Origin of the sequence: Pyxidicoccus caerfyrddinensis (assembly GCF_010894405.1) — a bacterium.
Taxonomy (GTDB): domain Bacteria; phylum Myxococcota; class Myxococcia; order Myxococcales; family Myxococcaceae; genus Myxococcus; species Myxococcus caerfyrddinensis.
Map to the genome: position 1 here is coordinate 346030 of NZ_JAAIYA010000005.1, position 228037 is coordinate 574066.

The following is a 228037-nucleotide window of genomic DNA, read 5'->3' on the forward strand; positions in this document are numbered from 1 at the left end:
GGCGACCTGGTGCGGCTGCTGGCCACGGCGGAGGACCCGCAGCACGAGCCGCTCACCTTCACGTGGACGACGAACACGGGGTTGCTGGGGCCTCCGGCGAAGTCGGGTGGCACGGGTGAGGTGGACTGGGCGGCGCTGTCCTGCCTGCCGTCGGACGTGGTGCCCACGGTGCAGCTCACCGTCACGAACAGGTCGGGGCTGAGTGACTCGCACACCTTCACGGTGGAGTGGAGCGGTGGGCGGTGCGGCCAGCATCCGCCGTGCGACGTGACGCTGGCGGACGCGAAGGTGACGCTCCAGGCGGACTGCACCACGGAGGGTACGGTGTTCATCCCGGACGGGTACACGTTCGACGGAGCGGGGCACGTGCTCACGGCGGTGGACCCGGAAGGGGGCCGCTACCTGGGCGCGGTGCTGCGCAACCGGGGCGCGGAGGCGCACGTGCGGGGCGTGAAGGTGGAGGGGCGCGCGCTGACGGGGGCGGGGAAGTGTGACGACGGCGCCAACGCACTGAGCGGCATCCGGCTGGAGGGCGCGAGCGGGTCCATCACCGACAGCGAAGTGCGGGACCTGCACCAGCAGGGTGGGAATGGTGGGTGCCAGGAGGGCACGGCCATCGAGGTGCGCAACGCGCAGGACGCGGCGACGGTGGTGCGCGTGGACGTGCTGCGCAACCGGGTGGCGGGCTACCAGAAGGTGGGCATCCTGGGCTCGGGCAAGGTGGACCTGAGGGTGGAGGCGAACACGGTGGAGGGGGGCGGGCCGGTGGCGGCGATTGCGCGCAATGGCATCCAGGTGAGCTCCGGGGCCACGGGGCGGGTGACGGGCAACACGGTGAAGGGCAACGCGTACAGCGGGCCGGGGTATGTGGCCTCGGGCATCCTGGTGGTGGGTGGGCCGTACTTCAGCGTGCCGCTGAGCCGGGACGTGGTCATCCAGGGCAACGGGCTGGAGGACAACGACGTGGGCATCAACCTGTCGCAGGCCGCGGCGGATGGTGGGCCGCTGCCGGAGTCCACGAACATCCAGGTGGTGGACAACACGCTGAGCAGCGCGGCGCTGACGAATGTGTATCCGTACCAGGCGGCCATCTCTGATTACGGCGGCGGCAACCTCATCAGCCGCAATCACATCAGCGGCGCGGGGTATGACCGGGCGACGTCACCGGGGGCGACGTTCGACGTGGACGTGGTGGCGGGGGCGGCCTCGCGCGTGGCCTTCCTGACGGCGCGGCAGACGGTGGCAGCGGGGACGTGCTCGGGGGCGGTGGTGGTGCAGAGCCAGGACACGGTGGGCAACCTGTCCGCGCTGGCGGCGCCCGCGCTGGTGGTGCAGGGCACGGCGGGGGTGACGTTCTACGCGGACGCGGCGTGTACGCAGGCGCTGCCGGCGTCGGGAGCGGGCGCGGAGGTGCGACTGGAGGCGCCGCACCAGGAGGCGGTGTTCTACTTCCGCGCCGCGCAGGCCGGAGCCGTCACGGTGTCGGTGACGGGGGATGGCGTGAGCGCGTCGCAGGCGCAGACGGTGGAGTGAGTGGCGCGGCACGGGGCCGTCCGCTTCGTGCGGACGGCTCCGCGCTCAGGCTTCACGGAATGCTCTCGGGGCTGCTCGTGAAGAGTGCGTGAAGGAGCATCGTTTCTGGTGGCTCCTTGAACTCCACGAAGAGGGGGACACGCAACTGGGCCAGTTCCCGTGGGAGCGTGGTGGCTCCGAAGCTGGATTCAAGCTTCCGGGTCATGATGTCCACGGCGCGGCCTGTCTCTGGGGGAAGCGGGCCGAAGCTCGCCTTCTGGCTGACGCGCTCGGTACCGCAGTACTCCAGCTGCACTCCGTAGACGAAGGCGACCGGCGTCAGGATGCTGAGGCAACCCACGGCGACCCAACGGGACGTCGGATGCGAAGAGGTGTCCGGCGGCCAGGCCACACAGCGGAAGCACGCGTCTCGCGTCGCCGTGGCATCGCTCAGCTTGAATCCAGGGAGCGTCTTCTCGAGCTCTTCCAGCAGAGTCCACCACTGGTCGAGCTTGGGAAGCTCCCGCTCCCAGAGCGTATGGAGCCGTTGCAACTCGGGGCTGACCTCTTGCTTCAGGTAGGAGTCGCGGGTCGAGGGCCAGTAGTTCCGTGCAACGGCCAGAAGGTCTTCGGAAGACAGAGGCATGGGTCACGGCCCTGCTTCAACGGGACTGGCCCGTGCATGGCAGACCCTCGTGGCGTGTGCACCGCCAATGGCGCGGTTGATGATGCTCTCGTAGGTGCTCTTGAACGTCTCACATGCCATGCCTAGGGGTGTGCTGGGCGTGACCGAGCGGAAGGCGGCATGCGCCGCCTCGTTGGCACATTCCGCGGAAACGCGCTGCGCGAGAGACGTGGAGATGGGGCCATCACTATTCTCAAGAGGCATCTCAACGCCGAACTTGCAGACGAAGGAATCACCCGAGTCACGCCTGAGAAAGGCGTGGACGCAGGCTGCGCGCCAGCCTCCGGCACCTGAGCCTCTCTTGGGGACGACCGTGACGAACTGGAAGTGGCTGGGTTGAAGGCTTCCCTCGACGAGGGTCGTCGCCGCTCCCGTGGCACATCCCCAGAGCAGCGGGATCGACACGGTAATGGCTCGGAGGAACAGGACTGCCGGAGATGTGGACGCCACCTTCGCCATGAGGCTCTCGTCGGAAGACACCGCGAGTCTCACATGAGTTCGGTGGCTCGCGGTGAGTCTCCCTCGGTGGCTCGTCGGCCAGTCGACGCACGCGCTGTGCATTCCGGAGCCGTCGGGGTGCCAGGGGGGACGGCCGCATTCACAGGGCGCTGAGCTACAGCCGGAAGTTCGCCGCGACGAGCAGCAGCGTCTGCTCGCGCCGTGAGTCCACGGTGAAGTCCTCGGTGGGACCGCCCTGGAAACCATCGCCCGAAGTGGTGCCGCCCCGGCCCGCGAAGTACGGCACGCTGGAGCGGCGCCACACGCCCTCCAGACGCAGGCCGAGGAAGTCGGTGGGCATCACCTCGAAGGTTCCGGTGAACCCATACACGCGCAGGTCCGTGCCCGGCTGTGTCGCCAGGTCCGGCGGCGGGTACTGCGCGAGGTAGCGCGTGGGGTTCGTCATGTACTCGCCCCGCACCGTGAGGGAGAGCGTGTTGTCGCGGAACCAGACGCGGTGGGCGATGGACGTGCCCAGCATGTACGCGCCCGACGCGCCCGGCAGCCCGTCGCCGCCCGACTCGAAGCCGGCGTGGTTGTTGATGCTGAAGGCGAGCCTGGACACGCCCTTCGCGCCCGGCGCGTTGAAGTAGCGCACGAGGACGCTGTGGTCATGGTGGAAGCGCACCCGCTCCGGGACGCCCTTGGTGTCCGTCCCCACGTAGAAGTTGCTGAAGAGCGCGAGCGCCTCCGTGGGATTCCACCGCAACGCGAAGCCCGCGGACGGCGTGTTGTTCCACCTGCCGTACGTCTGCCAGCCGTTCATCAGCCAGGGCTCGAGCTTCAGCTTCGGCGTGGGGAAGTACTGCGCCCGGATGCCCTGGAAGTAGAAGGGCGTGTGGTCGCAGACGAGCGAGCGCGTGTAGTTCCAGTTCTCGCCCAGCAGGTAGCTCTCCAGGCCGATGTACGACATGAAGATGCCGCCCTCGACGTTGAGGCCCGAGCCCACGTCGAAGTGATAGCCCAGCGTCGCCTCTCGGATGTAGCGCAGGTTCTGCGCCGTCAACGAGCGCCCGCGCGCCACGGTGCCGTCGAGGTCCTGGATGATGTTCAGCATGTTGCCGTACTGCAGGCTGAGCCGGCCCAGCACGTCGCGGTAGTTCCACTCGACGCCAACGGAGGCGAGGTTGATGCCGAACTCGTTGTGCCGGCCCACGCTGGCGCTGCCTGTCAGCGTGTTGTCGCGCGGGCGGTTGAGGCTGAAGGCGTAGTGGGAGTCCAGGTAGATGCTGAGCACCACCGCCTCTGAAATCTGGAGTGGGAAGTCCTTCTGCCGGCTCTGGCCGTTCATCCACGTGAAGTCACCCCACGCGAAGGGGGCGGGCTCCGCGCTTTGCGCCCGCGCGGTGGAGGCCAGCAACAGGAGTCCGGCCGTGAAGAGGGCTCGCGCGGCCGGACGCCTCGCGAGCAGGGATGCGATGAAGTGGGAAGGGGACATGCCCGTCCCCCAGAGCAGCCGGCGTGCCTTCATCCGTGAGCCGCTCGTCTCCTCGTGACTTCAGTCACTTGCGGCACGACAGGCGGCGCGCCGCGTTTGCAAACCACGGCGCGCGGGCAGTGGGAGCCGTGCGAATCGCACGACCGGTGCCGCTCCAGGCAGGAGTGGGGGACGAGGCTTCATCCTGCACGGGCTCCGCGAGGCCATCGTGCGGATTGCAACCCGCGCCGGAAGTGGAGGTCCGCAAGCCCGTGGAACTCCTCGCTTCGTGCATGGCCCGGGTTGGTACGGCGGGTGCTCTTTCAGGAACTCAACCTGGAGTCCTGAATGGACCTCGTCCTCGTCCTCGTCACCGTCGGTTTCTTCGCGCTTGCCTGGGCCTACACCCACGGCTGCGAGCGCCTGTGAGGCACCCCGCCATGACCTTCGAATACGCCGCCGGCGCACTGCTCTCCGTGCTGCTCACCGTCTATCTCGTCTACGCGCTGCTCCGTCCGGAGCGCTTCTAGGGGCCCGCCATGACACTCATCGGCTGGTTGCAGATAGCGCTGTTCTTCGGACTGGTGCTCGCGGTGACGAAGCCGCTGGGCACGTACCTCTTCCGCGTCTTCGAGGGGGACACGCAGCCGCTGCCGCGCGTGCTGGGGCCCGTGGAGCGCGGCCTCCTGCGCCTGTGCGGCGCGGCGGAGCGGCGCGAGCAGACGTGGGTGGAGTACTCCGTGGCACTGCTGGCCTTCAGCCTCTTCGGCGTCCTCATCACCTACGTCATCCAGCGCCTGCAGCACGTGCTGCCGCTCAACCCGCAGGGCCTGCCGGCGGTGGGACCGGAGCTGGCCTTCAACACGGCCGCCAGCTTCACCACCAACACCAACTGGCAGTCCTACGCGGGCGAGTCCACGCTCAGCTACCTCACGCAGATGGCCGGGCTGGCGTGGCACAACTTCACCTCAGCGGCGGCCGGCATCGGCGTGGCGCTGGCGCTCGCGCGCGGCTTCACCCGCCGGCCGGGCCCGGCGGGGCAGAAGACGCTGGGCAACTTCTGGGTGGACCTCATCCGCGGCACCCTCTACGTGCTGCTGCCCATCTGCTTCGTCTACGCGCTCTTCCTGGTGTCCCAGGGCGTGCTCCAGAACTTCTCCGCGTACCAGGCCCTGGTGACGCTGGAGGGAGGCAAGCAGACGCTGGCCATGGGCCCGGTGGCCTCGCAGGAGGCCATCAAGATGCTGGGCACCAACGGCGGCGGCTTCTTCAACGCCAACAGCGCCCACCCCTTCGAGAACCCCACGCCGCTCACCAACCTGGTGCAGATGCTCTCCATCTTCGCCATCCCCGCGGCCCTCACGTACACGTACGGGAAGATGGCGGGTGACACGAAGCAGGGCTGGGCCCTCTTCGCGGCCATGTCCGTCCTCTTCTTCGCGGGCGCGGCCGCCGCCTACGCCGCCGAGTCTCAGCCCAACGCGGCCGTGGCCTCCGTGGCGCAGGTGGCGCGGGACGGAAACCTGGAGGGCAAGGAGGTGCGCTACGGCGTCTCCGCGTCCGCCCTCTTCGCCACCGTGACGACGGACGCGTCGTGCGGCGCCGTCAATGCGATGCATGACAGCTTCAACCCGCTCGGCGGCCTGGTGCCGCTCGTCAACATGCAGCTGGGCGAGGTCATCTTCGGAGGAGTGGGCGCCGGCCTCTACGGCATCCTCGTCATGGTGGTGCTCGCCGTCTTCATCGCGGGCCTCATGGTGGGCCGCACGCCCGAGTACCTGGGCAAGAAGATTGAGGCGAAGGAGATGAAGCTCGCCATGCTGTACGTGCTCATCTTCCCGCTGTTCATCCTCGGGCTGTCGGCGGTGGCGGCGGTGATTCCGCAAGGCGTGTCCTCGCTCAACAACGCGGGGCCGCACGGCCTGTCGGAAATCCTCTACGCGTACACCAGCGGTGCGGCCAACAACGGCAGCGCCTTCGCGGGCCTCAACGCCAACACGCCCTTTTGGAACGTCACCCTGGGCGTGGCGATGCTCGGCGGCCGCTTCCTGATGATGGTGCCGGCGCTGGCCATCGCCGGCTCGATGGTGGGCAAGAAGGTGGTGCCCGCGGGCCCGGGCACCTTCCCCACCCACGGCACCCTCTTCACCGGCCTGCTGGTGAGCGTGGTCCTCATCGTCGGCGCGCTCACGTTCTTCCCCGCCCTCTCCCTCGGTCCCATCGTCGAGCACTTCCTCGCCGGGGCCGGAAAGGTCTACTGACCATGAGCTCCGCTGCTTCCAAGCCGGCGTCGCTCCTCGATGCGTCGCTCCTGAAGCCCGCGCTGCGGGACAGCCTGAAGAAGCTCCACCCGCGCGACGTGGCCCGCAACCCCGTCATGTTCGTGGTGTGGGCCGGCAGCCTCCTCACCACGGTGCTGGTGGTGAAGGACCTGGTCGCGCCCCGCACGGACGCCGCGCCGCTGTGGTTCACCGTGTCGGTGACGCTGTGGCTGTGGTTCACCGTCCTCTTCGCCAACTTCGCGGAGGCCGTGGCGGAGGGACGTGGCAAGGCCCAGGCCGGCGCCCTGCGGAAGCTGCGCAAGGACACTCCCGCGCGGCGCCTGGTGGACGGGCGCGAGGAGCGCGTGCCCGCTCCCGAGCTGCGCAAGGGTGAACTCGTGGTGTGCGAGGCGGGTGACGTCATCCCCGGCGACGGCGAGGTGGTGGAGGGCATCGCCAGCGTGGACGAGTCCGCCGTGACGGGAGAGTCCGCCCCCGTCATCCGCGAGTCCGGTGGTGACCGCTCGGCGGTGACGGGCGGCACGAAGGTGCTGTCGGACCGCATCGTCGTGCGCATCTCCGCCAACCCGGGCGAGTCCTTCCTGGACCGGATGATTGGCCTCGTCGAGGGCGCGGCCCGGCAGAAGACGCCGAACGAGATTGCCCTCCACATCCTCCTGGTGGGCCTGACGATTGTCTTCCTGCTGGCGTGCGTGACGCTGGTGCCGCTGGCGCTCTACTCGGGCGTGCCGCTGTCGGGCACGGCGGTGGTGGCGCTGCTGGTGTGCCTCATCCCCACGACGATTGGCGGCCTGCTGAGCGCCATCGGCATCGCGGGCATGGACCGGCTGCTGCGCAAGAACGTGCTGGCCATGAGCGGCCGCGCGGTGGAGGCGGCGGGCGACGTGGACACGCTGCTGCTGGACAAGACGGGGACGATTACGTTGGGCAACCGCATGGCCACGGAGCTGTTGCCCATGCCAGGCATCCGCATGGAGGAGCTGGCCGAGGCCGCACAGCTGGCGAGCCTGGCGGACGAAACGCCCGAGGGGCGCTCCATCGTCACGCTGGTGAAGGACACCTACAAGCTGCGGCCGCGCGAGCTGCAAGCGCATCACGCCAGCTTCGTGCCCTTCACCGCGCAGACGCGCATGAGCGGCTGCGACCTGGTGGACCCGCACCCGCGCAGCATCCGCAAGGGCGCGGTGGATGCGATGGTGAAACACGTGCAGGCGCAGGGCGGTGCGGTGCCGGCGGAGCTGGCCCACGCGGCGGGCCGCATCGGTGACGCGGGCGGCACGCCGCTGGCGGTGGCGGACGGGGTGCGGCTGCTCGGCATCATCCACCTGAAGGACGTGGTGAAGGGCGGCATCAAGGAGCGCTTCGACCGCTTCCGCGCCATGGGCATCCGCACCGTCATGATTACGGGCGACAACCCACGCACCGCTGCGGCCATCGCGCGCGAGGCCGGCGTGGACGACTTCCTGGCGGAGGCCACGCCGGAGGCGAAGCTCGCCCTCATCCGCACCGAGCAGGGCAAAGGCAAGCTGGTGGCGATGACGGGCGACGGCACCAACGACGCGCCCGCGTTGGCCCAGGCGGACGTGGGTGTGGCGATGAACACCGGCACCCAGGCGGCGAAGGAGGCGGGGAACATGGTGGACCTCGACTCCAACCCCACCAAGCTGCTGGAGGTGGTGGAGGTGGGCAAGCAGTTGCTGATGACTCGCGGCACGCTCACCACCTTCTCCATCGCCAATGACGTGGCGAAGTACTTCGCCATCCTCCCGGCGCTCTTCATGGGCGTGTTCCCGCAGATTGCTCCGCTCAACGTCATGGGGTTGGCGTCGCCGTTCAGCGCCATCCTGTCCGCGGTCATCTTCAACGCGCTCATCATCATCGCGCTCATCCCCCTGGCGCTGCGCGGCGTGCGCTACCGCCCGCTGGGCGCGGCGGCGCTGCTGCGGCGCAGCCTCCTGCTCTACGGGGTGGGCGGCGTCATCGTTCCCTTCGTGGGCATCAAGGTCATCGACGTGCTGCTCGGCGTCGTGGGCCTGGTCTGAAAGGAATCCATCATGGTCTCCCACCTCGTCACCGCCCTGCGCGCCTGCGTCGTCACGCTGGTGCTCACCGGCGTGCTGTACCCGCTGGCCGTCACCGGAGCGGCGCAGCTGCTCTTCCCCGCCGAGGCCCACGGCTCGCTCGTGAAGGACGAGCAGGGCCGCGTGGTGGGCAGCGCGCTCATCGCCCAGGGCTTCACCCGCGCGGGCTACTTCCAGACGCGCCCCTCCGCCGCCGGTGCGGGTTATGACGGCGCGGCGTCCTCGGGCAGCAACCTGGGGCCCACGTCCCAGAAGCTGAAGGAGCGCGTGGCCGCCGACGCCGAGCGCCTGCGCCGGGAGAACCCGGACGCGCCGGGCCCGGTGCCGGCGGAGCTCGTCACGGCCTCGGCGTCCGGACTCGACCCGCACCTGTCCCCGGAGGCGGTGCGCTGGCAGGTGCCGCGCGTGGTCCGCGCGCGCGGCGTGGCGCCCGAGCGGGTGCTGGCCCTGCTGGACTCGCACGTGGAAGGCCGCACCCTCGGCGTGCTGGGAGAGCCGCGCGTCAACGTGTTGCTCTTGAACCTGGCGATGGACCGGCAGTTCGGCCGGCTGTCGGCGGAGCCCGAGAGTGGGGCGGCGGCTGGTGTCGGTGGAAGCCCGGCGCCGGGAAGGCAGTGAGCCGTGGAGCCCGGCATCCCCGCGTGTCCCCGCTGTGTCCGGTGGCGCTCGACGTGCTCGTTCGCCTTCCACGCCCTGCTGGTCGTCGGGGGCCTCGCCACGCTGTCGGCCCTGATGAGGGACCCTCCGCTCGCGGAGTCGGTGCTGCCGCTGCTCGTCTTCTGGTGCATGGGAGGAGCCGTGTGCGGCGCGGTGTTCCTCCTCGCGAGGTGCTGCCCGTGCCGGCGGAGAAAGCCGGTACGGAAGTGAGCCCCGCCACGCTTCCCATGCATTCCGCCCGCCGCGCGGGCATCCTCGGCCCTGCCCGTCTCCCGAGGGCCCGAGGATGACGATGACGCGGCGCACGCGCGCGGAGGACTTCCTGGAGCTGGTGGAGCGGGGTCGGCGCGGCCGGCTCAAGCTCTACATCGGCTTCGCGGCCGGCGTGGGCAAGACGTACCGCATGCTGGAGGAAGCGCACGCGCTGAAGCGCCGGGGGGTGGACGTGGTGCTCGGCTTCGTGGAGACCCATGGCCGCGCGGACACCCAGGCGCTGGTGGACGGGCTGGAGGTGGTGCCGCGCAAGCCGTACACCTACCGCGACGTCACCGTGGAGGAGATGGACCTGGACGCGGTGCTCGCGCGCAGGCCCCAGGTGGCGGTGGTGGACGAGCTGGCCCACACCAACCTCCCCGTGTGCCGCCACCGCAAGCGCTACCATGACGTGCAGGAGTTGCTGGACGCGGGCATCAACGTCATCGGCGCCTTCAACGTCCAGCACCTGGAGAGCCTCAACGATCTGGTGGAGCGCAACACCGGCGTCACCGTGCGCGAGACGCTCCCGGACAGCTTCCTCAAGGTCGCGGACCAGGTGGTGAACCTGGACCTCGCGGTGGAGGACCTGCACGAGCGGCTCAAGGCGGGGAAGATCTACGCGGAGGACAAGGTGCCCCGCGCGCTGGAGCGCTTCTTCACGCGGGAGAACCTGTCCACGCTGCGCGAACTGGCGCTGCGCGAGGTGGCGGAGAGCCTGGACCGGGCCACCGCCGGGCAGCCTCCACGCGCGGGGGACGAGTCCCCGCAGAAGGGCGCGGCGTGGGGCCGGGTGCTGGTGGCGCTGTCCAGCCATCCGCCGCGCGCGGCCACGCTGCTGCGGCGGGGCTCGCGCATGGCGGGCCGGCTCAACACGGACTGGTTCGTCGTCTACGTGGAGACGCCGCGCGAGGCACCGCACCTCATCGACTCGGAGGCGCAGCGACACCTGCTGGCCAACATCGAGAAGGCGAAGGAGCTGGGCGCGGAGGTGGTACGCCTGCGCTCGAAGGACCCGGTGGAGGCGATTCTCGACTTCGCGCGCTCGCATGGGGTGGGGCACATCATCGTCGGCCGCTCGCACCAGCCGTGGTGGAGGCGCCTGCTGGGCCGCGCGGCGGACGTGCGCCTCTTGCGCGAGGGCGAGGGCTTCGACATCCACGTGGTGGCCTTCGAGCCACCCCAGGAGGAGCGCCGCCCATGACGCTGCGAGAGCGGTTGTTCCTGGCACAGGCGCCGCTGGCGCTCGCCCTGGTGCTGGTGGGCGTGGTGGCCGTCGCCACGCTGTCGCGCCTGGGTCGCTCGGGGCAGGAAATCCTCCAGGACAACTACCGCAGCGTGCTGGCCATGCAGCGGATGACCGAGCAGCTGGAGCGCATGGACAGCGCCGCCCTCTTCATCGTCGCGGGTGAGCGGGAGCGGGGCGTGGCGCAACAGGCTGCACAGCGCGCCCCGCTGGAGGAGGCGCTGCGGCTGCAGGAGGGCAATGTCACCGAGTCGGGCGAGGCCGACGCCACCCGGAGGCTGCGAGAGGCGTGGCGGCGCTATGTGGCGGAGTACGACGCCCTGCTCGCGTTGCCCTCCACGGCGGCCGCGCGGGACGCGTACTTCCGTGCGCTCGAGCCGGCCTTCAGCGAGGCGAAGGCGGCGGCGGCGGCGATTCTCGCGCTGAACCAGGACGCGATGATGGGCAAGAGCGAGGCGCTGCGGCGGCAGAGCACCCGGGTGAACACGCTGATGGTGACGGTGGTGCTGGCGGCCTTCGTGACGGGGCTGTTCGCGTCTACCTCGCTGACGCACCGGGCGCTGCGGCCGGTGTCGGTGCTGTCGCAGGCGGTGCGGCGGCTGGGGCAGGGGGACTACGCGGCGCGCGCGGTGGTGCCGGGGCGGGACGAAATCGCGCAGCTTGGCCGGGACTTCAATGGCATGGCGGAGGCGCTCCAGCAGTACCGGCGGAGCAGCCTGGGCGAGCTGCTCCAGGCGCAGGCCGCGTCACAGGCGGCCATCGACAGCCTGCCGGACCCGGTGGTGGTGTTCGGCGCGGGGGGCGGGCTGCTCAACGTGAATCGCTCGGCGGAGGACGTGCTGCGGCTGTCGCTGGAGGAGGGCGGGGACGTGCTGGGACGCGTGGCGCCCGAGGCGCGCGAGGTGCTGGAGCGGGTGCGCGGGCACGTGCTGGGCGGCCGGGGCGCGTACCAGCCGCGCGGCTACGAGGAGGCGGTGCGGGTGCCACTGCCAGAGGGAGACAGGTGGCTGCTGCCCCGGGCCAGCCCGGTGTACGGAGAGACGGGCGAGGTGGTGGGGGCCACGGTCATCCTCCAGGACGTGACGCGGCTGCGGCGCTTCGACGAGCTGAAGAACGACCTGGTGGCCACGGTGGCACACGAGTTCCGCACGCCGCTGACGTCGCTGCGCATGGCGGTGCACCTGGTGGCCGAGGGCGTGGTGGGGCCGGTGACGGAGAAACAGGCGGACCTGCTCTCCGCGGCGCGCGAGGACTGCGAGCGGCTGCAGGGCATCGTGGATGACCTGCTGGACTTGTCGCGCATCCAGGCGGGGCAGTTGCGGCTGGAGGTGCGCTCGGTGCCGGCGGAGGAGCTGGTGCAGGCGGCACTGGATGCGCAGCGGGCGGTGGCGGAGGAGCGTGGGGTGCGGCTGTCGCGGCGGGTGGCGCTGGACGTGGAGGCGGTGGAGGTGGACCCGGAGCGGCTGGGGCTGGTGTTGGGAAATCTCGTCGGCAACGGGGTGAAGCACACGCCCACGGGGGGCGAGGTGGAGGTGCGGGTGTCGCGCGAGGGCGGGCGGGTGCGCTTCGAGGTGCGGGACACGGGGGAGGGGATTGCGCTGGAGCAGCAGGCGCGAATCTTCGAGAAGTTCTACCGGGCCCCGGGCGCGCCCGAGGGCGGCGCCGGGCTCGGGCTGTCGATTGCGAAGGACATCGTGCAGGCCCACGGCGGAGACCTCGGCGTAGTGAGCTCTCCGGGGCAGGGGAGCACGTTCTGGTTCACGCTGCCGCAGCCGTGAGTCGCCGGCCCTCAGACGTTGGCCTCTCCCTCCAGCTTGCTCATCTCCTCGCGGCGGACGGCGGAGGCGGTGCGGACGATGTCGTTGCACGACATGCCGATCTCCTTCTCCGTCACCTTCTGCCCGAACTGCGGCAGCACGTTCTTCTCCTCGTCGGCCACGTGCGACTTCACCACCTTCTCCAGCTCGCCCACCTTCGCCGCCAGCCCGCTCACGTCGTTCCGTGCGCGGAGCATGTCGGCGATGATGCTCTTCATCTCACCGTGCTCGTCCACCGAGTGCTGAATCTTTTCCTCGCCGATGACCCGGCGCGCGACCGGGTATATCCACCGCTCTTCAATGGTGGAATGCAGCGTGAGCGCCTCCGCGAGCTGGATGCACAGCTCCTTCTTGCTCGCGTCGTCCTGGGCATTGCGGAAGGCCTCGAACAGCGCGTCGACCTCGCGGTGCTGCTGAATCAACAGGTCAATGACGTCCACGGGTGCACTCCTTGGCTGGGGTCCTGTGCCATCCAACGTCCGCACGACCGCCGGGCGTCGCAATCACTGGCACGGGCGCGCGGGGCCTCGCACGCTCCCCACCCCCGAGGCTCGGGGCTTCTCCACGGATATTCCACCGGGCGGACCACGTCCCGCCTGCCGTCGAGCCGCGGGCTTCACCCCTCGCCCGGCGTGCCCGCCTCGTACTTCTTCCGCTTCCGCCACAGCGTGGACGCGTCGATGCCGAGCACCCGCGCCGCCTCGTCCAGCGTGGGCGCCGAGGCCATGACGCGCAGGATGTGCTCGCGCTCCACCTCCTCCAGCGTGTGCGGCCCGCCCAGCGTCATGCCCGGACCCGCCGCCGCGGCGATGCGGTCCGGAAACGCCTGCGGCTCCAGCACCTCCGCAGGCCAGACGATGAGCGCGCGCTCCATCGCATTGCGCAGCTCGCGCACATTGCCCGGCCACGCGTAGGCCAGCAGCATCCTCTCCGTCGCGGGCGACAGCTCCGGCGGCGGCCGCTGCGCCGTCCGCGCGAAGAAGGCCACGAACCGGCGCGCCAGCGGCAGCAGGTCCTCCGGCCGCTCCCGCAGCGCCGGCAGCTTCACCTCGATGACGTTCAGCCGGTACAGCAGGTCCTCGCGGAAGTGTCCCGACGCCACGTCCTTCTCCAAGTCGCGGTTCGTCGCCGCCACCACCCGCACGTCCGCCTTGCGCGTACGCCCCTCGCCCAGCCGCTCGAACTGCTTGTCCTGGAGGAAGCGCAACAGCTGCGCCTGGAGCGCGGGGCTCATCTCCGCGATTTCGTCCAGGAACAGCGTGCCCCCTTCCGCCTGCTCCACGCGCCCCGGCTGGTCCTTCACCGCGCCCGTGAAGGCGCCGCGCATGTGGCCGAACAGCTCGCTGGCCAACAGCTGCTCGGACAGCGTGGGACAGTTCACCGTGACGAAGGGCCTGCGCCGCCGCGCGCTCAGTGAGTGCAGCGCCCTCGCCAGCACGCCCTTGCCCGTGCCGCTCTCGCCCCGCAGCAGCACCGCCGCGTCGGACGCCGCCGCGCGCGTCATCAGTCCTATCGCCGCGTGCATCGCCGGAGAGGCCGTCTCCAGCGTGGCCTCCGGCACCGCCTGCGCGAGCTGACCCTCCAGGCTCTCCAGCTGTGACGACAGCTCGCGGTGCGCTCGCGCCCGGTCCAACACGTGCCGTATCTGCGCGGGGGTGAAGGGCTTGGGGAGGTAGTCGCGCGCGCCGCGCCTCACCGCCTCCACCGCCGTGTCGAACGTCGCGTACGCGGTGATGAGCACGACGTCCAGGTTGGGGGACTCGGCGAGCAGCTTCGGCAGCAGGTCCAGCCCGCTGGACGTGCCCAGCCGCAGGTCTACGAAGGCCAGGTCGGCGGGTCCCTGGGCGAGCGCCGCCAGGGCCGCCTCGGGGGTGGCGGCCTCGCGCACCTCGCAGCCGAAGCCCTCCAGGCACACGCGCAGGGTGTGGCGGATGTTGCGCTCGTCATCCACCACCAGCACCCGCATGGGGCGCTCACCCGTGACTGGCGTCACTTCCGTCCGTCCATCCATGGGTCAATCCTAGGTGCATCCCGCGCGCCCGGCCGGGCGATGTCCGGCACGAGCGGCCACCCGGGGCCCCCATCCGTCGCGCCCTGCACTCCGCAACCGTGGGAGCTTCCGCTTCTTGCAGTCTGCAACCCGAGAGTCCCGGTGACGTCTCGTGCACACCCTGCAAAGTGGTGCTGGCTTTGGTCCCCGCGTTGCAGTGAAACAGGGGGGTATGCGTCTGACAGGGATGATGGCCGGTGGGCCGCCGCCGGGAGATGGTGGCGAGGACAACATCTTCACTCGCGACCGTCCGCCGTCGAGCGGCGAGAAGCGCGTCCGCCAGGGGGTGGTGCTGGCCGTGGTGCTATTGGTGCTCGGTGCGGTGTGGCTGTACCTGCAGGGCGGCGAGAACCGGGCGCTGAACGCCCTGTCTCCCGCGCAGCGAGCGGCCCTGTTCCAGGAGACGCGGGACAGCATCCGGTTGATGTGCCTGAGCGACGCGGGCGTGAAGAAGGCCTTCAAGGGCCGCTGTGCGCAGCAGTCCGACTTCCTCGCCCGCTTCCCCGAGTGCGACGAGGCGTGCAAGCAGGAGATTGCGCCCTTCCTCCCGGAGGCGACCCGGTAGACGGCCGCTCGCTGAAGACAGGCTAGAGTGGCGCCATGGCGAACGCTGGCGATGACACGGCGATGCCTGGTCCGCGAGCCGCCACGTCGAACTCCACGATGGATGCCGTGCTCCCCGGTCCGGACCGGAGCCAGGGGCTTCCCTTCAGGGACTGGGACCGCTACGAGCTCCTCGAGCGACTGGGCCAGGGAGGGATGGGGGAGGTCTTCGAGGCGCGGGACAGGCGGCTCGGGCGGAAGGTTGCCCTCAAGTTCATCCGGGACTCGAACACGGCGCGCGCGGAGCGGTTCCTCCAGGAAGCGAGGACGCAGGTCCGCGTCGACCATCCCCACGTGTGCAAGGTGTTCGAGGTCGGCGAGGTCGATGGAAGGCCCTACATCGCCATGCAGCTCGTCGCGGGTCAGGGGCTGGACCGCGTCGCCGCCGGCCTGTCGCTGCTCGAGAAGGTCCAGGTGATGCGGGACGTCGCCGCCGCCGTCCACGAGGCGCACCGGCTGGGCGTCATCCACCGGGACCTCAAGCCCTCCAACATCCTCGTCGAGCGGCACGAGGGCGGACGTTGCTTCCCCGTCGTCGTGGACTTCGGCTTGGCCTACGACGTCGCCGACGGGCACGACCTCACCCATACGGGGGCGCAGCTGGGAACGCCTTCCTACATGGCGCCGGAGCAGGCCCGGGGAGACCTGGCGCACCTCGACCGCCGCACGGACGTCTACAGCCTGGGCGCCACGCTCTACGAGCTTCTGACGGGCGTGACGCCCTTCATCGCCGCCACGGCCGCGGAAGTCCTGGCGAAGGTGCTCCAGGAGGACCCGCCCTCTCCGCGCGCTCATGTGCCGGGCCTTCCAGGCGACCTGGAGACGCTGGTCCTCAAGTGTCTCAGCAAGGAACCGGACCAGCGCTATGCGTCCGCGCGTGCCCTCGCGGAGGACCTGGGGCGCTACCTGGATGGCGAGCCCATTCTCGCCCGGCGCCCGAGCCTGCTGTATCGCTGGCGGCGCCGCGCGCGGAAGCACCGCGCGCTGGTGGGGGTCTCCGCGCTGTCCCTGGCCAGCATCCTCGTCCTCTCCGTCCTCGGTGCCCGCTCCTGGTTGGAGGCGCGACACACCCGCGCCCAGCTCGCGACGCGAGCCAGGCTGGCCGAGCAGGTCGGCCAGCAGGTCAAGGAGACGGAGTGGTTCCTGCGCACGGCCTACGCCCAGCCGCTGCACGACACCCAGCGGGAGCAGCAGCTCGTCCGCGAGCGGATGGCGCGAATCGCGTCACTGGCGCAGGACCAGGATGCGTATGGCAACGCGCTGATTCACTACGGGCTGGGGCGGGGCCACCTGGCGATGCAGGAGTTCGAGCCGGCGCACGCGGAGCTGATGCAGGCGCTGCGGCTGGGCCTGGACTCACCCGAGCTGCACTACGCCCTGGGGCAGGCGCTCGGCGCGAGGTATCGCCAGGGGCTGGAGGACGCACGGGGAAGAGGTGACAAGGACTGGGTGGCCAGGCGCCAGCAGGCCCTGGCGCGGGAGTACCTGGAGCCCGCGCTGCAATCGCTCGAGCGCAGCAGGGGGCTGGAGCTGGAGTCGCCCCACTACCTCGAAGGGCTCATCGCCTTCTACCGCAAGGACTACGACACGGCGGCCCGGGCGGCCGCGCAGGCCATCGCGGCGGCACCGTGGATGTACGAGGCCCGGAGGCTCGCTGGAGACGTGGCCCATGTGCGCGCCGTGGAGCGGCTGGAGCGCGGGGACTACGGCGCGGCCCGGGCCGGGCTCCAGGAGGCCGTCACGCTGTACGCGCAGGCGCTCGAATCCGGACGGAGCGACGCGAGCAGCTACGAGGCGCTCGCGCAGGCGTGGCTGGAGCGCGCGAACGTGGACATCGACCAGGGCCGGCCTCCCCGGGAGGCGCTGGAGCGCGTGCTGTCGGCCACGGACCAGGCGGTCCAGGCCGCGCCCCAGCGCTCCATCGCCTACAGGCAGCGGGCCTACGCCCTGATGCACCAGTACAACGCGGAGAACATCCAGGGGGCGGTCCAGGCGCTGGAGCCCATTCTCTCGGACTGGATTGCCTCCGGCCTGCGGGCGGTCGAGAGAGACCCGAGCGACGTGTCCGCCCATGATGCGCTCGGCATCGGCCACTACACGCGCGGGCTCTATGAGTGGCGGCACCAGCGCAATCCCCACCCCGCCTGGGATGAGGCCATCGCCTGTCTGAAGCGGGCCCTGGAGCTGCAACCCGACTACCCGTGGGCGCTCAATGACCTGGCGCTCATCCACTTCAACAAGGGCAACCATCTCCGGGAGCACGGCGAGGACTCCCGCCCGGAGCTCGCGGAGGCCGCGCGCTACTTCGAGCAGGCCGCGCGGGCCGACCCGCGGTACCTCTATGCGCAGTCGAATCTGGCGCTCGTGTACAACGTGCTGGCGGACTACGTCCTCGGGCGTGGGTTGGACCCCGAGGAGCACGTCCGGAAGTCCATCGAGGCGGGCGAGCGCAGCCTCGCCATCAACGCGAACTACTACTCGGCGCTGGGCGGCCTGGCCGTCGCGGAGTTGATGCGCGCGCAATACCTGCTGGATTCCGGAGGGGATGTGCGCCCGCCGCTGGAGCGGGCGCGCCAGCAGCTCGAGCGCACGCTGCGCATCAACCCCACGGAGGGGCGCAGCCACCTCTACGCAGCGGAAGCGCACCACCTCGCGGCGCTCCAGGCGATGCGGGACGGAGGCAATCCCGCCGCAGAGCTCGAAGCGGGCCGCCAGTCCCTGGAGCGGGCCTACCGGGGCGCGCCCGGGTGTGTCGACTGTCGCGTCGTCGGAGCGCGCGTGGCGCTCGCGGCGGCGGAGTGGGCTCGGCGGCAGGGAAGGCCGAGCCTGCCGCTGCTGCGCAAGGCGCAAGCCGAGGCCCAGCGCGCCGTGGACATGGTCCCCTACTTCGAGGCCCACCAGGAGCTGGCGCGCGTCTCCTGGCGGTTGGCGCAAGCACTGCCTCCCGGCAGCGCGGGCCCGGTGGTCGCGGACGGCCTGCGCGAGGTGGAGCGGGCGCTTCAGCTCGATGCGAACCTGGCGCAGGCCCACGTCATCCGCGGTGGGTTGCTGCTCATCCGGGCCCGGGGGGCGGACAGGGCTGGCGTGCGCCACGAGGCCGCGCGCCAGTCCCGGGCCGCTTTCGAGCGGGCCTTTGAAATCAACCCGCTGTTGCGACGGCAGTACGAGCAGCTCGCCGGCGAGGTGTTGCCCTTGATGGACGGCCTCGTGGACGCTCGTCCAGGGCAGGACTGAGTTAGTTCGAAACCTTGCCGGTGGTGATGCGGTTGGGTGCTTGATCCGCCGGAGGGCACGGGGGGATGTTGTTCAGGGCCGCGCCGTTCCATTGCTCCAAATTGAAGCGGTCCGGCATGCGCTGGTTGTCCTTGTTGAAGCAGACCGCTCCCTGCTCATCCCAGACGGCCTCGATTTCGCCATCCGGAATCTTCTTGGTGTTGAGCCACGCGTCGTGGATTTGGATTTGGGTGCCTTCCTCCGTGTAGCTGTTGAAGTCATTCGGCTTCACGTTCGGGTGGGCGAAGTAGGCGGCACGCTTTGCCTGGATGCAGGCCCCGAGGAGCAGGGTCGGGTCAGCGCCCGGAGCCTTGAAGACGTCATTCCAGGGCAGGTAGTTCCACTTCTCCATGCAGGTGACGATGGCGCCCGAGACGCAAGCAAGGGTGACCGAGTCCTTCGACTTGCTGATGACACCCGTGGCCCCATTCACCCGGTGCCCCGCCAGGACGGAGAGCGGGAGCGGGAGCGGGAGCTTGATGCCGTTGTTGCTCCCCACCCCTTTGGCGGGCTGCGAGCAGTAGAACCCGAAGACCGGCGACGGGATGCTACTAGTCGACAGCTGCTGGCTCTTGTACCGCGCCTGATAGCGATAGAGCTTGAGGAGGGGGACTGAAGAGCTGGCGAAACGAAGAAGGTCCGGAACCGCAATCTCCTGGAACACGAGCTCGACGCTGTAGCGAATGGATTTATGCTCGAGCACGAAGACCAGGGGCAGGTTGGACAGGAGTGAGCCCATCGCGTGCACGGGCCCCTTCACGCCCTGCGGCTGGTAGACGAAGCCGAGCCGGGAGGGAGGCGAGCTGGCGGGTGACTTCACCTCGCGCAGGGCCGTCAGCGTGGAATCCGAGAGCCGGACCCTGACGCTGCTGCTGGTGACCTCGGTTTCCTTTCCAGCCGCCCAGAGTCGCCCCTTGAGCGTGACGCTCGCCGAGGCGCCAGACTTCGCCGGGATGTTCTCGAAGGACTCCGGGCAGAAGCGCGGGCTTCCTGACGGCTGGAGCCAGAGACAGTAACTGCCGGGGTCGGAGACATAGATGCCGGGACCGTTGCCGGTGCCCTGGCAGACAGTGCCGCCGGGGCAGGTGGTGATGAGTTCGTTGGTACCGCCATCCGTGAGTGGGTCCTTGTCGTCTCCATGGACCACGCCCCCCACGAGTGAAACCATGATGGCCACCAGCGCCAATGTCTGGCGCGGGTCGAGTCTGTCCTTCATGACCGTCTCCCCCTTCCGTGCTGTGCTCGCTCCGGTGCGGCCAGGTCAGGAGCACTGCCCCAAGCAGTGTCTGTCCATGCAGGTGTCCTGGCACGCTGGAGACGATTTGCACGAGGCGTGCCTGACCCCGGAGCGGACAAATCCCGTGCGTTACTCGCGAGGTGCGCGGGGGCGTGGGAGTTGGTAGCGCCGGGCCTTGAACTTGAAGGTCCGCAGCGGCATGCCGATGAGCTGGGCGGCGCGGGTCTGCACGCCTCCAGTGGCCTCCAGCGCCTCGCGCATCCTGCGGTACTCCAGCTCGCGGACCTCCTCGGCGATGGAGCGGAAGCTCCCGGGGGCCTCGCCTTGCGCGGGCCCCGCCGGCGAGGGCGGAGTGGGCTCGTCGCCCGGGGGACGCTGGAGGGAGTCCGGCAGGTGTGAGGCCTCGAGCAAGGGGCCCGTGGCCGTGGTGGCGGCGTACTCCATGACGTTCTTCAGCTCGCGCACGTTGCCCGGCCACGGGTGGGCCCGCAGCACCTCCATGGCGGCGGCGGAGATGCGTGGCGCCGTCCTGCCCACCCGTGCCAGGGCCTCCTGGAGGAAGCGGGTGGCCAGCAGCGGCAGCTCGCGCGGGCGGTTGCGCAGGGGCGGCAGGGTGACGACGGAGGCCGAGAGGCGGAAGAAGAGGTCCTGGCGGAAGCGGCCGGCCTTCACCTCGTCCGCGAGCACGCGGTGGGTGGCGGCGACGATGCGCAGGTCCACCGCGCGCTCACGCGAGTCCCCCAGGCGGGTGATGCGCTGCTGGTCCAGGGCTCGCAACAGCTTGGCCTGGACGGAGAGCGGCAGCTCCGCCACCTCGTCGAGGAAGAGCGTGCCCCCGCTGGCCCGCTCCAGCAGGCCCGCGCGCGAGGCGACCGCGCCGGAGAAGGCGCCTCGCTCGGCGCCGAACAGCTCGCTCTCCACCAGGCTCTCCGGCAGGGCCGAGCAGTTGAGGGCGATGAACGGCCGCTGCGCGCGGGGCGACCAGTGGTGGACGGCCCAGGCGGCGTTCTCCTTTCCCGCGCCCGTCTCGCCATGGATGAGGACGGGGATGGGACTGGAGGCCAGCCGCCGGAGCAGCTCGAAGAGGCGCACCATGGCCTCGTCCGCCACCATCACCGAGCGCTCTCCGAGCGGGAGCTGGTAGAGGTCGGGACCGCTGAGGCGCAGCCCGCCGGAGGGAGCAGCCAGCGCCACGGTCCGGGCCGCGGAGATGAGCGTGTCCGCGTCCAGCCCGTCTTGTGGCGCGGAGGCCACTCCCGCTCTCACCTCGGGAGCCAGCGGCGCCAGGCTCTCCAGCAGGGGCTGGACGACCTCCTCCACCTCGTCCGCCGTCAGCTCGGGCAGCAGGACGAGCAGTTGCGTGGGCCCGCCCCGGCCCACCAGGTCCATCACCCGGAGGCCTCCGCCGAGCGCACGGACGAGCTCCACCAGGGGGACGTCCGTGGGCCCCAGCGCCAGCGCGACGACGCTCATCGCGCGCTCGTAGCGCAGCACCCGCTCGAGCTCCTCCGCCAGCCGGTCCCTCAGCGTGGCGGCGTCCAGCAGGAGCCGCTGCGGCGGCGGGATGTCCCTTCGTTGGAAGACGAGCGTGACGTCTCCCAGCATCGCCACGTCTCCGTTGCGCAGCACCTGCTCGCCAGAGATGAGCTCGCCGTTGACGCGGACGCCGTTGTGGCTGTTGAGGTCGGCGATGCGGGCCTCGCCGTCCACCACGCGCAACCGGGCGTGGCGCCGGCTCACCGAGGCGTCCTGCACGAGGAGCTCGACGCCCGCGCCACGGCCGATGTCGAGCGTGCCATCGCGAGGCAGGGGAACAATCGAGGACGAGCTCCCCTCCAGCACCAGCAGGGAGAGGCGTCCCGGTTCGCCGGGAGACGAGGGGCGCTCCTGGGCCGCATCCACGGTCTCTTTCGTGCTGGGCGGCTCGGAAGGCTCCATGGGGCCAGCAAACCACGGCGGGCCCCATCACGGGCAGGGCAAGGATTGCCCCACGGGCAAGACCTGCCCCGTGCGCGAGGCCCTCGAGGGCAGACATTGCCCTTCGCTCAGGCGGTGGACTGGAGGCCTCGGGGCTCGAGGCGCGTTGGCAGGGCGGCTGCAATAGCCAGACACCGTGGGCGACATCCCACGCCGAACGCAGCAGTGTCTGAAGCAATGACTCACACAAGGAGAATGGAAATGTCTGTAGCCGTCACCAGGCTTCCCGAGCTCAAGCCCACCAACAGCTACGAGGTGGTGGACCCGCCGCTGGCGCACCCGCGGCTCCGGGAGATTGCCCAGGACATCCTGAACGAGTTCAAGGCGTCTGTCTTCCGGGTGGGGCTCGGGATGAGCCTGCCGACGGAGCGGACCAGCTGGGAGCAGTTGGTTCGCGAGCGCATGGAGCGGGCGCCCGCGGAGGTGCGCGCCCGGGTCTCCCAGCGCCTGAAGAACGTGTATGACAATCCCCAGCTGCGGGCGCGGGAGCTGGGCCGCTTCGCGGAGCTGGACCTGACGCACCCCTCGGTGCTGCTGAACGTGCAGCCCCCGCGTGCGCAGCGCGCGGCGTTGCGCCAGCTCGCGCAGCTCTTCAAGGCCCAGGGCAGCCTGGCCTTCCATCCGGAGGTGCAGCTCGAGCGGGCGTCGGGCACCGACCTGCGTCCCCAGGACTACCTGCACACGCGGGTCCGCTTCATGCTCGACAAGGTGTACTGCGTCGACGAGACGTGGCTGGACTGGCCGGGCAGCGACGAGATTGGCATGGGCGGCTTCAGCGTGGATGAGACGGGGGAGGTGGAGAAGATCGCCGCCTTCACCGTGAGCAACGACTTCGACACCGGCGAGACCCGGGACTTCAAGCCGGACAAGTCCGTGCGCACCTTCTCCGTGAAGGAGGGCGGGGAGAACTGGCCCAAGGTGTACCGGGTGACGCTGGCCATGGTGGAGCGCGACTGGGGCGACTTCCCGGGCTGGGTGACCAGCCTGTACGAGAAGGTGAAGGGTCGGCTCAAGGAATACCTGGCGACCGCGGCGGCCGGCGTCGGTGGTGCCATCGGCGGGCCGCTGGGAGCCCTCGTTGGCGCGGTGGCCGGCTGGGTGGTGGGGTGGATCGTCGACAACATCATCGGGTGGATCAAGTCCTGGTGGGAGGATGACCTCATCGCGACCAAGACGTTCACCCTCACGCACGCGGGGCCGCGGGCCACGTTCAGCGGCCAGGCGCGCTCGCCTGTCGCCAAGCGGAGCTGGATTGGCGGCACGGGCGAGTACAACACCTTCTCGTACTGGGAGCTGCTCAAGTAGTGAGGCCCGTGCCGGCCGGGGCGGCCATTGCCCCGGCGGGCGCGGTCCGAGCGGAGCCTCGCATGCGTGGGCGCGCGGTGGATTGGGAGCAGCCGGTGGTGGTGGCGGTGGTGGACAGCGGCATCGACGCAGGCCATGCGTGGTTTGCTGGCGCGCCACTCGTGGTGAGGGACTTCACCGGGGAGGGCCTGGGGGATGTGAGCGGACACGGCACCTTCCACGCCGGACAGGTCTGGCACCTGGCGGCAGGGCGCTGCCGGCTGCTGGTGGCGCGGGTGGTGGCGGCGGATGACGTGGCTCGGCCCGAGGCGGTGGTGGAGGCGTTGGCCTGGGCGCGGGACGAGGGGGCGGAGGTGGTGTCCATTGGCCTGGGCGCGGAAGTCGCTCCACCCCGGTTGCACGCCGCGGTGCGCGAGGTGGCGGCCAGAGCGGCCGTGGTGGCGCCCGTGGGAAACGTCCTCTGCTACGAGCCGGGCCCGGCGGCCCTGTACCCGGCGCGCTACGAAGAGGTGCTGGGGGCGGGTACCCGCGCCAGGGACGGCAGGCCGGGCACGGCGGGGTGTGCGGGCCTGGATGTGAGGGCCGAAGGTGAGGCGGAAGGCCCCTGGACGGGTGGGAGCCGGGAGGTGCGCCTGGGCACTTCCGTGGCGGCCGCGCGAGTGGCGGGCCGGGTGGCCGGGCTGCTGAGCCTGGAGCCCTGGCTGCGCGAGGCCGTGCGCGCGGGGCGGGCGCGGCAGGTGCTGCTGGCGAGGCTGGGCTCGGACGGAGGTCTTCATCACGAGGGGGTGCCATGACGGACCCGCGCGCCAGTCCGCCGGACGAGCAATGGAGCCTCCGCCCGCCCACCCGTTCCCAGGGCGCTCCACTTGAGGTGTGGGTGGCTCACTCCGAGGGAGGATGTCAGGGGGACCGGCGGGCCGCACCCGGCTGATCGCCCCGCTTCAGGGGTGGGGGTACACCCCGGATTCTCCGGTCCTCGCGGGCCCTGGGTGATACGGGGTGTGGGGGCTTAGCAGCGGGGTGCTCAGTCCGGTATCCTACGCCGCGTGGCGGATCAGCGGTCCGCCCGGGCATCGGGGGCCCCTCTCATTTGGGGCCCGCGGAAGGAAGGCGACATGTGCTGGCGCAGCAGGCCCTGCTCTGGGCCCCGCATCAATTGCCGGGCCCTGGCCAGGAATGGCGAGAGCCTGGAGTGCTCGGGGACCGCTCACGGTAGGGAGAGTGCCCGGTGCGGCTGAAGCTGAAGTTGATGCAGAAGATGATGGTGGTGCCCGCGGTGGCCGGCGTGTTCCTCGTCGCCATCCTCGTGGCGTTCGTGACGCTGGGCATGCTGTCGGGCCGTGTGTACGAGCGCATCAACTCCTCCCACGTGCCCACCATCGAGCTGAGCCGCGAGGTGAACCTCCGCTACCCGGGGCTCCACCGCGGCGTCATGGCCGAGGTGACGCGCAAGGCGGAGGGCGGGCTGGAGCCGCTGCGCACGGAGCTGAAGGAGCTGCAGGTGAAGCTCGACCTGGCGCGCGAGGTGTCGGGCGCGAAGGTGGAGCGGGCCGACGCGCTCAAGGGCGCGCTGACGGCGTACTGGACGGACGCCGAGCAGGCCCTGTCGCTCGCGGTGAAGGGTGACGCGCAGGCGGACGCCGCGCGCGCGAAGCTCGAGGCCGCCTACCAGTCGCTCCACGGCGCGTTCAAGCAGGCCGCGGAGGAGGACGCGCAGACCATCGGCATCGCGTACGACGAGCTGAAGGGGCTGCAAGTCACCATGCAGGTGCTGGTCATCGTGCTGGTGGTGGCGGGCATCACCCTGACGGTGCTGCTGGCGCTCTGGCTGCACCGCGAGGTGACGGTGCCGGTGGGCCGGCTGACGGCGGTGGCCACGCGGATTGCGCAGGAGGGAGACCTCACGCAGGCCATCGACACGAGCGCGCAGGACGAGGTGGGCGAGCTGGCGCGCGGCTTCAAGGTGATGGTGGACCGGCTGCGCAGCGTGCCGAGCACCATTGCCTCCGTGGTGACGGACCTGTCCGCGGCGGCCGGGCGCCTGACGCAGGCCAGCCAGGACCAGGTGAACTTCCTCACCAACCAGTCCCGCAGCCTCACCGAGGCGAGCACCACGATTGCCGAAATCGCCCAGACGTCCAGCATGGCCGCCAGCCGCGCGGAGATGGTGCTGAAGGTGGCGGCGCAGGCGGACGCGTTCAGCGCCTCGGGCCAGGCGTCGATTGAGCAGAGCGCCGAGGGACTCCAGCAGATTCGCCAGCGGGTGGGCGCGCTCGTCGGCAGCATCGCGCACCTGAGCGACCAGGCCGTGCACGCGGGCGAAATCATCAGCAGCGTGAAGGACCTGGCGGACCAGTCCAACGTGCTGGCGCTGAACGCGGCGATTGAGGCCGCGCGCGCGGGCGAAGAGGGCCGGGGCTTCGCGGTGGTGGCGCGCGAGATGCGCTCGCTCAGCGGTCAGTCGCTGCAGAGCACGCAGCGCATCGGCAAGATTCTCCTGGAGATCAACCAGGCCATCCGCCAGACGGTGTCGATTGCGGAGGGTGACAGCCAGAAGATGGAGGAGGGCATCGAGCAGGTGCTCTCCTCGGCGAACACGCTGAAGGAAATCACCACGGTGGTGCAGGAGAGCAGCCAGGCCGCCCGGCAGATTGTCGCCTCCGTCACCCAGCAGAACGCGGGCATCGCGCAGATGACCGAGGTGATGACGCAGCTGTCGACGATGATGGCGGACGTGGTGACGGCGACGATGACGGCCGAGGAGGCCGTGATGTCCATCAACACGTCGCTGGGTCAGCTGAAGGACCTGTCGACCACGTTCCGCGTCTGAGCTGCGAAGAGGCGAACTTGGAGGGCGCCACCGTGCGAGGTGGCGCCCCGGCCTGTTTCGAACTCCGCGGGGCCCTACCGATGAATCACGGACCGTCCGGGCCCGGGTTGCCGTTGCCGCTGTCGGCGACGTAGCGCCATTGGCCGTCGGGCTGCCGGCGCCAGACGGAGAGGTACTTCACGTAGTGGGTTTCCGGCTTGTTGTCCGGGCCGGGCGAGACGGAGACGGCGCGGCCCACGGTGTAGGCCAGGTCGCCCGAGCTGGAAGCGCCGCCGAGCTTCGGCTCCCAGCGCAGGTCCACCGCACGGGGGATGGGCCCGTAGCCTTCCTTGATGGCGTCGTGGCCGAAGAAGCCGCTGGGGCCGCCGGGAATCACCGCGTTGGGCGCGGCCCAGGTGACGAAGGCCTGGCCCATGCCCTCGCGCGTGGACTGCTCGGAGAAGGCGGAGTCGGCGGCAAACGCCTCCGCCAGCACGTCCGAGGACGCCGCGGGCGCGGCCGGAGCCGTGTCGGTGGACACCGCCGAGAAGGAGGGCGGCACGGCAAGCGGGCCGCGAGCCTTGCCGAACACAGCGGCCGCGAGCCGCCACGGGCCTTCCGGCGTCCGCGTCCACACCGTGAGGTAGCGCTGGTAGCGCTTGGCGGGCTTCGGCTTGGGTGGCGCTCCAGGTGCGGCAGGCGCTCCAGGTGCGGCGGGCGCGGCAGGCGCTCCAGGTGACGAGACGCCGGGCGCGGGAGGGGCCGCGGCACCGGGGGCCGCTGTCGCTCCGGCCGCTCCGGGAGCCGCGGCGCCCGTCGCCGCGCCTCCGGTCGAGTCGAGCAGCACCTGCCCCACCGCGTAACCCATCCGTCCGTCCGCGCTCACGTCCCAGACCAGGGCCTCCGCGCTGAGGACGCCGTCCCGCTCCAGCGGCTCGGCGGAGAGCTTCGCGCGGATGGCGTCGACACCGCGCAGCGTGTACTGCCCGTCCAGCAGCAGCAGCGCATCTGGGGCGGCGGACGCGGCAAGGCCCTCCGCGGACCCCTTCTTCGCCATTGCGTCGGCCATGGCGGCTTCGGCGGCGCGAAGCGACTCGCGCGCCTCGGCCGGTGACAGCGCCGCCTTCGCCGTGGCGGCGGGTGCTTCCTCCGTGGACGGCGCGCGGCCGGAAGCTCCCGGACCGGCGCAGGCCGTGGTGACCAGTGACACGAGGACAACGGCTCCCGCGAGCTGCTGCTTCATGACTTCCTCCGTGGTGTCTTCACAATCATTCGCCCTGCATCAGCCCGGTGATGCGGCCGTCATCGTGCACGGTGATGCGGCGGGCCGCCGGCTCGCGAGGCAGGCCGGGCATGGTGAGGATGTCGCCCGTGAGCGCCACCATGAAGCCCGCGCCCGCGGACAGCCGCACCTCGCGCACCGTCAGCGTGAAGCCGCGAGGCCGCCCCGGCTTCGCCGGGTCATCCGACAGCGACAGGTGCGTCTTCGCCATGCACACCGGCAGCTCCGCGCCACCCAGCTCGCGCACCATCTGCAAATCCTTCATCGCCCCCGCCGTGAAGGCCACGTCGTCCGCGCCGTACACCGTGCGGGCAATCGCGCGGACCTTCTCCTCGGGGCTCTGCGTCAGCTCGTACAGGAAGCGCGGGCGAGGCGGCGCGGCGTCCGTGCGGTCCAGCATCTCCAGCACGCGGTCCGCCAGCTCCAGCGAGCCTTCTCCGCCGCGCGAGAAGCCCTCGCACACGGCCATCTCCACGCCGCGCTCACGGCCGAAGGCGCGCAGCTCCTCCAGCTCCGCCTCCGTGTCCTGCGGGAAGCGGTTGACGCACATGACGGCCGGCAGGCCGAAGGCCGCCACCGACTCCAGGTGTTTTTCCAGGTGGGCGAAGCCGCGCACCAGCGCCTCGCGGTCGGGCTCGGCCACGCGCGCGGCAGCGGCGCCACCGTGGTGCTTCAGCGCGCGCAGCGTCACCACCAGCATCACGCCCCGGGGCCAGATGCCCGCGTTGCGGCACTTGATGTCGAGGAACTTCTCCGCGCCCAGGTCGAAGCCGAAGCCGGCCTCCGTCACCACTTCGTCCGCGTAGGCCAGGCCCATCCGCGTGCCCAGCACGGAGCTGCACCCGTGCGCGATGTTGCCGAAGGGGCCCGCGTGCACCAGCGCCGGCCCGCCCTCGCGCGTCTGCACGAGGTTGGGCATCAGCGCGTCCTTGAGCACCGCCACCATGGCCGCCGCCGCGTCCACGTCCCGTGCGCGCACCGGCTTGCCGTCCGGCGAGTGGCCCACGACGATGCGCGCCAGCCGCGTCTCCAGGTCCTTGAGCCCGTCGGCCAGGGCGAGGATGGCCATGACCTCGCTGGCGGCGGTGATGTCGAAGGCGGCCTCGCGCGGCACGCCGTGCGCCTTGCCACCGAGGCCGACGATGACGTTGCGCAGGAACCTGTCGTTCATGTCCATCGCGCGCCGCCAGCGCACGCGCGTGGAGTCGATGGCCACCGGCTGGCCGTAATACACGGCGTTGTCCACCAGCGCGGCGAGCAGGTTGTTGGCGCTGGTAATCGCGTGCAGGTCGCCGGTGAAGTGCAGGTTGATGTCGGCCGCGGGCTCCAGGCTGGCCTGCCCGCCGCCGGTGCCACCGCCCTTCACGCCGAAGACGGGGCCCAGGGACGGCTCGCGCAGGGCGGCCACCGCGCGGCGTCCGCGCTTGCGCAGGCCCATGGCCAGGGCCACGGACATGGTGGTCTTCCCCTCGCCCGGAGGCGTGGGGTTGATGGCGGACACGAGCACCAGGCGGCCCTGCTTGCCGCCCTGCTTGCCGAGCGCGTCCAGCGACACCTTCGCGCGGTTCGTGCCCCAGGGCAGCACGTGGTCGGGGGACAGGCCCAGCTCGGCGCCCACTTCGGCGATGGGTCTCAGCGTCATGCCGCGACTCTCCGCGCGGCGCGGGCACGGGTCAACGATTGTAGTGCGCCAGGTGTCGCGTTGAACGGCGGGCCCTCCCGGCCTCATCCGGCGCGGGAGGGCCTGCTCACCTCGGCGCGAGGGCTACTGGCACTGCTGGATGCAGGTCTTCCAGTCGGTGCCGTAGTCGGCCGGGTCCAGGCACTTGGTGCTGCCGGGGACGGCCTGGCCGCTGCAGCAGCTGGTGACGTAGAGCGTGTCTTCCCAGCCGCCCGACGGCACGCAGCCATTCACCGGAGGCGTGGCGCAGTACTGGTAGCAGCTCTCCCAGCCGTTGTTGTAGTCGCTTGGATTCGTGCAGTACGTGCTGCCGGGCATCGCGTAGCCGGTGCAGCAGTACGTGCGGGAGAGCGTGTCATCCACGCCGCCCTCGGGGATGCACGCCAGCATCTCCGCGTTGTCCGCCGCCATGGCCGTCTGGGCGCCGAGACACAACATCGCCACACCCGCGAACGTCACACAGAGCTTGATGAGCCGAGCCATTGCCTACTCCTCTTGGGGGTTGGACTGCCGCCGGCGGTTGGGGACCACCGGGTGCTGCGGCTCGGGGAGATAGGAATGCGCGGTGCGGGCCGGTATCGTGGAAAACCCGCAAGTCAGGGTGGGTGCGGAACTCCACAGGGACGTGCGCCGGGGCGGCAATGGCGTCAGGCCGGGGTCCTGGCATCGTCCCCGTCTTCTGACGCCATGCCTTCAAACGACACCCGTCTCCAGTGCGGTCCCTGTCTCCTCCGTCCGTGGCAGTCCGGGGACGAGGCCGCGCTCGTGCGCCATGCCAACAACCGCAAGGTGTGGCTGAACCTGCGCGACCTCTTCCCCCACCCCTACCGGCCCCAGGACGCGGAGTGGTGGGTGGGGCATGCGTCCTCGGAGCAGCCCCCCACGAACCTGGCCATCGAGGTGGACGGCGAGGCCTCGGGCGGCATCGGGCTGGTGCTGGGGACGGACATCGCGCGCTACTCGGCGGAGGTGGGGTACTGGCTCGGCGAGTCGGTGTGGGGGCGGGGGATTGCCACCGCGGCGCTCGAGGCCTTCTGCGGCTACGCCTTCTCGCGGTTCGCGCTCCTGCGCCTGTTCGCGCTGCCCTTCGCTGGCAACGCGGCGTCGTGCCGGGTGCTGGAGAAGGCGGGGTTCCACCGCGAGGGTGTGCTGCGGCAGTGCGCGGTGAAGGACGGACGCGTGCTCGACCAGGTCATGTACGCGCGCCTGCGTCCTGGAGGCGCGGCGGAGCTGGGCCTCCAGGCGCCTGGGTCCTAGCGCTGCCGGGCCAGGCGCAGGCGCCACAGCGTCAGCGGCAGGCCCACGCCGGCCACCAGCCAGGGCCAGGCGCCCGCGTGAGCCACCGCGGTGCGCATCGGGGCCGGCGCCTGCGCCACCAGGAGGAACGCGGCGGTGGCGAGCACGAACACGGCGAAGCCCCTGCGCAGCGAGGCCGGTGACACGCGCCCCGCGAGCCGCCCGCCCACGAGGCTGCCCGTCATCGCGGCCACCAGCACCGCGCCGGTGAGGGTCCACGGGAGCTGCACGTGGCCCAGGTGCCCCACGAAGCCCGCGGCGCACTGCAGGGCGATGACCACGAGCGACGTGGCGGTGGCCACCGGAGTGGGCAGGCCCACCAGCGCCAGCGCGGGGACGATGAGGAAGCCGCCGCCCGCGCCCACCAGGCCCGACAGCAGGCCCACCGCGAGGCCCTGGGCGAGGACGCGCGCCACCGGCAGCGTGGGCTCCTCGGGAGTGAGCGTGCTCGCGGAAGGAGGAGGCGCCTCCTTGCGACGCAGCATGGCCGTGGCGGCGGCGACCATGACGGCCGCGAAGAGCAGCAGCAGCGCTGTGGAGGGGAGGAGCGGGTTGAGGCGCCCGCCGAGGAATGCGCCGGCCATGCCTCCCGCGCCGAACACGAGCGCCGTGCGCCACCGCACCCGTCCGGCCCACGCATGCAGCATGGCGCCACTGGCGCTGGTGACGCCCACCACCACCAGCGACATGGCGATGGCCGTCCGGGGCTCCACGTCGAGCACGTACACCAGCAGCGGCACGGTGAGGATGGAGCCGCCACCGCCGAGCAGTCCCAGCAGCACGCCCACGAGCAGCGACGCGGCGATGCCCACGTACAGCATCAATGCCTGCCCTCCGGCCGCGCGACGGCGAGCAAATCCCGGCACTCGCGCAGCAACTGCTCGAAGCCCTCGGTGTCGCGGACCGTTCGGGGGGGCGACGCCTGGAGGGTGTCGAGCACGGCGGTCAGCGCCTCACGTGAAGGGCCCTGCCCGTAGATGGGCGCGGGCGTCTCCGGAGCGACGGCGCGGTGCAGGCCCACGAGCAGCTCATCGAGCACCCGCGACAACGCGGGCGGTGGGCCCGACGTCGGCCGCACCACGGGCAGCTCCGCGGTGTTCCACGCGAGCATGCCGCCGCGCAGGTTCATCACCCGCGTGAAGCCCAGCTCCACCAGCAGCGCGGCCGCCTTCGCCGAGCGCCCCCCGGAGCGGCACACCAGCAGCACGTCCTCGTCATGCCGCCAGTCGGCGGCCGCGTGCCGCACGGTGGCCAGCGGCACGAGGCGCGCGCCGTCGAGGTGGCCGAGGAGACCGTCGAACTCGGAGGGCTCGCGCACGTCCACCCGCCTGAGGTGGGCCGCGGCGGGGAGCGCCGCGAGCTGGCGCACGTCCACGTCGCGGTAGCCGGCGGGGTTCGGAGTGGCGTTGTCGAAGAGTGTAGGCATGAGAGGCTCCATCTCGCGTCCTCGGTGAGGCGCGAGCCGGTGGTGGATGAAGGGTCAGTGCCCCTTCCGGTGAGAGCCGGAAGGAGATGCGCGGGATTCACGCTCCCGCGCGGGCGTGGGGGGCCTGCTTGCTCGGCGGCTTCAGACCCGCTGCTGAGGCCCGGTGTGGCCGCACGCACGGTTGGCGGGCACCGCGACGTCCAGCTTCTTCGGGGGCGGGAGCTGGCGGCTCTTCATGAAGGCGATGAAGGCGTCGCGCGTCTTGCCGGCGAGGCGCGGGTTGTGGCGCTTCTCCTCGCCGATGGTGGACAGCGCGTGGCCGGCGTAGTCGTGGCCCGGGTACACCACGGTGTCCTCGGGCAGGGTGAAGAGGCGGCCGGTGATGGAGTCGTAGAGCTGGCCCGGGTCGCCATTCTGGAAGTCGGTGCGCCCGGTGGTGCGGACGAGCAGCGTGTCACCGGTGAAGAGGCGGCCCTCGCACAGGTAGCTGAGGCTGTCGTCGGTGTGGCCCGGCGTCTCCAGCACCTTCAGCTCCAGGTGGCCCAGGCGCACCACGTCCCCGTGGGCCACCTGCTTGTCCACACACGGCGCGCCCCGTGCCGAGGCCAGCACCGTGGCGCCCGTCCGCTCCCGCAGCGTGCCCGCGCTGGTGACGTGGTCGGCGTGGACGTGCGTCTCCAGCACCAGGACGAGCTTCAGCCCCAGCTCCTCCACCAGGCGCAGGTCGCGCTCTACCTGCTCCAGCACCGGGTCGATGAGCGCCGCCTCGCGCGTGGCCTTGTCCGCCAGCAGGTACGTATAGGTCGAGGACTCGGCGTCGAAGAGCTGTCGGAACAGCATTTGCTACCTCATGCTCGGGTTGAGTCCTGCGCTTGGATTGCCAGCACCGTGCCAGACACGGAGAAGACATGAGATGGGTCGCGAGGGCTACCCTCCATCGCGAGCCACACACGCGCTCCGTCCAGAGGGAGGTGCGTGTCCCCGGCGACTCCGGCCCGTGGGCGTGGAGCGGCCCTCCGTCCCACGGTCATGCACGCGGCCGGGTGTAACAGCTGAAACACCGGGGTGAAACAGCACGGCGGTCTCACGACGGTGGCGGGAGGAGCGCGCACCGGGCCGCGAGCCTGGGGCCGCCCTGGAGGACGGCTGCTTCCGCCGGGCTCCACCGGTGCGTGTGTCCCGGCGCTCATCGGGCGCCGCCCTCGCCCAGGTCGCGCAGCCGGCGCCACAGGGTGACGCGGCTGATGCCGAGCAGGCGCGCGGCCTCGGAGCGATTGCCCCCCGCCCGCGCGAGCGCTTCACGCACCCGCTCCGGGTCCAGCGAAGCCTCGGTGCTCACCGTCTGGACGGGCGCGCCGGCCCTCGGCTCGGAGAACTCGGGTGGCAGGTCGGACTCGCGCACCACGGGCCCTTCGCCGATGACGTACGCGTACTCCATGACGTTGCGCAGCTCGCGCACGTTGCCCGGCCAGGCATGGCCCTCCAGCAGGCGGCGGGCTCCGGGCGAGAAGCGCTCCACGCGCCGGGGGCCGCGCTGGTGCAGTTCATCCAGGAAGCGCATGGCCAGCGGGAGGATGTCCCCAGGGCGCTCGCGCAGCGACGGCAGGAAGACGGGCACCACGCGCAGCCGGTACATCAGGTCGGCGCGGAAGCGGCCGGCCTCCACCTCGCGCCGCAGGGCCCGGTGGGTGGCGGCGATGATGCGCACGTCCACGGGCACGGGCTCGCGGCCGCCCACGGGGATGACGGTGCGCGTCTCCAGCACGCGCAGCATCTTCGCCTGGAGGTCCAGCGGCATCTCCGCCACCTCGTCCAGGAACAGCGAGCCCCGGTTGGCCAGCCGGAAGTGTCCCGGGCTGTCTCGCACCGCGCCGGTGAAGGCGCCGCGCACGTGGCCGAACAGCTCGCTCTCCAGCAGCGTCGGAGGGAGCGCCGCGCAGTTGATGGCGCGGAAGGGGCCCTTGCTGCGAGACGACAGCGCATGCAGCGCGTGGGCGATGAGCTCCTTGCCGGTGCCCGACTCGCCGCGCACCAGGACGCTGGACTCGGTGCGGGCCACCTTCTCGACGATGCGGAAGATGCGCTGGAGCTCGGGCTCTTGCGTCCACAGTCCGTGGAACAGCTCGGCGGACCTGGCCGCGTCGCGCGCCGGGTCCAGGGTGACGAGCAGCGCCTGTCCGAGCGTCCGTGCGCCCTCCGCCAGCGCCACCGCGCGCACCCGCACTCCGTGCACCCGGCCTCCCACGCGCAGCCGGGCGGCCGTCTCGCGGCCCTCCGTCAGCAGAGCCTCCAGCTGCGCGGCGCCGCCGTGGGGCGCGAGCACCTCTGACAGCGGCGTGCCCGCGCGCACGGTTCCGCCGAACTGTGCCTCCAGCGCCGGAGTCAGGGCGGCCACCAGCCTCTCGCTGTCGACGAGGAGCACGGGGCCCGCGAGCGCGTCCAGGGCGGGCAGGACGAGTCGGGACGTGGAAGGAGGACGGGAGTGGGGCATCGGCGCGGCCGGGTCGGGACATGCATAGCCCGGCCCGGCGCGTGGGGGCACGCCCTCATGCGAGCCCGCGCATCATCAGCGACCAGTACATGCGCGGCAGGCCGTACTTCTTCATCAGCCACATGTCGCGCCGCTCCTGCATCGTGTTGATGAGCGGGAAGCTCGGCGTGGGCTTGCCGTCGTAGTCGAACTCGGCGAGCAGCAGCTTCCCGTACCCGGTGGTGAGGGGGCAGGACGCATAGCCGTCATAGCGTCCGGGAAGCGGACGCCCGGCCATGACGGCGAGCAGGTTGTCCACCAGCACGGGGGCCTGCTTGCGCACGGCGGCCCCGGTGCGGCTGGTGGGCAGGTCCGACGCGTCGCCCAGCGCGAAGACGTTGGGGAAGTCCGGGTGCTGGAGCGTGTACTTGTCCGCCTTCACCCACCCGGCGCACGGGCCCTCGCGCCACGACAGCGGGCTGCGCTTGATGAAGTCCGGCGCGCTCTGCGGTGGCGTGACGTGGAGCAGCTCGTAGGGGACGGTGACACGCTCCTTCCGGGCGGTCTCGAATGTGGCCTCGCGCTTCGCGCCGTCCACGGCGACGAGGTTGTGCTCGAAGCGCGCATCGATGCCGTAGCGCTTCACCACGCCGTCGAGCACGGCGGCGAAGGGCTTCACGCCGAAGATGCTCTTGGCGCCCGAGCCGAAGACCACGTGCACGCGCTCGGAGATGCCGGTGCGGCGGAAGTGGTCCGCGGCCAGGTACATGATTTTCTGCGGCGCTCCGGCGCACTTCACCGGCGTGGACGGGTGCGTGAAGAGGGCGGTGCCTCCCTGGAAGCGCTGGAGGAGCTGCCACGTCTTCGGCGCGAGCCGCACGTCGTAGTTGCTGCTGACGTGCTCCGTCTCCAGCGCCTCGCGCAGGCCGGCGACCTTGTCCCAGTCCAGCTGGATGCCGGGCGCGACGACGAGGAAGTCGTAGCCGATGCGCAGGCCCCCCCGGGTGCGGACCTCCTGGCTCACCGGGTCCACTTCCTCGGCGGCATCCTGGAGCCACTTCACGCCGCGCGGGATGAGGCTCGCCTCGTCGCGCACGGTGTCCTCGACGCGCGCTTCACCCGCGCCCACCAGCGTCCAGAGCGGCTGGTAGTAGTGGTGCTTCGAGGGCTCCAGCACTGCGACGTCCTTCTGCCCCGCGCGAGCGAGCCGGGCGGCCACGGCGATGCCCGCCGTCCCGCCGCCGATGATGAGCACGCGGTAGCGCTCCTGCCGCGAGGCGACGCCGGACCCGGGCGTGGTCACCGGGTCCGCGCGGCCGGGCTTCTCGCTCGTGTTCATGGGGCTCCCTGGCAAGACGTGAAACACGAAGGAGGCCTTAGCAGGGTGCGTGCCACACTCGTCCTCCGGGGCTGGCTTCGGGTGCGCGGGGCGACACAGTGTTTCCCCCGCGTTTCATGGTGTTTCAGCAACGCCCGGCTGCTGCAAGGCTGAAGCGGGCGGGGCCGGGTGGGTGTTTCGGCTACTGTCCCGGTTGGAGCCGCGCCTGGACGGAGTCGGACCCACGGACGCGGGACGGAGGGGACGATGCCGAGCAACCACCGCAGCCTGTCCATCCTGACCACCGTGGCCGTGCTGTGCGCCGCGGCCGCGTGCCTGCGCAACACGCCGGCCTCGACTTCCGAGCGCCCGCCGGGCACCTCGCAGGCCCAGGCGTCGGCCGCCTGCTGGAACCCGGACGCGGGCGTGGCGCTGACCGGCGCTTCGTGCTCGCCGCTGACGCCGCCGCAGCTGTCCTGCTACCTGCCCTCCGACCTGCAGGGCGGCGTGCAACAGGAGCCCGCGTCCACCGTGCAGCGCTCGGCGGACCTCTTCTCCTGGCAGGAGTTCATCGCGCTCAACTGGCCCGCGAGCGACACGGAGCGCGGCGTGCCGGACCGGAGCAAGCCGCTGAGCGCGCCGGGCCCGCGCGTCTGGGAGACGTGGAAGGAGACCTACGAAGTCTATCTGACGGACGGCCGCCGCCCGCCCGGGTGGAACGACACGCAGCCGCTGCCCTCGGGGTGCGGCTCGGACGCGACGAAGCTGCTGACGCGCGACGAGAAGATTGACGACGTGATGGACAGCGCCCTGCAGGCCGCGGCGTCGGACGGGCGGCTGCCGGCGACGCTCACGGACCGGCGCGGGCACCTGGTGCGCTACGAGATTCGGATGAACCGGCCGATGTTCGAGCACATCCTGGACAACGGCCTCTATGACGGGCGGCGGCAGGTGGACGCGACGCTGGTGTCCTTCCCGAACGGCGGCATCCTGGTGAAGGCGGCCTGGCGCCCGGTGGACGCGAAGGAAGCGCCGTACTTCCACACGGTGACGGCGTGTGTCTGCGACGGCGAGGACGGCGGCCGGCTCACGGGCTGTCACCCCGAGCGCATGGGACTCGTGGGCTTCCACGTCACGCAGAAGACGCCGAGCGCTCCGGCGTGGGTGTGGTCCACCTTCGAGCAGCGCGCCAACGTGCGCGAGTCCGACGGCCAGCCCGCCTCCTTCTTCGACCTGAAGTGCGGGGACTGCGTGCCGAACCGGCAGACGAAGCCCGGAGTGCCCAACCAGGTCGTCCGGGTGACTCCGATTCCGTCGTCGGCGCCGGACTGCGACGGGGGCACCGCGTTCAAGGACGACGTGGTGCGGATGAACGAGGACCTCACGGCGGCGCTCGCCGACGCGGGCTCCGTCTTCCAGCACTACGAGCTGGTGGACACGCAGGTGCCCGTGGCCTCGGCCTACGCCGCGCCGCAGCCGACGACGGTGTTCGGCGTCTCGCGGCCCCTGCTGGCGAACACCACGATGGAGACCTTCGTGCAGGAGACCTCCACCTGCATCGGCTGCCACTCCACCGCGCGGACGCTGAAGCAGGACGCGTTCATCTCGGCGGACTTCACCTTCTCGCTGAACAACGCGTGGCCGAAGCCGGACGCCTCGACCACGCTTCCTCCGCCGGAGTCACCCCAGACGCAGTGGGACCGCGCGCACTGGCCCCAGGTACTGCGCGGGCAGGCCATCGCGGCACAGACGTACGAGCTGCTGCCGCAATACACCCGGGCGAAGCTGCACTGCGCGAGCTGCCATCTGAGCGAGGGGCGAGACCCGGACGCCGCGTGGTGGGTGGGTATGCACGAGGCCTATGACGGCGGGCCGGCGCTGCAGGCGCGCATCAACTCGTGCTTCGAGCACAGCGAGAATGGGAAGGCGCTGTGCGCGCCCGGTGATGGCGGCACGGGAAGCTGCGACAGCAACGCGGACATGCAGGCGCTGCTCACGTACATGACGTGGCTGGATGAGCAGTGGGCGCAGCGGCACGGGACACAGACGCCGCCGCGCGGCTACCCGGAGATTCCGACGCTCACCGGAGACGCGAGCCGGGGCCGGGGCGTGTTCCAGCAGAAGTGCGCCGTGTGCCACGGCCGGGACGGCGAGGGGCGCTACCCGGATGGCACCTACTACCGGCCGGCGCTCTGGGGGCCGAACTCGTTCAACGCGCAGGCGGGGATGGGGAACCCGAGCATGTCCGCGCCGTTCGTCCACGCCAACATGCCGCTGGGCTCGGGTGGGCTGCTGACGGTGGAGGAGGCGTGGGACGTGGCCGCGTTTATCGACTCGCAGCCCCGGCCGGGTAGAGGCGACGGCGGCACCCGCTGAGCTGCCGCGGGCCGCGCTCATCAACGCACTGATACTGCCAGCCCGAGCAGGGTGACTCAGCGCCGGAGCGGCCGCGAAGAGGCGGCCCGCTCCAGCGCTGAGCGTGTGGACTACTTCCCGCCGAAGATGCCACGCAGGCGCTTCTTGGCTTCGTCCTCGGCCTTCTTCTTGGCCTCGGCCTCCAGACGGGCCTTCTCGGCGGCGGCCTTCGCCTCCAGCTCCTTCTTCTTGGCCTCGGCCTCGGCGCGGGCCTTCTCCTCGCCGCCCTCGATGACGGCCTGCACCTGCTTGCCGCGCTCGCCGCCAATCAGGTTGCCCGCGAGCGACGAGGCCGCCAGCTTCGCAATCGTCGTCGCGGCCGGCTTCACGTCCACGCCCGTCACCTCGGGCTTCCACGCCTTGCCCGTCAGCTTCAGGCCCACGGGGATGGCCTCCGGCGGCGTCACCTTCCCGAGCGTCAGCGTCTTCACCGTGGACGGCGTCAGCGACACGCCGCCCGTCAAATCCAGCGTGCCGTCCAGGCGGATGCCGCCGTTGAAGCTGAGCGCCGCCTCGGGCCGCGTCCACGACAGCGGCCGCTCGAGCTGCGCCACGCCGTTCTTGATTTCCACGCCGAAGGGCAGGTTGTCACCGAGCGACGTCACCTGGTCGCTCTTGAGGCTCTTGGCCGCGAAGGGTAGCGCCTTGGCGAGCGGCTCGGACACGGCCGCCACCAGGTCCTTGCCCAGCAGCGTGCCGCCCAGGATGTTGCCGTTGATGGCGCCGAGCAGCGTCTGCTGGAGCTGGTCCGGCGTGTAGCCCACGCCCTTCACGTCCACATTCCCGTTGAACTTGCCCGTCATCACCTTCTGCGGAGTGAACTGGGTGAGGGCCTCGGCCATCTCCACGCCCTCCACCTTCACCTTCGCGTCGAAGGGGCGCTTCTCCGGCAGCGGGCCCAGGCGCACGGTGGTGCCGTCCGCGGTCACCTTGCCGCCGTAGAGGCCGGAGGAGAACTTCTCCACGGTGATGAGGTCGTCGGTCATCTTCACGACGCCCGTCACGTTGCTCAGGTCCATCTTCGTGTAGCGCAGGGCGCCAATCGCGAAGCGGATGTCGCCGCGGTAGCCGTTGAAGCGCGTCGGGTCATCCGGCGGCGGGGGCACCGGCGCGCCGCCCGTGCGGGCCATGGCTTCCTCCTCGTTCATCAGCAGCGCGTCCGCGTCCAGCTTCGGGCTCTTCACGTCCGCGGCGAACGTCGTCGTCTGTTTCTTTCCCTGGCCCGCGAGCGCAAAGGACGCGCTGCCCGTCACGGTGTCCTCGAGCAGATTCGCCGTGAGCTTGGGCAGGTCCACCTTCATGCCGGAGCCCGTCTTGCTCGGCGTGTACGTGCCGGCGGCGCTCACCTGCATGCGCTGGCCGGGGGCCTTGTTCACGAGGAGGCCGGGGCGCAGGTCCACGCCGTCCAGGTTGGCGTCGGCGGTGAAGCGCAGTGCGCCGCCGCTGGCCGCCGCGCCGGTGAGGCGGGAGCTGAGCTTCATGCTCGCGCCTGACTCCTTGGAGAGCTGGGCCGGCACGCGCAGCCGCACCGGCGTCAGGTCCACGTCGATGTCGATGGCCTGGGCGTCCTGCGTGCCGCTGCCGCGCACCGCGAGGCCGATGGGGCCGGCAATCATGCCGTTGAGCTGCTTGCGCAGCGGCGGGTAGTACTCGGCGATGGCGGCCGGGTCGAGGTTCTTCCCCAGCAGCTCGAAGCCCTCCACCGAGGGCTTCTCGGTGAGCAGGCCCTTCACGCGGCCCTTGCCGGTGATGCTCGCGGGGCCCACGTCCAGGTTGAGCTTGTCGAGCGCGAGGTCACCCACGGCCACGTCGCCCGTCACGTCGGTGTCGAGCACCACGTCGAGCGCCTTGCCGCCCTCCGCGCCGGCGAAGCGCAGGCCGAGCGCCTTGACGACACCGACGAGGCGGGTGGGGCCCTTGCCGCCGGGCACCGCGCCGCCGAGGTCCGCCTGCCAGTCCGCGTCCACGGTGCCGGCCTGGAGGCCCACGTCGGGAGGGAGGAAGGGGCCCAGGGGCGCGAGGTCGATGCGCTCGGCCTTGAGCGTCACGCGCTCGGGGGTGGGGATGAGGGTGGGGGGCAGGGGCGCGGCGTTGACCGCAATCTTGAGGTTCTGCTTGTCGGCGAGGACGGCGGCGGCGAGGTCGATGACGAGCGGCTTGCCGGCGCGCAAATCCTTCACCTCGATGTCGAGGTCCTTCACGGCCAGCTCCCGGGCCTGGGCGCCCGCCGAGCGGTCCACGAAGCGGATGGTGCCGTCGGTGAGGGCGGCGCGCTCCACGTGGACGCCGGAGAGGTCGGTGGGGGGCTGCTCCTCCTCGGGCTTCTCCTCTTCCTTGGGGGCCTGCTCCTCCAGGCGCTTCATGAGGCGCTGGACGTTGGTGGTGCCGTCGGGGAAGCGGACGACGTTGACGGTGAGGCCGGACACCTCGGCGTTCCTCACCTGGATGTCCTTGCCGCGCGAGGACAGCAGGGGGCCGGCGGCGACGCGGATGTCGAGCGAGGCCAGCTGCGCGAGGGGGAGCTCCTCGCCCTCGGCGGGGCCGACGGTGACGTTCTCGACTTCGGCGCCGATGGTGGGGAAGAGCTTGGTGGAGATGTCGCCAATCTCGATGGGGCGGCCGAGCTTCTGCGAGTACGTGGCGGCCTGGTCTCGGGCCGTCTTGAGCAGGATGGCGTCGAGCCGCCAGAGGGCGACGGCGACGATGATGACGAGGAGCGCGAGGATGCCGCCCAGGACGTAGGGCCAGCGGCGCTTCTTGGTGACGACGGTGTTGGACATCGCTTGGTACCTCCTCCAGCGAGCAGGCCACGGGCGGATGGCTCGGTGCGGGGCCCGGGGAGCAAGCAGACGCTTAGCTCAGCCTCGGTCCGCTCGCACGTCCCAGACGCTGTGGGACTGCTTCGGGGCAGCAGAGAGACATTTCACGGGAGCAGACGGCGCGGGCCTGGGGAAATGCACGGCGTCGTACAGTCGGAGGACGCACGGCTGCCCCAGAAGCGGGAAAAACGGGGGCGCCAGCCGGCCCTCATGGCGCCCCCTGCCACCCGACAGTTTCCGGATTTGTACACGGTGGGGGCGGATGGGAAGGGGGGCGGAGTGGGACGGGGGGCGCGTTTCGGAGGCCGCGCGCCGGGCCTGCCCGGTGTCCTCGTTACTCCGCGGTGGCGCTGGCCGGTAGGCTACCGGGACCTCCCGGGGGGAACCGAATGCGGCTCTGCTGGTCACTGCTATTCATCGCGGCGTTGCAGGCGTGCGCGACCGCGCCCGCCCACGAAGACCTGTACGACCCCACCGCCACGTGGGACGCGGCCGACTCCAACGATGACGAGTGCGAGGACGTCGACGAAGACAGGTGCCTTGTCCCTACCTGCACGCCGGACGGGTGTGGGCTCTACCGCTGCGAAGACCTCGCTCCAGGCCGAATCGTCCGAACTCGCGGAGTGTCGGCTGTGCGCCCGCCGGCGAACAGCCAGCGCAACTGGGGCAACAGCCAGGCACTCCCAGGAGACGCGCTGCCGGTGTTCGTCTTCCAGTGGTATCGCCCCGAGGAGCTACCCAGCCAGAAGGAGACCGCGCGCCGGCTGGAGCTATGGCGACAGAGGCCACACGAGCGGCACCACCTCTTTCCCCAGGCATTTGAAGGCCACTTCAACGCCAGGGGCATCAACATCCATCAATGGACGCTCGTCATGGACGCGGCGGAACACGCCAGAGTCCACAGGTTGGCGATGAGGGGACCGTGGAACACGGAGTGGAAGACCTGGCTTGACCTGCACTGGCCGGACGTTACAAAGGCGATGCTCTTCGAGTTCGCCAGCTACCTCATCAGGAAACACAACCTATGGGGCATGCCTGCAACGTACTGGCAGACCTTCGAGCTCCCCCCGCTGCCGCCCAGCCCATGACAAGCTTCTACGAGATTACATGGAGCCCCGAGCCCACCTGGAGCAGCACCTATCGCGTCAGTCGCCGCTGGCATTTGCCCTCCGTGGAGCAGTGCCCGAGCTGCCGCGCAACAGTCGGCAGCTTCCTCACCTACCCAACCGTCGACCTTTCGGAGCTGCCAGAGGCCCGCGAGCTGAAGCCCCGTCCCGCGTCGTTCGAGGAGTACGTACGGCTCCGCGACCTGGTGCGCCCGTACTGCCCACCGGGCGCTCCGCTGGAGCCAGGAACAGGACTCGGCCCGCTGGGGGGCTCAACACGCGGCAAGTGGGGTGCCTTTACCTTGGTGGACCTGGCCGCGCTCTTCGTTCGTGAGGACGCGCTCCGGGCCCTGGAGAACCTACGCGGCATCGTGCCGGTATGGCCGAAGTTCCGCCGCCCTCCCGCCCCTGCCGTCGCGGAGCTACAACTGCTCCCGCACGGACGGTTGGCCCCCGACTGCTTTCCGCCGGGCCGCCGCGAGCCGTGCGCGGTATGCGGCTGCGATGGGGAGATGCGGCCCCTGCACTACTGGGCCGACCCGGCATCACTCCCAACGGACCTGGACGCATTCAGGCTGGCGGACTACTCGGGCATCATCGTCGTCAGCGAGCGATTCGCCAGCGTCGTTCGCCGCTTCGAGCCGAACGACATCACCCTCAAGCTCCTCTTGACGTCCAGACCTCCAGGAATCCAGACGCCCAAGCGGCTAGATGGCAATGCCGCCATCATCATTCGCAGGTGAGCGGCGCCCGGTTGAGCGACGGTTCACGAATCCACCGGGCGTCGCTCCCTGCTGTTACCGCGCACGCTCGAATCCGTGTAGCGGGCCCTGGGACTCGGGCGCCGGTCCCTTCGCGTGAGGTTCCCTGGGAGACATCCTCGTGGCGCGTGCGGGCCAGACGGGAGTGTGCATTCCGTCCAGTGTGGCAGGCGCGCGCCTCGCGCTCGCATGGCGGTTGATGGGGCTGCTTCCCCCCACCAGCCAGAAAATGAGTCACCTGTCGTATCATCCGGTGTGCCCTCGGCCTCCGGGGCGCCACGGGGGGACCGTCGTCTTGAGCCACAACCTTCAACGTCTCACGTCCTTCCTCTCGGGACTCGCGGGGCATGGCGAATCGCGCTCGCGCCAGGCGCTGGCGGAGCGCGTCTCGGATTCGCTTCCCACCGTGGCCATGGCGGGGTGCATCGCCAATGAGTGGCTGTGTCACCACCTCGCCGGCCTCGACGAGGCCGTGCTCCTCGACATCGGCCCCGGCACCGGACGCCAGGGTGTGGACCTGCTCCGGCGGCTCGGTGCTCGCGAGGACCGGCCCCGTCACCTCACCGTCATCGCCGTCGAGCCCGATGCCGTGAGCCTCCGTACCGCCGAGCACAACCTCCTCGAGGCCGCGCAGACCTACGGACTCGACGTCCACGTCCTGGCCTTCCACTCGCTCGTGGAGGAGCTGGACCCGTCCTTCTGGCCCATCGTGGCGGCCATGCCCGGAACCCTGCTCGTGCACTCGGCCTTCGCGCTGCACCACGTCCGCGGGAAGGTGGCCGACGACGAGGCCCGCGACGGCGTGCTGCGCCGGCTGCGCATGCTGGAGCCCAAGGCCGTCGTGCTCGTCGAGCCCAGCCTGGACGTCTCCACCTCGGACCCGGAGCAGCGCTTCCGCCAGGGCTGGCGTTACGTCGGCCTCACGTTCCAGCTGGTGGACCGCCTCGCCCTGCCCCAGGAAGACCGGGACGCCATCCGGCGCTTCCTCGTGCGCGAGCTCGAGGCCGTCCTCGACGACTCGGACGACTCCCGCTCGAAGCGGTACGAGCACGTGCGCGGCTGGTGGCGCAGGCTCGCCCGCGCGGGCTTCGCGCGCGACGACGTGCCCACCTCCCTGGACCTGGGCTCGCATCCGCAGATGCAGCCGCGCCGCTACCCCGGGTACGTGGGCCTCGATGTCGGCGACGAGACGCTCGTCGCCGTGCTGTGCGCCACTCCGGCGGCACGCGACCCCCACTCCCGCTGAGCCGTTCGCCCTTCCCGAACCGCGCCCGAGCGCCGACACTGCGGGCCCCATGCGCTTCCGCTCCGCCCTCGTCCTGCTGGCCTGTGTCTCCGCCTGCGCCCCACGCGCGCGGACCGCGCCGGAGACCTCCGCCATGTCCACCGCTTCCGCGTCCGCGGCCGAGGCCGCGTACACCCGCCTCGCCCGTGAGTACCTCGACTGGTACCTCGAGGCGAATCCCACTCGCGCCACGTCGCTCGGCTTCCACCAGCACGACGCCCGCCTCCCGGACGTCTCCGCCGCCGCGCTGACCCGCAAGTCGGAGGCCCTCCAGAACTGGCTCACCCGCCTGGAGGCGGTGGACCGCGGCGCCCTCACCGGTGACGCCGCCGTCGACGTGCGCGTGCTGGAGTACGCCATCCGCGCGGACCTCGCGGAGCTGGAGGAGCAGCGCGTCTGGGAGAACAACCCCGGCTTCTACGTGGGCCTCATCGCCAGCAGCCTGTCCAACCTCTCCTCCCGCGAGTTCGCCCCCGTCGCCGAGCGGATGCGCTCCCTGCGCTCGCGCATGGCGTCCATTCCCCGCGTGCTCGACGCGGCGAAGGCCAACCTCCGCGGCGTGCCGGAGCTGTGGGCCCGGCTCTCCCACCGCGATGCCCGGGGCGTCGCGTCCTTCCTGCGCACGGATTTGCCCCGGGCCCTGGAGGCCCAGGGCTTCGCCCAGGTGGACGCCTCCGAGCGAGACGCCTTCACCGTCGCCCGTGAGCAGGCCGCGCGGCACCTGGAGGCCTACGCCACCTGGCTGGAGCAGGACCTGCTGCCCCGCGCGGACGGCGACTTCCGCCTGGGCCGCGAGCGCTTCGAGAAGAAGCTCGCGCTGGAGGAGCACGTGACGCTGAGCGCGGACCAACTCCGCGACATCAACGAGCGCTCCATCCGCGAGTACAAGGTCTGGGTCGCCCGCGAGGCCGCGAAGGTGGACCCGAAGAAGACGCCCGAGCAGGTGATGGCCGAGCTGGTGAAGGACCACCCCACCGCCGACCAGCTCATCCCCACCGCCCGCGCGCAGCTCGTGGAATTGCAGCGCTTCGTGCGCGAGCGGAACATCCTCACGCTGCCTTCGGACCGGCTCCCCACGGTGCGCGAGACGCCGCCGTACGCGCGGCTCGGCTTCGCGTCCATGGACACGCCGGGCCCCTTCGAGACGAAGGCCACCGAGGCCTTCTACAACATCACCCCCGTGGAGCCGGGCTGGACGCCGGAGCAGCGGGCGCAGCACCTGACGTACTTCAACCGCGCGGGCCTGCTCGGCATCTCCGTGCACGAGGGCATCCCCGGCCACTTCGTGCAGCTGCTCTACGAGTCGAAGATTCCCACCGACGTGCGCAAGGTCTTCTCCCCCACGTCCGTCGTCGAGGGCTGGGCCCACTACACCGAGCAGATGATGGTGGACGAGGGCCTGGGTGACGGAGACCCGCGCATCCGCCTGGGGCAATTGCGCCGCGCGCTGCAGCGCCACGCCCGCTGGTACGCGGCCCTGGCGCTCCACGTCTACGGCGAGCCGCTGGAGGCCGTGGCGAAGCGCTACGCGGAGATTGCGTACTTCGAGCCCTTCCCCGCGCTGCGCGAGGTGGAGCGCGGCACGTCCAACCCGACGTACCTGTACTACGCCGTCGGCCGCATGCAGATATTGAAGCTGCGCGAGGACTACCGCCGCCACCTGGAGGCGCGCGGGGAGCCCTTCGTGCTGAAGGACTTCCACGACCGCTTCCTGCGGCTCGGCCTGCCCGTGTCGCTGGCGCGCGGCGTCCTCATTCCGGGGGACACCGCGCCGTCGCTGGAGTGACTCGCGGCTACAGCTCGATGACCTGGGGCCGCTCCTCGGGTGGCAGCGGCTCGCGGGACGTGAGGCCCTCGATGTTGAAGCCCGAGGGCGCCCGGATGGCGCCGCTGTTGAGCGGGTCCAGGTAGAGCTGGACGGGCGCGGCGAGGCCCTCGTACGTCACCTCGAACACCTCCAGCCCCTGGCTTGGACCCAGGCGGCGCCAGGCCACCCGCTGGCCCTCGGGGCCGCGCAGCAGCTCGAGGAAGGCCATCATCCCCTCATTCCCCCAGCCCACCCGCACCGGGTCCTCCGGGCCGAAGCCATAGGCACCTCCCTCCCGCACCGGGGCGGAGTGCACCGGCGCGCGTGACTCACGGACCGGTGCCACGGACTTGTTGGATGAGGCACACGCCGTCAGGAACAGCAGCCCTGCGCAGGCAACGCGAAGCGCGAACATTCGACCCTCCACCCCCACCATCGACCTGTGGGGAAGCTGTTGCCGCACCCCCGTTCGTGCACGCCGCCTGCCCTCCCTCCGTTCTTCGGTGAACGCACGGAGTGCCCGCTGCCGTGCAGTCACCACTCCGGGCCCATGCGCCCCCGCGAGGCCCGCACGCCTCCGCCTGCCTTGCCTCGGTGCCCCGAATCGCCGCCCGCCTCGCCCGTCTCCTCCCCCGGGGCCGGCTCACAGGGCCTCAAAGCCTTGCACCTCCTGACTGCGCTTCCGGTGCGAGCCATGTCAGGGTTCAGGACGGTTGGCGGCGGGATGCCTCTCCTTCGCATGTCTGGATTTGACAGGAAAGAAGCGCGCGGCCAGCGTTGGTGGGTGCCGTTCGAATCCGCCAGACAATGGCAATCATCTCATCGAGTGCCCCGGGATGGGCGCGCCGCCCTCCGTGCGTCGTGGGGCCTCGGAGCCTGGGGCTTGCTCCTGTGTCTCGGGATGGTGCTCGCGTGCAGACCGCGCAAGCAGGACGAGTGCGCCATTGTGCAGGCCCGCGTGCTGGAGGAGGTGCGCGTCGTGGACGGCTTCCATGACCACCTCAACGACGCGGAGTCCATCGTCCTCCACTCGCGGCGGCTGCGCGAGGTCAGCGCGGGGCTGCGTGCCCTCGACATCCACGACGCGGGCCTCCGGGCCGCCGTGCAGCGCTACCACACGAGCATCGACCGGCTCGCGGAAGCCTGGGCCCAGGCCGCCGAGCAGCAGGCGCGGGGGCTTCCGGACGCTGGTACGGATGCGGGCATTTCGGACTTCAAGCTGGTGACGCTCATCGAGCTGATGTCCGTCCACTCCGCCGCCGTGAATGGCGCCCGCTCCGGCATCACCAACGCCTGCGGCGCCCACTGAGCCCGGAAGCAGGCGCCGCGGCACGGCCTACTTCTTCTTCGCCGCCCCGCCGTCCCCGGTGCCCGACATGGCGCGCATGAAGGCCTCGTCGACGCCGTGGATGCGCAGCGACACCAGCTCGTCCGGGGTGATGCGGGTGTAGCCCGCAGCGCGCATCCGCTTCACGAAGTCCGTGGTGACGCCGTGGATGCGGAAGGCGACGAGCTCCTCGTCGGTGATGTTGGGGAAGCCCTGCTCGCGCATCTCCTTCACGAAGGCCGGGGTGACGCCGTGGATGCGGAAGGCCGTGAAGCCGTCGGCGTCCACATCCTTGAAGCCCAGCTCGCGCATCTCCTTCACGAAGGCCGGGGTGACGCCGTGGATGCGGAAGGAGACAATCGCGTCGCCGTCCAGGTCCTTGAAGCCCAGCGCGCGGACCTCCTTGATGAACTCGGGCGTGACGCCGTGGATGGACATAGCCAGCAGGTCATCCCACGACAGCTTCGTGAAGCCGGCCGAGGACAGGCCCTGCACCTTTGCCGCGTCGACGCCGTGGATGCGGCCCGCCACGAGCTGTTCCATCGTCAGCCCCGGGTAGCCGGCCTTCGCCAGCTCGCTCACATAGGCGGGCGTGACGTCGAAGATGCCCACCTGCATCAGCTCGTCCATCGACAGGTTCTTGTAGCCGATGGCCGCCAGGTCCTTGATGCGGGCGGTGGTGACGTCCGTGGCGGCGAGCTTGAAGTGGTCCTCCGACGACAGCTTCGGGTAGCCCAGCCCGGCCATGGCCTTCGCGTAGGTGTCGCTCGGGGCGAAGCGGTAGTGGCCCGCGCCCTCGCCGCCCTTGAACTGGCCCTCGAAGCTGAAGGTGCCGGCCTCGCGCGGCATCGTGAAAGACGCCGGGCCGTCGTTGGTGGACAGGCCCTGGAAGGCGGACAGGGGCTCGCTGAAGCCCATCTGGCCGTGCTCATCCTGACGGTGGAGCTGCAGTTGGAGCTCCTTGCCGTCGCGGTTGTTGTGGGGCTGGGCGGTCCAGGTGCCGCGCAGCTCGGGTGCCGCAGTGGCGGTGAAGGCCGCGAGCAGCACGGCCACGAGTGGAAGGGACGACAGGCGACGCATGGTGGGCTCCTTCGGACAGACCCCGCCCGTTCGGCGCGCGTCCGGTGGGACGCGGCCGTGAGGGCAGGGGAGATTGAGAGAACAGGGGGACCGCGGGACGGCGCGCGGGACTACTTCTGCCGCGAGCCGCGCATCTTCCGGATGAAGTCGGCGTCCACGCCGCCGGAGCGCAGGCGGACCAACTCGTCGACGGAGAGGTCCTTCAGGCCGGCATCGCTCAGCTCGCGGAGGAAGGCCGGGTCGACGCCGAGGGCGCGCAGCTCCGTCAGCTCCTCCGCGTCCTTCGTCTGCACGCCGGCCTCGCGCATGCGGTCCAGCCACTCGGGCGTGACGCCCACGGCGCGCAGCTGCTGCAGGTCATCCGCGGCCATTTTCGACAGGCCGCGCTGGTTCAGGGCCTGGATGTAGCCGGCGTCCACGCCCACCGCGCGCAGCTCGGAGATGTCCTCCAGCGACATGCCCGTGTAGCCGGCGTTCTTCAGCTCGCGGACGTAGGCCTCGTCGACACCCACCGCGCGCGCCTGCACCAGGTCGTCCGGGTCGTTGGTGGTGAAGCCCGCGGCCTTGAGCGCCTCGATGTACGCCGGGGTGACGCCCAGGTGCTTCATCTGCACCAGGTCATCCGCGTCCAGCTTGCGGCCGAAGCGGGCGCTCATGTCCTTCGCGTACTCGGGGGTGATGCCCGCGTGGCCCATGGCGACGAGGTTGGCCACCGTGGGCGTGTAGCCCATGGCCGACAGCTCCTGCACGCGGGCCGGCGTGACGCCCGCCACCTTCAGCGCGACCAACTGGTCCACGGAGAGCGGCTGCCCCACGCCCACCTGCGTGCGCTCGTCCGCGTCGTCATCGCCGTCGTCGGAGTCACGCGGGTTCGGCCTCGGGGCGGGCGCCGGAGCGGGCGCCGCGGCCAGGGCTCCGGGCACCGGCGCGATGACCGCCGGGGCAACCAGGGCATCCTTCACCGCCGAGGAGGCGACCCCGGCAGCAGGCGGAGCCGGCGGCGCGGCGGGGGAGACGTGCGGCGGAGCAACAGGCGCGGGAGGCGCGACGGGGAGCGCCCGGGCGTTGCCATTCGGAGCCGCGGCCAGGCCCGTGCGCACCTCTCCGCTCGGGGCCGTGGCGCTCGTAGAGGACTCCGTCTCCGCGCGGCCCAGCACCAGCGACGTCAGGGGCGCGGCCACCGCGAGGCTGCTGGCCAGGGTGAGCACCGACGCTCCGGCCACCCACTTCGAGGAGCAGCGCGCGGCGGGCGCGGTGACGAGCCGGCGCACGCGCTCCGGCAGCGAGCCCCCCAGCGCGGACATCGCCGGGCCCTGCACGGTGGGCAGCACTCGCAGCTCCTCCAGCGCCGTCAGCGCGCGGGCGTAGGAGAGGGCCCCACCGCTGGCGCCCACGGCGACGTCGTCACAGCAGTGCTCACGCTCCACGCGGATGACGTGGGACACCCAGCGCACGGCGGGGTGGTAGAAGAGGAGCGTCTCCACCAGCACCTGCGCCAGATTCACCGCGAAGTCATGGCGACGGATGTGAGCCAGCTCGTGCGCGAGCACCATCTCCAGCTGGCGCGCCGACAGCCCGGACAGCGCGGACACCGGCAGCAGCACCACCGGGGACAGCCAGCCCACCGCCGCCGGCACGTCCACCGACGCAGACTGGAGCAGCCGCACCGCGCGCCCCAGACCCAGTCGCGACGCCAGCGCGTCCAGCCGCTCCTGCCACTCGATGGGCGCGGGCCTGGCCTGGGCCGCGAGCCGGCGCAGCTTCACCCACTCGGCCGTCATCCGTCCCGAGCACAGCCCCACGCCCGCAACCCACGCCAGCACCAGCCACCGCAGGTTGGCAGCCACCGTGTCGCGCAGCCACTCCAGCGGAGAGACACGCTCCGGAGCCTCCACGCGCGGCGCCGTGCGCACCTGGTCCCGCGAGGACAGCGCCGCACGCGGCCCCGTCTCCCGCACCGAGCGCAGCCGCTCCCGCGACGACACGCGCGGCCCTGCCTCCGCCGCCTTCCGCGCCGAGGCCCCGCGCTCCGCCGCCGCGCCGCGCGCCTCCGAGTAGTGCCGCCAGCCCGTCACGGCCGGCATCGCGAGCGACAGCACCAGCGCGCCACACGCCAGCGCATAGCGCGCATGGGCGGCACGCCGGCCCACCGTGGCGAGCGCCACCGCGAGCAGCAGCGCCACCAGCGCGCCCTGCCAGAGTGAGTGCAGCAGGGCCCAACCCAGGGACTCCAACAGGAGGCTGCTCATTCTTCCGCTCCTTCCAGCGTGTCGAGCAGCCGGCGCAGTTCCGCCAACTCCCCGGGACTCGTCTTCTTCGAGGAGAGCGCCTGCATCGCCAGCCGGGCAGGCGAGCCGCCGAACGCTCGGTCCACCAGGTCCGTCACCAGCTGCCGCTGCGTGCGCTGCTCCGTGGCCCTCGCCCTGTAAACGTGTGCCCGATTGGACTCGTCGCGCTCCACGAGCCCCTTCTCGGTCATGATCTGCATCAGCTTCAGCACCGTGGTGTACCCGGTGCCCTCCGGCTCATGCCGGGTGAGGGCGTCGTGCACTTCACGCACCGTGCTGTCTCCGCGCTCCCAGAGCACCCGGAGGATGGCCAATTCCCCATCCGTCGGACGCGGCAGCTTCGTCTCGCTCATCACGCTCCCTCTCGACACGGCTATATTACGAACCCGTTCGTAGATGTCAACGAAGGTCTTCGTAGAAGGTGCCAGAAGAAAGCCCCCTCTCCCGGCAAGGGGAGGAGGGGGCCTGGGGTGCGGCACCGTGGAGGTGGGCCGTTGTCAGTGCTCGCTGCTGGCGGCGCGGGCGGGCTCTTCCACCACCGTCTGGACGGAGTCGGGGTTCTTCCCCTCCCAGAAGCGGCGGGGGTGGCCGTCGCCGCGGGTGCCGCCGGAGAGCCGGTCCACCCAGGGGTACTTCTGCGCCTCCTCGGCGGTGTAGCCGAGGTTGAAGACGGTGGGGCTCTTGGGCACGTCACCGGCCTTCGCGTAGTAGGTGGTGAGGAGCCGGTCCCAGAGGTAGTTGGTGATGCCGTAGTTGCCCTGCTCGTTGTGGTAATGGTGTGACAGGTGCAACCGCTTGATTTCCTTCAGGAAGCCAAGCTTCGGCGTGTAGTTCAGGTGCTGGATGCAGTGGCAGAACTCGTAGAAGCAGATGTTCACCATCGCCCAGCCCAGCCCGGCGGCGGCGGCGGCCCTGCCGCCGATGAGCAAGCCCATGGGGACAATCACCACGCTGATGAGCGGCAGCGTGTTGCCGAGCGCGCCGAAGAGGACGCGCAGGTCATTGGGGTCCTGGTGGTGGTCGAAGTGGACGCGCTTCCACATCGCCGCGGTCAGCGGGCTTTTGTAGAGGAAGCGCCCGTGCAGGATGTTGCGGTGCACGAGGTACCAGCCCAGCGGGAAGGCCAGGCTCGTGGCGAGCATGGTCAGCAGCATGCGGACGGGGTTGTCGAGCCACTTCACCGCGAGCACGAAGCTGGTGATGCCCACCGCGATGTAGGCGACGACCGCGTAGTAGGTGAAGAACGAGTAGACCAGATCGCCGAACGTCATCCGGTCGAGGTTGTGCTTACGGTTCTTGAAGATGGAGAAGGGGGCGCTGACTGACACGGTATCCCTCGCAGGTGGCCGCTGCCCCCAGCCGGGGCAGATGGAGCGGCGTTGAGCCCGCGCCTCACCCCGCCGGCCTGGGGGTGAATGGCGCCACTGTCACTAGCAGGGGCTCCTGGAAAAGCTCCGATACGGCATCGGGCGCTATAGCGCTTTTCTTGGGGCGGTGAGAAGGGCCGCTGCTGAAGGGCGGGGCGATTGTCCCCCGGGCTGACAGGCGTGCGACTCGGGGACGGGCTTCCCTGGCGGCCGATCGCACCCCACCTTCCGGGGAAGCGAAACGACCTTCCAGGGGGACGCCGATGGCGGAGAAGGAACACCAGCAGAGCAGTGGCACCAAGAGTCGTGCGCGGCGTACGGCGCCCCGTGTGAGCCGGGCCGGGGGCAATACCAATACGGCGGCGGACCGGGGCAGCATCGCGCTGCGCCGCACGACGTCCGAGTACCGCGCCGCCGCCGAGGAGCAGGCCTCGCGGGTGCGCGAGGAAATCGAGGCCGCGCTCGTCATCGCCCGCAGCACGCGCGAGCAAATCGAGCAGCGCATCGCCGACCAGCTCCACACGCCGCGCGTCGTCCACAAGACGCACCCCGTGCGCAAGCGGAGCAGTGGACGCGCCGCGAAGAAGCACTAGGCGCGAAGAAGGGGACGCGTCAGCACCCTCAGGGCGTGACGCGCGTGCCCTGGGGGGCGGACACCGGCGCGGCGTCCTCGGCGGGCGGCGCGGAGGAGTCCTCACCCAGGCTCTTGAGCTTGCGCGCCAGCTGGGCCGCCTGCGCGCCCTTGGCGCCCATCTCACTGCCCTGCACCCCCACGAAGGACACGCGAGCCCGCTCCAGCAGCGCCACCTGCGCGTGGAGCTGGGCCAGCAGCCGCTCGCGGCGGCGGGACAGCGCGTCTAGGTGGTTCAGCTCCTCGCCCAGTGACGACGCGGCCAGCTCCAGCTGGCGCCGGGCCACCGCGTCCTGCGTGGTGGAGGCGCGGTTGCGCAGCTCGCGCACCTGCGCGTCCACGTCGTTGGCCACCACCGAGCCCAGCTGTGCCTCCAGCCCCGCGTGGGCCTCGGCGAGGGAGAAGCTCTCCCCGGCCATCTTCTCCAGCACGCCCAGCAGCTCCTGACGCCCGGGGCTGGCCGGCATGCCCTTCACCACGTCCTTGCACTGGCGGTAGAGCGCCAGCGCGCGCACGGCCAGCACGCGGGCCTCGCCCTTGAGCGAGTCCTCCAGCAGCCGGCCCCGCGCCTCCACCGCGTCCAGCTCCATCACCACGTTGGCCGGCAGCGTGCCGATGCTCCAGAAGAGGGCCACGGCGAGGAAGCCCACCATCACCGGGAGCAGCCCGGTGTGCCCGACGAAGCGCGCCTCCAGCACCTCGCGCACGTACAGCGACAGCGGGACGAGCACGCCCGCTGCGGCGGCGCTCGCGGCCACGGAGAAGGGCCGGCCCGACTCGCCCCGGCCGTTGCCCAGCCACGCCACCAGCGCGGCGGCGATGGCGCCCGCCAGGCTCTGCGGGAGCGGATCAGGCAGGTCCAGGAGGAAGGGGACGGTTGGCAGCACCGCCAGGCCGATGCGCAGGCCGATGGCATTGCGCGGTGTCGCCTTCGCGCCGGCGATGGCGGCGGCCACCACCGCGAAGTAGCCCAGCTCCAGGGGGAAGTGCAGCCGCTGGGCGGCGGCCCCGAGGATGCCCATGCAGGCGGCGCCCCCCAGCGCGCGGAGGGTGCGCGACTCGAACTCCTCGCGGTGGAGGAACTGCACGGAGAGGGCCATCGGTGCACCGTCCTGGCTAGTACGCGTTGTTCGTGCCGAAGTTCTTCATCGTCTTCTTGTAGAGGTTCCGCGACTCCCGGCGGACCTCTGCCTCATCGGACGCGCTCCCATAGGCTGCCTCTGTCTGGTCGAGCTCCGCAAGCTCCCCCGAGAGCGCCGACGCGGACGTGCCGAAAATCCTCCGGGCGTTGTCCAGCAGCCCACGCGCCGCCTGCCGGTTGCCGCGCTTCATCTCCTCCGCCGCGGCGAGCATGTGCTGGGTGCCCAACGCCCGTGTCGCATGGACGCGCACGTCCCTGTCCAGGTTCGCCCGCACCACCGCCGCGTCGGCCGTCACCGCCGCGGCGAGCTTCAGCCCCGTGTCCGCCGCCGCGTCCCTGCCCACATCCACATAGCGCACCCGGGCGTCCAATACCTGAAGCACACCGCCCGCGGCGCCCGTCGCGAGCGTCAGCTTCGCCACCACGCGCACGCTCTGGTCTCCGGCCAGGTCGTACAGCGGCACCTTCACCAGCTGTCCCTCGCGCGTGGCGGGCAGGCCCATGACCTCCACGGCCTGGATTTCCGCGGGCAGCCGCAGCTCCAGCTCCACGCGCCGGGCCACGGTGCTGGTGGCCTGGTCCAGCTCGCGGGAGAACACCTCGGCCAGCTTCGCCGAGTCGTCGATGAAGCCGGAGAAGCCGCCGCCCTGCTCGGCCATGCCGCGCATCAGCGCCTCGTTGAAGTCTCCGCCCACGCCCAGCGCGCTCACCGTGATGCCCTCGTCGCGCATGCCGCGCACCAGCGCGTACAGCTCCGGCTCCCGCACCATTCCCGTGGTGGGCTGGCCGTCGCTCAGGAGGATGGCGCGGCTGACGCGGAAGTCGCGCAGGTGCGGGCGCAGGGCGCGCGCCGCCTCGGTGAGGCCGCCGCTGGTGTTGGTGGAGCCGTCGTCGCGGAGGTTGGCGATGGCCAGGAGCAGCTCGCTCCGCACCTCCTCCGTCACCGGCCGGCTGGGGAGGGTCTTCACGTCCGTGCCGTAGTCGACGAAGGCGAGCCGGTCCTCCGACGTGAGGCGGTTCACCAGCTCCGTCGCGGCGCGCTTCGCGTCCGCCAGCTTCTGGCCGGACATGGAGCCGGAGCGGTCGATGACGAGGGCCAGGTTGACGGGGACGCGGCGGCCGGCCTCGGCCGGGTGGGCCTTCAGCTCCAGCCAGGCGAAGACCTCGCTGGTGCCCGTCTGCACGTACGCGCCGGACAGCTTGCCGGTCAGGGTGAGCGCGCCGCCCGAGGGCGTGGAGGTGACGAGCGGCAGCGTCACCGTGGCGTCGGGCTCGTCCGGCCTCGCCACCGTGTGGCTGGTGTCGGTGACGGGCGGGGGCGGGGGCGGTGAGGGCTTGCCCACCAGCAGCGCGCCGAGGGCGAGCAGTCCGGCGGCGGACACCAGCAACAGGGTGCGGTTCATTCAGGGCCTCGGGGGTGGAGGAAGGGCGTGCAAGGCCACGTTCGCCTGCCTGCCACCCCCGGCGCATCGGTCAGCGGGAGGAGGGTCCTCCCGATGACCGATGGCTGCCCGAGGTCTTTTCGGCGCCCCGCTCAGGCACCGTTGGGGGCCAAGGCCGGCTGGCGCAGCCGCACCAGCTCCTCCACCACGTTGCGCACGCGGCCCTCGTCGAAGGGCTTCTCCAGGAGGAGGTTGGGGATGCTGGCGAGGAACTCGCGCGCGCCGGTGGTGAAGGCGCCGCCCGACACGAAGATGAAGCGGCCCTCCATCCCCGCGTGCGCGCGCCGCACCGCCTCGTACACGTCGCGGCCGGTGAGGTCCGGCATCATGACGTCGCACAGGACGGCGTCCGGCTCCAGGCCCCGCTCGAGCAGCTCCAGCGCCTGGCGCCCGCTGTTGGCCACCTCCACCTGGTGCTCGCGGAGGATGCGCTGCAGCACCCGGCCCACCGCCGGCTCGTCGTCCACCACCAGCACCCGGCCGCGCGGCGCGCCCCGGGCCTGCTTCGGCCCGGCCACTACCGGCACGGGGCGAGGCTTCGGCTCCGTGGTGGGCAGCAGCACGCGGAAGACGGTGCCCCGGCCCGGCTCGCTCTCCACGGTGATGTCGCCGCCCAGCCCGCTGATGATGCTGTGGCAGATGGACAGTCCCAGCCCCGTGCCCACGCCCACCGGCTTGGTGGTGAAGAACGGGTCGAAGATGCGGTCGATGACCTCGCGCGGAATGCCCACGCCGGTGTCCTGCACCTCCACCACCACGCGCCCGTGCCCGTCACGCCGGGTGACCAGGCGGATTTCATGCCGGTGCGCCGCGCCCTCGGGAATGGCCTGCGCCGCATTCACCACGAGGTTGAGGAACACCTGGCTCAGCTTCCCCTCGTTCGCCATGACGGGGGGGATGTCGCCGTAGTCCCGCCGCAGCTGCGCGCGGTGGCGGATTTCGTTCGCCGCCATCATCGCCACCGACTCCAGCACCGAGTGCATGTCCAGCGGCGACACGCGCTCCTCGTCCGGCCGGGAGAACGTCTTCAGCTGGCGGACGATTTGACGCACGCGCTCGGCGCCTTCGCAGGCCTCGTTGAGCACCTCGTGCCACTCGCCCAGGTCGGGCTCGCCCTTGAGCCGCGCCTGGAGCGCCGTCGCGCCGTCACCGGGGGGCAGGTGGTGGCGGAACTCGTCCGCGAGGAAGCCCAGGTTGGAGAGCACGAAGGCCAGCGGGTTGTTGATTTCGTGGGCGATGCCCGCCGCGAGCGTGCCCACCGACGCCAGCCGGTCCGCCAGCGTCAGCCGCGCCTGCAACTGCCGCTGCTCCGTCACGTCGCGGGCGATGGACACCACCGCCGGCTGCCCGTCGAAGCGCAGGGGCAGCGACACCACCTCCGCCACGCGCGTGCGCCCGTCGCGGCGCACCAGCCGCCGCTCTCCCGTGAGCGCCCCGGCCCGCACCGCCTCCGGCCCGCGCATGTCCTTGACGTAGTCGCCGAAGCGCTGGCCCGTGAGCTGCTCCGCGCGCTCGAAGCCCAGCGTGGCGACGAGCGCCGCGTTGGCGTAGACGATGTGCCCGTCGCGTTCGATGGCCGCCGCGTCCGGCACGCCCTCCAGGAGCGCGCGGAAGCTGGCCTCGGACAGCCGCAGCGCCTCTTCCGCCTCGCGGCGCTCGGTGATGTCGCGCGCCAGGCCCTCCACCGCCACCACGCGGCCGGAGGCGTCCGTCACCGGCGCCACCACGTGCTCCAGCCACAGCGTGCGCCCGTCCGGGTGGTGGAAGCGCACCACCACCGGCGCGCCCTGGAAGGGCTGCGGCGCTTCCAGCAATTGCTCCAGCAGCGCCCGGTCCTCGGGGTGCACGCGCTGGTACCAGAGGTCCGGCTCGCCGTAGTGCTCCACCGGGCCGTAGCCCAGCTTGGCCTGGGACACGCGGCTCACGTAGGCGAAGCCGCGCGGCGGCTCGCGCCGGTAGAGGTACAGCACGTCCGACGCGTTCTCCGCGAGCTGCCGGAAGCGCCGCTCGCGCTCGCGCAGCGCCCGCTCCGACTCGCGCCGCTCCAGCGTCACGGAGATGGCGCCCGCCGCCGCCGACAGCAGGTCCACCTCCAGCCGGTCCCACGTGCGCGCCTCGACGGTGTTGTCGAAGCCGATGAAGCCCGCCAGCACGCCCTGCACTCGCATGGGCAGCACGAGGATGGACAGGATGCCCTGCGGGTCCAGCACGGCCTGCTCACTCTCGGGGAAGCCCGCCACCAGCCCCTCGACGACGTCCCCGCGCGTCAGCTTCTCGACCCAGCGTGGGAAGTACTGCTCCATGGGCAGGTTCTGGAGGTCCGGGTTGTCGATTTCCGGCTTCACCCCCGGCGCGCACCACTCCGCGCGCTGGCTGCACAAGAGCGCCCCGTCCTCCCCGCGGTGATTCTCGAACACGTACACGCGGCTGGCGCCCGACGCCAGGCCCAGCGGCGCCAGCGCGGGCCCGTAGAGGTCGCCGCCCTCGGGCGTCGCGAGCAGCCGCTGCTGCATCTCCACCAGCGCGGTGAGGTAGCGCTCGCGCCGCGCCAGGGCATCGTCCGCGGCCTTGCGCTCGGTGACGTTGTTGAGCGTCCCCGAGGTGCCGAGAATGGTGCCGTCCTCCGTCTGCATCAGCCGGCCGAACACCTCCACCCAGACGGTGCCGCCCGAGCGGGTGAGGTAGCGCACCTCCGTGCGCACGTCCTCGACCCTCCGCTCCACGAGCGGGACGAACAGCTCCTGCGCGCGCTGCCGGTCCTCCGGGTGGAGGAACTCCAGGTAGTGCTTCCCCAGGACCTCGTCCACCGTGAAGCCGGTCAGCTCCGTCCACGCGGGGTTGAGGAACGTCCAGACACCCTGTGTGTCAGTCTGGAAGACCACCTCCTTGAGGTTGTCGATGACCAGGCGATAGCGGCGCTCGCTGGAGGTCCAGTCAGGCCTGGAGTGCGGCGTCTGCATGATGAGGCTCGAGGAAGAGAACGCCCGCCCGGACGGGGGCGTCCGAGCGTTTCACAATTTCATAACCATTCTGGATTTTCTGCCCGGGCAAGCAAGAGGGCCGGGATGACCCCGGGATTTTCGCGGCGCCTCTTCCGCTGTTGTGCGAGACACGGGGAGTGTCGCCCGTCTTCCTTCCGGATGGGCGTGGGTGCCACCATGGCTGCGTGCCGGGAAGTCCCTCATGTCTTCTGGAAGCGCCTGGCCTTCGATGATTCAACAGGACCCCGAGGAGGGAGCAGAGTCCCTCCTGAACGATGCGGTGCTCCGGCTGCTCCTCGAGCAGGCGGGAGACGCGCTCGTCCTGGTGGACGTGAAGGGCCGCGTCCTCGCCTTCAATAGTGAGGCGGGCCGCCAGTTTCGGATCCCCCGACCCGAGCGAATCGAGCACGGCTGGTTCCCCGGGTGCGTCTGGGTGCGCGCGGAGGATACGTCACTCCCGCTGGACGAGTCGCCGCTGACGCGGGCGCTGGCGGGCGAGTGGGTGAGGGAGGGGCGCTGGGGGCTGCGCCGGCCGGACGGGACGGTGGTGCTGCTGCGAGGCTCCGTGGTGCCACTGGGCGTGCGTGACGGGCAGGCGGCCGGTGTGCTGCTGCGCGCGCGCGAGGAGGCGCGGCTGGGGATGGACGCGGCGAGCGCCGCGCGGCTGCTGGCGGAGGCGGGCGCGCTGCTGGGCGCCGCACTGGACGCCGAGGGACGGGTGGAGCCTCTGCTGCGCCTGCTCGTTCCAGCGCTGGCGGATGCGGGCGTGCTCTACCTGGGGCCGCCCGCCGAGCCGCTGCGCGCGGTGGCGGCGGTGCACGCGGTGCCCGAGCGACACGTGCTGCTGCTGGAGTTGCTGCGCCAGCACCCGTCGGACCCGCTGGTGCCGGGAGGCATGCTGTCCCTGCTCGACACCGGCCAGACGGAGCGGAGGCTGTTGTCGGAGTCGCCAGTCGCCGCGGCCGATGAGGCGCTGGATACGGCGCGGCTGCGGCAGGCGCTGGAGCTGCGCTGCTACCTGGGCGTGCCGCTGGTGGCGCGCGGGGGCGTCATCGGCGCGCTCGCCCTCTTCCGTGGGGACACGGCGCACGACTTCACCGACGAGGAGGAGCGGCTGGCGGAGGAGCTGGCCCGCCGCACGGCGCTCTCCGTGGACAGCGCGCGGCTGCTGCGCGAGGCGCGCGAGGCGGTGCGCCTGCGCGACGAGTTCCTGGGCATCGCCAGCCATGAGTTGAAGACGCCGCTGACGCCGCTGCACCTCAAGGTGCAGCTGCTGCACAAGCAGGTGGAGCTGCTCGCGGCCCGGGGCCAGCCGGTGTCCGCCGAGCGCGTGTCGGAGACGTTGGAGGTGGTGCAGCGCCAGGTGCGCAAGCTGACCAGCCTCGTGGACAACCTGCTGGACGTGTCGCGCATCACCGCGGGCCGGCTGAAGCTGGAGCTGGAGGAGATGGACCTGGCGAGCGTGGCGGCGGAAATCCTCTACCGCTTCGCCCCGTCCGCCGCGCAGCTCAACTGCACGCTGGAGCTGCACGCGCCCATGGCGGTGGTGGGCCGGTGGGACCGGCAGCGGCTGGAGCAGGTGGTGACGAACCTGCTGTCCAACGCGCTGAAGTACGGCGCCGGCAAGCCGGTGTGCGTGCGCGTGGAGGCGGACGGGCGGCTGGCGCGGCTCACCGTGCAGGACTGCGGCATCGGCATCTCCGCGCAGGATTTGCCGCGCATCTTCGAGCGCTTCGAGCGCGCGGTGAGCGACAGGCACTATGGCGGCCTGGGCCTGGGGCTCTACATCACCCGGCAGATTGTGGAGGCTTTCGGCGGCACGGTGACGGCCACCAGTGAGCTGGGCAAGGGCTCAATCTTCGTGCTGGAGCTGCCACGCGGCGACATCCCAGAGGAGTGGCTGGCCCTGCCGGGAGCTTCCGAGCCCGGCGCCTCGTAGTGGGCTTCCGAGCCCGGCGCCTCGCAGCGCGCCTCCGAGCCCGGCGCCTCGCAGCGCCTCCGAGCCCGGCCTGGCGTCTCAGGCCGCGTGCACGGACGACGGCTGGGTGGTGGGCTCGGACACGGGAACGGGGCTGTTGATGTACCGGGGCAGCCGCACGTGGAAGCTGCTGCCGCGCTGCGCGCCCTCGCTCTCCGCCCAGATGGTGCCGCCGTGCCGCTCCACGATTTCGCGGCAGATGAAGAGGCCCAGCCCCAACCCGCCGTAGTGGCGCGCCTGCGCGTTGGACGCGCGGGCGAAGGGCCGGAACAGGCCGGGCAGGCTCTCCGGAGGGATGCCGATGCCCTCGTCCTTCACGTGCACCACGATGTGGTGGTCCTCCTCCTCCAGCGACATGCGCACCGTGCCGCCCTGCGGGGAGTAGCGCACGGCGTTGCTCACCAGGTTGGTGAGCACCTGGTCCAGCCGGGGCGCGTCCCAGTCGCCCTCCACGGTGTGGCCGGGGATGCGCAGCTCGAAGGCGAGGCCGCTCTCCGCGCGCACCTCGAAGCGCTCCAGCACCTCCTGCAGCAGCGGCACCAGGTCCACGCGCTGCCGCTCCAGCTCGAAGCGGCCGCCTTGAATCCGGGCGGTGTCGAGCAGGTCATCCACCAGCCGCGCCAGCCGCTCCGTCTGCCGGGCCATGGAGCGCAGCGCCTTGAGCAGCCGCTCGCGCTCCGGGAAGTCGCCGTTCTTCTCCAGCCACTGGAGCGTGAGCGAGGCGAAGCCCTTGAGGGGCGTGAGCGGCGTGCGCAGCTCGTGGCTGGCCACGCTGATGAACTCCTCGCGCGCGCGCACCGCGTCCTTCAGCTCCGCCTGTGCGGCGCCGGTGCGGGCCGCCATCTCGTTGAAGCTGCGGGCAAGCTCGCCCAGCTCGTCGTCCTCCCCGTCGTCCTCCACGCGCCGCTCCAAATCCCCGGCGGCCAGAGCGGCGGTGGCCTCGCGCAGCTCGTCGAGGCGGCGGATGACGTCGCGGGCCACGAGCTGCGACAGGCCCAGCGCCAGCAGCACGCCCAGCATGACGAGGCCCACCACCGCGGCGCTCATGCGCGTAATCGCCGCGTAGGCCACGACCAGTTCCTGCGTCACCAGCACGCTCCACTCGGTGTCCTCCACAGGCGCCTCGGCGGCGAGGATGCGGCGGTCCGCCACGTCGAAGGCCTCCATGATGCCGCTGCCGGGGCGCAGCAGCTCGTCGTGCATCGCGTCCGGCAGGTGGGCCTCGCCCAGCAGCAGCGCGTTGGGCGCCGTGTCGCGCAGCACCTTGAGGCCGCGCCTGTCCAGCACCTGCACGCGGAAGCGCCGCGACGCGGGCGTGGTGGCGTCGCTCAGCCGCTCCAGCGAGAGCAGGCCCACCAGCATGCCGCGCAGCTCGCCGTCGTGCTCGAAGGGGCGCGCCACCGCCACCAGCGGCCGGTCCGGAGGGCGGATGAAGGCCGGGGACACCTCGGTGCCGCCGTGGGCGAGCGCGTCGGAGAGGAAGGCGTGCGCGGGCAGGTGCCAGTCCTCCACGCCCGGCGAGGTGGCCAGCACGCGGCCGGAGGCATCCACCGCGAGCGCCGCGTCGAAGGCGCGCGCCTGGGCGGCGAGGTTGCGCAGGTACGGCTCCAGCGCGGCGCGCTCGCCGGTGACGAAGGCGGCGCGGAAGCCGGGCGACTCCAGCATCAAGTCCAACGACTCGCGCGAGTCGTCCAGGTAGCGGCGCAGGAAGTCCGCCTCGCCCGCGGCGGCGCGCTGCGTGTCGTCGCGAACCTGCTGCTCGATTGCGCGCTGCGCGAGGAAGGCCGCGAGCCCGCCGAGCGCCAGCAGCGGCACCAGCCCCGCGAAGGCCAGCCCGCGCAACAGCTTCCACCCCACGGTGCGCGGTGCGCGAGGGCGCCACTCCAGCGCCTGCGCCACGCACGCCAGGGTGAGCACCGCGTACACGCTGGCGCCGAGCCACGACGCGCCCCGGCCCAGTGCATACGCCAGCAGCGCGAAGGGCACGGCCAGCACGCCCATGAGGAGGTTGGGCAGCCGCGAGTGCAGCCGGCCCGCGGGCAGCAGCAGCCCCACGCCGGTGAGGGCGAAGAGGGCGCCTACCAATGGCCGCAGCGGCGCCAGGTGCGCGTAGACGGACAGCGGGAAGCGCTCGGGCGCGGCGAGCAGGGCCACGCCGAAGGCGGTGCCGGTGAGGGACAGGAAGGCGCGCAGCACGGGCCGCCGGCGCATGGCGGGCCACGCCTCCAACATCATGCCGCCGAAGAGGAGCGGGTAGAGGACGATGCCGGTGAGGCTGCCGGGCAGCACATTCAGCACCCACCAGTACAGCGCCATGGCCGCGCCCAGCGTCAGCCGCGCGCCCCGGTCCAACCAGCGGGGCGCGTGCGGGTACAGCAGCGCACCCATGAGGGAGATGCTGCCGGCCAGATACGCGAGGCCGAGCACGCGCACATACGGATAGAGCGGCCGGAAGGAGGCCACCCGGAACTCGTACGGCACATACGCCATCAGCACGCCGAACAGCAGCCCCACCAGGGCCGCGGGCCACGTCAGCGGCAGGGAATGAGGCGGGGCCGGCGCCTTGGCTTGCGGAGAAAGGGAAGAAAACATCTTCCTGGATTCACGCGCGAGCAGGGCTGGCGGTTCTACTGCCCCCAGGGCTTACGTCCGGGGCAGGACACCGTATGCGCCCGGCGAGTCACATCCGGCCTCATGCCACCTCGAGCACCGTCCATTCCCGTACCTCACCCGCCAGCGTCACCTCCACCACGTCGCCGGCCTTACGGCCCATGAGGGCGCGGCCCACGGGAGACGCGGGGGTGATGACGGAGAGGAAGCCGTCACCGCCGGGGCCCGTCAATTCGGTGCCGGCGCCCACGGGCAGCACGAAGAAGGTGCGCTCGGCGAAGCCGTCGTCGTCCTCGGTGCTCATGTCCACAATCGCGCCCAGCGCCACGGGCCCCTGGCGCGGGAAGCGCGGCAGCTCGCCCTGGCCGAAGGTTGAGAGTGCCTTGAGCTCTTCCTGCACGCGGCGGGCGCGAGCGGCCTGGCCGGTGGCGAGGCTGCCGAACTCGATGGCGGCGCGGCCGTCCTCTCTCTTCTCCGACTCCGTGGCCAGGCTGCGGGCCGCCTCGCGGGCCTCGGCCTCGGCGCGGTGGGCGAGGCGGTCGGACTGCTGGAGGCGCTCGGCCAGCTGGGTGAGGAGTGCATGCTTGTTGAGTTGCATGGTCGATACAGAACTGTAGCGCCGGCCGAAAACAGCTCCAGTTTTCGGCCAGCGCCACGGGGCGGCTCACTCCGTGCGGCCGGAGGGCTCCCTGCGCTCCACGCTGCTGCCGTTCTCATAGCGCGTGGCGGCCATGGGGAAGCCGTCGTCCTCCCAGAGGCGCGTCCAGCCCTGGAGCGCACCGGAGGTGTACTCGGCCTGGCGGACGATGGTGCCATTGGGCGCGTAGCCCGTGTGCAGGCCGCTCTCGCGGTGCTGCTTCGGCTTCACGTCGTCGTACCTCCCCTCGGAGTCGCGCCCGCCGGTGTGGTGGTAGGAGATGGCCCAGCGCAGCAGCCCCTTCTCGTAGTAGCGCTGCGCCTTCATCCGGCCCGTGGACTTGTAGAACCAGAGCGCCAGCCCGTGCGGCACGGGGACCTGGGCCGGGATGCGGCACTCCAGCGAGTGCGCGTCCGCGTAGACGCGCGCGCCAGCCGGGCACTTGAGTGAGTCCTCCTTCGCCTGCGCGCGGGTGAGGGTGTCGGGAAGCCAGGCGGGGAGCTTCGCGACGGCCACGGGCGTGAAGAACGCCTTCTGCGCCTCGGGGACGGCGGGGCGGCGCGCCTTGTTGCTCGCGCTCGCCTCGTCGACCAGGCGCTGCATCTTCTTCGCGTTCTCCAGCGAGGTGACCTGCCGCTCGAGCGTCTTCCGCTGGTTCGGCGGGGCCTCAGCCTGGCTCGCCTTCAGTTCGGCGATGGCGGCGTCCATTTCCTGCTGGCGCGTGGGGCCGCTGGCCGGTTGCGCGAGCGCGGCGGGGCCGCACGTGCAGAGGGCGAGGGCGGTCAGCAGCGCGCGATGGGTGCTTGAGTTCATGTCGGGTCCTGGTGAGCGGTGGAGGGGGAGGGCTCAGCGCCGGGTGGGGTCCGTCGGCGTCTGCGTCGTCGTCTTCGTCGGGGCGCCACCGGCCTTGGTCGTCTCACCCGCGGAGTTGCCCGGCTGCGAGGGGCCCTTCACGGGAGTGCGGGCGCTGACGGCGGGGTCATCGGTGGGGTGCTGCGGCGGCAGCGGCTTCGGCGGCTCGGGCAGCGGCTTGCGCGCGGTGGACGGCGACGTGCGCACGGGCGCCTCGAAGGAGTCGATGGGCGCGCGCTGCGCGGGAGGAGGCAGCGCCACCGGGCCCGGCTGCGGGCGGAGCTGGGTGGAAGGGATGGCGGGGCTGGTGGGAAACGGCTTCGGTCCGATGCTCGTCATGGGTTCCTCCGGGTGCTGCGGGATTGGAGGATCCTCTTTTCAATGGCCGTGCCGAACCCCGCGCTCCAGGCGCTCCGAGGGGTTACGCGAGTCGCCGCGTGGGAAGCGCGAGGGGAAGGTGCCTTGAAGGGAAGTGCGAGGTTCCCTTGAAGGGAAGTCGCTCAGCGGGGAGGCGCGCCGCGCCGGGGACGGGGGATGCCATGCCCGTCCATCCACACGCCCAGCGTCTTGCGCGACACGCCCAGTTCGCGCGCCGCCTCCGTCTGGTTGCCGCCGTGGCGCTCCAGGGCATCCACGATGCGCTGCCGCTCCCCACCGCCCGGAGTGACGGGCACGGGCGCGGAAGCGAGCGGCAGCCGCGGTGCGAGGAGCTTCTCCAGCGGCAGGTGCTCGGGCCGCAGCACGTCCACGGCGCCGAGCACCACCGCGCGCTCCATGACGTTGCGCAGCTCGCGCAGGTTGCCGGGCCAGTGGTAGCGCAGCATCGCGTCCTGCGCCTCGGGCGACAGCGAGGGCACCGCCGTGCGGCCCATGGCGTGGGCGGCGCGCTGCAGGAAGACGTGCGCGAGGACGAACAGCTCCGCGCGGCGCTCGCGCAGCGGGGGAATGGTGAGGCTGAGGCCGTCCAGACGGAAGGAGAGGTCCTGCCGGAAGGTGCCGCGTGCCACCTCCGTCGCGAGGTCCTTGTGCGTGGCGGCCACGAAGCGCACGTCGAGCGGACGCGGGCGCAGCTCGCCCAGGCGCAGCACCTCGCGCTGCTCCAGCACGCGCAGCAGCTTGGCCTGGACGCCCGCGGGCAGCTCGGCCACCTCGTCGAGGAAGAGCGTGCCGCCGTTGGCCGACTCCAGCAGGCCGGGCTTTGCCTTCACCGCGCCGGTGAAGGCGCCCTTGTCATGGCCGAACAGCTCGCTCTCCAGCAGGGACTCGGAGAAGGCCGCGCAGTTGAGCCGCACGAAGGGCCCGCGTGCACGGGGCGAGTGACGATGGACGGCCTCGGCGAAGACCTCCTTGCCCACGCCCGTCTCGCCCAGCAGCAGCACGGTGAAGGGGCTGGCGGCCACCTGCTTCACCAGCGCGTGGAGCCGCTGCATCGCCGGGTCCACGACGATGAGGTCGCCCTCCTTCGCCTCCGTCGCGTCTCCCCGAATGCCCTCGCCCGCGCGAGCCATCAGCGCCTCGGGAGTGCGGCCCTCCTGCGGAAAGCGCGCGCGGCCCACCGCGAAGGGCAGCCCGTGCCGGCCCAGCTCGTCGGCGAGGTCGGCTTCCACTTCATCACCGCGCCCGGGCACGTCCTCCCAGACCAGCGCATGCCACTCCTGAGGCGCGTACTCGGCCAGGACGTCCAGCGGGTCCAGCGCGGTGGCCACGGCCTCGCGCACGCGTGTGGCGTGAGGTGCATGGAGGCAGCGCACGCGCACCAGCCGGAAGGCGGGGCCGCCGGCTGCCGCGCGCAGGCAGGCCTCTTCCAGCCGGGTCTCCAGCGCGGCGTGACTCCACAGCGCGCGGGGCCGCGCGGGAGTGGACGGGGACACGGGGGGCGTGGGCTGGAGCAGCAGCGTCAGCTCGCCCAACTCCAGCACGCCACCCGGAGCGAGCTCGCACACCTCCTCCGGGGCCAGCCGGCGTCCCGCCACGCGGGTGCCGTTGGAGCTGCCCAGGTCCTTCACCGTCGGGCGCGGGCCGAGCGTCAGCTCCGCGTGCCGTCGGGACAGGGCCGCCGAGTCGATGCGCACGTCGGCCTCGGCGCCGCGGCCGATGATGACGGTGCCCGTCTCCGGCAGGGGGAACGTCAGCGCCAGCGAGGGGCTGAAGACGAGCAGCCGGAACGGGCCGCCTCGCGGGCCCTGCTCACCGCCCTCGCGCGCGAGGGGAACCGTGTCCTGTTCCGAGCTCACCGGCTCCCGGTTGTATCAGACGGACTCCGCGCGGCGCATGACGCCGGCCGGCACGTCCCGCATCGAGGCACCTGTTCCCCGCGCGCATGCGTCGCCGGCCACTCCCGCACCACGCGGCGCGTGACGCCGGCACGCCCCGCTTCAAGGCACCTGCTCCCCGCGCGCATGCGTCGCCGGCCACTCCCGCACCACGCGGCGCGTGACGCCGGCACGCCCCGCTTCAAGGCACCTGCTCCCCGCGCGCATGCGTCGCCGGCCACTCCCACACCACGCGGCGCGTGACGCCGGCACGCCCCGCTTCAAGGCGCCTGCTCGCCGCGCGCATGTGTCGCCAGCCACTCCCGCACCACGCGGCGCATGACGCCGGCCGGCACGCCCCGCCTCAAGGCGCCTGCTCCCCGAGCGCATGCGTCGCCAGCCACCCCTGCACTGCTTCGAGTGCGCGGGCGTTGGCCTGCGCATGGGCCGCGTAGGTGTCCCGTGCGTCCTCGACCAGCTCGCGAGCCCTGCGTGGCTCCTGCTTCGTCTCCCACAGCGCCCGTCCCAGCGCGAAGCGCGTCCGCGCCACGTCCTCGGCGCGGGTGAGGGCCGTCCTCAGCGGCAGCGCGCGCTCCAGCAACTCCACCGCCCGCTGCGGCCGCCCCAGCGCCAGGTGCGCCTCACCGAGGCTGGTGAGGAAGTGCAGGAGCGTCTCGTTCTCACGCCCCTCCTTGGCCTCGAAGCGCTCGAGCGCGCGCTCCAGCACGGGTAGCGCCTCGCGAGCACGCCCCTGGGCCAGCCAGATGTCCGCGACGGTGCGCTGCACCTTGGCGGCCTCGGGGTGTTCCGCGCCCAGCTTCTTCTCGTAGAGCACCCGTGAGCGCTCGGCGGACTCCAGTGCGTCCTGGAAGTTCCCGCGCCACGTCTCGAGGATGCCCAGGTTGTGCAGCGCCGCCGCCACCTGGAGGCTCTCCTTTCCGTAGGCCGGCTCGAGGAGGGCGAGCGCCTGGCGCTGCGCCTCGACGGCCTCGGCCAGCCGGTTCTGGAAGGAGAGGACGTTGCCCAGCATGACGTACCCCGAGCCCAGCTCCGGGTGGTTCGCCCCCTGGGCCGCCGTGCGCAGGGCCAGCGCCCGCCGCACGGACTGCTCGGCCTCGGAGAAGCGGCCGAGGCCCATCAGCGCATTGGCCCGGAACGTCAGCACCTGAATCGCCGGGAGCTGGGAGGGCAGTCGCTCGAAGAGGGCCAGCGCCCGGTCCAGCGCTTCGAGCGACTCGGCGTGCTGCTCGCGGTCCTCCGCGTTCATCCCCGCCACGAAGTGGTAGCGCGCCTCCAGCCGCTCGGGGCGCCCCAGCCGCTCCAGCACCACCCGCGCCTGCCGGAGCCGCAGCGCCGCGGGCTCATGGCGGCGCAGCAGGCCGCTCTCCACCTGGGCCAGGTCAATCCACGCGCGCGCGAGCATCGGCTCGTCTCCAGCGGCGCTCGCGGCGTTGGCGGCCTCCGTCAGCCGCTCGGCCGCCACGTCGTAGCGCCCGGCGCGCCAGTGCACGCGCCCCTCCACGACGAGGGCCTCGGCCTCCACATCCAGCGCGGAGAGGGCGCGCGCTTCACCCCGCGCCTTCTCCAGCGCCGCGAAGGCGGGCTTCAGGCGCGCCGCATCCATGAGGGTGCGCGCCTCGTCGATGTGCTCGCGAGCCGCGTCCAGCCGGGCCCGCACGGCCGGGTCGGCGGGAGGGCGCGGCGCCGCGCGCAGGGCCGCCAGGTCGGCGCAGTCCTCCAGGTCCGGCAGGGCGTCCACGGTGCGCACCGCGTTCTCCGTCACCCGCGCATCCGCGGAGAGCAGCACGCTCGCGAGCGCATCCACCGCCCGCCTCCGGCGCGCGAGGCAGGCCATGCGCAAATCCAGCATCTCCTCGCCCTGCTCCCCGCGCAGGCGCGTGGCCTCGCAGGCGTCGGTGTGTTGCGCCACCCAGCGCCTGCCGTAGTCCTCCACGCGGCGGCCGACTTCAGCGGCGGTGTCCGCCGAGTAGGGAAGGCCGGTGCGCCGCAGCGCCTCGCCCACCGCCGCCGAGCGCGACGCGCTCCACGTCCCGGCCCACTGCTCCGCGGCGCCCTGGCACGGCACGGGGACGGAGGTCCTCCACACGAGGAGCCCCAGCGTCGAGGCCAGCGTCAGCACCCCGGCCCCCAGCGCGAGCCGGCGCCGCCGTGAGCCCGACGCCTCCCGCGCGAGTGCGCCGAGCAGTGCCTCCATGGAGGGGAAGCGCGCGTCGGGATGAGCGGCCATGCCTCGCAGGAGGACGGGCGCCAGCCCACGAGGAAGGCCGGGCCTGGACGGAGGCGGAAGCGGCGCGCCTCCTCGGGGAACACCCTGGAGCGGATGGCGGCCGTAGAGCGCCTCGTACAGCGCGACGCTGAAGGCGTACTGGTCCGCGCGGGCATCCACCGTCCCGCCCTCCCGCTGCTCCGGGGCCATGTACGCGGGCGTGCCGAGCACCTGGCCTGCCTGCGTCACCACCGCCAGGGGCGCGGGCTCCTCCGCGAGGACAGACGGGGCGGAAGCGGCCACGCCACGGGCCAGCCCGAAGTCGGCCACCTTCACGCGCCCGTCGCGCGCCACCAGGACATTCTGCGGCTTGAAGTCGCGGTGCACGAGCCCGGCCGCATGCGCGGCGGCCAGCCCCCGGCCGGCGTCCAGGAAGCGCTCCATCACCTGCCGCCAGGGACGCGGCTGGGCCTCCAGCCACTCCCGCAGCGTCGCGCCCTCCACGTACTCCATGGCGAGGAAGACCTGGTCGCCATGCGTCCCAACGTCATGCACCGTCACGACGTGGGCGTCCGCCAGCCGTGCCAGCGCCTGGGCCTCGCGGAGCATGCGCGCGCGGTTCTCTTCGGCCCCTGGCCCCGCGAGCAACTCCGGGCGCAGCAGCTTCAGCGCCACGCGCCGGTCGAGCTCGGGGTCATACGCCTTGAAGACCTCTCCCATCCCCCCGGCCCCCAGCCGCGCCAGCAGCAGGTAGCGCCCGAGCTGGCCAGGGGCTGCGGTGCCCTCCGGCACGGGCAGGACCGGTGCCCCGACAGGCGGCGCGACAGGCGGCGCGGCGGGAAGCACGGGCACGTCGCGAGGAGCCAGCTCCACGGTGGGCGCGTCGAAGCGACGGCAGGAGGCGCAGGTCTCCAGGTGCAGCCGCACGCGCTCGGCCTCGTCCGGAGGCAGCGTCCCGCGTTGAAACGCCAGGAGGGTGGGCTTGTCGGGGCACGTCACGGAGATGGAGGGCAGGATGGGGCACCCGTGGGAGCGGGAGCAATACCCGGCCCCGGCCCGGCCGCGTCCCTTCGAGACTCAACACCTTCGGAAGAAGCGCTCTCCGCTCCGCGCGGGTGGGCCTACAATGAAGCCATGACGCCTCAGGAGCTCTCTCAGAAGGCCCGGCAGCTCGTCGCGGAAGGCGCGGTGCTGCTGGATGTGCGCACCCCGCAGGAGTTCCAGCAGGGACACCCCGAAGCCGCGCGCAACATCCCCGTGCAGGAACTGCCCCGGCGGCTCTCCGAGGTGGGCCCGCCCGGTACGAGCGTGGTGGTCTACTGCGCCGCGGGCGGCCGCAGCGCCCAGGCCGTGCAGTTGCTGCGCGCCGGTGGCTACACGGACGTCTTCGACCTCAAGTCCGTCAACTACTGGTAGGCCCCCGGCGGGCTGCGCGGGACGCGTGACACGGGCGCCCGCTTGGAGCAGGGTGCGCGCGCTCCCGCCATGAACCGCACCGCTGGCTTCTTCATCGTGGCCCTGTCCGGGGCGTGCTTCGGCGCGCTCGGCCTCTTCGGGCGCCTCGCCTACGCGGCGGGCGCGGACGCGCCGTCGCTGCTCTTCCTGCGCTTCTCGCTCGCCGGGGCGGTGCTGGCCAGCGTCATGGTGGTGCGCCGCCAGCGCCTGCCAGAGCGCAAGGTGGTGCTGGCCCTCATCCTGCTGGGCGCGGTGGGCTACGTGTCGGAGGCGGGGGCGTACTTCATCGCCCTCCAGCACGCCCCCGCGGGCCTGGTGGCGCTGCTGCTCTACTCCTTCCCCGCGCTCGTGGCGCTGCTCCAGCGCGTCGTCTTCGGCGAGCGGCTGGGCCGGGTGAAGTGGCTGGCCGTGGCGCTGGCCCTGGGGGGCACGGCGCTGACGGCGGACGTGGAGCAGGGCGGCGCGAAGCCGCTGGGCATCATGCTGGGGCTGCTGTCCGCGCTCCTCTACGCCTGCTACGTCGTCATCAGCGCGCGGGTCGCGGGCCGGGCGGGCCCACTGGCGTCCAGCACCGTCATCCTCGGCTCCGCGGGCGTCACGCTGGGGCTCGTGGTGCTGGCGCGGGGCCCGGCCTTCCCCACCACTCCCACGGGCTGGGCCGCCGTGGTGGCGCTGGCACTCGTCTCCACCGTGGCCGCGGTGCTCCTCTTCTTCGTGGGCATGGCGCGCATCGGCCCGGTGAACACGTCCCTGGTGTCCACCATGGAGCCGCTGACGGCGGTGTTGCTGGGCGCGCTGTTCCTCGACGAGCGGCTCAGTGCCCGGCAGGGGGTGGGCGGACTGCTCATCCTCACCGCCGCGGTGCTGCTGGCGCGGTCCGATGCGCCAGACCCCTCGCTGCGGCCGCCCGAGGACACGAAGGCGGCGGGGCCCGGGTAGCCGACCCTACCGAAGCGGGGTCACGAGCACGGCCTACCGGAAGCCGGGCCCGGAGAGCGCCGATGGTGAGCCGCCGCGCCCCGGGCCCGCGCATGCTCCGCGCTACTTCGTCACCGACTTCAGGAAGCGCTGCACCTCGTGCACGAACTGGTGTGGCAATTCCGCGTGGGGCGCGTGGCCGGTGTCCGGGTAGAGGACGTAGGTGGCGTTGGGGAGGGCGTCCACCAGCGCCTGCTGCTGCTCGACGGGGAAGAAGCCGTCCTGGTCTCCGCCCACCACGAGCACGGGCACGTCAATCTCACCCAGCCGGGCCGAGTGGTCCTCCGCGATGAGCCCGTCCAGGGTGGCCTGCCACACGCGGGCGGGGACCTTGAGGCTCTCCGACACGAGCGTGTCGATGTACGACTGCGGCACGGGGCGCGTGAAGGTGCTCGTCTGGAACTCGCGGACGAAGTCCGGGTCCACCGTGCCCACCTGCGTGTCGACGATGGACTTCAGGAACAGCGCCACCTCGTTGCCCGCGACGGTGGGCGCCGAGCCGACCAGCACCAGCGCCTCCACGCGGCTCGGGTAATCCAGCGCCACCTGCTGCGCGATGAAGCTGCCCATGGAGTGGCCGACGAGGATGGCCTTGCGCTCGCCCATGGCATTCAGGAAGGCCACGACGTCCGCGGCGAAGTCCTGCTGCGTGTAACAGCAGGCCGGGCGGGACGAGTCACCATGGCCGCGCTGGTCCAGCGCATAGATGTGGAAGCTGCGCGGGAAGATGGGCAGGTTCAAATCCCACGTGTGGTGCGAGTCCGTGTAGCCGTGGAGAAAGACGACCACGGGTCCGTTCTTCGAGCCCTGCTCCACATAGCGCAGCGTCACCCCGGTGCTCAGCGTGACGGAGCGCTCACGAGGGGCGGCCGACAGCTCCTGCGTGTCCGGCTGGGACTGGACCTCCTGCGCCTGTGCGGCCGTGGTGGACGCCTCGGACTCGGGCGCGGGGCCACAGGCGGCGAAGAGGGGAAGTGCGAGCAGGGCGACGAGGAGACTTCTCATTCGGGGATGCCTCTGACGTGCGCGGCGGGAGATTCCGTCGCTGTATGCACCATCTTACGCCTACCTCTGACATTGCCTGACGCAAAGCAACTCTCAGGGTTGTCAGGAATTCGCACCCTCAATGCGAGACCGGCGTGGCGCATGTGAGGCGTGATTGACCCGCGCTGTCGGTGGAAGGTTCTCGCGGGATTGATGCGGTGTGACACGCGAGTCCCGGCGATGAGGGCCCGGCCGGGGCGGGTGGCTCGTGGAAGGAACGTTCATTCCGCCGCGGCCTGCGCGGGCGGCCGGGTGCTGCTTCGCGGAAGGAACGTTCATTCCGCCTGGACCGTCGCGGCGGGCGGCCGGGCGCTGCTTCGCGGAAGGAACGTTCATTCCGCCGCGGCCTGCGCGCCGGGCGGCCCCGGACCGGCCACTCCCGGGACTTTCGCGAGGCCCTGTAACCTTTCGCCCCCTCCGTCGTGGAGCCGTTGGATGCCCGGAATTTCCCGGGCGCACAGACGGAGGACGGACATGCGGGCAACCCGAGTGGCGGTGGTGGGCGGCGGGCTGGGTGGGCTCACGGCTGCGGCGCTGCTGGTGCGCGGTGGCTGCGAGGTGACGCTGTATGAGCGCGCGAAGCACCTCGGCGGCCGGGCGCAGACGTCGGAGGTGGAGGGCTTCCGCTTCAACCTGGGGCCCCACGCGCTGTACCGGGGCGGGGCGGCGATGCGGGTGCTCGGGAGCCTGGGCGTGAAGCCCCAGGGAGGCATCCCGGGCGAGGGCTCGTATGCGTTGCGCGCGGGCCGGCTGCACACGCTGCCGCGCGGGGCCGTGTCGCTGATGACGACGGACGTGCTCACCCTGGCCGGAAAGCTGGAGCTGGCGCGGCTGCTCGCGGGGCTGCCCCGCATCGACGTGAGCTCGCTGGCGCGCCAGTCGATGCGTGAGTGGCTGGAGACACGCTTGTCGCGCGAGGACTCCCGTGCGCTCGTCGGCGCGCTGACGCGGGTGTCGTGCTACTGCGCGGACCTCGACACGCTGAGCGCGGAGGTGGCGGTGTCCCAGCTCCAGTCCGCGCTCGCGGCCAACGTGCTCTATATCGACGGCGGCTGGAGCACGCTGGTGGACGCGCTGGAGGCCCGGGCGCGCGAGGCGGGGGTGCGGCTGGAGCTGTCCGCACGGGTGGAATCGGTGGTCCATGCGCAGGCGCACGAGGCCGGTGCGGGAGCGAACCCCGTGGCCATCCACGGACACGCAGCGGAAGCCCGCGTGTACGGCCTCCGGCTCGCGGACGGGACGGTGCACGAGGTGGACGCGGTGGTGTTGGCGGGCAGCCCAGGGGACGTGGCGTCGCTGGTGCCCGGGGACGCGGTGCTCGCGCGGGAGGCGGCGGAGGCGGTGCCGGTGAAGGCGGCCACGCTGGAGCTCGGCCTGTCCGGCCTGCCGAGGCCGGAGGCGCTGTTCGCGCTCGGAATCGACGGTCCGTGGTACGTGTCCGTGCACTCGGCGTCCGCGCGGCTGGCGCCAGAGGGAGGCGCGATGGTGCACGTGATGAAGTACCTGGGCGGAGCTGACGCCGAGGCGCGCGAGGCCGAACTGGAAGCGGTGATGGACGCGCTCCAGCCCGGCTGGCGCGAGCACGTGGTGGCGCGGCGCTTCCGTCCCAACCTGACGGTGAGCCACCTGCTGCCGGGCGCGAAGTCCGGTGGCCTCTCCGGACGTCCCACGGCCCGGGTGCCGCACGTGAGCGGCCTGTTCCGGGTGGGAGACTGGGTGGGCCCGGAGGGCATGCTCGCGGACGCGTCCTTCGCGAGCGCCGAGTCCGTGGCACGAGCACTCCTCCAGACGCAGCACCTGGAGCCGCGCCGCGCGGTGGGGGCCTGAAGCATGGAAGGGCGGGGACACGGCGCGGTGGCGGAAGCGGCGCGCGAGCACGAGCGCTTCCTCTGGGGCCTCTGCTACCGGATGACGGGCGTGGCGGCGGACGCGGACGACCTGGTGCAGGAGACGTACGCCAGGGCCCTGGCCTCGCCGCCCGAGCACCAGGAGTCACTGCGCCCCTGGCTGACGCGGGTGGCGGTGAACCTCGCGAGGGACCACCTGCGCCGCCGCCGCCGCGAGGGCTACGTGGGCCCGTGGCTGCCGTCGCCGCTCGACACCGCGGACGCCACGTCACCCGAGCTCGACGTGCCCCCCGGAGTGGAGGCACGGCTGCCGGGAGGCGGCTCGACGGAGGGGCGCTATGAGTTGCTGGAGAGCGTCTCCTACGCCTTCCTGCTGGCACTGGAGGTGCTGGCACCGAAGCAGCGCGCCGTGCTGCTGCTGCGCGACGTGTTCGACTACTCGGTGCGCGAGGTGGCCGGGGCGCTCAACATGAGCGAGGTGAACGTGAAGGTGGTGCACCACCGCGCCCGCGCCGCGATGGCGGAGTATGACCGTGCCCGCTGCGTCCCCACCAGGGCACTGCAGGAGCGCACGCGCGCCGCGCTGGAGGGCTTCATGGGCGCGCTGCTGTCGGGAGACGTAGCGGCCGCGGAGGCGCTCCTGTCCTCCGACGTGCGCGCGCTGACGGACGGTGGCGGCCAGGTGCGTGCGGCCCAGGTGCCGGTGGTGGGAGCGAAGCGGGTGCTCACGTTCCTCCAGCGGCTGATGGAGCTGCGAGGCCCGCCGGTCGCGTTCGAAATCCAGATGCTCAACGGCCTGCCGGCGCTGGTGACCGTGTTCGCGGACGCGAAGGACCCGATGTACGCCTCGCACGCGGTGCTGCGCGTGGACGTCGACGCGGACGGGCGCATCACCCGGCTTCACTCGGTGCTCACGGACCGGAAGCTCTCGGGCGTGCGCCTGCCGCCGTCCAGCTGAGTGGCGGCACGCGGTCCTCCGCTCAGCCGTTCGGCTTGCGGGCGATGATGAGCTCGCCCACGCCATGGAGGCGCTGGACGCGGTGGACCACGTCGAAGCCGGCCTGCCGCACGAGCTGGTACGTGTCCCGATTGAGCCGGCACCCACCGGTCAGCATCCGCCACGCCGGGGTGAGCAGGTCCTGCGCGGTGGCCAGCCCGGCGGACGGCGCGCGCACGTGCTCCAGCATGCGCAGCTCTCCTCCGGGGCGCAGCACGCGGAACAGCTCCGCCATCCCACGTCCGGGCGTGTCCACGCTGCAGAAGACGAGGCTGGCCACCACGGTATCGAAGGACGCGTCGGCGAAGGGCAGCTCCTCCACGCTGGCCTGGAGCACCTCGACGTCGGGGCGCCGCCTGCGCGCCCGCTCCAGCGCCTCGGCATCGATGTCGATGGCGGTGACGGACGTCACGGTGTCCGGGTAGCCCGGGAGCGCCAGGCCGGTGCCGGTGCCCACCTCCAGCACGCGGCCGGACAGCCCGCTCACCAGCTTCCGCCGGGCGGTCGTCAGCCCCAGCCACCCCAGCGGAGCCATCACCACGTCGTAGGTGAGCGCCTTCATGCCGAAGCCTCCCTGCTCCCTCACCGCGCCAGGGGCACCGGGCCGGAAAAGCCCGGCGACGTGCTCGAGCCGCCCTGGAAACGACTCGGCCCGGGAGCCCCCGGCGCTTCGCCAGGGCCACCGGGCCGATGATGCCACCGCCAGCCGTCAGGTGACGCCAGCGGCCCGGGAGCACGAAGGCCCTCCCGGCCGCCGGCGCGACTACCGTGCCGCGCCGACCGTCTTCCCCGGCCCCGAGGAGGCCGGAGGCACCGGAGACGTCCCGGGCGCGCGCTTGCGCAGCAGGCCCCACAGGCCATACGCCACCAGCGCGATGCAGCCGTACTGCGCGGGCGTGAGCCCGAAGTAGCGCGCATCCACGTACGACAAGTCGGTGGCGCGCAGCGTGTCGAAGAAGAAGCGGCAGAAGGAGTACAGCAGCGCGAGCAGCGGCAGCAGCCGGCCCTTCAGCTTCTCCGAGTCGCGCAGCGCGTACAGCAGGCCGCTGATGGCGAAGAGGGCAATGGCGTCGTACATGCCCAGGTCGTGGCGCGGGCCATCCTTGAAGGCCACCGCGAGGAAGAAGTCCGTGTGCACGCCCGGGTGGTCATGCACGGCGAAGCACCCCAGCCGCGCCACCGCCCAGCCCGGCGCCACGCCCAGCGCGAACGAGTCCGCGTAGTCGTTGAAGCGCAGCTTGCGCATCCGGAAGAACACCACCGCCGCCAGGATGCCGCCCAGCAGGCCACCGAAGGACGACAGCCCGTCCCACACCTTCAGAATCTGGAACGGGCTCTTGGAGAGCTCCTCCGGATGGTAGAAGAGCAGGTGCACGAGGTGGCCCATGACGACGCCGCCGATGACGCCCCACATCGCGTAGTCGGCCAGCGGGTTCGGGTCCAGCTTCTGCCGCTCGGCATTGCGGACGAGCAGGCGAGCGGCCAGCAGGATGCCCAGCGCCACGAAGATGCCGAAGGGCTCGATGGTGAGGGGCCCCAGGTGAATCGAGGGGGCATGCCAGTAGGGAATCACGTTCTGAAGCTCCAGGCCGGGCGAACGTCCCTCCCTTTATCCGGGCGGAGGGACGGAGGCGAACATTTGTGGGGACGCGAACTTTCCCGAAGAAGCCGCGCCCAGATGACTCAACGGGTCCGCTGGACGACACAGTCCCTGTGTGCCCCCTGGCACTCCCCTCGTACCCGGGAGGGAATCACTCCCACTTCCAGACGTTCGGGGAAGACCCGTCAGGACCGAATCAGGGGGTCTCACGCGTCTACTACAGGAAATCCTTGGTTTTTTGTCAGGCCCATCCGTTCCAATCGCACCGTGGGCCGGGGCTTTCCAAGGAGGGTGACGGGATGACGCAGCGGGGACACAGCCACCACACACCGGGCGCGCCGCCACGCGCGAGGCCGGTGTGTGCCCCCGCGGGGATGTCAGCCTCACCCACCACGGTGGACGCGCCGCCACGGACGCGGGCCACTTCTGTCGGGGGCACGTCGCCACGAGCGCGCTCCCATTGCCCCCCTCGCACGCGAGAGGCTCCGCACGCGACGGGCGCTCCACTGATGCCGGCAGCCCTCTCTTCACGCGGCTGGCGTTGCAAGGTCGTCCAAGGAGTACACCAACCATGAAGTCCTACCTGTTGGTTCCAAAGGAGTCCATCGAGACGCAGGCGCACGTGGGGCCTCGCGGCACGGAGCAGGGCGAGCGCGTGCTGTCGCGCACCACGGCGCTGCGCTTCTCCGTGGCGAACAAGGCACCCGACGCGCTCTCCGCGCTCGGCCTCCGCTCGGCCACGCTGCCCGGCGTGCGCCCCCAGGTCAGCGGCCAGGAGCCGCGCAAGCGCGGCGCGAAGGGCAAGAAGGGCGCGCGAGTGCAGCAGGCCGGCACGCGCGGCGCCGACTCCAGCACCGTACCCATGCCGGGCGCGCCCGTGACGGAGCAGACGGGCACGGAGGCCGGCAGCTACCGCTTCATGCCGCTCGTCGGCGCCACCATGGCCCACTTCTACGAGGAGGCCACCGAGAAGGCCGCGCGCGCCGACCTGGAGAAGGAGTTCGAGTTCATCCCCGACGTGGTGCCCCTGTCCTTCCCCGGCCCGGTGTCCGCGGGGCAGATGGGCCCGCGCCACATCGGCATGTCCTCGCTCGCCAAGCGCGAGTGGCCGGAAGAGTGCGGCGTGCCCATCGCCCACGCGCAGGGCATCCGCGGCGCGGGTGTCATGCTCGGCATCCTCGACACCGGCGTGGACGCGGACCACCCCGAGCACGCCGCCCGCGTCATCCAGTTCCGCTACGTGTCGCTGTTCCCCAACTCGCCGCACAACCCCGCCCGTGACATCCGCGGCTTCGACCCGGACGGCCACGGCACGCACGTGTGCGGCATCGCCGCGGGCGTGCACCACGGCGTCGCCCCGGAGGTGGACCTCTACGTCGCATCCGTCATTGAATCGGAGACCATCCGCACCAGCCTCGGCCGCGTCGCCGCCGGCATGGAGTGGCTGCTGCACCAGTTCAGCCGGCCTGAAAACGCCATGCGCCCGGCCGTCGTGAATCTGTCGCTCGGCTTCCCGCTCAACCCGCCGCCCGGCATCTCGGAGGCCGACTACAACCTCAACCTGCGCGCGCTCCAGACGATGATTCGTCGCCTGCTCGACAGCAACGTCCTGCCTGTTGTCGCGGCAGGCAACAGTGGACCCGACACGGTTGGTTATCCAGCCGCCTTTCCGGAGTCCCTGGCGGTTGGCGCAGTCGACTTCGAGCGCAATGTGGCCACATTCTCCGCCAGCGGGACGGTGGGTAGGCGCATCGTCCCCGACGTCATGGGTTACGGAGTAAGCGTGTATTCGTCCACAGAGCGCCGCTGCAACAACCAGGCGTTCTACGAGCGAATGAGTGGCACCAGCATGGCGGCGCCTTATGTAGCGGGTATTGCAGCACTGTACCGCTGCCGTGCACCTGACTTGACGGCGGTTGAGGTGAGGGATTTGATCCTGGCCAATGCAGTCAAGCTCCCCCGCTCGGCGACACACCGGACGGGCAAGGGCCTGGCTGTGTTCAGGTGACGGTGGTGGGTTGATACCGGGGTCGGCGCCAGCTGAGCGCCGGACCCGGGGGAGGATGAGGCCATGAGCACGAAGAATGGCGGGCCGGGGGACATGTACGCCGAAGGTGCGCCCCGGCTTTCCTCGAACATGCGTCCGCTGCCGGGCGCCGCGAGCAGCTCGCATGCAGGTCCGGATGCGCAGCCCGAGTGGGTCGACATCACGGTGATGCCGAGGGAGGCACCCGCGCCGTCGCGCGCGCGTGCGTCGGCGGCCCGGCCACCTCCGCGCTCGCGCGTGGAGGTACACCAGTCCGGCCTGGCCGAGAGCGCACGCTTCCACCAGAGCTTCATGCGATGGCTCGAGGAGAAGCACCTCCTGGGCTCCGTGCGCTCGGTGAGCGAGCCGGGCTCCATGCCCATGCTCCACCTGCGCTGCGCGCCGCGCGTGCTGGACCAGCTGCGCCGTGCGCCGGAGTTCGAAGCGGGCACGATGCTGCCCCTCGACCTCATCTAGCGGTGGGTGCCCCTCGCCGTGCACCCCTGGTCTGGGACTCCCTCCGAGCGTAAGGAGGGCTGCCCTGGTGGCTTCGTGGCCACCTTCCGGCGGCGCGCTGTGTGCGCGCCACCCTCGGAAGCAGAGGCCCCGGCTCCGTCGTTCCCGCCACGGTGAACCGACGTCAGGGCCGCTTCTTCCTGATTAACTTAGAAACTCGGGATTGTCCTGCCAACTGGCCATCCGGCCAAAGGTCCGGGGTCAGCGTCGGGCGGTCGACGCAGCGCACCGAGCGGCCGGGGCCAGGCGCACAACGCGGCGAAATCCGGGGTGAAATCCTCTTTCCTGGGACGGTGCGCCGCCTGCCCGGCTCCTCCTGATTGCAGCCAGTGACTCCCACTGCCCCCAATCAGGAGCGAAGTCCATGCGCCCGCTCGACGCCTACCGTCCCGTCGTCACCCCCCCGAAGCCCGCCCCCGCCCCGGCGGCCCCGAAGGCTCCCGCGACGGCTTCCGCCGCCGTCTCCCTCCAGCGCCCGCCGCGGGCCGACGGGTTCGACGGCCGGGGCGGCTCGCGCCTCTCGGCCAGCGTGGAGCTGGCGCCTCCCCCTCCGCCTCCGCCGCCCCCCGCGCCGAAGAAGACGGAGGAGAAGGGCTTCTTCGACAAGCTGAAGGGCGGCGCCAATGACCTCAAGAACAAGGTCGAGGACACGCTCGGCGACGTGAAGGACACGGCCGTCGAGGTGAAGGACAAGGCCCTCGAGGAGGGCGGCAAGCTCGTCGACAAGGCCAAGGACTTCGGCAAGGGGTGGACCGAGGCCCTCGACTACGAGGAGAACATCGACAAGCTGGGCCCGGGCGACACGTACACGCTGTCGGTCGGCGGTGACGTGAGCATGGAGGGCGCGAAGGCGTACGGGAAGGGGACGCTGGAGGTCACCCGCAACGAGAAGGGCGAGTACATCGTCTCCGCCGACGGAGAGCTGGGCGGCGGCCTGTATGCGAGCGCCGGTGGCTCCGTGGGGGCGCGGGCGAAGGTGGAGGGCGAGCTGACGGCGGGCTTCAACGGGAAGGTGGAGATGAAGTTCGCCTCGGCCGAGGAGGCGAAGCGCGCGGCGGACACCCTCGTGCGCATGACGGGGCCCGCCGCGGCGGCGCTGAAGGGGGGCCCTCCTTCCGGGGCCGACCTCGAGTTCGCCGCGAAGCACATCTCCGCCGTCGAGGTGGGCGGAAACCAGGCGGCGCAGCTCGCCGCGGACGTGGGTCTGGGCGTGAAGAAGACCATTGGCGCCAGTGCGTTCGTCGAGGGCGGCGTGAAGATGGAGTACACGGCGCGCATCGAGTTCGACGAGAACCGCAAGCCGTCGCTGGTCTTCAAGAATGAGATGTCCGGCCAGGTCGCGGGGGGCCTGGAGCTCGGGTTCAACAACACCAAGGGCCGTCGCGGTGAGCAGACCGGGGCGAACGGGGGCCTTCAGGCCGGGGGCAGCGTCAAGGGCTCCGTGACGACGGAGGCGAAGTTCGACCTCCCTCCGGGGTTGGACCCCATGAAGCTGGCGAAGGACCCGCTCGGGACGTTGAAGGAAGCGGGCCTCAAGGAGCTGAAGTCCCTGGAGACGAAGACCACGGTGAAGGTGCAGGAGGAGGGGACGGCGGGCAAGAACGGCGGCGGCTTCGAGGCGAAGCTGTCGGTGACGATGGAGGGCGACAAGCTCGTGGATGGCAAGGCGCTCGACTTCGCGCTCCGGGGCCAGCTCGACAAGGCGCTGGAGTCGACGGGTGAGGCCGCGCAGGTGGATGCGACCCTCCGGAGCTTCGACAAGACCGGCGTGGATGCCTCTCCCGAGCTGAAGTTCATGGGCTTCGGCGGGAAGGCGACCCTCACCGCGGAGCGCACGGACATGGCGGACATGCCCGCCTTCTCGTTCAAGGGGAACGGGAAGCAGGCCGGCGCCGCCCTTCGCGACTGGCAGCAGAGCGGCGGGGGGAACCCGCTGCAGAGCTCCCTGAACCAGCAGGTCTCCGTGGGCCGATACCTCGGAGGCGTCCGCGGCTGACGCTGAAGCGCGAGTGCTGAAGGGCGGCCCGCCGGTGCTTCATGCGCCAGCGGGCCGCGCGTGACGGAGCCTCCGCCGCGCTCAGGGCACGTACGCGATGCAGTCGATCTCCACGCGCAGGCCGTCGTCGGGGAGCGCGGACACCTGCACGGTGGTGCGCGCGGGGCGGTGTCCGGCGAAGACGCGCTCGTAGACGGCGTTCATCCGGGGGAACTCCTTCATGTCCACGAGGAAGACGCCGCAGCGCAGGACGTGCTGGAGGCTGGAGCCGCCGGCCACGAGGATGCGCTCCAGGTTGCGCAGCACCTGCTCCGTCTGCGCTTCGATTCCCTCGGCCTGCTTGCCGGTGGCCGGGTCCCTGGCGGCCTGTCCGGAGATGAAGAGCAGCCGGTCCAGCTGCATGCCGGGCGAGTACGGGCCCGCGGGCTTGGGCAGGTTGGGGGAAACGATGGGCTGGTGCTTCGCTGATGACGTCACGGGCTTCTCCTTGCGAAGAGAGGCCCAGGCATAGCGAAGGCGCGGGCGGGGCGCACCTCACGTGCCACCTCCACCGCGCACTGTGCGCTCCGCTGCACACGTGCGGAGTCTCCCGGCTGCACAGTCCCAGCAAAACCGCGCACCTGGCGCACGGGTGCGGGGAGGCACGGAGGTTGCGTTGGAGGGCTCTCGTCAGCGGTCACCCTCACGGAGCCCATCCATGCAAGTGGCGCGGAAGTCCTCCCCGGTAGCACGGTCTGCGCGGCACCCCGGCGCGAGCGGTCTGCACTTCGAGCTGTTCTCCACCGCCGAGGCCCTCCCCGACGCGGACTGGAGCGCGGTGGTGGACGCCGGACACGTCTTCCTCCAGCCCACGTACCTGCGCGCCCTGGAGCGCAGCCGCCCCGAGCGCATGACGTTCTTCTACGCGCTCTTCCGCGAGCAAGGCCGCCCCGTCGCCGTCGCCAGCTTCCAGTGCGTGGACTTCGGCATGGACGGCTTCGGGCCCAACCTGCTGCCGGAGGGCATGCCGCCCGAGGAGACCCTGGGCGCGTCCTTCTTCGTGCGCGCGCAGCTCAAGCGCGTGCTGGAGCGGATGCGGGTGCGCATTCTCGTGTGCGGCAACCTCTTCGTCTGCGGGCCGCACGGCTTCGCGCACCGGCCGGAGTTGGACGCGGAGCGCGCGTGGTCCGCGCTGGCCGAGGCGGTGGACGCCCTCCAGGCGCAGGAGCGCAACCTCACCTTCGTGCTGGTGAAGGACCTGGCGCCCGAGGCGCTCGGGGCCACGCGGGCCCTGGAGCGCGCGGGGCTGGACCGCGTGCAGGTGGACCCCACCATGATGCTCACCGTGCGCCCCACGTGGCGCGGGTTCGATGACTACCTCGCGGACCTCACCACGAAGTACCGCGCCAATGCCCGCCGCTCGCGGCGCCAGCTCGCGGGAGTGGAGCGCCGCAGCCTGACGGCGGGAGAAATCGCCGACCTCGCGCCGCAGGTGGAAGCGCTGTACGGCGCCGTCCACCAGCGCTCGCGGCTGCGGCCCTCGCGCGTGAGTGCCTCCTACTTCGTGCACCTGAAGGAGTCGCTGGGCGCGGCCTTCGACTTCCTCGGCTACTTCGAGGGCGGAGAGCTGCGCGCCTTCAACTCGCGCCTGCGCGCCGGAGAAGAGTCGGAGAGCTACTACCTGGGCATTGACTACGCGCACAACGAGCGGCTCGCGCTCTACTTCAACGCGCTGCTGGACGACGTGGAGTTTGGCATCGTCACCGGCGCGAAGCGCATCCAGTTCGGGCGCACGTCGCTGGAGTGCAAAAGCGCGCTGGGCGCGGAGCCGCAGAGCCTCAACCTCTTCACCCGCCACCGCGAGCCGCTGCTGTACCCGCTGGCCCGGAGTCTCCTCCCGCTGGTGCAGCCGAAGTGGGCGGCCCGTCACCCGTTCAAGGAGCACAAATGAAGCGCCACCTGCGAGTGCTGTGGATGCAGCCGAAGTGGGCGGCCCGTCACCCCGTCAGGGAGCACCCATGAAGCGCCACCTGCCGGTGCTGTTGATGCAGCCGAAGTGGGCGGCCCGTCACCCGTTCAAGGAGCACCCATGAAGCGCCACCTGCCGGTGCTGTGGATGCAGCCGAAGTGGGCGGCTCGCTACCCCACCAGCAAGGAGCACCCATGAAGCGCCACCTGCCGGTGCTGTTGATGGTGCTCGGACTGGTGGCGACGCTGCTCATGCTGCGGCCGCTCGCCTCGGGAGCGCTGCCGGCGCTCGACCTGGTGCGCGGCTCGGGCCCGGCGGGCACGGTCCTCTTCTGCGCGGTGTACAGCGTGTCCACGTTGTTGCTGCTGCCCACCACACCCTTCGCGCTCGTGGCGGGCGCGCTCTATGGGCCGTGGGGTGGTGGCGCGCTGTTGATGCTCCTCAGCCTCGGCGTGGACCTCGTGGCCTTCTCGCTCGCGCGCTTCGCGCGAGGCCCCTTCGAGCGCCTGCGGCAGCGCTTCCCGGGGCTCGCGCGGCTGGACGCGGCGATGAAGGACGGCGGCTTCGGCGTGGTGTGCCTGCTGCGCCTCTCCCCGCTGGCGCCCTACGGAGTGCTCAACTACGCGCTGGGACTCACGCGCGTGAGCCCGGCCTCGTTCCTCGCGGGCACGCTGGTGGGGAGCCTTCCGGCCACCGTGCTCTTCCTCGTGCTGGGGCACGGCGCGGCGGGCATGGTGCAGGGCTCGGGCGGCGCGGCGGGGCTCTGGGTGACGGTGGCCCTCACCGCGCTGAGTGCCGTGGGCCTCACCGCGTGGGCGAAGCGCCGGCTCGCCGAGTCACCGGAGGTGACGGCCTGAAGTCACCGCGCGGCGGGGCGCTGCGCCTGGATGGCCGCCTCCAGCCGGGACAGTCCCTGCTTCAGCTCGGCCATTTCGGCCTTCAGGGCATCCACCTCGGCCGTCTTGGCGCGGAGCTCCTGCGTGCGCCGCTCCAACGCCTGGATGGCGGCCATGTTCACCCCGTCGATGTCGAGCAGGCCGATGCTCTTGTCGTCAGTGCCCAGGCCGAAGGCCGCGCGGAAGTCCTGCGCGACGGGGCCCACGTGACGGACGCCCTGGCTCTCGTCCTTGTAGCGCCAGCTCTGGACGGGCATGCGGGCCACCCTTGAGAGGACCTCCTCCCCGTCCACATGCTGGAAGCCCTCCTTCTGGTTCCGGTCCGACGTGCACGAGAACACGCCCGAGCCCGCGGGCAAATCACACCCCGTGGTGAGCGTGGCGTTGGTCCTCAGTCGGACTCCGCCCGCGGCGCGCAACATGAACTGGTTGTTGGCGGTGCTGGAGGCCACGGTGGTGGTCGACTCGTCCCCCCAGATGAATGCGCCGTCGAAGCCCCCCGTCGTCACCCGGTGCCCCAGGGCCATCCCGTAGTCCGAGTTCGCCGACACGCGGTACCCGATGGCCACGGCGCCCTGGCCGCTGGCGACGTTGGTGAATCCCATGGCCACGGACGCGAAGCCGCTCGCGGTGGTGGAGGCGCCAGAGGAGAAGCCCGCCGTCCCGCTGGTGACGTTGCTGGCTCCGAAGCACACCGAGTCCGTGCCGCTCGCCGTGCACTGGTCACCGTAGGCGAAGGAGCCGTACGCGCTGGCCGTGGTCAGGTTGCCGCCCGCCCAGGAGTAGAAGCCCACGCTCGCGTCGTCCCACTGGGTGTCGGCATAGCCGGCGCGAAACGCGGCCTTGTTCGGGTACCACATGAGCCTCTGCCCCTTGCCCGTCATGGGGATGACCCCGTAGCCCAGCTCGCCGCGCGCGAGCAGGCCACCCGCGGAGTCCACGGTGAAGAGCGGGAAGCCGTTCCAGGTGGGGGTGGTCGCGGTGTTCTCGACGCGCAGCAGGGGCACCGGTGTCTGGGCCGACGCCGCCGATTCGACGCGCAGGTCGGCCTTCGTCGTCAGCCGGCCATTCGTGGTGCCCGTCCCCGCGACGGAGAACGAGGCGTCCTGCACGGTGCTCCCGTTCTGGATGTAGCTCCCGCTGCCCGGCAGCGGCGCGCGGGCGTCATTGAGCCGCGAGTCACTGCCCTGCACGGCGGTGTTCGCTCCGCTCCCGTACTCGACGCTGAGGACGTTTCCGTCGAGCTGGAGTCCGTCCCCCACCTCCCACGGCTGGTCGGGCTCGCCCTTCGGCCCCTGCGGGCCCTGGGGGCCTTCGGGGCCCTCGGAGCCACAACCTCCCGTGCTCATGGCGATGCAGCCCAGTGTGGCCAACAGTGTTCCGACCTTCATGGTGGGGGTCTCCTAGGTTGCACGGCGGCGCGGGATGAACGGACAGCGCCCGAAATCTTCTCCGGAATGTGCCGGCACCCCGGCGTGGATCCATCCCGGTGCAGGGCAGGTGGTCTCCGCCACCACCCTCGCGCAGGAGCGCCTACGCGTCAGCGCTGAAGGCCGTCGGGTTTCGTGCAAACCGCCGGGGGCGCCGCGTCCGCCGGTATCGCCTGGACGACGTGCGTGCGGGCGGCGTGAGTTGACCCAGTCCCGTTCACACGGAGCGTGCAAATCCATCTTGGCCCCAGGACTTCAGAAGAGGGCTGCGATGGACGGGCTGCGAACGGGAGCGGTGGTGTTCCTGGCATGCGCGAGCGTGCTGGGAGCGGGCCCCACGTGGGCACAGGAGGCCGTGGAGGAGACCCCGGGCGAGGTGCTCTCGGAGGAGCAGCTGGAGGCGCTGCTCGACTCTCCCACCGCGCAGCCGGACAGCGCGGAGGGGGCCACGCCCTCTTTCGGACCGGAGCAGCTCGCGCCGTACTTCGCGGAAGGCACGCTGGCGAAGGCGCGCGCGGAGTTCAACCGGGGCCGCTATCAGCGCGCGCGGGCGCTGCTCGCGCAGGAGAAGCCCACGCTGCCGGTGCGCTTCCTCCAGGCGCAGAGCGCCCTGTTGGCGAAGGACTTCACCGTCGCCGCGGACGAGTTCGCGGCGCTGGCCAACGACTACATCCCGCTCAGGGACCACTGCCTGTTCCGCGCGGCGCAGGCCAACGAGAAGGTGCGCCGGTGGGAGCTGGCCGTGGGGCAGTACCGGGGTGTGAGCCCGGGCTCGCCGCTCTACCCGGAGGCGCGCTTCAGCCTGTCGAAGGTGCTCCAGCGCCGGGGCGACGTCGCCGGGGCGCTGGCCGCGCTGCAGGAGCTCATCGACAGCCGCCAGTCGCGCGGGCCGGACGCGCTCCGGATGAAGGCGCTGCTGGCCATCTGTGATTTGGCACGAGCACAGGGGCAGTACAACGTCGAGCACCGCGCGCTGCTGGAGGTCTGGGCCACGAGCCCGCTGTCGCGCGAGGCGCAGCGCGCCGGACAGCGGCTGAAGGGGTTGCCGCTGCCGACCAAGTGGAGGGTGCGCCGGGCCGAGGCGCTGGTGGAGCTGCACCGCAACTACTCGGGCATGGAGCTGCTGAACGGCTTGCTGCCCCACGTGCAGCTGCCCGACGAGCTGTCGTGCCGCGCGCACCTCACCTACGGCCGGGCGCTGCGCAAGGAGCGACAGCACCGCCGGGCCATCCAGATGCTCACGCCGATGGTGGAGCAGTGCACCTCGCCGGAGCAGCGGCCGCAGGCGCTGTACGTGCTGGGCTACTCGCAGTCGGTGGTGGACCCGAAGGCGGCCATCACCACGTATGCGACGCTCGCGCGTGACTACCCGGAGCACGGGTACGCGGACGATGCGCTCTTCTTCTCGGCGTGGTTCCTCCAGCGCACGGGGGACACGGACGCGGCGATGGCGCGATACGAGGAGACGGCGCGGCGCTACCCGTCCGGCAACTTCGCGTCCGAGGCGCTCTTCCGCGCGTTCTGGCTGCACACCCGCCGCCAGGAGACCGAGGCCGCGCTGGCCGCGCTGACGGCGGTTGAGAAGCTCCCCGAGGCGGCGCGCACGGACGAGGCACTCTGGCGCGCGAGGTACTGGCACGCGCGGATGCTGGAGGGCGAGGCCACCAAGGTGGAGGCGATGGACCGCTACGAGCACATCGCCATGGAGCGCCCCGCCGGTTGGTACGGGATGCTGGCGCGCTCGCGGCTGGCGCTGCTCGCTCCCGAGCGAGTGGCGCGTCTGCGGCCGTCGCAGGAAGGCGTAGGGGGCTCCGGCAGCGCGGGTGGGGCCGGCGAGGTGGCCGCGAGTGCCGCCAGCGCGCTCACCCGGTCCACTGCCGCTGCCGGCAGTTCGCTCGGGGCTGGAGGGCGCACGGGTTCCACCACGGTGTCCGGCACCCTGCCCGGAATCGCCGGAGTGCTCGGCGGGTCTGCCGCCGCGACTGGCACCTGGCCCGGGGCCGCCGGAGGGCTGCGCGATTCCTCCGCCGTGTCCGGCAAGCCCGGTGCGCCCGCGGGAACCATTGTCGCGGCCAGTAACGGCGGAGGGACCATCGACGTGCTCACCCGGTCCGCCGCCGAGGCTGGCAAGCCTGTCCTGTCCACGGGAGTTCTCAACCCCGGTGGGGTCAATGCAGAGAGCCTGTCCGCGGGAAGTCTCGTCGCGGCCATCAAGCCCGGGGGGCTCGCCGGGAGCACCGCCGAGGCCGGCAGGCCCGGTGTGAACGCCGCGGGTCTCGCTGCGGCGAACCTCGCTGGGGCCATGGCCACGGTCAGCACGCAGGGTGGCGCCATCGGGTCCACGGCCACCGCCAGCCAGCAGGTCGGCATTGCCACGGTCAGCACGCCGGGTGGTGCCATCGGGTCCACGGCCACCGCCGGCAAGCAGGTCGGCATTGCCACGGTCAGCACGCCGGGTGGTGCCATCGGGTCCACGGCCACCGCCGGCAAGCAGGGCGGCACCGCCAGGACCGTCACACCCGCCGCGGCCACCGAGCCCGTCGAGCTCGGTGAGCCGGTCGAGGTCTGGCCGCTCGCCCCTGGCCCGCTCCAGCACGACGCGCGCTTCGCGGCGGGAGTGGAGCTGCTGCGGTTGGGCCTCCCCGGCGCGGTGGACGAGTTCCTCGCGGTGGATGGCCGCGTGCTGCCGGAAGCCTCGGCGCGGCTGCTGTACCAGACGGTGCTGCGCACCGGGCGCCGCAAGCTCGCGCGGCAGGTGGCGCGCTCGGCGCTGGGCCAGGAGATTCACGGTCCGCTGAGCGCCTCGTCCCGGCCCATCTGGGAGGCCACCTGGCCCCGGGCCTACCGCGCGCTCATCGAGCGCTACGCGCGTGCCTCGCGCGTGGACCCGGACCTGCTGCAAGGGCTCATCCGCGAGGAGAGTCGCTTCAATCCCCGCGCGCGCTCCTCCACGGGAGCGCTGGGACTGGCGCAGCTCATGCCGGCCACCGCGCGGCAGGTGGCGGACTCGCTGGACCTGCCCCCGGTGGGCGAGGCCGCGTTGCTCCAGCCCGCCGACAACGTGCGCCTGGGCGCGGCGTACCTGGGCCAGCTCATCAAGCACTTCGGAGGCAATGTCGCGTATGCCGTGGCCGCCTACAACGCGGGCCCCGGAGCGGTGGAGCGCTGGCGCCACGCGCTGCCCCGGGCGGAGCTGGACGAGTGGGTGGAGCACATCGCCTTCGAGGAGACGCGCGGCTACGTGAAGAAGGTGCTCGGCAGTTACAGCGCCTACAAGCTCCTCTACGGCAACGAGCCCGCCATCCTGCGCAACCTCCGCGTGGACGACGTCAGCGTGAGGTAGCGGCCGTCAGCAGTACCTGTTCGCGAGGCCCGCCCGTCGAGCGGGCCCCGCGAGGGGACGGCGCGTTAGAAGTTGAGGCCGCCGTCCACGTCGATGGTGCGGCCGTTGAAGTAGTCGCACTCGATGATGAACTTCACGGCCAGCCAGATGTCCTCGGGCAGGCCGATGCGGCCCACGGGGATGTTGGACACCAGGGCGTCACGGGCCTTCTGATTCATTCCCTGCGTCATCGGCGTCTCAATCATGCCCGGGGCCACGGAGCCCACGCGGATGCCGAAGGGCGCGAACTCGCGCGACCAGGTGACGGTGTTGGCGGCCAGCGCGGCCTTCGCGGACACGTAGTTGGACTGGCCGCGGTTGCCGTGCCGGGCGATGGACGACATGTTGACGACGACGCCGCCCTTGGTGTCCGTCTCCGCCATCTTCGTCACCACCTCGCGCACCATCAGGGTGGCGCCGGTGAGGTTGACGCCGATGACGGCATTCCAGTCCGCGGTGGACAGCTTCTTCACCTGGCCCGTGGTCCGGTCCTTCTTCACCAGCAGTGCGTCGCGGAGGATGCCCGCGTTGTTGATGAGGCCGTTGAGGCCGCCCATGGCCCCGTGCGCCCAGGCGACGAAGGAGACGATGTCGTCCTCGGAGGACACGTCCAGCTTGCGGCGGTGGATGCCGGCGGGCAGCGCGGCGAGCCGCTCCTCGTTGACGTCACCCACCGCCACCTGGGCGCCGGCCTCCTGGAGCCGCTGCGCGAAGTGCGCACCCATGCCCTGGGCGCCGCCCGTGACGATGATCTTGAGGTCCTTGAGCTGCATGTGTCTCTCTCCGGAGTAGGGCGGCGCGAAGCCCCGGGGGAGCCAGCGCCACCTGGAAAAGTGGGCGCAGGCTACGCAACCCCGGCCGCGCTGGCCAGCGGCGAGAGAATTGAAAACTGAATCAGCCTTCAACTTCACTGAATGCAAAAGCGCCGCGCCACCTTGGAAGGCGGCGCGGCGCGGTGCTCTTTCGGCCTACATCGCCGCGGAAATCACGGCGCCCAGCCGGCGCATGCCCTCGGTAATCAGGTCGGGCGGACGGTTGGAGTAGTTGAGGCGCATGAACTCCGGGCGCGGGTTGGTGGCGAAGAAGGGGCTGCCGGGCACGAAGGCCACCTTCTGCTCAATGGCCTTGGGCAGCAGCGCGTCGCCGCTCAGGCCCGCGGGCAATTCCACCCACAGGAACATGCCGCCCTCGGGCGTCGTCCACTTCGTGCCGGCGGGCATGTGGAGCTTGAGCGCGTCCAGCATGGCGTTGGCGCGCTGGCCGTACACGGGGCGCAGCGCGTCCAGGTGGGCGTTGTAGTCGAAGCGGGTGAGCAGCTTCGCCACCGCGCGCTGGGCCAGCGTGGCGGTGTGCAGGTCCGTGGCCTGCTTGGCGATGGTGAGGCTGCGCACGAAGTCCTTCGGGCCCACCACCCAGGCGAGGCGCATGCCCGGGGCGAGCGTCTTGGAGAAGGTGCCCAGCGACACCACCACGCCTTCGTCATCGAACGCGGCCATGGACGGCAGGTGCTCGCCGGTGAAGCGCAGCTCGCCGTACGGGTCGTCCTCGAGGATGAGGAAGCGGTACTTCTGCGCCAGCCGCACCAGCTCGCGCCGGCGCTCCAGCGAGAGGGTGGTGCCCTTGGGGTTCTGGAAGTTGGCGACCACGTACACCAGCTTGGGCCGGTGCGTGGCCAGCATGCGCTCCAGGTCATCGGTGCGCATGCCCTGGTCGTCGCTGCCCACGGTGGCGAACCGCGCCTCGTAGGAGCCGAACGTCTGCAGGGCCGCCAGGTAGCTGGGGCTCTCCACGATGACGAGGTCACCCGGGTCCAACAGCACCTTCGCCACCAGGTCGATGCCCTGCTGCGAGCCGCTGGTGATGAGCACCTGGTCGGTGGTGGCCACGCGGCCGCGCTTCTGGAGGTGGCCGCAAATCCACTCGCGCAGGGGGCCGAAGCCCTCGGTGGTGCTGTACTGGAGCGCGGCGCGCCCCTCGGTGGCGAACACCTCGGCGTGCGCCTCGGCGATGGCCTCCAGCGGGAAGAGCTCCGGGGCCGGCAGGCCTCCCGCGAAGGAGAGGATGTCGGGCCGCTCGGCGATCTTCAGGATTTCGCGCACCGCGGACGTCTTCGTCCGGGCCATCCGCTGGGCCAGTCTCCAGACCGGCGGCGGGGGAAGGGGTGCGCTCATGGCGTCGGCGCTCATCTCTCACTCTCCTTTCAGAAGCTCGGGTGGGACACGCACGTGCGTGTCCTCCTTGATGGAAGACAGGACGATGGTGGTCTGCGTACGGGTGACGCCGGCGATGGTGCGCAGCGTCTCCACGAGGAGCGAGTCGAGCGTCTTCGTGTTGGCCGTCTTGACCTTGAGGATGTACGAGTCCTGGCCGGCCACGCGGTGGCACTCCAGGATGTCGGGCAGCGAGAGCACCTTCTTCGCGAACCCCTCGAAGTACTTGGGGTGCTCGATGCTCACGCCGATGAAGGCGGTGATGTCCTTGCCGAGCCTCGATGCGTCCACCCGCGCCGTGTAGCCGGTGATGACGCCGCGCTCCTCTAGCTTCCGGATGCGCTCGGCTACCGCCGGCTGCGACAGCCCCACGGAGCGCGACAGCTCCAGTTGCGTGGCGCGGCCGTCGCGCTGCAGCAGGTCGACGATGCGGATGTCGAGCTCGTCCAGGGGCATGGTTCGGATGGACCTTATTTTTATAGGCCGTTCGAGGTTTCGGCAGTTAATTTAAATTTGATGTTCCAAGGATGCAACTGGAGGTTTTCGCCTCTGTTGCGGACCCTTCAGGACGGATTGCACGGACGGTGCCGTCGCTGGGGGACGGCCCGTGCGGGCTTTCCAGAGAGAAGTGGGAAGGAAATGCGCCACCGCGGGCAGGAGGCCTACCCTGCGGGGCGAAGTCGCCGCCGCGCGGTGTGCGCGAGTGGACAGCGGGCGAGGAGGCGGGGCGCTACTCGGCGGCGGCGGTGCGGTCCAGCTGGCGGACCGTGTGGCCCTGCTGCTGGAGGAGGGCGACGAGGCCCTTGGGGCCCACGACGTGGCCGGCGCCCACGACGACGAAGTGGGTGCGGGGCTGGGCGAGGAGGGCGTCCACGCCGGAGGCCATCTGCACGTTGCGCTCGAAGAAGATGCGCTCGTAGACGGGGCGGTAGGTGGGCTCGTTGGCGCCGTCGAGCAGCAGCGAGGCCATGCCGTCCGCGTCCCCGGCCTTCCATGCGGAGACGAGCTGGTCCAGCACGGTGCCGGCCGCGGTGGTGCGGCGGAGCTGGTCTCTGAGCATGAGGTCCTGGAGGTCGTCCGGGGTGCCGGCGAGCATGCGCAGCTGGCCCTCGGCGGTCTCCAGTTCGAGGACGCTCTTGCCGGCGTCATGGGCGCGGGTGAGGAAGGCGCGGTCGATGCCCTCGCCCTGCTTGTAGCCGGCCTGCTGCAGCTCGGTGACGCTGAGGACCATGCCCACGAGCCAGGGGCGCAGGGGCTCCAGGTTGGAGACGGGCAGGCCCATGCGCTGGGCGGCGCGGCCGAGCAGCGTCATGGTGATGGGGTCCAGCCGCTGGGACAGGCGCTGGCCATCGGGAAGCCGGCCGAGCTCCCGCACGAGCTTCTGCATGGCGGCGGGGTCCACCTTGTTCACGTCGACCTCGACGACGAGGGCATCGGACTTCGCGAAGGCGGCCTCCATGGACGGGGGGAGGGCGAGCTCGCCCGTCTTGCCCATGTGGATGGAGCCGACGAGGTAGACGGTGCCGCCGCGCGCGTGGCCGTCCTTCACCTCCCAGAGGAAGGCGTGTCCGGTGTCGACGGGGACATACGGCTTCGGCGGGGGCGTGGAGGCACAGCCCACACCGAGCAGCGCGGTGAGGAGCAGGGAGGACAGCAGGGACAGGCGCTTCATGGGGCGCATCGAATCACCGGCGCGCGTGCGGAGTCGAGGTCCCTGAAGTGCGTGTCAGAGAATCACGCCGGGGAGGGTGTCGAGGACGGCGCGGATGGCTTCCGGGGTGGTGTCGTTGCGCTTCGCCACGGCGGGGGCGAAGTACGTCACGGCGACGGTCTCCGGCGGGCCTTCCGTGAACGAATCCACGGTGATGTGCATGCTGCCGGGCCACTGGTGGGCGAGCAGTTCGTCCTTGCGGCCTGCCGGGGCAAGAATGCTGAAGCAGGGCCAGGAAGGGAGCTTCATGCGACTGAGGTCACAGCTGATGAAGCGGCATGCGTCCAGGCGCGCATCGGTGAAGTCGCAGTCCTCGATGCTGCCAAGCTCTGGCTGCTCGGCGTAGGGCCACCGGCCAAAGTCGTTGCTGGTGATCGTGCCCGTGAATCGACATCCCTTCAGGATGACGCCCTCCCAGCGGAAGTTCTTGAGCTCCTTCTTGACGTCTACGGTGCAATCGATGAGCTGCGTCCTGGTAATCACCAATGCCCGTGTTGGGACCTTGATGATGAGATGGCATCGCCTCAACGTCAGGTGGTGACCCAGGTAGTAGAGATGCTCCTTGCTGGTCAGCTCCAGGCGCTCGTCTTCGATGGTTGTGTCGCTGAATTGAATCACGAGGTTCCTGCGCTCGATGGCCTTAGAAGGTAATCATCCGGAAGAGGATGCTGGCCAACCGTTTGCCGTGCAAGGCGACGTTCGATGCTGTTCCCGAGAGGACCTCGTATTGGCAGCCCGTTCTTGGATCGACTGCATCAACTCCGGTCTTGCTCCAGCGGAGGTGCGAGAACTCCGGCACGAGTTGCCGTTCCACGAAGCGACCCCGTGCCTCACGTTCGAGCAGGCGCGCAAGCCAGTACTCTCCCTGAGCCGTAGCCTTTCGGATGGCTTCTCGCTCTCCCGGCGAGAGTTGGTGAGGACCCCATTGCTGAGCCACGCGGGTCGCGGCCGCTTGAAGTTGGTCTCCCACGGGGTCCGCCGTCGGGATGTCCTTCACCGGCTTGTTGGCAGGCACGTGCCAGCGCTGACCGTTGGAGAGCACCTGCCGGTTGCCGCCCTGGTGCCGGATGATGGTGGTGACCGCAGCCTCTGACTCCGTGGTCGCCACACCCGCCCGGCTCCCAGGGCTCTTCATCAGGATGGAGAACGTGCCTTCGGACGAGGCGGCCACCGACTCCACCTCGGCTATCGTCGCGAGTCGGAGTCCTCCCTGTGCCTCGGCCTGCACCGCTGCCTGCGTGAAGCCGGGCAGCTTCGGCATCAACTTCGCCAGCTTCGGCACCGCGCCACCGAGGGCCGCCGTGGCCACCATCACCAGCACGCGCGCGGTGTTCTCGCCCATCACCCGGCCGAACTTCTCTCCGGCCTCGCTCAACTCGTCGAAGGTGGTGGCCCGGTCGGCGTCCTCCACCAGCCGCACCCAGCCGCGCATGAGACTCCACACCGTGTCCACGCCCAGCCAGCCCAGCAGCAGCACCGTCATCCCCGCCGCGATGGTTTTGGAGAGCGGCTCGGGCAGTGCCCACAGCAGCAGGTAGACGACGGCCGCCCACACCAGCATGGACAGCACGGCGGAGGGCTGCACCATGCCCTTGAGCGCCTGCGTCGTCTCCGCCAGCACCGAGCCCAGCGAAATCGCCAGGGCGAGTGCATACCTGTCGTCACCGCGCACGGTGGGCCCATCCACCAGCAGGCGCAGGCAATCACCGCCGCCTTGCGTGCGCTGGCACCAGCGCAGGTACTCGCGCGTCAGCTCTGCTTCGGCCCGCGACGCGGCGGCGCTCACGTCCACGGGGGCCAGTCGGATGACACGTTCGCCCCGTGCCTGGGCCTCACGCGTCTCCGCGAACAACCGCCGTGCCTCCGCCTGAGGCTGCGCCACGGGACGTGCCTCGCGGGCCAGCCTCGCGACCGCCTCCGTGAAGTCGTCCTCGTCCACCTCCACCGGTTCCCCAGGCACCGTGCGCGGTGAGAAGACGCGCACCTCATACCGTGCGGCACCGGCTCCCACCTCGCCGTCATCCTCCGAGGCTCGGGTGACGCGAGGCACACCACTGCAAGCGGTCAGCAGCATCAGCAGGACCGCGCCAGCCTGACGGAGCGTCATGGGGGAACCCTCGGACTCAAGGAGGGTTCCACGTTATGCGGGGATGCTGCGCTGGTGCATGGAACGCGCGTCCCGTCTCACCGCCGATCACCCACCGACAACCTCACCGTGACGCTGGCGCGCCGGGCTCCACTGCACCCAGCATGGCGCCATGGAGGAACACTTCCTGCTGCTCCCCGAGGCCCTCCCGTCCTCGTCCGTCGCGGCCCTGCAGGGCCCCGCGCTCGCGGAGCTGCGGCACGAGCTGGAGCGCGCGGGAAGGCTCTCCGTCCACGAGGTGCGCGGTCTGCGCCTGGCCGAGGAACGCCGCAAGTCCGGAGGTTGTGTCCTCTGGGCCTTCCCCAGCCTCGCGGATGCCCTCGTCTGCTGTCAGGACGGCCCCGTCGACCCACGCTTCCTCACCCAGGGCCCGCCGCCCATGCACATCGCCCGCGTGGTGGGCGAGCGGCTCCTGGCGGACACGCGCTTCATCCGCGCCGCGCCGGGCTCCGTCGCCACCGAGGTGCCTCGCCTGCTCCCCGTGCGGCAGCAGGCCTGGCTCCGGCACGCCGCCTACGCGCAGGAACAGTGGCTCCTCGCGCTCTCCGCGAAGGAGCTGGCCCAGGCTCCGCGCCTCACGCCCCAGCGCGCCCTGGAGTCCGTGCTCGACGTCACCCTGCGCGCGACGAAGGAGCGCACCGAACGCGAGCGCCTCAAGCGTCTGCCGAGGGTGCTCGACGCCTGGCGCCCGGACGCGCTCCAGTCCTTCGCGCCCCTGCGCGAGCACGCCGCCGCCACGTTCCTCACGCGCTGACCGGGTGTGTGAAGACCTGGACCCTGGCTCCTGTCCGGAGGCTCACACGATCCGGAGTAACGGAGCAGGTCTCCTACAGGTGCCCCGTTCAGAGGACCTGGGCGAGCGGCTATGCTCCAGTCCTCCTCGCGGCCTTCGAAGCGACAGGGCCGGTGTGGTGACTCCTGGTGCCCAACTTCCGCCACCTGCCCGACGAGAGAATCCTCGAGCTGCACGACGTCGCGCTCAACTGCGACCTGGTGGGGCAGGGCACCCAGCTGGCGCTCCTGGAAGGAATCGACCCCGCGTGTGTCGCCCCGATTCCGGTGGGCGGGCCTCCGGCGGCCACGCTGATGGCGACGCTCTTCCGCTTCAACGGCATCGAGCGGCTCGCGGATGGTTCGGTTCCCCTGGTGCAGTGGCTGAGGCGCGCCTGGCAGCTCAGCCGCGCGCTGCAGGTGGCCGACCACTTCCAGCGCTGCATCCAGGAACTCTCCAGCGGACCCTCGCGTCCCGTCCAGGCAGGCACGCCACCCCGGGATGCCCGGCTGAGCGAGGAACTCCGCCACCTCCACGAGCAGCGGGCGGCGGCCCTGGCGCGAGGAGAGGACGCGGGCGCCCTGCTCGAAGCCATCCGCCACCTCAAGCGCCGCGCGGCGACGGGCGTGGAGCTCCAGCCAGGAGACCTCCTGGGAGATGGGCGCTGCTACCAGCTCCTGGAGCAGCTCGGGGCGGGCGGGTTCGGCACAGTCTGGAAGGCCTGGGACTACGGCCGCGAGTGCTACGTGGCCATCAAGGTCCTGCACGGGCACCTCGTGCGCGACCCGTCCCGCGTGGACCGCTTCTTCCGCGGCGCGGAGAAGATGTCGCAGCTCGAGCACCCGAACATCGTGAAGGTGCTGCTCAAGAAGGGGGAGGAGCAGCGGGACGACGGAACCCGTTACCTCTACTACGTGATGGAGTTGCTGAAGGGCGGCGACTTCAAGCAGCGCGCTCCCTCTGGAGAGCAGGCGGTGTTGAGCATCGCGCTGGCGGTCTGCGATGCGCTCGCCTTCGCGCACCGGCAGCAGTTGCTCCACCGTGACGTGTCGCCCGACAACATCCTCCTGGACGAGGCGGGCGTGGCGCACCTGTCGGACTTCGACCTGGTCCGCGCGGAGGACACCACGGCCGCGACGCGCGAGGGCCGCATGCTGGGCAAGTACGGCTTCGCCGCCCCCGAGGTGCTGGACGGCAGGGCCGAGCCGGACGCCCGCGCCGACGTGTACTCACTGGGGATGACCCTCCTCTTCACGCTCAACGGGGGCCACCTCCCGCCGTCCGGAGTCGCCCGCGCGCCGGTCATCCACGGGTTGAAGTGCTCGGCGCTGCTGAGGGAGGCCATCCTGGGCGCCACGTGGGATGCCGTGGAGAAGCGGCACCGGGACGTGGGCGCGTTCAGGACGGCGCTGGAGCGGGCCCGTGACGCCAGCGGGCCCGCGAGGCTCGCCGGCTGGGCGCGGCTGGGGGCCCGGCGGCATGGGCGCGCTTTCGGCCGGTACTCCTTCGCTGTCACGCTCACGGCCGTCGTCCTCGTGCTGCTGCCCCTGGCCGCTCCCGTGCGAGACGGGCTCCTGCGGCTCGCGAGCGACTCCGCGCCCCAACCAGGGGAGGACCCGAGCAACCCGGACCCCGGCGCCTCCGGCTGGGACGCCCTTCCGCCCGGCATGAAGGACGTGCCCCAGGTGGCCGCCAGGCTGCTCGTCGGAGACGGGAAGTTCGCCACGGCCTTCTTCGTCACGGCCCAGGGCCACCTCGTGACGGCGAGCTACGTCTTCGATGAGAGCAGCCCGAAGGGCCGCCCGCAGATAGAGCTCCTGGATGGGAGGCGCTTCGACGTCCAGCGCATCGACGTGGACGAGAAGGTCGGACTGGCGCTCCTGAAGGCCGACCTCCAGCCCGAGCGCTTCGCATCCTGGGCGACTGCGGTGTTGGGGGAGCCCGTCCTCGTGGAAGCGCTCGAGATGCGTGAGCTGCGCAGGTACCCGGGGAGGGTGGAGCCAGCGCTGACGCGCTACGTGGGGCAGGTGCTCTCGGGCGAGAATGCCCGGAGCGGCAGGTTCCAGATCAAGGTCGAGAGGAATGACGGGACCCTCGCGGGAGGGCCTGTCCTCAATGCCTCCGGCGCCGTCGTGGGCCTGCTCCACACCGGCCTCAGCCCCACGGACGAGTCCCGGAGCACCAAGCTCTGCATCTCCGCCCGCACCATCCAGGCCTACGTGGACCGGGTCCTCAATGGGTCCAGTCAGACCGACTCTGGTCCCTGAGCCCCGCCCGTGCTCTCATCCATTCCACTGCCAGCGCTGACGCTCCGCGTTGCGCCATTCTCATGACGCGCGGAGCCAAGTTCCGCGCTTTGACAAGCCCATCAACCGGGTGCTACCGCTAGGTGAAACATGAATCGCCCTTCAACTTCTCCAGACCGCACCGGACCCGTGACGCCGAGAGGGCAACGGACGCGTGCGAAGCTGCTGAAGGCCGCTGAGTCGGTCTTCGGAGAGAAGGGTTATGAGCGTGCCTCCATCGCCGACATCACCCGCAAGGGCGGCGTGGCGCTGGGCACCTTCTACGTCTACTTCCCGGACAAGCAGTCCATCTTCGTCGAAGTGGTGGACGAGCTGGGCACGCGCCTGCGCCGCCTCATCGCCGAGTCCACCGCCGCCTGCACCGGCCGCGTCGACGTGGAGCGCGAGGGTCTGCGCACCTTCTTCCAGTTCGTCCGCCAGCACCCCAACCTCTACCGCGTGGTGCGCCAGGCCGAGTTCGTCGACGCCGCCTGCTACCGCCGCTACTACGACCGCTTCGCCAAGGGCTACGTCACCGGCCTCACCCGCGCCATGGAAGAGGGCGAGGTGCGCCGCATGGACCCGGAGGCGCTCGCCTACTGCCTGATGGGCATCGGCGACTTCCTCGGCATGCGCTGGGTGCTCTGGGAGGAGGACCCGGGCCTGGAGCGCGTGCTCGACACGGCCATGAGCCTCATCCAGCACGGCATCGACACCCGTGCTCCCGTCGCGCGCAACACCGTGAAGGCGGCCTCCGCCGCCTCGAAGAAACCGAAGAAGAACACCCTGCGCCCCACGCGCCGTCCCGCGCGCGGCGCCCGGAGCTGAAGAACACCCGCCATGCGATACGCCCAGATTCTGGCCACCGGCCGCTACGTCCCCGAGAAGGTCCTCACCAACGCCGACATCGAGAACATCCTCGGCGAGAAGGTGGACGAGTGGCTCCAGCAGAACGTGGGCATCAAGCAGCGCCACGTCATGGCGGACGACCAGGCGACCAGTGACCTCTGCGTCGCCGCCGCCCGCCAGGCGCTGGAGCGCTCCGGCACCAAGCCGGAGGAGCTGGACCTCATCATCATCGCCACCGACACGCCGGACTACCTCAGCCCCGCCACCGCCTCCGTGGTGCAGGCCAAGCTGGGCGCGCCCAACGCCGGCACGTACGACCTCAACTGCGCCTGCGCCGGGTGGGTGACGGCGCTGGACGTGGGCTCGAAGACGATTGCCGCGGATGACAGCTACCGCCGCATCCTCGTCGTCGGCGCGTACGGCATGACGCGCTATGTGAACTGGAAGGACAAGAAGACCTGCACCCTGTTCGCGGATGGCGCGGGCGCGGTGGTGCTGGGCGCGGGTGAAAAGCCCGGCTTCATGGGCGCGAAGCTGCTGGCCAACGGCGAGTACCACGACGCGCTCGGCATCTACACCGGCGGCACGCATCGCCCCGCCACCGCCGAGTCCCTCAAGCTCACCGACGGCAAGCCCGCGGTGCAGTTCGTCCGCAAGTTCCCCGCGACCTTCAACACCGAGCGCTGGCCCATGCTGCTGGACCAGCTCCTCAAGCGGCAGAACCAGACGCTGGACGACGTGAAGCTCTTCGTCTTCACCCAGCTCAACCTGCGGACCATCGAAGCCACCATGAAGGCGCTCAACCAGCCCATGGAGAAGGCCCACTACACCATGGACAAGTGGGGCTACACGGGCTCGGCCTGCATCCCGATGACGCTCGACGACGCGGTGGTGCAGGGCAAGGTGCGGCGGGGAGATTTGGTGGCCTTCTGTGCCAGCGGCGGCGGCCTCGCCATGGCCTCCGCCCTCTATCGCTGGACCGCCTGAACCGCATGTCAGGGGAGGGGACGCGCATGTTCATCGGAGACTGGATGGGCCGGGGCGCCCTGTACTGGCCCGAGCACGTGGCCGTGGTGGACACCGCGAAGGGTGACGCCGGCCGCTTCACCTACCGCGCCCTCAACGCGCGCGCCGAGGCCCTGGGCGCCTGGCTGCGCGACGTGGCCGGCGTGAAGCGCGGCGACCGCGTGGGGCTCGTGGCCCACAACGGCGTGGAGTACCTGGACGCGCTGTTCGCCTGCGGGAAGATTGGCGCCATCTTCGTCCCCTACAACTGGCGCCTGCACGCCGCCGAGCTGACCGACCTGGTCCGCTCCATCCGCCCACGCGTGCTCCTCTTCGGCGACGACTTCCGCGACGGTGTCGCCCAGGTGCGCGAGCGCGTCGGTGACTCCGTGCGCCTGGTGGCGCTGGAGCCGCAGGGGCTGCCCGGCGCGGACGCGTACTCGACGGCGCTGGCGCACGTGCCCGCTTCTCCGGTGACGAACGACGCGGTGGCGGAGGAGGACATCCTCTGCCTGCTCTTCACCGGCGGCACCACCGGCCGCTCCAAGGGCGCGCGCGTGAGCTACCGCATGGTGGCGTGGAACACGCTCAACACGCTGGTGCACGAGGTGCTCCCCGGCGACGTCACGGTGACGCACACGCCCATGTTCCACACGGGCGGACTGCTCGTGTACACGGTGCCGCTGCTCACCGTGGGCGGCACCGTCGTCATCATGCGCCGGTGGGACCCGGAGGCGCTGCTGGACCTCATCCCCCGCGAGAAGGTGACGCTCTTCTTCGCGGTGCCCACGCAGTACCAGCAGCTCCAGGAGTCGCCGCGCTTCAAGTCCACCAGCTTCTCCACCGTGCGCTTCATGACGAGCGGCGGCGCAGCGCTGCCGGTGCCCCTCATCCAGGCGTGGCAGGCGGTGCACCCGGTGCCCTTCAAGCAGGGCTTCGGCATGACGGAGTTCGGCCCCGGCCTCTTCAGCATGGGCCCCGAGTTCGCCGTGTCCAAGGCGGGCTCCATTGGCCGGCCCAACTACTTCATCGCCGCGAAGCTGGTGGACGATGACGGCCGCGAGGTGCCCGCGGGCGAGGTGGGCGAGCTGGTGCTCAAGGGCCCGTCCATGTGCTCGGGCTACTTCGAGGACGAGGCCGCCACGCGCGAGGCCATCGACGCGGACGGCTGGCTGCACACCGGCGACCTGGCGCGCCGCGACGCGGACGGCTTCTTCTTCATCGCTGGCCGCAAGAAGGACATGTTCATCTCCGGCGGAGAGAACGTGTACCCGCTGGAGCTGGAGTCCGCCCTCTACGAGCACCCCGCCGTGGGCCAGTGCGCGGTGGTGGGCGTGCCCGACGCGAAGTGGGGCGAGGTCGGCCGGGCCTTCGTGGTGCTGAAGCCGGGGGAGCAGGCCTCCTCCGACGCGCTGCTGGAGCACCTGCGCGGCCGGGTGGCGCGCTTCAAGGTGCCCAAGCGGGTGGACGTGGTGGAGCGCCTGCCGATTTCCGCGGCGGGGAAGATTCTCAAGCGCGAGCTGCGCGAGTCGGCCATCGCCGAGGACCGCGAAGCCCGCTGAATGCAGGTTTCGCGAGGGCCCCACGCTGGCGGCCCTCGCCCATCAACTGTCATGTCATCCCGGCGGTGCCGCCGGAGGAAGAGGAGCAACCCCATGAAGAAGCAGATTCTGTCGGCGGTGGTGCTGTGCGCGCTGGGCCTCGCGGGCTGTGGTGACGACCCCGTCGTCGTCGACCCGCCGGAAAAGCCGAAGCTGGACAGCCAGGCCAACATCCTCGCGTTCCTCGATGGCAAGTCGCTGCTGATGAGCGGGGCCAACATCCCCAGCCACCCGAACGGCTACAACGAGGACATCGACTACGGTGCCGCCACCCAGTGCTACAAGAGCGTCACCATGAGCGTGGCCGGTGGCAACTTCAAGGTCGACAGCATCCCCGGCACCATCGAGGGCTCGCCGGGCGTCGGTCAGCCGGGCGGCACCTGCAACCATGAGGTGGCGAAGAACCCGCTGTCCTTCACCTCCACCTCGCTCGTCATGGAGAACGTGACGGCGGACGGCAGCTGCTTCGACGTGACGTTCAACTTCCCGGGCGGCCTCGTGCAGGAGGGCCGCGGCGGCTTCTCCGCGGACCAGAAGCAGCTGAAGCTGGAGCTCTTCTTCAAGGGCCAGGCCACGGGCAGCAAGTGCGCGAACGGCGCGGTGGGCGCCGACGGCACGGTGACGCTGAACAAGGCTCCGTTCTCCGGCAAGGCGGTTCAGACCTACGTCATCCAGTAACGGCGGTGCTTCCGTCCCGGGAGGAGGGCGTGCTCCTCCCTCCTTCCGGAGACGGGCCGGGCGGGCGCCATGGGCGTCCCGCCCTGGTGGTGGTTGAAGCATGGAGCCTGGCCTCACCGCCCGTCGCCCCCTCATGGCGAGGTGTGAAGGGCCCCAGGGCACGCATCCGCAACATGAACGGTGTCATCTGAGCCCGGAAGGGCCCGGGAGTGCCCCTCGCTCGGGGCCGAGGTGGATATGACGGGAAGGTGGCTTGAAGCACGCGGGGCGATGAAGCGGGGCGCGGTGGCGCTCGCGCTGGGCCTCGCGGGACTGGCGCTGCCGGCGGCCGCGCAGAGCACGCCGGTCCCCGGCCTCTATTACGGCGAATGGCTCGAGGAGAAGGACCGCGACGAGGACGCGAAGCCTCGCGAATTCACCCTCATCAACTACTTCTTCACGCGCCTGTCGGTGACGAACGAGGTGGGTGACCCCGCCGGCCTTCGCGGCGTGGCGCTGGGCCCCATCGGCTCGCCCGTCGGCAGCGTGGTGAGCGTGGAGCCCGGGCGCGCGGCGTACTTCGTCGAGCAGCGCTGGATTCCCGTCATCGAGTACAGCCCCTACTTCGTCGACGGGCTGGCCTCGTTCCGCGCGCAGTTCGAGGTGGACTTCCTCTGGGGTCGCTCGGCCAACACCATTGGCCAGAACGAGGGCGGCGGCTTCAACGCCGACCAGGTGAACATCCAGACGAAGAACGTCAACGTCGCCATCTACCCGACGCGCATCCCCGCCCAGCTCACGCTGCTCATCGGCACGCAGCCCGTCTACGACACCCCCTTCGACCCGACGCGCACGCCGCTGTCGGACATCGTCCGCACCGGCTACAAGCTGTCGTTCCTCGGCAGCGACGCCACCGGCCTGTCCCTCTTCAGCAGCTACAAGGGCCAGGCGCGCCTGACGCTGCTGCCCCTGGGCAGCGCGCAGTCGGACCGCGCGGAGCAGAACGACCCGCGGCTGAAGTTCATCTGGCTGGCCATGGCGGACTACGTCTACCCGGTGCGCCCGAACACCAACGTCGGCGTGTCGTTCTGGTACCTCAACGACAACACCAAGGGCGATGCGTACGCGTACGAGGGCCTGGTGAAGAGCGGCCCGTCCTCCACCGGCCTCCCCGGCTTCGTGGGCACGGCGCGCTTCCCGATTGAGCGCCCCACCGGTGACGTGGTCTGGGTGGGCGCCCACTTCAACCACAACATCGACTTCCGCACGGGCCGGCTCGGCGCGTCCGGCTTCGTCATGTACAACGGCGGCAAGTACACGAGCGACGACCCGGAGACGTCCGTCCTGGACACGCTCAGCATCTCCGGCCTCTCCGCCAACGCGGAGCTGATGTACCAGTGGGGCCGCGGGCCCGCGGACGTGCTCACGCTGGAGGGCATGTTCACCACCGGCGACAGCAACACGCAGGATGACCACTACACGGGCGCCTTCACGCTCAACCAGTACGGCATCCCCGGCGCGGTGTGGTTCAACCACAAGATGCTCATCCTGTTCCCCTTCACCAGCACCGTGAACAACTACTCGGGCGCGGTGTCGGACATCTCCAACCAGGGCTTCGGCCTGCGCGCCGGCATGGCCACGGCGGCGTGGGACATCGTCCCCAACAAGCTCAACCTCAAGGTGGGCACGGGTATCGCCAACGCGGGCGCCACGCCACCGCGGTGGAACCCGGACGTGCGGCGCGGGCGCTTCATCGGCACCGAGGTGAACGCGGAGCTGCGCTACCACATCCGCTACCTCATGACGGCTGGCCTGCACGCCGGCTACCTCATCCGCGGCAGCTTCTACGACGGTGCTCCCACCGTGCGGAGCAACCCGTGGGCGGCCTTCACCACCTTCACCTGGTACGCGTTCTGACCATGAGCACCTCCCGCGCCTTCACCGCCCTGCTCCTCGCGGCGGGGTTGTCCTCCGCCGGCTGCGTGCGCTCGTTCGCCAGCCAGTCGCCCCTGTCCTTCCAGGACCTGGACTACACCGCCGAGGGCACGAAGCAGCCCTGGCCCGTGCAGCGGATGCCGCTGCCGCGCACCGCCGTGCAGTACGCCATGGCCACGGTGCCGGAAGTCGCCTACGTGGACATGCCCGGCGCTTCGCCGGATGCGAAGACGGTCATCTTCGTCCACGGCCTGGGCTCGTATTTGAAGTTCTGGCGCTCGCAGCTCGACGCCTTCCACCAGCAGGGCTACCACGTCGTCGCGGTGGACCTGCCGGGCTTCGGCAAGTCTGACAAGCCGGCCTCCTTCCCGTACACCATGGAGGCCATGGCCGACGTGGTGCTCGAGGTGGCGGACGCGCTGCGCGTGGAGAAGCCGATTCTGGCCGGGCACTCCATGGGCGGGCAGACGTCGCTCTCCTACGCCATCCGCTACCCGGAGCGCTTGAGCGCGCTGGTGCTGGTGTCGCCCGCGGGCTTCGAGAAGTTCTCCTGGAAGGAGAAGGCCTGGTTCGAGCGGGTGATGAGCACGGAGTTCATCAAGGGCGCGCCGGAGTCCGCCATCTGGGGCAGCGTGCGCCAGGGCAACTTCATGAACTGGCGCCCGGAGCTGGAGTGGCTGGTGGAGGAGCGCGTCCGGGTGGCGAAGTCGCCCGAGTTCGACGCGTATGCCTACGCCAACGTGCGCACGGTGAAGGGCCTGGCGCACAACGACTTCGTGCGCGACAACCTCCACCACATCACCGTGCCCACGCTCATCGTCTACGGCACGGATGACCGGCTCATCCCCAACCCGTTCCTCCACGGCGGCGAGACAGTCGACATCATGGGGTATGGCGCGTCGCGCATCCCGGGCGCGAAGCTGGTGCCGCTGAAGGGCTGCGGCCACACCGTGCAGCTCGACTGCCCCGCGCGCTTCAACGAGGTGGTGCTGCCCTTCCTCCGCGACGCGGCCCAGGGGCGCATCGCGGTGCCCGAGGGCACGGAGCCGAAGCCCGAGGCTCCGAAGCCGGCGGCTCCCCCGTCCGGAACGCCGGCGCCGGGGAGCCAGCCTCCGTCCACGCCGAGCCAGGAGGGCACTCCCGCGCCGGCCAACGCTCCGCACCCGTGAGGCCGTGAGGCCGTGAAGTCCCGAGGCCCCTTCCTTCGCATTCGCGAGGGTGGGGGCCTTCGTCATCAGGACGAGCACACCATGGTGTTGGGGAAGGCCGGGGTCTGCGCCACGGTGACGTACTGGCCGCTGACGGAGTCCCAGCTGAGGTAGCGGGCCTGGAAGCCGGGCTGCACCTTCACACCGGTGCCGTAGGAGTTGCCGTCGCTCGCCCACTGGTAGGTGGACTGCTGGTCGTTGGGCGTGGAGGTGCTCGGGTAGAGGGCCACCCAGTCCCACTTGCCCACGGACGTCGCGGACCAGGACAGGGTGAACTCGCCGTCCTCATAGCCCAGGCAGACGTTGTAGCTGGCGTCCGCCGCGCGCGCCGAGCCCTTCGCCTCGATGGGGTGGTTGCGCAGAAGCTGGGCGGCCTGGGCGGGGGTCATCTTCTTGGGGTTGGTCGACATGGCAAACCTCGCGGGCACGCGCACGGCGGAGCGCCGCGCGCGTTGGGAGTGCCCGCCGCCGTGAATCGGAAGCGGGCGACCGTGCTGTCAGGGTCGCAGCGGGGTTGAGCAAGGCGGGTGCCAGCGCGCGTGCGCGCGGCGTCCGGCCTCGTTCCGCGAGGTTGCGCTGCTTTCGGGCTTCGCGCGCCGCCGGCCGACGTGTCGGGCACCCGGAGTCGTGTCGGGTGCCGACGTGTCGGCGCGGCGCGGCCCGTGTCTGGCTACGGGATGGAGTGGTTGCGCACCATGCTGTACTGCACGGCCGCCGTCAGGTCCTTCGAGTTGAAGTGCCCGTATGGGTACGCCGAGTACACCTTCTCGCCCGTCTGGCCGGGGATGCGGGAGGTGTAGCTCCCGTAGACGATGCCGCCGTAGCCGATGACCTCATCCGCGGTGGAGTAGATGCTGTAGCGGTACGCGCCCTCGTAGCTGCTCGTGGCGAGCAGATCATTGAGGTACGTCGAGCGGCCCGTGACGAAGCCGAAGTAGAGGTAGCCCGGGTACAGGCCGTTGGTGGAGCCGCAGGTGGGGGTGCCGGGGCCCGTCTGGTAGCAGGACGTGAGGCCCAGGTTGGCGCCGGCGATGCCGACGAAGGTGTCCACCGAGCCGGTGAGCGGCGCGCCCACGTAGTAGTCGCCGCCATTGGCCGAGTCATTCGCCCAGCCGCCCAGGATGGCCTTGCGCGCGAGCGTCACGCCCATGGAGTGGGTGACGATGTCCACCTTGGAGGCGCCGGTGTACGCCTTCACCGCCTCGATGAACTTGCGCACCTTCATGACGTTCGTCTTCGAGTGGTACTGGTACGCGGACATCGCCGCGTTGGCCGGGCCCCACGTCGTGGCGTACAGCTCGCTCGTCTTGTAGCCATTGGCCAGGAAGTAATCGACGGAGGCGGACCAGCCCGTCTGGCCGGCGGTGCCCGTGCTGATGGCCTTGTCCGAGTTGCCGTGGATGAAGATGACGGGCTGGTTCACCACCGTGTCCGTGCCGCTGGCCTTGCCGCCGTAGCTGCCGCCGGACAGGTCCGCGCGCACGAAGTCATAGCTGCTGTAGCCGTTGGCGCTGAGCCACTGACTGAAGTGCGCGGTGACGCCGGTGGTGACCGCGGCGGACTCCGCGGTGCCCAGCTGCTCGCCCGTGGGCGCTTCGACGACGGGTGTCTCCGAGAGGGTGGAGTCCGGCTCGAGGCCCTCACCGCAGCCAGTGGTGACACCGAAAAGCAGCGTGCCCGCGAGGTAGAGCGAATGCCGCAGTCGCATGACTTCTCCTTCGATTGTTGGGGGGTGCGCGCGGAACGGAAGAGTCCTCGAGCGCGAGACACACTGTAATGACTGTTCATGTTCACGTCGTCAGCCGAGTGGACGTGCACGCACGTTGTCGCGCCGCGTTGCGTGATACTCACGGGCGCATGCGCGCACGCAAGGTCGTGATTTCAAAAGCGGGTGGGTACGAACGGCTCCACGTTGAAAACCTGAATCAGGTTTCACCTGGGCCGGGCGAGGTGGTGGTCGCCACGGAAGCCATCGGGGTGAACTATGCGGACTGCGTCATCCGCATGGGGCTGTACGCCTCGGCGAAGGAATATGTGGGGTGGCCCATCACCCCGGGTTTCGAATTCTCAGGAACGGTGGTTTCCGTGGACCCGGGAGTCACCGACCTGGCGGTGGGGGCTCGGGTTTTTGGTGTCACCCGGTTCGGTGGGTATTCGACGCATGTCGTCGTGCCCCGGCACCAGGTGTTCGCGCTGCCGTCGCGGCTGACGATGGAGCAGGCGGCGGGGTTCCCCGCGGTGTTCCTCACGGCGTACTACGCGTTGCTGGAGTTGGCGCGCCCGAGGCCGGGGGCGAATGTGTTGGTGCACTCGGCGGCGGGTGGGGTGGGGAGCGCGCTGCTGCAGTTGGGGCGCATCGCCGGGTGCCGGATGGTGGGCGTGGTGGGTGGCACGCACAAGGTGGAGGCGGCGCGCGAGCTGGGGGCGGACGTGGTCATCGACAAGAGCCGCGAGGACCTGTGGGCGGCGGCGGAGCGGGCGGCGCCCAAGGGGTATGACGTGGTGCTGGATGCGAACGGGCCGTCCACGCTGCGCGACAGCTACAAGCACCTGGCGTCGCCGGGGAAGCTGGTCGTCTATGGGTTCCACTCGATGCTGCCGCGCACGGGCGGGACGCCGAACTACGCGAAGCTGGCGTGGGACTGGCTGCGGACGCCGCGCTTCGACCCGCTGACGCTGACGAACGACAACACCAGCGTGCTCGCGTTCAACCTGTCCTATCTGTTCGAGCAGCGCGACGTCCTGGCGGAGTCCATGGCGCGGCTGCTGGCCTGGGTGGAGGAGGGGAAGCTGGTGTCACCGCGGGTGACGGCCTTCCCGCTGGACGCGGTGGCGGAGGCGCACAAGGCGCTGGAGTCGGGGACCACCGTGGGCAAGTTGGTGCTGGTGCCGTGAGCCCCGGAGGGCGCTACTGCTTCGTGCGCTGGCGCTCCTTCATCAGCGTGTCGATGCGGCGGCCCAGCGCGGGGATGCGCTGGGTGTAGCTGATCTTCGTGCTCACGGAGGGGAAGCCGTCCTCACCCTTCGCCGGGTCCGCGGCGCTCGCCACCGACGCGTCGTAGTAGCGGTAGCCCAGGTTGGACAGGAACACGACGATGTACCGGCGCCACGATGCTCCCGGCAGCGAGCGCACGATGCCGCCGTCGCTCCCGTAGTTCTCCGTCTGCCCCGTCTTGTGCAGGAACTTCACCTCCGCCGCCGCGTTGCACGGCCGCGTGTCCCTGCCGAACGCCGTCTCCGCCGCCGTCACCGTGCCGTCCTTCGTGTCCACCCACCGCGCCGGCTCCGCCGCGGGGATGCCCGGCTCCGCCTTCGGGTCTCCGCACAGCACCGTGGACGACAGCGCCTCGTGCAGCGCCTGGTCCGCCAGCAGCGATTGGAGATAGACCCGCGACGCGGCCGACAGCTCCGCCGCCGTCACCTCGCGGCCGGCCGGCGTGCGCCACAGCACTCCCGGACCCCCCTCGATGAGCAACAGCAGCCGCGCCGTATCCAGCGCCGTCATGTGGATGCTGCCCGGGTTCCAGCTCCGCCCCGTCACAGGTGACGTGCCATTCACCTGCAGCGTCCCCAGCCCCAGCTCCGCCAGCTCCGCGTTCAGCCCCGCCATCTCCCCCTTCTCGTGCAGCAGCTTCACCAGCGCCTCGGTGGAGCCGTTGTCCGACTCCGTCACCATCGGCTCCATCCACCGCCACACCGGACGCTCGCCCTTGTCCTCCGTGTCCCGCAGGAAGCGCCACGGCTGCGCCAGCGTCACCACACCCCGGTCCACCAGCCGCATCACGCGGAACGCAATCATCAGCTTGAACAGCGAGGCGGGGTAGGGCGCCATGAAGCGCAGGCGCGCCTTCTCGCGCCCCGGCACCACGTCCTCCTCCGCCGTGGCGTCGGCCCAGCCCTTCTGTCCGTCCCACCGCTCCAAATCCCACCGCGTGTACCGCACCGCCGTCGTGCCCCATGTCTTCGGGTCGATGGGCACCCCCACTCCCTTCGGGTAGTCACGCGACAGCAGTACGTTGGCCGCAGCGACGGGCCGGCCCTCCGCGTCCAGCTCGATGACCGCCACGTCCACGTTCGGCGTGTGCGCGATGCGCTCCCCGTTGCGCTTGAAGTCCAGCACCTCGTCGAAGCCGGACTCCGTCACCGCGCGGAGCAGCTCCCGCTCCAGCGAGGCGGAGGCCTTTCGGACCCGCTGTGCTTCCTCACGCCCGGCCTTCCGGGGAGCCGCGTCCGCGGTCGAACCCCAGACCAGGGACACCGTGAGCAGCGCTCCCGTCATTCCGATGCAGACGCTCCGTGCTGAATCCCACATGTGCTGGCCCCCTGATGTCGCTTCGCGTCGTCGCTTCCGTCCGTGCCCGGCATTCCACGCCGAGGTCCACCATCGCGCAACGAAACGGAGGCACGTCGATATGCCGGGGCCGCCCGCGCGTTCGGGTTTCCCTTCAGGGGCCGCCAGCCTGTTGCCGCCTTCATCTCACGGCGACGGGCATTCCAGACGAAGTCGAGGAGGACCGCATGAAGACGTGGTTCCGTGGCGCCATGGCGCCATTCCTGGCTGTAACGGCGTCGCTGTTGGGCTGTGCCTCCGAGCCGATGGAGGAGGCCGCGCCGACCCCCTCCCCCGCGCAGGAGCTCAAGAAGCAGGACGAGGGAGACTGGACTCCAGAGCGGCTGGCCGCGTGCCAGCCCATCACCGACGGCAGCTCCACCGCCGAGTGTGGCACCCCCGAGGCCTTCGACCTGTCCCGCTGTGACACCGAGAGCCTGGATGACCTGGACGCCCAGGGTCCCTTCACGCTCCACGTCGTCGGTGACGGCATCCTGGAGAACGACAACGACCAGGCCATCTCCGCCCTCCGCTTCGAGGCCGATGGCCGGGTCTTCTGGGACGGCTACGCCGTGGGCGAGGCCCGCGTGGGCGCGGGGTCGTTCTTCCTCTCCAACTCGGGGACGCTCCGGGATGGCCGCAAGTACCGCTCGTCCTTCGTGGGCTGCAAGGCGCGCAGGCCGAAGCGCGTGACGGGCTGCTACGTGAGCTGTCTCGGAGGTGTCGCCACGTACAAGGCCACCTTCGAGGCGGAGAAGGTCTCCCGGCGCCCCGGTGAAGGCGAGTCCTCCGGCGGCCTGTCGCTCGTCGGCGAGGGCATCGTGCCGCGCGGCATCGCCGCGGACGTCTTCGTCACCCATGGCCACGCGTACGTCGTCGCGCTCGAGGACCCGCTCTTCGGCCCCGGCGGACTCTACGTGTACGACCTGGCAGACCGCGCCGCGCCCCGGCTCGTGAAGTCCATCTTCTTCCCGGGCGACAGCTACTGGAACGGCGTGTGGGCCAAGGACGATGCGCTCTATGTCGCCAGCGGCGTGCGCGGCGTCCTCGTCTTCGACATCTCCAACCCCGCGGCCCCCGTGTTCCTCCGCGCGCTGCCCGGCAACGGCTACCTCAACGCGCACACCCTCTACGTCGACGGCAACCGGCTCTACTCCATGTCCGCCGCGCCCACGCCGCAGACGCTAATCTTCGACGTGACGGACGCGAAGCAGCCCGTGCTCCTCAACCGCCACCAGGACCCGAGCGTCGACCCCACCGTCGCCACCTTCCCCCACGACGCCACCGCGCAGGGCAATCGGCTGTACGTCAACCACTGGCGCGCCGGCCTGCTCATCCTCGACGTGAGCGACCCGCTCAACGTGGTGAAGCTCGGCCAGTACACGTACCCGCGCGCCACCAGCCACACCAACCGCGTGGGCGTCTTCGACGGCCGCGTCATCGCCTTCGAGGGCGGCGAGGACTGGGGCGCCCACCTTCGCGTGCTCGACATCACCGACCCGGCGAACGTGGAGCGCATCGGCGAGTACCGCCTCACCCCGGGTGTCTCCATCCACAACATGGAGCTGAAGGGCGACCGGCTCTACCTGTCGCACTACCAGCACGGCGTGCGCGTGCTGGACGTGTCCAAGCCCAAGCACCCGAAGGAGGTGGCGTACTACCAGACCTGGCGGGAGACCGACCGGGCTCGGGGCAACCTCTTCCATGACGGCGCCATCGGCATGCGCGTGCCCGGTGACGGCTACGTCTATGTCGTCGACACGTCGCGCGGCCTGCTCATCTTCCCGGAGCCGTAGCCGGCACCTCGGGAGCGGGTGTGCCCGGCTTCGGTGTGCATCGGCCGGGCACACGGCCCTCCGGGTCGGCTAGCGTGCGGGGCCATGCCCATCGTCCATGACTGGCTGGCCCGGCGCGCCGCGCTCGACCCCGACCGCACCGCCCTCATCGACGCCAACCACGGCGAGCGTCGCATCTCCTTTCGCGAATGGGACGCCGCCGCGTCGCGCACCGCCGCCTTCCTGCACCATACGCTCGGCGTGCAGCGGGGCGACCGCGTCGCGGTGCTCGCGTACAACTGCGTCGAGTTCCTCGACCTCGTCTTCGCCTGCGCCAAGCTGGGCGCCATCCTCCAGCCGCTCAACTGGCGCCTGAGTCCCGCGGAGTTGGGCGCGCTCCTCGCGGACGCCGAGCCCTCCGTCCTCGTCTTCGGCACCGAGTTCCGCGCCCAGGTGGACAGCGTCCGCGCCCGTGCGAACTTCGTGCGGCACTGGCTGTGCCTGGAGTCCCCCGGCCCCGGCGAGCGAGCTTTCTCCGAGCGCGACGCGGCCCCGTCCACGCCACTTCCTTCACTGGAGCTGGAGGCCGATGCGCCGTGGGTGCTCTGCTACACGGGCGGCAGCACCGGCGTGCCCAAGGCAGCCGTCCTCACGCACGGCTCCATCACCGCCAACGCGGCGAACACCGTGGTGAGCTGGGGGCTGACTTCCAGTGACGTGGCGCTGCTCAACGCGCCGCTGTTCCATGCCGGCGGGCTCAGTGTCTTCACGACGCCGCTGGTCTACGTGGGCGGCGCTTCGGTGGTGTGCCGTAGCTTCGACGTGGAGGGCGTGTTCGACCTGGTGCACCGGGGCGTGGTGAACCTCGTCTTCGGCGTGCCCACCATGTTCATCGAGATGCAGCGCCACCCGCGCTTCGAGTCGGTGGACCTGACGCGCCTCAAGCTGCTCATCAGCGGTGGCGCACCGTGCCCGGGCCCGGTGTTCGAGCGCTTCTTTGCCCGGGGCGTGGACTTCAAGACGGGCTACGGGCTCACCGAGGCGGGCCCCAACAACTTCTGGCTGCCCCCGAGCGAGGTGCGCCGCAAGCCGGGCGCCGTCGGAGTGCCCCTGTTCCACGTCGAGGCCCGCATCGACGGTGAGCAGCAGCCCGGCGACGTGGGCGAGTTGCTCCTGCGCGGGCCCCACCTGTGCGCGGGCTACTGGCGCCGGCCCGAGGACACCGCTCGCACCTTCGCCGGAGGCTGGCTGCACACCGGAGACCTCGCGAGCCGTGACGCGGACGGGTGCTTCCGCATCGTCGGCCGCAGCAAGGACCTCATCATCTCCGGCGGAGAGAACATCTATCCCTCCGAGGTGGAGAGCGTGCTCGCGGGCCATCCCGACGTGGCCGAGGTCGCCGTCATCGGCGTGCCCGATGCGAAGTGGGGGGAGACGCCGCGCGCGCTCGTCGTCGCCCGTCCCGGCACGAAGCCCACGGCGGAGGCGCTCATCGCGTTCTGCGAGGGGCGGCTCGCCCGGTACAAGACTCCGAAGTCCGTGCGCTTCATCGACGCCCTGCCGCGCACGTCGCCCGGCAAGGTGGACCGGCGCGCGCTCAGCGCCTCGCATGGGGCGCCGTGAGCAATGTGACAAGGAGGAGTTTCGCTGTCGGGGGCGTGCTGGCTGCCCTCTTCATGGCGCAGGGCTGCTCCAGTTCCGCGCACTCCACCTCGAATCACCGCGACTCCTACGCGCAGTCCACCTGCATGGACTCGGAGACATGCTGCTTGCAGCGCAACCCCGGCAACCCCGAGGCATGCGGCATGTCCGCAGCGGAAGCCGTGGTCATCCTGGCCGCAGCGGCAGCGACCACAGCCACCACCGAAGCAGATGACGATTCCGACGAGGGTTGGCGACAGCACTGCATCGACACCTACGTTCGATGCAAGACCCAGGAAAAGCCCAGATGGGTGGGGGACTGCTATGCCTGCTTGCGGAACTGCGAGGGGCAGCGCCAATGGCCGTTCGACCTCTGCCATGCGCGTTAGGAGGCACGGATGTCGGAAGCGTTGAACTGGAACGACGTCAGAGACCTCGCGCGCCGTGTCTCCGAGGGAGAAACGTTCTCGCTGACTGACGAGGTGCGCGCAATCCTGCGGCGCACCGCCCCTCAGGTCGCCATTCCGCCAGACGCGGCCGAGCAGGCGCTCCAGCAAGAGGCGAGCGCCGCGGCGCTGCTCGATGAGATTGCTCGGCGAATCCGTGACGGTTCGCGCCGTTTGTCGCGCACCCTGGCCGGGGTAGACCGGCTCCAAAGCGCTGGTGACGTGGAGGGCGCTCGCAAGCTGCTTCGCGAGGTGCTGGCTGTCGAAGTCGTGCCGCATTACCGGAGAATCACCCAGACGCATCTGGACGCGCTGGATGATGAGCCGTGAGACGACGGTCAGCAGTGCTCCCTCACCCAGTCGAGCGCGAGGCGCACGCGCCGGGGAAGCAGCCTTCGTGACGGATACACGGCGAACAGCTCGCGCGGCTCCACGGTGCGCCCCACCACCGTGAGTCGCACGAGCTTGTCGCCCTGCTGGGTGAACGCGTCCAGCGGTGCGCAGACCACGCCCAGGCCCTCCACGGCGGCGGCAATCGCCACCCTCGGGTCATTCACGGTGTGCCGCTCGTTGGGCCGCAGCTCATCGAGCGAGCCGTCCTTCCGGCGGAGCTGCCACGTGCCTCCGGGCCGGCTGACCACCGCGGGCACGGTGGCGAGCGTGTCCCGGTCCAGCCGGGTGCGGCCCTGGAGCACCTCGCGCACGAAGCGCGGCGACGCGGCGACGGCGAAGGGCACGGACGCGATGCGCCGCGCCACCAGCTCCGCGTCCAGGATGGGAGCCATCCGGAAGGCCAGGTCGTAGCCCTCCTCCACCAGGGGCACCACCGCGTTGGTGAGGGTCAGCTCCACGGTGATGCGCGGATGCTTCGCGGCGAAGGCGAACAGCGCGGGGGCGATGCGCTGGCTCCCCGTCAGCACGGGCGCCGTCACACGGAGCCGCCCCGCCGGTTCCTCCTCGCGGTCCACCGTCCGGTCCAGCACCGAGGCCAGCTCGTCCAGCAGCGGCCCGGCGCGCTCCAATAGCCGCTCGCCCTCGTCGGTGAGGCCCACCCGTCTCGAGTTGCGCTGGAGCAGGCGGGCGCCCAGGGTCTCCTCCAGGTGCGCCACCCTGCGGCTCAGCGTGCTGGTCGGGACGCCGAGCCGCCGAGCCGCCTCCACGAAGCTCAGGTGCCGGGCCACCGCCGCGAAGAGCCGCAGGTCTTCCAGGGGCATCGTTCCATCCATGGGATGGAGCCTGCCACGGCATCCCATGGTCAGCGAGGCCTCCCTGCCGCTACTTCTGGGGCATGAACCTTCAAGACCAGCATGTCGTCATCATCGGTGGGTCGTCGGGCATCGGACTCGGAGTGGCCAGCGCGTGCCTGGAGGCCGGGGCCTCGCTGACGCTCGTGGGCCGGGCGCCCGACAAGCTCGACGCCGCCGCTTCCCGGCTCGGAGGCGGGCAGCGCGTGCGCACCTTCACCGCCGACGTCACCGACGAGGCCCAGGTGCGCGAGCTCTTCCAGTCTCGCCCTCCCGCGCACCACGTGCTCCTCACCTCGGTGCATCCGTACTACCAGCCCATCCGCCAGCTGGACCTGGCGCAGGCACGCCGCACCATCGACTCCAAGCTCGTGGCGGCGCTCCACGTCGCGAAGCATGCGAACTTCGCGCCCCAGGGCTCGTTCACCGTCACGGGCGGCATCGCCGCGGAGCGGCCGGGGCCTGGCGGGTCCGTCATCGCCGCGGTGAATGGGGCGCTGGTGGCGCTCGTGCGAGCGCTGGCGCTGGAGCTGGCGCCGGTGCGGGTCAACGTCCTCTCCCCCGGCTGGATTGACACGCCGACGTGGGATGTCGTGGCGGGGGCCGCCAAGCAGCAGCGCTTCGAGCAGCACGCACGCCGGCTCCCCGTCGGGCGCATCGGCACCACCGCGGATACCTCCAGCGCGGTCCTCTTCCTGATGGGGAACGGCTTCATCACCGGCGAGGTGCTGCACGTCGATGGTGGGCACAAGCTCATGTGACACCGGAGCGCCCGGGCATGGCCACGAAGGCCGTGCCCGGGCTCGCACCGCTCAGCGGCTGCTCTTCGCCTTCGCATCCCTCGCCACCATGGGCCGTGCCCGCGCGGGAGTGGCACGCTCCCGGCTCCGCGCGCGCGGTGGCGTGGGGTCCACCGTGCGCCGGGTCTGCCTCGCTGCCTCCGGTGGGAGCGCGAGGAACCACAGCCAGAGCCACGGGCTCACTGCTCGCCCCGCATCCGCTGGCGCATCCCCTCGTGCCGGCTGCGCTCCTGCTCGCGCGCCTGCGTGATGAGCTCGCGCGCCCGCGTCTTCTGCGTGTCGCTCAGCACCGCTTCCGCCTGTGCGTACGCGGCGTCGTCATTGGCGCGCACCTCCTGGAAGAGGGGCTCCACCTGTTGCCTCAGCGCCTGCATCGTCGCCTCGTCCGGCGGCGGGCCCGCCGGAGGGCCGCCATTCGCGCGGCTGCCATCGCCCCGGGGCGGGTGCGGCGGCCTCAGCGCCTCCAGCTTCTCGATGAGCGGCGCGTTCTTCTCTTCCAGCGCCGTCTGCAGCCCGCTCACCGTGCCCACCTGCTCCGGCGTGAGGGCGAGCGTCTCCCGGTTCTCCAGCAGCAGCTCCAGCGAAGACGGGGGGCGCCGGCGCATCATCTCCCCACCTCCGGAGCCACGCTCTCCGCTTCCGGAGCCGCGCTGCGCCTGGGCATCCTGCGCGCACGCCAGCACCGGGAAGGCCAACATCATCACCACGGGCAGCTTCTTCAGGAACGACATGGGCTTCCTCCGTTGCACATGGGTCCGGGCAGCCCTGCCGTCCTTTGCCTGCTCGGCAGGTCCTCGGGCCCTTCCACGGTGCAATCTGCAGCCGCCCCATGTCCTGAAGATGAACCGTCCGTTACGGCATGTGACGGAGGCTCCGGAGGGCGCCGTAACAATTCGTCATCGCCTCGAAGTGTTACGGACATGGGCAGGTGACAGCTTACGGTCGTGGCCCGGCGGTAAAGTCTTTCGACTCGCCCTTCAAGACGAGACCAGACCCCTCCAAGGCCTCCGGACCACACCTTTTCGTTGTTACCTTTGCCGGGAGCTCGAGATGCGGGAGACACAGTTCATGGAGCAGCCCATGCCCCCGGCCCCGGAAGAAGGCACCGTCCAGGTCCTCCTCGTCGAGGATGACGAGCGACTCGCCCGGCTCACCAGTCGCTACCTCCAGGAGCACGGCGTCGTCGTCACCGTGGCGTACTCCGGCACCGAAGCCCTCACGGAGGCCAGCCGCCACACCTTCGACGTCGTCCTCCTGGACCTGATGCTCCCCGGCCGCGACGGCCTGGAGGTGTGCCGCGAGCTGCGCGGCCGCAGCGACGTTCCCATCATCATGCTCACCGCGCGCGGCGAGGAAGCTGACCGGGTGCTCGGCCTGGAGACGGGCGCGGACGACTACCTCCCCAAGCCCTACTCGTCGCGGGAGCTGCTGGCCCGCATCCGCGCCCAGGTGCGGCGCGCGCGCGGCAAGGCCGGCCCCGCCACCCAGCCCGTCCACGTGGGACGCCTGACGCTGGACCCGCGCAGCCTCAAGGCCACGCTGGACGGCAAGGTGCTGCACCTCACCACCTACGAGTTCGGCCTGCTGCGCGTGCTCGCCGAGCGCGCCGGCCGCGTGCTCAGCCGCGAGCAGTTGCTGGATTTGGTGAAGGGCAGCGCGGACGAGGTGTTCGACCGCTCGGTGGACGTGCACATCTTCCGGCTGAGGCAGAAGCTGGAGGAAGACCCGCGCAACCCCGTGCTGCTCAAGACGGTGCGCGGTGCGGGCTACATGCTCGCCACCGGGGACGAGACTTGAGCGCTCCGAAGCGCGGGTTCTCCTTCCGGCGTCCCGGCCGGCTGCTGCTGCGCATCTACCTGGTGGGCCTGGCGCAGCTCGTGCTCGTCAGCGTCGTGTTGTTCCTCGCGCGCTCGCTCATCGTCGAGAAGCCTTTCCGGCACGGCTTCAACCGGCACATCCAGTACAACGTGCGCGAGTGGGGGGAGCTGCGGAAGGACCCGGCGGCACTCCAGGCCTCGTTGGACCGCGCCGCGCGGATGCTCGATGCGCAGGTGACGGTGCGGGACGCATCCGGGCGGCTCATCGCCAGCAACGCGTCCACGCCCCTGCCGCCGCTGAGCGCCGCCGAGCTCGAGGCGCTCTCCAAGCCGGGAGGCACCGCCGGGCAACCGGGGGGGCCGGGACGGGGTGGGCCAGGAGGACGGGGAGGACCCGGGGGGCTGCCACTTCCCGGTGTGCCGCCTCCAGGCCCGCAGGCGCCCCTTCCCGTGCTCACGTTGCCCATCCCCGAGCGCGGGCCGGTGCAGGCATACGTCTCCATCCTCATGCGCCCTCCCACGCCGCCCTCGGAGAACACGACGTTCATCGTGGCCGCGGTGCTGGTGTGCACGGCGATTACGTCGCTGGTCTTCGCGCGCACGCTGGCGGGGCCGCTGCAGCGGCTGGCGCAGGTGGCGCGGGAGTTCGGCGCGGGGAAGCTGGACACGCGCACCGGCTTCCGCCGCCGCGACGAACTGGGCGAGGTGGCCGAGGCCTTCGACGAGATGGCCGGCCGCATCACCCACCTGCTGCGCTCGCAGAAGGAGCTGCTGGCCAACGTGTCCCACGAGCTGCGCACGCCGCTGTCGCGCATCCGCGTGGCGCTGGACATCGCCGCCGAGGGTGACGCCGCCACCGCGCGCGAGCTGCTCACCGACATCACCGAGGACCTGTCCGAGCTGGAGCGACTGGTGGAGGACGTGCTCACCGCCGCGAAGCTGGACCTTGCCAACGGGGGCTCCAGCGGCGGCACACCCCCTCTGCGTCTGGAGCGCGTGGACGCGCACACCCTGGTGGACAAGGCCGCGGGCCGCTTCCGCACCGTCCGTCCCACGCACACGCTGGAGGTGAGCGTGGACGCGTCCCTGCCCGAGCTGGAGGCGGACCCGGTGATGTTGCGGCGCGTGCTGGACAACCTGCTCGACAACGCGGGGAAGTACTCCGAGCCGCGCACCACCGTGCGCCTGCGCGCGCGGTCCACCGGACAGGGGCTCCAGTTCGAGGTGGTGGACCAGGGCATCGGCATCGACGCGGCGGACCTGCCGCGCGTGGGCACGCCGTTCTTCCGCACCGACCGCAGCCGCGCCCGCAGGACGGGCGGCGTGGGGCTGGGGCTCACCCTGGCCCGGCGCATCGTGGACGCGCACGGCGGGACGCTGGCGCTGGAGAGCCGCCCGGGTGAGGGCACCACCGCGCGCATCACCCTGCCGGCCGCCGCGCCCGAGGTGCAGCCGGGCGGGCAGGCGGAGTCCGCCTCCTCGGCCAGGTGACACGGGCGGTAATCCGGTCGTCATTCAATGAAATGAAGAGCCCCGTACATCTGGGGGCATGAAGGTTCTGAGCGAAGCGCCGCGGAGTCTCGAAGTTCCCGCTCCCGCGGTTCCCGAAGTGGAAGACATCAAGCGCCGGGTGCGGTGGTGGGGCTGGGCGCTGCTGGCGGTGGCGGTGCTGGGCGCGGTGGGCCTGTGGCGCGCTCGGAGCCGCCCGGTGGACCCCGCGGCGGCGTTCCAGACGGCGAAGGTGGACCCCCGGCGCATCACCACGAAGGTGACGGCCACCGGCACCCTCTCCGCGCTGGTGACGGTGGAGGTCGGCAGCCAGGTGTCCGGCCGCATCCAGGAGCTGCTGGTCGACTTCAACTCCGAGGTGAAGAAGGGCCAGGTCATCGCGCGGTTGGATCCGCAGCTCGTCCAGGCGGCCGTGGACCGGGCGAAGGCGAACCAGCTGGCGGCGCGCGCCAATGTCACCAAGGCCCGCGTGATGGCGGAGAACTCGCGCAAGCAGGCGGAGCGGGCGCGCACGCTGCGCCAGCAGCAGTTCATCTCGCAGGCCGACCTGGAGACTGCGGAGGCCACGGCCGACACCGCGCGCGCCGAGGTGGCCGCGATGGAGGGGCAGCTCGCGCAGGCCCAGGCCGCGCTGTCCGAGGCGGAGGTGAACCTGAAGCAGGCCACCATCGTCTCGCCCACCGACGGCATCGTCATCTCGCGCGATGTGGACGTGGGGCAGACGGTGGCCGCGTCGCTCCAGGCGCCGAAGCTGTTCACCATCGCCGAGGACCTGCGGAAGATGCAGGTGAACACCAGCGTGGCCGAGGCCGACGTGGGCCGGCTCCAGCCGGGGATGACGGCCACCTTCAGCGTGGACGCGTGGCCGGGGGAGCGCTTCACCGGCACCATCCGGCAGATTCGCAACGCGGCGACGACGACGCAGAACGTCGTCACGTATGACGCCGTCATCGACGTGGCGAACCCGGACCTGAAGCTCAAGCCGGGCATGACGGCCAACGTCACCATCGTCACCGCGCAGAAGGACGGCGTGCTCGCCGTGCCCAACGCGGCGCTGCGCTTCCGGCCCGCGGCTCCCGAAGGGGCCACCGAGGAGGCCGCGGCCCCGGAGCGCGCGGAGGACGGAAGCCGCGTGCTGTACGTGCTGCGCCAGGGAGCGCTGGGGCCGGTGCGCGCGCGTGTTCGGACGGGCCTGACGGACGGCAGCTACACGGAGCTGGTGCAGGGGGATTTGCACGCGGGCGACACCGTCGTCACGGGACAGGCCGCCACCGCGAGCACGGCAGCGGCGGCGCCGGCGGGTGTGGCGGCGGGCGCTCGGCCCGGTGGCATGCGGCCGCCGGGACGCGGCGGGCTCTTCTAGGGCGGCGAGGAGGACGGGGACATGCACGAAGGACGAGAGGCACCGCCGCGCGGGGAGTCGCGCGACATCGGCCGGGCCTTCCAGGGCGGCGAGGAGAACAGGGCGATGGACGTCGTACGTGAAGCCCCGCCGCTCGTGGAGCTGCGCGGGGTGAGCAAGGTGTATCGGACGGGAGACGTGGAGGTGCGCGCGCTGCGAGGCGTGGACCTCTCCGTCCAGCCGGGCGAGCTGGTCGCCATCATGGGGACGAGCGGCTCCGGCAAGTCCACGCTGATGAACATCCTCGGGTGCCTCGACAAGCCCACGGCGGGTGAGTACCTGCTCGACGGGCGCAACGTGGCGCGGTTGGACAGGGACGGACTGGCGCGCGTGCGCAACCGAACGCTGGGCTTCGTCTTCCAGAGCTTCAACCTGCTCGCGCGCACCACCGCGCTGGAGAACGTGGAGTTGCCACTCCTGTACGCGGGCGTGCCCACGCGCGAGCGCCAGCTGCGGGCTCGCGCCGCGTTGGAGCGGGTAGGCCTGGGCGAGCGATTGGAGCACCACCCGAAGCAGCTCTCCGGCGGACAGCAGCAGCGCGTGGCCATCGCCCGCGCGCTGGTGGGCCGGCCGCGCCTCATCCTCGCGGACGAGCCCACCGGCAACCTGGACTCGCGCACCAGCGTGGAGGTGATGTCGCTCTTCCAGGAGCTCCAGCGCGAGGGGCTCACGCTCGTGGTGGTGACGCACGAGCCGGACATCGCCGCGTATGCCGGCCGCGTGGTGGTGGTGCGTGACGGCCGCATCGTCGCGGACCGCAGGCAGGTGCCGCAGGCCGCGGTGCTCCTGCCCGAGGAAGAGGAGGCGGCGTCATGAACCTCCTCGAAACGCTGCGGCTGGCGGCACGGGCGCTGCTGCGCAGCAAGACGCGCTCGGTGCTCACCGCGCTGGGCATCATCATCGGCGTGGGCGCGGTCATCGCCATGGTGGCCATTGGCGACGGCGCGCGCGCCAGCGTGCAGAAGGTCTTCGACTCCATGGGGACCAACCTGCTCATCATCCTGCCCGGCTCGTCCAACGCGGGCGGCGCGCGCGGCGGCTTCGGCAGCCAGCCCACGCTGACGTGGGACGACCTGGCGGCCATCCGCACCGAGCTGCCCGCCGTGCGCGCGGCGGCGCCGGAGCTGCGCTCCAACACGCAGGTCTTCTCCGACGACCAGAACTGGACCACCACCGTGGTGGGCACCACGCCGGACTTCTTCGACGTGCGCAGCTGGACCCTGGCGAAGGGCGCGGCCTTCACCGAGCCCGACAACGAGGCGGGCGCGAAGGTCGTCGTCCTGGGGCAGACGGTGGTGGACAACCTGTACGGCGCGGGCGCCAACCCCGTGGGCCAGGTGGTGCGCATCAACAAGACGCCCTTCACCGTGGTGGGCGTGACGGCGCGCAAGGGCCAGTCCCCCAATGGGCAGGACTACGACAACACCGCGTTCATTCCCTCCACCAGCTTCCTGCGCTCGGTGCAGGCGCAGAGCCTGGGGGCGTACATCAGCGGCGTCGTCTTCGTGCAGGCGGTGTCGTCCTCGCAGACGGAGCAGGCCCAGAGCGAGGTGACGCAGTTGCTGCGCGAGCGGCACCGGCTGGCCGAGGGCGAGGCGAACGACTTCGACGTGCGCAGCCTGGCGGAGCTGGCCAACGGTCAGCAGCAGAGCACCCAGACGCTGAGCCTGCTGTTGGCCTCCATCGCCGCGGTGTCGCTGGTGGTGGGCGGCATCGGCATCATGAACATCATGCTGGTGAGCGTCACCGAGCGGACGCGCGAGATTGGCGTGCGCGTGGCGCTGGGCGCGCGCCCTCGGGACATCCTGGCGCAGTTCCTGGTGGAGGCGCTCACGCTGTCCATGCTCGGCGGACTGCTGGGCGCGGCGGCGGGCGTGGGTGTGGCGAAGGTGCTGGCCGCGCAGTTCCAGTGGCCCATGCTGGTTCGCCCGGACGTCGTCGTTCTCGCGCTGGGCTTCAGCGCGCTGGTGGGCGTGGGCTTCGGCCTGTACCCGGCGCGCAAGGCCAGTCTGTTGGACCCCATCGATGCACTGAGGTACGAGTGATGCGGACGTTGGCCATGGTGGTGGTGCTGGGGTGGTGCTCGGGCGCGCTGGCGGCGGAGCCCTCGCGGGTGCTCACGCTGGAGCAGGCGGAAGTCACCGCGCGCGAGCAGCAGCCGCAGTTGCGCTCGGCGCGGGCAGGCACGGACGCGGCGCGGGCGAGGGTGGACCAGGCGCGCTCGGGGTTCCTGCCGCAGGTGAGCGGGAATGCGAGCTACGACGTGGGGACGAACCGCGTGGGCACGTCGTCCGGCGGAGTGGTGAGCGGCGGCACGGCGCGGCGCTTCAGCGCGGGCCTCACCGCCAACCAGCTCCTCTACGACTTCGGCCGTACGTCCGGACGGCTCACGGCATCGCGCCGCTCCGCGGAGGCGCAGGAGGCGACGCAGGCCCAGACGCTGGAGGATGTGCTGCTCGACGTGCGCGCCTCGTACTTCGACGCGCTGACACAGCGGGCGCTGCTGGACGTGGCGCGCGAGACGCTGGAGAGCGAGGAGAAGCGCCTGAAGCAGGTGAAGGCCGCGGTGGAGGTGGGGAACCGGCCGGAAATCGACCTGCTCCAGCAGCGCACGGCGCGGGCGAACGCGCAGGTGCGCTTCATCCAGGCGCGCAACGCGGAGGGCACCGCGAAGGCACAGCTCAACCAGGCGATGGGCGTGGAGGGTTCTACCGACTACGCGGTGGCTGACGTGGTGGTGGCCCCCGTGGAGGGCGAGGACTCGGCGACCGACGTGCTGGTGGAGCGGGCCCTGGCGGCGCGTGGTGACGTGAAGGCGCGTGAGCTTCAGGTGCGGGCGCAGGAGGCGCAGGTGGGCGCGACGCGGAGTGACTTCTGGCCCAGCCTCGGCGCCACGGCGGGGGCCACGGACACGGGCACGGACCCGGCGGACGCGACGTGGAACGTGAGCGGCGGGTTGTCCCTGAGCTGGCCCCTCTTCGAGGGCGGCCGCACGCGCGCGGAGGTGCGTGAGCAGCGCGCGTTGCTGCGCGACACGCAGGCCCAGCAGGACGTGCTTCGGCAGCAGGTGCGACTGGAGGTGGAGCAGGCGCGGCTGGCGGTGACGGCCTCGCGCGAGGCGCTCTCCGCGGCGGAGGAGGCCCTGGTGAATGCGCGCGAGCGGCTGCGGCTGGCCGAGGGGCGCTACCAGGCGGGCGTGGGCAACATCATCGAGCTGAGCGACGCGCAGGTGGAGTACACCAACGCCGCCGCCCAGCGCGTGCAGGCCACGTACGACCTGGCCACCTCGCGCGCCACGCTGGCCCGGGCGCTGGGGACCCAGCCCCACTCGGTGGTCGCCATGGCACCGTGAGCGGGCGGGGCGATATGCAGGAGGCGTTCCGGCGTTGAGGGGACGTTTCCTGCAAGGAGCCCTGATGTCCCTCTTCTCGCGCTGCGTCCTGGGCCTGTCCTTCGCTGTGAGTCTGTCCGGGTGCGCGCAGCACGCGGCACGCACGGAGGCCGTGGTGCCGATGCGCTTCGCACAGGCGCTCCAGGTCCCCGTGGCAACGACGCTGGCCACCGCGCGCCAGGTGCTGGAGGAGAAGGGGTTCTCCCTGGAGGAGGCGCGGAACTCCGGGCAGCTCGTCACCACGTGGAAGGAGACGACGGGCCCCGAGGGCATCAGCCGCGAGCGCTTCCTGGTGACTGGCATCTCCACGGGGCCCGAGCGGTCCGTGGTGCGCATCTTCCGCATGACGGACGGTGGCTCGCGGCGCAGGGAGCCGGAGCTGGAGGGCGAGGTGGCGGCGCGGGTGGAGGCCGGCCTCGCCTCGGGTGCCATCCGCCGGGACACGCACGCGCTTCCTGCCTCCACGCCGGTGCGCGACGAGGCGTTCTACCTGACGCGGTGGCAGGACGAGCTGCGCTGCCTGCGGAAGGTGCGGGGCCTGGAGGAGGTGCTGAAGCCGGGGCTGGTGATGCTCATCGGCGAGCAGCTCGGCTCGCGCGAGGCGCCTATGGTGGTGGGGGACGTGGTGTGCCAGGCGGCCGGGGAGGGGCTGTCCGTGACGCTGGGCCTGTCCATTCCGCACGAGGAGCAGGCCCACATCGACCGGTATCTCGCCAGCGCCGGCACGCCGGTGGACCAGGATGCGCTGCTGGAGGGGCACTTCTGGCGGCGGCCGTACCAGGACGGCCGCAGCAGCCGGGCGGTGTTCGACCTCATCGACCGGGTGCGCGCCATGCGCGAGCTGGGCATGAGCGTGTCGCTGGTGGCCTATGACACGGATGAAGTCCGCGCCAGCGAGCGCGACGCCGTGCTCGCGGACGTCTGGCTGAAGCGCCACGCCGCGCGGCCCGAGGAGGTGCTCGTGGTGCTGGCGGGCAACGCCCACGTGCGCACCGTCACCGGCGTGCCGTGGGACCGGGACTTCACGCCCATGGCCCACCACCTCCAGTCGCTGCAGTCGCTGCGCATCCTCGAGCTGGGCTACGCCCGGGGCAAGCGGTGGGGGTGTGGCCTGGACAACCGGAGCCGACTCGACTGCCGCATCGTGGGGGCGGAGCCGGAGCCCCGCGTGGCCGACCATCCGGGCCTGAGCCCCTATGTGCGCTTCTACCCGTCGCCCACGGAGGAGGGCTACCAGGGGCTGCTCTTCGTGGGTCCGCTGTCGGCGTCGCTTCCCGCGCTCGAGCCAGTCAAGAAGCAGCAGCGGCCCACGGGGGAGATCCGGCCCTCCGCGCCGCCGCCTCGCTATTACGAGCCTCCACCCCAGCGCGCGCGCTAGAGCGTGACGTGGAAGGTGGTGGTGGCGCGGGCCGCGTCGTGACGGAGGACTGCCACCCGCGCCGCGCGCGCGCCGGCCTGCTGGAAGGCGGAGGTGAGCAGGCCCCGGATGAAGTGGGGCGGCTCCGCGCGCAGGCCCAAGACGTGGGTGAACTCCACCAGCGGGCGCACGAGGAGCTCCCAGCCCGCGTCCTCGCTGCGCGGCGTCACCAGGGCGTCGAGGACGTTGTTGGTGGAGCGGATGTTGCGCGACATGCGCAGCAGCATCCGCTCCGGGCCCACCACCTTCGCGAAGTCATGCAGGGCGGCGCCCAGCTTCGACTGCTGGACGCACTCGACGAAGCGCTGGCCCAGGGCGTACTGCCCGGCCTCGGTGCCTGCGAGCAGGCGGATGGCTTCCGGCCACACCGTGTACGGGTAGGCGGCGCGCAGGGAGCGGCCGGCGGAGAGCCCCAACTGCTCCAGCGCGGCGAGCCTGGCCAGCGTCAGCGGCTCCGCCGCCGCCAGCAGTGCCTCCAGCGCATGTCCGAACACCACCGGCTCGCGACCCACGGGCTGTGCCGTCACCGTCTCCATCCGTCACCTCTGTCAGCTCGGGTGCCGGAGGCACCGCTGGGGAGACTTGTGGATAGCAAGGGCCGTGTTTCAGTGCCTTGCGGTCGTGTTTCGGGAGATGTCGGCGTGGCATCCTGGGTAGCGGAGCCATCCTGACGGAGTACACGCGAGGTGCAGATGCGGGCAGCAATCGTGGCAGGGGTGTTGGGCCTGGTGACGGCGTGCGCGGGCACGCGTGAGTCCACGGGAGTCACGGCGAAGGCGGAGGCCGAGGAGGGACGGCCCATCGTCATCGCGCGCTCGTACACGCTGGAGTCGAGCGTGCTGAAGGAGACCCGGCGCATCAACGTGTACCTGCCGCCGGGCTACACGAAGGGGCAGGGCCGCCTGCCGGTGCTGTACCTCCTGGACGGTGGGGAGCAGGAGGACTTCCCGCACATCGCTGGCCTCGCTCAGCTGGGGAGCCTCGGCCAGACCATTCGGGACATGATTGTCGTGGGCATCGAGGAGACGGACCGCAGGCGGGACTTCACCTACCCGACGTCGGTGCCCGACGAGAAGAAGGCGCTGCCGACGACGGGAGGCTCCGCGGCCTTCCGCGAGTTCATCGCCCGCGAGCTGAAGCCCTGGGTGGAGGCGCGCTACCGCACAAGCGGTGAGTCCTTCCTCATCGGCGAGTCCCTGGCGGGCCTCTTCATCGTGGAGACCTTCCTGCGCCAGCCGGACCTCTTCAGCGGCTACATCGCCGTGAGCCCGAGCCTCTGGTGGAGCAACCAGTTACTCTCGAAGGATGCGCCCACGCTCCTGCGGGCGCATCCCGCCGGTCCGCGCGTGCTCTTCCTGACCATGGGCAACGAGGGGGGCGAGATGCCGGAGATGCAGCAGGGCCTGGACGTCTTCGTCGCCGCCCTGAAGGCGTACACGCCCGAGGGGCTGCAGTGGCACTACGAGCCCATGCCCAACGAGTACCACCACACCATCTTCCACCCGGCCGCGCTCACGGCGCTGCGCAAGCTGCTGCCCGTGCCCCCGGAGCCGCCCGCGAAGGAGGCTGCGCCTTCGACCTCCGCGACGCCCTGAGCGGAGTGGCTCATGCGATTGCGTCGGTCGGGCTGTCGGACGAGCAATACAAGAGGGCCGTGAGGGGTCTTCACTCTGCCCGGCGTAATCCTCTGACGCGCTCCCGTACTCCAGGCATCTCGACTCCACGGGTGAGCGGGTGATTCACGCCGCTCAACACTCATGCCCTGCGTCCGGAAGATGAACGCCGTCCAGGTCGTGAAGTGCATCGATGACCAAGCGTCGAGGGAGGTGCGGTACTGGACGCCGGAAGATGGGCGGCCGGAGAAGACGGGGCAGTACCGTGCCGTCTACGGCATGCGCATCGACGCTGACCGGGTCGGCGCCACGCGGCTGTTGCGTCCCCAGGGGTGGACCATCTCGCTCATCGTGTCCGATGAGGTCCGGACCGCCCTGTCGCGCCTGGGCGCCACGGGCGTCAGGTTCGAGGAGGTTTGACCCCAACCACCCGCGCCGTGAAACGCGCGGCCAGCTCCTTCAGCCGCGAGGCCCGCGAGTGCAGGTCCTCCACGGAGCGGGCAATCTGCTGCACTCCCGCCACCGACTCCGTGGAGCGCACGGAGAGCTGCTGGATGCGCCCGGCGATGCTCTCCCCGGAGGCGGACTGACGCGCGTTCTCCTCCGCCATCCGCTCCACGTGCGCCTCAATCTCCCGCACCCCGGCCACCAGCCGCGAGAGCGCATCTCCCGCCGCGGAGGACAGGCCCAGGCCCTCGCGCACCTTCGCCGTGCCCTGCCGCATCAACTCCGCCGCCGCCGCCGTGTCCGTCTCGCTCTGGCTCAAGAGTGACTGCACCTGCCCCGCGGCGTCGCGCGTGCGGGTCGCCAGCTTGCGCACCTCGCCCGCCACCACCGAGAAGCCCTTGCCGTGCTGGCCCGCGCGCGCCGCTTCAATCGCCGTGTTCACCGCCAGCATCTGCGTCTCGTCCGCCACCTGCTGGATGAGCCGCAGCATGTCCCCCGTCACCCGCCCGGATGCCTGCAGCCGCGCCACCGTCTGCGCCGAGCGCTCCACCACCTCCACGATTTCCGCCATCTTCTTCGACGCGTGGCCCACCGCCGTGCCGCCCTCGCGCGCCACCTCGCCGTTGTCCGCCGCCGTCTCCGCCGCCGTGCGCGCCGCCTCCGCGCCCTGCGACACCCGCGCGCTCATCCCCTGCACCGCCTCCGCCGCGCGCTGCAGTGACTCCGACTGCTCCCGCGTGGTGAGCGACAGCGCGTCCGCCGACACCCGGATGCGCTCCGCGTCCGTCGCCGTGGCCCCCGCCGCCTCCACCAGCGCCCCCACCACCTCGCGCAACTCCGCCACCATGCCGTTGAAGGCCTCCGTCAGCCGGCCCACCTCGTCCGCCGAGGGCACCTCCAACCGCACGTCCAGCTCTCCCCGGGACACCCGGTGCGCCGCGTCCGCCAGCGCCCGCACCGGCTTCACCACCCGCCGCGACACGTACACCCCCGCCAGCAGCGCCAGCACCAGCGCGCCGCCCACCGCCACCAGGATGCGCCGGCGCACCTCGGCCACCTCCCGGTCGATGTCCTCCACGTACACGCCCGTGCCCAGCACCCACCCCCACGGCTGGAAGAGCTTCACGTAGCTCTCCTTGGGAATGGCGTCCGGCGAGCCCGGCCGCGTGGCCTCGTACGCCACCGAGCCCTCACCCCGCGTCCGCGCCAGCTTCACGATGTCCACGAACACCGGCCGGCCCCGCACGTCCCGATAGCCGGTGAGGTCCTTGCCCAGCATCGCCGGCAGGTGCGGGTGCATGATGAGCCGGGTGTCCAGGTCGTTGACCCAGAAGTACTCCACCTCCGAGTAGCGAAGCCCCTGCAGCAGCGCCGCCGCCTGGGCCTGCGCCTCCTGCCGCGTCAGCGTCCCGGCGCGCTCCCTCGCCTCGTAGGATTGCAGGATGCCGTAGGCCGTCTCCACCGCCTGCCGCAGGCCCCGCACCCGGTCCTCGTGGAGCTGCGCCCGCAGCTGCGGCAGCACGTAGCCGAGGATGGCGAGCAGCAGTGGCAGCGCCACCACGCCCATCGCCACGCAGAGCTTCACCAGCAGGCTTTGCCTTCCAAGCGACATCGACCCACGAGCGTAGCCCCTGCGGGCCCGCACCGCGCAGGCTCGGGGGCCTGCCTCCCTGGCTGGCCTCGCCTGGCCGCCCGCTTCAGGGCCTCCGGAGTGCTCGCGCGCGTCCAACCCTGGGGGGAGGAACCGGTCGCAGGACTTGCCGGAGCCGTAGGAAAGTCGCCGTCCAACGTTATAGGTCACCCGTGTTCCGGGGCCTCCCAGCGTGCGGGGGGGGCCCCTGAACCGTTCCCCCGAGGGGCGTGGCGTCGAGGGAAGGCCGCTCCGAAAGCGCCCATCCGAACCCCGAGAGTCCACCTCGTGGGCAGCAACCCTACGGGTGAACAACTTGAGGCTGACCCGGCAAGTTCTGTCTGTCTGCCTCCATACGTCCTATGCCAGCGGCCGAACGTTTCGGGTTGGTAAGGCATGGACAAGAAACTCGCAACCACCATCGGAGCAGCGGCGCGCGCCGCCCGGACCCGCCTGGAACTCACGCAGGCCGACGTGGCCGAGCGCATCGATGTGGCCACCGAGGTCTACGGGCGCCTGGAGCGCGGCGGCATGCTCCCCAGCGTGCAGACGCTGCTGAAGCTGTGTCACGAGCTGCACGTCTCCGCGGACGAGCTGCTGGGCCTGTCCGCCTCGCACGGCGCCTCCAACGCCTCGCGCGCCAGCGAGCCGCCTCCCTCTCCACAAGAGCGGCCCGAGGTGCGGCGCCTGCTGCGCACCGTGCGTCAGCTGGAGCCCTCGAAGGTGAAGCTGCTGGGCCTCGTCGCCAACGCGCTGGGGCGGCGCTGAAGCAAAGCTCCCCGCCGTCCCCCCTCACAACGTCGAGATGAGCCGATCCAGCTCGTCTGGCTTCACCGGCTTGACGAGGTGCCGGTCGAACCCCGCGCGTAGCGCGCGGTCATGACCCTCCGGACCGCCGTAGCCCGTAATCGCCACCAGGCGGATGGTCTGCCCCACCCGCGAGCGCAGCTCCTCCGCCACCCGGTACCCGTCCATCCCCGGCAGGCCGATGTCCACCAGCGCCAGCTCCGGTGACTGCGTCAGCGCCAGCGCCAGCCCTTGCAGGCCGTCCGGCGCCACCGCCACCTGGTGACCCCACAGCTCGAGCAAGTCCCTCATGGCCTGGCGCGCGTCCGAGTTGTCCTCCACCAGGAGGATGCGCCGCCCGCCGCGCCGCGTGTACGCGCCGTTGCCGCTGTCGGCGGGCACGGTCACCTCGTGCAGCAGTGGCAGCTTCACCACGAACTCGCTGCCCCGTCCCGGGCCGTCGCTGAAGGCGTGCACCTCGCCGCCGTGCATCCGCACCAGCTTGCGCACCAGCGTCAGGCCGATGCCCAGTCCCCCGCGCGAGCGCTCCAGGGACGTGTCCGCCTGGGCGAACAGGTCGAAGATGTAGGGCAGCACGTCCGCGGGGATGCCGATGCCGGTGTCCTTCACCCGCACCACCGCCTTCGCCGAGCCGTCCACGCCCTCCCGCTCCACGCGCACGCTGATGTGGCCGCCGTCCGTGTACTTGGAGGCGTTGTCCAGCAGGTTGGTGAAGACCTGCTCCAGCCGGGTGGCGTCCGCCTGCACCCACAGCGGGCCCGGGGGCGGCGACACGTCCAGTCCCAGCCCGCGCGACTCGGCCATGGGACGCGCCACCTGGAGCACCTGCTGGAGGATGGCGACCAGGTCCACCCGGGTGGGGCGCAGCTCCACCTTGTCGCGCGTAATCCGGCTCACGTCGAGCAGGTCGTCCACCAGCCGCGCCAGGTGGTGCGTCTGGCGCTGGATGATGCCGCGCATGCGCGACTCCTTGGGGTCGTCCGCGGGCTTGCGCTCCAGGATGCCAATGGCCGTCATGATGGCGGCCAGCGGGTTGCGCAATTCGTGCGCGAGCATGGCGAGGAACTCGTCCTTGCGGCGGTCCATCTCCGCCAGCTCCTCGGCGCGCAGGCGCGCGACCTGCTCCGCGTGGCGCAGGCGCAAGAGCGACTTCACCGTGGCGATGAGCTCCGAGGCCTCGAAGGGCTGGGTGAGGTACGCGTCCGCGCCGCCATCCAGGGCGCGCACCTTCTTGTCGGAGCTGACGAAGGTGGCGGAGGTGTGCAGCACGGCCATGGCGGCGGTGCCGGGGTTGGCGCGCAGCCGCGCGCAGACTTCATAGCCGCTGATGTCCGGCAGCTTCACGTCCAGGACGATGACGTCCGGGCGGTGCTGCTCCGCCATGAGGAGCGCCGCCATGCCGGTGGCGGCCTCCAGCACTTTGAAGCCCGACATCTCCAGGATGCGGTTGACGAGGTAGCGGTTGGCGTCATCGTCGTTGACGTTGAGGACGGTGGCCAGCTTGGGGTCAACCACGGCGGCTACCCTCCTGCAGGGCGTGAGAGCCGAGGCCCGCCTTGGTCAGGGCGTCGCGGATGCGGTTGATGGCCACCTCGCGGCTCAGCGTGTGCTTGGAGAGGATGGCGGTCGTCTCCTTGGCCAGGCGCGTGCGCTCGTTCTCCTGCAGCTCGTGCGAGGTGTGGAGGATGACGGGAATCTCGCGCGTGCGGGGGTCCGCCTTCAGCTCGTCCAGCACGTCGAAGGCGGTGATGTCCGGGAGGACGAAGTCCAGGAAGATGAGGTGCGGGGCCTGCTCGCGCGCCAGCCGCACGCCCTCCTTGCCGCCGGACGCCTCCAGCAGCACGTAGGGCAAATCCTTGAGCAGCTGCTTGAGCAGGTAGCGGTGGACGTCGTCGTCGTCGATGAGGAGCAGCCGCTCCACCGGCCCGCTGCGGGCCATCGTCTGCAGCTTCTTCTGCAGCCGGACTTCGTCCACCGGCTTGAGCCAGAACTCGTCGGCGCCCAGAGCTCGGGCCTTCTGCTCGCGGTCCGTCACCGTGACGACGAGGACGGGGATGTCCCGCGTGGCCTCGTTGTTCTTCATGTCCGCGAGGAAGTTCCAGCTCGTCTCCCCCTCCAGCATGACGTCCAGCACCATGGCGGCGGGGCGCACCCGCTCCATGACGCGCCGGGCTTCGTCCGTGCTGCGCACCGGCAGCACCTGGAAGCCGGAGCGCGCGAGGTACTTCTCGTAGAGGAAGAGCGTCTGCCGGTCGTCCTCCAGCACCAGCACCGGGGCGCGGCTGGGGTCCAGCTGCTCGCTGCGCTGGGCCAGGCCCGTCATCTCCGCCACCTCGGTGTGGACGCGGGGGATGGTGACGGTGAAGGTGGCGCCCTGGCCCAGGGCGCTCTTCACGGCGAGGCTGCCGCCCAGCACTTCCGTCAGCTTGCGCGCCAGCGGCAGGCCCAGGCCGGTGCCCTTCACCTTGCGCTGCAGCGGGCTGTCCACCTGGGAGAACTCCTCGAAGATGCGCTCGTGGTTCTCCGGGGCGATGCCGATGCCCGAGTCCTGCACGCTGAAGATGACGGTGTCGCGCGGGCCCGGCGCCACCGAGAGAGTCACGTGGCCGGCCTCGGTGAACTTCAGCGCGTTGGAGACCAGGTTGCGCAGCACCTGACTCAAGCGGGACTCGTCCGTCTCCAGCTCCAGCGCCACCTCCGGCTCCACCAGGTGCAGCTCCACCGGCGAGCCCGGCGGCAAGAGCGGCTTCATCATGCCGCGCAGCGCGCTGAGCAAATCACTCACCACGAAGCGGCTGTGGCGCAGCGCCGTCTTGCCGGCCTCCATCTTGGAGAGGTCCAGCAAATCATTCACCAGCTCGAAGAGGGCCTCCGCGGAGTTGCGGATGAACTGGACCTGCTTCTCCTGCTCGCCGCTGAGTGAGCCGTTGATGGGGTTGAGCAGGACTTTCGAGAGGCCGAGGATGGAGTGCAGCGGGGTGCGGAACTCGTGGCTGACGTTGGCCACCACCCGGCTCTTGATTTCGGCGACGAGCTGCAGGCTCTCCGCCTTCTCGTCCAGGGCGACGTGGAGGCTGCGCACGCCGCGGTTGGACTCCTCCAGCTCGCGGTTGAGGCGGGCCAGCTCGTCCGCGCGGCGCTTCAGCTCGCGCTGCTGGCGCTCCGTCTCGCGGTGGAGGGTGGACACCTCGCTGAGGGCGCTGTTCACCTCGTCCAGGGCGTTGCCGTAGTCCTGCGGCACCAGGCTGCCCACCATCAGCACACCGCCTTCGCCGTCGGGGCGGGCGCGGAAGGCGAAGGTGGTGGGCGTGTCCTCGCGGCAGAGGATGAGCTCCCAGCCTTCCACCCGTTCGTCGCGGGCCTGCGACAGGAGCTTGTCCACCTTCTCCTCGGCGCCCCTCGCGGCGAGGCTGCGCAGGCTCTGGCCCGGCTTCGCCGCGAGGAGGGAGTGCGCGCGTGCGTCCACCCAGGTGAGGGTGCCCTGCGTGTCGCAGACGAGGGCGACCTCCCGGCTGAGGTCGTCGAAGAGACGGCCGTCGGGAGATGTGGGGTGCCTCATGAACGGGTCTCCTCCCAGGACACGCCCGCCGTGGCGAGCAGGTTCCGGGCCTCCGGGTGCCGGGCTCCCAGCACGGACTTCAACATGCCGAGCACGCTGGGAAATGCCAGCAATCCAAAGCCGCGCCGCGGCCAGAAGCCGACGTACCAGCGCACGTGGTCGCCCATCAGCTCGTGGCGGCCCGACGCCAGCGCGTCCTCGAGGTAGGACAGATGCAGTTGCAACTCTTCTTCAAGACGCGGCCGGTCCTCGGGGAGGATGTAGAGCGTCAGCCGGCCGGCGGCGGCGTGGGCCAGCTCGGGAGCATCCTGCTCCAGCTTCTGGGCAGGCCCCTCGGTGTAGCGCAGCGCCTCGCGCGCGGCCTTCACGTAGTCATGGGGCAGGGTGCCGGGGCCCCAGCCTTCGGCTTCCAGCGCGTGGGCCAGTCCGGCGAAGTGACTGTCGAGGTGGCGAGAGCACATGCCCCGCGACACGAGGAGGGTGCGCAGCCAGCGCGCGTAGCCCTCCATGACGGAGGGGCGCTGCTCGTCCAGGGCCTGGACGAGGTAGCGCACGTGGAAGGCGGCGTCCTCGTCACCGAAGCGGCGCGAGCGCTCCGCGCCATAGCGCGCCTCCCAGAAGGGGTCCTGGTACAGCGGGGCCACGGAGGCGGTGGCCAGACGGCTCGCCTTCTCTTCCACGAGTCTGCTCAGCGGCTGCTCCATCGGGGTTCAGACTCCCAGGGTCCTGCAGGCGGTGGCCACCAGCTCTCTCGCGTCCCGGCCGAAGAAGCTGACGCCCAGGTCCTCTTCGAGGACCGGGGCCCAGCGGAAGGCGAGTCCTCCCACGGCGATGGGGACGCCGGGGACGGCCTCGCGCGCGTGCTTCACGGCCTCGCGCAGCTGGGGCAGGTGGTACGTCATCGTCACGGAGAGGGCGAGCAGGTCGGGCCGCACCTCGCGCAGCATGCGCGCCAGGTGCTCGGGCGGGACGCTGGCGCCGAGGAAGCGCACGTCGAAGCCGGCCATCTCCAGGAAGTCGCTGGCCATGCGCGGGCCCATCTCGTGCAGCTCGCCCTCCACGCACGACACCATGACGACCTTGCCGTTCTCCGGGTCCCTGGGCAGGTGGCGGTAGAGGTGGGCCAGGGCGAGCTGGGAGATGGAGGTGGCCAGGTGCTCCTGCGCCACGGAGATGATGTTCTCCTGCCACAGGCGGCCAATCTCGTACTGGGCCAGCTGGATGACCTCCAGGTGCAGCACCTGGAGGGGGACGCCGCGTAGGAGCCCCTCGTCCACCAGCAGGCGCAGGGCTTCCCGCCGGTTTCCGGCGAGCTGCGCGGCGACGTACTGCTCGCGCAGGGTGGTGAGGGAGGGTTCAGTCTGGGGGAGCACGGGCAGGAAGGTCGCGGGCAAAGGTCAGGAAGCTAGTGATGAACAGAAGTTAATGGTGACCCGTTTCCCAGTTACAGCGAACCGGGGGCGTTTTCATCGCCCACCCGACACTGTGCGGCCCTTCCGGTAGAGGCCCGGTCGCCTGCCTGCCCTGTAGGTTTTGCCGATCATCCCGGCGATAGGGACCTTCAGGAGTACCCGCCGCGCGAGGTGTCCTTCGACAGGCTGGACATCCGGCTCGCCCCGGCTGGAGAGTGTCCGTTGCGCGTGCCGAGTCCTGCCACGACATGGCTGCCGGGCGCGGGTGAGCTTGCGTCGCTCACCCGCGACCTGGACTGGTCGAAGACCCCCGTGGGCCCCATGGAGACGTGGCCCCACTCGCTGCGCATCACGCTCTCCACGCTGCTCACCTGCCGCCAGCCGATGTTCCTGTGGTGGGGGCCGGAGAAGGTCCAGTTCTACAACGACGCGTACCGGCCGAGCCTCGGCGTCGACCGCCATCCCCAGGGCCTGGGCGCGCGCGGGCGTGCGTTCTGGACGGACATCTGGGACGTCATCGGCCCGCTCATCCATCGCGTCCAGGGAGGCGAGTCCGTCTGGTTCGAGGACCAGCGCATCCCCATCCTGCGCGATGGGGGCTTCCAGGAGGTCTTCTGGACGTTCAGCTACAGCCCGGTGCTCGACGACGACGGGGGCGTGGGGGGCGTGCTGGTCGTCTGCACCGAGACGACGCAGAAGGTGCTCGGCGAGCGCCGGCTGCGGACCTTCAAGGACCTGGCCGTGAGCGCGCTGGACGCGGGGGACGAGGAGGCCGTGGGCGCGGCCGCAGCGGCGGTGCTCGCCCGGAACGCGGCCGACGTCCCCTTTTCCGCGCTGTACCTGGGCGGGGCTGACAGCCCCTTCCTGCGTCGGGTGGGGCTCACCGGGCTCGAGCCCTGCTCGCCCGCCGCGCCCGAGCGCATGGGGCCCATGGACCCCCACTCCGTGTGGCCGCTCTGGGAGGCCGTGCGCACCGGCAGACCCGTGTGGGTGGCGGACGTGCAGGCGCGCGTGCCGGGCCTCGTGGCGGGCCCTTGGCCCGAGCCCATCCGGACCGCCTGCGTGCTGCCTTTGCCGGAGCCGACGGGCGAGGGCGTGCGCGGCGCGCTCCTGGTGGGTTGCAGCCCGCGCCTGTCGTTCGGCCCCGAGCTGCAGGACTTCTTCGCATTGCTCGCCAACCAGCTGGGCGTGGTGCTGGCGCGGGCCCGCGCGGGCGCCGAGCGCGAGCGACTGCTGGTGGAGGTGGAGCGGGCACACGCGCGGGTCGAGGCCGAGCGCACGCGCCTGCACAACCTGCTCGAGGCGGCGCCCGCGGTCATCTGCACGCTGCGGGGCCCCGAGCACGTCTTCGAGCTGGCCAACCCGCTCTACCTGGAGCTGGTCGCCGGCAAGCGCCCCCTGGTGGGCCGCCCCGTCGCCGAGGCCCTGCCGGAGGTCGTGGAGCAGGGCTTCATCCAGTTGCTGGATGACGTGTACCGCACGGGCAGGCCCTTCGTCGGGCAGGAGGTGCGCATCCTGCTGGACCGCCAGGAGACGGGCCGCCTCGAGGAGGTGTTCCTGACCTTCATCTACCAGGCGCGGCGTGGGGCCGGGGGAGCGGTGGAGGGTATCGACGTCTTCGCTTTCGAGGTGACGGAGCAGGTCCACGCCCGGCGCCGGGTGGAGGCCGTCGCGGACGCCTTGCGGCGGAGCGATGAGCGCAGCCGCATGGTGGAGCAGGCGGCGGGCGTCGGCACCTGGGAGCTCGACCTGTCCACCCGGAGGCTGCGGCTGGACGCCCTCACGAGCGAGCTCTTCGCGATGCCAGGGGTGGGCGACCCGGCGCTCGAGGACATCTTCGCCGTCCTCCTCCCCGAGGACCGTGAGCAGGTGCGTGAGGCGGTGGAGTCCGCGCTGCGGGGCGAGCGCGCGGGTGTGTTCGCCGCCGAGTACCGCGTCGCCACGCTCGATGGTGCGCTGCGCTGGGTGGAGGGACGCGGGCGCGCGTACTTCGGCGCCGACGGCCGCCCCGAGCGCTTCCTCGGCACGGCCATGGACATCTCCGCGCGCAAGGAGGTCGAGCAGCAGGCGCGCCGGAACGCAGAGTTCGAACAACAGCTCATCGGCATCGTCAGCCATGACCTGCGCAATCCCCTGAGCGCCATCCTTCTTGGTGCGCAGGCGGTGCTGCGCGGAGAGGAGCTGAGCGACAGGCAGCTGCGCACCACGCTGCGCATCCAGACCTCGGCCGAGCGCGCGGTGCGGATGATTCGCGACCTGCTGGACTTCACCCAGGCGCGCCTGACGGGCGGGCTTCCGGTGAGGCCCGCGCCCATGGACCTGCATGTCCTGGTCCGCCAGGTGGTGGACGAGGTGCAGGTGTCCCGCCCGGAGCGCACCGTGCACGTGGCGCAGCAGGGCGAAGGCCGGGGCACGTGGGACGCGGACCGCATCGCGCAGGTGGTGAGCAACCTGCTCTCCAATGCGCTCGACTACAGCCCCGCGGACACGCCCGTGACGGTGACGACGCGCGGCGAGGCGGAGCGGGTGGTGATTGAAGTGCGCAACCTGGGGGCCACCATCCCCGCTGACGTGATGCCGCGCCTCTTCCGGCCCATGCAGCGCGGCGTCCCCACGGACGGCACCCGCCGCAGCGTGGGGCTGGGCCTCTACATCGTGGACCAGGTGGTGCGTGCACACGGTGGGCACGTGGACGTGCACTCGGACTCCGAGCAGGGCACCGTCTTCACGGTGCGGCTGCCGCGTGACGTCAAGGGCGCGGAGTCCGGCGGTTAGCCTGGTTGGAGTCGTGCTACGCGGACAGCTCCACCGTCCAGCCCTGCTTCTTCGGTTTGAGGCGCACGCGCAGCGGGGTGGCCTCGGTGGTCGCGACGTGCTCGAGCCGCTCCAGCGGGTACTCCTTCACGGGCTGTTCGCGCACGGCCATCAGCCGCAGCAGCCGTTCCGCCATGGGGCCCATGGCGAGGGGCTTGTCGATCCGCTCCCAGCGGGACACGGTCTCCTTCGTCACACCCATGTGTCGGGCCAGGTCAGAGCCCGACAGCCCAAGGTACGTGCGCAGGAAGCGGATCTCCCGTGGTGTGAGCCCTGCCTCCTTCTGCGCGAGCTGCAACGCGAGCGTCATGTGGAGCTGCTCGACGTTCGAGTAGCTGATTTCCTCCTCCCCGCATGCCGGGCAGTGGCGGACCTGGACGCCCTCCACGATGACGCCCTCCAGGCCCGCGTAGGCCCTTCGCGTCTCCTGACGGGACGTCATGCTCCCACCACACTTCATGCACTTCATCGCTGCTTCCTCCATGCGGTGACCACCACCAGCTCCGTGTCGCTCCGAAACGCCACGACGACACACTGCAGCTGGGTGTGCACCCGGTAGGTCCAGTCCACCTGCCCCATCTCCGCCGGCTCGGTGAGGTGGCCTCCCCGCAGCACGTTCGTCACGTCGAGCTCCGTCAGGTCGTCCTTCTCCATCTCTTCTCGCGCATGACGCGAGTAGCCCACCCGGCCACCCCGCAGGATGGCCGAGATGCGCTTGCGAGCCGCGGTGGTGGTGAGTGGTCTTCCTGAATCAACAGTTGATGCCATATCAATAGCTGCTCCTGATGCGTTTTCAAGGCGTACATGGCGAGTTGATCTTTTCTCGGGCGGGGGGTCGCCTGGCTGCTTGCCGGATGCGGGGGGCTTGCAGGGCCCATGCCCTGTAGGGGCATGCCATTCCGGTTCGGGCATCCAGCGCGTCGTCACTCGCGGCGAGTCGCCCCGGGTGTGCGCGACAGCGATGCCGTCCGTACCGCCGGACGGGCCTGGTCCGGCGGCTGGATGCCAGGGCGGCCCGCTCGGGAGAGACAGGGCCTCTTGCCAGTCAGGGGGTGCTGGCGCCTGGGTGCGGCCGTCGGGGCTACGTCCTGACTGGCACGTGGCTCAGCGTGGCAGCCGCACGGTGAAGGTGGTGCCGCGGCCTGGGGCGGAGTCCAGGTCCACCGTGCCGCCGTGCGCGTCCACCAGGTGCCGGACGATGTAGAGCCCCAGGCCAATCGAGCGGCTGGACGTGTCTCCTGTCCTCGGCCCCCGGCGCATGGGCTCGAAGAGGCTTGCCTGGACCTCGGAGGGAATGGGCTCGCCGTCGTTGTGGACGGAGAGACACCACTCCACCTCCGTGCTCCAGGCCCGCACGGTGACGGGCGCGTCGGCGGCGCCGTGGGTGAGCGCGTTGGACAGGAGGTTCGTCATCACCTGGGCCATGCGGTCCGTGTCCCAGCGGCCCTGGCCATCGCCGGACAGCTCCAACCGCACGTCGCGCTCCGGGTGGGCCACGCGCATGTCCTCCGCCACGCCGCGCACCACGGGGTGCAGGTCCGAGGCCGTGCGCTCCAGCGAGATGCCTCCGCCCAGCCGCGCCTGGGTGAAGTCGAGCAGGTCGCGAATCATCCGGCTCGCGCGCTCGCCGTTGGAGACGATGCGCGTGAGGTGCTTCGTGGTGCGCTCGTTGAAGTCCTCCCCGCGCAGGAGGATGGACGCCGACAGCAGCATCACCGCGAGCGGGTTGCGCAAATCATGCGAGACGATGCCGATGAGCTGCTGCTCGAAGTCCGCGCGCCGGCGCAGCTCGTCCTCCACCCGCTTGCGCTCGGTGACGTCCTTGGCCACGCCGATGAAGCCCAGCGCCTCCCCGCCCTCGCTGCGCAGCAGCGTGGTGTGGATGTCCACCCAGATGACGGCGCCGTCCTTGCGCCGTCCCTTCCACTCGCCCCGGTAGTCCAGGCCCTCGCGGATGCGGGCGATGTCGCGCGCCGCCTCGGCGAGGTCCTGCTCCGGGTAGAGGCGCGCGGTGGTCTCCCCCAGCATCTCCCCCGCCGTGTAGCCGAAGAGGTGCTCGGCGCCGTGGTTCCAGTGGGTGATGCGGCCGTGCAGGTCCGTCACCACGATGCTGTCGCGGACGTTGCCGAGGATGACGGCCTGCTCGCGCAAGAGCGCGTTGGCCCGCTCCAGCTCGGCGCGCATGGCCCGCTCTGCATCCAGCAGGTTGGACTGCTTGCGCGCGGAGGCCCGCGCGCGCAGCAGCGTGTCGAGCGTGGCCAGCAGCTCCTCGGGATTCACCGGGGCGACGAGGTAGCTGTCCGCGCCGCCCTGCAGGCCCTCCACCCTGTCGGTGGCGGAGGTGAAGGACGAGGAGAGCTGGACGACGGGGATGGAGGCCGTGGTCGCGTCCCGCTTCAGCCGCTGGCACACCTCGAAGCCGAGCATGTCCGGCAGCTTCACGTCGAGCAGGATGGCGTCCGGCTGCTCGAGGGAGAGCCGGAGCGCGTCCTCGCCCGTCTCCGCCTCCACCGTGGCGAAGCCCGCGCGCCTCAGGGTGACGCAGAGCAGGTAGCGGCTCGCCTCGTGGTCATCCACCACGAGAATCACGGGCGCGGGCCGGGCGGTCTGGCGGGGGAGGTCGGTCACCATCGCTGCGAAGGATTACCCACGCTACTTCCGCTTTCTTCCTCGTGAGCCTTCGTGATGTCGGTTACTGGCGCCAGCGGAGCCTGTGGCGTGAAGGCGCACACGCGGGGCCGGGGCCTGTCGCCCCGGGCGGGAAGGTGTCCCGGGCGTCGCCGGGCCGCGCACCAGGCAGGCGACGGAGCCGGAATGGGGCGCCGGCGGGTGGCCCGGCCGGGGAAAAAGGGGTACGGACGCAAAGGCGCGGTAACAGTTCTTCGCGGGGCCGGTGTTCCCTTCCGCGAACGAGGGAGGCGCGACGCCGGTGTCAATCGATGTGGAGGCCTACTACCGCCGCTACGGCCCCCAGGTGCTCCGGCGCTGCCGCTTCCTCCTGCGTGACGAGGAGAAGGCCGTGGACGCCATGCACGACGTGTTCGTCCAGCTCTTGCGCTACCAGGGCGCGCTGAAGGACGCGGCGCCGTCCAGCCTGCTGCACCGCATTGCCACCACCGTGAGCCTCAACAAGCTGCGCGGGGCGAAGCGGCGGCCGGAGGACCGCGAGGACGAGCTGGTGCTGCAGATTGCCTCCGCGGAGGACAACGAGTCACGCGTCGCGGCGCGCGGGGTGCTGGACCGGCTGTTCGGCCGGGTGCCCGCGTCCAGCCGCGACATCGCCGTGCTGCACCTGGTGGATGGAATGACGCTGGAGGAGACGGCCCGGGAGGTGGGCCTGTCCGTGTCCGGCGTGCGCAAGCGCCTGCGCGCGCTGTCCGCCGTGCTGCAGGAGCTGGAGCTGGAGGCCGCATGAACTCCCCCCCTCGCACCCCCGACTGGATGTTGGAGCGAATCGCCCTGGGTGAGCTGCCCCCCGACGAGCTGGCCGCCGCGCGCGCCCGGCTCGCCGCCGAGCCCGACGGGCCGGCGCGGCTGGCCGCCCTGGAGGCCGACACGCGCGCCACGCTGGAGCGGCTGCCCCCCGCGCGCGTCGTTCGCGAGGTGGCGGCCCGCGCGTCCCGCAAGGAGGCTCCCTCCCCTTCGCGGCGCCTGGCACCGGCGTGGGGCCTCCTGGTGCCGGCGCTCGCCACCGTGGCCCTCTTCGTCCTGGCACGTCCCGACACCCTGGGCGACATCGGCTCGGGCCTGACGGCGTCAGGCGGCTCCGCCGACACGACGCGCATCAAGGGCCTGGCGCCCCAGCTGCTCGTCCACCGTCAGGCCGCCGCGGGCCCCGAGCGCCTCACCGACGGAGCTCCCGTCGCCGCGGGTGACGTGGTGCAGCTGGCGTACGTGGCCGCCGGCCGCGGGCACGGCGTCATCCTCTCCGTGGACGGGCGCGGCGCCGTCACCCTGCACGCGCCGGAAGCGGGCGGCGACTCCGCGGTGCTCTCTCCGTCCGGCACCCACATGCTCCCCCGTGCGTACGAGCTGGACGACGCGCCGGACTTCGAGCGCTTCTTCTTCATTTCCTCGGAGGAGCCGTTCTCCCTGGAGCCCGTGCTGGCCGCGGCGAAGGCCCTGGCGGAGGGCCCGGACGCCCGGACGGCTCCCCTGTCTTTGCCCGAGGACTTGACGCAGGTGTCGTTCACGCTGGAAAAGCGTAGGTGATGAACTCCTTTGCGCTCCTCGCATCATGGCTGTGGGCAGGGGCGGCGGTCGCCGGGCAGTTTCCGGAGGCTTCCCGTCTGGTGGCGGAAGCGGGTGGGCCCGTGCTCGCGCAGTCGGCGGGTGAGCCGGCCGCGTCCTCGCGGGGGCTGCGCAAGGGCAAGGTGCACGTGGAGCTGTGGGCGAGCGACATCCAGTTCGCCAACCTGGCCGTGAAGTTCGGCGGCGGGCCGTTCTACTTCACGCTGCTGTCGGGCTTCGAGCCGGGGCGGGACGCGCGCTTCAGCTTCGGCGCGGGGCTGGGCGGCCACCTGACGCTGGGCCACCGGCTCTGGCTGGACGGGGACGTGACGGGCGGCGCGGTGCAGCCGGTGCAGAAGCCGCTGGAGGGTGACGGCGGCAACGTGCTGGGGCAGGCGCGGCTGATGCTGGGCTTCCAGGTGCTGCCGCGGCTGGCGGTGTTCGCCGGGCCCACCTACAACCTGTGGTTCGTCTGGGGGCAGCCGGACTTCGACTCCATCACCCGCTTTCCGGCGAGTGAGAGCCAGCCGAAGTCGGACCAGCGCCTGCAGCACTGGCCCGGGCTCCAGGTGGGGCTGCACATCTAGGCGGCCCGGCTCGACTTCACTTGATCATGCGGCTGGCGCGCAGGACGGTGGCCGCGCCCGCGGGGCCGGCGTTCTGCCGGGTCTCCAGGGTGGCCTCCACGCGCAGGCCCTCCTTGAACGTCTGCAGCTCCAGCTCGTTCGCGCGCTCGTCGGAGCCGCCGGAGAGGGCGGACAGGTCCAGCTCGTGGACGGGGATGGGCTCCGCCTCCGGCTTGTCCGCGCGGTAGGCGTTGTAGGTGGGGCAGGGCGGGGCGATGCAGCGGATGCCGCTGTTCTTCACGAGGTAGACGGTGCTCTCACCCTGCTTCACCTCGCTGCCGGCGGGCGGGGGAGGCGTGGGAGCGGCCTCGGTGCCGGGCTCGTTGCCCTTGGGGGCGGCCTCGGCGGCGGGACGGGCGGCCTCCGCGGACGGGGTGCCGGGCTCGCTCGGCGGGGTGCCGGGAGAGGAGGAGGGCGTGGTGCAGCCGGCGGCGAAGCCAAGGGCCAGGGCGGCGAGCAGCAGCGGGCGGACGTTCATGAGGGGCTCCGGAAGGGAAGGGACGGGACAGTGTCCTCCGCTTGAGAGATTGGGGCCAGTCCGTGCTTGCTTCCAGGGGGCGGCGGAGTGGCGACGCCCTCGGGGCGGACTATGTTCCGGAACATGGACCAGGACACGGATCCACGCCGACGCGAGCGCTACCTGCAGCTGCTGCGAGCCCAGTCCCCGGTGGATCGGCTGCGCAAGGCGGGCGCGCTGACACGCGCCGTGCGGCAGATGGCCACCGCGGGTATCCGCCAGGCGTTTCCCCTGGCCGACGAGACGGAGGTCCGCGTCCGGCTCACCGAGCGACTCTACGGGCGTGAAGTGGCGACCCGGCTGTTCGGTCCCCACCCGGCACTGCGCGGATGAGCGAGCCAGATGTCATCGCCGTGGCCCTCCAGTGCGCCGATGCGCTGGAAGTGGCCGGGGTGGGATATTTCCTTGGAGGCAGTCTGGCGAGCTCGCTCCAGGGCGAGCCCCGGGCCACCAACGACATCGACTTCGTCATCGACCTGCGCCTGCCCCAGCTCCCGACATTCGTTCAGGCCCTGGGCGCCGACTTCGACGTGGATGAGGAGTCGCTCCGGGACGCCGTCCGGCAGGGCGCTTCCTGGAACATCTTCCATCTCCCCTCCGTCACGAAGGTGGACCTCTTCCTGCTGCGCTCCGGTGCGTTCGACCGGAGCGAGTTCGAGCGTCGCCGCCGGGTGGTGCTGACCCCGGACGGAAAGGGACTCTTCATCAAGAGCCCGGAGGACTCCGTCCTGCGCAAGCTGTTGTGGTTCCGTGAGGGTGGAGAGACCTCCACCACGCAATGGCGGGATATCGTTCAGGTCCTTCGGGTGACCGGAGGTCAGATGGATGTGGATTACCTGAACTCCTGGGCAGGGCAACTTGGGGTGACGGCGCTGCTCGACCGGGCCCGGACATTGGCCGGCTAGAGGGCTTCGGCGTTCATTGACGTCCCCCCTGGCAGGGGCTACATCCGGCCTCGTTGATCGCCCCTCCGGGGCGTGACCCGTAAGGACACCTTCCGATGGAATTCCGCATCGCCGCTGACGAGCTGAAGAAGGCCCTCTACCGCGCGCAGGGAATCGTCGAGCGCAAGACGACGATGCCCATCCTCGCCAACGTGCTCGTCACCGCGAACAAGGGCGGCATCACCGTCACCGCGTTCGACCTGGACATCGGCATCGTCTCCGAGCACCCCGCCGAGGTCATCAAGCAGGGCGCCGTCACCCTCAGCGCCAAGTACGTCTTCGACATCGTCCAGAACCTCCCGGACGCCCAGGTCACCCTCAAGAAGCTGGCCAACAACTACGTCGACATCTCCAGTGGCTCGGCCCACTTCAAGATCGTCGGCATGGCCGCCGAGGAGTACCCCAAGCTGCCCAAGGAGGAGAACGCGCCCCTGGTCCAGGTGGGCGGCAACACCCTGCTGGAGATGATCAAGAAGACCCAGTTCGCCATCTCCAGCGACGAGACACGCTACATCCTCAACGGCGTCTTCTTCGAGCCCCAGGAGGACGGCAAGGTCCGCATGGTGGCCACCGACGGTCACCGCCTGTCGCTCATCGAGCGCGAGGTGCCGGGCGACTTCAAGCTCAAGAGCGGCGTCATCATCCCCCGCAAGGGCCTGATGGAGCTCAAGCGCCTGCTCGACGAGGCCCCCGACGCCGAGTGCCACCTGGGCTTCGCGGAGAACTCCGCCCTGTTCAAGAAGCCCGGCCTCACCATGGTGATGCGCCTCATCGACGGCCAGTTCCCCGAGTACCAGCGCGTCATCCCCAAGCAGGGCGAGAAGGTCGTCCTCGTGCCGAAGACGCGCTTCCTCGAAGGGCTCAAGCGCATCGCCCTGCTGTCGGCGGACAAGAGCAACGCGGTGCGCATCGGCCTGGAGGACAACAAGCTCGTCATCACCGCGAGCAACCCGGACCTGGGCGAGGCCAAGGACGTGCTGGAGCTGGCCTACCGCGGCAACGACATCACCATCGGCTTCAACGCGCGCTACCTCATGGACGTGCTCACCGTCACCGAGACGGACGAGGTCTCCTTCGAGCTGGGCGACGAGCACAGCCCGGGCGTCCTCCACGCCCCCGGCGACCGCAGCTTCACCGCCGTCGTCATGCCCATGCGCGTCTGAGTCGGATCCACACAGGTCCACCCCGGAGCGCCGTACCGCGCGCGGGGTGGACATGCCGCATCCTGAACTCGAAGGACGTACCTGGAGGCGCCGCCCGCTCGCGTCGCGCCTCCAAGCCAACGGAACCAGGCCGCGCACCGTTCACTCGTGCGGGGGCCCCCGGGGCAGGGGGCCTGCCGGCCGCGGGCCGCCTTCGTATAGTGCGGGCGTGGCCACCCACCCGGACAACCTGCGGGCTCGGTTGGAGGACCGCGCGGACCTCCTGGAGGCCACGCGGCTTCGCTACCGGGCGCTGCGCGGCATGCTGGACGCCTTCTTCTGGAAGGACCGGGTGCGTGCGCAGTTCGAGCTGCTCCGCGAGGTGGCCCAGGCCCAGCCGGAGGTGGACGCCGCGCTCGCCGCGCTGAAGCGCCGCGCCGCCGCGGAAGGGTGGCCGGGCGACGCCGCGCCCGTGAGGCTGATGGCGGAGGTGGAGCGGCTGCGCGAGGCCGTGGAGCATGCGGCCCTCAAGCGGCTGCCCGAGGAGGAGCGGCCGGCGACGCTCGGTGCGGCGCTGCTCCAACTGGAAGAGGTGGTGCTGGAGGCGGGGCCGCTGCTGGGCCGGCGCACCTGGGCCCGGGCCGTGGAGCTGCTGCCGCGCAACCTGCCGGAGCTGCGCGCCGCGTGCGCCGCCGCGGAGGTGTTCGAGCGCGTCTTCAAACGCCCCGCGCCGGAGGGGCCACTACCCTTCACCGTGGCCGAGGCGGATGAATTGCGTCGCGCGCTTCCGTTGGCGGAAACCGCACTGGCCACGTTGTGGGAGCGGCTGGAGCACTTCGACACCAGCGGCCGCGTGAAGGAGTTCTTGGAGAAGCGCGCGTCGCGGGTGCCGCTGCAGGTGCCGCGCAGCGGGCCGGAGCTGCTGCTGCACGCGGCCTTCTGGACGGGCGTCGCACGGGCCCGGCTGCGCGTGCTGCTGGAGGCGCGGCTGGCACCCGTGGTGCCGCACGACGCGGAGGTGCCGGAGCTGCTCGTGTGGCTGGCGGCTCGCGAGGGCGGCATGTCGGGAGCCGTCTCGGAGCCACGTGATGGCGCTGCCCGTGAGCTTCGTGAGGGCACCGCCCTGGGCTCAACCCGCGACGCAAGGCTCGAACCATGCGCGGCCTTCGGCGAAGGACGCGCGGCCCTGTTCGAGCTGGCCGCGGAGCTGGCGGCACTCTCCCGCGAGCGTCCCCAGGGCGCATGGGACGAAGAGGCCGCGTGGGTGCGGCTGTGGAGCGCCGCGCAGCGGGCTCGACGTGAAGACGGCCCGGATGTGGAGCGGCTGCGAGACGCGCTGCGCCTGTTCATCCTCCTGCGCGGTCAATCCCAGACGCCCGCGCGCCTGTTCTCTCCGGACCGTGCGCGGCCTCCCGCAGCGGACGTGGGCGCGGACGTGAGGGACCTGGCCGCGCTGGTCCACGCCGCACGCAACGCCGCGTCGCGCGGAGGTTGAGCGCTCCCTCTCGCGTCCACTCGAGGACGCGACAGGGAGCACCCTCCCATCCGTGGCGCCCGCTCCTCACTCCGCGCGTGCTTCCACCAGCGGCATCAGCCGCGAGGCCAGTGCCGCCACCAGGGCGTCCTCGGTGAAGGCCGCCGCCACCTTGGGCACCTTGAAGCGCGTCGTGGCCACCTTGCGCAGCGAATAGAACGCCCAGGTCGACGCCACCGCCGCCGCGCCGCCCAGCACTCCCGCCAGCGCCATCACGCTCCGCTTCTGGCCCGACACGGACGAGGCCGCGGCCAGCACGCCCGTGAGCACCCGGCCCGCCATGGGCAGGAACTTCACGCGCGCCGGTGTCGTCGGCAGCTTGTCAGCCACCAACTCACCCAGCGCGAGCACGCCCAGCACCTTGGGCACCCACGGCTTCGACAGCGCTTCCGCCAGTGGGTCCGTCCTCGGCCCCGGCGCCTGCGACAGCCGCCGGCTCACCAGCGTGGGAGCGCTCATGCTCCGCATCCCCGCCAGCACACCCAACCCCAGGGGAGTCAACCATTGTCCTCGATGCACGGCTTCTACCTCCTCGTCCACCTGCGTCTTCTGTCGCCCGGGCGCGATTTGCGCGAAGAACTGCACGGGCCCCAGCTCCAACTCGTGGCCGGAGTGCTCTATCTGCCCCGAGCTCGCCGGCTGCCCCACCAGGTCCGGGCGCCGCCGCGTCAGCTCGCGCAGGCGCACGTGGGTCAGCCGGTGCCACGCGCGCTGGTAGCGCCGCCCCACCAGGGCGAAGCCCACGCGGCTCCACCAGTTGGGGAACTCACCCGGGCGCCAGGCCGCCTCGATGTGGAAGCGCACCTCGCCCGTCTGGTGGTCCTTCTTCAGCAGGAACCACTCGCGTCCCGCCTCGATGTGGCCGTCCAGCGTCTCGAAGCTGAAGCCGTAGACGCTGCACTTCTCGCCATGCTCCAGGCGCGTGCCGCCCACGCGCACCGCGCACAGGTAGCGCAGCTTCTGTCCCAGCGACTTCAGCTCCAGCAGCACGGTGCGGCCCCGCATCGGCTCGTCGGCGGAGAAGTGCCAGCGGACGATGCGCGGGTCGGAGAAGTCGAAGGTCTCCAGCACCTTCCGCGCGCGCTCGAAGATGCCGTCGGACTGGGGCGGCCCGGGCAGCTCGTGGCCCAGCAGGCCCACGGAGTGCACCTGGCTCCAGCCCGTCTCCAGCGTCATCTCGCCCGCGCCCGCGGTGTAGTTGCGGCCCTGCGTGCGGGCCTCGTCCAGCCGGGGCACCAGCTCCTCTTCGGTCCAACCGGAGAGCCACCGCCACTCAATCATGTGCCTAGTCTCCCTTTGCGATGAACGTCGGGTCGTGCTCCGGGTCCGCACCGTCGGGCTCTTCCTCCAGCTCGGTGGTGTCGGCGTGGATGACGCCCACGACGCCCTCTCCGGCGGTGACGGCGGCGCGCAGCACGAACTCCGTCCAGGTGTTGGTCTGCATGGCCTCGCCCGCGGTGACGAACCCCACGTAGTGGAACGTCGAGCCGGAACGCGCCCGGCTGCGGATGTGGAAGATGACGTCGCCGTGCTCGTTGCGGTACGCCCCGAAGGTGATGCGGCCCGCCTCCGGGTGGCCCGGCAGGGTGGCGAGCGTGAGGCTCTGCGCGTCCTTGTGGATGACACGCACGCCAAAGGTCCCCGCGCCTTGAATCTTCACCGACAGCTCGTCGCCCAACTGCAGCGGCTCGCCCTCGCGCGATGCGTCCTCGTGTTTGAAGACACACAACTCCGAGGGCGCGAACTCCGCGAAGCGGCGCGCCACCCAGTCCATGAGGGTGGATGGCGAGTGCTGGCAGTCCTTGATGACCGCCCAGTAGTCGCGCTGGAGCAGCGGCCCCGCGCCATGCTCGGGGAGCAGGAGGTCGGCTGCCTGAGTGCTCTCGATGTCCGTCGACTCGCTCGCCATCTCGCCCTTTCCCGTGCTCGGCCCCACCATGATGGGGACCGCTCTGCCCGGCTGCATGGCGCGGCCGCGCTCCGGACAGAGGGTCTTCAATTCGAGGCGGGCCTGCCTGCCCGCTCAGGGAGGGAGCATGGGGATGGACGTCAATCCGGCGAGTGAGGTTTCAGAGAAGGAGTACGCGGCGCCTCCGGTGGTGCGGGCCGAGCACCTCGAAGGCTCGTTCACCCGCCTGCTGGAACAGCAGACGGCCAAGGTGCCGTCACACGTGTTCCTCTTCGCCAGCTTCTGCTCGATGGCGGTGTCACTCGGCCTGGAGCTTGGCGGCCGCGAGCGCCCGGCCCGCTTCGTGGGCCTGTGGGCGACGCCACTGCTGGTGATGGGCGTCTACAACAAGCTGGTGAAGACCCTGGGCCCGCGCTGAGCCGCGGGCATCCGGCTACAGGTGCGTCGGGTACGCGGCAATCTCGCAGTTGCGCAGCCGCACGCGGGTGCCGGGCGCGGGCGGGGTGCCCTTCGCGGAGAGGATGACCAGCGAGGGGCCCACGAGCAGTGTCACGGTGCCCTCCTCGTCCACCACTTCGAGCGTCCCGTCGAGGACGCCCAGCGTGGGCTCACCGGCAGAGGCCTCGGATATCGGCTCCAGCTCCTCGCCCCAGGTGAGCACCCGGGTGACGGCCAGCTCCACGTCGGTGAACTGCCCGCGCGAGGGCGGGTCTCCGCGCCAGTAGGCCCAGATGACCCCGCCCGGCGTCTTCAGCGCGACGCGCGGACCCTCCGCTCCCTTCTCGAGCCTGACGACCTGGACGTGCATCCGTGGCACTGCTTGTAACCACATGGGTGCCCGCGCGAAAGCCCGAATGTGCGCCCCGTGTGTGCCCACGGGCGGGGCTTCACCCGGTGACGTCCACAGTGCCCAGCGGCAGGCCCTGGCCATTCACGAAGGCCTCGAACCGGTGCGGGCCGGGGTAGTGCTTGCGCGTGGTGAGCTGTGCGAAGGAGACGCGCTTGCCCACCTCCTCCACCTGGCCGGGCTCCAGCGTGAGCGCGCGGACCTTGAACACCTTGGGCCGCGCCTCGCCGCTCGCCTTCTGGAAGTACACCGCGAGGTCCACCACCAGCGCCTGACTCTTCTTCGAGCGGTTGGCGACCTCGAAGCGGACGTCCACCGTGCCGCCCACCGAGGCGCGCTTCGGCAGCACCGTCGCGCGCACCTCGATGCCGGACGGCTTGCGCGCGCCGAGCACCTCCAGCGCCGCGGGCTCTCCGCGCTTGATGGCGGAGCGCAGCGCGTGACGGACGAGCCACTCGCGCTCCGGCGGCGCGTCCTTCATCCACGCCTTCGCCACCCGCACCAGCACGTCCGGGTGGTCCTTGCCGATGTCGTTGAGGTTGTTGGCCACCGAGCGGCGCACATACAGCTCCGGGTCGTCCTTCAGCAGCTCCAGCAGCGCCAGCACCGGCCGCGGGTCTTTCTGGAAGGCGCGCAGCCGGGGCGCCCACGGCAGCCGGGGCCGCGTGCCCTCCGACACGAGCCGCCGCACGTGCACATTCTCATCCGCCGCCCACTCGCGCAGGCGCGCCAGCGTCTTCTCCGGGTGGCGCTCCAGGTACGTGCGGATGGAGAACTCCGCGGTGAAGCGCCGGGTGAGCGCGTACTGCGCGCGCAGGGACTCCTCGAAGTGCTCCAGGCCGTGCTCGGCCACGAACAGCACGTGGGGCAGGTAGAAGAACACCTCCATGCCCGAGCCCTCCGTCCGCTCCAGCTCCGGCCCCAGCGAGCGCACCAGCACGTCCACCGCGCTCGGGTAGTCCCGGGGCAGCGCGCGCTGCATCGCGCCGGAGAGGTGTCGCGCGCGCCCGAGCAGCTCGTGCCCCTCCAGTCCGGTGGTGGCCTCGCGGACGAAGGCCGCGCGGGGGAACGAAGGGTGGGCTCCGTGCAGCGCCGCCGCGAGGCGCTCGACGAGCCGGGCGTTGAAGAAGGTCTTGAGGGGCTCCGCCATGGCCCGCGCATCCTGGCATGCGCTCCCCTGGGCGACAGCCCTCCCGACACCGTCTCCGCGACGCACGGCGTTGTGAAACGGCCACCCCACAGGAGGGGCAGCCCGCAGCGCGACCAGCGGGCGGGCGCCAGTGTCCCAGGCTACCCGGGCTGGGCAGGGGGCCTCCGGCTCTGGTACGCCATGGCCGGTGGCGAAGACGCACAACGGTCGGGGACAGAAGCGGGGCACGGGTCGGAGCAGGGCCAGCCCTGGGCGTCCCGCGCGCACGTCCTCCGGGACCAGGCCGTTGCGCGAGCAGCTTGCCTCCGTGCCGGACCCGCTCGCGCTGCTGGAGGGCCTCTTCACCCACTCGCCCGTGCCGTACTCCATCTTCACGGCGGACGGCCACTGCCTGCTCATCAACCCCGCCTACCGGAAGATGTTCGGCGCGGAGCCGCCGCCCGAGTACGACCTCTTCCATGACGAGCTGCTAGAGCGGCTCGGGTTCCTCGCGTACATCCGGCGCGCCTTCGCGGGCGAGACGGTGCAGACGCCGGTCTTCTGGTACGACGTGCGGGAGCTGGAGCACGTCCACGTGGAGGTGGCCAATCGCATCGCCATCTCCTGCCACTGCTTCCCGCTGGCACCCAATGGCGGCGAGGCCACCCACATCGCGATTGCCTACAAGGACGTGACGGCGGAGCTGGCGGCGCGCGAGGCGGAGCAGGCGGAGCGCAACAAGCTGCACCAGCTCTTCACCCAGGCCCCCGTGGCCATCAGCGTCCTGCAAGGCGCCGAGCTGCGCTACGCGTTCGTCAATCCGCTCCAACGGCGGTTGATGGGCGGACGGGAGATGGTGGGCCGCACGCTGACGGAGGCCATCCCGGATGTGTCGCCCGACGTGCTGTCACTCCACCGCACCGTGCTGGAGTCCGGTGAACGGGCCATCGCCAACGAGCTGCCCCTGGCGGTCGACTACGCGGGCGAGGGCCGCGTGGAGACGAAGTACTGGAACATCATCTACGAGCCGCTCCGGGACGAGCGCGGCCGGGTGGACGGCCTGGTGACGTTCGCCTTCGAGGTGACGGAGCAGGTGCTGGCGCGGCAGGCGGTGGAGAGTCAGCACATGTGGCTGGAGGCGGTGCTCGACCTGATGCCCCTACCGGTGGTGATGGTGGACCCGCGCACCGGGGAGCTCACCTCCTCCAACGCGGCGGCGGACCGGCTGCACGGCCAGTTCGTCTCCAGGGACATGCCCTCGGCGGAGGACTCGGAGGTCTTCCACGTCACGGACCTGAAGGGGCGGCGCCTCGACAGGGAGGAGATGCCCGCCGCGCGCGCGGCCCGGGGCGAGAAGCTGGAGGGGTTGGAGGTCATCTGGCACACGCAGTCGGGCGAGTTCGTGCTCAGCATCTCCTCGGAGTTGCTGCCCGCCATGCACGGGCACCCCGCCTCGGTGGTGATGCCCTTGCAGGACATCACCCGCCTGAAGACGGTGGAGCGGCACCTCCAGGAAGCCATCCGCGCGCGCGACGAGTTCCTGTCCGTGGCCAGCCATGAGCTGAAGACGCCGCTGACGTCGCTGGGGCTGCGGCTGCATGCGCTGTCGCGCGCCATCGACGCGGACCCGGACTCCGCGGTGTCGCGGCGGCACGGTCGCGAGGTGGCGGCGATGAAGCGGCAGGTGACGCGGCTGGCGGAGCTCATCGACGGCCTGCTGGACGTGTCGCGCATCAGCACCGGACGGCTGCGCATCCACCGCGAGCCGGTGGACCTGGCGGCGCTGGTGCAGGAGATGGTGGCGCGCTTCGTGCCGGAGGCGGAGCGGTCCGGGAGCGAGCTGGATGTGCGGCCGTCGGCTCCGTGCGTGGGGAGCTGGGACCGGCTGCGGATGGAGCAGGTGGTGTCCAACCTCCTGTCCAACGCGCTCAAGTACGGCGCGGGCCGGCCCGTGCACGTCCACGTGGAGGAAGTGGACGGGCGCGCGCGGCTGTGGGTGCGCGACGAGGGCATCGGCATCGACGCGGCGGCGCACGCGCGCATCTTCCAGAAGTTCGAGCGCGCCGTGTCCGAGCGGCACTACGGCGGCCTGGGCCTGGGGCTGTACGTGGTGCGCACGCTCGTCGAGGCCATGGAGGGCACCATCCGCGTGGAGAGCCAGCCGGGCGAGGGCGCCACCTTCATCGTGGACCTGCCGCTCCAGCCCGCCGAGGCCCCGGTGCAGGCGCTCCAGTCCGCCGGCTCCTGACAGAGCGTCACCGCGAGAATCCCGTGAAGCCCTCCCGCGCGGCATAAGCTGCCCGCGACGTTTCCCGCTTCACGGAGGTAGACCTTGCACGAGTTTCCGCTGCAGCTTCGCTGGGAGGGCTCCACGGCCTCCGAGTTCTCCCGGGACGCGGTGGCCAGCACCGCGGGCAAGCAGGACATCGCGGTGAGCGCCGCGTCGTCGTACTCCGGCAATGACTCGCGCTGGAATCCGGAGGACCTGTTCGGCGCCTCGCTGGGCACGTGCCACATGCTCACCTTCCTGGCGCTGGCGAAGAAGGTGCGCCTGGACGTGCGCGGCTACGAGGACCACGTGACGGTGTCGCTCGACACGGTGGACAAGGTGACGCGCGTGACGAAGGTCCGCCTGGCGCCCACCATTCGCGTCGCGCCGGGGACGGACGCGGCGAAGGTGCGGGAGATGTTCGAGAAGGCCCACAAGTATTGCTTCATCGGCCAGAGCATCACTTCGGAAGTGCTGATGGAGCCCGTCATCGAAGAGGTCCGCTGAAGCGCGGGCCAGCGGCCCCCGGGACTTCCCGCTAACATGCCCGGCTCCAGGGTGCCGCCGCCGGAAGTCCTCGGGTGGCGGTGCGAGAGGGAGGGGCCGTGCGCGCGACAGTGGGAGTCCTCGTGGGACTGTGGGGGCTGACCGCCCTCGCGCAGGCGGGCGGAAGTCTACCGATGCCGCCACCTCCGGCCGGAGCAGGCGCTTCGGTGGCCGCGCAGGGCGACAAGCCGCGACTGCTGGTGTCCGACCTGGTGGCGCAGGGCGCGGAGGCCAACGACGCGGCGGCGCTCACGGACGCGGTGGTGCAGACGCTCACGGAGCGCAACCTCTTCCAGGTGCTCTCCCGCCGCGACGTGCAGACGCTGCTGACCACGGAGCGGCAGCGCCAGCTGCTGGGCGCGTGTGACCAGGACGCGTCCGCGTGTGCCTCGGACCTGGGCGGCGTGCTGGGCGCGCGCTACGTGATGACGGGCTCGCTGTCGAAGCTGGGCTCCACGTATGAGCTGTCGCTCCAGGTGCTCGACACGGTGAAGAGCCGCACGGTGGGGCGCAGCACGCGGCTGGCGCGCGACGTGGAGACACTGCGGCAGGTGGTGCCCTGGGCGGTGGCGGAGGCGAGCGGCTCGCCCCTTCCTCCGCCGGCCTCGCGCGTGCTGCCGTACTCGCTGCTGGCGGGAGGCGGCGCGGCGGTGCTGGGCGGTGGCGTGTACGGCCTCATCGCTTTGTCGAGGCAGAAGGTGCTCAACGACGAGCTGTGCCCCGGTGGTGGCGGGCAGTGCGCGGGACAGAACTTGCGCCAGCTGTCGTACTACCAGGAGCAGGACCGCAAGCTGGGCCGCGACAAGACGGTGGCGGTGGGGGCGATGGCCGCGGGCGCGCTGCTGGTGGGCGCGGGGCTGTGGCTGATGCCACCGCCCGAGGGTGGACCGCGCGTGGCGCTGGTGCCCTCCACGAATGGGTTCGCGGTGGCGGGGGTGCTGCCATGAGCGCGCGCACGAGCCTGCTGGGCATCATCGCCGTCGTGGGCGCGCTCACCGTGACGGGGGCGTGCTCGGGTGGGCTGAAGGTGGAGGAGGGCAATTCCTTCCCGTGTGACTACGCGCAGGCGGAGGAAGTGCGAGACACCGCGTGCGCATCCGGCTGGCGCTGCGGCATCGACAGCCGCTGCCACGAGGACGTGCCGGAAGCGGCCGCGATGGGCCCCGTGCCCGATACGTCCGTCTCCACGTTGCTCTACCCGAAGCTGCTCACCGGCGAGGCCCGGTTCGTGGCCTCGGACCCGCGCGAGGGCCGCATCCTCGTGGGTCAGGGCAACGACACCGTCCTCTCCACCAACGGCTTTTCCGCGCGCCTGGTGGGAGCCCTCCCGGTGGAGCGTGCCGCCTTCGCGGGGGGGCGGGTGGCGCTCCACACTGTGTCGGTGGGGCTCGAGGGCCAGCGGAGCGAGTCACTCCTGCTGGGCACGCTGGAGTCCGGGGCCGGAGGGCTCACCACGACGAATGAAGTGCAGCCCCCGGTGAAGGACACCCGGGCGCTGCGCGCCGCGACGCTGCCGGACGGGGGCTCCAGCCTGCTGGTGCTGCGCACGGGAGGACTGGCCGGCGAGGTGGACGTCGCCACCGGCACGTACACGGACTTCCCTGGCGGCTTCGGCGTGCAGACGGACGGCGGCGTGTGCGTGCCGGGAAGCGTGCTGCCCGGCTGCCCCGGGAGCGCCACGGTGCTGCCCATCCTGGACGCAAGGCCCGTCCCCGTCAGTGACCTGACCCTCAACCGGAGCAGCCCGGACGGGGACGTGCTGGTGCCGGTGACGGTGACGCGCGACTTCTTCTTCTGGCGCAAGCCGGGGAGCACGCCCGGCGGTGACACGTGGCAGGTGCTCAACCCGGACGACCCGGTGTCGAGCGAGGGCCTGGCAGTCCCTGGCACGCCGCTCCTGCGCCACGGCGAGGGCGTCAGCGTGTGGGGCCTGCGCCGCTACGTGCGCGACTCCGCCAGCAGCGGCGCGAAGACAGTCGACGTGCTCAGCACCTGGACGCTGCGGCGCACGTCGCAGGGACCGCGCATGGAGCGCGCCTGGGACGACTGCGCGCCGTGCGCCAACGGCCACCTCGTCACCTTCACCCCCGTGTCGGACGGAGCGGTGGGCGTGGAGGTGCTGTGCGAGTCGGAGCTGGGCCCACGCGCCCTCTTCCGCGTGGTGGGCGCGTCGGTGACGTCTCCCGCGAACACCTGCCTGCGCCAGCCGCTGGACGCGCCGATGGACCTCTCTGAAATCGCCACCACCCTCGACGGCGAGAAGCGGCGCGTGACGCCAGGCGCGGTGGACGACTCGCTCGGGGCGGGGCTGGCCATGGGAGGCATGCACGGGCAGCTCTGGAAGGGCCGCTCGCTGAGCACCCTGCGCCCCGTCTTCCTGGACCGCGCGCCCCTGGAGGTGGGCATCCTGACAGTGCCCGTCCTGGGCGACACCCTCGTCGCGCTCACCCCGGACTTCCTCGCGCTGCGCTTCAACCAGAGCGTCGGCGAGCCGGAGGGGCTGACGGCGGTGGACCGCCGGCAGGGAGAGGGCGCCTCCGCGGAGCAGGCCCGGCTGGCGGCGCTGGTGCGCGGGGCCCAGGGCTGGGTGGTGCTGGAGTCGGGCCAGCTCGTGAAGGTCAGCCCGAAGGACGCGTCGCTCGGCAACAGCTACGGGCCGCAGCTTCTGGCACCCAATGGCGCGCCGGCCTCTGGGCCGTTCCTGGGGCAGGGCGTCCCCGCCTCCGGGACACTGGGGGCGTCGCTGGTGCTGACCGCGAACGACCAGCTCTACGTGCTGGACAGCGCGAAGCTGGAGGCCGAGCCGGGCGCGCAGCCGGGCCTGCTGCCCCGCCTCACGCCGGACCCGGGCTTCCCCATCCGCTCGCTGGCGCGCGACAGGACGGTGAGCGCGGCCAGTACCACCGGGCCCAGGGTGCGCGGCTGGCTGTCCACCGGGCGCAGCCTCTTCGAGTACCTGCAGTCCGCCGAAGGCCAGTGGAGCGTCACCCCGCTGCCGTTGGGCGACGGCGAGCCGGTGGAGGTGTGGGGACGCCAGGCGGGGACGGCCACCACCTACGGGCGCGTGGGCCTGCGCGACGGCCAGGTGCTGCGGCTGCCCTCGGGCGTTCCCCTGACGCAGCCGCTGCCCGAGCAGGACCTCGCGGTGGACTACGCGTCGCTCGATGGCTGGCCGATGGCCCTGGGCGAGAAGCACGTCTACCGCACGCTGAAAACCACGCGCGCCGACGGCCAGGAGGGGCTCCTGGGCTGGGGGCAGCTGGTGCTGCCCCCGGGCCTGCGGGAAGACGACCTGAAGGGCGCGCGCATCGAGGTGGTGACCGAGGCGGGCACGCAAGCCCTCCTCCTCTTCACCCGGACGGGCTTCGTCTACCGGCTCGCGACGGAGGCGAGATAGGTCCCCGCCGGGGCGCGCGGGAGGTTATACGGAGGAGGCCGTGCGCCTCCTTGCGCTCCAAGTCCAGGACTTCCGAAACCTCCCCCAGGTCCAGCTCTCGCCCAGCCCCCACGCCACGATTGCGGTGGGGCAGAACGGGCAGGGCAAGACGAACCTGCTGGAGGCGCTCTACTTCCTGGCCACCCTGAAGCCGCTGCGCGCGGGCCGCCTGTCGGAATTGGTGCGCTGGGGCTCGCAGGGCGCGCGCGTGACGGGCCGCTTCCTCCTCAAGGGAGCGGAGCGTGAAATCTCCGTCGAGGTGGGCGGCGGCACGCGCCAGGCCTTCGTGGACGGGAAGAAGGCGTCCAGCCTGGAGGAGTACTTCGGCGGCGTCTCCGTGGTGGCCTTCACCCCGGACGACCTCGAGGTCGTGAAGGGCGGCCCGGACGCGCGCCGCGCCTTCCTGGACCGCGCGGTGTTCAACCGCTTCCCGGCCTTCCTCCGCGAGAGCCGCGAGTACGCGCGCGCGCTGAAGAACCGCAACCGCCTCTTGCGCGATGGCCACTCCGTGGAGGCCGCCTACCTGGAGGCCTACGACGAGACGCTGGCCAAGGCCGGCGCGCGCATCTACGCGCGGCGGCGGGCACTGATGGCGGAGCTGGCGCCGCGCGCGCAGGCGACCTTCGCTTCCATCGGCCGCACGGTGGACCCGGCCATGTACGGCTACCACCCCGCGCACCTGGGCGGCGACTTCCCCACGGCGGACGAGGCCGCCCTCGCGGTGGCGCTGCGCGAGTCGCTCAACGAGCGCCTCCGCCGTGATTTGGACCGGGGCTTCACGTCGGTGGGGCCGCACTCGGACGACGTGTCGGTGACGTTGGGCGGGCGCAGCGCGCGGGCGTACGCGAGCCAGGGGCAGCAGCGGGCGCTGGTGCTCGGCTGGAAGATCGCCGAAATCGAGAACCTGGAGGCCGCGATGGGCTTCCTGCCGCTGCTGCTGCTGGACGACGTGTCGAGCGAGCTGGACCCGGAGCGCAACGCGTACCTGATGAACTACCTGGCGAAGAGCGGCGCGCAGGTGTTCCTCACCACCACGGACGGCTCGCTGGTGCGCGCCGCCGCGGCGGAGGACACGCTCTGGCTCTCCGTCCACGGGGGGCAGGTGGCGGTGCGCGACACCGCCGAGCCTCCCGCCGGCTGAAGCCTCACGGCGTCACGCGCCGCCGCTGCCAGGGCCAGTGCATGTGGAAGCGTCGCGCCTGGGCGTGGGCCTTGGCCTCCTCGGGCCCCACGTGCTCGAAGTAGGGGAAGCGGAACTCCGCCCACAGCACGCCGTAGGCCACGGCGAAGAGGAACGCGCCCAACGCCAGCCACCAGGGCACCCCCGTGGCCATGGCCACGCCGCTCAGCACGAGCAGCACCACGGACATGCCCAGCGACACCTCGCGAAGCCGCTTCGACTCGCTGAAGGCCAGGCCCATGGACACCAGCGAGAGGGCGAGCATCACCCACGCCATCCAGTACGACGTGCGTGCGTACAGGTTGGCGATTCCGAGGAGGAAGAGACCAAAGCCGAATACCGCGAGTCCGCCATCCATCGTGTCCTCCTTGCCCGGAGCATTCCTCCAGGAGGGAGAGGGCGGGAGACGGTTCGTCTCCTCGCACGCCTCCGCATTCTCATTCCGGGTCCTGGAGGGAAGATGCGAACCGCCATGGACGTGGGGGACTCCCCGGGGACGGCCGGACGTCGCGACCGACCGGGGGCCTGGCGGACGGCGCGAGCGCGGGAATGGGAACGAGGTGTGACAGTGGACGTTTCGTCACGCGGAAAACCTTGCAGGCAGGCCCTCGCTGACGCATGACTCATCGCGCACAGGGCCGGGAGCTCGTCACGAAGAACGGTGCCATGCGGTGGATGTTGCTACTCATGCTGGTCGCGCCCCTGGCGGGCTGCCACCGCGTGAGCTTCGAGGACTCGGTCCTCACCAAGCCCGCCGTGCGCTACCGCGTGGGCAAGCTGCCGGACGCGTGGCACCGCGTGTGGCTGGAGGGCAACGACCTGGCCTTCGCCGAGGAGGACACCGGCCGCGCGCTCTCCGTCAACGCCACCTGCGAGGGGCATGACGACCCGCCCCTGCCGGTGCTCACCCGCCACCTGCTCGCGGGCTTCACGGAGCGGCAGGAGGTGTCCTCGAAGCTCGTCCCCATGGCGGAGCGCGAGGCCCTGCGCAGCCGCTACCTCGCGAAGCTGGATGGGGTACCGGTGCAATTGGAGCTGGTGGTGCTGAAGAAGGACAACTGCGTGTTCGACTTCTCCTACGTGTCGCCACCGGGACAGGCGGAGGAGCGAATGGCGGACTTCGAGACGCTGATGGCCGGCTTCGAGTCGGAGCGCCCGAAATGACGCCCGAGGTGGAGGCCGGCGTCGCGGCACCGCCGGAGGAGCAGGGCGTCGTCGCGCGCGCGAAGGTGCGCCTGGAGTCGCTGGGCTCGCTGGCGCGGATGACGGGCCAGGTCTTCAGCCGCGCGGTGCGCCCGCCGTACGACTGGGGCACGCTCATCTACCACACCGAGTCGCTCGGGGTGCGCTCGCTGCCGATTGCGCTGCTCACGGCGACGTTCGCCGGGCTCGTCATCTCATTGCAATTCGGTTACTTCCTGGGGCGCTTCGGCGTGCAGTACACGGTGGGGCGCGTGGTGGTGCTCACGCTGTTCCGCGAGCTGGCGCCGGTGCTCACCGCGCTCACGGTGGGCGCGCGCATCGGCAGCGGCATGGCGGCGGAGCTGGGCGCGATGACGGTGACGGAGCAGGTGGACGCCATCCGCGCGCTGGGCGCGGACCCGCTGCGCAAGCTGGTGGTGCCGCGCGTGCTGGCGTGCCTGCTGGTGATGCCGGTGCTCACCGTGTTCGCGGACGTCGTCGGCCTCGTGGGCGGCGCGCTGGTGGTGAAGCTGCAGTACGCGCTGCCGCTCGACTTGTTCTTCCAGGGAGCGCTGGACGCGGTGCTGCTGGAGGACTTCGTCTCCGGCGTGTTCAAGGGCGCGGTGTTCGGCGTCATCATCGGGCTGGTGGGCTGCTTCAAGGGGCTCACCGTGGAGGGCGGCACGGAGGGTGTGGGCCGCGCCACCACGCAGACGGTGGCGGTGACGTCCGTCGCGGTGTGCCTGGCGGACTTCTTCATCACCAAGCTGACGCTGTACCTGTGAGGCCCCATGCGAGTCGCCCGCCGCCGCCCGGAGCCCTCCACCTTCGAGTTCCACAAGCCCACGTCGGGTGAGCAGCTCATCCACTTCGAGCACCTGACGAAGGCGTTTGGCCCCAAGCACGTCTACGACGATGTGGAATTGGACGTGCGCGCGGGGGAGACGCTGGTGGTGATGGGGGGCTCGGGGACGGGCAAGAGCGTGCTGCTCAAGTGCCTCATCGGGCTCTTGCGGCCGGACACGGGGCGCATCGTGTTCCAGGGCCATGAGTTGACGCACTTCACGGAGGACCAGTTCATTCCGGTGCGGCGGCATGTGGCCATGGTGTTCCAGGGGTCAGCGCTCTTCGACTCGCTGACGGTGGGGGAGAACGTGGCGTACCCGCTGCGCGAGCACTTCCCGGAGATGTCCGAGGACGAGCTGCGAAAGCGCGTGGCGGAGAAGCTGGCGCTGGTGAATCTGCCGGGCACGGAGCACCTGATGCCGTCGGACTTGTCGGGCGGCATGAAGAAGCGGGTGGGGCTGGCGCGGGCCATCGCCACGGACGCGGAGGTCATCCTGTGGGACGAGCCCACCACCGGACTGGACCCCGTGACGACGCAGTCCATCAACGAATTGATCAACTCGATGAAGACGAAGCTCGGCGTTACTTCCATCGTCGTGACGCATGACATGGTGAGTGCCTTCGCGGTGGGAGACCGGCTGGCGATGCTGGCCAACCGGCGCATCGTGCAGGTGGGCACGAGGGAGGAGATTCGGCGCTCGACGGTGCCGGAGGTGCGCGCCTTCCTGGATGCGCGCCGCGCGGAGCTCGTCCCTGGAGGCGCGTCATGAGCCTGTTTCCTTCCGCCTCGGGCGAGCGCCGGCTGGCGCTGCGCGCGGGGCTCTTCGTGGCCATGGGCCTGGCGGTGGCGGGCGTGGTGGTGTTCTTCATCGGCCAGGAGTCGCGCCTCTTCGAGCGGCAGGCCACGTACCGGGCCTTCTTCACCAACGTGCAGGGGCTGGGCGAGGAGTCGCCGGTGTGGATTGGCGGCCTGAAGGTGGGGAAGGTGACGGGCATCACCTTCTCCCAGGACCCGAACGACGCGCGGCTGGAGGTGCACCTCCAGGTGTCGCGGAAGTACACGGACCGCGTGCGCGAGGACTCGGTGGCGCAGCTGTCGAGCATGGGCGTGTTGGGGGACAAGGCGGTGGACATCTCGCTGGGCAGTCCCACGTCGCCGCTGGTGGAGTCGGGTGGGGTGCTGAAGTCGTCGGCGGGAGGGGACATCTCCGCGCTGCTGAATGGGGCGGGGCGGGTGATGGAGAACTCGATTGCCATCAGCAAGTCGCTGCGCGACGCGGTGGATGCGTATGCCGACCCGGCGCTGGCGAAGGACGTGGCGCGGGGCATGGCGTCGCTGCGGGCGCTGCTGGAGGAGGTGGAGAAGGGCGACGGCGTGCTGCACGCGCTCATCTACGACAAGAGCGCGGGGCGCGAGGTGCGCACGCTGATGGCGAATGCGTCCCAGGCGGCGCAGCGGATGGACGGCGCGATGGGGCACGTGGAGGCGCTCCTGCGCGAGGTGCGCGCGGGAGACGGCACGGCGCACCAGCTCATCTACGGTGAGGATGGGGCGAAGGCGCTGAGTGAGTTGGGTGAGGCGGCGGGGCAGCTCGCGGGGCTCATCGAGGACGCGAAGAAGAGCCCGAACGGGGCGGTGCACCAGCTCGTGTATGGCGACGCGAGAGGGATGTTCGCGGACCTGGGGAGCGCGGCGGCGAATCTGAAGACGATTACGGCGACGGTGGCGAAGGGGGATGGGACGGTGGGCGGGCTCATCAGCGACCCGACCGTCTATGAAGACCTGCGCGAGGTGCTGGGCAACGTGAAGCGCAACCGCATCCTCCGCGCGCTGGTGCGGTTCTCGCTGAACAACCGCGAGGACCTGGAGAAGATTGGCGAGCCGCAGAAGGAGGAGAAGCCCGTGGCGGAGAAGCCGGCGGTGCCTGCGGAGAAGCCGGCGGCGGCGGTGGCTCCCGCGGCGGCGGTGGCTCCCGCTCAGCCGGCCACGCCTCCGTCGCCCTAGCCGCTCGCACAGGGGCCAGGGCCAGCCAGCGGAGCAGGCGCACGCTCCGCGAGGTGCCGTTGCCACGATGAGCGGCCCGGTCCGTATCAGGGATGAACGCGCCACCCTTCCCGTGATACCGAACTGACCGTGCCTCGCTCCCGGCTCGCCGTCGCCCTCCAGCCGTATCCGCTCCGCCGCCAGCTCGAGGAGGCGGACTGTGGCCCCGCCTGCCTGGAGATGATTTCCGCGTACCACGGCGCCCGGCACGAGCTGTCCTCACTGAAGGAACTGGCCCACGTCCAGACGAGCGGCACCTCCATGGTGGACCTGCTCACCACCGCCCAGAAGGTGGGGTTCCAGGCCCGCGGCTTCCACGTGGAGGACTTCTCCGACCTCGACGACGAGGAAGGCCAGGCCCTGCTCCCCGGCATCATCCACTGGGAGGAGAACCACTACGTCGTCCTCTACAAGCTGACGCCGAAGGAGGCCATCATCGGTGACCCCGCCCTGGGCCTGCGCCGCATTCCCCGCGCGCGGCTCGGCGACCACTGGAATGGCATCCTCCTGTCGCTCGAGCCCACCGACGCCATCTTCCGCCCGCTGGAAGTCCCCGGCACGCCGGAAGCCTCCCACCGCCTTGGCGGCCTGAGGCGCTTCGGCCGGGGCCTGCTGCGCTACCGCCTGCTGCTCTTCCAGGTGCTCCTCACCACGGTGCTCCTCCAGGCCCTCGCGCTCGCGCAGCCCTTCCTCATCCAGGGCCTTGTGGACAAGGCGGTGGGTGGCCGCAACGTCACCCTCCTCGCCGCCGTGGGCGTGGGCCTGGCCGTGCTGCTCGTGGCCCAGGTGCTGGTGTCGGTGGCGCGCGGCGCGGGCCTCTTCCTCCTGTCCAGCGGCTACTCGGTGCTGCTGCTGGCGCAGTTCTGGAAACGCCTGCTGTCGCTGCCGGTGTCCTTCTTCGCGCGGCGCCACCGGGGCGACCTGCTCCAGCGCATCGAGGACCACCAGCGCATCCGCCGCATCCTCCAGGGCGCGTCCGTCTCCGTGCTGCTCGACCTGGTGATGCTGGTGGGCTACGGCGTGGTGCTCTTCCTGTACGACGCCACCGTGTTCGGCATCTTCCTCACGGGCGCGGCGGTGTACACGGTGTGGACGTTGGTCCTGATGCCCCGGCGCACGGTGCTGGACCACCAGCGCTTCCGCGCCGCCGCGGATGCCAGCCGCCTGGAGATGCAGATGCTCGGCGGCATCCAGACGCTCAAGGCGTGCGGCGCCGAGCGCCAGGCCCGCGCCCGCTGGGAGAAAATCCAGGCGCGCGAGGTGGAGGCCGGGCGCCGCATCTGGCTGCACGACACCATCCACAACTCCGGTGCGATGTTCGTCAACCAGGGCGTGTACGCGGGCATCCTCGTCTACGAGGCGCACCTGGTGCTCGCCGGCCAGCTCACGCTGGGGCAGATGGTGGCCACGCTCTCCATCCTCGGCCTGGTGCTGGCGCCGATGCAGAACCTGGTCATGTTCATCCACCAGGTGCAGGACGTGTTCATCTCCCTGCGCCGCGTGGACATCGTCTACGACGCCGAGCCCGAGCTGCGCGACGACACCGTGCCCGGCACGGGCGCACTCACCCAGGCGCCGGAGCTGAAGCTGGAGGACGTCACCTTCCGCTACGGCTCGCCCAACGACCCGCCCGTGTTGGACAACGTGAGCTTCACAATCCCCGCCGGGAAGATGACGGCGATTGTCGGCCGCTCCGGCGCCGGCAAGACGACGCTCACCCAGGTGCTCTACGGCCTCTACCGCGCGGAGCAGGGGCGCGTGCTCTACGACGGCAGGCCGATTGAATCCTTCGACCCCACGGCCCTGCGCCGCTCCGTGTCCTTCGTGTTCCAGAAGACCGACGTCTTCGACGGCACGCTCGCGGAGAACATCGCCCTGGGCGACGACACTCCAGATTGGGAGCGCCTGGAGCATGCCGCGCGCACCGCGTGCCTGGACGCGCTGCTCGCGCTGCCCAACGGGCTGAAGACGAAGATTGGCGAGGCCGGCATGCGGCTGTCCGGCGGCGAGGAGCAGCGCCTGCAGCTGGCGCGCGCGATTTATCGCAATCCACGCGTGCTCTTCCTCGACGAGGCCACCAGCCACCTGGACGCGGAGCTGGAGCGCGCGATTACGGAGGCACTCCAGCGCGAGGCCGCCGGCCGCACCCTCGTGGTGGTGGCGCACCGGCTGTCCACCGTGCGCCGCGCGGACAAGATTGTCGTCCTCGACAAGGGCCGCGTGGTGGAGGAGGGCACCCACGACGAGCTGGTGGCCATTCCGGGCGGGCGCTACCGCACGCTCGTCGAGAACCAGATGGAGCAGAGCTGAGCCATGACGCCTCCGAAGCCCCTGCCTCCCGATGAGCTGGACGCCGACCCCGCCCTCACCGATGAGCTGCGCGCGGTGATGCACCCGCGCCCGCACCGCGCCCTGGCCTTCACCGTGGCGCTGGTGGTGGTGCTCGGTGCGCTGGCGTGGGTGGCCTCGCGCACCGTGCTCGCCGTGCTGTGGAAGTAGGCGCTACGCCCGCCGCGCGTGTTTCGCGAGCGCGCGCGTGAAGTGGCCGGCGATGTCCGTGCCACCGCCCGCGTCGAAGCCGAGGAACATGGCGGAGCCGTTCAGCTCCAGGAACTTGAGCACGCCGTCCTGCCCGCGCTTCAAGTCCAGCCCCGTCCACCGCAGGCCGAGCACCTCGCACGCCTTCACGCAGTCGCGGGCCACCTCGGGCGGCAACTCCACCGGCTCCAGGCGCTCCTCGTTCTGACGGAAGTCGAGCGCGGAGGTGACGATGCGCAGGCTGGCGATGATTTCCCCGTCCAGCACGTACACGCGGAGGTCCTCCCCGGGCAGCAACTCCTGGAAGGTGACGGGCGCGGAGGACAGCGCGGAGAGCCGCTCGTCGGTGAGGTCCTCGGGCAGCAACTCGCGCGTGGCGGCGCCGCCGGTGACGGGCTTGTAGGCCACGCGCCCTCCCGCGGCGAAGCGGCGCACGGCTTCCGGGTCATTGGTCCACAGCGTCCGGGGCACCGGCAGGCCCGCGGCCTCGAGCGCGGCGAGCTGCACCGGCTTGGTCATCATCCAGTCGCTGGAGACGGGGTTGTAGAGCGGCACGCCGAGCTGCTCCCACCGGGCCACGAGCCCGTTGAGCAGGGTGGCCTTCTCGCGGAAGGCGGTGAGCGTGGTACGCCAGTCCTCGTCCATGGCCTCCTGTGCGTCCACCAGGTAGGCCAGGGGGCTGCTGTGCAGGCCGCGCAGGTAGACGGCGGCGGGCCGGCCCACGGTGCGCCCGTCGACGATGATGCCCGCCAGGTCCTCCGTGAGGGACACCCGCGTCTCGTCCGGGAAGGCCAGCGTGTCCACGATGACGGCGTCCACGCCCTCCACGCCCAGCCGGCGCGCCACTTCCTTGATGTGGAGGTCCTCGCGGGAGCCCACGAGCACCACCGTCCCAGTCTCTGTCGTCATGGTGCCTGTGCACCCTCCCACCGCGGGTTGTCCCCGCCTCACCTCCCATACGGACGAGGGAGGCCTGACGGGCTCTGGCCCGGGTGCGTACCTCGCGGACCCGGGCCATGCCAGCGGTGCGTCAAGCCTCGCTCCCGGTGTCCTTCTCCTCGCCCACCATCATCGTGGTGACCTGGGAGTCCCGGGGCGTCCCGGCCGGCCGGGGCACGCTCCGCACGGGAACGAGGTCCTGGACGAACAACACGCGGGGCCGTCTCTTGGGCTGGGGTTCACTCATGGTTCCACCCCGCAAGGTGCGACTGGCGAGCACCCGGCGCCAGGGCCCGGACTCACGCTGGAGCGGACGGGCGGGCAGTCGCTCGCATGCGGCGCCGCCACTCCCAGAAAAACAAAACGGCGAGCCCCCAGGTGGGAGCCCGCCGTTCATGTCAGGGACTGAAGCTGTCCCCGGCCGGGATTACTTCCCCAGGCGGTACGAGGTCCACATGCTGTTCATGCGGCTGTTCTGGCCCGCGCTGAAGTTGTTCATGCAGGAGTCGTAGCTGTAGTCCATGAAGTTGGTGATGGGGTCCACGCCGCCACCCGAGCAGGTGTCACGGCCGGAGGGGCAACCGGAGGCCGGCGAGGCCTCGGGCGCGGTGTCGCTCACGCTGTCGCCGGGGCTGGCGCAGCCGCCCTGGAACGTGTGGTACAGGCCCATCCAGTGACCGACCTCGTGGGTGCCGGTGTCGCCCTGGTTGTAGTTGGTGGCGGTGCCGCCGGGCAGCGAGGTCTGGAGGACGACCACGCCGTCCAGCTTCGGGCTGCTGGCGTAGCTCCAGGGGAAGGTCGCCCAGCCGAGCAGGCCGCCGCCCATGTTGTTGGTGTAGAAGTTCAGGTCGTCCGCGGTGCCCTTGCGCAGGGCGTTCTTCATCTGCGTCTCGCAGCTGCCGCCCGTACAGGTGTACCAGGTGCCGTTGTTCGTGGTGTCCGTGCCCGCCAGGGTGAAGGTGAAGCCGGCGGACCCGTACGCGGCGTTGAGGACGGAAATCTGGTTGTTGATCTGCGTGGCCGTCACGCCACCGGCGCCAGTCGCGCTGCGGATGACGTGGAAGTAGACGGGGATGTTCACCGCCATCGCCTGCACGTTGCCCTTCATCGCCTGGCGGGCCTTGATGGCCTCGAAGCGCGCCTCGATTTCGGCCACGGACTGCGCGTCGAAGTCGGGGTTACCGCAGCGGTCGAGGAGGGCCGCCTCCTGCGTGTCCGTCGGGGCCTGATTCATCTCCGACTCGTCCACGGGACCACAGCCGACCATCGCAGCAACGGCACCGAACGTCACAGCGGCCTTACCGAAAAGCGTACGCATGCGGGGCATCCTCTGGGGGTTGAGAGCGACGGCGCTTTGTATATGAATCCGTGAATTATTACAATGCGCGCAATGAATGGTAATATTTGGTTCAGGGATAGTCGGGTTTGACTCGATATGGGGTGTCTGCCACCCAGTGGCGAATCGCGCGCGAGCGTCTAGGCTCCCGCTCCTTCGAGGAGACGACGTGAAGGCCCCACTCCCGCTGATGCTGTGCGTTGCGTTGTTGTTGGCGGTGCAAGCTCATGCTGCGCCGCGGCGTCTGGTATTGCTGCTCACCGGAGACAACCAGGGTGAGATTGCGCCATGTGGTTGCAAGCAGGAGCCCCAGGGCGGACTGGCACGGCGGAAGACCGCAGTGGACGCGGAAAAAGCGCGCGGCCTGCCGGTGGTGCTGCTGGATGCGGGTAACGCGCTGTTCCGCAAGCCGGTGCGTCAAGACGAGCCGCTGGTGACACAGCGCGCGGAGCTGGTGCTGGAGCAGATGGAGGCGCTGGGCACCACGGCCATGGCGGTGGGACACCGTGATCTGTCCCAGGGGCTGGGGTGGCTGCGGAAGGCCGCGCAGGGGCCGAAGAAGAAGCTGAAGCTCCTGTCCGCGAACCTGGTGGACAAGGCCGGCAAGGCGCCCTTCGCGGCGTCCACGGTGGTGGAGGCCGGCGGCCTGAAGGTGGGCGTGGTGGGTGTGTCGCCCGAGGGCGCGCCGCCTGGAGAGCCCACGCTGAAGGGGCGCCCGCCGCTGGAGGCCGCGCTGGCCGAGGCGCGCAAGCTGCGCCAGAAGAGCAAGGTGGATGTGGTGGTGGTGCTCGCGGCGGTGCCGTACCAGGAGGCCGTGAAGCTGGCCATCATCGCCGGGGACGCGGTGGACTTCGTGGTGGAGTCGCACGAGAGCAAGGGCATTGGCATCGGCGAGCTGGTGGGCACCCACACCGCCGTGTTCCCCGCGGGGGAGCTCGGGCGGCAGCTGACGCGGCTGGAGCTGAGCGTGGACGGGCCGGGGCCCTCGGTGGACCTGGGCTCGGGGACGCGGGCGCGCCAGCAGCTGGTCGTGGTGGAGGGCAACCTCCTGAAGGCGCACGAGCGGCTGGCCGCCACCCGCGACGAGCCGACGCGCGCCGACCTCAGCCGCACCATCGTCGAGCTGGAGGGCCGCATGCGGCAGCTGGAGACGGAGGTGGACGTGAAGGCGCCCGCCGGTGGGCGCGCGCACCAGCTCTCGTACCTCACGCTGGGCCTGGCGGTGGCGGATGACCCGGCGGTGAAGCAGAAGGTGGAGCAGCTCGAGCCGCCCGGCTCGGCCACCGCCGCGCACTGACGCGGCCACTTCGTCCGGCTTCGTACGCGGCACCGACGCCGGGGCGCTCCACGCGCTCCGGCGTCGTCGTTTCCGGTGACTTCTCCGGGGGCCTGCGGTCCAATCCGCCGCCATGCAAGCGCTCGCCCTTCGTGAGGACCGTTTCCTGGATGTGCTCCGGCGGCTCATCGCCCTGACGCCGAAGCTGCAGAACAACCCCGGCGGGGGAATGGTGCCCGAGGAGCGGCTCGCCGCGCAGGTGGTGCTGGACGTGCTCGCCCCACATCTCAAGTCCGGCTTCATCCAGGTGGAGTCGCTCGCGGGCCCCGGCAACGAGGCGCGGCCCTGCCTGGTGCTCACCGTGAAGGGCACGGGCGAGGAGGGCACGCTGGGCTTCGTGGGGGCGCACTTCGACGTCGTGCCCGCGGACGAGAAGGGCGAGGGCTGGGAGCACAACCCCTTCGCGCTGTGGGAGGGGCCCGGCGGCGTGCTCTACGGGCGCGGCGTCACCGACTGCCTCGGCCACGTGGCGGTGATTACCGATCTGCTCGCGCAGCTCGCCGAGCGCAACGTGCGCCCGAGCCGCACGCTGAAGGTGGTGTTCATCTCCAACGAGGAGTCCACGGACCTGCCCGGCCTGGGCCTGGGCTACGTGGCGCAGCAGGGGCGACTGAAGGACCTGCTCGGGCAGCCGGTGTACTGGCTGGACAGCGCCAACTTCGGCCCCAACGTGGGCACCGGCGGCAACGCCATCTGGGAGCTGAAGGTGACGGGCGTGGGCGGGCACTCGGGCATGCCGCAGAACTGCGTCAACGCGCTGGAGCTGGCCATGGCCGCGTCGCTGGAGCTGGCCCGCTGGTTCCACGCGCGCTACCCCGCCACCGAGGACGAGAAGAAGTGGGGCTTCCTCTCCTCGTCCAGCCTCAAGGCCACCGTGGTGGAAGGCGCCAACACCAAGGAGACGAAGATTCCCGCCGACATCACCCTGCGCGGCGACATCCGCGTCACGCCCTTCTATGACTTGAAGGAGGTGATGCAGTCGGTGGAGGCCTTCGTGAGGGATTTGGATGCGCGTCTCGAACGCGACGAGGTCCTCGCCGGCTTCCCGCGCACGCGCACGGCGGCGGGCAAGCGCGGCTCGCTGGCGTTCCGCTTCCAGGGCGCCGGCACGGAGGGCATCGCCTGCCGGCTGGACTCGCCGGGGCTCCAGGCGCTGAAGGACGCGATTCAGCACGTGCGCGGCGTGGCGCCGACGCCGTTCTCCCTCACCGGCTCGCTGCCGCTCGTGCGCGACTTGCAGCGCCAGGGCTGCGACGTGCAGATAACGGGCTTCGGGGACATGGCGTACTACCACGCACCCAATGAGCAGGCCCGGCTGGAGGACTTCCGGCAGGGCTTCACCATCCTCCGCGAGCTGCTCGTGCGGCTGTGACTCGCACGGGCCCCGCGGCGCGCCGCTCACCGGGGCAGACCGGATGAGTGGGCACCTGCCCCGCGAGCCAGGGCCCGCGTCGCTCCTGCCACATCGGGCCCACATGGTCGTGGACAGCGGCCCGGCGGCTGGCCAGATTCAGGGCCGCGCCTTCGCGGCATCCATCAGGGGCCCTCGCGGGCTCCGGGCGCGCCAGGAGCGGTGACACCGTGAGAGACCTGCTGATGATTCCGGGGCCGGTGGAGTTCGAGCCGGAGGTGCTCCAGGCGCTGGCGGCGCCCACGCTCGGCCACACGGACCCGGCCTTCATCTCCATCTTCGGCCGGGCGCTGAAGCGGCTGCGCGAAGTGTGCCTCGCCCCCGGCGCGCAGCCCTTCGTGGTGGCCGGCTCCGGCACGCTGGCCATGGAGCTGGCGGGCGCCAACCTGGTGGAGCCGGGTGACCGCGCGCTCGTGGTGAACACGGGCTACTTCAGTGACCGGATGGCGAAAATCCTGGAGCGCCACGGCGCGCAGGTGACGCACGCGCGCGCGGCCCCGGGCGAGTCCCCTTCCGCCGACGAGGTGGAGACGCACCTGTCGCGCGGCGGCTTCAAGGTGATGACCGTCACGCACGTGGACACCTCCACCGGAGTCCTGGCGCCCGTGGAGGCGCTGGTGCGCGCCGGGCGCAAGCACGGGGTGCTGGTGGTGGTGGATGGCGTGTGCGCCACCGCGGGCGAGGCCTTCCACCAGGACGCGTGGGGCGCGGACGTGTACCTGACCGCGAGCCAGAAGGCGGTGGGCGTGCCGCCAGGCCTGGCGCTGCTCACAGTGGGGCCGCGTGCCATGGAGGCCTGGCGCAAGCGCAAGACGCCGGTGGCCAGCGTCTACTCGGACTGGGCGGAGTGGCTCCCCATCATGGAGGCGTACGAGGCGGGCAAGCCGTCCTACTTCGCGACGCCGCCCGTCAACCTCGTCTGCGCGCTGGACGTGAGCCTCGGGCAGATTCTCGCCGAGGGCATGGAGGCGCGCTTCGCCCGGCACCAGCGCATGGCGCGCGCCTTCCGCGCGGCGTGGAAGGCCCTGGGCCTGCGCATGCTGCCCACGTCCGAGGCCCTCACCGCCAACACCCTGAGCGCCGTCTACTACCCGGACGGCGTGGACGCGGCGCTGGTGGGGCGGGTGAAGGGCCAGGGCATCGTCATCGCCGGCGGCCTCCATCCGGAGCTCAAGACGCGCTACTTCCGCGTGGGCCATATGAATCGCGTCGGCCCCACGGACGTGCTGGCCGCGGTGGGCGCGGTGGAGCGGGCACTGCTCGCCGCCGGCCACCGCTCCGAGCCCGGCGTTGCCGTGGCCGCCGCCCAGGCCTCGCTCATCGCGGGCTGAGCCCCGCCTCCCGTGGGCTCCGCGAGAGCCCACGGGGCCCCTGGAAGATTCCGTGCATAGCCGACCTGGACGGTGGCTCCTCCCTTCAGGAGCCGTGGCGTTCCAGGATTCCACGGGCGCGGAATAATGATTCGACAGCAGCGTAAAAATATGAGAAGGTTGCCATCCCGGAAGTGGGGGGAATCGGGTCAGCCCGGAAATACCTGCCAGATACGCCGGCGGTGTGTTTCCGAGACAGACCTGGAAGGTCCCCTCGGGGGAGAGACCATGTACGTGGGCACGGAAGCGAGCAGCAGTGGAGCAGCCTGGGAGCTGGAGCTGCGACGCCTTGCCGCGAGCGAGGAGGACCAGGCTCGCGGGATGTTCTTCCAGGGCACGCTGGACGTGGTCGGCTTCCTGGGTGGGGAGGGCGCCGTGGCCCGGTGCAAGGGCGTGGCGGGCATCTGGGAAATCAACCCCGTGCACATGTACCCCATCAGCCGTTACCTGCGGATGACGTCCACGGCGGCGCGGCTGCTGGCGCCCCAATTGGACGGCTTCGAGGGCGTGCTGAAGCGCATGGGCACGCAGGCCACGGTGGACTTCCTGTCCTCCATGTTCGGCCGGGACTTGATGCAGACGGCCGGTGGCAGCCCGCGCAAGCTGCTGCAGTCGCTGGGCGACTCGTACCGCGCGGCGGTGAGCTACGGCGAGCGCTACCCGCTGTGGACGGGCGACAAGAGCGCCCGCTTCATCATGCGGCGCGACTTCATGCCCGCCGCGTACCACGAGGGCGTCCTCCGCGGCGTGCTCGAGGCCATCGGCGCGCAGGACGTCCAGGTGTACGGACGTCAGGTGGCGCTGCTCGACAGCGAGTACGAGCTGTCCTGGAAGTGAAGTAGCGGCAGGCAGGCGTTCGGCCCTGCGTGCGGATGAGGGCAGGGGGTTGCCGCCCCCGGGCATCGATGGCGACACCTCCTGGGGTCCGCCACGAATGGATGCTCGGAACGTGAGCCCCGTCCTGTCCACCGCTGAACGCCTGCGGCGGCACATGCCGCGAGTCCTCGCGATATGGGAGGAGCGGGTGCGGCGGGACGTGCCGGCCTCGAGGGAGCAGCCCGCGCCCGCCCTGCGCGACTCGCTTCCGGCGATGCTCGAGGAGCTGGTCACGACGCTCGAGGACCCCACGCCCCGGCGGGCCCTCGGAAAGCGGGAGCATGAGCTCGGCCGGGAGCACGGCCTCGAGCGGGCGTCCATGAAGGACTACTCGCTCGAGCAGGTCATGCACGAGTACCACCTGCTGCGCCAGGTGCTCTTCGAGGTGCTGGAGGAGGACGGCCCCCTGAGCGTCGCCGAGCGCGACGTGCTGCTCGACTCGGTGCAGGTCGGCGTGCGCAACGCGGCCAGCGAATTCTCCCGGCGGCGCGGCATGGAGGCCGAGAGCAGCCGCGCGGCCATCCTCGAGGCGCAGGCGACGCTGGAGCGCCGGGTGCTGGAGCGCACCGAGGCGCTCACGGCGAGCGAGGAGCGCTTCCGGACCTTCGTGGAGGGCGTGCGCGACTACGCGCTCTTCACCCTGGACACCGAGGGGGTCATCACCTCGTGGAACCTGGGCTGCATCCGCATGAAGGGCTATTCGGTGGAGGAGGCCGTGGGCAGCAACTTCCGCATGCTCTACACGGAGGAGGGGCGGGCCCGCGGAGACGCCGAGGACCACCTGCTCATCGCGCAGCGCGAGGGGCGCTTTCGCGGCGAGGGCATGCGCCGGCGCAAGGACGGCGCCATCTTCCTCGCCGACGTGCTCATCACCCCCATGTACCGGGGGGGCCTCCTCATCGGTTTCTCCAAGGTGGTGCAGGACCTCACCGAGCGGAACCTGCTGGTGCGCGAGCGCGACCTGTCGCGCGTCACGGTGGAGAACTTCCGGGTGGAGCGCGAGGTGCGCGAGCGCGTCATCACCATGGTGTCCCATGATTTGCGCACGCCACTGACCGCGGCGAAGGTGAGTGCGCAGCTCATCCTGCGCAAGCCCGAGGCGCACGAGCGCCACCTGGAGCTCGCGGCCCGGGTGGTGGGCAACCTCGAGCGGCTGGACCGGATGGTGGCGGACCTGCTGGACACCAGCCGCCTGCGCGAAGGCCAGTCGCTCACGCTCGCGCTGTCGCTCTTCGACCTCACGGACCTGGCCCAGGAGGTGGCTGACGAGCTCGCCACGGTGTACGGGGACCGCTTCGTCGTGCACGCGGAAGGGAAGGTGGAGGGACACTGGAGCCGCGACGGCCTGCGGCGGGTGCTGGAGAACCTGGCCACCAACGCGGTGAAGTACGGCGAGCCGGGCTCGCCCATCACCTTCAGCGTGCACCGCAGTGCGCACCGCGCCGGGCTGCGCGTCGTCAACCTCGGAAAGGGCCTCACGCCCGCGGCGCAGGCCGCCCTCTTCACGCACTTCCAGCGGGGCGCGGACGCCGAGCACAGCCCCCAGCCGGGCTGGGGCGTGGGCCTCACCGTGGTGCGCGGCGTCGTCGAGGCCCTCGGGGGCACTGTCGGGGTGTCGAGCACTCCGAACTCCGGCACCAGCTTCCTCGTGGACCTGCCCATCGACTCGCGTCCCTTCGCGAAGGAACGGCCAGAAGGGGCCTAGGCAGGGGCGGTATGCGCCACGCCAGGCCGCCTGCCCTGCGACACGGGGAGCGGGCCCCGGTACTCGCGTCACTTCTCCGGCGACTTCCAGGCCTCCGCGCCGGACACATGCGCATCTTGCGGTTACCCCACCGGGGTCCGTCTGGATGTCCGCCTTGGCCTACCTCGACCCGAACCGCTTCCGTCGCCTGCTGCTGCGCTCCGTGGTGCTGCCCGCGGTGCTGGGGACGCTCTTGGCCGGGCTGCTCTTCTGGGAGGTGCGCCAGCTCCTCCGGGCGGACGAGGCGGCGGACCGCTCCGACGCGGTGCTCGCGCAGGCCGTCCAGGTGCGCCAGCTCCTCATCGACCGGGAGACGGGCCTTCGCGGCTTCCTCCTCACCGGAGACGCCAGATTCCTCGAGCCCTACCACGCCTCGGGAGCGCGCCTGCCGGAGGCCCTCGGCCGGCTGGAGTCGCTCGTGTCGGACTCGCCGGACCAGCGCGCCCGGCTGGAGGAACTGCACCGGCGCCGGGCAGGCTGGGAGTCCTTCTCCGACGAGGAGCTGCGGAGCTTCAGGGACGGTGGAAACTGGCTGAAGCTGGTCGTCGAGGGAGAGGGCAAGCGTCGTATGGACAGCATCCGCCAGCTCCTCGACGAGCTGGCCTCCGTGGAGCGCGAGAGGGCCAACCAGCGCGGTGCCCTCGCCGAGCGCCAGGCGCGGATGGTGCTGTGGGGCGGCGCCGCCTGGCTGCTCGTGCTCGGGGCCCTGCTGGCGTGGATGGGCCGGCGCCAGCTCGTCGTCCTGTCCGACGACTACGAGTCCCTGCTCGAGCAGGCCCAGGCGCAGGCCAACGCCCTGCGCGCCAGCGAGGCGCGCCTGGAGCAACGCGTGGCCCAGCGCACCCAGGAGCTGACGGTGGCCAACCGCGAGCTGGAGTCCTTCAGCTACTCCGTCTCCCACGACCTGCGCGCCCCGCTGCGCGCGGTGGACGGCTTCAGCCAGGCGCTGCTGGAGGACGAGGGCGAGCGCATCTCCGAAGAAGGCCATGAGCACCTCCGGCGGCTGCGCGCGGCGGCCACCCGCATGGGGCTGCTCATCGACGACCTCTTGCGCCTGTCCCGCCTGTCTCGCGCCGAGCTGCGCCAGGAGCCGGTGGACCTGAGCACCCTGGCCCGGGACGTGGCGGAGGGGCTCACGCGCGGCGAGCCCGGTCGCGACACGACGTTCGACATCGCCCCCGGCCTCGCGGCGCGGGGGGATGCCCGGCTGCTCCGGGTCGTCCTGGAGAATCTGCTGGGCAACGCCTGGAAGTTCACCAGCCAGCGCTCCGGGGCCCGCATCGAACTTTTCGCTGAGTCGCAGGATGGGCGCCCCCGTTACTGTGTCCGCGACAACGGCGTGGGTTTCGACATGGCGTACGCGAGCAAGCTCTTCTCCCCCTTCCAGCGGCTGCACCGGCCCACCGAGTTTCCCGGCTCCGGCATCGGGCTCGCGACCGTGCAGCGCATCATCCACCGTCATGGCGGAGACATCACCGCGGAGGCGGTGCCGGACGGCGGGGCTACCTTCTGCTTCACCCTGGAGGAGTCGCACCCATGAATGGCTCCGAGCGTCCCATCCTCCTGGTGGAGGACAACCCCGATGACGCCGACCTGACCCTGCGGGCCTTCAAGCGCGCGGGCATCACCACCCCGATGGACGTGGCGCGCGACGGCGTGGAGGCCCTCGACTACCTCCATGGCCGGGGCGCCTTCGCGGCGCGCGCCGGCCAGCCGTTGCCGGTGGTGGTGCTGCTCGACCTGAAGCTGCCACGGCTGGACGGGCACGAGGTGCTGCGCCGCATCCGCGCGGACGCGCGCACGCGGCTGTTGCCGGTGGTCATCCTCACCTCGTCGGTGGAGGATGTGGACCTGGTGCGCGGCTACGGCGGCGGGGCCAACAGCTACGTGCGCAAGCCGGTGAGCTACACGGAGTTCGTGGAGGCGGCGCGCCAGCTCGGCCTGTACTGGCTGGTGCTCAACCACGAGCCGCCCTCCGTGCCTCCTGCCGGGACGGCGGGATGAAACCGCTGCGGCTGCTGGTGGTGGAGGACAACCCGGACGACGCGGCGCTGATGCTCCTGGAGCTGAAGCGCAACGGCTTTCGTCCGGAGTCCCACCGCGTGCAGACGGCGGCGGCGATGCGGCAGGCACTGGTGGGCGCGGACTTCGACATCATCCTCTCCGACTACTCCATGCCGGACTTCACCGCGCTGCAGGCGCTGAAGGTGCTCCAGGAGACGGGGCGGGACATCCCCTTCATCGTCGTGTCCGGCAGCATCGGCGAGGGCGAGGCGGTGGAGGCGATGCGAGCCGGAGCGCGCGACTACTTCGCCAAGGACCGGCTGGTGCGGCTGGGCGCCGCGGTGGAGCGCGAGCTGGCGGAGGCCCGGGCCCGGCGCGAGCGGGCACGCACGGAGCAGGACCGGCGGATGCTGGCGCTCGCCAGTGAGGTGCTCGCCGAGCCGGAGGACCTGGACGAGCGGCTGCGCCGGCTGGTGCAGCTCCCGGTGCCGAAGGTGGCGGACTGGTGCACCCTGCGCCTGTACGAGAAGGGGCGCGGCGGCCTGCGGCTGGTGGCGCTGGCGCACCCGGATGCGGAGCGGGCGGCGCGCATGTGGGAGGTGGACCAGCGAAACCCCCTCGAGGTGGGCATGGACTTCGGGCCGGCGCACGTGCTGGCCACCGGTGAGCCGGAGCTGGTGGAGGAGGTGGCGGCGCGGCCCCGGCCCGTCACCGACGTCTCGGAGTATCAGGAGGTTCTGCGCGAGCTGGGCTTCCGCTCGGCGCTGCACGTGCCCATGCGAGGCCGCACCGGCGTGCTGGGCGTGCTGTCGCTGGCCATCGACCGCGGCGACCGGCGCCTGGGACCGGAGGACCTGGCGCTGGCGCAGGAGCTGGCCCGGCGCGCCGGGCTGGTGCTGGAGAACGCGCGCCTGTTTCGCGAGGTGCAGGACGCGGTGCGGCTGCGCGACGACTTCCTCACCGTGGCGGCGCACGAGCTGCGCACGCCGCTCACCACGCTGCGCCTGCAGCTCGGCTCGCTGATGCAGCACGCCCGCGAGACGCCCATGGCCGAGGAACTGGAGACGCGGCTGGAGCGCAGCATGCGCCAGGTGCTGCGGCTGGGGACGCTGGTGGAGTCGCTGCTGGACGTGTCCCGGCTCACCAGCGGCGAGCCAGACCTGTCCCCGGAGCGCTTCGACCTGGTGGAGGCGGTGCGCGCGGTGGTGGAGCGCTACGGCGCGGAGGCGGAAGGCGTGGGCAGTGAGCTGCGCGTGTCGGCGGGGCCGGAGCTGTGGGGCCGGTGGGACCGGGCGCGGGTGGAGCAGTCTGTGGCGGCGCTGGTGTCCAACGCGCTGAAGTTCGGCCCGGGCCGGCCGGTGGAGGTGGAGGTGACGCGGGAGGGGCCCATGGGCCGGGTGCGGGTGATGGACCGGGGCATCGGGATTCCGGAAGACCAGCTGGAGCGCATCTTCGAGCGCTTCGGGCGCGCGGTAAGCTCGCGCTCCTACGGGGGACTGGGGCTGGGGCTGTACCTGGCGAGGCGTGCGGCGGAAGCCCATGGGGGCCGCGCCTGGGCGGAGATGCGGGAGGGTGGCGGAGCGCGGTTCACCCTGGAGCTGCCGTTGGAGAAGGAGGAGCGTGCGTGAGCCGGCCGTTGCTGGTGGTGGACGACGACGCGGACCTGCGCGAAGCGCTGGAAGAAGTGCTGCGCGACGCGGGCCACGAGGTGTTGGGCGCGAGCAATGGCAAGCATGCCCTGGAGGTGCTGGGCACCATGCCCGTGCTGCCGGGACTGGTGCTGCTGGACATGATGATGCCGGTGCTGGACGGCGGCGGCTTCGCCCGCGCCATGCGCCAGGTGCCCCAGTGGCGCGACATCCCCGTGCTCGTCTTCTCCGCGTCCGCCAACGCCCGTCAGGTGGCCGAGGAGATTGGTGCGTGCGGCCACCTGCGCAAGCCCGTGGACGTGGACACGCTCGTCGAGGCCGTGCGCAGGCACAAGGTGGAGTGAGTTGCCTGCCCGCACGGACAGTCCTCGTGAATTGACGATTCCGCGAGCGGGTTGATAAGGGGTTACTTAACACCCACCACCGGAGGGATGGATGCATTTCAACCCGCTGACGCTGCTCCTGGTGCAGCTCATCGTCATCATCGGCGCATCGCGACTCATTGGCCGGGGGGCGAAGTGGCTGGGGCAACCGCTGGTGATAGCGGAGGTGGTGGCGGGCATCGTCCTGGGCCCGTCACTCCTGGGGTGGTTGGCGCCGGGGGTGATGGGGGCGCTGTTCCCCGCGTCGTCGATGCCAGCGCTGACGATGCTGAGCCAGGTGGGGCTGGTGCTGTTCATGTTCCTCATCGGCCTGGAGCTGGACCCGCGGATGTTGAAGGGGCGGGGACACGCGTCGGTGGCCATCAGCCACACCAGCATCATCGTCCCCTTCGCGCTGGGCGCGGGCGCGGCGGCGCTGTGGCTGTACCGGAGCCTGTCGGACCCGGCGGTGCCCTTCTCGTCCTTCGTGCTCTTCATGGGCGTGGCGATGAGCATCACCGCCTTCCCTGTGCTGGCTCGCATCCTCACGGAGCGGGGGCTGCTCCAGTCGAGGGTGGGCACGGTGGCCATTGCCTGCGCGGCGGTGGACGACGTGACGGCGTGGTGCCTGCTGGCCTTCGTCGTCTCCATCGTCCGGGCGTCGGACCTGGCGCACGCGGCGCTCACCACGATGTTCGCTCTGCTCTACATCGGCTTCGTGCTGGTGGTGGTGCGCCCCTTCCTGGCGCGGCTGGGCGCGCGGGTGGCGAGCCGCGAGGGGCTGACGCAGAACGTGGTGGCGGGCACGCTGGTGCTGCTGCTGGCGTCCGCGTGGGTGACGGAGCTCATCGGCATCCACGCGCTCTTCGGCGCGTTCCTCTTCGGCGCCGTCATCCCCAAGGAGGGCGGGCTGGCGGAGGCGCTCGCGGAGAAGCTGGAGGACGTGGCGGTGGTGTTGCTGCTGCCCGTCTTCTTCGCCTTCAGCGGGCTGCGCACGCAGATTGGCTTGCTGAACAGCGTGGAGGCCTGGGCCACCTGCGGCGTCATCATCCTGCTGGCGGTCCTGGGCAAGTTCGGCGGCAGCGCGGTGGCGGCGCGGCTGACGGGGATGCCCTGGCGCGAGGCGGGCGCGGTGGGCGTGCTGATGAACACGCGCGGGCTGATGGAGCTCATCGTGCTCAACATCGGCCTGGACCTGGGCGTCATCTCGCCGCAGCTCTTCACGATGATGGTGCTGATGGCGCTGGTGACGACGTTCATGACCACGCCGCTGCTGCGCTGGTTCTATGCGACGGAGGAGATGGCGAGGGACAGGTTCTCCCCGCCGGTGTCGCTGGAGCCGGGCCCCGCGCCCTACAGCGTGCTGATGTGCGTGTCACATGGGCAGGCGGGGCCGGGCATGGCGTCCGTGGCGCGGGCGCTGGTGGGCGGGGAGCGGGCGCAATTGCACGCGCTGCACCTGGTGCCGCCCGAGCGCGCGCCGCTGTTGCCGGAGGCGGAGCGGAGTGTGCCCTCGGAGGGTGCGCTGGTGCCGCTGCTGGGGCGCGCGGAGAAGCTGGGGCTGGCGGTGCGGCCGCTGTCCTTCGTGTCCGCCGAGCCCGCCGCGGACATCGTGCGCACGGCGCAGGCGCGGCGCGCGGACCTGGTGCTGCTCGGGTGGCACAAGCCGCTCTTCAGCCAGACGGTGCTGGGCGGCACGGTGCACGAGGTGATGGAGGCGGCGTCGGGCACGGTGGCGGTGCTGGTGGACCGGGGGCTGTCGGACGTGAAGCGCGTGCTGGTGCCCTTCATCGGCAGCCGGCATGACCGGGCCGCGCTGGGGCTGGCGCGGCGGATGATGCAGCAGGCGGGCGCGGAGGTGACGGTGCTGCACGTGACGTCGGACCTGGGCGGCAGCGGCGCGCGGGCGCAGGTGGATGAGTTGTTCCCCTCCGAGGAAGGCGGCGTGCGGCTGAAGGTGGTGCGGCACGACGCGCCGGACGAGGCCGCGCTGGAGGAGGCGCGCCACGGGTATGACCTGGTGGTGGTGGGCGTGGGCGCGCAGTGGGGCCTGGAGGACCGGCTCTTCGGCCTGCACCGCGAGCGCATCATCCGGGACGCGCCGGGCTCGCTGCTCGTGGTCCGCCACCCGGAGCCGGCTCCGGCCGCGGAAGCCGCCGCCGAGGAGGCACGTGACTCGGAGCGCGCGATGCCGGCGCGGGGCTGAGGGGATGGGCGTGCACCCGCGCATCACCCCACGGCTGTTCCGCTCGTCGTCCGCGAGGAGCTAGAGGGGAGCCATGCACCTGGGCGCCACCCTGCGGCTGTTGCGTGTGGACGCGGGCGTGTCCCTCCGGGACATGGCCCGGCGCATCGGCGTGTCGAGCGCGTACCTCAGCCGTGTGGAGCACGGCCTGGACGCGCCGCCCACGGCCGAGCGGCTGGCGGCCATCGCCCGCGAGCTGGACGTGCCGCCCGCGCTGCTGATGGACGTGGCCCAGCGGGTGAGCCCGTATGTGGCGGGCTACCTGGAGGACGTGCCGGGCGCCGGGACGCTCTTCCTCGAAATCGCGCGGCGGCGGCTCGCGGGCGCGCAGCTCGCGAAGGTGCGCGCCTTCCTGGACGCGGAGTTCCCGGTGCGCGCCGGGCGTGATGACGGGCCTGTGCCGCCGCTGGCCCCGCTGCTGGCCCCGGAGCGGGTGGTGGTGCGGCTGTCCTGCACGGGCTGGGACGACGTGCTGGACGTGGTGGCCGGGCGCCTGGGCGCGGCGCTGCCGGGCACGGACGCCGTCCACCTGGTGGAGGAGCTGCGGCGCCGCGACGCGGAGTCCTCGTGCGCGGTGGGCGGCGGCGTGGCGGTGCCTCACGCCGTCCTCCCGGGCGCCGTGCCGGTGGCGGCCCTGGTGACGCTGGCGAAGCCGCTGAAGGTGGACACGCCTGACGGCCAGCCCCTGCGGCTCGTGGTGGCGACGGTGGACGGAGGCCGCTGCAGCGCCCGGCTCGTGCGCCTGGCCCACGTGGCGAGGCTTGCCGCCCACGGGCTCGCGGAGCGCCTGCTGGACGCGCGTCAGCCCCGAGAGGTGCTGTCCGTGCTGGAGGAGCTGGAGTCGCTGCGCTGACGCTCAGCCGGCGCGGTACACCCAGCTCACCCAGCCGCCCAAGTCGCGGTAGCCCAGCCGCCGGTACATGCCCTTCGCCTGCGGCGTCGCCTGGAGCACGGACGCCTTCATGCCCCGGGCTCGCGCCCCGGCGAGCAGCCCACGCATGACTTCCGATGCCAGCCCTCGCCCCCGGGCCTCCGGCGCCGTGGCCACCATGAACACGCCCGCGGTGTCCCCCACGTCCTGTGAGAAGCCGCAGGCCAGGGGGCGGCCCGCCTCGCACGCCAGCAGCGTGTGGACGGGCAGCGGGGGTCCCTGGTTCCACACCTCCAGCGTGCCGCTCCACTGGCCCCAGACGGCGACGTTGAGCGCCACCAGCTCGCGCAGCGTCTCTGGGACTTCGAGCGGAATCGAGGGCGGGACGTCCGGTGCCTCCGCCAGCACCAGCCCCATGGCGTCCGAGAGGTGCTCGTCGGGCCGGTAGCCGGCGGCGCCCAGCACCCGCCCGCCCGTTTCACTCCCGGGGGGCACCACCACGCGCCACGCCGGCACGCCCTGCGCCCGGAAGAAGTCCTCCACCGCGGGCAGGGCGGCGGCCAGCGCCTCCGTGTCCGTGAAGTACACCTGTTGGAAGTGCAACTCCTTCGCCAGGTCAGGCAGGCAGAAGGCGTCCACGGACGGCAATTCCAGGTGGCGCAACTGGCCCCGTTGCCGCTGGAGGTGGCGGAAGGCGATGACGTTGGTGAGCAGGCGCGCGGTCAGTTCGGCATTCGTCATTTGGACGCGGTGAAACGTAGAACATCCGGTCGCGCAAAAGCGCGCACCAGCGGGCCAGGGCAGGTAGGGTGCGCGCACGCACATGAGCAGCCCGCGCTTCTATGCCTTCGACCCTCGCATCACCCGCATCAGCCTGTTCCTCGGGGCCTGCGTGCTGGCGGTGCTCACCGCCTGGGCCCTGGCCGACTCCCGCTCCGGCGGAGGCACCCAGGCCATGGCCCGTGCAGGCGTCTCCGCGGGGTTGATGCTGGCCTTCCTCGTGGCCTTCCACCGGCTCCGGCCGCGCTCCGGCTGGGGCGTCACCGTGGACGCGCGCGGCGTGCGCGTGGCCCGTCCGTTCAGCAAGAGCGAGCTGGATTTGCACTGGGGCCAGATTGATTCCGTGCGCCGGCTCGGCCGGAGGGGGAACGTGCTCGGGCTGTTCCTGAAGGAAGAGGGAAGGGTGCTCGTGACGCGGCATCTCTTCGCCCGCAGGGCTGTTTTCGAAGAGTTGATCGCCGCGCTGGAGGAGCGACTTCCACCGCCGCGTTTCGACGCCTGAACCCCGGCTTTCCGGGGGCGGCCGTCCGAGGGGGCGGCCGAGCAAATTTCACGAGTGTTTACGCAGCCTTGCAACGCCTCGCCAACCTTGTTCGGTGGGGCCCGAAGTGGTAGGCACAAGCCTGTTGCAACGCTCCTTTTCCCAAGGACAGCTTCACATGGAAAAGACCCCCGCTACCGGCGCAGCGGTCGCCCCGCCGCCAGTGGAGTATGGGACTGACAGCATCACCAAGCTCGAGGGCCGCGAGGCGGTCCGGAAGCGCCCCGGCATGTACATCGGCGACACCATGACCTACGGGCTCCACAAGCTCGTGTACGAGGTCGTGGACAACTCGGTGGACGAGGCCCTGGCCGGGCACTGCACGGACATCGAGGTGGTCATCCACGTGGATGGCTCCCTGAGCGTGCAGGACAACGGCCGCGGCATTCCCGTGGGCCCGCACCCGGACCCGAAGTTCAAGGGCAAGGACACGCTGGAAGTCGTCCTCACGGAGCTGCACGCCGGCAGCAAGTTCGGCAACGGGGCCTACAAGGTCTCCGGCGGCCTGCACGGCGTGGGCGTCACCTGCGTCAACTTCCTCTCCGAGTGGTTCAAGGTCCGCGTCCAACGCAACGGCAAGGTGTTCGAGCACACCTACGAGCGCGGCATCCCCGTGAGCCCCGTGCAGGAGGTCGGCACCACCGACAAGCTCGGCACGTACATCGCCTTCAAGCCGGACACCACGGTGATGGAGACGACCGACTTCAACTTCGAGACGCTCAGCCAGCGCCTGCGTGAGCTGGCCTTCCTCAACGCGGGCCTGCACATCACCGTCCGCGACGAGCGCACGAACAAGGAGCACGACTTCAAGTTTGACGGCGGCATCGCCTCCTTCGTGGAGTACCTCAACAAGTCCAAGGAGGTGCTGCACGTCCCGCCGATTTCGTTCTCCACGTCGCGCGAGGGCGTCACGCTCGACATCGCGATGCAGTGGAATGACGGCTACGACGAGCGCATCTACACCTTCGCCAACAACATCAACACCCACGAGGGTGGCAGCCACCTGTCCGGCTTCAAGGCCGCGCTCACGCGCACGCTGAACAGCTACGCGGAGAAGGGTGGCCAGTGGAAGGACCTGAAGGAGACGCCCACCGGCGAGGACGCCCGCGAGGGCCTGTCCGCGGTCATCTCCGTCAAGATTCCCAACCCCCAGTTCGAGGGGCAGACGAAGACGAAGCTGGGCAACAGCGAGGTGAAGGGCCTGGTCGAGCAGATGGTGAACGACCAGCTCGCCACCTTCCTCGAAGAGACGCCCATGGTCGCCAAGAAGGTCGTGGCGAAGATTGGTGACGCCTGCCGGGCCCGCATCGCCGCGCGCAAGGCGCGTGAGACGGTGCGCCGCAAGGGCGTGCTGGACGGCGGTGGCCTGCCCGGCAAGCTCGCGGACTGCCAGAGCAAGGACCCCCACGAGAGCGAGCTCTACATCGTCGAGGGTGACTCCGCAGGCGGCTCCGCGAAGCAGGGCCGGGACAGGCGCAACCAGGCCATCCTCCCGCTGCGCGGCAAGATTCTGAACGTCGAGAAGGCGCGCTTCGAGAAGATGCTGACCAGCGCCGAAATCGTGACGCTGATTACGGCCCTGGGCACGGGCATCGGCGCCGAGGACTACGACCCGGAGAAGGCGCGCTACCACCGCATCATCCTGATGACGGACGCAGACGTGGACGGCAGCCACATCCGCACGCTGCTGCTCACGTTCTTCTTCCGCCAGATGCCGGAGCTGCTCCAGAAGGGCTACCTCTACATCGCGCAGCCGCCGCTCTACAAAGTGACGCGCAACAAGAAGGACCTGTACGTCAAGGACGAGCGCGCGCTGAACGAGTACCTGCTCAAGTCCGCCTCGGAGCACTCGCGGGTGCTGACGCCCGAGGGCGAGCTGGGCGGCGCGGAGCTGAAGGCGCTCCTGGAGAAGGTGATTACGTACGAGGAGCGCCTGGAGAAGCAGGCGAAGCGGCGCGACGCGCGGGTGGTGGACGCGCTGGTGCAGGCGGCGCGGGTGACGGCGGACACGCTGGCGGACGACGCGGCGATGCAGGTGGTGGTGAAGGACGTCTACGCCTACTTCGAGCGGCGGATGCCGGACGTGCTGGGCCGCGTGAAGCACGACCTGGTGCAGGACCCGGAGCACCACACGAAGAAGCTGGTGTTCCGCACGGACGTGAATGGCGCCATGCGCGAGACGGTGTTCGACCACGCCTTCCTGTCGTCTCCGGAGTACGTGGAGCTGGCGGCGCTGCGTGACGCCTTCGGGGCGCTGGGCAAGGCGCCGTACAAGGTGAAGGTGGATGGCGGCGAGCTGAATGCCTTCACGGTGCAGGAAGTCCTCGCCGCGGTCCGCAAGGACGCGCAGAAGGGGCTGGGCCTGCAGCGCTACAAGGGTCTGGGCGAGATGAACCCGGAGCAGCTCTGGGACACCACCATGAACCCGGCCACGCGCACGCTGCTCCAGGTGCGGGTGGAGGACGCGGTGGAGAGCGACGAAATCTTCTCGCTGCTGATGGGCGAGGCGGTGGAGCCGCGGCGTGAGTTCATCGAGCGCAACGCGCTCGACGTGCAGAACCTGGACATCTGAGGCTGTCGTGTCACCGTCCCCTCTCCCCTCGTGGGAGAGGGGACGTGTGTGGGTTGTCCCGCATCGAGAATGTGGGCCGCCCCCGGTTGAGTGGGACGGCTCCCGGGAGGCACCGCCGTTCATGTTGACCGCGCTGACGGTCCAGAACTTCAAGAGCTACTTCAGGGCGGAGTTGCCTCTGGCGGAGCTCACCGTCCTCATTGGGGCCAACGCCTCGGGCAAGAGCAACCTCATCGAGGCGCTGCAGTTCCTGTCGTGGCTCGCTCGTGGGCGGCGACTCTCTGAAATCCTCTACGCGCTCAAAGAGCGTCAACTGGACGTCCGTGGGCCCATCGCGCGGCTGGCGTTCGGCAGTGAGGATTCATTCATCCTCGGCTGCCAGATTCTCTCCGCGCCCCATCATGGCATTGCCATGGAGGTGGCCATCGGACTTCGGGAAGATGGGCTCCACGTCCTGGATGAGAGAGCCTTCGAATTCGATGGGCGCTCAGAAGCGTCTCCCATTGAAAAGGGAGATTGGCTCTACGACGGCCAGCTGCGCTCGCGGCTCGATATCTACAGCGGCGATGTCAATGTCGCGTACAGCATCCGTGAAGGCAGTGATTTCAAGGTAGCTGTCTGCTCTGACCAGCAAGCCTTCTTCACGCAGTTGACCACGCCCGCGCGCTTCGGTGGCGAAGATGGCGCACAGCACATCCCCAAGGCAGCAAAGCTGCTCCAGTCCACGCTGGAATCCATCCTGTTCCTGGACTCGGCTCCACGCAGGATGCGCGAGTACAGCTTCACGGTGGACCGTGTGCTTCAGGGGGACGGCTACAACCTGTCCGCCGTCCTGTATGACCTCTGTGAGAGGCAGCAGCGCAAGGCGCAGGTGCTGGACTTCGTGCGCGCCCTTCCCGAGCAGGACATCCTCGATGTGACCTTCCTCAAGACGCCGCGAGAAGAGGTCATGGTTCAGCTCACCGAAGGCTTCGGTGGGCAGTCCCGAACCTATGAAGCGGCGCTGCTTTCTGACGGCACCTTGCGTGTGCTCTCCGTGGCGGCAGCCCTGCTCTCCGTACCCGAGGGCGCGCTCGTGGTCATCGAGGAGATCGACAATGGCGTTCACCCCACGCGGGCGAAGCTGTTGCTCGACAACATCCAGCGTGTGGCTCGTGCTCGAAAGCTGCGCGTGCTTCTCACGACGCACAACCCGGCCCTGCTCGACGCCATCCCCACCGATGCCATTCCCGACGTCGTGGCTTGCTATCGCGACCCCAAGGATGGTGACAGCCGGCTGATGCCGCTGAGGGACCTGCCGGACTACCCGGAACTGGTGGCGCAGGGGCCTGTGGGGCAGCTCGTTACCCGGGGCATTCTGGAGCGCTACCTCAAGCATCCGAAGACACCCGAAGAAAAGGCGGCCCAGGCCCGGAAGGTCCTGGAGATGCTCCAATCTCCTTCGAGCGAGCCGTGAGCATCTGCATCGTCGACACGAGCATCTTCTGCAACCTGCTCTCCGTGCCGAACCGCTGCCAGCAGCGCGACGCGGTGCTCGTGCAGCTACGGGAGAAGCTCAAGGCGAAGGAAACCCTGCTGCTGCCGATGACCACCATCCTGGAAACAGGCAACCACATCGGTCAGAACGGGGATGGGAACGAGCGGCGACGCGCCGCGAAGCAATTCGCCGAGCAGGTCAAGCTCGCCCTGGATGGCGGATCGCCCTTCATCCCCACGCGCTTCCTCACACGGGAGTCGTTGGCGAAGTGGCTGGATGATTTCCCGAACTGGACCCTGCGCAGCGACTCCAGGGGAAAGGGTAGCGGGCTCGGGGACCTGTCCATTGTGAAGGACTTCGAGCAGCAATGTGAGCTGTCCCGTGGCCACCGCGTCTACATCTGGTCGCTCGACGAGCACCTCGCCAGCTACGACCGTGCTCCCACGGTGTGACGTCCTCGGGTTGGCCCTCCTGAACCCTCCCTGGTAGGTTTCTCCCCACCATGAGGAAGACCCTGTCCGGCGTGTACGTACTGCTTCTCTGCCTGGGGACGTCCGTGGCGGCGGCCAGGGAGCGGGAAGCAGCCGTCCGGAACATCTATCTCTCGGACCATCCGAACGACACTGCGCTCCAGGTGTACGTCACCGGCCAGGTGGCGACCGTCCTCCGCTTCGAGAAAACCTGTGACGCACAGGGGCCGAAGCTCCTGGGATGGGAAGGGCGGTTCGAGCCCCCGGTCGTCGGTGGCAGGTCCGTGCTCCTCGTGCCGCTCCAGAACCTTGAGCCTGAAGACCGGCTACCGCTCCTGGTGAAGTTCACGGATGGGGCGGAAGTACCGTTCATCGTTACTGCACGGGACGGCCAGGGGGACCATCAGGTGAATGTGTTCCCTGACCGCAGGGCCTCGAAGGCAGTGCATGCGGCCCTGGCGGATGCGCTCGTGCGCGAGCGGGTGCTCAGGGAGGAGAACGACCGGTACCGCAAGGAGAAGACCTCACCCGACCATGCCCTGGCCTCGCTGCTGGTCAGCGATGGCATCAGGCAGACCCCGTTCGTCGAGCGTAAGAAGTGGTTGTTCAGGGATGGCGGAGTGGAGATGGCCGTCCGCGTCTATTCGGGCAAGGCCAAAGCCGCCGTCGTGTTCCACATCACGAACCAGGACACGGAGCGTCAGTGGTCGGATGATGGCTTCACCAATCTCGCGTTGGAGTTCTTCCGCGATGACGGACTCCAGCAGGGATACGTTCTGCTGGATCACCACCTTGCACGTGAGTAAGAGCGGCGGCCATGCCTCCAACCCGAGCACGACGACCGGCCTGGGTGGCCCTGGTCCTTGCCATCGCAGGCTGCTCTGCTTCCGGTGTTTCGCTTCGGCCTGATGGGACCCCCGGACCGCAGGAGTGCTCGGAGGAGGCGCTCAAGACGATGCGCATCCTTCGTTTGCGGGTGAGTGACTCCGCAGACGTCGAGTTGGATGCCAACCAGATCGACGCAAGGCCCATCACGCTCTACGACGGCCCGGTGGAGAGCTACCTGGACAGCCAGCTCGGGACGCTCGAACCGGGAACGCGCCTGTATGGGCGGGTCTGGACGGGCGGGCCGCAGGTCGTCGTCCGATTCTACGAAGCACATCCGCCGGATGGAGACGCCGTCCCCATCTGCGCGGTGGCGCGCCTGGGGAATGGGCAGCTGCGCAAACGTCCTGACTCGAAGCCCGGCACGGCCATCCTGGACTACTCCGGCGCGTCGGTCTTCGTGGTCAACGCGTTCCGGTAGCCATCCCTCGGGCCGAGCGGGCGATGTTCCATCCGCCTGCCCCGGCTTTCCGTTCGCGGAACACTCCGGTGCGCTCAGGTTCCGTGGCGTGCCGGGCGGTCCGCGTACAGATACTCCTCAGGCCACGGTGAGGCGGGCCCCAGGCCCCTTCCCCTTCGCACCCGAGGAGACGCACATGGGCAGCGACAAAGCGGTAGCGGGCGGAGAGCGCATGCCCGTCGTCTTCATGCCGCACGGCGGAGGCCCCTGGCCTTTCGTCGACATGGGCATCGACGACAAGCCGGGCATCGCGGCGCTGACGGAGTACCTCCAGTCGGTGCGCACCCTGCCGAAGACGCCGCCGAAGGCGCTGCTGGTCGTCTCCGCGCACTGGGAGGAGCCGGTGCCGACGGTCATGACGAGCCCCCGTCCGCCCATCCTCTACGACTACTACGGCTTTCCGCCCGCCTCGTACCAGATTACCTGGCCGGCGCCGGGCCACCCCCAGCTCGCGGCGCGCGTCCAGGAACTACTCGGCGCCGCGGGCTTCCAGACGGCCACCGACGCACAGCGTGGCTATGACCACGGCACCTTCATCCCGCTCAAGCTGACGTACCCGGACGCGGATGTCCCCACGGTGCAGCTATCGCTGGTGCAGGGACTGGACCCCGAGGTGCACCTGGCGATGGGCCGCGCGCTCGCGCCGCTGCGCGACGAGGGCGTGTTCATCATCGGCAGCGGCATGTCGTACCACGACCTCCGGGGCTTCTTCGGCCCGGGGGCGCTGCGCACGTCGGAGGCGTTCGACGTCTGGCTGCGCGAGACGGCCACGCTCGACGCGAAGGCGCGGGACGCCCGGCTGGCTGCCTGGAACACGGCGCCCTCGGGGCGCCAGTCGCATCCCCGCGAGGAGCACCTGCTGCCCCTGATGGTCATCGCGGGTGCGGCCGGAGCGGACCGGGGCACCGTCGCCTACAACGGCACTTTCATGGGCGTGCGGCTGTCCGCGATTCACTTCGCCTGACGTCGTCCAACCCGCCCCCGCTGTACCTCTGTCCTGCGTGGGTTGACTGTGCCGTGGCTCCAGCGGCAACCATGGGCCATGTACGTCCCCCGCCACTTCCACGAGGAAGACCCGGAGCGCATCCTCGCGCTCATGAAGCAGCACGCCTTCGCCACGCTGGTGACGGTGGGCGAGGACGGCGCGCCCTTCGCCACGCACCTGCCCTTCCTCGTCGAGCGTGACGCGTCGGGCGCCACCCGACTGCTCGCGCACATGGCCCGGCCCAACCCGCAGTGGCGGGCCTTCGCCGCGGAGCGGGACGTGCTCGTCCTCTTCCAGGGGCCGCACGGGTACGTGTCCCCCACGTGGTACGCGACGGCGCCGCAGGTCCCCACGTGGAACTACGTCACCGTGCACGCCTACGGCCGTCCCCACGTCCTCGAGTCGCCCGACACGGTGCTGCGCGTGCTGCGCGACACCGCGGCCCTCTACGAGGCCGGCAACCCCGAGCCCTGGCGTCCCGAAGCCGTGGACGACTACGTGCGCCGGCTGATGGCGGGCATCGTCGCCTTCGAGGTCCGCGTGTCCCGGCTGGAGGGCAAGTTCAAGCTCAGCCAGAACAAGGGCGAGGAGGACCGGCGCGGCGTCATCGCCGGGCTGGAGCGCAGCCCCCTGCCTGGCGACCGGGAGCTGGCGGTGCTGATGCGCACGCGCGAAGGCTGGACAGCGGGCGGCTAAAAGACCCGTGGGCCCGGTGCCCGCCTCGGCCCCGCGCCCACGCGCCTTTCCCGTCCTTGTCGAACCGGGCCGCCGTGCTCCGCAGCCCACGCTGGCCCTTACGGCAGGAACCGGGCAACGGCTGCCCGCTTCGAAGAAGAACGCCCCGCGCGCATGTGCAGCAGCGCGGTGATGCCAATGACGCCCGCCACGGCCACCCGATTAGGTTAGGCATCGCCTCCACTACGGGAGCGTGCGCGGCCGGACGCCGGGAGCAGCGTGCAGGCGCAGGCCCGCCCACCGGGGAGCGGACGAGGCGCTCGCCCGGTCGCCAGCTCTCGGGAGTTGCGGCTACCGCTCGGAGCGGCGCGAGCCCCTGAGGGCCTCCGCGCGCTCCTTGCGGGACATCACCGTCACGTCGACGACGTCCACTTCGATGGCGCCCGCGTTGTCCGCCACCTTCGAGTCGGGGAAGGTGCAGCGCAGGTCCTCGGCACCGGTGACCTGGTAGCGCTTGCCCGTCTCCAGCAGGCGGTGGGTGGAGCGCACCGAGCCGGCCTCGGGGCCGCGCTCCACGCACAGCACCTGTCGCACGCGGCCGTTGCTGGCGCGCAGCTCCGCGAAGTCGTCGCGCACGGTGAACAGGTAGGTGGAGCGCGGGTTGAGGCCACGCAGCACCACCTGGTGCTCCGGCTTGAGCTGCACCGCGTTCTCCTTCGCGTCGAAGGTGAGGGAGCGCGGCGGTACGTACGCGGACTGGCGGAGGTTGACGCGGATGGTGCCGCTGTTGTCCTCCGGCCCGTTGTCATCCAGCGCGAAGACGTAGAGCCGCTTCACACCCTTGATGGTGCGCATGGACGCGCCGAGCAGACCGAAGCTGGCGTCCGCGGGCAGGTCGCCCTCGGCGAAGTAGGCCAGCGCGTTGGACGCGGTGCCGCGGCCCTCGGCGAGCGAGGCGCTGCCCTCCGTCCACACCGAGTACGCGGCGGCCGGATTCAGGTCGATGGAGGCGGTGGAGTACTCGGGGATGGGCACGGCGTTGTACATGGGCCGCAGCACCACCACGCGCGTGGGGTAGTCCACCTCGTGCATGGCGCGCAGGCTCGCGTCGCTCGGCGTGTCCTCGCCGGTCTCGGTCCCCGCGTCCGCCGTCACGTTGGCCACCATCACCGCACCGGCGTCCGCCGTGACGGTGGCCTGGGCCTCGACACCCGCGTCGGCGGCGGCCGCCGCGACGGGGAGCGGCTGCTCGGGCGCCACGAGCGGCTGCAGCTCCGCGTTCACCGGCTCCACCATCTTCGAGGAGGGAGTGAAGCGCCGCGTCCAGGCCAGGTGCCCGGGCAGCGTCAACACCAGGGTGTTGGCCTCGCCCACGATGACGCCCTCCACCATGAGCGGCGACCGGCCGGCGACTTCCCGGCCATTGAGCTTCACCTGGGCGCCCGAGGGCTTGGAGGTCACCCACAGCGTGGTGGTCTCCACGCTCTCGCCGGGGACGTAGTCCGCCTTGAAGACGAAGTTGTAGAGCAGCCCGAGGGCGAGCAGGACGCTGGCGATGCCGAAGATGTAGATGCTCAGCGTGCGCACCTGCTGCTGCCGCTTCGAGGCGCGCTCGGCCTCCTCGAAGGCCAGCTTCTCGCGGGCCTCGTCGGCGGCGGTGCGGAAGCCGTTGGGCCCGCGCGCGGTCGCGGTGCGCGTGGCACCTGTCGGCAGCTCCGGCGCGCCGTCGACGGCGGGCACCTCCACCGGGGTGTCGCGCGGCGCGGCGAGCGTGGGGAGGATGGCGGGCACGCCACCGGCGTCGGTGCTCGGCTCGTCGGGCAGCTCCGGCACGGGCGGGGCGGAGCGGTCGGTGCCGGGCCGGCGCGTGCCGGCCTCCGAGCGGGGCACGTTGGGGTTCGTCACCCGGCGCATGCCGCCGGAGCTGGTGACGCGGCGCATGCCCGGGTTGCTGGTGGTGGGGCGGCGCTCGCTGGTGGGGCGGCCGCCGTCGCTCGGGGGCTTGCGCACGCCGGGGCTGCCGGGCGTGGAGCGCGGTGAGCTGGAGATGGGACGGGCGCGGCCCTGCGAGGCCTCCGCGTTGCCCGTCTGCCACGAGGCCAGCTGCTCCTTGAAGGCGGGAGAAATCTCCGGTGCCTTGCGGCCTTCAGCGGCCAGCTCCTCGGCGAAGAGGAAGGCCATGAGCTGCGACAGCATCGTCGGCGTGAAGCGCGGGTTGTCGCGGTAGAGCAGCTCCACCAGCGACTCGCTCATCTCCTTCGCCGTCTGGTAGCGGGTGTCGCGGTCGATGGCCATCGCGCCGGAGATGATGTTCTCCAGCTCCGCGGTCACCGACGGGTTGAGGGACGACGGCGGCAGGCAGTCGCCGCTGATGATGCGGGGCAATACAGCAACGAACTCGCCCTCGTAGGGGCGCTTGCCGCAGACCATCTCGTAGAGGACGACGCCGGCGGCGTACACGTCCGTGCGGGCGTCGAGGTCCTGCCGGCCCTGGGCCTGCTCGGGGGAGAAGTACGGGTACTTGCCCTTGAGGGTGCCGGGGGACGTCTTCGCCTCGACGGCGCTGGTGGCCTTGGCGATGCCGAAGTCGATGACCTTGACCTCGCCCTCGTAGGAGATGAGGACGTTGTCGGGGGACACGTCGCGGTGGACGAGCCCCATCTCCACGCCGTCCTCGCCCACGTGGCGGTGCGCGTAGTCCAGGCCGTCACACAGCTTGCTGGCGATGTGCAGCGCGAGCGGCTCCGGGAAGAAGCCCATGCCGGCCTTCTGCGCGCGGCGGAGCACCTTGGACAGGGGCTGCCCCTGCACCAGCTCCATGGCGATGAAGTACTGGCCGTCCACCTCGCCGAAGTCGAAGACCTGGGCGATGTTGCTGTGGCTCATGCTCGCGACCAGCCGCGCCTCGCCGATGAACATCTCGACGAAGTCGGTGTCATCGACGAAGTGCGGGAGGATCTGCTTGATGACGCACGGCTTGGTGACACCCGCCGCCCCCGTCATCCGAGCGCGATAGGTGACGGCCATGCCGCCCGCGGCAATCTTCGATAGCAGGACGTATTTGCCGAATTGCTGAGGGCTGGGTTCCGCCACGGGTGCTGGGCCAGGGAATGAAGAGGGAGGTTGAGCATACTCCCGTTCCGGAGAAAGTCCCGGTTCCCGCTCGCGCGGCACGCGAAGTTTTCGCTGGGAGTGCTTGGATCAGAGGGAGGCCGTCCGGATTTCGGGGCGGGCGGGGGAAACCGGGTATCCGGGGACCCCGGCGCGGGCGGGTGCGGGAGACCCAGGACTCTCGGAGTGAGTTCTGTCGGGTCTCAGAATGATTGGTTGAGACGGGTGAAGTATCTCCCGGGCCAGGCAAGCTGTTGGAATCTGGGGGGATTCGGGGCGGCTTTGACGTGGTGGAGACAGCGGCGTGAGCAGGGCTGTCAGCTGGCTTCACACTTCTTAAATGCGCTCTGTGGGGCGCGCGGTCGGTTGGCGGTTATCTAGGCCGGCACGACCGGCTGCGCCGGCGGGTGGGGAGCGGCCGGCTCCTCGCGGGAGAAAGAGGCGAAGCCGATGGTGTCCGAGCTCCCCCTGCGCTCGCGGTGGGCCTCTCTGGCCTTGATGGGGTTTCTGGCGGCGCTGCCGTCGGTGGCCCGGGCGCAGTCCGCGTTCGACCTGCTGTCGGCGGGGCCGGAATGGGGCGGACAGGACGTGCCGAGGGATGTGCCGGTGCGGCTGCCCGCGTCCGTTCCGCCCATCCGCGGCGGTGTCGAGCAGGGGCTCGCGGCCCGCTCGGCGCCGGTGGGTGGGATGGCGACGGTGCGCGAGGGCGCCGCGTCGGTGTCGCGGGAAGCGGGGGAGGATGGAGCCGCGCGCGGTGTCCCCGAGTCCGAGGTGCGCGCTCATGCGGCGCTCGCGGGAGATGGTGCCGCTGCCGGTGCTTCGACGGTGCTCGCGGGGGATGTCTCCACGGCTGGTGCCGAGACGGTGCGCGCGGGAGGCGGTGCCGCTGCCGGTGCTTCGACGGTGCTCGCGGGTGACGGTGCCGCTACGACTGCTTCGACAGTGCTCGCCGTGAGCGACAGCGCCGAGGTGGTGCCCGGGATTTCGCAATCCGGCCCGCTCGCTCCGCAGATGAAGCCGGCACCCGTCTCGCCAGGCCTCGCTCCGCTCTCGCCGATGAATGATCGTCCCTTCAAGGTGATTCCTGTTGCGGCGTCGGTGCTGCCGGGGCTCGTCTTCCACGGGCTTGGTCCGTGGCTCGCGGGGGATGGGCAGACGGCGAAGCGGCTCTTCGCGCTGGAGGGCACGGGCCTGGGGCTCATCGCGCTGGGCGGCGTGCCCATCGCCTTCACGGGGGCGTCGCGGCGCACCATTGCTCCGCTGTACGCGGTGACGCTCGCGGGCTTCAGCCTGTTCGGTGTCTCCGCGCTCGCCAACCTCTACGCGGTGACATCGCCGGCCTTCGACCCGGGCGTGCCCGCGTCCTCGCTGCCGCCGCTGGAACTGGAGATGGGCTACCAGTACGTGAGCGACCCGTCCTTCGACTACGGCCACTTCGTCTCGCTGGGTGCACTGGCGCGCCTGGACACGGTGAAGCTGGAGGCCGCCGCGCGGCTGTCTCCGGGCGAGGGCAACACGCAGGTGCGTATGGGCGGTGCGTACCGGCTGCTGGGCGAGCCCGAGGGCGCACGCCGTGGCTCGGACGGCACCGCGCTGGACGCGGAGCTGTACGGCCTCTTCCATCGCTACCCGACGGAGGGCTTCACCGTGGCCGGCGCGGAGGTGGGCCTGCGAGGCCGCTACGCCATGGCGCGCGTGAGCCCCGCGCTGGCGGGCTCCTTCGCGGAGGCGAGCATCGGCACGTCGCTCCAGGGGTACAGCTACCCGGGCGCGGTGAACGAGGGGAACCTGGACGAGCAGCTCCTCTTCACCTTCGGCTACGGCGTGTGGCTGGGGCGTGGCGGTCCGGTGCGGGGCGACGCGCTCCTCTACTACGACCACCGCAAGGACGGCTTCGCGGGAGGCATGCGCACGCGCGGAGGCGGAGTGGTGGGCAGCTTCGGCCTGCGAGGCCGCGCGCTGCTGATGAATGACTGGGGCGTCGCCGCGGAGGTGCAGGCGGGCGGAGCCATCGTGGGACGGCTGTCCCTCATCTATGCCGTGGGAGGTGAGTCGTGAATGGCGCGAACGTCTGGGTCGGTATCGGTCCCTCTCCCCGCTACGTGGGCACGAGGCACGCGAGTGGACAGCACAACACCTCCGCCGACGAATGGGCGCAGCTCGGTCGTCGCTGGGGCTACCTGGCCGCGAGGAACGCGAGACGCCAGCGCGGCGAGGTTGCTGAATCGCACGAGGGCGCGGGGCAGACAGCACCCGCGGAAGGTGAACCGTGAGGCGAGCGCTCTACCTGGGCGCGGCGGGCGCACTGCTCCTGTCCGGCTGCATGCGGCCCGCGGAGAACCGCGCGGTGCGCGACTCCAGGGTGGGCCGCGCGGAGAGCAGCGGCCTGTCGCTGGAGGTCGAGGATGGGCTGGCCGCCGTGCGCAACCTGGCCCCGGGAGCGCTGATGCTCTGGGGCAACGCGCCGGTATTCACCGCGCGCGCCACGCTCGCTGCGGATGCGCCGTCGGACTGGGTGCTCACGGTGCGCAACGCCATGCCGGACGCGGAGCTGCACGCCGAGGTGGATGGCGGCGAAGCGCTCCCGGTGGAGCCTTTGTCCCAGGCGCTGCCCACCGTGAAGATGTGGCGCGTGTCCCTGCGTCCGGGAGCGACGGCGCGACTCACCGTGGCGCCGCCGGACTGGCAGACGCGCGAGCCCTTCCGCTTCGCCGCGCTGGCGGACGTGCAGGAAGCACTGCCGCGGGTGGGTGACATCTACGAGCGGATGCGCAGGGACGACTCGCTGCGCTTCATCCTCTTCGCGGGAGACTTGACGGAGGGCGGCAGCCGCGAGGAGCTGCTGGAGTTCCAGGAGCGCCTGGAGGCCGGCTCGCGGATTCCGCTGTACGCCACGCTGGGCAACCACGAGACCTTCGCGAAGGACGCGGAGGAGTACACCGCGCTGGTGGGGCGGGGCAGCCAGAGCTTCACCTTCCGTGGCGTGCGCTTCTCGGTGGTGGACTCCAGCAACGGCACGTTGGACCCGGCGGTGGAGGAGCAGCTGGAGACGTGGCTCGCGGCCTCGCGAGACGGAGTGCACGTGGTGGCCATGCACGTGCCGCCGCAGGACCCGGTGGGGCTGCGAGGCGGAGGCTTCGCGAGCCGGGGTGAAGCGGCGGGGCTCGTCGGAAAGCTCGCGCGCGAGGGCGTGGACCTCACGCTCTATGGCCACATCCACTCGTACTACTCGTTCACCAACGCGGGCATCCCCGCGTTCATCTCCGGGGGCGGCGGCGCGATTCCGGAGACGTTCGACGGCGTGGGCCGCCACTACCTCGCGGTGGACGTGGACGCGAGCGAGGGACTGCGCGAGGCGTCGCTGATCCGCGTGGACTGAGGCTCGTGCGCTGCCACTGAACGAAAGGGCGGTGGGCACCGTGCGCTTGAAAACGCGCGCGGGGCCGACTTTCCGGCCCGGCAGCGTACCCCCTTGATCTGACACTGAACCTATGTGCAGATGGGCGGACCTTCCCGCACGGAACCAGGAGGCCCGCCCATGTTCGATTCGAACGAGAACGACCCTATTTCCCCGGCGCTGCGCGCGCTGCTCGAGCTGTTCGCCACGGAATTGACGGAGGTGCGCTTCCCGGACGTGGACGCCGAGGTGTTGGACGACGCGGCGGCGGTGGTGCGGGAGAAGGCGGAGTTGGTGGCGAAGGCGCAGGCCGCGCTGGACGCCGCGCGCCTGTCACTGCACGAGAGCCAGGACGCGCTCCTGCAGAAGGGGCAGCGGGCGCTGGCGTACGCGCGGGTCTTCTCCGAGGACAACGCGGAGCTGAGCGCGAAGCTGGAGGGCATCAACCTGCCGCGCTCGACGCGCAAGAGCCCGCGCGCGGAGGGCACGGCGGCCGAGCCCGTCGCGGCCGCTCCGGGCAACGACGACAACGCTCCGAAGCGCCGAGGCCGTCCGCCGAAGGCGCGTCCCGCCACGGGAGCGTCGCTGTTCGCGGATGGTGCCACGCCCGAAGCGCTCGCCGCCCACGCGCACGAGACGGGCAACGGCGTGCTGCCCACGGCCTGAGCTACCCGCTCACCGTGAAGTGTCCTACGGCCCGGTGCCTCGTGGAGGTGCCGGGCCGTCGTGTCTGGAGCGGGTGCAATCAGTTGGGCAGGAACACCGCGCGCACGCACCCGTCCTGCTTCTTCTTGAACAGCTCGTACCCTCGCGGCGCGTCCTCCAGGGGGAAGCGGTGCGTGGCGAGGAACGACGGGTCCAGCTCGCCCTTCGCCACGTGCTCCAGCAGGCGCGGCAGGTATTTCTGCCCGTGCTGCTGCGCGGTGCGCACGGTGAGCCCCTTGTTCATGATGGCGCCGATGGGGAACTTGTCCATCACGCCATAGACGCCGAGTATCGACAGCGTCCCGCCCTTGCGGCACGCGAGGATGGCCTGCCGCAGCGCCTCGCCCCGGTCCGAGTGCAGGTGCAGCGCCTGCTTCGCCCGGTCATACGCGTACTCCACGCCCGTGCCGTGCGCCTCCATCCCCACCGCGTCGATGCACGCGTCCGGCCCGCGCCCGCCGGTCAGCTCCTTCAGCAAATCCAGGACGCTGTCCACCTCCGCGTAGTTGAGCGTCTCCGCGCCCACCTTCTCGCGCGCCAGCGTCAGCCGCTCGGGGAAGCGGTCGATGCCAATCACCCGCTCGGCTCCCAGGAGGAACGCGCTCTTCATCGCCATCAGCCCCACGCCTCCGCAGCCCCAGACGGCCACCGTCTGTCCCGGCTGGATGCCGCAGAAGTCCGCGCCCATGTAGCCGGTGGGCGCGGCGTCGGAGAGGAAGAGGGCCTGCTCGTCCTTCACGCCCTCCGGCACCTGGAAGCAGTCGGTGTCCGCGTGCGGCACCCGGACGTACTGCGCATGCGCGCCCGCGTAGCCGCCGAAGGCATGCGTGTAGCCGTAGATGCCCGCCGTCGGGTAGCCGAACACCGGCTCCTGCAGCTCCGCCTTCGGGTTGGTGTTGTCGCAGAGGGAGTAGAGGTCGTGCTGGCAGTACCAGCAACTGCCGCAGCAGATGAAGGACGGCACCACGACGCGGTCCCCCTTCGACACCTTCTTCACGTCGCGGCCCACGTCGACGATTTCGCCCATGAACTCGTGGCCGATGACGTCCCCCTCGCGCATCGTCGGGATGTAGCCGTCGATGAAGTGCAGGTCCGAGCCGCACGTGGTGGACATCGTCACCTTGAGGATGGCGTCGCGTGGATTGACGATGCCCGGGTCACCCACCGTCTCCACGCGCAAGTCATTGATTCCGTTCCAGCAGAGTGCTCGCATCGACGTGTCCCTCAGAAGGAGGAGAAGCCGCCCTCGCGAGCGGCGGGGTTGCGCTCCGTCGTCGCGATTTCGCCCGTCTCGACCAGGCTCTTGAACCGCATGAGCGCCTTGTGCGCGAGCGCGGTGGGCGCCTCGCCGAAGAGCTTCAGGAGGGCCTCTCCGAGCGCGCCACCCGGCGGGTTGAAGAGGAGTCGGAGCGTCACCACCGTGCCCCAGTCGCCCGGCGCGGGGCGGAAGCGCACCTCGCCCGCGCCAGGCAGCGGTGCGCCCTTCAGGGACTCCCAGCGCAGCAGCTCCCCCGGGTGCTCCTCCACCAGGTGCGAGTCCCACTCGAACGTCTTCCCGAGAGGGCCCTGCATCTTCCAGTGCCGGATGTCCTGGCCCACGGAGGTGACTTCGGCGAAGTGGGCCACGACCTTCGACAGGGTTTCGACGTCGCGCCACGCGCGGTACAGCTCGTGTCCGGGCTTCTGTATGGTGACGGAGCGCTCCATCACCATCCCTCCCGTCACCACGCCCTCCTCCCGGCCGGCGCGCCCGGTGAGGCGCCGCCTGCGGAGGTTCGGGATTCCGTCGATGAGCGAGCGTCCCCGGGTGCCACGGGAGATGAGCTCGCCGCCCGCGAGCGCCATCGCCATGCCGCCGAGCGAGCGGCGCTTGAGGCCCATGCTCACGAGCGCCCCGCCCACCACAGCGCTGGCCACCTGCCTCACGCGGAGGTCGCCCGCCACCTTCCACCCCGCCGCTTCGACGCCGTGCCACTCCCAGTCGCTGGAGGGCCCGGGGGATGGCTCGGCCTCTGTCGTGCTTTGGGGACGGGGAGTCGAGGGCTCCTGTGGTTTTTCGGCCATGGGCGCAGCCTCCTCGCGCAACGGGACGCGGCCGGAGCATGCGGCCCGGCGTCACCGTGAAACGTTGGGGGAGGCGCGGCCGGGGACAACCCCGGTGGGCCTCGCGGAGTGCGGCCCGGGCGCTGGTGCGGCCCGTGGCACGGCGAGGCGGCGGGCGAAGGCAGGCCCTCTCGAAAAACCACGGCCCGGCCGCGTGCACCCCCGGAGCCCCCTCCGCGAGTGACACGCAACCGGGCCATGGGACCGGGCCCCCACGTGCTCGGGGGCGCCGGCTCAGCAATGTGAAACGTGGCTCAGTTCACCGGGTAGGACGTCCAGCCCTTCGTCCAGTCCGTGGAGCCGATGGCGCCGATGAAGCGGGCGCTGGTGTCGAACCCGGACGGCGGCGTGAGGGAGGCGTCCGCGTTGAGCGAGGCGGAGCCGGCCTTGGGCGCGAAGCTCGGCGCGGTGAGGCTCAGCACGGCCTCGAGCTGCGGGTCCTGCATCTTCACGTTGTTGGCCGTGGACAGGATGACCTTGGACTCGTCGAGCTTCGTCGCGTCCGGGTCCGTGGTGGTGCCGTTGCTCACCACCGGGTTCGGCGCGAAGGGGAGGGCGGTGTTGCTGCCCGCGATGTCCCAGAAGAAGGTGTTCTTGAAGGACAGGCGCGCGTCGCCCGCCTCGTTGAAGAGCCCCGCGGACGCGGTGCCGTCGATGTCCACCGCCTGGTTCTTCCAGTGCGCGATGATGGAGTTGCGCATGCGGACGCCGGCGCCGGTGTTGAACACCAGGGCCTCCTGCGTGGGGTTGGCGGCCGTGGAGGCGCCACCGCCGATGAACGTCGCGTTCCAGATTTCCGGCATGGAGATGGGCTCCTGCGCCGGGGCGGACTTGTTGCTGGAGGCCTCGATGCCGCGGTCACCGCGGGAGGGGCTCTGCTGCACCACCAGGAACTGCACCTTGCCGCTGTAGCCCAGGTCGTAGTCCAGGCCGTCGTCGTCCGCCTGCGTAATCACGATGTGCTTCAGGGGCGCGGTGCCGCCGAACATCTCGATGCCGTCGTCCAGGCCCAGGTGGACCTGCACGTAGTCGATGGTCGTCGCGCTGCCGCAGCCGCCCATGGACAGGCCGTTCAGCTCGTTGTTGGGCGCCAGCTCGAAGCCGGCGAACTCGATGCGGGCGTACTTCAGGGTGCCGCAGTTGTGCGCGTCGTCCTGGCCGCCGTACTTCACCAGGTCGTTGCCGCTGGTGGAGAAGAAGCCCTCGATGGTCGTCTCGCCGCCGGAGACGTTGAGCTTCGCCTTGCCGAGCAGCACCACGCCGCCCCAGTCGCCGCCCTCGCGCTGGCCCACGGCCTTCGAGGAGGTGAAGACGATGGGCTTCTCCGCGGTGCCCACCGCGTTGAGCTTCGCGTTGCGGGTGATGATGAGCGCGCTGCCCTCGTCGCCCTTGACGGTGGCGCCCGCCTCGATGGTGAGCGTGCCGCTCTCCACGAAGATGTACTTCTTCAGGGTGTAGGTGCCGCCCGCCTTCCAGGTGGTGTCCTGGGTGATGTTGTTGGAGACGTCGGCCACCTCGGGCTGCTCTTCGGGAGGCTGCTCGACGGGCGTCTTCTCGTCGTCGTCACCGCAGCCGGCGGCGAGCGTCAGGCTGGAGAGGGTCAGGAGGGAGGCAAGGAGCCGCTTCATGGGAGGACTTCCTTTCGGGAGAGGCACTACAGGGAGAGGCCGAGCGACGCGGAGAACGCGATGCCCGGTCGGTATTGGAAGAGCGTGACGTCGCCCTGCTTGAGGGTGACCTTCGAGTCGAAGAGGTTGGCGGCGGTGAGCTTCAGCTGCGTGGCGGCGGTGAGCCGCTGCGTGAGCGCCAGGTCCACGCGGTGGAAGGGCTGCTCGTAGACGTCCGGCAGGGTGTTGATGCCCACCTCGCTGATGCGCCGGCCGTAGACGTTGTAGAGGAGCGCCACCTCGGTGCCGCTCTCCGGGCGCTCGTAGCCGAGGTTGACGTTGACCACGTACGGCGACTGCCCTTGCAGCGGCCGCTTCGCGCTCGTCTGCAGGCCCTGGAGCGAGCCCAGGTCGATTTCGGAGCGGATGAGGGTGAGGTTGGCGCCCAGTCGGAAGGCGCGCAGCGTGTCGGTGAGGCGGGCCAGCGAGGTGCGGCCCTCCAGCTCCAGGCCGTAGGTGTCGGCGCCCGCGGCGTTCTCGAAGCTCAGGTCGCCCGCGCCCTCGGAGTTGATGACGCGTTCAATCGGGTTCTCGAAGCGCTTGTAGAAGGCGCTGGCGGCGAGCACCTCGTTGTCGCCCACGAACCACTCCACGCGGGTGTCCACGTTGTGGATGCGCGTCTGCTTCAGCGCGGGGTTGCCGGACACGTTGCGGCGGCGGATGAAGTCGTAGAAGGCGAAGGGCGCCAGCTCGCGGAACGTGGGGCGCGCCAGCGTGTAGCTGTAGCCCGCGCGCAGATTCACCGTGGGGGTGAGCGCGTAGATGGCGTTGAAGGTGGGCAGCCAGTCCAGGTAGTTGACGTTGTTGGTGCTGGCCTCTTCGTTGGTGAACTGGTCCAGCGCCTTCAGCTCCTGGCGGGATGCCTCCAGGCGCACGCCGCCCACCAGCCGCAGCTTCTCGGTGGGCGTGACGTCCGCCGTCACGTAGCCAGCGTAGATGGCGAGCGACGCGTCATAGGCATCGCTGTCCGGACGGGTGCTCTCGCGCAGGCGCATGCCGTTGCCGAGCAGCTCGGCCCCGAAGAGCTGCTCGGGCGGGAGCGCGCGGTCCACCTCGGCGTTCGGGACGATGCTGTAGCGGAAGCGGCGGGCGCGGAAGTCGCGGCCGGACAGCTGCGCGAGGCCGCCCACCTTGAAGCGCACGTCGGTGAAGGGCACGGTGAGGTTGACGCTGCCGCCGCCGGACGTCTCGCCCAGGTCGGCGAAGAAGCGCTCGCCGCTGTTGGCCTGGTTGGGGAAGGACAGCGAGCCGGTGGGGGTGCTGAGGCTGTCGCTGTAGAGCGAGTCGCGCGTGTCCGGCTCGTCGCGGTCCACGCGGGACAGGTTGGCCTGCCAGTCCACCTCGGGGTCGCCGAGGAGGCCCAGGCGGTGGAAGCCGCGGAGCTGGTTGAAGGAGAGCTGGCGGACGATGAACTGGAGGCGGCTGCCCTCGTAGCGGTCGCCCTTGAGCGAGTCCACGCCCGCGCTGGTGACGGTGCGGGTGTCGGTGCCGCGCGTGTAGAGGCTGAAGGCGGTCAGCTCGTTGTCGCGGTCCAGCTGGTAGCCCACGCTGGCGAGGCCGCTCAGGTTGGCCGTCTCGATGCCCTGCGTGACGAGGGCGTCGTCGTTGCGGAGGAACTGGCCGTTCTCGTTGTAGCTGGCGCGGCCGAAGCTGCTGACCTGCGTGGTCTCCTTGTGGCCGTAGTTGGCGGTGGCCAGGTAGCCCAGGCGGCTGTTGCCGAAGCGCAGCGTGTCACCGACGGACGCGCTGAGGCCCAGGTTGGGCAGGGCCGTCTTGCGCTGCGCGCGCCACACGTTGGGGAAGCTCTCCCACTGCTGCTCCAGCGCCTCGGCGGACTCGCCGTTGGCGCCCAATTCGTGCTCGGTGGGGATGGCCTCGGGCAGGCGGCGCTGGCTGCCCGCGAAGCCGAGCCACTCCAGGCCGCTGGTCTTCTGCGTGTTGCGCTCCTGGCCCGTCGTCACGGTGTCGCCGCCGAGGGTGATGCGCGGCTTGAGCTCGAACTGGCTGGGGTAGGTGTTGGTCTCGATGAGGAGCGTGCCGCCGCCGAAGGTGCCGGGCAGGTCGGCGGTGTAGCTCTTCACCACGTTGAGGTTGGCGAGCAGCGAGGTGGGGAAGAGGTCCAGCGGGACGCTGGGCTCGTCGGGCTCGGGGCTGGGCAGGAGCGCGCCGTTGAGCAGCGTGGTGCTGTAGCGGCCACCGAGGCCGCGCAGGAGGACGTAGCGGCCGTCGACCACGGTGGCGCTGACCACGCGCTTCACGGCGTCGGAGGCGCTGGAGTCCGGGGTGCGGGCAATCTCCTGCGCGCTGATGGCGTCGGAGACGGCGGCGGCCTTCTTGCGCTCCTGGAGGAGGGCGCCCTCGGCGCGGCGGTCGGCGCGGGCTTCGACGACGACTTCCTGCACGGCGCCGGTGTCCGCGCTGAGCGCGACGTCCAGCTTCGTGGCCTTGCCCTGGGTGACGATGACGCCGGTGATGCGGCGGCCCTGGTACACGTCGTAGAAGACGCGCAGGTCGTACTTCCCGGGCGGCAGCGCGAGTCGGTAGTTGCCGTCGAGGTCGGTGAGGGCCTGCTTCTGCGCGCCCGTCACCACCTTCACGGTGGCCTCGATGAGGCCCTCGCCGTTGGCCCCGTCCGTCACGCGGCCGTGGATGCCGGTGAAGCCGGCGGGAGGCTCGGCGGACTCGGCGAGCATCGCGTCGTCGTCGGCCGTCGCTTCGGGCGGAGCGGTCTCGGTGGCGCCGTCGGTCGGAACCGTGGGCTGCTCGGAGGTGGCGCTATCGGTGGAGGGGGCCGGCTGTTGCGCGGTCGCGCCGGAAGGAACGTTCATTCCGGGCGAGGGCGTGGCGGCAGGTGCGCCGGAAGGAACGTTCATTCCGGGGGCGGGCGTGGCGGGCTGGCCGGAAGGAACGTTCATTCCAGGGGCAGGCGCGGCGGGCTGGCCGGAAGGAACGTTCATTCCGGGGGCGGTCGCGGCGGGCTGGCCGGAAGGAACGTTCGTTCCGACCTCAGGCTCGCGGGAGGTCCCCGTCTCCGCGGGGTCAGAGGGCTGCGCGGTGGAGGGCGACGTCACGGACGGAGCCGGCGCCACGGCATCCGAGCCGCCCGCCTGCGCGAGCGCGGACATGGCGAAGAAGGTGAGCGCAGCCACGAGGGCGCGCGGAAGGGCGTTGCGAGACAACACGACTCTCCTTGCCGGCGGTCAGCGCACGTAAAGAACGCGACACGCATGGCAGCTGAATGGATGACCTGTGACGATTCAGGCGGCGGACCGAAAACTCGGCGTCACGGTCCGCCGCAGGGCTGCTTCAATCCGCGAGCTTGTCCGGCAGCACGCCGACGGTGATGTTCCCGCCGCGCGCCAGGTCCAGCACGTCCATGGCGGCGCCGTACGGCACGTCGTCGCCAGCATCGAAGAAGACAATCTTGTCCGGACGCGCGTTGAGCATGCGCTGGAGGCGTGCCACCAGCTGCTCGCGAGGCACCTCCTCGCGGTTGATGCGCAGCACCCCGGCCCGGTCCACCGTGAGCACCACCGGAGGCAGTGCGTCGGGCGGGGGCGGAGGCTGCTCCGCCTGCTTGTCGTTCTTCGCGGGCACCGTCATCCACATCTGCTTCGTGAGCAGCGGGGTGACGACCATGAAGATGATGAGGAGGACGAGCACCACGTCCACCAGCGGCGTCACGTTCATGGTCGGGCGCAGCCCGCCTCTTCCGCCTCCGACGTCGAATGCCATGGCGCGCCCTCCTAGTGCTTCTGCTTGTCGACGACCTGCAGGTTGATGCCCGGGAAGCCGAGGTCCTGCATGGCCTTGAAGACGCCGCGCACCTCGGAGTAGCGCACGCCCCGGTCGGCCTTGAGGACGACGGGAGCGTCCGGGTCCTTCTCGTGAATCGCCTTCAACTCCGTGAGGAGCACGTCGCGCTTCAGCTCCTTGCGGTCGAGGAAGATGGCGCCGTTGGAGGCCATGCTCACCGTGGTGGGCTCGAGCTCCTTGTTCTCCTTGTCCGGGTTCGACGCGACGGGCAGCTCCACGGCGGCGCCGGCTTCAATCTGGGGCGTGACGACCATGAAGATGATGAGGAGGACGAGCACCACGTCCACCAGCGGCGTCACGTTCATCTCCGGGACGATGGCCCTACGCCGGGTGGACATCGCGCGACTCCCTGCGGGCAGCGAGCTCGGGACCGGTGGCCACCGCGGCGCCATTCGCCACGGTGGGCTTCTGCGCGCCCAGGTCCTCCAGGTAGTCCATGAACTCGCCACGCGCGGTGTCCAGGGAGAGCTGGAGCGCGTCCGCGCGGGTGGACAGGAAGTTGAACATCAGCACCGCGGGGATGGCGACGAGCAGGCCGAGCGCGGTGACGACGAGCGCCTCCGCGATGCCGGCGGACACCGCGCCCAGGCCGCCGGAGCCCTCCTTGGCGATGCCAGCGAAGGCCTCGATGATGCCCACCACCGTGCCGAGCAGACCGACGAAGGGAGCCACCGAGCCGACGCTCGCGAGCACGGACATGCCGCGGCGCACGTCGGCGCTGACGCGCTCGTTGAGACGGACCAGGTCGCGGCGGGTGAGCTCGACGGGGCCCAGCTTGCCGGCGGGGACGCGGCACTTCGCGAGGAACGTCTTCATGCCGCCACCGAGCAGCATGGCCAGGTGGCTGCCCTTGGTGGCCTCGGCCTCCTTCACGAGGGCCTCGTGCTGGTGCTGGGCGAGGAACTGACCGGCGCGGGCCGCGAAGCGCTTGGAGATGGAGCGGGAGCGGAAGAAGACGAAGAGGCGCTCGAAGAACACCGCGAGGGACGCGACGGCGAAGAGCATGAGCGTCCAGGCGATGCCCAGGGCGAACACGCCCATGTGGTTGTAGATGTCCCTGAGATTGAAGTTCATGACGGTGTGCTCCTGGGGGCAGGGCAGTTGAGGCCTACGACTTGAGCCGGAAAGGGACCTTGAAGATGCGGTAGACGGCGGTGGGCTGGCCGGACACGACGGCGGGCCGGAAGCGCCACGTCTTCACGGCGGAGAGGGCGGCGCTGGCGAAGGGCTCGTCACCGCGCATCACCTTGAGCTGCGTGACGCGGCCGTCGACCTCGACGACGCCCTTGAGGATGACCATGCCTTCGAGGCCCTTGGAGCGGGCGTCGGAGGGGTACTCGGGGATGAGGTTGGACTCGAGCGGCTCCGGAGGCGTGGCGGACTCCGGGAGGTTGATGGGCGCCGAGCGGCCACCGCCGCCCGCGAGGCCGCCGCCGACGCCGGTGCCGCCCACGACGCCGCCCGGTACGAGCGCACCGGTGCCGCCCACGGCGATGGGGGCCGCGGCGACGACTTCCCGCTCTGCTTCGGGAGGCTTCGTCAGCGGCACGGTGTCGGGCGCGACGAGCGGCGCGGGCGCCACGGTGGGCGCGGGAGGGGGCGCCTTGGCGACGGCGGGAGGCGCGGGCTTGGGGGCCAGCTTCGGCTTGGGAAGCGGAGGCGGCGGCGGAGGAGGCTGCACCTCGACGACGGGAGGCGGAGGCGGGCGGAAGACCACGTCCACGCCCTTCTTCTCCTGGATGACCTCGCGCACCTTGTTGGCCGCTGACACGACGGCGACGCCGATCAGCACGAAGACGCCGATGGAGGCCGTGGTGGAGAGCGCGAACCGGCGCGCGGAGCTGACGTCGGTAGCGCTGTCGAACGTTTCGAACATGGCTGGACCGCGTATAGCGGCGCCATGTCTCATGCATGTCCAAGCCCGGTGACATGTCACCCGCAGGCGGGTGACGGCCGGGTCACGCGGCGTGCCTGCTCGCTCGCGCGAGACACGCTCGTGACGAACGGGGCTTCAGCGTCACGGGCGCGACACGGAGCGCAGGCCGCGCGACTCGCGACGCGGACGTGACGGTGGCTTCAAGCCGAGGACGGAGCCGTCACGGCACGCGCATGCCGGGCAACGCGCGAGGCAGCCGTGACAGCTCTCCTCCTGCCGTCACGGCGCGTGGTGCTCCCGCGCGGCGCACCTGCCACAGCAGGGTGATGAGGAGCACGGAGTAGACGACGGCGAACGGGCGCCACAGGAGCACGTCGTGCGACAGCGCCGACCCGAACCCGGAGTCGGAGACGAGGACTCCGGTGAGGGCGATGAGCGCCACGAGCGCGAGGTTGGGCTTGTAGCGGCCCTCCGCGGCGGCGCGCACCAGGGGCCACGCGAGCACGTAGTTCGCGCGCCACGCGAGTGGGGACAGGAGCGTCACGCCCAGGCAGCACATGGCGAGCAGGTCCGCGGGGCCGGGCCGCGCCCAGACGACAGCCACGACGAAGAGCGCGATGGCGAGCCCCTGCGCGAGGGTCATGCTCCCGGGAGGAGGAATGGACTCGGAGGGCAGCACCAGCGAGAGCAGCAGCGTGGGCAGTCCCTGCGGATTGGCACTCAGGGCCCACGGCGGCGTGGTGCGCGCGAGCGTCTCGCTCCACAGCTGCATCTGCGTGAGCGTGCCGTCCCAGCCGTAGCGAGCCAGGGTGGGAAGCGCGAGCAGGACACCGATGGCGGCGGTGGCGCCGATGACGCGCCAGTGGCGGCGCCAGAGGAAGAAGAGGCCGACGAGCGCCGCGGGCGGCTTGAGGAGGAAGGCGAGCGCGAAGGCGGCGGCGGGGCGCCACACCTGGCCGCGCTCGGCGCCGAGGGTGGCGAGGACGAGCAGGAGCAGGAGCACCGCGTCGACCTGCCCGTAGAACAGCTCGAAGGTGAAGGCGGGGAGGAGGGCGACGGTGGCGAGGGCAGGGGCCCAGGCCCAGGGCGCGGCCTCTGAGGGGCCGGCGGGCACGCGCGTGGTGAGGCGGGCCACCGCGGCGAGCGCGAGGATGGAGCCCAGGTTCCACAGGGCGACGGCGACGCGCGCGGGGAAGAACGTGAAGGGAATGAAGAGGGGCGCGGTGACGGGCGCGTACTTGAACGGCATGGTGCCGTCGGAGACGCGGTAGAGGTCGGTGCCCTCGAGGAAGCGCTCGGCGGCGACGAGGTAGACGCGGAAGTCCACGCCGCGCCGCGGGTGCTGGCCCACGGCCACCGCGGCCACGACGAGCACGGCGAGCACGAGCCACCAGAACCAGCGGGCCCAGGTGTCTGAGGAACTTTCGTTACGCGAGGGCCCCGTTGCGGCGACGTTCATCGAGGAGGCGGGGAAGGGGGGAGGCGGCACCATTTCATGCCGGCTCTTCCACGGCAACGAGGCCATGGACGCGTAATTCTCCTGCCAATCTGGAAACGCTTGATACCGCGTAGCAGCAGTAGTTCCTGTTCCTGCAATCCCACTACGCTTGCAGACGCAACACGCGGCGGGGGCGGGTGTCGCAAGTGGTGCTCGTTCCTCGTCTCTCACACCCCGAGGAGCAGATGAACCTGAAGCGCCACCTGACTCGCCTCATTCCGTCGCTCGTTCTCATCACCTTCACCGCGGCCTGCGCGGGCCCCGAAGCGCCGGACTCCGGTGAGCTGTCGAACCCGTCCACGCCGGTTGCCGTGGAAGAGGGGGCCGCTCAGCCGGATGAAGTCTCCGTGGAGGAGACGCCCGGCACTGTCTCCCAGTTCGCGACCTACTTCCTCCACTGTGGCCTCGTCTGTCCCGCGGGCTCGCAGACGTCCCCCGGCACCTACCAGTGCACTCCCTCCTGCCCCGGGTACAACTGGCAGACGGGCCGGTGCACGACGGGCTGGTACAATGCCACGGGCTGCGTGTTCTACGCGTCGGGGACCATCTCCGCAGACCCCACGGACGTGTGGGTCAACACCAACGTCACCCACATCGGCTCGACGCAGATCTGCTGGGACGTCAATTACGCTTCCTCTGGCGAGATCTGGCTGAGCATGGATGGCCAGCCCGAGGTGCTCTTCGCCGGCGGGGCGGATGGCTGCCAGTCCGCGGACTGGATTCAGGTGGGGCACAGCTACAGCTTCAACCTGTATGAGGGCACGGCCCACAGCAACCAGCTCGCCAGCGTCACGGTGAATGGCTACGGCTATCAGGGCGTTGCCGCCGCCGCGGCCTGCGGCCCGTGCAACACGGGCTATGCGTGCCGCTGCGGCATGGACTTCTGCTACCCCGTCAACCGCCCCTGCCCCTGAGTCCGGGCACGGTGCTCACACCGCGCCGCCGGGCAGTCCCGGCGGCGCGGCTACAGCCCGTACGTCTCCAGCAGCCGCAGCCACACCTCGCTCATGGTGGGGAACGACGGCACCGCGTGCCAGAGCGTGTCGAGTGACACCTCACCGGCCACGGCAATCGTCGCGGCATGGAGCATCTCGCCCACCTCGGGCCCGGTGAAGGTGGCGCCGAGGATGATGCGGCGCTTCTCATCCACCACCAGCTTCGCGGTGCCCTTGAGCCCCCGGCCCAGCAGCCCCGTGCCGGTCACGTTCTGCAGTTCGTACTGCACCGTGCGAACCGGCAGCTTCGCCTCCCGTGCCTTCGCCTCGGTGAGGCCCACGCTCGCCGCCTGCGGGTGCGTGAAGATGACCTGCGGCGTCGCCTTCGTGTCCGCCCACGCCTGTGCCTTCTTCCCCGCGATGATGTCTCCCACCAGCCGCGCCTGGTACTTGCCCATGTGCGTGAGCAGGTTGCGGCCATTCACGTCGCCACACGCGTAGAGCCATCCGCCCTCCACGCCCTTCGCCCGGAGCTGGTCGTCCACCTCCACGGCCTTGCCCGCCGGAAGGCCCACCGTCTCCAGCCCGAGTCCCTCCGTGCGCGCCACGCGGCCCATCGCCGCCAGCAGCGCGTCCGCGCGGACCTCCTCGCCGTTCGTGAGCGTCACCGTCACCTCGCCCTTGTCCCCGCCGCGCTGCACTCGCGAGGCCGTGGTGCCCAGCAGCACGCGCACGCCCGACTCGCGCAGCGCCTCCGCGACCTGCTCACCGACGAAGGGCTCGAAGCGCGACAGCAGGCTCTTGCCACGCTGGGCCAGCGTCACCTCCGAGCCCAGCGAGCGCCACGCCTGCGCCAGCTCCACCGCCACCGCGCCGCCGCCCAGCACCACCAGCCGCTTCGGCACCTCCTTGGCGCCAGTGCCCTCGCGGTTGTCCCACGGCTTCGCCTCCTTCAGCCCCGGGATGTCCGGCAGGCGTGGCCGGCTGCCCGTGGCCAGCACCACCGCGCGCCGGGCCTCCAGCTCGCGCACCGAGCCGTCCTTGCCCTCCACGCGCACCTTGCGCGGGCCCGTGAGCTTCCCGTTGCCGCGCACCACCGTCAGCTTCGCGCCCTCCGCCCACTTCACCTGCGAATCGTCCTTGTAGTTGCCCACCATGTAGTCGCGGTGCTCCAGCACCGCTCTCGCCACGAGTGGGCCCTTGATGGCCTCGCGAGCCCCGGGCGCCTGCTGCGCCAGCCACAAGGCTTCCGCCGGCCGCAGCAGCGCCTTGCTGGGGACGCAGGCCCAGTACGAGCACTCGCCGCCGAGCAATTCGTGCTCCACCAGCGCCACCGACAGCCCCGCTGCCGCGGCACGCGCTCCCGCGTTCTCACCCGTGGGCCCCGCGCCAATCACCACCACATCGAAGGCTTCCGCCATATGCATGCACCCCGTGGGGTACGGCGTATTCGGAGCGGGCAGGCACGCCAATCCAGCAACGGTCTGCCGTCGGATTGTGGAAGAAGTGGCTGGTAGCCAGATGACACCTGCTCCGGCATGGCGACGTCAGGAAAACGGGGCGCCGTGCGTCCGTGCCCGGGTTGACGTGGGCGAGGTGTGCAGACACCTTGCCCTGGAACGAACGAGTGTCCGTGCCGGAAGCCGGAGCGCGGCGGGAGGTGTGCCATGGGGACTGCAATGAACGGTGTCTCGGGTCGCTCCTCGCCGTGCGCGCCTGTCCGGGTCTGACCTCCTCCCTCGCTGAGCCGAAGTGCTGAGCCGGATGGAGCGGGTTTGCGCCCCTCCCAGGACGCCTGCGCGCGGAGCCGTAGCCGCCGTGCAACTGGCCAGCGTGTGCCTTGCCGTGTCCCCCGTGGCGTGAAGCCCGGGAGTCCACGAGGCGCACGCGCGGCCCGCTGGGAACCGTTCGTCCACTCATGTCTTCTTCCAGGAATCGCCGTCCCCGAGCGTCTCGCAGTCGCGAGGGCTCTTCGCTGTCGTCGTTCTCGCAGTCGCCGTCCGAAAACCCATCCGCGCGCCACCTGCGCGTGCAGTCCACCCTGTTCCAGGAGGTGTCGCTCCTCTTCCGTGGCGGCCTGTCCGACCCACGGCTCGAAGGCGTCTCGCTGTCGTCGTTCGAGCTGTCCCCGGATGGCCGCCTCGTGCGCATCGGCTACACGCTGACGCCCGAGTCCGCGGCCTCCGGCACCCGCGCCGTGCAGGAGGCGCTCGAGCGCGCGAGCGGCTACGTGCGCTCGCAGCTCGCGGTCCACCTCGACCTGAAGCGCGTACCGCAGCTGCGCTTCATCTACATCGGCGTCGCGGAGCGCACCGAGCCCGACTCCGAGGACGAGGGAGGTGCGCGATGATGCCCCGCATCCTCCCGGTGGAGCCGGGCGCCGTGCCCATCCTCGTCTGGTCCCGCGCGCTGCCTCCGGGCGCGGAGAAGCAGCTCCGCCACATCGCCGCCCAGCCCTACGTCGTCGAGCACGTCGCCGCCATGCCCGACGTCCACGTGGCCTCCGGCGTCGCCGTGGGCACCGTCTTCGCCACCGAGCACCACGTCGTGCCCGGCGCGCTGGGCGGAGACCTGGGGTGCGGGGTGAGTGCCTGGCGCTTCCCCCAGCCCGCCTCACTCCCGGGGCGAGACGTGCTTGAGCCGCTGCTGGCCCGGCTGGCCCGCGAGGTGCCGGTGGGCGACGCCGTCCACCGGGGGCGCGGCGTGCCGCTGCCTTCCGAGCTGGAGTCCCCGTCGCTGTCCACCCAGAAGCTGCGCCACGCGTGGGAGCGGCTGGCGCCACGACACCTGGGCACGCTCGGCGGAGGCAACCACTTCCTCGAGCTGGACCGGGATGCGGACGGCGACGTCTGGCTGCTCCTGCACACCGGCTCGCGAGGCATGGGGGCCGCCATCGCCGACCACCACCTGCGCGTGGCGCGGGCGCTCGGACAGGGCGCCCTGCCCGCGCTGGACACGCACACCCCCGAGGGCATCGCGTGCCTCGCGGACACTCAACAGGCCTGCCACTTCGCCCGCGCCAACCGGGACGCCATCGCCGCGCGCGCGGTGCCCCTGGTGGCCGAGGCGCTCGGCTTGGCCCCGGACGCGGAGTCCACCGTGGACGTGCACCACAACCACGTCGCCGCGGAGGAGCACGGGGGCCGCGTGCTGCTCATCCACCGCAAGGGCGCGGTGGGCCTGGAGGCCGGGCAGCGCGGGCTCATCCCCGGCTCCATGGGCACGGCGTCCTACGTGGTGGAGGGCCGGGGCGAGCCGCGCGCCTTCCGCTCCTGCTCGCACGGGGCCGGCCGCGTCCTCACCCGGACCGAGGCCCGCGCCCGCATCCGCCCGGCCGCCCTGGAGCACGCACTGCGCCGCGTGGTGTACGAGCGGGGGCGCGCCGCCGCCCTCGTCGAGGAGGCCCCCGCCGCCTACCGCGACATCACCGAGGTGCTGGAGGACGAGGCCGACCTCGTCACCCCGCTCCTGCGGCTGACGCCCCTGGCCGTCCTCAAGGGCTGAGCGGACGCCCCGGCTCCGGTGGGGAGGGGGAGGGCCACCCCACCGGGCGCTCCCGGCGCCATCCGCGAGGCGGATCCACGCCATCCCGCTAGGGGGCCAGGGGGCCTGGGAGGCCCTCGGCTTCACTCGAAGTCCAGGCTGGCAGTGACGCCGGGCCCGGATTCTAGGGCTCCCGGCAGATCCTCATTGGCGCCGGTGCCCCGGTCGGGTCAGATGGCGGACAAGGCCGGGAACCATGTCAGGGTGGGTTCCCGCGCCCGTCGGGATGCCGTAGAATCGGGCACCAGACTCACACGTGCGAACCTGCTGGGGCGTCGTCTAATGGCAGGACATCAGACTTTGACTCTGATTATCAAGGTTCGAATCCTTGCGCCCCAGCCACTCCGCTCCGGGGGGACGCGGTAGCAAGCGCGTCCGTCCGCGTGCATGAAGGACGGTGGCCCGATGCCGCAGAAGACGCTCCTGCTGGTCTCCGTGGGTAGCCCACCGGCCACCCTCTTGAGGGACTTGCAGGACCCGCTGGCGACGCACATGGGCGTCCAGGCGGTGGTGCCGAAGACGGCGCTTCCCTCTCCGGCCTACGCCTTCAACAAGGACCGGGGGCAGTACCACTGCAACGCCATCATGCGGCGCCTCTCGCCGATGCTGGAGCCCGGTCAGGCCGCCGTCATGGGCATCACCGACGTGGACCTCTTCGTCCCCGACTCGCCCTTCGTCTTCGGCGAGGCGGACCGCGAGTCCCGCACGGCGGTGGTGAGTCTCTTCCGCCTGCGCCAGGGCGCGGACGGCGACCCGCTGCGGCGCCGCATCCAGGTGGAGGTGGTGCACCAGGCCGGGCACCTGCTGGGGCTGTCCTACTGCGAGGACCCCCGGTGCGTGATGTTCTTCGCCCAGACGCCCCAGGACTGCGACCGCAAGCAGTTGTCGCTGTGCAACATGTGTCGCAACGAGCTTCAGAAGCTCAACCGCTGACAGTCCACGGGGCACGTTGAATGTCCCGTGACGCGTTGACGTCCGACCCGGTGCGCCCTGTAGTACGGGGCACTCGGAGCGGCCGGAAAGCGGAGTGACTGCGATGACGGGCATGCGGCGTTTCATCGGTGGAGTGCTGGCGGTTGGATTGCTGGGGGCGTGCGAGCCCATCGACGATGGCGGTGGCGGCACCACCGGCGACGTCCTCTTCACCCAGGGCTTCGCCTTCGTGCGCGAGGACGACCGCAACGTCTACGTGGTGGACGACGACGGCGACCCCAACAGCCCGCAGAAGCTGACGACGACGGGCGGGGTGTACTGGCCCTCCGTGTCGCGCGACGGGCGCAGCATCGTGTTCGTGCAGCGCACCGGCACCGCCACCGCGCTGCGGACGGTGCCCACCTCGGGCGGCACCACGGCGACCCTGTTCAGCTCGGGTGACGCCTCGTGCCCGCGCGGCTGCACCAACTTCCGCACACCCACCTTCAGCCCGGACGGCCGCACCGTCGTCTTCGTCTTCTCCCCGGGGAACAGCTCCGTCACCTCGCTGGGCCGGGTGAACTCGGATGGCAGCGGCTTCGTGGAGCTCACGCCGAACACCACCGTCTCCTACGGCGCGCCGTCCTTCCTGCCCAACGGGAGCGCGGTGATTGCGCCTTCGGGCAGCGGGCTGGGCCAGCTCAACCAGATTGCGCGCGTGCCGCTCGACGGCTCCAGCCCCAGGTTCAGCTCACTGGGCAACGGGGTGCTCGCGGTGGAGAACCGCGTGGCGGTGTCACCGAACGGCTCGCAGGTGGCCTTCGACGGGCGGCTGTCCTCCGGCAGCGTGCGCATCTACGTGGCCTCGTTCGGGGACTCGGGGGTGAGTGGCGCGCAGCGGGTGACGGACCTCACCGCCGCGAGCGTGCAGGAGACGTGGCCGAGCTGGACGCGCTCCAACCAGCTCGGGTTCCTCTTCGTCGACGCCAGCGGTGGTGACCCGGGCATCTACCGCGCGACGACGGGCACGGGGACGCCGAGCTCGGTGTCGCTCGCGGTGCCCAGCGCGGCGGAGCCTTCCTACGGGCCGCTGTAGACGCGTGGTTTCCGTGCGTATCGCCCTTCTCTCGCTGACCCTGTGCGTCGCGTGCGCGTCAGGGCCGGGCGGATCGGGTCGGCCGATGTCCGAGCCACCCATGCTCGCGGAGCCTCCCGCCGGAATGCGCCTGCACACCGGTGCGCCGGAGGGAGGGCTGCCGTACCGGCTCTTCGTCTCGGAGGAGGCCACCGCCGCGCGCCCGCACCGGCTCCTGGTGTGGCTCCATCCCTCGGGGAGCGACGGCCTCGGGCTGGTGGAGCCGCTCGCGGCGGACTTCGCCAGGCGGGGCTTCGCGCTGCTGACGCTGTCCCAGAAGGACTTCTCCGGCTGGCGGGGCGCGGATGCCAACCGGGTGATGCTGAAGGTGGTGCCGGACGCAGCGCGGGTGCCGGGCGTGGATGCGCGGCGGCCGGTGCTGCTCGGCTTCAGCGCGGGCGCGCAGATGGCGCTGGAGTTGTGGTCCGCGCGGCCGGACTCCTTCGGCGGGCTGGTGCTCCTGGCCGGGGCGCCGCGCTTCTCGCGCGGGAATGAGTCCGCTCCACCCACGGGGGCCGCGTACACCCGTGTGCCGCTGCTGTCCCTGGTGGGGTCGGGCGATGGCAACGGGCCCTTCCTCTGGCTCCTGGCACTGGGGTCGTGGTGCGAGGCGGGCGTGCCGCTCCAGATGCGCGTCGTGCCCGGACGCGGACACGAGTGGCTCCTGGTGAAGCAATCCGAGCAGGACGCCGTGCTCGCCTGGCTGGCCGCGCTGCCTCCAACTGGGTGACGCGACTGCCCGCGCTGCCTCCGGTGGCCGGGGACGTAGCGCCTGGCTGGCCGCGCTGCCACCGGTGGACTGACTCGCGCCGGGGGCGGCTGGCGTCCGGGGCCGCGAGGCGCGATGCTGCCGGGGCTTGGAGGTGGGTGATGTCCCTGTTCGATGCAGTGCTCGCGGGCGACCGTGAGGCCGTGAAGTCCCAGCTCGCCGCCAGGGCGGACCCCAACCCGTTCGACGCCGAGGGGCGCACGCCGCTGATGGCCGCCGCCCGCGCGGGACGGGCCGACCTCGTGCGCCTGCTGCTGGAGGCGGGCGCGGACCCCGAGCTCACCGACAGCATTGGCGAGACGGCGCTCATCATGGCCGCTGCCCACGGCCACCCCGAGGTCTGCAAGCTGCTCCTCCCGCACGCGAAGGACGACGAGCGCGACCTCGCGCGCACGCTGCTGTCCGGTGTGGGAATCACCGACCTGCGCTCCGAGCCCTCCATCCCCGAGCCGGACAAGATGGACCGCAGGCTCGCCTCCGCGGGCGCGTACGTGGCCGGCAAGCTGGGGGATGACGGCCCCACGAAGCGGCTGGAGCGCGCCCTGCGCGCGGAGAAGACCCGCAAGCGCTGAGCCTTCGTCGGCTCCTGGACATTCCTGCACCGCGGGGCTGCACCCGTTACGCCAGTAACAGGGTTTCTTCACCATTTCACGGACAGCCTGCCCATCCGGGCCGGGCCGGTCGACGTGTGGCAGCAGGGTGTTTCCAGGGGGAGGCGCCAGGGCCGGCGCGCTTTCAGTTCGTCGCGGAGCCGTGACATGGAGACGCCGGACACGCGCCTCATCTACAGCGGCACAGTGCAGGGCCTGTTCCTCATCGCCCTGCGCGGCCGCCTGTCCGTGCCCGCGCGCGAGTTGCTGCGCTCGGCCGGGCTGGAGCTGGATGAAGACCTGCTGCCGGCCTACCCGCTCGCCTCGTGGCTGCGGTGGCAGGACATCGTGCTGCGGGACGTGTGGCCGGAGCTGTCGCGAGAAGAAGCCCAGCGGCGGCTGGGGCACACCGCCCTCGAGGGCCTGCTGTCGACGATGCTGGGCCGGGTGATGGCAACGGCCGCGCGGGCCCTGGGGCCACGGCTGGCCCTCGGTCAGCTCGACCGCGGGTTCCGGGGCTCGAACAACTTCCAGTCCTCGCGTCTGACGGAGCGGGCGCCGACGGCCTACGAGCTGTGGATCAACGACATCGCGGGCCGGCCCTCCTACTACGTGGGCATCCTGGAGGGCGCGCTCGCGGTGATGGGGGCTTCCCAGCCGCGAGTGTCGGTGCTCCGGCAGGAGCCCCCCGCGTGCACCTTCCTGGTGGAGTGGAAGGCGTGAGTGCCCCCTGAATGACGAAGGCCCGGGGCTTCGCGGTGGAAGCCTCCGGGCCCTCGCTCACGGTGACGGGCCTTCACGAGCCCGTCAGCCGGTTCAGCTCACTCCGGCTTGGCGCTCACCACCGCGCCGGGCGTCACGGTGCTCGCGCCGCCCCGCGTCTGGACGAGAGAGTCCGCCACCAGCTCGGTGATGTCCTTGATCTTGATGTTCTCGCCGCGCTCGGTGTCGTTGACCGCGTCGTTGAGCATCGTCGAGCAGAACGGGCACGCCACCGCCACCACGCCGCTGCCGCCCTTCTCCTTGTAGTCGCCCACCATGCCCGGCTTCTTCTTGTCCGCGGCATCGGGGTACGGCGTGGACGGGTCCTCGGCGTGCTTCAGCGTCAGCGCCGCCTCGTTCAGGCGGTTGTGGTTGATGCGCGTGCCGATGTGCTCCTCCATCCACATGCGCCCGCCGCCGGCGCCGCAGCAGAAGCCCTCGCGCTTGCTGCGCTGCATCTCCACCACCTCGAGCCCGGGGATGGCGTTGAGCACCTCGCGGGGCGCGTCGTACACGCCGTTGTGCCGGCCCAGGTAGCAGGGGTCGTGGTACGTGAGCTTCGTGTTCATCACCGCGGAGAGCCGGATGCGCTTCTCCTTCAGCAGCTCGTTGATGAGCTGCGTGTGGTTGATGACGCGGTACTCACCGCCGAACTCCGGGTACTCGTTCTTGATGGTGTTGAAGCAGTGCGGGCACTGGGTAATCACTGCCTTCACGCCCATCGAGTTCCACGTCTCGATGTTCGTCTTCGCCATCGTCTGGAACAGGTACTCGTTGCCCATGCGGCGGGCCGAGTCGCCGTTGCACATCTCCTGCTTCGACAGCGTGGCGAACGACACGCCCGCCTCGCGCAGGATTTTGACCAGCGAGCGGCTGACCTTCTTCTGCTTATCGTCGTAGCTGCCCGCGCAGCCCACGAAGAAGAGGTACTCGTACGGGCCGCCACCGTCACCCCAGGTGGGCAGCGCCAGGTCCTCGGCCCACTCGTCGCGCCGGTCCTGACCGATGCCCCAGGGGTTGCCCTGGCGCTCGATGCCCTCGAACACGCGCTGGATTTCCGGGGGGAACTCCGCCTTCACCTGCACCTGGTAGCGGCGCATGTCGATGAGGCGCGGGACGTTCTCGATGAACACCGGGCAGGCCTGCTCGCACCAGCCGCAGCTCGTGCACGCCCACACCGTCTCCGCCTTCAGCGCCGAGCCCACGATTTCCGGCAGCGGCTCCTTCGTCTTGCTGGGGCCGTAGCCCTCTTCCGCCCACTGCTCGTTCTCCCAGATCCAATGCTTCAGGTCCTGGTTGACGCCCTTGTGCGTGAGCGGCTTGCCGGTGATGTACGTGGGGCAGTGCGTCTGGCAGCGGCCGCACTCGGTGCAGGAGTACAGGTCCAGGCCCTGCTTCCAGGTGAGGTCCTTCACCGTCGCGGTGCCGAACTCCTCCTTCTCCAGGTTGGGCGTGGGCAGCTTGCCGGTGGAGTGGGTGCGCTGGAAGAAGACGTTGGGCAGGCCGGTGATGATGTGGAAGTGCTTCCCGAGCGGCAGGAAGTTCAGGAACGTGAGGATGATGACCAGGTGGGTCCAGAACCCGGCCACGCCGAGCACGTGCGCGGGGAACTCGCCCATGGGCATCATGGCCAGGCCCACCAGGCTGGTGACGGGCTCCCACCACACGAGCGAGGCCGGCGTCTGGGGCACCTGCGTGGCGCCCAGCTGCGCCTGCGCGGCGTGCGCGGCCACCATGTGGCTGCCGCCGAAGAAGAACTCCGTAATCATCAGCCCGGAGATGAAGCCCAGGATGAGGTACGCCTCCCAGGAGACCGTCATGCGGTCCGGCTTCACCTTCCAGCGCGTCCAGACGAAGTAGGCGCAGCCCACCAGGGCGAGCGCGGCCACCACGTCCTTGGCCAGCAGGTAGACCTTGTAGAGGCCGAGCAGCGGGCCCGCGTCCGCCCAGACGGGGTGGCCCAGGTCCGTCAGCACGTCCAGCGCCGTGGACGAGAAGCCCATGGCGAAGAGCATGACGGTGCGCACCGCCAGCACCATGAAGGCGGCGTAGATGAAGACGTGCATCAGGCCCGGGGTGAACTCCTCCGGATCCACCATGCGCTTCTGGCCGAGGCCGAAGAGCACGAGCCGCTTGATGCGCAGGGGGATGTTGTCGAGCCGGTTCTCCTTCTTCATCGCGAGCAGCACGCCCACGCGACCAGACATGGTCATCACGAAGATGGGAACGGCGACGGCGAGCAATAGGCCGGTGATGATGGGGCTCATGGGACTCTTGAGGACCTCAGGGGTCGCGCGCGGCTTGAGAAGGCCCGATGCCGCGGCGCGGCAAATCTCGAGTGCTGGTCAACCCTAACAGGGGTGATTCGCGAATCAAGCGCCGTGCGGCGGGCGGTGTCGCCCAGTGAAGCACGCGGCTTCGCCCCGCTGGTGGGGAACCGGCCGACGCACGCATTTACTGACTCCGTGCCCATCCGAGGACACGCTTGAAAATCGCCGCTCCGTGAAATCTGTACAGCTTCCCGCCGTGAGGCGGTGGACGTACCTTGTACGATTGCCGCGCGAAGTGTCCGACGGATGACCGTAGCCAAGTGCCTGGAATCACGTGCTTGGTTGGCGCAGGGCAGGCAGGCGGGCACGGGAGGCTGGACGGATTCAGAACTTTGCCGCCCCAAGGGCTTTACAACGCGGGGCGACATGGTCAATCTGGTTGGTAAATCGGTCAACGACTGTTTGTTCGGGCACTACATGGGGTGGGCCCGAGTCGACCGACAGAAGGGGCGCCCGAGGGGAGGCGAGCCGAGAGGCCGTCCACCTCCAGCAGGCCGGAGCGTCCGAAGGAGCCGAGCATGGTTCAGCACGACGACACCACGTACATGGACGATGAGGGGCTGCCCTACGCGGACCGCAAGGACGAGGGCGAGTCCGAGGGTGGGCCTCAGGCGGACGGCTCGGCGGGAAACCGGTGGGGCTACGGCGAGGAAGCGTGGGGCGGTTGGCACGCGGCGGAGTAGGTCGGAGCCCCCGCGGCCCACGGACGCGCGGGGGCATTCCTGTTGTACCTGTGACTGAGCAGCTTGAAGCCCGCGCGGCGGCTCCCCTCACGGTGAGCTCCCGGGCCTGAAGCGCGCTTCGCGGCCTCCTCGTGAGGCCCGTTCGTCATCCTCTCCAGGACAAGGACGTGCAGTCCGTTTCTCCGGAACCCGAGGTCTGGGGTCGGGGTGCCCCCCTTGCTCGAAAGCCTGACTCCCGACATTCTCGTGTCCAGAAGCCTTCCCGTGGGAGCCCCCGCTCCCGGGCGTTGTGGCCCATGAGACTTCCGGCAGCGAGGGGCGTCATTCCTCGCAGAGAGATTCGCGGCACAATGCCTCGTGACACCACGGGGGAGTTCGGATGAAGCAGACGGCCTGGGCAGTGGAGCGCGATGCCGAGCACGGCCGTGAGGTGCTCCTCCTCGTCACGCTGGAGGCGGACGCGGAGGCGCCCCGCACTCCTGTCGCCATCAACCTCGCACTGGACCGCAGCGCGTCCATGCGCGGCGTGCCGCTGCTGGCCGCCGTGCAGGCCGCGCAGACGCTGGTGGATCGCGCCAGCCCGCGCGACTACCTGGGCCTGCTCACCTTCGACGCCGAGCCCGAGCAGGTGCTCCCCATGCGCGCCATGGAGCCCAACGCGAAGGCCGCCTTCCTCAAGGTGCTCTCGCGCCTGGAGTCCGGCGAGGGCACCGCCCTGCACGAGGCCGTGGAGCGCGCCGCCGAGGCCGCCCGCCGCGTGCTCGTCCCCGGTGCCCGGCCCCAGGTGCTGATGCTCACCGACGGCGAGCCCTCCGTGGGCCCGTCGCAGCTCCCCGAGTTCAAGACGCTGGGCGCCCGCGTCGCCGAGTCCGGCGTGATGCTCCACGCGCTGGGCCTGGGCCGGCACTACCTGCCCGACATCCTCGAGGCCCTCACCAGCCCGTCCGGCACCGGCTTCGTCCACGTGGACGACCCGGAAGGTCTCCCCATGGCCGTGGGCCAGTTGGGCGCGGAGCTGTTCGGCGAGGTGGTGTCCGACGCGCGCGTGTACGTGCTGCCCACGGGCTTCGCCGACCTGCGCTGCCGCCACCGCTACCCCGCGCGTGTGGAGGGCGACGCCATGAGCGCCACCCTGGGCGCGGTGTCCCAGGCCTTCCCCCGCCGCGTCCTCTTCTCCGGCCTGCTGGGTAACGCGGAGTGGAACGTGGGCGTGTCCACGTCCTTCACCGAGCATGGCGACACGCGCCGCATCACCATTCCCGTGACGCGCATCCTCCCGGACAGCGACCAGGGCCGCTACGTGCGCGCGGTGTCCGCGGAGCTGGAGCTGGTGGCCGCCGAGGCCGCCGCGTGGAAGGCCCTCGGCCGCCGTCACCAGGAGTCGGCCGAGCGCGCGCTCGAGGCCGCCGACATGGCCCTCTACAAGCTCGCCCGGCTGGGTGCGCCCGAGGTGCCCCCGCAGCGCCACGTGGAGCGGCTGGCGGACCTGCGCCGGTTCCTGGAGCGCCGCGCCAACCAGCAGGTGCCCGCGCTGGTGATGCGCCGCGCCCACTCCGAGGTCTCCCGCATCACCATGAGCCGCGTGGGCCCCGCCGTGCCCGCCCCGGCGCTGGTGCCCTGGAAGTCCGAGGACTGAGCCGCCGCCTGCCTGCCCGCCTCCGGCGTCCCGCCATCCTGTAACCGCCCGGACTTCCGGCCCGTAGGGAGAGGCGGGCGGAGAGGCAGCGGGGAATGCCCGCCTGCCCGGATGGTTCATTCACGTTGGAGACCCGTGCCCTTCGCTGGCGGCCCGGCCTCCGGTGGGTTAACGGGAGGCGCATGAAGCGTCAGCAGGTGAAGAGGCTCGGCCGAGCCGCGGTTGTCGGAGTGCTCCTGATGGCGGCGGCCGCGTGGGCGGAAGTGCCCGCGTCCGCCGTGGGCACGGGCGCGCCCGATGAGGGCGACCCGCGCGTCGAGGCGACGCTGCTGGTGGACTCCACCCAGGTGAAGCCGGGCGACACGTTCCGCGTGGGCGTGCGCTTCCGCATGGACCCGGGCTGGCACATCTACTGGAAGAACCCGGGCGACTCGGGCCTGGAGACGGACGTCACCTGGGACACGCCGGGCTCCACCGTGGGGCCGCTGCAGTGGCCCTCCCCGAACACCTTCCGCACGCCGGACGGCTTCATCACCACGCACGGTTATGAGGGCGAGGTGCTCCTCTTCGCGCAGGCGCGCGCCGCGCAGGACGCCACGGGTCAGCTCCAGCTGTCCGCCGCCGCCGAGGCGCTGGTGTGCGAGGTGCACTGCATTCCCGCCGAGCTGATGCTCACGCGCAGCGTGCCCCTGGGCACCGAGACGGTGCGCGATGCCGAGGCCATGCGCGCCTTCGACGCGGCGCAGGCGAAGGTGCCTCGCCCGACGGCGGACACCGGTCACACCGTGCAACTCGCGCTGGACGCGAAGCAGCTCACCGCCGGGCAGGACTTCACCGGCACCCTCACCGTGACGGGCCCGGGCGGCGCGGCGCTGCCCGCGACGGAGGGGGACTTCTTCACCCCCGAGCGCATCGAAGGCGTGGCGAGCGTGGCGCTCACCCCGGCGGGCGCGGGCCGCTTCAAGCTGAAGGGCAAGGCGGAGCCGGATGTGCCGGGCGCCGAGCCGCGCCTCACGGGCGTGCTGCGCCTGGGCACGGCGGCGTCGGGCTACCAGCCGCTCGCGGTCGACGTGGCGATGGCGCCCGTGGTGGCCGCCGGTGGGGCCGTGGCCGCCGCGCCTGGCGTGAAGCTGCCCTCCGTGAAGGACAGCATCGCCGCAGTGAAGCCGGTGGCCGCCGTGGTGCCCGCGGCCGCTCCTGCGGACTCCTCCGTGGGGCTGGGGCTGGCGCTGCTGTTCGCGTTCCTCGGGGGCGCGCTGCTCAACCTGATGCCGTGCGTGTTCCCGGTGCTGGCGCTCAAGGCGTACGGCTTCACGCGCATGGTGCAGCAGGAGCAGGGGCGCGTGGCCTCGCACGCGGCGGCGTACGCGGGCGGCATCATCGGCAGCATGCTGCTCCTGGCCGGCGCGGTGCTGGCGGTGCGCGCGGGCGGCGCCAGCGTGGGCTGGGGCTTCCAGTTCCAGGAGCCGCTCTTCGTCGCGGCGGTGAGCGCGGTGCTGGTGGCCTTCGCGCTCAACCTCTTCGGCGTCTTCAACGTGGGCATGGACGGCACGGCGCTCGCGGGCAAGGTGGACAGCAGCCACGGCCTGCTGCACAGCGCGGGCGAGGGTGTGCTCGCGGTGGTGCTGGCCACGCCCTGCTCGGCGCCGCTGTTGGGCACGGCGGTGGGCTTCGCCTTCGCGGCGGGCCCGCTCACGGTGCTGGCCGTCTTCACCGCGCTGGGCCTGGGCCTGGCGCTGCCCTTCTGCGTGCTGGTGCTGGTGCCGGGGCTGGCGAAGAAGCTGCCGAAGCCGGGCGCGTGGATGGAGCGCTTCAAGCAGGTGCTGGGCTTCGCGCTGCTGGCCACCACGGTGTGGCTGGTGTGGGTGATGGGCGGGCTGGCCGGCGTGGACGGCATGGCGCGGCTGTTGGCCTTCCTCGTCGCGGTGGGCCTGGGCACGTGGGTGTACGGCCAGTCGCAGCTGCAGGAGGGTGGGCGCAGGCTGGCCAGCGTGGCGGTGGCCGTGCTGGTACTGGTGGGCGCGGGCGTGGCGTCGCTGCGCTTCGACGGGCTGGCCCCCGAGGCCCGCGCGTCCTCCACGGTGGCGAGGACGCAGCCGTGGGACTCGGCGGCCGTCACGGCGGCGCTGGAGGCCGGGCAGCCGGTGTTCATCGACTTCACCGCGGACTGGTGCCTCACCTGCAAGTTCAACGAGCGCACCGTGCTGTCGCGCGACGAGGTGCGGGCCGCCTTCACCGAGCACCAGGTCGCCTTCTTCGTGGCTGACTGGACGCGCCGGGACGCGCGCATCACCGCCAAGCTGGCCGAGCATGGCCGGGCTGGCGTGCCCATGTACCTGGTGCTGAGCCCCGGTGCTCCGGACAGGCCGGAGGTGCTGCCGGAGCTCCTCACCGCGGACCTGGTGGTGGACGCGGTGAAGCGCGCGGCGGAGTGCTCGCCCTCGCGCCGCAAGGACGGGTCCAACATCGTCTGTGCCGTCGGGTTCCCGCGGCCCTGAAGTGTGGCTGTCTGTCGTCGGTATTCCGCTGTCTCAATGCAGAGGAGGAACGCCATGAAGCAGATCTTCACCGCACTCTCGCTCGGCGCGCTGTTCCTGGGCGCCCCCGCCTTCGCCGACGCCGAAGTGGGCACGGCCGCGCCGGCCTTCACGCTGAAGGACGAGACGGGCAAGGAGCACTCGCTGGCGCAGTACAAGGGCAAGGTGGTGGTGCTCGAGTGGACCAACCCCGAGTGCCCCTTCGTGCAGCGGCACTACTCGGCCGACACCATGGCCAACACGCTGAAGGGCTTCGACGCGAAGAAGGTGGTGTGGCTGGCGGTGGACTCCACGGCGCACAACACGCCGGACAAGTCCGCGGCCTGGAAGAAGACGGAGGGCTTCAGCTACCCGGTGCTCCAGGACGCCAGCGGCACGGTGGGCAAGTCCTTCGGCGCGAAGACGACGCCGCACATGTACGTCATCGACGAGCAGGGCGTCGTGCGCTACGCGGGCGCCATCGACGATGACCCGCGCGGCAAGAGCGACAAGAAGGTCAACCACGTGAAGGCGGCGGTGGACGCGCTGCTTGGTGGCAAGGCGGTGCCCACCGCCACCAGCACGCCGTATGGGTGCTCGGTGAAGTACAAGAGCAGCTAGGTTGCGTCCCCTCGTGGGATGATGCCGGAGGCCCTCGTCCCGAGCGCGGACGGGGGCCTTCTGCTTTTCGCGGTGGAGGGACGCATGAGTACGTGGAGCATCCGCAAGGCGGGCGCGGCCGATATCGAGGACGTCGTCCGGCTGCGACGCGAGTTGATGAGCATCTTCGGCGGGCTGACGGAGGCCAACGCCGCGGCGTGGGAAGCGGCCACCCGGCGCTACCTGAAGACGGCGCTGCCCGAGGGGCGGTTCCACGTGTGGCTCGCCTTCGCGGAAGGGGAGGCCGTGGCGTGCAGCGGGCTGTCCCCCTTCGAGCGGCCTCCGGCGGCGAACCACCTGAGCGGGCTGGAGGGGTACATCCTCAACATGTACACCGCGCCCGCGTGGCGGGGCCGGGGCCTGTCTCGCGCGCTGATGAAGGAGCTGATGGCCTTCGCGCGCGAGGCGGGGATGGGGCGGCTGTGGCTGCATGCCTCGGAGGAAGGCCGGCCGCTGTACGAGAAGCTGGGCTTCGCGCCCAACCCGATGGCCCTCGAGTGGAGGCCCGGGGAGTCGTAGCGCGGACCTGCTCATTCCCGGCGGCATGCCGCTTCCTGGTGAAGGGAGCGGACAGTGGAACCCCGGCCGGTGTCTTGTCCGACACGCGCCGGGTTCGGACCTTTGGGCCCAGAGGAGGAACGACGCATGGCCGACAACAGGGGCAAGCCGGTGAGGGGTGACGAGCGGACGGACACGAAGAGCGCCGAGGAGCTCGAGCGGGCGGCGCGCCACCAGAAGGGCGCGGAGCGCCGTGACGTGACCGACGAGGACGTGGGCGAGGACCGCATCCTGCAAAAGGGGATTGGCGGCTACGGCGCCGAGAAGGGCACCGCACCCGCGCGTGAAGCACCCCCGCTGAGCGACACGAGCGAGCGGCACCGCTGAAGGCTTCCGAGCGGCGTCGCGGTCGCTAGGCGTGCTGTTCTCGCGGTGGCATTCCCCGGCGGTGCTGCCCTCGTGAGGGCGGTGCCGGCGTGGGCCCCTGCTTCTTCGCGCGGCCGGCCTCGCGGGGAATCGTGAGGAACGCGCACACGGCCCCCACGAAGCACAGCCCCGCGGACACCCAGAGCGCGCGCCGGGTGCCTTCGAGGAAGTCCGCGCCGGTGCTCCCGCTCAATCCGCCCAGCAGCGGCAGCAGCGCCACCGCGAGCAGGCCGGCGATGCGCGCCACCGCGTTGTTCACCCCGGAGGCGATGCCCGCGTAGCGGTCCTCCACCGCGCCGAGCACCACGGCGGTGAGCGGGCCCACGGTGATGGCCAGCCCCAGGCCCAGCACCACGACGCCAGGCAGCACGGTGCTCACGTAGCTTCCGCCCTGCCGCATGAGGGTGAGGAGTGCGAGTCCGATGCCGGCGAGCACCGGCCCCACCGTCATCAACGGACGCGCGCCGATGCGGTTCGCGAGCCGGCCCACCATGGGAGACAGCGCGAGCATCAGCAGGGTGATGGGCAGGAGCGCCGCCCCGGCCGCGAGCGCCGAGTACCCGAGCTGCTGCTGCAGCGCGAGCACCACCAGGAAGATGGCACCGCCCAACGCGAAGTACACCGCGAGCGTGGTGAGGTTCGCTCCGGAGAAGGTGTGCGAGCGGAAGAGGCCGAGCGGCAGCATGGGGTGCCGTCCCCGCGCCTCCACGAAGACGAAGGCCACCAGCAGCGCGGTGCCTCCCACGGCCGCGAGGATGGCGGGTGCATTCCAACCGTGCGCCGGGCCCTCGATGAGCGCGTAGATGACGCCACCCAGGCCGAGCGCCGCCGTCACTGCTCCGGCGAAGTCCAGCCGGTGCGCGTCCCCCGTCGGCGCGTCGTTGGGCACATGGCGCAGCGCCACCCAGACGGCGAGCGCCCCCACAGGCACGTTGAGGAAGAAGACGAGGCGCCAGGAGCCCGCATCCACCAGCCAGCCGCCGAGCAGCGGCCCCACCGCCGTGGTGACGCCGGACAGCCCTGCCCAGGCGGACACGGCGCGCTGGCGGTCCGCCTCCGCGAAGGAGGTGCGCAGCAGCGCGAGGCTCGCGGGCACGAGCAGCGCTGCGCCCACCCCCTGCGCGGCGCGGAACAGCGCGAGCGTCCAGACTCCCGGCGCCAGGCCGCACAGCACCGACGTCGCGGCGAAGGCCACCAGGCCCACGAGGAAGACGCGGCGCTGTCCCCACGCATCCCCCAGCGCGCCCCCCGTGAGCACCCACGCGCCGAGCGTGAGGAGGTACGCGTCCACTGCCCACTGGAGGCCGGACAGGCCCGCTCCCAGCTCGCGGCCGATGGCGGGCAGGGCCACGTTGACGGCGGTGCCGTCGAGGAAGGCCATGCCGCTGCCGAGCACGCTGGCGAGCAGCACGCCTCGGCCCTGCTTGCTCGCATAGGCCACGGAGGAGGGAGGAGCCGGAGTGTCGGGGGCCATATGGCTCTAGCGTGGAGACGGGGCCACGGACACGCCATGCCTGGGGGCACCGACGCGGAGGGATTCAGGGCACGCGCGGGAGCACGCGCACGGCTGCTCGGGCGCTGGGGATGCTGCGCGCTCGCGGCGTGCGTACGGTGTGGAGATGGAGGTGCACCATGGCGGAGACGTGTGACCACGTGGAAGCGGCGGGGGACCCCGCGCCCCGGTCGAGGGGCTGCGAGGAGTGCCTGAAGATGGGCGACCCGTGGGTGCACCTGCGGCGCTGCCTGTCGTGCGGCCACGTGGGGTGCTGTGACGACTCCAAGAACAAGCACGCGACGAAGCACTTCCACCAGACGCAGCACCCCGTCATCCAGTCCTTCCAGCCGGGAGAGGCGTGGCTGTGGTGCTTCGTGGACGAGCTCTTCGTGGAGAGACGGCCCCCGCCCGAGCACGAGGCGCGCCCGTAGCCAGTTACGGACACCCGGCACCAGGGGACATTGTCACGGGGCCGGGGCTGCCTTCTGGTGGGCGCGTTCATCCCTCACGAGGAGGCAGGCATGGCAGGCACGATTCTGGTGACCGGCTCGACGGGCACCATTGGCGGCGAAGTGGCGCGGCAGCTCATCGCGGCGGGCGTCCGGCCCCGCCTCCTGGTGAGAGACCCGGCGAAGGCGCGCGAGTTCGAGGGCAAGGCCGACATCGTGAAGGGTGACCTAGGCGACGCGGCTTCGCTGGAGCGGGCGATGCGGGGTGTGGAGAAGTTGTTCCTCGTCGGGTCCGGCGTGGATGGGCAGGCGCTGGAGGCGAAGGCGGTGGACGCCGCGAAGAAGGCGGGCGTGAAGCACGTGGTGAAGCTGTCGCTGCTCGGTGCGCAGGATGAGGCGATTACCTTCGCCCGCTGGCACCGCCCCGTGGAGAAGCAGCTGGAGGCGTCCGGCATGGCGTGGACGTTCCTGCGGCCCGTCAACTTCATGAGCAACATGCTTAACAACATCGGCAGCATCAAGGGCCAAGGGGCCTTCTACGAGCCCACCGGTGACGGGAAGACGTCGGTCATCGACCCGGCGGACGTCGGCGCGGTGGGGGTGAAGGCACTCACCGAGCCGGGCCATGAGGGCAAGGCGTACACACTCACCGGCCCCGAGGCACTGTCCAGCGCGGAGCAGGCGGCCGTGCTGACGAAGGCGCTCGGGCGTGAGGTGAAGTTCGTGGACGTGCCGCCCGAGGCCGCGAAGCAGGCCATGGCGGGCACGGGCATGCCGGCCGCCTATGTGGACGCGCTGGTGGATTTGCTCGCGGCGATGAAGGCGGGCAGGACGGCCACGGTGACGGACACCGTGCAGAAGGTGACGGGCCGCAAGCCGGGGACGTTCGCCGACTGGGCGCGGAGGCACGCGGCCGCGTTCAAGTGACGCGCGGCTCAGCGTGAGGGCACGGAGAGCCGGAAGCGGCGCACGAGGTCCTCGTCGCTTTCGTCTCCCCCGGGTTCCCCGTCGGCGCCGAGGGTCGACACCTCGGCCTGTCCGTCTTCGGTGACGGAGAAGGCGTAGGGGTTTCCCCATGGGTCCATCGGCATGACTTCCAGGATGCCGGCTTCCACGAGGACCCGCAGCCCTGCTTCCTTGCTCGGGAGTTGCCCTGTCCGATGGACGTAGAGCCTGAAGGCACTTTCGATGGAGCGCAGGTCCAGGAGGGCGCGGTCCAGCTTCCCGTGAGCTGGGGTCACGCTGATGAACAGGGGACTGAGCAGCGCCAGTCCCAGGAGGCCAACGGCGATGACGAGGATTGCCTTGGCGGCCTCTCGGAACGAGCGACTCAAGGACCGTCTGGGCATGGAGTCGTGCATGGCGGGCCGTCACCGCGTCATTCAAGCATCGTGCCTGGACTGCGTCGGCCCAGCGCGCTCCGGGCTCCTGATGGAAGCTCGCCAGAGTGGCAGTGTCATCGACCGAGGGTGGGTCATCCTGGCGCGGACGTCCGGTGCCTCTTCCCGGCTCCGGACCGACGGCTCGTGCTCCCACGGTGACGGTGGCTCCTGCCTGCTTCGGACCGGAGCCACCGTTCCTTCGCTCACGCGGCCACGGGCTCCACGCGCGGGCGGGTGCGCGCGGAGAGCTTCTTTCGGCCGCCGCCCTTGCGGAGGATGTCGAGCGTCACCTCCTCGTCCGTGGCCAGGGCCATCAGGCGCTGCAGGTCATCCACGCTGCTCACCGTCTTGCGGTTGATGGCCAGCAGCAGGTCATCCACCTTGAGCCCGGCGTCATGGGCCGGGGTGCCGTCCTGGACCTTGAGCACCTTCACCGCGCGAGGCTGGCCCGTGTCCTGCGCCAGCCGCGTGTCCAGGTTCACCGCCGTGGCGGCGATGCCGAGGAAGC

The 228037-nt window shown here is 70.9% G+C and carries 192 protein-coding genes and 1 tRNA gene (2 of these 193 running past the window's edge); 114 read left to right on the forward strand and 79 right to left on the reverse strand.

The window, feature by feature from the left end:
- A protein-coding gene (locus tag G4D86_RS14230) for a right-handed parallel beta-helix repeat-containing protein (protein WP_163993745.1) crosses the window boundary here: on the forward strand, window positions 1–1533 show its 3' portion. It extends 1068 nt beyond the left edge of the window; the window shows 1533 of its 2601 coding nt (coding positions 1069–2601); the start codon falls outside the window, past its left edge; it ends in the stop codon at window positions 1531–1533.
- 52 nt (window positions 1534–1585) lie between these two features.
- Here G4D86_RS14230 and G4D86_RS14235 read toward each other — a convergent pair whose 3' ends face one another.
- Complete coding sequence (locus tag G4D86_RS14235; RefSeq protein ID WP_163993261.1) at window positions 1586–2158, reverse strand: hypothetical protein; 573 nt, start codon at window positions 2156–2158, stop codon at window positions 1586–1588.
- A 652-nt stretch (window positions 2159–2810) separates the two neighbouring features.
- Window positions 2811–4166: a porin gene (locus tag G4D86_RS14240; protein ID WP_163993747.1), complete on the reverse strand. Its 1356-nt coding sequence runs from the start codon at window positions 4164–4166 to the stop codon at window positions 2811–2813.
- 386 nt (window positions 4167–4552) lie between these two features.
- Here G4D86_RS14240 and kdpF point away from each other — a divergent pair, with 386 nt between their 5' ends.
- The 6 genes from kdpF (at window position 4553) to G4D86_RS14270 (ending at window position 12408) form a co-directional block, all read left to right on the forward strand.
- Window positions 4553–4642 (forward strand): K(+)-transporting ATPase subunit F, encoded by a 90-nt coding sequence (kdpF, locus tag G4D86_RS14245; RefSeq protein WP_163993749.1) that lies wholly within the window; start codon window positions 4553–4555, stop codon window positions 4640–4642.
- Between the two features lie 9 nt (window positions 4643–4651).
- The gene (gene kdpA / locus G4D86_RS14250) at window positions 4652–6373 is read left to right on the forward strand and encodes a potassium-transporting ATPase subunit KdpA (RefSeq protein ID WP_163993751.1); all 1722 of its coding nucleotides are present in this window, start codon (window positions 4652–4654) and stop codon (window positions 6371–6373) included.
- 2 nt (window positions 6374–6375) lie between these two features.
- A complete protein-coding gene (gene kdpB, locus G4D86_RS14255) occupies window positions 6376–8436 on the forward strand; it encodes a potassium-transporting ATPase subunit KdpB (protein WP_163993753.1) in 2061 nt (686 codons plus the stop codon).
- Window positions 8437–8448: 12 nt separating this feature from the next.
- A complete protein-coding gene (gene kdpC, locus G4D86_RS14260; protein ID WP_163993755.1) occupies window positions 8449–9093 on the forward strand; it encodes a potassium-transporting ATPase subunit KdpC in 645 nt (214 codons plus the stop codon).
- A 325-nt stretch (window positions 9094–9418) separates the two neighbouring features.
- Window positions 9419–10588 (forward strand): sensor protein KdpD, encoded by a 1170-nt coding sequence (locus G4D86_RS14265; protein ID WP_163993757.1) that lies wholly within the window; start codon window positions 9419–9421, stop codon window positions 10586–10588.
- A complete protein-coding gene (locus G4D86_RS14270; RefSeq protein WP_163993759.1) occupies window positions 10585–12408 on the forward strand; it encodes a HAMP domain-containing sensor histidine kinase in 1824 nt (607 codons plus the stop codon). The genes G4D86_RS14265 and G4D86_RS14270 overlap by 4 nt, the downstream gene beginning before the upstream one ends.
- Before the next feature lie 11 nt (window positions 12409–12419).
- Here G4D86_RS14270 and G4D86_RS14275 read toward each other — a convergent pair whose 3' ends face one another.
- Complete coding sequence (locus G4D86_RS14275) at window positions 12420–12887, reverse strand: hemerythrin domain-containing protein (protein WP_163993761.1); 468 nt, start codon at window positions 12885–12887, stop codon at window positions 12420–12422.
- A gap of 176 nt (window positions 12888–13063) precedes the next feature.
- Window positions 13064–14413: a sigma-54-dependent transcriptional regulator gene (locus G4D86_RS14280; protein ID WP_163994196.1), complete on the reverse strand. Its 1350-nt coding sequence runs from the start codon at window positions 14411–14413 to the stop codon at window positions 13064–13066.
- A 256-nt stretch (window positions 14414–14669) separates the two neighbouring features.
- On the opposite strand from G4D86_RS14280, the gene G4D86_RS14285 reads away from it, so the two are divergent.
- Window positions 14670–15062, forward strand: coding sequence for a hypothetical protein (locus G4D86_RS14285; protein WP_163993763.1), 393 nt, complete (start codon window positions 14670–14672; stop codon window positions 15060–15062).
- Window positions 15063–15097: 35 nt separating this feature from the next.
- Window positions 15098–18334: a protein kinase domain-containing protein gene (locus G4D86_RS14290; RefSeq protein ID WP_163993765.1), complete on the forward strand. Its 3237-nt coding sequence runs from the start codon at window positions 15098–15100 to the stop codon at window positions 18332–18334.
- A 1-nt stretch (window position 18335) separates the two neighbouring features.
- On the opposite strand, the gene G4D86_RS14295 is transcribed toward G4D86_RS14290, so the two are convergent.
- Window positions 18336–19589 (reverse strand): ADYC domain-containing protein, encoded by a 1254-nt coding sequence (locus G4D86_RS14295; protein ID WP_163993767.1) that lies wholly within the window; start codon window positions 19587–19589, stop codon window positions 18336–18338.
- 150 nt (window positions 19590–19739) lie between these two features.
- A complete protein-coding gene (locus G4D86_RS14300; protein ID WP_240360238.1) occupies window positions 19740–21548 on the reverse strand; it encodes a sigma 54-interacting transcriptional regulator in 1809 nt (602 codons plus the stop codon).
- Between the two features lie 240 nt (window positions 21549–21788).
- On the opposite strand from G4D86_RS14300, the gene G4D86_RS14305 reads away from it, so the two are divergent.
- From G4D86_RS14305 to G4D86_RS14315, 3 genes are all read left to right on the forward strand, one after another.
- Complete coding sequence (locus G4D86_RS14305) at window positions 21789–22892, forward strand: protein kinase family protein (RefSeq protein WP_163993770.1); 1104 nt, start codon at window positions 21789–21791, stop codon at window positions 22890–22892.
- Window positions 22893–22954: 62 nt separating this feature from the next.
- Window positions 22955–23686, forward strand: coding sequence for a S8 family serine peptidase (locus tag G4D86_RS14310; RefSeq protein ID WP_163993772.1), 732 nt, complete (start codon window positions 22955–22957; stop codon window positions 23684–23686).
- 434 nt (window positions 23687–24120) lie between these two features.
- Window positions 24121–25722, forward strand: coding sequence for a methyl-accepting chemotaxis protein (locus tag G4D86_RS14315; protein WP_240360239.1), 1602 nt, complete (start codon window positions 24121–24123; stop codon window positions 25720–25722).
- An 85-nt stretch (window positions 25723–25807) separates the two neighbouring features.
- Here the strand turns inward: G4D86_RS14315 and G4D86_RS14320 are convergent, their stop codons facing one another.
- The 3 genes from G4D86_RS14320 to G4D86_RS14330 all read right to left on the reverse strand — a co-directional run bounded on the left by G4D86_RS14320 (window position 25808) and on the right by G4D86_RS14330 (window position 29147).
- Window positions 25808–26944, reverse strand: a complete 1137-nt coding sequence (locus G4D86_RS14320; protein ID WP_163993263.1) for a YybH family protein — start codon at window positions 26942–26944, stop codon at window positions 25808–25810.
- Between the two features lie 25 nt (window positions 26945–26969).
- A complete protein-coding gene (locus G4D86_RS14325; RefSeq protein ID WP_163993774.1) occupies window positions 26970–28625 on the reverse strand; it encodes a formate--tetrahydrofolate ligase in 1656 nt (551 codons plus the stop codon).
- A gap of 123 nt (window positions 28626–28748) precedes the next feature.
- Window positions 28749–29147 carry a hypothetical protein gene (locus tag G4D86_RS14330; RefSeq protein ID WP_163993776.1) on the reverse strand — a complete coding sequence of 133 codons (399 nt, stop codon included), beginning with the start codon at window positions 29145–29147 and terminating at the stop codon, window positions 28749–28751.
- A 204-nt stretch (window positions 29148–29351) separates the two neighbouring features.
- On the opposite strand from G4D86_RS14330, the gene G4D86_RS14335 reads away from it, so the two are divergent.
- Window positions 29352–29921 (forward strand): GNAT family N-acetyltransferase, encoded by a 570-nt coding sequence (locus tag G4D86_RS14335; protein ID WP_163993777.1) that lies wholly within the window; start codon window positions 29352–29354, stop codon window positions 29919–29921.
- Here the strand turns inward: G4D86_RS14335 and G4D86_RS14340 are convergent.
- From G4D86_RS14340 to G4D86_RS14360, 5 genes are all read right to left on the reverse strand, one after another.
- Window positions 29918–30781 carry a sulfite exporter TauE/SafE family protein gene (locus G4D86_RS14340; RefSeq protein WP_240360264.1) on the reverse strand — a complete coding sequence of 288 codons (864 nt, stop codon included), beginning with the start codon at window positions 30779–30781 and terminating at the stop codon, window positions 29918–29920. The genes G4D86_RS14335 and G4D86_RS14340 overlap by 4 nt on opposite strands.
- A complete protein-coding gene (locus G4D86_RS14345; RefSeq protein WP_163993782.1) occupies window positions 30781–31386 on the reverse strand; it encodes a rhodanese-like domain-containing protein in 606 nt (201 codons plus the stop codon). The genes G4D86_RS14340 and G4D86_RS14345 overlap by 1 nt, the downstream gene beginning before the upstream one ends.
- Window positions 31387–31527: 141 nt before the next feature.
- Window positions 31528–32226: an MBL fold metallo-hydrolase gene (locus tag G4D86_RS14350; RefSeq protein ID WP_163993784.1), complete on the reverse strand. Its 699-nt coding sequence runs from the start codon at window positions 32224–32226 to the stop codon at window positions 31528–31530.
- A gap of 346 nt (window positions 32227–32572) precedes the next feature.
- The gene (locus G4D86_RS14355) at window positions 32573–33877 is read right to left on the reverse strand and encodes a sigma-54 interaction domain-containing protein (protein ID WP_163994202.1); all 1305 of its coding nucleotides are present in this window, start codon (window positions 33875–33877) and stop codon (window positions 32573–32575) included.
- 55 nt (window positions 33878–33932) lie between these two features.
- Window positions 33933–35195 (reverse strand): NAD(P)/FAD-dependent oxidoreductase, encoded by a 1263-nt coding sequence (locus G4D86_RS14360; protein WP_163993786.1) that lies wholly within the window; start codon window positions 35193–35195, stop codon window positions 33933–33935.
- A gap of 246 nt (window positions 35196–35441) precedes the next feature.
- Between G4D86_RS14360 and G4D86_RS14365 the strand changes: the two genes are divergently transcribed.
- Complete coding sequence (locus tag G4D86_RS14365) at window positions 35442–37550, forward strand: c-type cytochrome (RefSeq protein ID WP_163993788.1); 2109 nt, start codon at window positions 35442–35444, stop codon at window positions 37548–37550.
- Window positions 37551–37660: 110 nt separating this feature from the next.
- Here G4D86_RS14365 and G4D86_RS14370 read toward each other — a convergent pair whose 3' ends face one another.
- Window positions 37661–40369 carry an AsmA family protein gene (locus G4D86_RS14370; RefSeq protein WP_163993790.1) on the reverse strand — a complete coding sequence of 903 codons (2709 nt, stop codon included), beginning with the start codon at window positions 40367–40369 and terminating at the stop codon, window positions 37661–37663.
- A gap of 428 nt (window positions 40370–40797) precedes the next feature.
- On the opposite strand from G4D86_RS14370, the gene sitA6 reads away from it, so the two are divergent.
- From sitA6 to G4D86_RS14390, 4 genes are all read left to right on the forward strand, one after another.
- Window positions 40798–41496: a SitA6 family polymorphic toxin lipoprotein gene (gene sitA6 / locus G4D86_RS14375; protein ID WP_163993792.1), complete on the forward strand. Its 699-nt coding sequence runs from the start codon at window positions 40798–40800 to the stop codon at window positions 41494–41496.
- Complete coding sequence (gene sitI6, locus G4D86_RS14380) at window positions 41493–42257, forward strand: SitI6 family double-CXXCG motif immunity protein (RefSeq protein ID WP_163993794.1); 765 nt, start codon at window positions 41493–41495, stop codon at window positions 42255–42257. Before sitA6 ends, sitI6 begins: the two co-directional genes overlap by 4 nt.
- A gap of 313 nt (window positions 42258–42570) precedes the next feature.
- A complete protein-coding gene (locus G4D86_RS14385) occupies window positions 42571–43521 on the forward strand; it encodes a GRAS family protein (protein ID WP_163993796.1) in 951 nt (316 codons plus the stop codon).
- 133 nt (window positions 43522–43654) lie between these two features.
- Window positions 43655–45346 carry a DUF885 domain-containing protein gene (locus G4D86_RS14390; protein ID WP_240360241.1) on the forward strand — a complete coding sequence of 564 codons (1692 nt, stop codon included), beginning with the start codon at window positions 43655–43657 and terminating at the stop codon, window positions 45344–45346.
- Window positions 45347–45353: 7 nt separating this feature from the next.
- Here G4D86_RS14390 and G4D86_RS14395 read toward each other — a convergent pair whose 3' ends face one another.
- Window positions 45354–45782, reverse strand: a complete 429-nt coding sequence (locus tag G4D86_RS14395) for a fibril protein (protein ID WP_240360242.1) — start codon at window positions 45780–45782, stop codon at window positions 45354–45356.
- Window positions 45783–46250: 468 nt separating this feature from the next.
- On the opposite strand from G4D86_RS14395, the gene G4D86_RS14400 reads away from it, so the two are divergent.
- Window positions 46251–46676 carry a hypothetical protein gene (locus G4D86_RS14400; RefSeq protein WP_163993800.1) on the forward strand — a complete coding sequence of 142 codons (426 nt, stop codon included), beginning with the start codon at window positions 46251–46253 and terminating at the stop codon, window positions 46674–46676.
- 27 nt (window positions 46677–46703) lie between these two features.
- Here the strand turns inward: G4D86_RS14400 and G4D86_RS14405 are convergent, their stop codons facing one another.
- The 4 genes from G4D86_RS14405 to G4D86_RS14420 form a co-directional block, all read right to left on the reverse strand.
- The gene (locus G4D86_RS14405; protein WP_163993802.1) at window positions 46704–47774 is read right to left on the reverse strand and encodes a 4-hydroxy-3-methylbut-2-enyl diphosphate reductase; all 1071 of its coding nucleotides are present in this window, start codon (window positions 47772–47774) and stop codon (window positions 46704–46706) included.
- Between the two features lie 110 nt (window positions 47775–47884).
- Window positions 47885–50023, reverse strand: a complete 2139-nt coding sequence (locus G4D86_RS14410; protein WP_163993804.1) for a M56 family metallopeptidase — start codon at window positions 50021–50023, stop codon at window positions 47885–47887.
- On the reverse strand, window positions 50020–50415 hold the full coding sequence (locus G4D86_RS14415) for a BlaI/MecI/CopY family transcriptional regulator (protein WP_163993806.1): 396 nt from the start codon (window positions 50413–50415) through the stop codon (window positions 50020–50022). The genes G4D86_RS14410 and G4D86_RS14415 overlap by 4 nt, the downstream gene beginning before the upstream one ends.
- Window positions 50416–50559: 144 nt before the next feature.
- A complete protein-coding gene (locus G4D86_RS14420; RefSeq protein ID WP_163993809.1) occupies window positions 50560–51390 on the reverse strand; it encodes a sterol desaturase family protein in 831 nt (276 codons plus the stop codon).
- A gap of 302 nt (window positions 51391–51692) precedes the next feature.
- Between G4D86_RS14420 and G4D86_RS14425 the strand changes: the two genes are divergently transcribed.
- A complete protein-coding gene (locus tag G4D86_RS14425) occupies window positions 51693–52022 on the forward strand; it encodes a hypothetical protein (RefSeq protein WP_163993810.1) in 330 nt (109 codons plus the stop codon).
- Between the two features lie 28 nt (window positions 52023–52050).
- Here the strand turns inward: G4D86_RS14425 and G4D86_RS14430 are convergent, their stop codons facing one another.
- The 3 genes from G4D86_RS14430 to G4D86_RS14440 all read right to left on the reverse strand — a co-directional run bounded on the left by G4D86_RS14430 (window position 52051) and on the right by G4D86_RS14440 (window position 57603).
- Window positions 52051–53160 (reverse strand): hypothetical protein, encoded by a 1110-nt coding sequence (locus G4D86_RS14430; RefSeq protein ID WP_163993812.1) that lies wholly within the window; start codon window positions 53158–53160, stop codon window positions 52051–52053.
- 16 nt (window positions 53161–53176) lie between these two features.
- A complete protein-coding gene (locus G4D86_RS14435) occupies window positions 53177–54604 on the reverse strand; it encodes a vWA domain-containing protein (RefSeq protein ID WP_163993814.1) in 1428 nt (475 codons plus the stop codon).
- 131 nt (window positions 54605–54735) lie between these two features.
- Window positions 54736–57603 (reverse strand): PAS domain S-box protein, encoded by a 2868-nt coding sequence (locus G4D86_RS14440; RefSeq protein WP_163993816.1) that lies wholly within the window; start codon window positions 57601–57603, stop codon window positions 54736–54738.
- A gap of 223 nt (window positions 57604–57826) precedes the next feature.
- Between G4D86_RS14440 and G4D86_RS14445 the strand changes: the two genes are divergently transcribed.
- Window positions 57827–59563, forward strand: a complete 1737-nt coding sequence (locus G4D86_RS14445; RefSeq protein ID WP_163993818.1) for a sensor histidine kinase — start codon at window positions 57827–57829, stop codon at window positions 59561–59563.
- 78 nt (window positions 59564–59641) lie between these two features.
- On the opposite strand, the gene G4D86_RS14450 is transcribed toward G4D86_RS14445, so the two are convergent.
- The 6 genes from G4D86_RS14450 to G4D86_RS53795 all read right to left on the reverse strand — a co-directional run bounded on the left by G4D86_RS14450 (window position 59642) and on the right by G4D86_RS53795 (window position 69179).
- Window positions 59642–62194 carry an ATP-binding protein gene (locus G4D86_RS14450; protein WP_163993820.1) on the reverse strand — a complete coding sequence of 851 codons (2553 nt, stop codon included), beginning with the start codon at window positions 62192–62194 and terminating at the stop codon, window positions 59642–59644.
- A 100-nt stretch (window positions 62195–62294) separates the two neighbouring features.
- Window positions 62295–62810, reverse strand: a complete 516-nt coding sequence (locus G4D86_RS14455; protein ID WP_163993822.1) for a GreA/GreB family elongation factor — start codon at window positions 62808–62810, stop codon at window positions 62295–62297.
- Between the two features lie 66 nt (window positions 62811–62876).
- Window positions 62877–63662 carry a toxin-antitoxin system YwqK family antitoxin gene (locus tag G4D86_RS14460; RefSeq protein ID WP_163993824.1) on the reverse strand — a complete coding sequence of 262 codons (786 nt, stop codon included), beginning with the start codon at window positions 63660–63662 and terminating at the stop codon, window positions 62877–62879.
- 33 nt (window positions 63663–63695) lie between these two features.
- Window positions 63696–64040, reverse strand: coding sequence for a hypothetical protein (locus G4D86_RS14465; protein ID WP_163993826.1), 345 nt, complete (start codon window positions 64038–64040; stop codon window positions 63696–63698).
- Window positions 64041–64201: 161 nt separating this feature from the next.
- Window positions 64202–65935, reverse strand: coding sequence for a sigma 54-interacting transcriptional regulator (locus G4D86_RS14470; RefSeq protein WP_163993827.1), 1734 nt, complete (start codon window positions 65933–65935; stop codon window positions 64202–64204).
- A 382-nt stretch (window positions 65936–66317) separates the two neighbouring features.
- Window positions 66318–69179: a tetratricopeptide repeat protein gene (locus tag G4D86_RS53795; protein WP_163993829.1), complete on the reverse strand. Its 2862-nt coding sequence runs from the start codon at window positions 69177–69179 to the stop codon at window positions 66318–66320.
- 135 nt (window positions 69180–69314) lie between these two features.
- Between G4D86_RS53795 and G4D86_RS14480 the strand changes: the two genes are divergently transcribed.
- Together G4D86_RS14480 and G4D86_RS14485 are read left to right on the forward strand one after the other, a co-directional pair.
- Window positions 69315–69596: a rhodanese-like domain-containing protein gene (locus G4D86_RS14480; RefSeq protein ID WP_163993831.1), complete on the forward strand. Its 282-nt coding sequence runs from the start codon at window positions 69315–69317 to the stop codon at window positions 69594–69596.
- Between the two features lie 69 nt (window positions 69597–69665).
- Complete coding sequence (locus tag G4D86_RS14485; protein WP_163993833.1) at window positions 69666–70574, forward strand: DMT family transporter; 909 nt, start codon at window positions 69666–69668, stop codon at window positions 70572–70574.
- Between the two features lie 102 nt (window positions 70575–70676).
- Here G4D86_RS14485 and G4D86_RS14490 read toward each other — a convergent pair whose 3' ends face one another.
- Entirely contained in the window at window positions 70677–71618 is a 942-nt protein-coding gene (locus G4D86_RS14490; RefSeq protein ID WP_163993835.1) for an alpha/beta fold hydrolase, read from the reverse strand.
- Window positions 71619–72131: 513 nt separating this feature from the next.
- Between G4D86_RS14490 and G4D86_RS14495 the strand changes: the two genes are divergently transcribed.
- On the forward strand, window positions 72132–73484 hold the full coding sequence (locus tag G4D86_RS14495; RefSeq protein ID WP_163993838.1) for a phytoene desaturase family protein: 1353 nt from the start codon (window positions 72132–72134) through the stop codon (window positions 73482–73484).
- Between the two features lie 3 nt (window positions 73485–73487).
- The gene (locus G4D86_RS14500; protein ID WP_163993840.1) at window positions 73488–74462 is read left to right on the forward strand and encodes a sigma-70 family RNA polymerase sigma factor; all 975 of its coding nucleotides are present in this window, start codon (window positions 73488–73490) and stop codon (window positions 74460–74462) included.
- 22 nt (window positions 74463–74484) lie between these two features.
- On the opposite strand, the gene G4D86_RS14505 is transcribed toward G4D86_RS14500, so the two are convergent.
- Together G4D86_RS14505 and G4D86_RS14510 are read right to left on the reverse strand one after the other, a co-directional pair.
- Window positions 74485–75063: a class I SAM-dependent methyltransferase gene (locus G4D86_RS14505; protein WP_163993843.1), complete on the reverse strand. Its 579-nt coding sequence runs from the start codon at window positions 75061–75063 to the stop codon at window positions 74485–74487.
- Window positions 75064–75264: 201 nt separating this feature from the next.
- On the reverse strand, window positions 75265–76074 hold the full coding sequence (locus G4D86_RS14510) for a prolipoprotein diacylglyceryl transferase (RefSeq protein WP_163993845.1): 810 nt from the start codon (window positions 76072–76074) through the stop codon (window positions 75265–75267).
- Between the two features lie 598 nt (window positions 76075–76672).
- Between G4D86_RS14510 and popC the strand changes: the two genes are divergently transcribed.
- From popC to G4D86_RS14525, 3 genes are all read left to right on the forward strand, one after another.
- Window positions 76673–78109, forward strand: coding sequence for a subtilisin-like protease PopC (popC, locus tag G4D86_RS14515; RefSeq protein WP_163993847.1), 1437 nt, complete (start codon window positions 76673–76675; stop codon window positions 78107–78109).
- A gap of 63 nt (window positions 78110–78172) precedes the next feature.
- A complete protein-coding gene (gene popD, locus G4D86_RS14520) occupies window positions 78173–78604 on the forward strand; it encodes a PopC secretion inhibitor PopD (protein ID WP_163993849.1) in 432 nt (143 codons plus the stop codon).
- A gap of 403 nt (window positions 78605–79007) precedes the next feature.
- Window positions 79008–80639: a hypothetical protein gene (locus G4D86_RS14525; RefSeq protein ID WP_163993851.1), complete on the forward strand. Its 1632-nt coding sequence runs from the start codon at window positions 79008–79010 to the stop codon at window positions 80637–80639.
- 81 nt (window positions 80640–80720) lie between these two features.
- Here the strand turns inward: G4D86_RS14525 and G4D86_RS14530 are convergent, their stop codons facing one another.
- The gene (locus G4D86_RS14530; protein WP_163993853.1) at window positions 80721–81116 is read right to left on the reverse strand and encodes a RidA family protein; all 396 of its coding nucleotides are present in this window, start codon (window positions 81114–81116) and stop codon (window positions 80721–80723) included.
- 220 nt (window positions 81117–81336) lie between these two features.
- On the opposite strand from G4D86_RS14530, the gene G4D86_RS14535 reads away from it, so the two are divergent.
- A complete protein-coding gene (locus tag G4D86_RS14535; RefSeq protein ID WP_163993854.1) occupies window positions 81337–82569 on the forward strand; it encodes a GNAT family protein in 1233 nt (410 codons plus the stop codon).
- A 212-nt stretch (window positions 82570–82781) separates the two neighbouring features.
- Entirely contained in the window at window positions 82782–83444 is a 663-nt protein-coding gene (locus G4D86_RS14540) for a TVP38/TMEM64 family protein (protein WP_163993856.1), read from the forward strand.
- A gap of 2 nt (window positions 83445–83446) precedes the next feature.
- Here G4D86_RS14540 and G4D86_RS14545 read toward each other — a convergent pair whose 3' ends face one another.
- A complete protein-coding gene (locus G4D86_RS14545; RefSeq protein ID WP_163993858.1) occupies window positions 83447–84874 on the reverse strand; it encodes a tail fiber domain-containing protein in 1428 nt (475 codons plus the stop codon).
- Between the two features lie 310 nt (window positions 84875–85184).
- On the opposite strand from G4D86_RS14545, the gene G4D86_RS52860 reads away from it, so the two are divergent.
- The gene (locus G4D86_RS52860) at window positions 85185–88256 is read left to right on the forward strand and encodes a transglycosylase SLT domain-containing protein (RefSeq protein WP_240360243.1); all 3072 of its coding nucleotides are present in this window, start codon (window positions 85185–85187) and stop codon (window positions 88254–88256) included.
- A 65-nt stretch (window positions 88257–88321) separates the two neighbouring features.
- Here G4D86_RS52860 and G4D86_RS14560 read toward each other — a convergent pair whose 3' ends face one another.
- The 6 genes from G4D86_RS14560 to sitA5 form a co-directional block, all read right to left on the reverse strand.
- Window positions 88322–89068, reverse strand: coding sequence for an SDR family oxidoreductase (locus G4D86_RS14560; RefSeq protein WP_163993860.1), 747 nt, complete (start codon window positions 89066–89068; stop codon window positions 88322–88324).
- A 195-nt stretch (window positions 89069–89263) separates the two neighbouring features.
- A complete protein-coding gene (locus tag G4D86_RS14565; protein ID WP_163993862.1) occupies window positions 89264–90481 on the reverse strand; it encodes an aminotransferase-like domain-containing protein in 1218 nt (405 codons plus the stop codon).
- A 3-nt stretch (window positions 90482–90484) separates the two neighbouring features.
- Window positions 90485–90961, reverse strand: coding sequence for an Lrp/AsnC family transcriptional regulator (locus G4D86_RS14570; RefSeq protein ID WP_163993864.1), 477 nt, complete (start codon window positions 90959–90961; stop codon window positions 90485–90487).
- A gap of 274 nt (window positions 90962–91235) precedes the next feature.
- Window positions 91236–92177 carry a TraB/GumN family protein gene (locus tag G4D86_RS14575; protein ID WP_240360244.1) on the reverse strand — a complete coding sequence of 314 codons (942 nt, stop codon included), beginning with the start codon at window positions 92175–92177 and terminating at the stop codon, window positions 91236–91238.
- Window positions 92178–92231: 54 nt separating this feature from the next.
- Window positions 92232–92834 (reverse strand): pentapeptide repeat-containing protein, encoded by a 603-nt coding sequence (locus G4D86_RS14580; RefSeq protein WP_240360245.1) that lies wholly within the window; start codon window positions 92832–92834, stop codon window positions 92232–92234.
- A gap of 22 nt (window positions 92835–92856) precedes the next feature.
- Entirely contained in the window at window positions 92857–94323 is a 1467-nt protein-coding gene (gene sitA5, locus G4D86_RS14585; protein WP_163993867.1) for a SitA5 family polymorphic toxin, read from the reverse strand.
- A 151-nt stretch (window positions 94324–94474) separates the two neighbouring features.
- Between sitA5 and G4D86_RS14590 the strand changes: the two genes are divergently transcribed.
- From G4D86_RS14590 to G4D86_RS14625, 8 genes are all read left to right on the forward strand, one after another.
- Window positions 94475–95116 carry a hypothetical protein gene (locus tag G4D86_RS14590; RefSeq protein WP_163993870.1) on the forward strand — a complete coding sequence of 214 codons (642 nt, stop codon included), beginning with the start codon at window positions 94475–94477 and terminating at the stop codon, window positions 95114–95116.
- 167 nt (window positions 95117–95283) lie between these two features.
- The gene (locus tag G4D86_RS14595) at window positions 95284–97401 is read left to right on the forward strand and encodes a protein kinase domain-containing protein (RefSeq protein WP_163993872.1); all 2118 of its coding nucleotides are present in this window, start codon (window positions 95284–95286) and stop codon (window positions 97399–97401) included.
- 129 nt (window positions 97402–97530) lie between these two features.
- On the forward strand, window positions 97531–98247 hold the full coding sequence (locus tag G4D86_RS14600) for a TetR/AcrR family transcriptional regulator (RefSeq protein ID WP_163993874.1): 717 nt from the start codon (window positions 97531–97533) through the stop codon (window positions 98245–98247).
- 12 nt (window positions 98248–98259) lie between these two features.
- Entirely contained in the window at window positions 98260–99255 is a 996-nt protein-coding gene (locus G4D86_RS14605; RefSeq protein WP_163993876.1) for a 3-oxoacyl-ACP synthase III family protein, read from the forward strand.
- 26 nt (window positions 99256–99281) lie between these two features.
- The gene (locus tag G4D86_RS14610) at window positions 99282–100835 is read left to right on the forward strand and encodes an acyl-CoA synthetase (RefSeq protein WP_163993878.1); all 1554 of its coding nucleotides are present in this window, start codon (window positions 99282–99284) and stop codon (window positions 100833–100835) included.
- Between the two features lie 93 nt (window positions 100836–100928).
- Complete coding sequence (locus G4D86_RS14615) at window positions 100929–101552, forward strand: hypothetical protein (RefSeq protein WP_163993880.1); 624 nt, start codon at window positions 100929–100931, stop codon at window positions 101550–101552.
- Between the two features lie 237 nt (window positions 101553–101789).
- Window positions 101790–103448: a hypothetical protein gene (locus G4D86_RS14620; RefSeq protein ID WP_163993882.1), complete on the forward strand. Its 1659-nt coding sequence runs from the start codon at window positions 101790–101792 to the stop codon at window positions 103446–103448.
- A 2-nt stretch (window positions 103449–103450) separates the two neighbouring features.
- Window positions 103451–104635, forward strand: a complete 1185-nt coding sequence (locus G4D86_RS14625) for an alpha/beta fold hydrolase (protein ID WP_163993884.1) — start codon at window positions 103451–103453, stop codon at window positions 104633–104635.
- A gap of 65 nt (window positions 104636–104700) precedes the next feature.
- On the opposite strand, the gene G4D86_RS14630 is transcribed toward G4D86_RS14625, so the two are convergent.
- Together G4D86_RS14630 and G4D86_RS14635 are read right to left on the reverse strand one after the other, a co-directional pair.
- Window positions 104701–105084 (reverse strand): hypothetical protein, encoded by a 384-nt coding sequence (locus G4D86_RS14630; RefSeq protein WP_163993886.1) that lies wholly within the window; start codon window positions 105082–105084, stop codon window positions 104701–104703.
- A 260-nt stretch (window positions 105085–105344) separates the two neighbouring features.
- Window positions 105345–106382: a lipase family protein gene (locus G4D86_RS14635; protein ID WP_163993888.1), complete on the reverse strand. Its 1038-nt coding sequence runs from the start codon at window positions 106380–106382 to the stop codon at window positions 105345–105347.
- Between the two features lie 149 nt (window positions 106383–106531).
- Here G4D86_RS14635 and G4D86_RS14640 point away from each other — a divergent pair, with 149 nt between their 5' ends.
- Entirely contained in the window at window positions 106532–107569 is a 1038-nt protein-coding gene (locus G4D86_RS14640) for a synaptic vesicle VAT-1 family membrane protein (protein WP_163993890.1), read from the forward strand.
- A gap of 13 nt (window positions 107570–107582) precedes the next feature.
- Here G4D86_RS14640 and G4D86_RS14645 read toward each other — a convergent pair whose 3' ends face one another.
- Window positions 107583–108953: a serine hydrolase gene (locus G4D86_RS14645; protein WP_163993892.1), complete on the reverse strand. Its 1371-nt coding sequence runs from the start codon at window positions 108951–108953 to the stop codon at window positions 107583–107585.
- A gap of 239 nt (window positions 108954–109192) precedes the next feature.
- On the opposite strand from G4D86_RS14645, the gene G4D86_RS14650 reads away from it, so the two are divergent.
- The 4 genes from G4D86_RS14650 to G4D86_RS14665 all read left to right on the forward strand — a co-directional run bounded on the left by G4D86_RS14650 (window position 109193) and on the right by G4D86_RS14665 (window position 113196).
- The gene (locus G4D86_RS14650) at window positions 109193–110800 is read left to right on the forward strand and encodes an LVIVD repeat-containing protein (RefSeq protein ID WP_163993894.1); all 1608 of its coding nucleotides are present in this window, start codon (window positions 109193–109195) and stop codon (window positions 110798–110800) included.
- A gap of 84 nt (window positions 110801–110884) precedes the next feature.
- On the forward strand, window positions 110885–112402 hold the full coding sequence (locus G4D86_RS14655; protein ID WP_163993896.1) for an acyl-CoA synthetase: 1518 nt from the start codon (window positions 110885–110887) through the stop codon (window positions 112400–112402).
- Window positions 112403–112548: 146 nt separating this feature from the next.
- A complete protein-coding gene (locus tag G4D86_RS14660; protein ID WP_240360247.1) occupies window positions 112549–112809 on the forward strand; it encodes a hypothetical protein in 261 nt (86 codons plus the stop codon).
- Between the two features lie 9 nt (window positions 112810–112818).
- Complete coding sequence (locus G4D86_RS14665) at window positions 112819–113196, forward strand: DUSAM domain-containing protein (protein WP_163993897.1); 378 nt, start codon at window positions 112819–112821, stop codon at window positions 113194–113196.
- Window positions 113197–113204: 8 nt separating this feature from the next.
- Here G4D86_RS14665 and G4D86_RS14670 read toward each other — a convergent pair whose 3' ends face one another.
- Entirely contained in the window at window positions 113205–114080 is an 876-nt protein-coding gene (locus tag G4D86_RS14670) for a LysR family transcriptional regulator (protein ID WP_240360248.1), read from the reverse strand.
- A gap of 74 nt (window positions 114081–114154) precedes the next feature.
- Between G4D86_RS14670 and G4D86_RS14675 the strand changes: the two genes are divergently transcribed.
- The gene (locus G4D86_RS14675; RefSeq protein ID WP_163993901.1) at window positions 114155–114871 is read left to right on the forward strand and encodes an SDR family oxidoreductase; all 717 of its coding nucleotides are present in this window, start codon (window positions 114155–114157) and stop codon (window positions 114869–114871) included.
- Between the two features lie 218 nt (window positions 114872–115089).
- On the opposite strand, the gene G4D86_RS14680 is transcribed toward G4D86_RS14675, so the two are convergent.
- Entirely contained in the window at window positions 115090–115641 is a 552-nt protein-coding gene (locus G4D86_RS14680; protein ID WP_163993903.1) for a Spy/CpxP family protein refolding chaperone, read from the reverse strand.
- 337 nt (window positions 115642–115978) lie between these two features.
- Between G4D86_RS14680 and G4D86_RS14685 the strand changes: the two genes are divergently transcribed.
- From G4D86_RS14685 to G4D86_RS14715, 7 genes are all read left to right on the forward strand, one after another.
- Window positions 115979–116707 (forward strand): response regulator transcription factor, encoded by a 729-nt coding sequence (locus G4D86_RS14685; protein WP_420821857.1) that lies wholly within the window; start codon window positions 115979–115981, stop codon window positions 116705–116707.
- Complete coding sequence (locus tag G4D86_RS14690; RefSeq protein ID WP_163993905.1) at window positions 116704–118218, forward strand: sensor histidine kinase; 1515 nt, start codon at window positions 116704–116706, stop codon at window positions 118216–118218. Before G4D86_RS14685 ends, G4D86_RS14690 begins: the two co-directional genes overlap by 4 nt.
- Before the next feature lie 118 nt (window positions 118219–118336).
- Window positions 118337–119599: an efflux RND transporter periplasmic adaptor subunit gene (locus G4D86_RS14695; RefSeq protein ID WP_275899111.1), complete on the forward strand. Its 1263-nt coding sequence runs from the start codon at window positions 118337–118339 to the stop codon at window positions 119597–119599.
- A gap of 105 nt (window positions 119600–119704) precedes the next feature.
- Window positions 119705–120454, forward strand: a complete 750-nt coding sequence (locus G4D86_RS14700; RefSeq protein WP_163994212.1) for an ABC transporter ATP-binding protein — start codon at window positions 119705–119707, stop codon at window positions 120452–120454.
- Window positions 120451–121683 (forward strand): ABC transporter permease, encoded by a 1233-nt coding sequence (locus G4D86_RS14705; RefSeq protein WP_163993909.1) that lies wholly within the window; start codon window positions 120451–120453, stop codon window positions 121681–121683. The genes G4D86_RS14700 and G4D86_RS14705 overlap by 4 nt, the downstream gene beginning before the upstream one ends.
- Window positions 121683–122990: a TolC family protein gene (locus G4D86_RS14710; RefSeq protein ID WP_163993911.1), complete on the forward strand. Its 1308-nt coding sequence runs from the start codon at window positions 121683–121685 to the stop codon at window positions 122988–122990. Before G4D86_RS14705 ends, G4D86_RS14710 begins: the two co-directional genes overlap by 1 nt.
- Before the next feature lie 64 nt (window positions 122991–123054).
- Window positions 123055–124407, forward strand: coding sequence for a ChaN family lipoprotein (locus tag G4D86_RS14715; RefSeq protein ID WP_163993913.1), 1353 nt, complete (start codon window positions 123055–123057; stop codon window positions 124405–124407).
- Here the strand turns inward: G4D86_RS14715 and G4D86_RS14720 are convergent.
- Entirely contained in the window at window positions 124404–124982 is a 579-nt protein-coding gene (locus tag G4D86_RS14720) for a DUF2378 family protein (protein WP_163993915.1), read from the reverse strand. The two genes, G4D86_RS14715 and G4D86_RS14720, sit on opposite strands and share 4 nt — an antisense overlap.
- 156 nt (window positions 124983–125138) lie before the next feature.
- Here G4D86_RS14720 and G4D86_RS14725 point away from each other — a divergent pair, with 156 nt between their 5' ends.
- Together G4D86_RS14725 and G4D86_RS14730 are read left to right on the forward strand one after the other, a co-directional pair.
- Window positions 125139–126041: an alpha/beta hydrolase gene (locus G4D86_RS14725; RefSeq protein WP_163993917.1), complete on the forward strand. Its 903-nt coding sequence runs from the start codon at window positions 125139–125141 to the stop codon at window positions 126039–126041.
- A gap of 180 nt (window positions 126042–126221) precedes the next feature.
- Window positions 126222–126479: an imm11 family protein gene (locus tag G4D86_RS14730; protein ID WP_163993919.1), complete on the forward strand. Its 258-nt coding sequence runs from the start codon at window positions 126222–126224 to the stop codon at window positions 126477–126479.
- Here G4D86_RS14730 and G4D86_RS53800 read toward each other — a convergent pair.
- Entirely contained in the window at window positions 126460–128118 is a 1659-nt protein-coding gene (locus G4D86_RS53800; protein WP_163993921.1) for a methyl-accepting chemotaxis protein, read from the reverse strand. The genes G4D86_RS14730 and G4D86_RS53800 overlap by 20 nt on opposite strands.
- Before the next feature lie 414 nt (window positions 128119–128532).
- Between G4D86_RS53800 and G4D86_RS14740 the strand changes: the two genes are divergently transcribed.
- Window positions 128533–128904: a helix-turn-helix transcriptional regulator gene (locus G4D86_RS14740; RefSeq protein WP_163993923.1), complete on the forward strand. Its 372-nt coding sequence runs from the start codon at window positions 128533–128535 to the stop codon at window positions 128902–128904.
- Window positions 128905–128928: 24 nt separating this feature from the next.
- On the opposite strand, the gene G4D86_RS14745 is transcribed toward G4D86_RS14740, so the two are convergent.
- From G4D86_RS14745 to G4D86_RS14760, 4 genes are read right to left on the reverse strand one after another with little or no spacing between them, the layout of a single operon-like run.
- A complete protein-coding gene (locus G4D86_RS14745; RefSeq protein WP_163993926.1) occupies window positions 128929–130458 on the reverse strand; it encodes a response regulator in 1530 nt (509 codons plus the stop codon).
- On the reverse strand, window positions 130451–132502 hold the full coding sequence (locus tag G4D86_RS14750) for a response regulator (RefSeq protein ID WP_163993928.1): 2052 nt from the start codon (window positions 132500–132502) through the stop codon (window positions 130451–130453). Before G4D86_RS14750 ends, G4D86_RS14745 begins: the two co-directional genes overlap by 8 nt.
- Window positions 132499–133206 (reverse strand): hypothetical protein, encoded by a 708-nt coding sequence (locus G4D86_RS14755; protein WP_163993930.1) that lies wholly within the window; start codon window positions 133204–133206, stop codon window positions 132499–132501. The genes G4D86_RS14750 and G4D86_RS14755 overlap by 4 nt, the downstream gene beginning before the upstream one ends.
- A gap of 6 nt (window positions 133207–133212) precedes the next feature.
- On the reverse strand, window positions 133213–133875 hold the full coding sequence (locus tag G4D86_RS14760) for a cobalamin B12-binding domain-containing protein (RefSeq protein ID WP_163993932.1): 663 nt from the start codon (window positions 133873–133875) through the stop codon (window positions 133213–133215).
- 267 nt (window positions 133876–134142) lie between these two features.
- On the opposite strand from G4D86_RS14760, the gene G4D86_RS14765 reads away from it, so the two are divergent.
- Window positions 134143–136689 (forward strand): sensor histidine kinase, encoded by a 2547-nt coding sequence (locus G4D86_RS14765; RefSeq protein ID WP_163993934.1) that lies wholly within the window; start codon window positions 134143–134145, stop codon window positions 136687–136689.
- Between the two features lie 16 nt (window positions 136690–136705).
- Here the strand turns inward: G4D86_RS14765 and G4D86_RS14770 are convergent, their stop codons facing one another.
- From G4D86_RS14770 to G4D86_RS14780, 3 genes are all read right to left on the reverse strand, one after another.
- Window positions 136706–137212 carry a type II TA system antitoxin MqsA family protein gene (locus tag G4D86_RS14770; protein WP_338050603.1) on the reverse strand — a complete coding sequence of 169 codons (507 nt, stop codon included), beginning with the start codon at window positions 137210–137212 and terminating at the stop codon, window positions 136706–136708.
- Window positions 137194–137496: a DUF4258 domain-containing protein gene (locus G4D86_RS14775; RefSeq protein WP_163993938.1), complete on the reverse strand. Its 303-nt coding sequence runs from the start codon at window positions 137494–137496 to the stop codon at window positions 137194–137196. Before G4D86_RS14775 ends, G4D86_RS14770 begins: the two co-directional genes overlap by 19 nt.
- A gap of 336 nt (window positions 137497–137832) precedes the next feature.
- Window positions 137833–139359 (reverse strand): sensor histidine kinase, encoded by a 1527-nt coding sequence (locus tag G4D86_RS14780; protein WP_163993940.1) that lies wholly within the window; start codon window positions 139357–139359, stop codon window positions 137833–137835.
- Window positions 139360–139657: 298 nt separating this feature from the next.
- Here G4D86_RS14780 and G4D86_RS14785 point away from each other — a divergent pair, with 298 nt between their 5' ends.
- From G4D86_RS14785 to G4D86_RS14795, 3 genes are read left to right on the forward strand one after another with little or no spacing between them, the layout of a single operon-like run.
- On the forward strand, window positions 139658–140143 hold the full coding sequence (locus tag G4D86_RS14785; protein ID WP_163993942.1) for an RNA polymerase sigma factor: 486 nt from the start codon (window positions 139658–139660) through the stop codon (window positions 140141–140143).
- Window positions 140140–140940, forward strand: a complete 801-nt coding sequence (locus G4D86_RS14790) for an ActD-like protein (protein ID WP_163993944.1) — start codon at window positions 140140–140142, stop codon at window positions 140938–140940. The genes G4D86_RS14785 and G4D86_RS14790 overlap by 4 nt, the downstream gene beginning before the upstream one ends.
- Complete coding sequence (locus G4D86_RS14795) at window positions 140940–141545, forward strand: peptidase (protein WP_163993946.1); 606 nt, start codon at window positions 140940–140942, stop codon at window positions 141543–141545. Before G4D86_RS14790 ends, G4D86_RS14795 begins: the two co-directional genes overlap by 1 nt.
- 16 nt (window positions 141546–141561) lie before the next feature.
- Here the strand turns inward: G4D86_RS14795 and G4D86_RS14800 are convergent, their stop codons facing one another.
- Window positions 141562–142062 (reverse strand): DUF6748 domain-containing protein, encoded by a 501-nt coding sequence (locus G4D86_RS14800; protein ID WP_163993948.1) that lies wholly within the window; start codon window positions 142060–142062, stop codon window positions 141562–141564.
- A 123-nt stretch (window positions 142063–142185) separates the two neighbouring features.
- Here G4D86_RS14800 and G4D86_RS14805 point away from each other — a divergent pair, with 123 nt between their 5' ends.
- From G4D86_RS14805 to G4D86_RS14820, 4 genes are all read left to right on the forward strand, one after another.
- Window positions 142186–142434: a hypothetical protein gene (locus G4D86_RS14805; protein ID WP_163993950.1), complete on the forward strand. Its 249-nt coding sequence runs from the start codon at window positions 142186–142188 to the stop codon at window positions 142432–142434.
- Window positions 142431–143006 (forward strand): hypothetical protein, encoded by a 576-nt coding sequence (locus tag G4D86_RS14810; RefSeq protein ID WP_205519571.1) that lies wholly within the window; start codon window positions 142431–142433, stop codon window positions 143004–143006. Before G4D86_RS14805 ends, G4D86_RS14810 begins: the two co-directional genes overlap by 4 nt.
- Window positions 143007–143101: 95 nt before the next feature.
- The gene (gene dnaN / locus G4D86_RS14815; protein WP_163993951.1) at window positions 143102–144208 is read left to right on the forward strand and encodes a DNA polymerase III subunit beta; all 1107 of its coding nucleotides are present in this window, start codon (window positions 143102–143104) and stop codon (window positions 144206–144208) included.
- Window positions 144209–144416: 208 nt separating this feature from the next.
- Complete coding sequence (locus G4D86_RS14820; RefSeq protein WP_163993953.1) at window positions 144417–145682, forward strand: hypothetical protein; 1266 nt, start codon at window positions 144417–144419, stop codon at window positions 145680–145682.
- A 66-nt stretch (window positions 145683–145748) separates the two neighbouring features.
- Here G4D86_RS14820 and G4D86_RS14825 read toward each other — a convergent pair whose 3' ends face one another.
- Window positions 145749–147002 carry a DUF1990 family protein gene (locus G4D86_RS14825; RefSeq protein ID WP_163993955.1) on the reverse strand — a complete coding sequence of 418 codons (1254 nt, stop codon included), beginning with the start codon at window positions 147000–147002 and terminating at the stop codon, window positions 145749–145751.
- A gap of 4 nt (window positions 147003–147006) precedes the next feature.
- The gene (locus tag G4D86_RS14830) at window positions 147007–147687 is read right to left on the reverse strand and encodes a DUF1990 family protein (RefSeq protein WP_240360249.1); all 681 of its coding nucleotides are present in this window, start codon (window positions 147685–147687) and stop codon (window positions 147007–147009) included.
- A gap of 76 nt (window positions 147688–147763) precedes the next feature.
- Between G4D86_RS14830 and G4D86_RS14835 the strand changes: the two genes are divergently transcribed.
- The gene (locus tag G4D86_RS14835) at window positions 147764–148048 is read left to right on the forward strand and encodes a hypothetical protein (RefSeq protein ID WP_240360250.1); all 285 of its coding nucleotides are present in this window, start codon (window positions 147764–147766) and stop codon (window positions 148046–148048) included.
- A gap of 15 nt (window positions 148049–148063) precedes the next feature.
- On the opposite strand, the gene G4D86_RS14840 is transcribed toward G4D86_RS14835, so the two are convergent.
- Entirely contained in the window at window positions 148064–148438 is a 375-nt protein-coding gene (locus G4D86_RS14840; RefSeq protein ID WP_163993959.1) for a hypothetical protein, read from the reverse strand.
- A gap of 79 nt (window positions 148439–148517) precedes the next feature.
- Entirely contained in the window at window positions 148518–149627 is a 1110-nt protein-coding gene (locus G4D86_RS14845) for a DNA alkylation repair protein (protein ID WP_163993961.1), read from the reverse strand.
- A gap of 286 nt (window positions 149628–149913) precedes the next feature.
- Here G4D86_RS14845 and G4D86_RS14850 point away from each other — a divergent pair, with 286 nt between their 5' ends.
- The 5 genes from G4D86_RS14850 to recF all read left to right on the forward strand — a co-directional run bounded on the left by G4D86_RS14850 (window position 149914) and on the right by recF (window position 156998).
- On the forward strand, window positions 149914–151854 hold the full coding sequence (locus tag G4D86_RS14850; protein WP_240360251.1) for a sensor histidine kinase: 1941 nt from the start codon (window positions 149914–149916) through the stop codon (window positions 151852–151854).
- Between the two features lie 84 nt (window positions 151855–151938).
- The gene (locus tag G4D86_RS14855; RefSeq protein ID WP_163993963.1) at window positions 151939–152382 is read left to right on the forward strand and encodes an OsmC family protein; all 444 of its coding nucleotides are present in this window, start codon (window positions 151939–151941) and stop codon (window positions 152380–152382) included.
- A 98-nt stretch (window positions 152383–152480) separates the two neighbouring features.
- On the forward strand, window positions 152481–153368 hold the full coding sequence (locus G4D86_RS14860) for a CsgG/HfaB family protein (RefSeq protein WP_163993965.1): 888 nt from the start codon (window positions 152481–152483) through the stop codon (window positions 153366–153368).
- Window positions 153365–155818 (forward strand): hypothetical protein, encoded by a 2454-nt coding sequence (locus G4D86_RS14865; RefSeq protein ID WP_163993967.1) that lies wholly within the window; start codon window positions 153365–153367, stop codon window positions 155816–155818. The genes G4D86_RS14860 and G4D86_RS14865 overlap by 4 nt, the downstream gene beginning before the upstream one ends.
- Before the next feature lie 40 nt (window positions 155819–155858).
- The gene (gene recF / locus G4D86_RS14870) at window positions 155859–156998 is read left to right on the forward strand and encodes a DNA replication/repair protein RecF (protein WP_163993969.1); all 1140 of its coding nucleotides are present in this window, start codon (window positions 155859–155861) and stop codon (window positions 156996–156998) included.
- 4 nt (window positions 156999–157002) lie between these two features.
- Here recF and G4D86_RS14875 read toward each other — a convergent pair whose 3' ends face one another.
- Window positions 157003–157395, reverse strand: a complete 393-nt coding sequence (locus G4D86_RS14875; RefSeq protein WP_163993971.1) for a hypothetical protein — start codon at window positions 157393–157395, stop codon at window positions 157003–157005.
- A gap of 260 nt (window positions 157396–157655) precedes the next feature.
- On the opposite strand from G4D86_RS14875, the gene G4D86_RS14880 reads away from it, so the two are divergent.
- From G4D86_RS14880 to G4D86_RS14905, 6 genes are all read left to right on the forward strand, one after another.
- Window positions 157656–158201 carry a hypothetical protein gene (locus G4D86_RS14880; RefSeq protein WP_163993973.1) on the forward strand — a complete coding sequence of 182 codons (546 nt, stop codon included), beginning with the start codon at window positions 157656–157658 and terminating at the stop codon, window positions 158199–158201.
- A complete protein-coding gene (locus G4D86_RS14885) occupies window positions 158198–159004 on the forward strand; it encodes an MlaE family ABC transporter permease (RefSeq protein ID WP_163993975.1) in 807 nt (268 codons plus the stop codon). The genes G4D86_RS14880 and G4D86_RS14885 overlap by 4 nt, the downstream gene beginning before the upstream one ends.
- A gap of 6 nt (window positions 159005–159010) precedes the next feature.
- Complete coding sequence (locus G4D86_RS14890; protein ID WP_163993977.1) at window positions 159011–159835, forward strand: ABC transporter ATP-binding protein; 825 nt, start codon at window positions 159011–159013, stop codon at window positions 159833–159835.
- Window positions 159832–161070, forward strand: a complete 1239-nt coding sequence (locus G4D86_RS14895; protein ID WP_163993979.1) for an MlaD family protein — start codon at window positions 159832–159834, stop codon at window positions 161068–161070. Before G4D86_RS14890 ends, G4D86_RS14895 begins: the two co-directional genes overlap by 4 nt.
- Before the next feature lie 129 nt (window positions 161071–161199).
- Complete coding sequence (locus G4D86_RS14900) at window positions 161200–163419, forward strand: peptidase domain-containing ABC transporter (RefSeq protein ID WP_163993981.1); 2220 nt, start codon at window positions 161200–161202, stop codon at window positions 163417–163419.
- A gap of 3 nt (window positions 163420–163422) precedes the next feature.
- On the forward strand, window positions 163423–163608 hold the full coding sequence (locus tag G4D86_RS14905) for a hypothetical protein (protein WP_163993983.1): 186 nt from the start codon (window positions 163423–163425) through the stop codon (window positions 163606–163608).
- Window positions 163609–163611: 3 nt separating this feature from the next.
- On the opposite strand, the gene G4D86_RS14910 is transcribed toward G4D86_RS14905, so the two are convergent.
- From G4D86_RS14910 to G4D86_RS14920, 3 genes are all read right to left on the reverse strand, one after another.
- Window positions 163612–164556 carry an ATP-grasp domain-containing protein gene (locus tag G4D86_RS14910; protein ID WP_163993985.1) on the reverse strand — a complete coding sequence of 315 codons (945 nt, stop codon included), beginning with the start codon at window positions 164554–164556 and terminating at the stop codon, window positions 163612–163614.
- Window positions 164557–164677: 121 nt separating this feature from the next.
- Window positions 164678–164833: a hypothetical protein gene (locus G4D86_RS14915; RefSeq protein WP_163993987.1), complete on the reverse strand. Its 156-nt coding sequence runs from the start codon at window positions 164831–164833 to the stop codon at window positions 164678–164680.
- A 180-nt stretch (window positions 164834–165013) separates the two neighbouring features.
- Window positions 165014–165904, reverse strand: coding sequence for a zinc metalloprotease (locus G4D86_RS14920; RefSeq protein WP_240360252.1), 891 nt, complete (start codon window positions 165902–165904; stop codon window positions 165014–165016).
- Between the two features lie 187 nt (window positions 165905–166091).
- Here G4D86_RS14920 and G4D86_RS14925 point away from each other — a divergent pair, with 187 nt between their 5' ends.
- The 11 genes from G4D86_RS14925 (at window position 166092) to G4D86_RS14975 (ending at window position 179772) form a co-directional block, all read left to right on the forward strand.
- On the forward strand, window positions 166092–167219 hold the full coding sequence (locus tag G4D86_RS14925; RefSeq protein WP_338050604.1) for a bifunctional UDP-sugar hydrolase/5'-nucleotidase: 1128 nt from the start codon (window positions 166092–166094) through the stop codon (window positions 167217–167219).
- 112 nt (window positions 167220–167331) lie between these two features.
- Complete coding sequence (locus tag G4D86_RS14930) at window positions 167332–168630, forward strand: M20/M25/M40 family metallo-hydrolase (protein WP_163993991.1); 1299 nt, start codon at window positions 167332–167334, stop codon at window positions 168628–168630.
- Between the two features lie 209 nt (window positions 168631–168839).
- On the forward strand, window positions 168840–170000 hold the full coding sequence (locus G4D86_RS14935; RefSeq protein WP_163993993.1) for a pyridoxal-phosphate-dependent aminotransferase family protein: 1161 nt from the start codon (window positions 168840–168842) through the stop codon (window positions 169998–170000).
- 267 nt (window positions 170001–170267) lie between these two features.
- The gene (locus G4D86_RS14940; protein ID WP_163993994.1) at window positions 170268–170876 is read left to right on the forward strand and encodes a DUF2378 family protein; all 609 of its coding nucleotides are present in this window, start codon (window positions 170268–170270) and stop codon (window positions 170874–170876) included.
- A 112-nt stretch (window positions 170877–170988) separates the two neighbouring features.
- Window positions 170989–172620, forward strand: a complete 1632-nt coding sequence (locus G4D86_RS14945; protein WP_163993997.1) for a sensor histidine kinase — start codon at window positions 170989–170991, stop codon at window positions 172618–172620.
- 145 nt (window positions 172621–172765) lie between these two features.
- Complete coding sequence (locus G4D86_RS14950) at window positions 172766–174199, forward strand: sensor histidine kinase (RefSeq protein ID WP_205519573.1); 1434 nt, start codon at window positions 172766–172768, stop codon at window positions 174197–174199.
- Window positions 174196–174663 (forward strand): response regulator, encoded by a 468-nt coding sequence (locus G4D86_RS14955; RefSeq protein WP_163993999.1) that lies wholly within the window; start codon window positions 174196–174198, stop codon window positions 174661–174663. The genes G4D86_RS14950 and G4D86_RS14955 overlap by 4 nt, the downstream gene beginning before the upstream one ends.
- Window positions 174660–176291 carry a hybrid sensor histidine kinase/response regulator gene (locus G4D86_RS14960; protein WP_163994000.1) on the forward strand — a complete coding sequence of 544 codons (1632 nt, stop codon included), beginning with the start codon at window positions 174660–174662 and terminating at the stop codon, window positions 176289–176291. Before G4D86_RS14955 ends, G4D86_RS14960 begins: the two co-directional genes overlap by 4 nt.
- Entirely contained in the window at window positions 176288–176656 is a 369-nt protein-coding gene (locus G4D86_RS14965; protein ID WP_163994001.1) for a response regulator, read from the forward strand. Before G4D86_RS14960 ends, G4D86_RS14965 begins: the two co-directional genes overlap by 4 nt.
- A 91-nt stretch (window positions 176657–176747) precedes the next feature.
- Entirely contained in the window at window positions 176748–178880 is a 2133-nt protein-coding gene (locus G4D86_RS14970; protein ID WP_163994003.1) for a cation:proton antiporter domain-containing protein, read from the forward strand.
- A gap of 73 nt (window positions 178881–178953) precedes the next feature.
- The gene (locus G4D86_RS14975) at window positions 178954–179772 is read left to right on the forward strand and encodes a helix-turn-helix domain-containing protein (protein ID WP_163994005.1); all 819 of its coding nucleotides are present in this window, start codon (window positions 178954–178956) and stop codon (window positions 179770–179772) included.
- A 3-nt stretch (window positions 179773–179775) separates the two neighbouring features.
- Here G4D86_RS14975 and G4D86_RS14980 read toward each other — a convergent pair whose 3' ends face one another.
- Window positions 179776–180531 carry a GNAT family N-acetyltransferase gene (locus G4D86_RS14980; RefSeq protein WP_163994007.1) on the reverse strand — a complete coding sequence of 252 codons (756 nt, stop codon included), beginning with the start codon at window positions 180529–180531 and terminating at the stop codon, window positions 179776–179778.
- An 82-nt stretch (window positions 180532–180613) separates the two neighbouring features.
- On the opposite strand from G4D86_RS14980, the gene G4D86_RS14985 reads away from it, so the two are divergent.
- From G4D86_RS14985 to G4D86_RS15020, 8 genes are all read left to right on the forward strand, one after another.
- The gene (locus G4D86_RS14985; RefSeq protein WP_163994010.1) at window positions 180614–181072 is read left to right on the forward strand and encodes a hypothetical protein; all 459 of its coding nucleotides are present in this window, start codon (window positions 180614–180616) and stop codon (window positions 181070–181072) included.
- Window positions 181073–181229: 157 nt separating this feature from the next.
- Entirely contained in the window at window positions 181230–183683 is a 2454-nt protein-coding gene (gyrB, locus tag G4D86_RS14990; RefSeq protein ID WP_163994012.1) for a DNA topoisomerase (ATP-hydrolyzing) subunit B, read from the forward strand.
- 121 nt (window positions 183684–183804) lie between these two features.
- Window positions 183805–185139: an AAA family ATPase gene (locus G4D86_RS14995; RefSeq protein WP_163994014.1), complete on the forward strand. Its 1335-nt coding sequence runs from the start codon at window positions 183805–183807 to the stop codon at window positions 185137–185139.
- Entirely contained in the window at window positions 185136–185612 is a 477-nt protein-coding gene (locus G4D86_RS15000; protein WP_205519574.1) for a hypothetical protein, read from the forward strand. The genes G4D86_RS14995 and G4D86_RS15000 overlap by 4 nt, the downstream gene beginning before the upstream one ends.
- Before the next feature lie 50 nt (window positions 185613–185662).
- Complete coding sequence (locus G4D86_RS15005; RefSeq protein ID WP_163994016.1) at window positions 185663–186436, forward strand: DUF2381 family protein; 774 nt, start codon at window positions 185663–185665, stop codon at window positions 186434–186436.
- A gap of 149 nt (window positions 186437–186585) precedes the next feature.
- A complete protein-coding gene (locus tag G4D86_RS15010) occupies window positions 186586–186936 on the forward strand; it encodes a hypothetical protein (protein WP_338050605.1) in 351 nt (116 codons plus the stop codon).
- A 175-nt stretch (window positions 186937–187111) separates the two neighbouring features.
- Window positions 187112–187939 (forward strand): DODA-type extradiol aromatic ring-opening family dioxygenase, encoded by an 828-nt coding sequence (locus G4D86_RS15015; protein WP_163994020.1) that lies wholly within the window; start codon window positions 187112–187114, stop codon window positions 187937–187939.
- Window positions 187940–188017: 78 nt separating this feature from the next.
- A complete protein-coding gene (locus tag G4D86_RS15020) occupies window positions 188018–188656 on the forward strand; it encodes an FMN-binding negative transcriptional regulator (protein WP_163994022.1) in 639 nt (212 codons plus the stop codon).
- A gap of 330 nt (window positions 188657–188986) precedes the next feature.
- On the opposite strand, the gene G4D86_RS15025 is transcribed toward G4D86_RS15020, so the two are convergent.
- A complete protein-coding gene (locus G4D86_RS15025) occupies window positions 188987–191728 on the reverse strand; it encodes a serine/threonine-protein kinase (RefSeq protein WP_163994025.1) in 2742 nt (913 codons plus the stop codon).
- Window positions 191729–192196: 468 nt separating this feature from the next.
- Here G4D86_RS15025 and G4D86_RS52880 point away from each other — a divergent pair, with 468 nt between their 5' ends.
- The 3 genes from G4D86_RS52880 to G4D86_RS15040 all read left to right on the forward strand — a co-directional run bounded on the left by G4D86_RS52880 (window position 192197) and on the right by G4D86_RS15040 (window position 195809).
- Complete coding sequence (locus G4D86_RS52880) at window positions 192197–193804, forward strand: hypothetical protein (RefSeq protein WP_240360253.1); 1608 nt, start codon at window positions 192197–192199, stop codon at window positions 193802–193804.
- A 265-nt stretch (window positions 193805–194069) separates the two neighbouring features.
- The gene (locus tag G4D86_RS15035) at window positions 194070–195125 is read left to right on the forward strand and encodes a metallophosphoesterase family protein (RefSeq protein WP_163994224.1); all 1056 of its coding nucleotides are present in this window, start codon (window positions 194070–194072) and stop codon (window positions 195123–195125) included.
- 159 nt (window positions 195126–195284) lie between these two features.
- A complete protein-coding gene (locus G4D86_RS15040) occupies window positions 195285–195809 on the forward strand; it encodes a hypothetical protein (RefSeq protein ID WP_163994027.1) in 525 nt (174 codons plus the stop codon).
- Between the two features lie 79 nt (window positions 195810–195888).
- Here the strand turns inward: G4D86_RS15040 and G4D86_RS15045 are convergent, their stop codons facing one another.
- The 9 genes from G4D86_RS15045 to G4D86_RS15085 all read right to left on the reverse strand — a co-directional run bounded on the left by G4D86_RS15045 (window position 195889) and on the right by G4D86_RS15085 (window position 206835).
- On the reverse strand, window positions 195889–197061 hold the full coding sequence (locus G4D86_RS15045) for a zinc-dependent alcohol dehydrogenase (RefSeq protein ID WP_163994029.1): 1173 nt from the start codon (window positions 197059–197061) through the stop codon (window positions 195889–195891).
- 11 nt (window positions 197062–197072) lie between these two features.
- Complete coding sequence (locus G4D86_RS15050; protein ID WP_163994031.1) at window positions 197073–197912, reverse strand: SRPBCC family protein; 840 nt, start codon at window positions 197910–197912, stop codon at window positions 197073–197075.
- 293 nt (window positions 197913–198205) lie between these two features.
- The gene (locus G4D86_RS15055; RefSeq protein ID WP_163994033.1) at window positions 198206–199579 is read right to left on the reverse strand and encodes a hypothetical protein; all 1374 of its coding nucleotides are present in this window, start codon (window positions 199577–199579) and stop codon (window positions 198206–198208) included.
- Between the two features lie 26 nt (window positions 199580–199605).
- A complete protein-coding gene (locus tag G4D86_RS15060) occupies window positions 199606–202800 on the reverse strand; it encodes a TonB-dependent receptor domain-containing protein (RefSeq protein ID WP_240360254.1) in 3195 nt (1064 codons plus the stop codon).
- A gap of 124 nt (window positions 202801–202924) precedes the next feature.
- The gene (locus G4D86_RS15065; protein ID WP_163994035.1) at window positions 202925–203353 is read right to left on the reverse strand and encodes an ExbD/TolR family protein; all 429 of its coding nucleotides are present in this window, start codon (window positions 203351–203353) and stop codon (window positions 202925–202927) included.
- An 11-nt stretch (window positions 203354–203364) separates the two neighbouring features.
- The gene (locus G4D86_RS15070; RefSeq protein WP_163994038.1) at window positions 203365–203772 is read right to left on the reverse strand and encodes an ExbD/TolR family protein; all 408 of its coding nucleotides are present in this window, start codon (window positions 203770–203772) and stop codon (window positions 203365–203367) included.
- On the reverse strand, window positions 203756–204508 hold the full coding sequence (locus G4D86_RS15075; protein WP_163994040.1) for a MotA/TolQ/ExbB proton channel family protein: 753 nt from the start codon (window positions 204506–204508) through the stop codon (window positions 203756–203758). The genes G4D86_RS15070 and G4D86_RS15075 overlap by 17 nt, the downstream gene beginning before the upstream one ends.
- A 34-nt stretch (window positions 204509–204542) precedes the next feature.
- Entirely contained in the window at window positions 204543–205310 is a 768-nt protein-coding gene (locus G4D86_RS15080; RefSeq protein ID WP_163994042.1) for an energy transducer TonB, read from the reverse strand.
- Between the two features lie 220 nt (window positions 205311–205530).
- Window positions 205531–206835 (reverse strand): glycosyltransferase family 87 protein, encoded by a 1305-nt coding sequence (locus tag G4D86_RS15085; RefSeq protein ID WP_240360255.1) that lies wholly within the window; start codon window positions 206833–206835, stop codon window positions 205531–205533.
- Between the two features lie 158 nt (window positions 206836–206993).
- Between G4D86_RS15085 and G4D86_RS15090 the strand changes: the two genes are divergently transcribed.
- Window positions 206994–207722 carry a hypothetical protein gene (locus G4D86_RS15090; RefSeq protein ID WP_163994044.1) on the forward strand — a complete coding sequence of 243 codons (729 nt, stop codon included), beginning with the start codon at window positions 206994–206996 and terminating at the stop codon, window positions 207720–207722.
- Between the two features lie 50 nt (window positions 207723–207772).
- Here the strand turns inward: G4D86_RS15090 and G4D86_RS15095 are convergent, their stop codons facing one another.
- Entirely contained in the window at window positions 207773–209164 is a 1392-nt protein-coding gene (locus G4D86_RS15095) for a dihydrolipoyl dehydrogenase family protein (RefSeq protein WP_163994045.1), read from the reverse strand.
- A 497-nt stretch (window positions 209165–209661) separates the two neighbouring features.
- On the opposite strand from G4D86_RS15095, the gene G4D86_RS15100 reads away from it, so the two are divergent.
- The 8 genes from G4D86_RS15100 to G4D86_RS15135 all read left to right on the forward strand — a co-directional run bounded on the left by G4D86_RS15100 (window position 209662) and on the right by G4D86_RS15135 (window position 215415).
- Window positions 209662–210093 carry a ribosome-binding factor A gene (locus tag G4D86_RS15100; RefSeq protein WP_163994047.1) on the forward strand — a complete coding sequence of 144 codons (432 nt, stop codon included), beginning with the start codon at window positions 209662–209664 and terminating at the stop codon, window positions 210091–210093.
- The gene (locus G4D86_RS15105; RefSeq protein WP_163994050.1) at window positions 210090–211247 is read left to right on the forward strand and encodes an RtcB family protein; all 1158 of its coding nucleotides are present in this window, start codon (window positions 210090–210092) and stop codon (window positions 211245–211247) included. The genes G4D86_RS15100 and G4D86_RS15105 overlap by 4 nt, the downstream gene beginning before the upstream one ends.
- Window positions 211248–211554: 307 nt before the next feature.
- A tRNA-Gln gene (locus tag G4D86_RS15110) sits at window positions 211555–211628 on the forward strand.
- 63 nt (window positions 211629–211691) lie between these two features.
- Complete coding sequence (locus G4D86_RS15115; protein WP_163994052.1) at window positions 211692–212219, forward strand: non-proteolytic archaemetzincin-like protein; 528 nt, start codon at window positions 211692–211694, stop codon at window positions 212217–212219.
- Between the two features lie 112 nt (window positions 212220–212331).
- Window positions 212332–213294 (forward strand): TolB-like translocation protein, encoded by a 963-nt coding sequence (locus G4D86_RS15120; RefSeq protein ID WP_338050606.1) that lies wholly within the window; start codon window positions 212332–212334, stop codon window positions 213292–213294.
- Window positions 213295–213379: 85 nt separating this feature from the next.
- Window positions 213380–214063, forward strand: coding sequence for an alpha/beta hydrolase family protein (locus G4D86_RS15125; RefSeq protein ID WP_163994057.1), 684 nt, complete (start codon window positions 213380–213382; stop codon window positions 214061–214063).
- A 140-nt stretch (window positions 214064–214203) separates the two neighbouring features.
- Window positions 214204–214674: an ankyrin repeat domain-containing protein gene (locus tag G4D86_RS15130; RefSeq protein WP_163994059.1), complete on the forward strand. Its 471-nt coding sequence runs from the start codon at window positions 214204–214206 to the stop codon at window positions 214672–214674.
- Window positions 214675–214860: 186 nt separating this feature from the next.
- Window positions 214861–215415, forward strand: a complete 555-nt coding sequence (locus G4D86_RS15135) for a DUF2378 family protein (RefSeq protein WP_163994061.1) — start codon at window positions 214861–214863, stop codon at window positions 215413–215415.
- 98 nt (window positions 215416–215513) lie between these two features.
- Here G4D86_RS15135 and G4D86_RS15140 read toward each other — a convergent pair whose 3' ends face one another.
- Entirely contained in the window at window positions 215514–217721 is a 2208-nt protein-coding gene (locus tag G4D86_RS15140) for a (Fe-S)-binding protein (RefSeq protein ID WP_163994063.1), read from the reverse strand.
- Window positions 217722–218302: 581 nt separating this feature from the next.
- Between G4D86_RS15140 and G4D86_RS52100 the strand changes: the two genes are divergently transcribed.
- The 6 genes from G4D86_RS52100 (at window position 218303) to G4D86_RS15165 (ending at window position 224164) form a co-directional block, all read left to right on the forward strand.
- A complete protein-coding gene (locus tag G4D86_RS52100; protein WP_205519576.1) occupies window positions 218303–218467 on the forward strand; it encodes a hypothetical protein in 165 nt (54 codons plus the stop codon).
- 379 nt (window positions 218468–218846) lie between these two features.
- Entirely contained in the window at window positions 218847–220103 is a 1257-nt protein-coding gene (locus G4D86_RS15145) for a vWA domain-containing protein (protein WP_163994065.1), read from the forward strand.
- Between the two features lie 182 nt (window positions 220104–220285).
- Window positions 220286–222601 (forward strand): protein-disulfide reductase DsbD family protein, encoded by a 2316-nt coding sequence (locus G4D86_RS15150; RefSeq protein WP_163994067.1) that lies wholly within the window; start codon window positions 220286–220288, stop codon window positions 222599–222601.
- A 54-nt stretch (window positions 222602–222655) separates the two neighbouring features.
- The gene (locus tag G4D86_RS15155) at window positions 222656–223240 is read left to right on the forward strand and encodes a thioredoxin family protein (protein WP_163994069.1); all 585 of its coding nucleotides are present in this window, start codon (window positions 222656–222658) and stop codon (window positions 223238–223240) included.
- Between the two features lie 84 nt (window positions 223241–223324).
- Window positions 223325–223798: a GNAT family N-acetyltransferase gene (locus G4D86_RS15160; protein WP_163994071.1), complete on the forward strand. Its 474-nt coding sequence runs from the start codon at window positions 223325–223327 to the stop codon at window positions 223796–223798.
- Between the two features lie 126 nt (window positions 223799–223924).
- A complete protein-coding gene (locus G4D86_RS15165; protein ID WP_163994073.1) occupies window positions 223925–224164 on the forward strand; it encodes a hypothetical protein in 240 nt (79 codons plus the stop codon).
- A 25-nt stretch (window positions 224165–224189) separates the two neighbouring features.
- Here the strand turns inward: G4D86_RS15165 and G4D86_RS15170 are convergent, their stop codons facing one another.
- Window positions 224190–225677, reverse strand: a complete 1488-nt coding sequence (locus tag G4D86_RS15170) for a DHA2 family efflux MFS transporter permease subunit (RefSeq protein ID WP_163994075.1) — start codon at window positions 225675–225677, stop codon at window positions 224190–224192.
- A 158-nt stretch (window positions 225678–225835) separates the two neighbouring features.
- Here G4D86_RS15170 and G4D86_RS15175 point away from each other — a divergent pair, with 158 nt between their 5' ends.
- Together G4D86_RS15175 and G4D86_RS15180 are read left to right on the forward strand one after the other, a co-directional pair.
- Window positions 225836–226129, forward strand: coding sequence for a ubiquitin carboxyl-terminal hydrolase 14 (locus G4D86_RS15175; RefSeq protein ID WP_163994077.1), 294 nt, complete (start codon window positions 225836–225838; stop codon window positions 226127–226129).
- A 90-nt stretch (window positions 226130–226219) separates the two neighbouring features.
- The gene (locus G4D86_RS15180) at window positions 226220–227074 is read left to right on the forward strand and encodes an SDR family oxidoreductase (RefSeq protein WP_163994080.1); all 855 of its coding nucleotides are present in this window, start codon (window positions 226220–226222) and stop codon (window positions 227072–227074) included.
- Window positions 227075–227082: 8 nt separating this feature from the next.
- On the opposite strand, the gene G4D86_RS15185 is transcribed toward G4D86_RS15180, so the two are convergent.
- Together G4D86_RS15185 and G4D86_RS15190 are read right to left on the reverse strand one after the other, a co-directional pair.
- Window positions 227083–227481, reverse strand: coding sequence for a type II secretion system protein GspG (locus tag G4D86_RS15185; protein WP_205519577.1), 399 nt, complete (start codon window positions 227479–227481; stop codon window positions 227083–227085).
- A gap of 251 nt (window positions 227482–227732) precedes the next feature.
- Window positions 227733–228037, reverse strand: partial view of a S1C family serine protease gene (locus G4D86_RS15190; protein ID WP_163994084.1) — the 3' portion only. The gene runs 613 nt beyond the window's last position; 305 of the gene's 918 nt are visible here — the last part of the coding sequence; the start codon falls outside the window, past its right edge — the gene reads right to left on this strand; its stop codon occupies window positions 227733–227735.

Bases quoted from the DNA above. Each gene is read 5' to 3' on its own strand.
- G4D86_RS15105 (WP_163994050.1), top strand. From the start codon at position 210,090: ATGATGCCCCGCATCCTCCCGGTGGAGCCGGGCGCCGTGCCCATCCTC.
- G4D86_RS14790 (WP_163993944.1), top strand. From the start codon at position 140,140: ATGAACTCCCCCCCTCGCACCCCCGACTGGATGTTGGAGCGAATCGCC.
- G4D86_RS15155 (WP_163994069.1), top strand. From the start codon at position 222,656: ATGAAGCAGATCTTCACCGCACTCTCGCTCGGCGCGCTGTTCCTGGGC.
- G4D86_RS14570 (WP_163993864.1), bottom strand. From the start codon at position 90,961: ATGCCCCTGGACGAGCTCGACATCCGCATCGTCGACCTGCTGCAGCGC.
- G4D86_RS14905 (WP_163993983.1), top strand. From the start codon at position 163,423: ATGACGCCTCCGAAGCCCCTGCCTCCCGATGAGCTGGACGCCGACCCC.
- sitA5 (WP_163993867.1), bottom strand. From the start codon at position 94,323: ATGACGCTCCGTCAGGCTGGCGCGGTCCTGCTGATGCTGCTGACCGCT.
- G4D86_RS14705 (WP_163993909.1), top strand. From the start codon at position 120,451: ATGAACCTCCTCGAAACGCTGCGGCTGGCGGCACGGGCGCTGCTGCGC.
- G4D86_RS14280 (WP_163994196.1), bottom strand. From the start codon at position 14,413: ATGCGGGTGCTGGTGGTGGATGACGAGCGCAACATCCGCCACACCCTG.
- G4D86_RS14810 (WP_205519571.1), top strand. From the start codon at position 142,431: ATGAGCGAGCCAGATGTCATCGCCGTGGCCCTCCAGTGCGCCGATGCG.
- G4D86_RS14725 (WP_163993917.1), top strand. From the start codon at position 125,139: ATGCGGGCAGCAATCGTGGCAGGGGTGTTGGGCCTGGTGACGGCGTGC.
- G4D86_RS14950 (WP_205519573.1), top strand. From the start codon at position 172,766: ATGTCCGCCTTGGCCTACCTCGACCCGAACCGCTTCCGTCGCCTGCTG.
- G4D86_RS14730 (WP_163993919.1), top strand. From the start codon at position 126,222: ATGAACGCCGTCCAGGTCGTGAAGTGCATCGATGACCAAGCGTCGAGG.
- G4D86_RS15045 (WP_163994029.1), bottom strand. From the start codon at position 197,061: ATGCGAGCACTCTGCTGGAACGGAATCAATGACTTGCGCGTGGAGACG.
- G4D86_RS15070 (WP_163994038.1), bottom strand. From the start codon at position 203,772: ATGTCCACCCGGCGTAGGGCCATCGTCCCGGAGATGAACGTGACGCCG.
- G4D86_RS14540 (WP_163993856.1), top strand. From the start codon at position 82,782: ATGAAGCGCCACCTGCCGGTGCTGTTGATGGTGCTCGGACTGGTGGCG.
- G4D86_RS14485 (WP_163993833.1), top strand. From the start codon at position 69,666: ATGAACCGCACCGCTGGCTTCTTCATCGTGGCCCTGTCCGGGGCGTGC.
- G4D86_RS14910 (WP_163993985.1), bottom strand. From the start codon at position 164,556: ATGACGACAGAGACTGGGACGGTGGTGCTCGTGGGCTCCCGCGAGGAC.
- G4D86_RS14565 (WP_163993862.1), bottom strand. From the start codon at position 90,481: ATGAGCGCCGACGCCATGAGCGCACCCCTTCCCCCGCCGCCGGTCTGG.
- G4D86_RS14545 (WP_163993858.1), bottom strand. From the start codon at position 84,874: ATGAAGGTCGGAACACTGTTGGCCACACTGGGCTGCATCGCCATGAGC.
- G4D86_RS14740 (WP_163993923.1), top strand. From the start codon at position 128,533: ATGGACAAGAAACTCGCAACCACCATCGGAGCAGCGGCGCGCGCCGCC.
- G4D86_RS14480 (WP_163993831.1), top strand. From the start codon at position 69,315: ATGACGCCTCAGGAGCTCTCTCAGAAGGCCCGGCAGCTCGTCGCGGAA.
- G4D86_RS14985 (WP_163994010.1), top strand. From the start codon at position 180,614: ATGAGCAGCCCGCGCTTCTATGCCTTCGACCCTCGCATCACCCGCATC.
- sitI6 (WP_163993794.1), top strand. From the start codon at position 41,493: ATGACAAGCTTCTACGAGATTACATGGAGCCCCGAGCCCACCTGGAGC.
- G4D86_RS15160 (WP_163994071.1), top strand. From the start codon at position 223,325: ATGAGTACGTGGAGCATCCGCAAGGCGGGCGCGGCCGATATCGAGGAC.
- kdpA (WP_163993751.1), top strand. From the start codon at position 4,652: ATGACACTCATCGGCTGGTTGCAGATAGCGCTGTTCTTCGGACTGGTG.
- G4D86_RS14975 (WP_163994005.1), top strand. From the start codon at position 178,954: ATGCACCTGGGCGCCACCCTGCGGCTGTTGCGTGTGGACGCGGGCGTG.
- G4D86_RS14450 (WP_163993820.1), bottom strand. From the start codon at position 62,194: ATGTTTTCTTCCCTTTCTCCGCAAGCCAAGGCGCCGGCCCCGCCTCAT.
- G4D86_RS14490 (WP_163993835.1), bottom strand. From the start codon at position 71,618: ATGAGAAGTCTCCTCGTCGCCCTGCTCGCACTTCCCCTCTTCGCCGCC.
- G4D86_RS15165 (WP_163994073.1), top strand. From the start codon at position 223,925: ATGGCCGACAACAGGGGCAAGCCGGTGAGGGGTGACGAGCGGACGGAC.
- G4D86_RS14670 (WP_240360248.1), bottom strand. From the start codon at position 114,080: ATGCCCCTGGAAGACCTGCGGCTCTTCGCGGCGGTGGCCCGGCACCTG.
- G4D86_RS15175 (WP_163994077.1), top strand. From the start codon at position 225,836: ATGGCGGAGACGTGTGACCACGTGGAAGCGGCGGGGGACCCCGCGCCC.
- G4D86_RS14495 (WP_163993838.1), top strand. From the start codon at position 72,132: ATGCGGGCAACCCGAGTGGCGGTGGTGGGCGGCGGGCTGGGTGGGCTC.
- G4D86_RS14345 (WP_163993782.1), bottom strand. From the start codon at position 31,386: ATGCCTACACTCTTCGACAACGCCACTCCGAACCCCGCCGGCTACCGC.
- kdpB (WP_163993753.1), top strand. From the start codon at position 6,376: ATGAGCTCCGCTGCTTCCAAGCCGGCGTCGCTCCTCGATGCGTCGCTC.
- G4D86_RS14920 (WP_240360252.1), bottom strand. From the start codon at position 165,904: ATGCGTACGCTTTTCGGTAAGGCCGCTGTGACGTTCGGTGCCGTTGCT.
- G4D86_RS14640 (WP_163993890.1), top strand. From the start codon at position 106,532: ATGCGCGCACGCAAGGTCGTGATTTCAAAAGCGGGTGGGTACGAACGG.
- G4D86_RS14845 (WP_163993961.1), bottom strand. From the start codon at position 149,627: ATGGCGGAGCCCCTCAAGACCTTCTTCAACGCCCGGCTCGTCGAGCGC.
- G4D86_RS14310 (WP_163993772.1), top strand. From the start codon at position 22,955: ATGCGTGGGCGCGCGGTGGATTGGGAGCAGCCGGTGGTGGTGGCGGTG.
- G4D86_RS15130 (WP_163994059.1), top strand. From the start codon at position 214,204: ATGTCCCTGTTCGATGCAGTGCTCGCGGGCGACCGTGAGGCCGTGAAG.
- G4D86_RS14835 (WP_240360250.1), top strand. From the start codon at position 147,764: ATGGACGTCAATCCGGCGAGTGAGGTTTCAGAGAAGGAGTACGCGGCG.
- G4D86_RS14875 (WP_163993971.1), bottom strand. From the start codon at position 157,395: ATGGATGGCGGACTCGCGGTATTCGGCTTTGGTCTCTTCCTCCTCGGA.
- G4D86_RS15150 (WP_163994067.1), top strand. From the start codon at position 220,286: ATGAAGCGTCAGCAGGTGAAGAGGCTCGGCCGAGCCGCGGTTGTCGGA.
- G4D86_RS14235 (WP_163993261.1), bottom strand. From the start codon at position 2,158: ATGCCTCTGTCTTCCGAAGACCTTCTGGCCGTTGCACGGAACTACTGG.
- G4D86_RS14885 (WP_163993975.1), top strand. From the start codon at position 158,198: ATGACGCCCGAGGTGGAGGCCGGCGTCGCGGCACCGCCGGAGGAGCAG.
- G4D86_RS14650 (WP_163993894.1), top strand. From the start codon at position 109,193: ATGAAGACGTGGTTCCGTGGCGCCATGGCGCCATTCCTGGCTGTAACG.
- G4D86_RS14590 (WP_163993870.1), top strand. From the start codon at position 94,475: ATGGAGGAACACTTCCTGCTGCTCCCCGAGGCCCTCCCGTCCTCGTCC.
- G4D86_RS14805 (WP_163993950.1), top strand. From the start codon at position 142,186: ATGGACCAGGACACGGATCCACGCCGACGCGAGCGCTACCTGCAGCTG.
- G4D86_RS14890 (WP_163993977.1), top strand. From the start codon at position 159,011: ATGCGAGTCGCCCGCCGCCGCCCGGAGCCCTCCACCTTCGAGTTCCAC.
- G4D86_RS14955 (WP_163993999.1), top strand. From the start codon at position 174,196: ATGAATGGCTCCGAGCGTCCCATCCTCCTGGTGGAGGACAACCCCGAT.
- G4D86_RS15075 (WP_163994040.1), bottom strand. From the start codon at position 204,508: ATGAACTTCAATCTCAGGGACATCTACAACCACATGGGCGTGTTCGCC.
- G4D86_RS14240 (WP_163993747.1), bottom strand. From the start codon at position 4,166: ATGAAGGCACGCCGGCTGCTCTGGGGGACGGGCATGTCCCCTTCCCAC.
- G4D86_RS15140 (WP_163994063.1), bottom strand. From the start codon at position 217,721: ATGAGCCCCATCATCACCGGCCTATTGCTCGCCGTCGCCGTTCCCATC.
- G4D86_RS14610 (WP_163993878.1), top strand. From the start codon at position 99,282: ATGTTCATCGGAGACTGGATGGGCCGGGGCGCCCTGTACTGGCCCGAG.
- G4D86_RS14895 (WP_163993979.1), top strand. From the start codon at position 159,832: ATGAGCCTGTTTCCTTCCGCCTCGGGCGAGCGCCGGCTGGCGCTGCGC.
- G4D86_RS14355 (WP_163994202.1), bottom strand. From the start codon at position 33,877: ATGCCCCACTCCCGTCCTCCTTCCACGTCCCGACTCGTCCTGCCCGCC.
- G4D86_RS14700 (WP_163994212.1), top strand. From the start codon at position 119,705: ATGGACGTCGTACGTGAAGCCCCGCCGCTCGTGGAGCTGCGCGGGGTG.
- G4D86_RS14750 (WP_163993928.1), bottom strand. From the start codon at position 132,502: ATGAGGCACCCCACATCTCCCGACGGCCGTCTCTTCGACGACCTCAGC.
- G4D86_RS14285 (WP_163993763.1), top strand. From the start codon at position 14,670: ATGCGTCTGACAGGGATGATGGCCGGTGGGCCGCCGCCGGGAGATGGT.
- G4D86_RS14830 (WP_240360249.1), bottom strand. From the start codon at position 147,687: ATGCAGCCGGGCAGAGCGGTCCCCATCATGGTGGGGCCGAGCACGGGA.
- G4D86_RS15125 (WP_163994057.1), top strand. From the start codon at position 213,380: ATGTCCGAGCCACCCATGCTCGCGGAGCCTCCCGCCGGAATGCGCCTG.
- G4D86_RS14535 (WP_163993854.1), top strand. From the start codon at position 81,337: ATGCAAGTGGCGCGGAAGTCCTCCCCGGTAGCACGGTCTGCGCGGCAC.
- G4D86_RS14350 (WP_163993784.1), bottom strand. From the start codon at position 32,226: ATGCTGTTCCGACAGCTCTTCGACGCCGAGTCCTCGACCTATACGTAC.
- G4D86_RS14505 (WP_163993843.1), bottom strand. From the start codon at position 75,063: ATGAAGGCGCTCACCTACGACGTGGTGATGGCTCCGCTGGGGTGGCTG.
- G4D86_RS14425 (WP_163993810.1), top strand. From the start codon at position 51,693: ATGGCGGAGAAGGAACACCAGCAGAGCAGTGGCACCAAGAGTCGTGCG.
- G4D86_RS14340 (WP_240360264.1), bottom strand. From the start codon at position 30,781: ATGCTGTACGTGGGCATCGCCGCGTCGCTGCTCGTGGGCGTGCTGCTG.
- G4D86_RS14645 (WP_163993892.1), bottom strand. From the start codon at position 108,953: ATGACGGGAGCGCTGCTCACGGTGTCCCTGGTCTGGGGTTCGACCGCG.
- G4D86_RS52880 (WP_240360253.1), top strand. From the start codon at position 192,197: ATGGTGTCCGAGCTCCCCCTGCGCTCGCGGTGGGCCTCTCTGGCCTTG.
- G4D86_RS14800 (WP_163993948.1), bottom strand. From the start codon at position 142,062: ATGAACGTCCGCCCGCTGCTGCTCGCCGCCCTGGCCCTTGGCTTCGCC.
- dnaN (WP_163993951.1), top strand. From the start codon at position 143,102: ATGGAATTCCGCATCGCCGCTGACGAGCTGAAGAAGGCCCTCTACCGC.
- G4D86_RS14405 (WP_163993802.1), bottom strand. From the start codon at position 47,774: ATGCGTCGCCTGTCGTCCCTTCCACTCGTGGCCGTGCTGCTCGCGGCC.
- G4D86_RS15020 (WP_163994022.1), top strand. From the start codon at position 188,018: ATGTACGTCCCCCGCCACTTCCACGAGGAAGACCCGGAGCGCATCCTC.
- G4D86_RS14665 (WP_163993897.1), top strand. From the start codon at position 112,819: ATGTCGGAAGCGTTGAACTGGAACGACGTCAGAGACCTCGCGCGCCGT.
- G4D86_RS14755 (WP_163993930.1), bottom strand. From the start codon at position 133,206: ATGGAGCAGCCGCTGAGCAGACTCGTGGAAGAGAAGGCGAGCCGTCTG.
- G4D86_RS14780 (WP_163993940.1), bottom strand. From the start codon at position 139,359: ATGGTGACCGACCTCCCCCGCCAGACCGCCCGGCCCGCGCCCGTGATT.
- G4D86_RS14435 (WP_163993814.1), bottom strand. From the start codon at position 54,604: ATGAACCGCACCCTGTTGCTGGTGTCCGCCGCCGGACTGCTCGCCCTC.
- G4D86_RS14685 (WP_420821857.1), top strand. From the start codon at position 115,979: ATGGAGCAGCCCATGCCCCCGGCCCCGGAAGAAGGCACCGTCCAGGTC.
- G4D86_RS14455 (WP_163993822.1), bottom strand. From the start codon at position 62,810: ATGCAACTCAACAAGCATGCACTCCTCACCCAGCTGGCCGAGCGCCTC.
- G4D86_RS15135 (WP_163994061.1), top strand. From the start codon at position 214,861: ATGGAGACGCCGGACACGCGCCTCATCTACAGCGGCACAGTGCAGGGC.
- G4D86_RS15085 (WP_240360255.1), bottom strand. From the start codon at position 206,835: ATGGCCTCGTTGCCGTGGAAGAGCCGGCATGAAATGGTGCCGCCTCCC.
- G4D86_RS14460 (WP_163993824.1), bottom strand. From the start codon at position 63,662: ATGAACTCAAGCACCCATCGCGCGCTGCTGACCGCCCTCGCCCTCTGC.
- popC (WP_163993847.1), top strand. From the start codon at position 76,673: ATGAAGTCCTACCTGTTGGTTCCAAAGGAGTCCATCGAGACGCAGGCG.
- G4D86_RS14395 (WP_240360242.1), bottom strand. From the start codon at position 45,782: ATGTTCGCGCTTCGCGTTGCCTGCGCAGGGCTGCTGTTCCTGACGGCG.
- G4D86_RS53800 (WP_163993921.1), bottom strand. From the start codon at position 128,118: ATGTCGCTTGGAAGGCAAAGCCTGCTGGTGAAGCTCTGCGTGGCGATG.
- G4D86_RS15120 (WP_338050606.1), top strand. From the start codon at position 212,332: ATGCGGCGTTTCATCGGTGGAGTGCTGGCGGTTGGATTGCTGGGGGCG.
- G4D86_RS14995 (WP_163994014.1), top strand. From the start codon at position 183,805: ATGTTGACCGCGCTGACGGTCCAGAACTTCAAGAGCTACTTCAGGGCG.
- G4D86_RS14865 (WP_163993967.1), top strand. From the start codon at position 153,365: ATGAGCGCGCGCACGAGCCTGCTGGGCATCATCGCCGTCGTGGGCGCG.
- G4D86_RS14960 (WP_163994000.1), top strand. From the start codon at position 174,660: ATGAAACCGCTGCGGCTGCTGGTGGTGGAGGACAACCCGGACGACGCG.
- G4D86_RS14625 (WP_163993884.1), top strand. From the start codon at position 103,451: ATGAGCACCTCCCGCGCCTTCACCGCCCTGCTCCTCGCGGCGGGGTTG.
- G4D86_RS15010 (WP_338050605.1), top strand. From the start codon at position 186,586: ATGCGCATCCTTCGTTTGCGGGTGAGTGACTCCGCAGACGTCGAGTTG.
- G4D86_RS14655 (WP_163993896.1), top strand. From the start codon at position 110,885: ATGCCCATCGTCCATGACTGGCTGGCCCGGCGCGCCGCGCTCGACCCC.
- kdpF (WP_163993749.1), top strand. From the start codon at position 4,553: ATGACCTTCGAATACGCCGCCGGCGCACTGCTCTCCGTGCTGCTCACC.
- G4D86_RS14930 (WP_163993991.1), top strand. From the start codon at position 167,332: ATGCAAGCGCTCGCCCTTCGTGAGGACCGTTTCCTGGATGTGCTCCGG.
- G4D86_RS14370 (WP_163993790.1), bottom strand. From the start codon at position 40,369: ATGTCCAACACCGTCGTCACCAAGAAGCGCCGCTGGCCCTACGTCCTG.
- G4D86_RS15100 (WP_163994047.1), top strand. From the start codon at position 209,662: ATGTCTTCTTCCAGGAATCGCCGTCCCCGAGCGTCTCGCAGTCGCGAG.
- G4D86_RS52100 (WP_205519576.1), top strand. From the start codon at position 218,303: ATGGTTCAGCACGACGACACCACGTACATGGACGATGAGGGGCTGCCC.
- G4D86_RS14770 (WP_338050603.1), bottom strand. From the start codon at position 137,212: ATGGAGGAAGCAGCGATGAAGTGCATGAAGTGTGGTGGGAGCATGACG.
- G4D86_RS14365 (WP_163993788.1), top strand. From the start codon at position 35,442: ATGCCGAGCAACCACCGCAGCCTGTCCATCCTGACCACCGTGGCCGTG.
- G4D86_RS14915 (WP_163993987.1), bottom strand. From the start codon at position 164,833: ATGAGTGAACCCCAGCCCAAGAGACGGCCCCGCGTGTTGTTCGTCCAG.
- G4D86_RS15015 (WP_163994020.1), top strand. From the start codon at position 187,112: ATGGGCAGCGACAAAGCGGTAGCGGGCGGAGAGCGCATGCCCGTCGTC.
- G4D86_RS14715 (WP_163993913.1), top strand. From the start codon at position 123,055: ATGTCCCTCTTCTCGCGCTGCGTCCTGGGCCTGTCCTTCGCTGTGAGT.
- kdpC (WP_163993755.1), top strand. From the start codon at position 8,449: ATGGTCTCCCACCTCGTCACCGCCCTGCGCGCCTGCGTCGTCACGCTG.
- G4D86_RS14305 (WP_163993770.1), top strand. From the start codon at position 21,789: ATGTCTGTAGCCGTCACCAGGCTTCCCGAGCTCAAGCCCACCAACAGC.
- G4D86_RS14680 (WP_163993903.1), bottom strand. From the start codon at position 115,641: ATGTCGTTCCTGAAGAAGCTGCCCGTGGTGATGATGTTGGCCTTCCCG.
- G4D86_RS15055 (WP_163994033.1), bottom strand. From the start codon at position 199,579: ATGAAGCGGCTCCTTGCCTCCCTCCTGACCCTCTCCAGCCTGACGCTC.
- G4D86_RS14635 (WP_163993888.1), bottom strand. From the start codon at position 106,382: ATGCGACTGCGGCATTCGCTCTACCTCGCGGGCACGCTGCTTTTCGGT.
- G4D86_RS14525 (WP_163993851.1), top strand. From the start codon at position 79,008: ATGCGCCCGCTCGACGCCTACCGTCCCGTCGTCACCCCCCCGAAGCCC.
- G4D86_RS14880 (WP_163993973.1), top strand. From the start codon at position 157,656: ATGACTCATCGCGCACAGGGCCGGGAGCTCGTCACGAAGAACGGTGCC.
- G4D86_RS14500 (WP_163993840.1), top strand. From the start codon at position 73,488: ATGGAAGGGCGGGGACACGGCGCGGTGGCGGAAGCGGCGCGCGAGCAC.
- G4D86_RS14825 (WP_163993955.1), bottom strand. From the start codon at position 147,002: ATGATTGAGTGGCGGTGGCTCTCCGGTTGGACCGAAGAGGAGCTGGTG.
- G4D86_RS14560 (WP_163993860.1), bottom strand. From the start codon at position 89,068: ATGCAGCTCAAGGACCTCAAGATCATCGTCACGGGCGGCGCCCAGGGC.
- G4D86_RS14330 (WP_163993776.1), bottom strand. From the start codon at position 29,147: ATGGCTCGGCTCATCAAGCTCTGTGTGACGTTCGCGGGTGTGGCGATG.
- G4D86_RS14575 (WP_240360244.1), bottom strand. From the start codon at position 92,177: ATGAAGCGCCTGTCCCTGCTGTCCTCCCTGCTCCTCACCGCGCTGCTC.
- G4D86_RS14710 (WP_163993911.1), top strand. From the start codon at position 121,683: ATGCGGACGTTGGCCATGGTGGTGGTGCTGGGGTGGTGCTCGGGCGCG.
- G4D86_RS15005 (WP_163994016.1), top strand. From the start codon at position 185,663: ATGAGGAAGACCCTGTCCGGCGTGTACGTACTGCTTCTCTGCCTGGGG.
- G4D86_RS15180 (WP_163994080.1), top strand. From the start codon at position 226,220: ATGGCAGGCACGATTCTGGTGACCGGCTCGACGGGCACCATTGGCGGC.
- G4D86_RS15095 (WP_163994045.1), bottom strand. From the start codon at position 209,164: ATGGCGGAAGCCTTCGATGTGGTGGTGATTGGCGCGGGGCCCACGGGT.
- G4D86_RS15035 (WP_163994224.1), top strand. From the start codon at position 194,070: ATGCGGCCCGCGGAGAACCGCGCGGTGCGCGACTCCAGGGTGGGCCGC.
- G4D86_RS14415 (WP_163993806.1), bottom strand. From the start codon at position 50,415: ATGAGCGAGACGAAGCTGCCGCGTCCGACGGATGGGGAATTGGCCATC.
- G4D86_RS14675 (WP_163993901.1), top strand. From the start codon at position 114,155: ATGAACCTTCAAGACCAGCATGTCGTCATCATCGGTGGGTCGTCGGGC.
- G4D86_RS14840 (WP_163993959.1), bottom strand. From the start codon at position 148,438: ATGCACGTCCAGGTCGTCAGGCTCGAGAAGGGAGCGGAGGGTCCGCGC.
- G4D86_RS15115 (WP_163994052.1), top strand. From the start codon at position 211,692: ATGCCGCAGAAGACGCTCCTGCTGGTCTCCGTGGGTAGCCCACCGGCC.
- G4D86_RS14335 (WP_163993777.1), top strand. From the start codon at position 29,352: ATGCCTTCAAACGACACCCGTCTCCAGTGCGGTCCCTGTCTCCTCCGT.
- G4D86_RS14600 (WP_163993874.1), top strand. From the start codon at position 97,531: ATGAATCGCCCTTCAACTTCTCCAGACCGCACCGGACCCGTGACGCCG.
- G4D86_RS14440 (WP_163993816.1), bottom strand. From the start codon at position 57,603: ATGCAGACGCCGCACTCCAGGCCTGACTGGACCTCCAGCGAGCGCCGC.
- sitA6 (WP_163993792.1), top strand. From the start codon at position 40,798: ATGCGGCTCTGCTGGTCACTGCTATTCATCGCGGCGTTGCAGGCGTGC.
- G4D86_RS15065 (WP_163994035.1), bottom strand. From the start codon at position 203,353: ATGGCATTCGACGTCGGAGGCGGAAGAGGCGGGCTGCGCCCGACCATG.
- G4D86_RS14465 (WP_163993826.1), bottom strand. From the start codon at position 64,040: ATGACGAGCATCGGACCGAAGCCGTTTCCCACCAGCCCCGCCATCCCT.
- G4D86_RS14775 (WP_163993938.1), bottom strand. From the start codon at position 137,496: ATGGCATCAACTGTTGATTCAGGAAGACCACTCACCACCACCGCGGCT.
- G4D86_RS14295 (WP_163993767.1), bottom strand. From the start codon at position 19,589: ATGAAGGACAGACTCGACCCGCGCCAGACATTGGCGCTGGTGGCCATC.
- G4D86_RS14290 (WP_163993765.1), top strand. From the start codon at position 15,098: ATGGCGAACGCTGGCGATGACACGGCGATGCCTGGTCCGCGAGCCGCC.
- G4D86_RS15080 (WP_163994042.1), bottom strand. From the start codon at position 205,310: ATGTTCGAAACGTTCGACAGCGCTACCGACGTCAGCTCCGCGCGCCGG.
- G4D86_RS15050 (WP_163994031.1), bottom strand. From the start codon at position 197,912: ATGGCCGAAAAACCACAGGAGCCCTCGACTCCCCGTCCCCAAAGCACG.
- G4D86_RS14445 (WP_163993818.1), top strand. From the start codon at position 57,827: ATGTCTTCTGGAAGCGCCTGGCCTTCGATGATTCAACAGGACCCCGAG.
- G4D86_RS14430 (WP_163993812.1), bottom strand. From the start codon at position 53,160: ATGGCCCTCTCCGTGCAGTTCCTCCACCGCGAGGAGTTCGAGTCGCGC.
- G4D86_RS14360 (WP_163993786.1), bottom strand. From the start codon at position 35,195: ATGAACACGAGCGAGAAGCCCGGCCGCGCGGACCCGGTGACCACGCCC.
- G4D86_RS15090 (WP_163994044.1), top strand. From the start codon at position 206,994: ATGAACCTGAAGCGCCACCTGACTCGCCTCATTCCGTCGCTCGTTCTC.
- G4D86_RS14390 (WP_240360241.1), top strand. From the start codon at position 43,655: ATGTCCACCGCTTCCGCGTCCGCGGCCGAGGCCGCGTACACCCGCCTC.
- G4D86_RS14410 (WP_163993804.1), bottom strand. From the start codon at position 50,023: ATGAGCAGCCTCCTGTTGGAGTCCCTGGGTTGGGCCCTGCTGCACTCA.
- G4D86_RS14940 (WP_163993994.1), top strand. From the start codon at position 170,268: ATGTACGTGGGCACGGAAGCGAGCAGCAGTGGAGCAGCCTGGGAGCTG.
- G4D86_RS14630 (WP_163993886.1), bottom strand. From the start codon at position 105,084: ATGTCGACCAACCCCAAGAAGATGACCCCCGCCCAGGCCGCCCAGCTT.
- G4D86_RS14300 (WP_240360238.1), bottom strand. From the start codon at position 21,548: ATGGAGCCTTCCGAGCCGCCCAGCACGAAAGAGACCGTGGATGCGGCC.
- G4D86_RS14270 (WP_163993759.1), top strand. From the start codon at position 10,585: ATGACGCTGCGAGAGCGGTTGTTCCTGGCACAGGCGCCGCTGGCGCTC.
- G4D86_RS14605 (WP_163993876.1), top strand. From the start codon at position 98,260: ATGCGATACGCCCAGATTCTGGCCACCGGCCGCTACGTCCCCGAGAAG.
- gyrB (WP_163994012.1), top strand. From the start codon at position 181,230: ATGGAAAAGACCCCCGCTACCGGCGCAGCGGTCGCCCCGCCGCCAGTG.
- G4D86_RS14320 (WP_163993263.1), bottom strand. From the start codon at position 26,944: ATGAAGCAGCAGCTCGCGGGAGCCGTTGTCCTCGTGTCACTGGTCACC.
- G4D86_RS15170 (WP_163994075.1), bottom strand. From the start codon at position 225,677: ATGGCCCCCGACACTCCGGCTCCTCCCTCCTCCGTGGCCTATGCGAGC.
- G4D86_RS14980 (WP_163994007.1), bottom strand. From the start codon at position 180,531: ATGACGAATGCCGAACTGACCGCGCGCCTGCTCACCAACGTCATCGCC.
- G4D86_RS14620 (WP_163993882.1), top strand. From the start codon at position 101,790: ATGACGGGAAGGTGGCTTGAAGCACGCGGGGCGATGAAGCGGGGCGCG.
- G4D86_RS52860 (WP_240360243.1), top strand. From the start codon at position 85,185: ATGGACGGGCTGCGAACGGGAGCGGTGGTGTTCCTGGCATGCGCGAGC.
- G4D86_RS14795 (WP_163993946.1), top strand. From the start codon at position 140,940: ATGAACTCCTTTGCGCTCCTCGCATCATGGCTGTGGGCAGGGGCGGCG.
- G4D86_RS14970 (WP_163994003.1), top strand. From the start codon at position 176,748: ATGCATTTCAACCCGCTGACGCTGCTCCTGGTGCAGCTCATCGTCATC.
- G4D86_RS15145 (WP_163994065.1), top strand. From the start codon at position 218,847: ATGAAGCAGACGGCCTGGGCAGTGGAGCGCGATGCCGAGCACGGCCGT.
- G4D86_RS14615 (WP_163993880.1), top strand. From the start codon at position 100,929: ATGAAGAAGCAGATTCTGTCGGCGGTGGTGCTGTGCGCGCTGGGCCTC.
- G4D86_RS14720 (WP_163993915.1), bottom strand. From the start codon at position 124,982: ATGGAGACGGTGACGGCACAGCCCGTGGGTCGCGAGCCGGTGGTGTTC.
- G4D86_RS14325 (WP_163993774.1), bottom strand. From the start codon at position 28,625: ATGACGCTGAGACCCATCGCCGAAGTGGGCGCCGAGCTGGGCCTGTCC.
- G4D86_RS14265 (WP_163993757.1), top strand. From the start codon at position 9,419: ATGACGATGACGCGGCGCACGCGCGCGGAGGACTTCCTGGAGCTGGTG.
- popD (WP_163993849.1), top strand. From the start codon at position 78,173: ATGAGCACGAAGAATGGCGGGCCGGGGGACATGTACGCCGAAGGTGCG.
- G4D86_RS15040 (WP_163994027.1), top strand. From the start codon at position 195,285: ATGTTCGATTCGAACGAGAACGACCCTATTTCCCCGGCGCTGCGCGCG.